Raw genomic sequence first — 227888 nt, forward strand, 5'->3', positions numbered from 1 at the left:
CCCAACTGAGGCACCAGCTCGTCCGGTTTTGCCTGCATCGAAGTGCCGCGCCTTCGCTCTAAAACCTTCCAAGCTTCGCCGCCCGCACGCCATGCATAGCGCGCGCCGTGAGTCTCTCCCTCCGTCGACTTAACTACACCATCCATTTGGTACAGTTATGTCGTTCACGACGAGGGGAAGACGCGCATGTCCGCGATGACGAAGAGGCGACGCTGGTCGCTGCTGGTGACGGTTGGAGCAGGTCTGCTGCTGATCACCTTGGATAACTCGATTCTCTACACGGCCCTGCCGACGCTGACTGAGGAACTGCAGGCTTCGAACACACAGAGCCTGTGGATCATCAATGCCTACCCCCTGGTGATGGCGGGGCTGTTGCTGGGCAGCGGAACCCTGGGGGATCGCATCGGCCACACGCGGATGTTTGTTGTCGGCCTGGTGATCTTCGGGTTGGCGTCCCTGCTCGCAGCGTTGGCGCCGTCGCCCGAGGTGCTGATCGGTGCACGCGCTGTGCTCGCTGTCGGTGCGGCAGCGATGATGCCGGCAACCCTGGCACTGATCCGCACGTACTTCACGGTCGAGCGCGAGCGGAATTTTGCGATCGCGATCTGGGGCAGCCTGTCGGTCGTCGGGTCCGCTCTCGGTCCGATTCTCGGCGGCACGCTGCTCGAGTTCTTCTGGTGGGGCTCGGTGTTCCTGGTGAACGTGCCCGTAGTGGCGCTGGCGCTGGTTGCTACCTGGTTGATCCGCCCGGCCAATGACCCGGATCCTTCGAAGCGCTGGGATGCCGTGTCTTCGATACTGGTGATGATCGGGCTCGTCGGAACGGTGGTGGCCATCAAGGAGATCGGCCACGCGCCCCCGTCTGTCGCGACCATTGTTGTTGCGCTGCTCGTTGCTGCCATCGGGTTCTGGCTCTTCGTGCGCCGTCAGCGGCGCCTGGAGAATCCGCTGCTGGAGTTCTCCATCTTCCTCAACCCGGCGTTCAGTGCTGGCGTGCTCGCCGCGGCGTTCGCGATGTTCGCCATCGGTGGCATCCAGCTTGTCACCACGCAACGTTTCCAGCAGGTCGTCGGCTTCAGTCCGCTGGAGGCTGGGCTTTTGGTTGCCGTGATTGCCGTGGGCTCGTTGCCGACAGCGCTCCTGGGTGGTGCCTTCTTGCACCGTGTCGGGCTGCTCGCGCTGATCACCGGTGGTCTCGCCGTCGCCACCGGCGGCGTCGTGGTGACGGTAGTCGGGTTCCAATCATCCTTCGGCGTGCTGGTTCTCGGCCTTCTGGTGACGGGTGCCGGTCTCGGAGCTGCCATGTCGGTCGCTTCCACCGCCATCATCGGGAACGTGCCGGTGCGCCGTGCAGGCATGGCCGCTTCCCTCGAAGAGGTCTCCTACGAGTTCGGCAGCCTCATCGCCGTGTCCGTGCTCGGAAGCCTGCTCACGGCCATCTATACCGCCAGTGTTGTCCTCCCCAACGGTGCACCGGCGGCGGCTGGTGACGGTATCGCTGAGGCACTGGAGGCGGCGCAGGGAGACGCCGCCATCATTCAGGCGGCCTCCACGGCCTTCGACTCCGCGTACCTCGTTGTGATGCTAGTCGTTGCCGGCGTCCTGGCAGCGGCCGCTGTCATCACGGGAGTGCTGCTGCGTCGGTACCTGCCTGGCACGCAGTCACAGCTGCACTCCGAGCACTGACCACGAAAGGACCGCTCATGCGGACCAGCAAACGAGACTCCATCCTCCAAGCCGCCCTCCACGTTGTCGAAACCGACGGCGTCACGGCCGTCACGTACGAATCCGTGGCCGCCGCCTCCGGACTCACCAAAGGTGGGCTGCTCTACCACTTCCCCTCGAAGGACGCCCTGGTGCTCGCGCTGCACGAGCATCTTGCCGAGCGCTGGGACCACGAGATGATCAACGTCCTGGGCAAGGACCCAGACGAGGCAACGCAGGACGAGCGCCTCGCCGCCTACGCCCGCGTGAGCGCTCGCAGCGCCACTGGCCCCGAGCTGCTGCTCATGCTCGAGGCGAGCACCGACAGCGAGCTCAACAAGCCGTGGAGAAGGGTCATCTCCCGATGGATACCCGACCCTGCCGAGATTGACCCGACTGACCCTCGGGCGTTGCAGAAGATGGTCGCGTACCTTGCCGCCGACGGACTCTGGCTTAGCGAATCCGTCGGAGCCGCCCCTCTTCCGCCCGAACTGCGCGCCGCGCTGGCAGAGCACCTCGCCCGCTCCGTCGCGGACGCAGACGAACTCCCGAGCAACGAGGCGAACCAATGAGCGCAAGCACCCAGCAGCGTTATGGACTTCCGCTTGTGGCAAGAGTCTCCATCGTCGCGGCCTTTCTCGAAGCCTTCACCTGGGCTGGTCTGCTCGCCGGGATGTTCCTCAAGTACGTGACGGGCACAACCGACGTCGGTGTCAGCATCTTCGGCGCCCTGCACGGCGGCATCTTCCTCATCTACCTCGCCATAGCGCTCATCACCGCCATCACCCTGCGGTGGCCATGGCGGGTCACAGCTCTCTCGATCATCGCCGCGGTACCGCCACTGACGACCATTCCCCTGGAGATCTGGCTACGTCGACGAGGACACCTCAGCTGCTGACGATGACACTGCCGCCCTCGCATCGGCGGCAGGACTCTCGACCACGGACGGCCAGACCACGCTTGTCATCGGTACCACCAACTAAAGCCGCCACGGAGCATCGACAGAACACCGCCATTTACCGGCGAAGGTCACAAGCCACATAGAGGAGCAACTGTGCAAATAGGGTGTACTCCACCCGCACACGCCGTTCGTAGACGCCGGAACTCAGGCGCCGACCTGCGCATTTCATCTGCTCACAGCAAGCGTCTCCAAGCCGGGGCGCCCGGGCGGCGGCGACCGGCCTTAGTCAAGGAGAATCTGATCATGCCCAAGACGGAGCGTCGCTCGCCATCGCGCTGGCCACGATCCTTAACTGGAGGCCTCGCCCCGGTGAGCAACCCGCCGTCGCGGCGGGCGGTTTACACCTCGGTCGAGTTTGAGATGATTTGCGTGGCCGCAGCAATGGTCTGGTGGATGCAAAACCACGAATGCCAGCCAGGCCGGAGCGATCTCGTTACGTTACCTAAGGGGCGAGAGGGCGCGCATGACCTTCCACGACGGTGCAGCACATGAGGAACGGATCGGACCGAACCGGGCCGCAACGAGGCTTGTCATCGTGAACGGACTGCCGGGTGCCGGTAAGTCAACGCTGGCCGCGGCACTCGCGCGGGTCTGGTCAGCAACTCTTTTCTCCAAGGACAATCCCAAGGATGTCCTCGCCGGCACCTGCCCAAGTGAACCTGACCCGAGCTGGCTGAGCCGAGAAGCTGAAGACCTCTTGTGGTTCCTCACCGCTCGGAGGCCGCGGGTCATCATCGAGACCTGGTTCGGTGGTCCAGGTCGGGCTGCGGCTGTGGTCGAGCGATTACATGGTTGTGGAATCCTCGCGTCCGAGGTTGTGGAGGTGTGGTGTGAGGTGCCCGTGTACATGGCCAGGGACCGCTTCCTGGCCCGAGCCCGCGGTGATGCCTCGCGTCACCCACGACACTTACAGGCCGGAGCAGAAACAGCCTGGTGGGACACTCTCCATGGGGAGGGGCCACTCGGCATCACCGACGTCGTGCGCGTCGACACAACTGCCCCTCTCGAAGACCAAGCGGTCGAGGAACTGCTGTGGGCGGTCTTGCACCGGACAGCGTTGCCAGCGGACGGGATCAGTCCGCGGTTCGGTCCACCTGCGACGCGGCCTGAACCCAGCTGACGACGTCCGCGAAGACCTGCTCCGCCTCGTCGGTGGTGGTGCCGGTGACGACCACGGTGCCGCGTGACAATCCGGCGTAGCCAAAACGGTCGTTTCTGCACAACCCAAGCTGGGGTGGCTCTGCACGTGGTTATGCCCCGGTCAGGGGGTAGCAGAACGACGTGCAGAACCTCGCGGCGCCGAACGTCAGTGTCGACAACCGGTCCGAGACAGCCACCAAGGGTCCCCGGGCTCACAGAGGCGCCCACCACTTGCGTGTCAATTCAGCCCTCGACCACGAGCGAAGCGTCGACCTCGGTTGGCAGGCCACCCTCGGGCAGCTTCGACGGCGCGACGATGCGCACGATCTCGTCGAGCACGCGCCGCACGTACTTCTCCCCCACCCACAGGTGCTTCGCGCCATCGACGCCGATGACGCGCGCCTGAGGAATGGCGCCGAACCGCTCGCGTGCCTCGTCGGGGCGCAGGTTGTCGTCGAGTTCGGGCACGAGCGCCGTCACCGGCTTGCGCGATTCGGCCCACGCCGCGAGGTGCTCGGGCTGCGACCACCGCAGCGGCGGCGACAGCAGGACCGCGCCCTCGATCGACGGATCGAGCCCGTGCATGAGCGTCAGATCCGTGCCGAAGCTCCACCCCACCAGCCAACGATTGGTCAGCGCCGGCGACTCGTGGAACTCCGCGAACTCAATGGCGGCGGCGACGTCGAACCGCTCACCGTCAGCCGAGTCGAACGCACCCTCCGACGTCCCGCGCGGCGACGACGTGCCACGCGTGTTGAACCGCAGCACCGCGATGTCCGCGAGCGCCGGCAGCCGGTTGGCGGCCTTCTTGTAGACATGGCTGTCCATGAAGCCGCCATGCGTCGGCAGCGGGTGCAGCGTCACGAGTGTGGCCACCGGATCGTTCGACGGCGGCAGCGCCAGTTCACCCACGAGCTTCAGGCCGTCCGCGGTGTGCAACTCGATCTCCTCGCGCCGCGCGGCGAGCACGGTGTTCGAGCGGATCTCCTGCATCGTCATGTCGATTTCCCTCGTCCGGTGGTTCAGCGCCAAGAGCCCTGCGGCGGACGCCGGTCGCGAGCCTGCCAGCAACTCGTGTGCCAATGGCGTCGATCGGTCACGTCACCGAGCCGGTCCATCGGCCAGACGACGACGTGCGGCAGCGACGACGCAAGTTGCTGCTGGCAGCCGGGGCACGTGTAGACCTTGCCCTCGCTGTTGCCCCGCAGCACCCGCACCGTCCAGCGTCCGCCGGCGTAGCTCTGGACGACATCGACGGGACGGAACGCGGCGCTGACGTCGCCGCGCGTCTCGTCCCGGCGGGGTCGGTTCCGCCGAGGCATCAGTTCCGGAAGGGACGATCCGCGAGGAGGTGCTCCGTCAGAAGCGGGGAGGGCACGAGGTGCTGCTCGCCGGTCTCGAAGTACATCTCCGCGAGGACACCGTGCACGTCGTCCGGGCCCGCCTCGTCGAGCAGCTCGAAGAGCCCCTGCGGGTAACCGCAGCCGGCCTTCATCGCCGTCTCGATGTCCTCGACCGTGGCGTAGCCGGAGTCGAGCATCTTCGCGGCGTCGTTGAGGTGCGGATAGAGCAGCGCGTCGACGACGAGGCCTGCACGGTCCTTACCGACGACGGGCGTCCAGCCGGCCGCAGCGGCGAGCGAACGCACGGTCTCGACGGCGTCAGGGCTGATGGCGACCGAACGACCGATCTCGAGCACCTGACCGGCCTTCTGCTTCTCGTGCAGGACGACGGGCACGACGGTGGCGTCGATCGTCGGGTCGCCCGTGGACGCGGTCTCGACGGATCCCTCGCCGAGCGCAGCGATGACGCCTGCGTCACCGATGGCGTCACGCACAGCGCGCAGCACCGGCTTCGCCCCGATCTCGAGGCCGCTCTCGACGTCGCCGTGCGAGGCGTCGTCTCCACCGCAGCATCCGCCGCCGCAGCAGTCGCCGTCGAGCTCGACCGCGTCAACGGCGAGCGTGACGGCCACGCCCTTGACCGAGGCTGCGTCGTCCGCCGAGACAACCCGGACGACCTCGACGCCGGCGTCGCTCAGCTCCGAGCCGAGGGCGTCGACGAGGTCACCCTCGCCGACGAGACCGACCTTGCCTTCGAGGGGCTTGGCGGGTGCCGTCGTGGCAGCGTCGTCGACCACCGTGCCGGAACCGACACCGTCGTAGGTGTAGAAGCCGTGACCGCTCTTGCGGCCGAGGCGACCGGCCGTCACCAACTGGCGCAGGATCGACGGCGAGGCGACGCTCGGGTCACCCGTGGCGTTGTAGAGCACGCCGCACACCTCGTGGATGACGTCGAGGCCGACGAGGTCGCACAGCGTGAGCGGGCCCATCGGCAGACCGACGCCGGCGGCCATGGCCGCATCGATGTCGGAGCGTGAGGCGAGGCCGGACTCGTAGGCGCGGATGGACCGCGCGAGGTAGGAGACGAGCAGAGCGTTGGCGACGAAGCCGGCGCGGTCGCCGACAACGACCGGCTTCTTGCCGAGGCGCTCGGCCAGCTCGCGGACCTGCTCGACAACCGTCTCGTCGCTCATGACGGAACGGATGACCTCGACGAGCGGCTGAACCGGCGCCGGGTTGAAGAAGTGCATACCGATGACCCGCGACGGCACCTTCGTGGCCCGCGCGATCTCGGTGATCGACAGCGACGACGTGTTCGTCGCGAGCACGCAGTCCTCCCGGACGATGCCGTCGAGCGTCGTGAAGATCGATTCCTTGATCTCGAGACGCTCCGGAACCGCCTCGATGACGAGGTCGGCGTCCTTCATGGCGGCGAGGTCGTCGCCGAACGAGACGCGGCCGACGATCTCGTCGCGCGCCGCCTCGTCGAGCTTGCCCTTGCTCACCGCACGACCGAGCGACTTCTCGAGGAAGCCCTTGCCGCGCTCGGCCAACTCGGCCGAACCGTCGACGGCGATGACGCTCAAACCGGCCTTCGCGAAGACCTCGACGATGCCCGCACCCATCGTGCCGAGCCCGATGACACCCACTGTGTTGATCATGGTCGCCAGTCTTTCAGATGTGTCCGCGCCACGGGCCGAGGCTCCCGATGCTGCGAGGAAGGTGACACAGTCAGCGCAAGCTCCTCGGACTCCTCGGCGCTCTGCTCGCCGCGCTGGCGTACGGAAGCGCCACGATCCTCCAGGCACTCGGCGTGCGTGGACTCCGGGCGGCCCCGGCCGGCAGCACCCTCCTGCAGCGGGCGCGAGCCGGGTGGTTGTACGCCGCGGGCCTGGGACTCGACGTCGTGGCGTTCGCGTGCCTCCGTGGGCGCGCTGCGCGCTCTCCCCCTCTTCCTCGTCCAGTCGGTCATTGCATCGTCGGTCGCCGTGACGGCGGTGCTCGCCGTCATCGTGCTGGGCGCCAAACTGACGCGGCGTGAGGTCGCAGCTCTGGCGGTGGTCGCCCTAGGGCTCGTCTGCCTGGCCGCCACCGCACGGGACACGCCGCCGCACGATCCGCCGTCGTGGCTGGCGCCGGCCCTCGTCGCCGTGGCCGTCCTGCTTGCCGCCGTCGGGGTCCTTGCGGCGCGTCGTCGCGCCAGCTCCGTGCTGGCTGTGGTCGCGGGGCTCGGGTACGGCGGTCTCGCCGTCGGCGCCCGCATCCTGCCGTGGAACGGCAGCCTGGGCGATGCCCTCGGGACCTGGGCACTGTGGGCGCTTGTGCTGCACGCCGTCATCGCGACCGTTGCCTACGGGTTCGCCCTCGACGCCGGCGAAACGACGTCTGTCGCGGCGATCACCTTCGCCCTGGAAACCCTGGCACCATCCCTCGTCGGCCTCGCCCTCCTCGGCGACGGGGTGCGGCCGAACACGCAGGTCCTGTCCGTCGCGGGCTTCGTCCTCACCCTCGGTGTCTGTATCGCCCTGGCCGGACGCAGCGAGGCGGAAGCGTAGGCTTACTCCTCGTGCGAATCGTGATTGCCGACTGCAGCGTCGACTACGAGGGCCGCCTGCAGGCCCACCTCCCCCTGGCCAAGCGGCTTCTCATGGTCAAGGCCGACGGCTCCGTGCTCGTGCACTCCGACGGAGGCTCGTACAAGCCCCTCAACTGGATGGCCCCGCCGTGCGCCATGGCCGAGATCGAGCCCGACGAGGTCGAGACGGTAGAGGGCGTCAGCTCCGTGTGGCTCGTGCAGCACGCCAAGTCCGACGATCGACTGCGGATCAAGCTGTACGACATCCACCACGACAGCGCCCACGAACTCGGCGTCGACCCTGGCCTTGTCAAAGACGGTGTGGAGGCGCAGCTGCAGAAGCTGCTCGCTCAACACATCGAGACCCTCGGTTCGGGCTACACGCTCATGCGCCGCGAGTACATGACGGCCATCGGACCCGTCGACATCATGTGCAAGGACTCCACCGGGGCCACGGTGGCCGTGGAACTCAAGCGGCACGGCACGATCGAAGGCGTCGAACAGCTGACGCGCTATCTCGAACTGCTCAACCGCGACCCGCACCTCGCCCCCGTGTCGGGTGTCTTCGCTGCCCAGACGATCAAGCCCCAGGCCCGAACGCTCGCCGCAGACCGCGGCATCCGCTGCGTCGTGCTCGACTACGACGCCCTCAAGGGAATCGACGACTCCGAGACACGCCTGTTCTGAGCCGGTTCGCTCAGGCGGTGGCGGCGAGCGGGACGAACTGCGTCAGCTCCCGCTCGACCTCGAGGTGACGGTCGAGCTTCGTCGCACACATCAGGCGGCGCAGTCGCGGCGAGGCGTCGGCCACGACCAGTCGCCGCCCTTCGGCAGCAGCGCGGCGGTGAGCTCCGACGATGACGCCGAGGCCCGTGGCGTCCCACACCTCGGCCTCCGAGAGGTGAACGACGAGGTCGCCCTCGCCCGCGCCGATCGCCTGGGTGAGCTCGCTGCGCACCTCACTGCTCGTGCTGGCACAGATCGACCCCACAACACCGAGTTCGGCCCCGTCGACGATGTGGCGCACCTCGGCGGTGCGCTCGCTCGTACGTGCATCGGTCTTGTCTGCAACCGGCTGGGACATGTCGTTCCCCTTCGTGCGTTCAGGACGGGCTCGGGGCGGCGGCGGGCGCCGCTTTGCTTCGCTTACCTCTACTCTGACGCGCGACCCCCACGTGAGGTTCGCCCATTTCGGTAACGAACACATAACGACTGCCAAAGGGCTGTAACGCGCCGCTCTCGCGCCCAGCTGACGGCGGGGACGGCCACACGCCTGCGCCGACACGGCTGCCCTTCGTCTGGCAGGGTGAAGCCATGGTCGTACTCAGCACCATCTACACCCGCACCGGCGACGACGGTTCCACCGGCCTCGGCGATTTCTCGCGCACCTCGAAGAACGATCCGAGGCTCGCGGCCTACGCCGACACCGATGAGGCAGGCGCCACCATCGGCCTCGCGCTCACCTGCGCCCCGGACCTTCCCGACGCACTGCGCCCCGTCCTCCTGCGCATCCAGAACGACCTCTTCGACGTCGGAGCCGATCTCTCGACGCCTCTCGTCGAGTCACCGGCGCACCCACCACTTCGCGTGCGCGAGGAGTGGATCGACGAGTTGGAGCAACAGTGCGACGAGTTCGGCGCCGAGCTACCGACGCTGCGCTCCTTCGTCCTCGCAGGTGGGACGCAGGCAGCGGCCTACCTCCACCTCGCGCGCACCGTCGTCCGGCGTGCGGAGCGGGCAGCCTGGGCTGCCCTCGACGCACACGGGGACGAGCCGGCGCCCGGTGACGGCAAGAGCGCCGAACGCCCCGGTGGCGTCAACGTCCTCACGGCGAAGTACCTCAATCGGCTGTCGGATGCGCTCTTCGTCTTCGCGCGCTACGCCAACGCCCAGGGCCCTGGGGATGTGCTGTGGCAGCCCGGCGGTGGCCGCGAAGAGGGCGCTTCCACAACCTGACGCCCGCAACGCACACCCGCGCGCGCAGGAGGGCCCCCGACACCGATGTGTCGGGGGCCCTCCCGTGCGCGCCTGACTCAGTAGCCCTGCGAGCGCAGGCCGGGCGGAGCCGACTCACTCCAGGATCGCAAGGCCGTGTAGTCGGCCGGCGCCATGGCGATGGAGAAGTGCTCCGCACCGCACTCAATCTCGACGGAGACCGCGTCGCCCGTCATGGCACGCGGCAACTCGCTCGACTCCAACGTGTTGCGCGAGCCGAGAACGAACTCGCCACGCTTCCAGATGCGCTCAGGCGTGCACCGCAGAGTCCGGAAAGTGAACCACTCGAGCCGATCCGGCCGGTAGCGCACCATGCCGGTGCGCCACGAGCCGTTCGGGTAACGGGTGGCCATGACAGCGAGGTTTCCCTCGCGCGAGAGGCTGCGGGTGCGATACACCATCGCGCCGAGCCCCACGAGCAGCGCAATGACGGCCAGCGCGAGAACGATCTCGCCGGCCGTCAGCGCATCAGACATCGTGCGTCGTTGCCTCAGGAGGCGTCGGCCATCTCGACGTGCTGCGCGACGACCGTGACGACGTTCTTGTCGACGGAGAGGAAGCCACCGTCGATCTGGACCGTGCGACGCTCGCCCGAGGTCGGGACGACGACGACGTCGCCCTCGATGAGCACGGAAAGCAGGGGCTGGTGACCGGGCAGGATGCCGATCTCACCTTCGGTGGTGCGGGCGATCAGACGGCTCGCTTCGCCTTCCCAGACCTCACGGTCGGCGGCGACGAACTTGACGTTCAGGTTGCTCATCAGGGCGATTCCTCTTCGAGTCGGTGAGTTCCCCCATGATAACCGGGGAAACGTGGGCTTCGTCTCAGGCCTTCGGCTCGCGACGTTCGACGTCGTCGGCCTTGGCGAGTGGGTCGGGCACGGCGCCGCTCGTGCGCGCCGCGAAACGCATGGTGTGGAAGAGGGCGACGGCGGCGAACGTGCCGAGCGCGATGCCGGCGAACGTGAGGTCGCCGACCTTCCAGGTGTAGTCGGCGATGCCGATGATGAGGGCCACTGCGGCCGTCATGAGATTGACCGGGTTGGCGAAGTCGACCTTGTTCTCCATCCAGATCCGCACGCCGAGCATGCCGATCATGCCGTAGAGAACGGTGGCCACTCCCCCGAGGACACCCGGCGGAATCGTTGCGATGGCCGCGCCGACCTTGGGACAGAACGACAGGAGCACGGCCGTGACGGCGGCGACCCAGTAGGCCGCGGTCGAGTAGACCTTCGTCGCGGCCATGACGCCGATGTTCTCGGCATAGGTCGTCGTACCGGAGCCACCACCGAAACCGGCCAGCGTCGTGGCGAGACCGTCACCCATGAGCGCGCGGCCCGACACGTCGTCGAGGTTGCGGTCCGTCATCTGCGCGACCGACTTCACGTGCCCGATGTTCTCCGCGACGAGCACGAGCACGACCGGCACGAACAATCCCATGACGCTCAGGTCGAAGGACGGCGAGTGGAAGTCCGGCAGGCCAAGCCAATCGGCAGCGCCGAGCGTCTTGAAGTCGACTTCCCCGCGGAAACACGCGACGGCGTAACCCGCCACGACACCCAGCAGAATGCTGAGACGCCCGAGCAGGCCCTTTGCCACCACCGTGACGGCGAGGACGACGAGAAGCGTCACGAGAGCCGTCACCGGCGACTTGATGAAGTTCTGCTTCGCGGCCGGGGCGAGGTTGAGGCCGATCAGCGCGACGATGGCTCCTGTGACCACAGGCGGCATGAGGGCTCGCAACCAGCCGTCACCCACGACGTGCACGAGCAGACCGACGAGGAACAACGCCAGACCGGCCATGACGACGCCGCCGAGCGCGGTGGCCATGTCATGCGACTTCGTGGCTGCGGTGAGCGGCGCGATGAAGGCGAACGACGACCCGAGGTAGCTCGGTACACGACCGGCCGTGAGAAGCAGGAAGAGCATCGTTCCGATGCCCGAGAAGAACAGCGTCGCCGAGGGCGGGAAGCCCGTCAGCAACGGCACGAGGAACGTGGCGCCGAACATGGCGACGACGTGCTGCATACCGATGCCGATCGTCTTCGGCCACGCGAGCCGCTCGTCCGGCGCCACCACGGCACCGGCCCGCGTCAGGTCGCCGTCGTGCAGCCGCCATTTGAGCCCGAGATCCATCACGTCGCCCTTCGTTCGTTCGTCACATGACGGACGAAGGGCCGGAGGCTTCTCGCCCCCGGCCCCTCGTCCGAATCATCACGGGTTGCCCGACACCTGCGGCGTCCGGCTCACCGAGATCAGTCCTGCTTGGCGATCTCCGCGGCCTGGCGCTCGACGTCGTCGAGGCCACCGCACATGAAGAAGGCCTGCTCCGGCACATGGTCGTAGTCGCCGTCGGCGATCTTCGTGAACGCCTCGATCGAGTCGCTCAGCGGAACCGTCGAGCCCTCGATGCCCGTGAACTGCTTGGCAACGTAGGTGTTCTGCGACAGGAAGCGCTGGATGCGGCGAGCGCGGTTGACGAGGATCTTGTCCTCTTCCGAGAGCTCGTCGATACCGAGGATCGCGATGATGTCCTGGAGCTCCTTGTTGCGCTGCAGGATTCCCTTGATGCGCACCGCGGTGTCGTAGTGCTCACGCGAGATGTAACGCGGGTCGAGGATTCGCGACGTCGACGTCAGCGGGTCCACGGCCGGGTAGATACCCATCGACGCGATGTCACGCGAGAGCTCGGTGGTGGCGTCGAGGTGGGCGAACGTCGTTGCCGGAGCCGGGTCGGTGTAGTCGTCGGCCGGCACGTAGATGGCCTGCATCGACGTGATCGAGTGACCACGCGTCGAGGTGATGCGCTCCTGGAGAACACCCATCTCGTCGGCCAGCGTCGGCTGGTAACCCACGGCGGACGGCATACGGCCGAGCAGCGTGGAGACCTCGGAACCGGCCTGCGTGAAGCGGAAGATGTTGTCGATGAACAGAAGCACGTCCTGCTTCTGGACGTCACGGAAGTACTCCGCCATCGTCAGGGCCGACAGAGCGACGCGAAGACGCGTGCCCGGCGGCTCGTCCATCTGGCCGAAGACCAGCGAGGTCTGACCGAGAACGCCGGCCTCCTCCATCTCGACCATGAGGTCGTTACCCTCACGGGTACGCTCACCGACACCGGCGAACACGGACACACCGCCGTGGTCGCGAGCGACTCGAGCGATCATCTCCTGGATCAGAACGGTCTTACCGACACCGGCACCACCGAACAGACCGATCTTTCCACCCTGCACGTACGGGGTGAGAAGGTCGATGACCTTGATGCCGGTCTCGAACATCTGCGTCTTCGACTCGAGCTGGTCGAAGGCCGGAGCGGTGCGGTGGATGCCCCAGCGCTCGTTGACCTCGAGCGTCTCGCCCTCTTCGAGGTTGAGGCAGTCACCCGTCGCGTTGAAGACCTTGCCGAGCGTCACGTCGCCGACGGGCACCGAGATGGGGGCACCGGTGTCGCGCACCTCGGAGCCACGGACGATGCCGTCCGTCGGCTGCAGCGAGATGGCTCGCACCATCGAGTCACCGATGTGCTGGGCGACCTCGAGGTTGATGTTCTTCGTCTCGCCGTTCAGCGTGACGTCGAGCTTGAGGAGGTTGTAGACCTCCGGCATGGTGTCGGCGGAGAACTCGACGTCGACGACCGGGCCGATGACGCGCGAGACGCGGCCAACGCCGGCCGCGGCGGGAGCCGCCGACTGGCTTTCGTTAATGGTGGCAGTCATGGTGATTCCTTTGCGTTGAGGCGCTCAACTGGCGTCCGCGAGGGCGCTGGCGCCACCCACGATTTCGCTGATCTCTTGCGTGATCTCGGCCTGACGGGCCTGGTTGGCCAGTCGGGTGTAAGTCTTGACGAGTTCCGTGGCGTTGTCCGTCGCGGACTTCATCGCGCGCTGACGTGCGGCGAGCTCGGAAGCAGCCGACTGCAGCAGCGCGTTGAAGATACGAGCGTTGACGTACCGCGGGAGCAGTGCGTCGAGCACGCCCTCGGGGTTCGGCTCGAACTCGTACAGCGGCATGGGGCCCTCGGCGTCGTCCGCTTCGGCCTCGCGCTCCTCCACGCCCAGGGGCAGGAGGCGGATGACGCGGGACTGCTGCGTCACCATGCTCTTGAACTGGGTGTACACGACGTGAAGCTCGTCGACACCGCCCTCGTCCGAACCCTTGATGAAGTCCTCGGTGAGGCGATCACCGATCTCTTCGGCGTTCTCGAACTTGGGGCTGTCGGTGAAGCCCGTCCACTCGGCCTCGTACGGACGGCGACGGAACTTGTAGTAGCCCACGCCCTTACGTCCGACGATGTAGGGAACGACCTCCTTGCCGTCGTTCTCCAGGCGCGTGATGAGCTCCTGGGCTTCCTTCATCGCGTTGACCGAGTACGAGCCGGCGAGGCCGCGGTCGGCAGTGACGATGAGGACACCCGCGCGCTTGACGTGCTCGCGTTCGGTGGTCAGTGCGTGGTCGATGTCCGACGTGGACGACGCGACCGAGGAGACCGCTCGCGTCAGGGCGACCGCGTAGGGCGTCGACTTCGCGACGGCCTCACGAGCCTTGACCACGCGCGAGGCAGCGATGAGCTCCATCGCGCGCGTGATCTTCTTGGTCGCCTGGACGGACCGGATGCGCTGGCGGTAGACCCGCTGCTGCGCTCCCATAGCTTTCCGCCTCTCTGTACTGGTTCTGACGTGGTGGTGGGGATGACCTTCGTACCGGCCCCGTGGGAGACCCCGACGGGGCCGGTATGAGGAGGATCACTGCTTGCGCTTGGTGATCTTCTCCTGGTTGATGTGGTCCTCGTCGATCTCGTCGAACTGCTCGGAACCCTCACCACTGCGGTCGGACGAAGCCTGGAACTGCTTCTTGAACGCTTCCATGTTCTTGGCGAAGACGTCCTTGCCGTCGTCGGCCAGCTTGCCGCTCTCGCGGATCGCGCGCATGAAGTCACCGTTCTCACGGTTCATGTACTCGATCCACTCGGCCTCGAAGCGCTGCACGTCCTCGGTCTTGACGTCGTCGAACTGACCGGTGGTACCGGCCCACAGCGACGCGACCTGGTTCTCGACCGGGAACGGGTTGTTCTGCGGCTGCTTGAACATCTCCATGAGGCGCTCACCGCGAGCGAGCTGACGACGCGAAGCGGCGTCGAGGTCGGAGGCGAACATGGCGAACGCCTGCATCTCGCGGAACTGAGCGAGGTCGACCTTGATCGAACCGGTGACGGCCTTCATGGCCTTCGTCATGGCGGCACCACCGACTCGCGACACGGAGATACCCACGTCGACGGCCGGGCGCTGGTTCGAGTTGAACAGGTCGGACTGGAGGAAGATCTGACCGTCGGTGATCGAGATGACGTTGGTCGGGATGTACGCCGAGACGTCACCGGCCTTCGTCTCGATGATCGGAAGACCCGTCATGGAGCCGTGGCCCAGGTCGTCGGAGAGCTTCGCGCAACGCTCGAGCAGACGCGAGTGCAGGTAGAAGACGTCACCCGGGTAGGCCTCACGGCCCGGCGGGCGGCGCAGCAGCAGCGACATGGCGCGGTAGGCCTCGGCCTGCTTGCTGAGGTCGTCGAAGACGATGAGGACGTGCTTGCCCTGGTACATCCAGTGCTGGCCGATGGCCGAACCGGTGAACGGAGCCAGGTACTTGAAGCCCGCCGCGTCACCCGCCGGAGCGTTGACGATCGTCGTGTACTCCAGGGCGCCGGCCTCTTCGAGCGTGGCGCGAACCTCGGCGACGGTCGAGTTCTTCTGACCGATGGCGACGTAGATGCAGCGAACCTGCTTGTCCGGGTCGCCCGTCTCCCAGTTCTGCTTCTGGTTGATGATCGTGTCGGTGGCGATCGTCGTCTTGCCCGTCTTGCGGTCACCGATGATCAGCTGACGCTGACCGCGACCGATCGGCGTCATCGAGTCGATGGCCTTGATACCGGTCATGAGCGGCTCGTGGACCGACTTACGCTGAACGACGGTGGGCGCCTGGAGCTCGAGGGCGCGGCGGCCCTCGGCCTCGATGTCACCGAGACCGTCGATCGGCTGACCGAGCGGGTTGACGACGCGGCCCATGAAGCCGTCGCCGACCGGAACGGAGAGCACCTCGCCCGTGCGCTTGACGGGCTGGCCCTCTTCGATGCCGGCGAACTCGCCGAGGACGACGACACCGATCTCGTGAACGTCGAGGTTCAGCGCGATACCGAGCGTGCCGTCTTCGAACTGCAGCAGTTCGTTGGTCATGGCCGAGGGCAGACCCTCGACGTGCGCGATGCCGTCAGCGGCATCGGCAACGCGGCCGACCTCTTCGCGGGAGGCCGCGCCGGGCTCGTAGGACTGAACGTAACCGTTCAGCGCTTCCCGGATCTCCTCCGGACGGATCGAAAGCTCCGTCATCATCACTCCTTGTCATGGGCCCGCTTCGGGCGCCGAGCTGTTTTAGCTGGGCCGCGGTAGCGGCCCGGGATGGCGTCGTGTCAGCCGGACAGGTGGGCGCGTGCCTCGTCGAGACGGCGCGAGATCGTGCCGTCGATGACGTCGTCACCCACCTGAACCTTGATGCCGCCGACGACCTCGGGGTCGATGACGACGTTCGTCTGCACGGGCTTGCCGTACATCTTGGACAACGCGGCGCGCAGTCGCTCCGACTGCTCGCCCGTCAGTTCGACGGCGCTCGTGACGAGTGCCTGCGACTGACCACGACGGCTTGCGATACCGGCGAGGAATTCCTCCATCGTCCGGTCGAAGCGTCGTCCGCGGGGGTTGCCCGCTGCGCGACCGGCCAGGAAGAGAGTCTCCTCACTCACCTTGCCCTCGAGCAGACGGGAGACGAGGCCGCGCTTGTCCGCGCCGCTACGACCGCGGTCGGCCAGCGCGTCGCGCAGACCGGCATCGGAGGCAACCGTGCGCTCGAAGCGGAACATCTCGTTCTCGAACGAGTCGGCGCGTTCGGCCTTCTCCGCCGAGGCGGTGAGGGCTTCGACAGCCAGCTGCTCGAGTGCGTCGGACAGATCACGCTCCGAGGACCAACGCTCACCCACCGCAGCGGTGAGCACCTCGCTGGCCTCGTTGCCGACCTTGCCGCCGAACAGGCGCTGGGCGAGCCCGCGCTTGACGTCGGCGTCACGCGACGAGTCGGCGAACGCCCGACGGAGCGTGGCATTCGTGTCCATGACGTCGATGACCGCGAACAGGTCACGCGCCGTGGCCTTCGGGTCACTCAGGCCCGACAGCGTGCCGTTGAGCACCCGACGGGTCGAGGTGAGAGCCGTACGCGAAGAGCCCTGCATCAGGCATCCACTCGCGAACTGCCGGAGGCTTCCGGACGGATGTCGCCGGACTCGAGCTCGGCGAGGAAGCGGTCGATGATGCCCTTCTGACGCGCTTCGTCGTGCAGGGACTCACCGACGATGCGGCTCGCGAGCTCGGTGGACAGACCGCCCACCTCGCTACGGAGCTGAACCGTGGCCTGCTGACGCTCGGCCGCGATCTGCTTCGTCGCGTTCTCGTTGATGCGCGTTGCCTCGGCCGTGGCCTGCTCGCGGCTTTCCGCGATGATGGCCGCGCCCTGGGCACGGGCGTCCTCGCGGATCTTCGCGGCCTCAGCGCGCGCGTCGGCGAGCTGCGACTCGTACTGCTGCTTCGCGGCGTCGGCCTCCTTCTGGGCCTCCTCCGCCTTGGCGATGCCGCCCTCGATGGCCGCCGTACGCTCCGCGTACATGCGCTCCATGTTGGGAACGACCTTCGTCTTGAACAGCCAGTAGAGGATCGCGAAGGCGATGAGCCCGATGATCATCTCGGCCGGGTGCGGCAGGAGCGGAAGTGCCTCCGGCCAACCGGCGCCTTCAGATGCGAGGAACACCTTGGCTTCCTATCTGTTGAGGGGACTGATCAGGTTCGAAGAGCTGGATCAGCCCTGGAAGACGAACGCGAAGACCAGACCCAGGATGGCAAGGGCCTCGGTGAGGGCCATGCCGGTGAAGGCGATGGTCTGGAGCATGTTGCGAGCCTCGGGCTGGCGAGCCACACCCTGGATGTAGGCGGCGAAGATCAGGCCGATGCCGATACCGGGGCCGATAGCCGCAAGACCGTAGCCGAGGAATGCGATGTTGCCGGACATGTTGCTTCCTTTCGAGAGGCACCGGGACCTCTTCCCGGTGTCGCTGAGTTCAGAGGGTCAGAGTGTCCGAATCAGTGGTGTTCGGACGCCGCGTCCGCGATGTACAGAGCGGCGAGCATGGTGAAGATGAAGGCCTGCAGGAACTCGATGAGGAGTTCGAAGAAGGTCATCAGGATGGCCGAGGCGAAGGACAGGATTCCCGCGCCCTGCAGCCCGATGTTGCCACCGTGCAGGAGCAGGTACTCGCCTCCGACGATGAACACGAGCAGCATGAGGTGCCCGGCCATCATGTTTCCGAAGAGTCGCAGTGCGAGCGTCAGCGGGCGGATGACGAAGTACGTGAGGAACTCGAGCACGAACATGATCGGCTTGAGCCAGCCGGGCAGACCCGGGGGGATTAGCGAACCCATGTACTTGCCGAAGCCACCCTTCGCCTTCACCGCAACCACGTGGTAGGTGATGAAGACGATGATCGTGAGAACGATCGGGAAGGCGATGCGACCCGTGCTGGGGTACTGGATGAACGGGATGATGCCCGCCAGGTTGTTGAACAGGATCAGCGTGAAGCACGTGAGCAGCAGCGGAACGAACCGCATGAAGTCCTTGGAGCCGATGATGTCTCGGCCAATCGTGTTGCGCACGAAGTCGTAGGCACCCTCGGCCATGAACTGACGCTTGCTCGGCACGACGGAGAGCTTCTTGCCCGTGACCGAGACGAAGAACCAGCCGATGAGCAGGGCCGAGATGAGGAAAACGACCGCCGGGCGCGTGATGGCCCAGTTGCTGTCGCCGCCGATGAGGGGCCACCAGAAATCGCTCGTGGTCGGAGACTCGAAGGACTCCCCTTCGGCAACGAGGGCCGCGCCCGCGATGAAGCTCACAAATTCTCCTCAGTCAGCATCCAGCAAGAAAAGTCACAGTGTCTGTTGCAATCGGATCGGCCCTGCCGCCCTCGGCGGGGGCCCGATCGGTCGTGCACGCCGGAGACAGAACGCATTCTACCCGACGCAGTGGCGCGGTTCACGTTCGCCCACCTGCCCCGGCGTCGCCCGCCTCCGGGTCGTAGACCAGTTGGCGCGTTCGCATGAAGCTGCGCACCTGGAAGATCTGCCACGCCACGACCACGACGGCCACCGTGATACCGGTTGCCGGCCCGTCGAGCGAGTCGATACGGCGCGCAGCCACGAGCACCAGGCCGAGCACGATGATCTGGCCGAAGAAGACGGCCATGGCCGCAGCCATGATGGCCATGGGGTTGAGGTTGCGCAACGTGCGAAGGACGAGCAGACCGCTCGCGAAGAAGCCCAGGGCCAGCGCCGCACCGAAGAGGGCGGAAAGGCCCCCGGCGACACCACCGAGGACGAAGAAGACCACGGCACACACGAGCCCGATGAGCGCACTGGGCAGGAACGACGAGCGCAACATGGCGTCGAAGGGCGACACGGAGGTCACCCCGCGCGGTGCGGTGTCGTGGGAGTCCATGGGAGGGCTCTCAATCTGCTCTGGCGTGTGGTTTCACGTCGGGCGGAGGGGCCGGATTTCGGGGCGTCCGGGCGCTTGTGAAAACTATCACAAGGTCCTTCGGCGTCGCCAACGGGGCAGGCCCCACGTGAGCGCGAAGGCGAGCACGGTGAGCCCGATGAGAGCCGCCAGCGAGCGCTCCACGGGCCAGTACGCCATCGAGACGAGACCGAGCGCGATGCCGATGGACCACAGGTAGAGGATGAGCACGGCCGCGCGGTGAGTGTGACCGATCTGCAGCATCCGGTGGTGCAGGTGCCGGCCGTCCGCCTCCCACGGCTTCTGCCCGGATCGGATGCGTCTGACGATCGAGGCCGCGAAGTCCCACAGCGGCACCGCCAGAATGGCCAGCGGCACGAGCAGGGGAAGCATGAAGGCGACCGACGCGTCACCCGCACTCGAGACGACAGCCGGGTCGAGGTTTCCCGCGAACGAGATCGTGGCCGACGCCATGAGAGTGCCGAGCAGGAGCGAACCGGCGTCACCCATGAAGAGCCGAGCCGGATGGAAGTTGTGCGGCAGGAAGCCGACGCAGGCACCCACCGTTGCCGCGGAGATGAAGGCCGAGGTCGAGAAGACCCGATCCCCTGACGCCGAGGCCTGCTGGTAGGCGTAGAAGAAGAACGACGCCGACGCGATGGCGACCATGCCGGCCGCCAGACCGTCGAGGCCGTCCACCCAGTTCACCGCGTTGACGATGACGAGGATGACGAAGACCGACAGGACGACGAGGAACGGCGTCGGTAGGACGGTCTGCTCCCCCAGCGGCAGCATGAGGAACTGGACACCGGAGACGACGAGGACGCAGGACGCGAGCGCCTGCCCGCCGAACTTGATGGCCCAGTTGAGCTCGGCGAAGTCGTCCCACGCGCCGAGGGCACACATCATGCCGGCCGCGATGAGTGTGCCGACGGCTTCACGCGTGCCGAAGATCTGGGACAGATACGGCAGTTGCGACGAGACGAGCGTCGCGGCGGCGAAACCGATGAACAGAGCCGTGCCGCCCAGGCGCGGGATCGGGACGGCATGCACGTCCCTGGCCCGCACCTGGGTCACCGCGCCGAAACGGATGGCCGCCCATCGTGCGAGCGGCGTCGCGACGAACGTGAAGACCGCCGCGACGACGCTGATGAGGAAGTACTCACGCACGGGCCGGCGCCGACCTCAGCGGGGGTAGGCGGGGAAACGCGTGACGAGGTCGGTGACCTGCTCGCGGATCTCCTTGGCGACGGCGTTGTCGGCCGAGCCGTCGGTTTCGGTGACGGCACGGTGAATGACGTCGGCGATGACGTCCATCTCCTCGAGACCCATACCCTGCGTCGTCACCGACGGCGTGCCGACACGGATACCCGAGGCCACGTTCGGCTTCTGCGGGTCGAACGGGATGGCGTTCTTGTTGAGCGTGATGCCTGCGGCGTCGCAGCGCAGTTCGGCGTCAGCGCCGGTGACACCGACGCCCTGCAGGTCGAGCAGCGACAGGTGCGTGTCCGTGCCACCGGTGGTCGGACGGATGCCCTTGGCCGCGAGGCCTTCGGCGAGACGCTGGGAGTTGGCGATGACGTCCTTCGCGTACTTCTGGTACTCCGGCGTCGCACACTCCTTGAAGTTGACCGCCTTCGCCGCGATCGTGTGCATCTGCGGGCCACCCTGCATCATCGGGAAGACGGCCTTGTCGATGGCCTTGGCGTGCTCTTCCTTGCAGACGATGGCGCCCGAGCGCGGGCCGCGCAGCACCTTGTGCGTGGTGAAGGAGACGACGTCGGCGTAGGGCACCGGCGACGGGATGGCCTTGCCTGCCACGAGACCGATGAAATGCGCTGCATCGACCCAGAAGATGGCACCGACCTCGTCGGCGATGGCGCGGAAGCGCTCGAAGTCGATGAGACGCGGGATGGCGGAGCCGCCGGCGAGGATGACCTTCGGCTTGTGCTCCTTGGCGAGGCGCTCGACCTCGTCGTAGTCGATGTCCTCGGTCTCCTTGTCGACGCCGTAGCCGACGGCGTTGAACCACTTACCCGAGAACGAAACCTTGGTGCCGTGCGTGAGGTGCCCGCCCATGGGCAGGCTCATGGCGAGGATGGTCTCGCCCGGCTGCATGAAGGCGCCGTAGACAGCCTGGTTCGCGGAGGCACCCGAGTGCGGCTGCACGTTCGCGTGATCGGCGCCGAACAGTGCCTTGGCGCGCTCGATGGCGATCTCCTCGGCCTTGTCGACCTCCAAGCAACCGCCGTAGTAGCGGCGGCCCGGGTAGCCCTCGGCGTACTTGTTCGACAACGTCGAACCGAGCGCCGTGAGGACGGCCGGGCTCGACATGTTCTCGCTCGCGATGAGCTGCAGACCGCCGCGCAGACGATCGAGTTCGGAAATCAGCACACCGGCGATGTCGGGATCGAAGGACTCGAGGGCGGCGTAGTCGGAGCCGTAGAACGTCGTCATGGGTTCAACCTTAGTCGGTGGGACGCCCGGGACGACCGGGCAGTTCGGCACTTCGCACGGGCTCACGCTCGAAGGGCGGCTCGGCGCCCACGCCGCCCGCAGGCATGGCCTGGGTGGCGTCGCTCGAGCGGTCGACGTCAGCGCCCGCCCCGGGCGTCACCGGGACGGCACGCGTGCGCCGCTCGGCCCGCGTGGCGGGGGCCGCCGCGCTCTCGTCGGCGGCACTCTCGTCGCGGGAGTCGGTGGAACTCTGTGCGGCGTGGGTGGCGTCGCTCTCGTCGCTCGTCGAGGCGTCGGCCTCGGCGGCGGCTTCCTCGTCGGCCCGGGGCGTCTCGGAGACCGGAGCGCCGGTGGAGTCGAGCAGATCGATCGGGCCGAGCACCTCACGCAGCTGCTCGGGCGTGATGCCACCGCGGCGCAGAAGCACCGGGTCGGCCTTCGTGCAGTCGATGATCGTGCTCGCGAGGGCACCTGAACGCTCACCGCCGTCGAGGTAGACCTCCACGCTGGGACCGAAGGCGAAACCCGCCTCCGTGACGGTGCGGGCGGTCTCCTCACCGGTGCGGTTCGCGGAGCTGACCGCCATCGGCCCACTCGAGCGCAGCAGCTCGAGAGCGATCTCGTCGTCCGGCACGCGCAGGCCGACAGTGCCGTTCGTGTCACCGAGATCCCACATGAGCGAAGGCTGGGCGCGGAAGATGAGCGTCAGGCCACCGGGCCAGAAGCGCTCCATGAGGCGTCGCGCGTAGGAGGGCACGTTCATCGCGAGACCGTCGACGGTCTCGGCACTGGGCACGAGAACGGCGGGCGGCTTCTCACGGCCACGTCCCTTGGCGGCCAGCAGGCCTGCAACTCCGTCGGGGTTGAACGGGTCGGCGCCAACTCCGTAGACGGTGTCGGTGGGCAGGACGACGAGCTTGCCCTCGCCGATCGCCACCGTGGCGGCCTCGATCGCCGCAGCGCGATCCCCGCTGGTCGAGACGTCAAATACCGGGCTCACGCCACACTCCTCCAGGTCGAATCCGCCCTTGTTGCTTCCGCAAGTCTCCCCCACCGGCGCTCGCACGTCGAACCCGTGCCACGCCGCGACGGAGCCCGCCGCGTCATCGCGTGAGAGCCCACGCGAGCAGAGCGAGCAGCGGCAGGGCTCCCTGGACCGTCGCGGCACGCAGCTTGGCGCGATCGCTCGTCACGAGAACGAGCGCCGCCGCCACCATGAAGGCGCACCCGGTGACTAAGAGGGTCGAACCGACGGTCGGTGCTGCCCACAGGCAGACAACGCCCACGGCGACCTGGAGCGCGAGCAGAAGGTTGTACCAGCCCTGGTTGTACGCCCAGGGGCGCATGATCTCGGCCTCTTCGCGGCTCGCGATACCGAAGACCTTCATCGTCGCGGGGTCGGTGATGCGCAGCGACTCGAGCACGAAGATGTAGACGTGGACAAGAGCAGCCAGCGCGGCGGGCACCGCGACGAGGATCTGACTCATGAACGCTCCTGGGCGTGATGGGCGTCGAGTGGAACAGAGGATTCCTCGACGTCGGGGAGATGGGTGGGGCGGCCCGCGATGACATCACGGGCCAGCCGGACGAGGTCCGCCGGCCAGACGGGGTGAGCCGCGGCGTCGAGATCGTCGAGCGACCACCACCGCCACTCCTGCATCGTCATCTGCTCTTCCGGAGTGAGGGCTGCGGGTTCGACGTCGAAGCGAGGGCATCGGACGACGAAGAAGGTCTCGTGTTGGTAGGTGATCTGGTCGGAGAATCCGTGAGAGACGGTCCGCGAGGCGACAGGGCCCACGACGTCGGCCTCGTCGATGCGTAAACCCGTTTCTTCCCACAGCTCCCGCACGGCTGCGGTTCGGGCACCCTCCCCCGGATCGACGCCGCCGCCCGGGGTGGCCCACCAGGTGAAGACCGGGTCGAGGCCCTGGTCGGAGTCGACGTAGAGCAGAACGGCGTCGCTCTCGTCGAGGACGACGAGGCGCACCGCCTCACGAGTTCGCGAGGGACGCTCGTGGGGCGCGACCGCTTCGAACGCGCCCCCACCCTCGCGGCGGGCGATCGTCATGCGCGGCTTGTCGGCGGCGTCGCGCACGTCGTGGGCCTGATCGAACCCACGGCTCGCGAGGAGAGCTGCGGGCAGCGTCTCGCCCTGGACGTCGGCGTGCTCCATGACGAGGTGCCCACCCGGCTTGAGCAGTGCGGCCGCCCGCTCGGCGATCTGCACCGGGAACCTCAAGCCGTCGTCGCTGCCGCCGTACAGCGCGATCGAGGGATCGTGATCGGCCACTTCCGGGTCGACCGGCACCATGCCGACAGGGATGTAGGGCGGGTTGCTCACGACGACGTCGAAACGGCCCTCAAGCCCCGCTAGAGCCTCACGCGCATCCTCAACGCTCAAGTGGACGTCGAGGCTCGTCGCGGCGATGTTGTGGGCCGTCCAGGCCGCTGCGGCCTCGTCGAGCTCAACTGCGCAGACATCGAGATCCGGGCGCTCGTGCTTGACGGCCAGCGCGATGGCACCTGAACCCGTGCACAGGTCGACAACGCGACCGCCGTGCGGGGCCAGGCGGATCGTCTCGTCGACGAGCATCTCCGTCTCCGGGCGGGGCACGAAAACACCCGGCCCGACACTGAGCTCGAGGTGGCGGAACGGCGCCTTGCCGGTGAGATGCTGCAGGGGTAGTCGGGCCGCACGCTCGTCCACGAGGCCGGCGAAGCGCTCAGCCTCGGCGTCGTCGAGGTCACGCCCGAGGATCTCGAGGCGTCGCACCTCCCCCAGGGTCACACCGAGAGCGTGCGCCATGAGGGCGGCGGCGTCGTGGGCAGCGGATTCGACGCCGGCGTCGTACAGGCGCTGACGCGCGTTCCGGATCACGTCGCGCAGCGATGCTGCCACCGGTTCAGTCCTCCTGGCCGACGGCGGCCAGCCGCGCGGCCTCGTCGGCGTCAACTGCGGACTGGACCACGGCGTACAGGTCGCCGTCGAGCACGGTGTCGAGGTTGTAGGACTTGTAGCCGGTGCGGTGATCGGCGATGCGGTTCTCGGGGAAGTTGTAGGTGCGGATGCGCTCGCTGCGGTCCACGGTGCGCACCTGCGACTTGCGGGCCGCACTGGCCTCGGCCTCGCGCCGCTCGAGTTCGATCTGACGCAGGCGGGCCTTGAGCACGCGAAGCGCCGACTCCTTGTTCTGCAGCTGCGACTTCTCGTTCTGGCAGGAGACGACGACGCCGCTCGGCAGGTGGGTGATACGCACGGCCGAGTCGGTCGTGTTGACGCTCTGGCCGCCCGGTCCAGAGCTGCGGTAGACGTCGATCTTGAGGTCGTTCGGGCCGAACTCGACCTCGTCCTCCTCCTCGATGTCGGGCATGACGAGCACGCCGGCGGCGCTCGTGTGGATGCGGCCCTGGCTCTCGGTGACGGGGACACGCTGGACGCGGTGCACTCCGCCTTCGTACTTGAGACGCGCCCACGGCGCCTGCCCCGGCTCGGGGGTGCCCTTGGCGCGCACCGTGAGGCGGACGTCCTTGTAGCCGCCGAGGTCGGCGTCGGTGGCGTCGGAGATCTCCGCCTTCCAACCGCTGCGCTCGGCGAAGCGCAGGTACATGCGCACGAGGTCACCGGCGAACAGGGCCGATTCGGCGCCGCCCTCGCCGGCCTTGACCTCGAGGACGACGTCACGATCGTCGTCCTCGTCGCGCGGGAGCAGGAGCTTGCGCAGAACGTCGGCGGTCTCGTCGCGGTGCGTGCGCAGTGCGGGCAGTTCCTCGCCGAAGGCAGGGTCTTCCGCGGCGAGCTCTTCGGCGGCGCTCACGTCCTCGGTGGCGCTCTTCCACGCGTGGTACGCGGCGACCGTCGGGGCGAGCTGCGCGTACCGCTTGTTGAGCCGGCGCATGAGCGTCGGGTCGGCGTGCGTCGCGGGGTCGGCGAGCTGCTTCTCGAGGTCGTCGTACTCGGCGACGATCGTGGCTGCGGATTCAAGCACGGGGGCTCCTGGGCGTGGGAAGGACGTGGGAATGCAAAACGCCGACCCCAGCAGAGTTGCTGGGGTCGGCGTGTGCGAAGACTACTTGGCGTCCTTCTTGCCGTAGCGCGCCTGGAAGCGAGCGACTCGGCCACCGGTGTCCATGAGCTTCTGCTTACCCGTGTAGAAGGGGTGGCAGTTGGAGCACACTTCGACGTTGATCTTGCCGGACGTCGCGGTGCTGCGGGTCTCGAACGTGTTGCCGCAGGTGCAGGACACCGTCGTGGCGACGTATTCGGGGTGAAGGTTCTTCTTCACGGGGTTCTCCTAGCTGTTGAGGATGCCGCCGGGTCGTCTGCTCGGGCGAGCGACGTGAACCGGAAGCCAACAATGAAGTTTGCCAGACGAGCTGGACACCTTCCAAAACAGACGAAGCCCGGAACCTATTCCCGGGCCGTCGGCTGCCGATGCGGGACCGAACCAGACGCAGGACGTGGACGCAGCTGGCACCTCGGTGCGCGTAGGCGCGACTGGGGAAGAAACCTTCCCTACTTGCGTCCAGAAACGCCCCCGAAGACACAAGAAGGGAAGAGACCATCCCTATTTGCGTGTACGCGGGTACCACGAAAAGAGTGCGACACGTCATCGGAGAAGAGGGTGCGACACGTCATCGGATCAGAGTCCCTGTTGCGAGCCCCAAGCAGGCGACGGCGCAGACCGCTGGAAGCCGACCCGCCGCGTGTCGCAGCGAGACAGGCCCGCCAGGGCCTGGCCGCAAGACGCGCCTGGACGACGGCGAGGACCCTGGAAGCAGTGAGGCCGGTGCGAGCTCGCTCGCACCGGCCTCACTGCTGAACAGGATCAGTCCTCGTCGTCGTCCAGCTTGATGTTGGAGGTTTGCTGAACCTGCATGAGGAACTCGACGTTGTGCTTCGTCTTCTTGAGGCGGTCGATGAGCAGCTCGATGCCCTGCTGCTGGTCGAGTGCGGCAAGCACGCGACGCAGCTTCCACATGATCTTCAGCTCTTCGGCCGACAGGAGGATCTCCTCGCGTCGAGTACCGGAGGCGTTGATGTCGACGGCCGGGAAGATGCGGCGGTTGGCGAGGCCTCGGTCGAGCTTGAGCTCCATGTTGCCGGTGCCCTTGAACTCTTCGAAGATGACCTCGTCCATGCGCGAGCCGGTTTCGACGAGCGCCGTGGCGAGGATCGTCAGCGATCCGCCGTTCTCGATGTTGCGCGCGGCACCGAAGAACTTCTTCGGCGGGTAGAGCGCGGCCGAGTCGACACCACCGGAGAGGATGCGACCGCTCGCCGGGGCGGCGAGGTTGTACGCGCGTCCGAGCTTGGTGATCGAGTCGAGGAGGACGACGACGTCGTGACCCATCTCGACGAGGCGCTTGGCGCGCTCGATGGCGAGCTCGGCGACCGTCGTGTGGTCCGTGGCGGGACGGTCGAAGGTGGAGGCGATGACCTCACCCTTGACCGCGCGCTGCATGTCGGTGACTTCCTCGGGACGCTCGTCGACGAGGACGACCATGAGGTGGCACTCGGGGTTGTTCGTCGTGATGGCGTTCGCGATCGACTGCATGACCATCGTCTTACCGGCCTTGGCGGGCGCGACGATGAGGCCGCGCTGGCCCTTACCGATGGGGGCGACGAGGTCGATGATGCGGGTCGTGAGGACGTTCGGCGTCGTCTCGAGGCGCAGGCGCTCCTGCGGGTAGAGCGGCGTCAGCTTGCCGAACTCGACGCGCTTCTTGGCGGCGTCGACCGTCATGCCGTTGACGGTGTCGAGGCGCACGAGCGCGTTGAACTTCTGGCGTGCCGGCAGCTGCTCACCCTCGCGCAGGGCCCGCACGGCGCCGGTGACGGCGTCACCCTTGCGCAGTGCGTTCTTCTTGACGAGGTTCATCGGGACATAGACGTCCGTCGGGCCCGAGAGGTAGCCGGTAGTGCGCACGAAGGCGTAGTTGTCGAGGACGTCGACGATGCCGGCGACCGGCACGAGGACGTCGTCCTCGCGGATCTCGGGTGCCTCGTCCTCGAAGTCACGCCCACGGCCACCTCGGCGGCCGGAACGGTCACGGTCACGGCCGCGCTGACGACGGCGGCGTCCGCCGCGCTCGTCGTCATCGTTGTTGTTGCCGTTGTTGTTGCGCTCGTTGCGCCCGCCACGCTCGTTCTTGTCGGAACGGTCGTCGCGCTTGTCCGAACGGTCGTTGTTGTCGCGGTTCTCGCGGTTGTCCCGCTTGTCGCCGCGCTCACCGTCACGACGCTCGTTCTGGTTGCCCTGGCCACGCTCGCGCTTGTCGGAGCCGTCGTGCTTGTCCGGGCGCTCGTTGCTGCTCTTGTCGTGGCCCTTGTCGGAGTTGCCCTTGTCGGAACCCGACTGGTCGGAGGATCCGCGGTTCGAACCGGAGTCGTTGCCGTCACGCTTGCCACCGTCACGGCGCTCGTCGCGCTGGCCACGGCCGTCGTTCTTGGCGTTGTTCGACGCGTCGTTCTGGCCGGACTCGTTCTGAGCGTTCGCGCCGTCGTTCTGGCCGTCGCGCTTCGGACGCTCCTCGCCGCCGCGGCGACCGCGACGGGTACGCGGGCGTCCCTGCCCCTGCTCGTCACCGTTGTCCGACGCGTCACCTGCCGGTGCGCCGGCGGCGTTCGCGTTCGTGGAGTCACCGTCACGCTGGGCGCGTTGCGGCTTCTCGCTGGGCGCTTCGGCGGCCTGCTCTTCACGCACGGCACGACGCGCGCTCGGCGCGGTCGAGGTGAGCTCGCCGGCCTGCGGGCGGCTGCCGCTCACACCGTTGGCCTCCGCGCGCGCTGCGCGAATGGCAGCGACGAGGTCGACCTTGCGCATCTTGGAGATGCCACCGATACCCATGCTCTGCGCGAGCTGCTTGAGCTCGTCGAGGCGCATCGCGGACAGCGCGCCGCGCGGGCTGGACTGCGCCGGTGCGGCAGGCGTTTGTTCAGACACGAAGGATCCTTCCCCCTCGTTCGGCCCGCGTGTCAGATACGCGGACGGGATGTGAGTGGAGCCGGGTTCGAACAGAAACGAACCCGCTGCCGACCTCGTCCGGGGACGGACGGGGGATTCGGCAATGCACGAAAGCGCGGGTGGATCACCTGCGAGGCAGGTAGGCGTTCTTGGGACGTCGAAAGAAATTCGAGGCCTCCGCTGCCGCGACCGTGAAACGGTGACGGCCCGAGCGCCCTGGGAATTTCACCCGGGTGCACCTTGACGTTACACCCCCGACCTCACGAGGACGAAACCACGTGCACCCCACGGCTTGTTGTGCCGGGCGAAATGATCTCCACGTCGCTGGCCACCGCACGCACGGCTTCCTCTCCCTGCCCGCTCGTCAGGGCGAGCACGGTGGGCCCGGCGCCCGAGATGACGGCAGGGATGCCGGCGTCGCGCAGAGCGTCGACGAGGGCCATCGACTCGGGGTAGGCGGGGCGACGGGCTTCCTGGTGAAGGTAGTCCTGGGTGGCCGGCATGAGGAGACTCGGGTCCGCGGTGAGGGCGTGCGCAAGCAGCGCCGTGCGCCCCGAGTTGCGAGCGGCGACGGCGAGCGGAACGGCGGTGGGCAGCGCGGCACGCGCGGTGGCCGTCGACAGACGTCGCTGCGGCACGACGAGTACCGGCACGAGGTGGGGGTGCGGCGCGAGGACAGCGCTTCGCCAGTCGCCTGCGTCACCATTGCCGGCCCAGCTCACCGTAACGTTGCCGTACACGGACGCGGATGCGTTGTCCGGGTGGCCCTCGATGCTCGAGGCGATGTCGCTGACGAAGCGCAGCACGGTGTCGTCCGCGAGGTCGAGGCCCGCCAGGGCCGTCCCGAGCGCGACACCGGTGACCGCGGCACTGGCCGACGAGCCCATCCCGCGCGAGTGCGGAATGGCACCCCGGTAGCTCAGCCTCAGGCCCTGCGGAGCGTCCAGACCGAGCGCCTGCCAGGCGGCCACCATGGCCCGGTAGGCCAGGTGCGACTCGTCCAGCGGCACCTCCCCCTCACCGAAACCGGTGGCCTCGACGACGAGCGAGTCGCCCTCGACGCTCGCCTCGGCCTCGTCCCAGACGCCGAGCGCCATGCCGATAAAGTCGAAGCCCGGCCCGAGGTTGGCCGTGCTCGCAGGCACTCGCACTTGAGCGCGGGCACCGGCGGCGACGACGGCCCCGTCACGCAGCGGTTCGGCGCTCGTCACACGGTGCGCCATCGTCAGGAGTCGAGGCCGAGCGCCCGCGCCACCGAGTACGCGTCGACGTCGACGCGCTCGGGCTGGATGTCGTCACCGTCCGCGTTGCGCAGCGCCCACTGCGGGTCCTTGAGGCCGTGGCCCGTGACCGTGCAGACGATTGTGGCGCTCGCGGGAACCTGACCGGCGGCGTGCTTCTTGAGCAGGCCGGCAATCGACGCGGCCGAGGCGGGCTCGACAAAGATGCCCTCCTCGCTCGAGAGGTAGCGGTGGGCGTCGAGGATCTCGTCGTCGCTCACCCAGTCGATGAGGCCGCCGGAGTCGTCGCGGGCCTCCTCGGCCTGCTTCCACGACGCCGGGTTGCCGATACGGATTGCGGTGGCGATGGTCTCGGGCTCGTCGAACGGGTGCCCGGCGACGATGGGCGAGGCACCCTCGGCCTGGAAGCCCCACATCTTCGGCGTCTTCGTGGAGACGGCCGGCAGTTCGCGCCCGTCGGCGGTGGTGAACGGCGCCGCGTACTCGCGGTAGCCGCGCCAGTAGCCGGTGATGTTGCCCGCGTTGCCGACCGGCAGCACGTGGATGTCCGGGGCGTCACCGAGGGCGTCGACGATCTCGAAGCTTGCCGTCTTCTGCCCCTCGATGCGGGCCGGGTTGACGGAGTTGACGAGCTCGACCGGGTAGTTCTCGGCGAGCTTGCGCGCCACCGTGAGGCAGTCGTCGAAGTTGCCGTCGACCTGGAGCAGCTGCGCGCCGTGCGCGATGGCCTGACTCAACTTGCCCATGGCGATCTTGCCGTCCGGCACGAGCACCGCACACGTCATGCCGGCCTTCGTCGCGTAGGCGGCCGCAGAGGCGGACGTGTTGCCCGTCGACGCACAGATGACGGCCTTGGCGCCGTTCTTCGCGGCCATCGACATCGCCGTCGTCATGCCGCGGTCCTTGAACGAGCCCGTGGGGTTGAGGCCCTCGTACTTGACGAAGACGCGTGCACCGACGCGCTTGCTCAGCTTCTCCGCCTCGATGAGGGGCGTGCCGCCCTCGCCGAGGGTGACGACGGGGGCTCCGTCGAGCATCGGCAGACGCTCGGCGTACTCGGTGATGACGCCGCGCCACAGGTGGGCCATGTCAGATTCCTTCCGCGCGCAGCACCGACGTCACGCTCGTGACGTCGGGCAGCTTCTTAATGGTGTCGACCGTGGTCGCGAGGGCCGATTCGGGGGCCTCGTGGGTCATGAACGTAAGCGAGGCGAGCCCGTCCTCGGAGCGGCGCACGCCTTGGCGCATGCTCTCGATCGAGACGCCCTGATCGCCGAAGGCGCTCGTCACGCGACCGAGCACGCCGGGCTCGTCGGCCACCTCGACGCGCACGACGTAGCGGGTGAGCGATTCACCGATCGGCAGGATCGGCAGGTTGGCGTACGCCGACTCCCCCGCGCCGTGCGAGCCGCTGACGCGGTGCCGGGCGGCGTGGACGATGTCGCCCAGCACGGCGGATGCCGTGGGGTCGCCGCCGGCGCCACGCCCGTAGAACATGAGCTCGCCGGCGAGCTTCGTCTCGACGAAGACGGCGTTGAACGCCTCGCGCACCGTGGCGAGCGGGTGCGAGCGGGCCAGAAGCACAGGGTGCACCCGGACGTTGACGCCAGGGCCACCGTCGGCCCCGTCGCGCTCGACTTTCTCGGCGATGGCGAGCAACTTGATGACGCAACCGGCGCGGCGAGCGGCCTTGATGTCCTCCGCCGTCAGGCCCATGATGCCCTCGCAGTGCACGTCACTCGTGCGCACCCGGGTGTGGAACGCCAAGGAGGCGAGGATCGCAGCCTTGGCCTGGGCGTCGTGGCCCTCGACGTCGGCGGTCGGGTCGGCCTCTGCGTACCCGAGGCTCTGCGCCTCGGCGAGCACGTCCTCGAGGTTTGCGCCGGTGCGGTCCATCTTGTCGAGGATGAAGTTCGTCGTGCCGTTGACGATGCCGAGCACCTTCGTCACCTCGTCGCCGGCGAGCGACTCGCGCAGCGGACGGATGAGCGGAATGGCGCCCGCGACGGCTGCCTCGTAGGACAGGTCGACGCCGTGCTCCATCGCGAGCTGGTAGAGCTCGGGGCCGGCTTCGCCGAGCAGGGCCTTGTTAGCCGTGACGACGCTCGCGCCGTTCTCGAGGGCCTTCGTGATGAGCGACTTCGCAGGCTCCGTGCCGCCCATGAGCTCGACGACGATGTCGGCGCGCTCGACGAGGCCTTCGGCGTCGGTAGTGAACACGTCGGCGGGCAGGCCCGTCTCGGAACGGTCCTTCGACGCATCCCGAACGAGCGCGCCGACGATCTGGACCGGGGCCCCGACCCGGGCTTCGAAATCGGCTGCGTTGCGGGTGAGTTCACGCGCGACGGCGGTGCCGACGACGCCGCTGCCGAGCAGCGCCACCGTGATGGGCTTGGTCGTCATGGTCATTCCTCTTCCAGGGCGAGCAGGTCGTCGATGGTCTCCCGGCGCAGCAGGACGCGCGCGTCGCCGTCTTTGACGGCGACGACGGGCGGGCGCGGGACGTGGTTGTACTGCGACGCGAGCGCGCGGCAGTAGGCGCCGGTCGCGGCGACGGCGACGAGGTCACCGTCCGCAACGTCGGCGGGGAAGTTGATGTCGCGCACGACGATGTCGCCGCTCTCGCAGTGCTTGCCGACGATGCGGGTGGGCACGAGGTCGTCCGCGCCACCGCGGTTCGCGAGCGCCGCGTGGTAGTCAGCGGCGTAGAGAGCGGGGCGGGCGTTGTCGCTCATGCCGCCGTCGACGCTGACGTAGGAACGCACGAGGTCGTCCGTGGCCTGCACGGGCTTGACCGTGCCGACCCGGTAGAGCGTCACGCCGCCGGGGCCGATGATGCTGCGGCCCGGCTCAATCGAGACGCGCGGAACGGCGACACCGGCGTCGTCGCAGGCCGTCTTGACGATGCGCGCGAGCTGCTGCGCCATATCCGCCGGCTCGAGCGGGGTGTCGCTGGGCAGGTAGGCGATGCCGAACCCTCCGCCGAGGTCGAGTTCGGGCAACTCGACGCCGTGCGTTCGCGCGACGTCGAGCTGGAGGGCGACGAGGCGCGTCGCGGCCTCCTCGAACCCGTCCGATTCGAAGATCTGCGAGCCGATGTGGCTGTGGAAGCCGAGCAGTTCGAGCTCGGGGTGGGCGAGCACCCGGCCCACGGCGTCGGCGACCTGACCGTCCGCGAGGGAGAAACCGAACTTCTGGTCCTCGTGGGCCGTCGCGATGAACTCGTGGGTGTGGGCCTCGACGCCGAGCTTGACGCGCAGCATGACGGGCGCGCGCAGGTCGTGCTTGGCGGCTGCCGCGGCGACGCGTTCGATCTCCTCGAACGAGTCGACGACGATGCGCCCCACGCCGTACGCGAGCGCCGCGTCGATCTCCTCGACGCTCTTGTTGTTGCCGTGCATGCCGATGGCCTCACCGGGCACCTCGGCCTTACGGGCGATGGCGAGTTCGCCGCCGGAGCAGACGTCGAGACGCAGGCCCTCCTCGACGACCCAGCGCGCGATGTGCGACGTGAGGAACGCCTTGCCCGCGTAGTAGACGTCGGCCACCGTGCCGATGTCGCCGAACGCCGGCGAGAACGCCTCGCGGTAGGCGCGGGCGCGCCAGCGCACGTCGTCCTCGTCGATGACGTAGGCGGGGGTGCCGAAGCGGTCGGCCAGTTCGGTGACGGCAATACCGGCGATGCTGATGACGCCGTCGTCCCCGCGGCGGGCCGTGCGTGGCCAGACGATCTCCTCGAGGGGGCCGGTCGGCGCGTTCGGTACGGAACTCACGTCGCTGTCTCCTGCGGTGTCGAAATCGCTGCCGGTCGTGCTCGTCGGGCAAGCCGATGAGCCGATCAATAGGGTACGGGGGCGGCCAGGCGGGCCGCCGTCAGCGCCCCCGCGAGGACTCTACGGGCGGCGTCGAACACCGGCAGATCCGTCCGCGTGGCGGGCGAGTGTTCGGCGACCTGCGTGGTGCGCTCCGCGAGGATGACGATCTGGGTGAGCAACGGACGGGTGCGGCCGGTGCGTACGGCGTCCTCTGCCGCTTGCGGGACGAGGGCGAGCGCCGCGAGGAGTCGCCGCCCGGCGTCATCCGCACTCGCGCCCGCGGCGGTTCCCGCCTCCTCGCCGGCCCCGACGCCCGCGACGGCGACGGACGCGACCGCGTGTGCGCGTCGCACCAGGGCCATAGCGTTCGCGTCACGGCGCGAGGCGAGGACAAACTCAGGTGCTGCGACAGGTACCGGAGTCCGTTTCGGATGGGCGGCGTCGAGAAGCGCCCAGGTCAGCGCGTCGAGGCCGATTCGTTCCGCGGCCGCCGCGAACGTCATGGTTGCCCCGTCGATGTGAACGTCAGGCTGCACTGATTGCCACGTCGTCGCGGCCGCGCTGAGAGGCCCGAAGTCAATCTGCAGGCGCGTGCACCACTCAGGACGCGCGGCCACGTCGACGCTCAGTAGCCCCTTGTCGAAGGTCGCAAGCTCAAGCGCTCCCGGGACCGTCTCGTCCAGTGCCTCGCGAATCATCGCGTGCGCGGTCTCGGGGGAATCGGCGCGTCGACGTTCGACCATGACGTGCGCCACGTTGTTCGTGACGAAGCCGGCTTCCGCCGAAGGAGCCCACCGCCAGGCCACGCCGAGGCGCTCCCCCAGCGCCGAGGTCGTGGCCGCGTCGAACATGAGCCCGAGCGTAGCGAGTGAGACGACGTCACCTGCCCCTGGTGCGCCGCCGCTTGAGGGTTCCCGCGTGGAGACGAAGGGGACACGTGCCCCCTGCAGGAGCCGTCGCCCCTCGCAAGCTCGGGGTTTCTCCCGAATCCTTCGCGTTATCCAGGTATTGAGGAAGGCCGCCACACCTGCGCGAGCGCTTCGGCGTGACGGCCTTCCTCAACAAGTGCCCCCTGCAGGATTCGAACCTGCGCTCCCGCCTCCGGAGGGCGGTGCTCTATCCCCTGAGCTAAGGGGGCGGCGTGCGCCCTGAGGCGCGACTGCACACTTTAGCAGCGTGCATAGAGACTCACGAACGGTCGTTCCCGAGTGACCCCGCGACCGAGCGAGCAGCATCCTCGCGCGTCACCCCACGCAGTCCCGCACGCACGGCCGGACGCTGGGTCGCATCAGCCACCTCGCCGACGAGCTCCTCGAGCACGTCCTCGAGGAAGACGACGCCGCTCGTCTCGCCGTCGTCACCGACGACCCGCGCGAGGTGGGCACCGGAGTGCTGCATCGTGACGAGCACGTCCTCCACCTCGTCCTTGGGCCGCACCGTCGCGAGCGGTCGCACCCGCCGCGGCGGGATCGGCTCGGTGTACGCCTCGTCCTGCGCGTACAGCACGTCCTTGAGGTGGATGTAGCCGCCGAGGTCACCGCGCACGCTCGTCACCGGGAATCGCGAGAAACCATGCTTGGCGACGAGGGCGTCGACGTCCGCAGGCGTCGAGCCGAGACGCAACGTCACGAGGTCGCCGAGAGGAACGGCCACGTCCTGGGCCAGCTTGTCCGTGAACTCGAGCGCATCGCGAACGCGTCGCTCCTGCTCCGTTTCGAGCAGGCCCTCACGGTGTGACTCCTCGACGATCATCTCGACCTCCTCGGTCGAGAACGTCGAGGCGACCTCGTCCTGCGGCTCGATGCCCATCTTGCGCACGATGCCCTTCGAGACCGACTCGAGTACGCGAATGAGCGGACGCAGCGCCTTCGTGATGCGCAGCAGCGACGGCGCGAGCAACAGAGCCGCGCGGTCCGGGCCGGCGATGGCGAGGTTCTTCGGCACCATCTCGCCGAGCACGACGTGGAAGTACACGACGACGAACAGCGCGAGCAGCAGGCTGACGACGTGCGTCAGCCCGGACGGTAGCCCGGTCGCCTCGAGCGGTCCCGCGATGAGATGGTGAATGGCGTCCTCGGCCACCGCACCCAGGAGCACCGAGCACACCGTGATGCCCAACTGCGAGCACGCGAGCAGGGACGCGACGTTCTCCAGCGCCTCGAGTGAGCGAGCGGCCCGTTTCGAGCCCTGCTCCGCGAGCGGTTCGAGCTGCGAGCGCCGCGCCGCCATGACGGCGAACTCGGCCCCCACGAAATAGGCGTTGCCGGCGAGCAGCAACAGCGAGATCCAGAGCATCATCGGGCGTCTCCGTCCACGCGCGTCGAACCGCCGACGACATCACCGACACCAGCGTCGGTGGTCGCGTCCGACATCGGCGTGAAGCGCACCCGGTTGACGCGGCGACCGTCCATCGACATGACGCGCAGACGCCAGCCGGGCATCGACAGCTCGTCCCCGGCGCGCGGAATCCGTCCGACCTGCTGCATGACGTAGCCGCCCAGCGTCTCGTAGGCACGATCGTCGGGCACGGGCGCACCGATGCGGTCGGCGACCTCGTCCGGACGCCACAGCCCCGGCACGGTCCACGATCCGTCGGGCAGGTGACGGCTCGCGTCCTGCAGCTTGTCGTGCTCGTCACTCACCTCGCCGACGATCTCCTCGATGACGTCCTCGAGCGTCACGACACCCGAGGTGCCCGAGTACTCGTCGACGACGACGGCGAGTTGCAGGCCGGCTCCGCGCAGCAGCACGAGGAGCGGCTCGAGCGTCACCGTCTCGGGCACGAACGTCGCCTTGACCATGAGGGCGGTGACGGGCACGTCACCGCGGCGCTCGACCGGAACGGCGATGGCCTTCTTCACGTGGACGACGCCGTCGACGTCGTCCCACCCGTCGGCGAGCACCGGGAAGCGGGAGTGCCCCGTGGAGCGCGCGAGATTCACGACGTCCTCGGCGGTGGCCGAGCGATCGACGGACTCGCAACGCACCCGCGGGCTCATGATGTCCGACGCCGTACGCTCACCGAAGTTGAGCGAACGCGTGAGCAAATCGGCCGTGCCCTCCTCGATCGTTCCCGCCTCGGCGGAGCGACGAACCATCGACGACAGCTCCTGCGGGGTACGTGCAGCGGAGAGTTCCTCCTGCGGTTCGATGCCCATCTTGCGCAGCAGGAGATTGGCCGAGCCGTTGAGCAGCGCGATGAGCGGTTTGAAGACGACGGCGAAGATCTGCACGGGTCTGGCGACGACCTTGGCCACCCGAAGCGGCGCCGAGATACCGAGGAACTGCGGCACGAGCTCGCCGAAGATCATCGAGAACAGAGCGGCCAGAATCATGGCCAGCGCGGTCGACAATGCGACGGCCGCTCCCCCACTCACCCCGAGCGCCTCGAGGGGCGTCTCCAACAGGTGACCCAGCGACGGCTCCACGAGGTAACCGAGCAACAGCGTCGTGAGGGTGATACCGACCTGAGCGGCGGACAGCTGAGTGGAGAGCTTGCGCAACGCGGCGAGAACGGGGCGAGCGCCTTCGTCACCTTCGTCGATGGCGCGCTGGACGGCGTGACGGTCGAGAGCGACGAGCGAGAACTCGGTGGCGACGAACAGTGCCGTTCCGAGGGTGAGCAGAACTCCGAGGAGAATCAATATCCACTGCGTCATCAGGGCTTGAAATTATCACGGGGCTCATCGTGTTCTCGTCTTCCTGACCCGAACCTCGTAGCGCCCTCTCGCCCGAAGTGGCGCTGCGGGATAGGCTGGTCGTCGTATGCCGTGCATCCACCTGCGGCAGCGGCCATCAGGCCCAACCGAACGACGCACATGAAAGAGGCGCATCTGCGTGTCATCCCAGTCCCAGAGCTCTGACCTCGAGGCCTTCGGACCGAACGAGTGGCTCGTCGAAGAGCTTTACGAGCAGTACCGCCAGGACAAGAACTCAGTGGACGCCGCGTGGCAGGAGTTCTTCGCGAACTACCGCCCCGGCCAGGGCGGCTCGGGTGCCGGCACCTCCAAGTCAGCGGCTTCCGACGCGGGCTCCACCGATGCGAAGTCCTCGACGTCCACGAAGTCCGACTCCGCCAAGGAGAAGACGGAGAAGCCCGCAGCAGCCGAGGCGCCGCGTGACCAGCAGCGCGCCGAGTCGCAGCAGGCGGCCGAGCCCACGAAGGACACCTCCGACCAGGGCGCGGACGACAACCAGGGTTCCCAGCAGAAGCTCGACCCTAAGCAGGCGGAGGGCTTCACGCCCCAGCCGACGCCGCGTGACCACGGCGACGCCTCGGTGGGCGACCTGCCGGAGGCCGAGGACGTCGACACCCCGCTGCGCGGTGTCGCGGCCAAGATCGTGCAGAACATGGAGGCCTCGATCGAGGTCCCGACGGCAACGTCCGTGCGCGCGGTGCCGGCCAAGGCCCTCATCGACAACCGCATTGTCATCAACTCGAACCTCGCCCGCGGCCGCGGCGGCAAGGTGAGCTTCACCCACATCATCGGCTACGCCATCGTCAAGGCGCTGCGCGTCATGCCGGAGATGAACGCCTCCCTCTCGGTCGACGAGAAGGGCAAGCCGCAGCTTCACCAGCCGGGCCACGTCAACTTCGGCCTCGCCATCGACCTGCAGAAGCCGGACGGCTCGCGCACCCTCGTCGTGCCCTCGATCAAGGGCGCCGAGCGCATGAACTTCGCTCAGTTCATGGCCGCCTACGAGGACATGGTCAAGAAGGCCCGCAACAACAAGCTGACGCTCGACGACTACGCCGGCACGACGATCTCGCTGACCAACCCGGGCGGCATCGGCACCGTGCACTCGGTGCCGCGCCTCATGAAGGGTGCGGGCACGATCATCGGTGTCGGCGCGCTCGACTACCCGGCCGAGTGGCAGGGCGCGAGCAACGACACGCTCAACCGCAACGCCGTCAGCAAGATCCTGACGCTCACCTCGACCTACGACCACCGCATCATCCAGGGTGCGACGTCGGGTGAGTTCCTTCGTCAGATCCACCAGCTGCTGCTCGGCGAGCAGGGCTTCTACGACGAGATCTTCGAGTCGCTGCGCATCCCCTACGAGCCGGTGCGTTGGGTTCAGGACATCTCGGCTAACCACGACGACGACATCAACAAGGTCGCCCGCGTCCAGGAGCTCATCCACGCCTACCGCGTGCGCGGCCACCTCATGGCCGACACCGACCCGCTGGAGTACAAGCAGCGTCGTCACCCGGACCTCGACATCACGAGCCACGGCCTGACGCTGTGGGATCTCGACCGCACCTTCCCCACGGGCGGTTTCGGCGGTCAGAACTTCCTCAAGCTGCGCAAGATCCTCGGCATCCTGCGTGACTCGTACTGCCGAACCGTCGGCATCGAGTACATGCACATCCAGAACCCCGAGGAGCGGGCCTGGATGCAGTCCAAGGTCGAGCTCGCCTACGCGAAGCCGACGCAGGACGAGCAGGAGCGCATCCTCAAGAAGCTCAACCAGGCCGAGGCCTTCGAGACGTTCCTGCAGACGAAGTTCGTCGGCCAGAAGCGCTTCAGCCTCGAAGGCGGCGAGTCCGTCATCGCCATCCTCGACCGCATCCTGAGCGAAGCGGCCGAAAACAAGCTGGACGAGGTCGCGATCGGCATGCCGCACCGCGGTCGCCTCAACGTTCTCGCCAACATCGCGGGCAAGTCCTACGGCCAGATCTTCCGTGAGTTCGAGGGCACGCAGGCCCCCAACTCCGTGCAGGGCTCCGGTGACGTGAAGTACCACCTCGGCACCGAGGGCGAGTTCGTGGCCGATACCGGCGCGAAAACCAAGGTCTACCTCGCCGCCAACCCGAGCCACCTCGAGGCCGTCAACCCTGTCCTCGAAGGCATCGCCCGCGCCAAGCAGGACCGCATCAACCTCGCCGGCACGGCGTTCACGGTGCTACCGGTCCTGCTGCACGGTGACGCGGCGTTCGCCGGCCAGGGTGTCGTCGCGGAGACGCTCAACCTGTCGCAGCTTCGCGGCTACCGCACGGGCGGCACGATCCACGTCGTCATCAACAACCAGGTCGGCTTCACCACGGCGCCCAGCGCGTCACGCAGCTCGACGTACTCCACCGACATCGCCCGCATGGTTCAGGCGCCGATCTTCCACGTCAACGGTGACGACCCCGAGGCCTGCGTCCGCGTGGCCGAGCTGGCCTTCGAGTACCGCCAGACGTTCAACAAGGACGTCGTCATCGACATGGTCTGCTACCGCCGTCGCGGTCACAACGAGGGTGACGACCCCTCGATGACGCAGCCGCTCATGTACAAGCTCATCGAGGCCAAGAAGAGCGTGCGCCGTCTGTACGCCGAGGCCCTCGTGGGCCGTGGTGACATGGACCAGGAACGCGCGGAACTGCTGCTCAAGGACTACCAGCAGCAGCTGGAGCGGGTCTTCGTCGAAACGAAGGAAGCCACGAAGCAGTCGAGCCAGGACGCCCCGGCGGCCGACTCGAGTCAGGGCACCGACGCCGAGGGCCATGGTGGTCTCGAGCGCCCGTCCGCCCAGATCGAGGACGACGCGAAGAGCGCCTACTCCTCCGGTCGTTCGTCGGCCATCACCGAGGCCGCCCTCCAGCGGATCGGTGACGTGTGGACTAACCCTCCCGAGGGCTTTACCCTGCACCCCAAGCTCAAGCAGCTTCTCGAGCGCCGCACCAAGATGGTCGCCGACGGCGGCATCGACTGGGCCATGGGCGAGCTCATCGCCTTCGGTTCGCTCCTCATGGACGGCACCCCGGTGCGTCTGTCGGGTCAGGACAGCCGTCGCGGCACGTTCGTGCAGCGCCACGCCGTCCTCATCGACAAGCAGAACGGCAACGAGTGGACGCCGCTTCGCTACCTCACCGACGAGCAGGCGTGGCTGTGGATCTACGACTCGCTCCTGTCGGAGTACGCGGCGATGGGCTTCGAGTACGGCTACTCGGTCGAGCGTCCCGACGCGCTCGTGCTCTGGGAGGCGCAGTTCGGCGACTTCGTCGACGGCGCCCAGACGATCATCGACGAGTTCATCTCGAGCTCGGAGCAGAAGTGGGCGCAGCGCAGCTCCGTCGTCCTGCTCCTGCCCCACGGCTACGAGGGCCAGGGTCCCGACCACAGCTCGGCGCGCATCGAGCGCTTCCTGCAGCTGTTCGCCGAGGACAACATGACGATCGCCTACCCCTCGACGCCCGCGTCGTACTTCCACCTCCTGCGTCGTCAGGCGTACGCCCGTCCGCGCAAGCCGCTCATCGTCTTCACGCCGAAGCAGCTGCTGCGCGTCAAGGCCGCCACGAGCTCGCCGGAGGACTTCACGACCGGCCAGTTCGAGCCGGTGCTGAAGGACGCAAAGCAGCTCGACCCGTCCAAGGTCGAGCGCGTGCTGCTCGCCTCGAGCCGCGTGGTCTACGACCTCGAGGCGGAGCGCGAGAAGCGCGGCGACGAGACGACCGCCATCGTGCGCGTCGAGCAGCTCGCACCGATCCCGGCCAAGGAGATCGCGGAGGCGATCAAGGAGTACCCGAACGCCGAGATCGTGTGGGTGCAGGACGAGCCGAAGAACCAGGGCGCCTGGCCGTTCATGTTCTTCAACCTGCCCGACATGCTCGAGGAGCAGGGCGAGACTCGTCGTCTGCGCGTCGTGTCGCGTCCGGCGTCTGCGTCGCCCGCCACGGGTAACAGCAAGCGTCACGCGGCGCAGCAGGCCGAGCTCGTCGAGCAGGCCTTCACCCGCTGATCGCTCAGCACTGACGAGAGCGGCGTCGCCCTTAGAGGCGGCGCCGCTCTCGTCGTCCGCGGACGTGCCGCCAGCGCGCCGGGCGACAGCGGGAAGGGCGTGACGATAAGCTGCCCACGTGTATTTCACGGATCGAGGCATCGAGGAACTCGCCCATCGGCGCGGCGAAGAAGAGGTGACGTTCGAGTGGCTGGCCGACCAGCTGCGAACGTTCGTCGACCTCAACCCCGAGTTCGAGATCCCGGTCGAGCGCCTGGCCACGTGGCTGGCGCGCCTCGACGATGACGACGACGAATGAGTGAAGGCGAAGACACCGTGGCATACCCGCACGAAGGCAGCGAACCGCAGTTCCGGCCGAGCGCCGACTTCCAGGTCACCGAGGGCGATCGGCGGATCGGCCTGTGCTTCGTCGGGGACAGCTACGTCAACGGCTACGGCGACCCCAAGGCCCTCGGGTGGGTCTCGCGCGTCGTGGCGCGCACCCCGCGCGACGGCTCGGCGCTGACGACGTACAACCTGGGTGTGCGCGGCGAGAGCTCCTCCGACGTCCTCGCCCGCTGGCGCAGCGAAACGGCCCTGCGGTGGAAGAACTGCAACGAGCGACGCCTCGTCATCGGCTTCGGTACGAACGATGTCGCGCAGGGCATGACGACGGCCCGCTCGCGCCTCAACCTCGCCAACATCCTCGACGACGCGTCGACGAACGGCATCGCGACGTTCGTCGTCGGCCCGCCGCCCACGAGCGACCCCGAGCTCAACGCGAAGCTCGAACTGCTCGTCGACGCTCACGCCGACGTCTGCGCGCGCCGCGGCGTCACCTACGTCGACTGCTTCCGCCCACTGCTGGGGCACGACCAGTGGCAGTCCGACCTCGCCGCGAGCGACGGATACCACCCCGGCCAGGCGGGCTACGGCCTCATGGCTTGGCTCGTCCTCCACGCGGGGTGGCAGGACTGGCTGAGCCTTCCCTAGTCCTGTCTTCCGGCGCGCCTACCTCGCAAGCTCGGTAGCCTCGCTCGGTGCGACAGGCCTTCGGGCCTCACGCTTCACGCGCCCCGCGCGACGACCTCGCAAGCTCGGTCGTCGCGCGGGGCGCGTTCGCGTTCGGGCGCGTCCCCTCCCAGCGTGGTCGCGTTGGCCGTGCGCAGGGCACCGGGTCCGTGGTGCCCTCACGAACCCGCATGGGACACGGAATCCGCATGACCATCCGATGTTGCCTTCAAAACGAGGCACCTGTGCCCACATGCCCGCTCAACATCGGGATGGGCCCGGCGAACTCCAGGGGCGCGAGCGTGCCTGAACGGCTGTCGCACCGAGTCAGGCCCCCTCGGGGCCTGGCCGGAAGACGGCCGGAAGGATTATCAGTACGCGCCGTCCCTCGCGAGCACTGCGTGGACGGTCTTGAAGAGAATGACGACGTCGCCGGAGAGCGACCAGTTCTCGACGTAGTAGAGGTCCTTGCGGACCGATTCTTCCCAGGAGAGGTTGGATCGTCCGCCGACCTGCCAGGGGCCGGTGATACCCGGCTTCACGTTGAGGCGGCGGTGGACGTGCGTCTCGTACTCGTCGACCTCTTGCGGCAGTGGCGGGCGCGGCCCGACGAGGGACATGGAACCGGCGACGACGTCGAACAGCTGGGGCAGTTCGTCGAGGCTGTAGCGGCGCAGGACGTTGCCGACCCGGGTGATGCGTGGGTCGTCCTTCATCTTGAACAGCAGGCCGGAGCCCTCGTTCTGGGCTTGCAGTGCGGCGAGGCGCGCTTCGGCGTCCACCACCATGGAACGGAACTTCGTCATCTTGAACGGGGAGCCGTTGACGCCGACGCGTGTCTGACGGAAGAAGATGGGCCCCGGGCTGTCGAGGCGCACGGCCAGAGCGATGAGCAGGAGCAGCGGCGAGAGCAGCAGCAGCATGCCAATGGCGACGACGACGTCGAAGAGTCGCTTGAGCGAGTACTTGAGGCCGCTGTAGCGCGGCATCTCGACGCTAATGAGCGGCAGGCCCTCGATCGGACGCCAGTGGATGCGCGGGCCCGCGACATCCGTCATACGGCTCGCGAGCGCCAGACGAATGTCGGTGTCCTCGAGTTGCCACCCGAGTTCGCGAAGCTGCTTGCGGTTGACGCGGTTGGGACCCGCGACGATGACCATCGACGCGTGGTGGCTGTGCACGGCCGGCACAACGTCGGCCAGCCCACCGATCTGCGGCACCACCAGTCCGTTGGCCAACTCGAAGGTCGGAACATCGTGAGTCTCGGTGGCCACCCCGCGCACGACGAGGCCGGCTTCGGGGTTACGGGTGATGCCCTCGGCGACGTAGCGAACCTCTTGCGGCGAGCCGACGACGATGACGCCGTCGACGAGCCGGAAACGACGGCGCCGTTGCACGATCCAGCGCCGGACGAGCGCACGCTCGATGAGGAGCAGGACGAGCCCGAGTGGGAGTGCGATGGCGAGGAAGCCTCGCGCCACCTGGAGACGAAGTAACTCACTGACGATGGCGAGCGCGCCGAACGTACCGAACGTCGCTCGGACGATGCCCCGGTACTCGTCGGAGCCGATGGCCAGGGCATCGACGTGGTAGGCCTGGTTCCACTGGAGCGCCGCGACCCATCCCACGACGAGGCTGACAACGACGGCGACATACAGCTTGAACTGACCGTCGACCGCTTCGAGGGACGTCTTGAACGTCCAGAATCGTGCGAAGAAGGCTGCCACCACACTGAACGTCACGACGGCGAGGTCGAGAACGAACAGGACGAGCACGATCTTGCCTCGCCAGTCGCTTCGCGCGGAAGCTCCCTGCTTCGCGGTCGGTGTCGTCATGGTGGTGTCAGGATTCCTCGGTCGGCCTGGGAGAAGTTGTGGGGCACGAAGCATCTTAGCGCTCACTATGCGACTCGACCTATTCCTGAATTCGAGCCACGGCGAACGCCTTGACGGGGTCGCAAACACGACCTGAACCGGCGTCCAACGCAGGCTGGGGCGGCGTCCAGCCCAAAAAGGTCACGATCGGGAACACAAATGCGCGTAGTTCTTCCACGGCGCCAAACCGGGTGGCACTCTTAACCCACAACTGGGACGAGCGACTCGTCCCGTCCGCGGAAGGATCCTCCATGCGTACCACCACTTCGGCCGTCGCCGCTTTCGGCGCCGCCGCACTCCTGCTCTCCGGCTGTGGCTCGGACTCGCTCGATGACTCGAAGGACTCCGGTTCGGGGGGTTCGTCCTCGTCCTCGAGTGCGGCCCCGGCCGTCAAGAAGGACGATGCGCTCGCCAAGCTGGTTCCCGCCGACATCGCGAAGATGGGAACGCTCACGGTCGGCACCGACGCCTCCTACGCCCCCAACGAGTTCACGGCCGCGGACGGCAAGACGATCCAGGGCATGGACGTCGACCTGCTCAAGGCCGTCGCCGCGAAGCTCGGCCTGAAGCTCACGTTCCAGAACGGTGGCTTCGACTCGCTCATCGGCGGTGTCACGTCGAACAAGTACCCGCTCGCCATCAGCTCGTTCACCATCAACGAGAAGCGCATGCAGCAGGTCTCGATGGTGCAGTACTTCAACGCCGGCACGTCGTGGGCCACCGCCAAGGGCAACCCGAAGAAGGTCGACGTCGACAAGGCCTGCGGTCTCACGATCGGCGTCCAGAAGGGCACGGTCCAGGCCGACGACGACCTGCCGGCCCGTAACAAGAAGTGCGTTGCCGAGGGCAAGAAGGCCAACAAGCTCGTCGTCGAGGCCGAGCAGTCGAAGGTCACCGCCGACCTCATCGCGGGCAAGGTCGATGCGTTCGCCGCCGACTCCCCCATCACGGCGTGGGCTGTCGCGAAGAACGAGGACAAGCTCGAAAAGGTCGGCTCCGTCTACGAGGCCGCCCCGTACGGCATCGTCGTCGCGAAGGACCAGACGAAGTTCGCCGAGGCCCTTTCGAAGGCTCTCGAGTCGCTCGAGAAGGACGGCACCTACAAAAAGATCCTCGAGCAGTGGAACAACGGTGACGGCGCCGTCAACGAGTTCCCGGTGAACCCGAAGGCCTGATCACACCCCATGTCTGGTTCCGCCCCGCCCCCCGCCCCGGACGAGCCGCGGCCCGGCGTCATCGACGCCAAGCCGGTGCGACACCCGGGGCGCTGGGTTGCCGTCGCCGTCATCGCGATCGTCATCGCGATGATGATCAGTTCGTTCGTCACCAACCCGAAGTGGGACTGGCCGTTCGTCTTCAAGGTGATGAACTACTCGCCGGTGCTCGAAGGCCTGGCCAAGGGCACCATCATCGTCACTGTCGCGTCGATGATCATCGGCGTCACCCTGGGCATCCTCCTCGCGATCATGCGCCTTTCGGACAACCCCGTCCTGCGCGGCGTCTCGTTCGTCTACACCTGGTTCTTCCGCGCGGTGCCGCGTTACGTCCTCATGGTCATCCTCGGCCTCGGCGTGCTGTACCTGTACCCGACGCTCGACATCGGTGTGCCGTTCATGAAGGACTTCGGCCTGACGTTCTACTCGCTCGACGTCAAGACGATCAGCTCGGGCATCACCGTCGGCATCATCGGTCTCGGCCTGTCCGAGGCCGCGTACATGGCGGAGATCGCCCGCGCGGGCATCCTGTCGGTCGACAGGGGTCAGCGTGAGGCAGCCGAAGCGCTCGGCATGGACAGCTCGAAGACGATGCGCCGCATCGTCCTGCCGCAGGCCATGCGCGTCATCGTGCCGCCCACCGGCAACGAGGCCATCTCCATGGTCAAGGACACCTCGCTGCTCGTCGCCGTCCCCGTGTCGGCCGAGCTCTTCTACCAGGCGCAGGTCGTCGCGAACAACACGTACAAGATCATGCCGAGCTACTTCGCCGCGCTGCTGTGGTACCTCATCATCTGCTCGGTGCTCATGCTCGTGCAGGCCCGCCTCGAGCGGAAGTACGGACGCGGCTTCGGCGGCTCGGCGACGGACGGCGGTCTCATGACCAAGGTCAAGTCACTGAGCTTCGGGTGACGGGGTGAACATGGAAGGCAACATGAACAAGCCACTGGTCCACGCCGTCAACCTCGGCAAGTCGTTCGGCAAGAACGAGGTGCTCAAGGGCATCGACCTCGACGTGCACCCCGGTGAGGTCGTCGTCCTGCTCGGCCCCTCCGGCTCGGGCAAGACGACGTTCCTGCGCTGCATCAACCAGCTCGAGACGATCGACGCCGGCCGCATCTGGGTCGACGACGACCTCATGGGATACCGCGACAAGGACGGGCAGCTGTACCGCCTCAAGGATTCCGAGATCGCGGCCCAGCGTCGCGAGATCGGCATGGTGTTCCAGCGCTTCAACCTCTTCCCGCACATGACGGCGCTCGAGAACGTCATGGAGGCGCCTGTGCAGGTCAAGGGGGTTTCCAAGGCGGAAGCGAAGTCGCAGGCCGTCGACCTGCTCGAGCGGGTCGGTCTCGGTGAGAAGACCGGGCACTACCCGAGCCAGCTCTCCGGCGGTCAGCAGCAGCGTGTCGCCATTGCGCGCGCTCTTGCGATGAAGCCGAAGCTCATGCTGTTCGACGAGCCGACGTCGGCCCTGGACCCCGAGCTCGTCGGCGAAGTCCTGTCGGTCATGAAGGAACTCGCTCGCGAGGGCATGACGATGGTGGTCGTCACTCACGAGATGGGTTTCGCCCGTGACGTGGCCGACCGGGTCGTCTTCATGGACGCCGGGGTCGTCGTGGAGACGGGCCCGCCGCTAGAGGTCATCAACAACCCCCAGCACGAGCGGACGAAGTCGTTCCTCGCCCGCATGCGCTCCGAGCACGAAGCCGTCGCGGCGCTCGTGGCCGACGAGGCCGTCTGACCCGAGCCGGCGCTCAGCGCGAAGCCCGGCTGCTCCCCTACCCTGGGGTCATGCAGTTGGGCTTCGTCGTCGTCAGGGGTCGATCGATGGAACCCACGTACGTCGACGGCGACGTGCTGCTCGCCGCCTACGGCGCGCCCCCGCGGGTCGGCGATCCTCACATCGTGCGGCTGCCGGACGGGCCGGACGGGCCGCGCCCCATCGCCGTCAAGCGCGTCACCTCACGCGGCTCCGACGGCTGGTGGGTCGAACGCGACAGCACCCGTGAGGGTGTGGATTCCTGGCTGGTCGGTGCGCTCGCCGACGACGCGGTGCTGGCACGGGTGCTGTGGCCGCGAAAACCGCGCCATGTCGCGGCAATGCGACGCTGTCGCACCTTGGTTGCCACCTTTCGGAAGAGGCGAGAAAAGCGATAGGTTGGAACCAGAGTTGCTGTTCGGCAACTGTCCACCACCAGCAGAAGGAGTTCCCCATGCTGAAGCGTTTCTTCGCGCCCACCACCGAGGTCTCGGCCCACTGCGACCTGCCCTGCGGCGTCTACGACCCCGCCCAGGCCCGTATCGAGGCCGAGTCGGTCAAGGCCATCATCGCCAAGGTCGCCGACAACGACGACCCCGATTTCCGCACGCGCGCCGTCGTCATCAAGGAGCAGCGCAGCCAGCTCGTCAAGGAGCACCTGTGGGTGCTGTGGACGGACTACTTCAAGCCGCCGCACTTCGAGAAGTTCCCCGAGCTCCACACCCTCATCAACGAGGCCACGAAGCTCGCCGGTGCCACGGGCACCAAGGGTGAGTTCGACGCCGGCAAGGCCGACGAGCTCCTCGCCAAGATCGACCGCATCGCGGAGATCTTCGCCGAGACGAAGAAGGGCTGACCCTTCGCCGCTCGCGTACTGCGCAACGAACGGCCCCGACACTGCCTGCGTGGCAGGTCGGGGCCGTTCGGCGTCTCGGCAGGAATCCGGCGATGTGGTCGCCGGCCTCGCATGTGACAGAATGGACAGGTTGGCCCCCGACTTTCGGGGGGAATTAACCCCGACACAGGGAGTTCACGATGAGCAAGCGCGCACGCAAGCGTCGCTCGCGCAAGGGCAAGGGCGCGAACCACGGTAAGAAGCCCAACGCCTGAGCGTTGATGCAGTGAGTCACGAAGGCCCGCTCCCCCATTCGGGGTGAGCGGGCCTTCGTCATGGCTTCGGGGCGTCAGTTCTCGTAGCGCACCTGGGTGTAGCTGTAGCTGATCTGCGTCATGATCACGGACCGGAGCTGCTCCGGCGCCTGCTCACGGCCACACGCTCGCTTGACGAGCTTCTTGAGCAGCATGTCGCGCTCGTACTCCGTCAGGCACGGCGGGCAGTCGAGCAGGTGCTGACGCAGCTCCTCGTACTCCTCCGCGGAGAGTTCACCGTCGATGTAGGAGTAGAGGTTGGCGACGTAGTCGGGGCATTTGTCGCTCATTTCTTCGTCTCCCCCTTCGACTCCTTGAGGAAGCCGCGCTCACGCGCGTAGTCCTCGAGCTGCTCACGCAGGAGCTTGCGTCCGCGGTGCAGGCGCGACATCACGGTGCCGATGGGCGTGTCCATGATCTCGGCGATCTCCTTGTACGGGAACCCCTCGACGTCGGCGTAGTACACCGCCAGGCGGAAGTCCTCCGGAAGGTTCTGCAGAGCGCGCTTGATGTCGTTGTCGGGCAGGTGGTCGAGAGCTTCGTTCTCGGCCGACTTCAACCCTGTGCTCGAGTGCGCCTCGGCGCGGGCCAGCTGGTAGTCCTCCACCTCGGCAGCATCCGACTCGAGCGGCTGACGCTGCTTCTTGCGGTAGCTGTTGATGTAGGTGTTGGTCTGGATGCGGTACAGCCACGCCTTGAGGTTCGTGCCCGGCTTGTACTGGTGGAAGGCCGCGAAGGCCTTCGCGAACGTCTCCTGGACGAGGTCCTCGGCGTCGCTGGGATTGCGCGTGGTGCGCAGGGCGGCGCTGTAGAGCTGGTCGAGGTACGGCATGGCATCGCGCTCGAACCGCGCGGCACGCTCCACCGGGGTCTCCGTGCTCGGGTCGGTGGCGGCGGAGTCCGTGGAGCTCTCGGCGTCGACCGTGGTGTTCTCACTCATCGCCTTCAACCCTAGCGCGGGTCGCGACGCGGCACGAGCGCGTTGCGGGGGCGTGGCCGCGAAGCCGGCCCCAAGGCTCAGGCCGGACGGCTCCACCGGCACCACAGGTGTGACAAGCATCCTGATTCACTTTCGGTTCCTCGAAAGCCCGCGGGCGGGCTTGCTGTTCGCTCACGTCAACAGGAGGTGGATGAACGTCATTCCCGAAAGGGAATTCGGCGGAGGACAGGCTCGTGTCAATCAGTCGGACGCACCCTCACTCAGAGAGGTTCGTCAGCCAGCCGCGTACCGCGTCGATGACGTCGGTCGGGTTCTTGCTGAAACCGTGCGGCCCCTTGACGCCGACGACCTGCGCACCGGGAACGGCGTCGCGCACCGCGTCGGGTCCGCCGAACGTGTCCGTCGCGCCCTGCACGACGAGGAGTGGGATCTCGGCCTCGACGACGCTCTGCGCTTCACTCGTGCGCCACTTCTCGGGTACGTCGAGCTTGCCCGGCGGCATGAGGGGGAACGCGAGTGCCACAGCGGCGTCTGCGCTGCACTGCGCCGCCGTGCGACAGGCGACACGGGCCCCGGCCGAGCGTCCGCCCTGCACGAACCGGCCCTCGATCTCCCCCGCCGCGCGTAAGTGCTCGATCACGGCGAGCCACGCTTCGTCGAGGGTCTTGGGTGGGGTGGCGAGGCGCCGTCCGGCAACGACCCACGGCTGGTCGACGAGGACGACGCGCCAGCCGTCATCGGCCAGCGCCGTGAGTCCGTCGAGGTCGGGGGTGTTCGTGCCCTTGCCGGCTCCATGGCCCAGGACGAGCGTGCCGTCAGCGGCGCCGTTGGGGTCGACGACGTAGACGCGGGCGGTGCCGCGGAGTGTCTCGACGTCGAGCCTGCGGTGGGCGCGGGTCGGCGGAACGGACGTCGCCATCATCAGCCTCCGATGATCTCGCCGGTGACGGGATCGAGGACCCCGACGAGCTGGTCGCTCGGCAGCGGGGTGAGCAGACCCGGGCCGTTGTTGCGCGTCGCGCTCACCGCGCTGGAGATGGGATACGCCTCGAAGGGTGAACTGTCCCCCGGGCGCAGGAAGGCCGCCACGTCGGCCTCGTCGGTGAGCGACGGGTCGAGCCAGTCGTCCCACTGCTCCCGCTCGAGGCTGAGCGGCTGACGGTCGTGGATGCGGTCCAGCCCCTCGCCCGCGCTCGTCGTGATGATCGAGAAGGAGACGACCCACGCGTCCGGGTCACCCTCGGGCAGCGTCCGGTCACGCCAGAACTCGTAGATGCCGGCGAAGGCGGTGTCGTGACCGTCGGTGCGGTGCATGTAGAACGGCTGCCTGCGCGGCTTGCCCTTGGCGTCGTGCGCCACCGGCGAGACCTGCCACTCGTACCAGCCGGCAGCCGGCACGAGGCAGCGGCGCGCCTTCGCGGCCTTCGCGAACGAGGCCTTTTCGAGCAAGGTCTCGGCGCGCGCGTTGATCATCCGCAACCCGACCTTCGTGTCCTTCGACCACGACGGCACGAGGCCCCACGTGAGGTGGCGCAGCTGCCGGGTGGGCTCGCCGCGGCTGCCGTCGTCGAGCTTGCTCGCACGCGTGAGCACGACGGGCGCCTGCTTCGTCGGCGCCATGTTGTAGTCGGGCGCCCCCACCGGCGGTTCCTGCGCCGAGACGAGGAGCGAACGCGTCGCTTCGCCACTCGCGTCGACGTCCACCTCGAACTCCTCGACGAGCTCACCCGCCCCGGCGCTGGCCGCATACCTGCCACACATGAGCCCCAGCGTAGGGGCATAAGTCCGGAAAACGTTCCGGCCCGGGAGGTCGCGACGTCGCACGACGCCGACTAAGTTGGAGGTAGAGATCATTCGACCAAGGAGGACACGATGCCCATTCGTCGTATCGCCCGCGCGGCTCTCGCCAGCTACTTCCTCAACGAGGCTGCCAAGGCGTTCAAGAACACCCAGTCGCAGGCCGAGGAGGCCGCGCCGTTCGTCGAGTTCGTCAGCCGCGAGAGCGGCAAGAAGGTGCCGAACGACCCCGAGCTCGTCGTCAAGGCCCAGGGCGCCCTCATGGGTGGCGCCGGTGCCGCGCTCGCGCTCGGCAAGTTCCCGCGCCTTTCGGCGGCGCTGCTGACGCCGACCGTCGGTGCGAACGCCTACATGCACGACGCCTTCTGGGCCGAGAAGGACCCGGCCGCTCGCGCCCGCAAGCAGTCGAACTTCTTCCGCACCGTCGCGATCGTGGGCGGAGTGCTGCTCGCGGCCGCTGACACCGCGGGCAAGCCGGGCCTCGCCTGGCGCGCCTCGCACGGCGTGAAGACCTCGCGCCGTGAGGCCGCTCGTGCGGCCAAGACTGCCCGTCGCGAGGCGAAGCTCCTCGCCGCCCAGGCAGGAAACGCGCTTCCCTCATGACCCCTGGTAGTCCCGTGACGACCGACTGGCCCGCCCCCGTGGCGCGCCGGTCGGTCGTCGGCACGTTCAGCGTCCCCGGTTCCAAATCCCTCACCAACCGCTATCTCGTCCTCGCAGCGCTCGCCGACGACGAATCACTCCTGCGAGCGCCGCTGCGCTCCCGCGACACGCTGCTCATGGCCGAGGCCCTGCGCAGCCTCGGCGTCCGCGTCGACGACGTCGAGGGCGACTCCCCCGAAGGCGCCGACTGGCACGTCGTGCCCGGCGACCTGCGGGGGCCTGCGAACGTCGACTGCGGCCTCGCCGGCACCGTGATGCGGTTCCTGCCGCCGGTCGCCGCGCTCGCCGACGGCCCGGTCACCTTCGACGGCGACCCGCACGCCCGCAAGCGCCCCATGGGCCCCGTGCTCAAGGCCCTGATCGACCTGGGCGTACCTGTCGAGGACGCCGACGGTGGCCCCGCGAGCGCCCTGCCGTTCACAGTGCGCGGCCAGGTCCGCGTGGACGGTGGCCGCGTCGAGGTCGACGCCTCCACGAGTTCCCAGTTCGTCTCCGCCCTCCTGCTCGCGGGCGCGCGCTTCAGCGAGGGCGTCACGGTCGTTCACACCGGCGAGGCGCTGCCGAGCATCCCGCACATCGACATGACCGTCGAGGTGCTGCGCGACGCGGGCGTCGTCATCGAGGTCGACGAGAACGACGGCGCCTGGAGCTGGACCGTCGAGCCGAGCGACATCCGTTCCCTCGACGTCATGGTCGAGCCCGACCTGTCGAACGCCGCGCCCTTCCTCGCGGCTGCTGCCGTCACCGGCGGTGAGGTGTTCATGGCGGACTGGCCCACGTACACCACGCAACCGGGCGACCAGATCCGTGACGTCCTCGAGCGCATGGGCGCCACGTGCACCCTTGACCGTGAGGGCCTGCGGGTCACCGGCCCGCAGCAGCTGCGCGGCATCGACGTCGATCTCGCGGAGGCCTCGGAACTGACGCCCGTCGTCGTCGCGCTGTGCGCGTTGGCCGACGGTGAGTCGCGCATCCGCGGCGTCGCCCACATCCGCGGCCACGAGACCGACCGCCTCGCCGCGCTCGCGGCCGAGTTCGGCGCCCTCGGAGTCGACGTGTCCGAGACCGAGGACGGCCTCGTCATCCGCCCGCGCCCTGCCGACCAGTTGCGTGGCGGCTTGTTCCGCACCTACGACGACCACCGGATGGCCATGGCCGCCGCCGTGGTCGGCCTGCGGGTTCCGGGCGTCGTCATCGAGAACATCGCGACGACCGGCAAGACCCTGCCGGAGTTCGACCGACGCTGGAGCGCACTCGTCTCCGCGAGCGCCGAAGCCCACTGACGTGGCAGGTCGCAACTGGAGCGAGGCCGACGTTCGGGTACGCCCGGGCCGCAGGAATTCGCGCCCGCGCACGAAGGATCGTCCGAAGCACGAGGACGCCGTCGTCGGCATGGTCATCGGTGTCGACCGTGGCCGCTGGTCGGTGCTGCTCGACGGTCGGCGCATCACGGCGATGCGGGCACGCGAGCTGTCCCGCACGCCCGTCGTCGTCGGTGACCGCGTCGCCCTCGTCGGAGACACGAGCGGCGACGCCGGCACGCTCGCGCGCATCGTGCGCGTCGAAGAACGCACGAGTGTCCTGCGGCGAACGGCCGACGACACCGACCCGTACGAGCGCGTCATCGTCGCCAACGCCGATCAGCTCGTCATGGTGACGGCGCTCGCCAACCCGGAACCGCGCACCGGCCTCATCGATCGGTGCCTCGTCGCCGCGTACGACGCGGGGCTCGACCCGCTGCTCGCGCTGACGAAGGCCGACCTCGTCGACCCGGCCGCCTTCCTCGCGAACTACGCCGCGCTCGACGTGCCGTACACGGTGACGTCGGCGCAGGAACTGAGCGACGACCAGCGCGAGGAGCTCATCGCCTCCAGTGGCCGAGTGCCCCGTCGTCTCGACGGGCTGGACGAACTGCGCGAACGGCTCGCCGGTCGCGTCAGCGTGCTCGTCGGCCACTCCGGCGTCGGCAAGTCGACACTCGTCAACGCGCTCGTGCCCGACGCGGCGCGCACGACCGGGCACGTCAACGACGTCACCGGTCGCGGTCGCCACACGTCGACGTCCGCTGTTGCCCTCGAGTTGCCCGGCGGCGGTTGGGTCATCGACACCCCGGGCATCCGCTCGTTCGGCCTCGCGCACGTCGACCCGACGACGATCGTCGAACACTTCCCCGATCTCGCGCCGGGCACCGCGAACTGTCCACGCGGTTGCACGCACGACGAGCCGGACTGTGCCCTCGATGTCTTCGTCGCCGAAGGTGGCGCCGGTGAGAGCGGGCAACAGCGGTTGGAGTCGTTGCGGCGTCTCCTGCGCTCCAGGGACGTCCCCGACAAGGACGAGCACATGGAACGGCGATGACGCCGCCGACGGAGCAACGACGCACCCGAGTTGCCGAGGAGGCAAGTCGCGTCGCCGGCGGCGTGCGCACGCTCGGCGAGGCTCTCGCCCGACTGCTCCAGCCGGCGGCCCACCGCTTCGGACTGGTCGGCGCGGACATCGTCCCGCTGCTCGTGCTCCTCGTGTGCGCCGTCGTGCTCTTCGTCGGCCTCGCCGGTGGCGCCGAGGTCTACGAGGGCGTGCGTGAACGCGGCGATCTCGGGCGCTTCGACCAGCCAGTTCTCGACTGGGCCGTGAGCCACCGCAGCGGCGGGCTCGACTCGGCCATCACCGCCTTCACGCATCTCGGTGGGCCGGTCTACTTCCCGATCATCCTCGTGCTGCTCCTCGCCGTGTTCACGTGGCTGCGCCGCACTGCGTCGCCCTTCCTCGTCCTGGCGCTCGGCCTCGGCTCAGCTCTGGCCTTCACTGCGGCGGGCAAGGACATCACGGCGCGCTCCCGACCGCCGCGTGCCCTCGCGGTGCCGCCCTACGAGTCGTCACCCTCCTTCCCGAGCGGCCACACCGTCACCGCCACCGTGACGGCGGTGCTCGTCGCCTATCTCGTGTTCCTCACCGCTCACTCACGACGGGTGCGCACGGTCGCCGTCGTGCTGTGCTCCCTGTGGGCCCTGCTCATGGGACTCTCGCGCGTCTTCCTCGGCCACCACTGGCTCACCGACGTCATGGCCGGGTGGTGCCTCGGCCTCGCGTGGGGCGCGCTCGTCATCGTCGTCAACACGGCACGGCTCCTGCTGCGCACCCGCCACCGCCGCCTCGACGACGCCGGCGACACGCCTGTCGCCGGCTGACGGAGCACGCGGCGAGAGGGGACACCCGCGCCGACCGGGTAGCGTGACGGGGTGACCCCCATTCTTCGAGAAGCCAGCCCGTACCACGACGATCTGCGGCTCGCCCACGTGCTCGCCGACTCAGTCGAGGAGATCACGATGGGGCGCTTCGGCGCGCCCGACCTGAGCATCGATACGAAGCCGGACCTCACCCCCGTCACGGAGGCCGACCGTGAGGCCGAGCGCGTCATTCGGGAGAACCTCAAGCGCGCGCGGCCGCGGGACGCCATCAAGGGCGAGGAGTTCGGCGAAACGGGCAAGGGCCCGCGTCGCTGGATCATCGACCCGATCGACGGCACGAAGAACTACGTCCGCGGCGTCCCGGTCTGGGCCACCCTCATCGCGCTCGTCGACGGCGACGAACCCGTGGTGGGCCTCGTCGCGGCGCCCGCGCTGCACCGACGGTGGTGGGCGGCCAAGGACGCCGGCGCCTGGACCGGTCGTAACCTCACGAGCGCGACGCAGATCCACGTCTCCAAGGTCGACTCGCTGGCCGACGCGTCCCTCAGCTACTCCTCCTTCAACGGCTGGGCCGAGCGGGGCAAGGACATGGACCTGTTCCGCCTGAGCAAGGAGGTGTGGCGCTCACGGGCGTACGGCGACTTCTTCTCCCACATGCTCGTCGCGCAGGGAAGCGTCGACATCGCGCCCGAGCCGGAGCTCGAGGACTACGACATGGCGGCACTCGTGCCCATCGTCACCGAAGCCGGCGGGCGCTTCAGCGGTCTCGACGGGCGCGACGGCTGCTGGAGCGGCAACGGCGTCTCGACGAACGGCCTGCTCCACGCCGAGGTTCTCGCCCGCCTCGGCGACAATTCCCCGGCGCCCTCCCTCATCCCAGGTGAGTGACACAGCCTCCTTTGACCATGACGAAGGCCCCAGCCGTTTCCGGCTGGGGCCTTCGTCACGGTCGCTGGGACGCAGATCAGTTCTTCGGCGTCTCGATCTGAGCCGGCTCGTCCTTGGCCTCGATGGCGTGGTTGGTCTTGGACTCGGCCAGCAGGCCCGGCACCTCGACGCTCGGGCGGTACTTGTCGCCCAGTTCGTCGATCGCGAGGCGTGCGTGAACCTGCTGCTCGGTGGCCGTGCGCTCGTCACGGTTGTCGCCGAGGAAGGCCAAGGCCCAACTGATCATCGTCGTCAGACGCGACTTGAAACCGATGATGTAGAACAGGTGCACGCCGAGCCACATGAGCCAGGCGATGAAGCCCTCGGTCTCGAGACGACCGACCTTCGTCACGGCAGAGAAGCGCGAGATGGTGGCCATCGAACCCTTGTCGAAGTACTTGAACGGGCCCGGGGACGGCTGGCCCTTGACACGCGCGAGGATCGACGTCGCGGCGTAACGGCCGCCCTGGATGGCTACCTGCGCCACGCCGGGCAGCTTGTTGAGGCTCATCATGTCGCCGACGACGTAGATCTCCGGGTGGCCCGGCAGCGACAGGTCGGGCTGCACTGCGATACGACCCGAGCGGTCGACCTCGGCACCCGTCTTCTCGCCGAGCAACTTGCCCAGCGGGCTGGCCGCGACGCCGGCGGCCCACACCTTGCACACCGAGTCGATGCGCGTGACGGTGCCGTCCTCGGTCTTCATCTCGATGCCCGTGGCATCGACGTTCGTCACCATCTGGCCGAGGAGCACCTCGACGCCCATGCCCTCGAGCTGCCCCTGGGCCTTCTTGCCGAGGTTCGCCCCGAACGGCGGCAGCACCTGCGGTGCGGCATCGACGAGGACGACGCGGGCGTCCTTGGGGTTGATGTGACGGAAATCGTCGGCGAGCGTGCGGTTGGCGAGTTCGCTGATCTGACCTGCCATCTCGACGCCCGTCGGGCCGGCACCGACGACGACGAACGTCAGCAACGAGCGCACGTCGTCCCACTGGCCGGAGGCCGCTGCGAGCTCGGCCGTCTCGAAGGCGCCGAAGATGCGTCCGCGAAGCTCGAGTGCGTCGTCGATGCTCTTCATGCCCGGCGCGAACTCGGCGAAGTGGTCGTTGCCGAAGTACGACTGGCCGGCGCCCGCGGCGACGATGAGCGAGTCGTAGTCGTAGACCTGAGTGGAGTCGAGCAGTTCGGCCGTGACGCGCTTGGCATCGACGTCGATGTCCGTGACTGTGCCGATGAAGATCTCGACGTTCTTCTGCTTCTTGAGCACCTCACGCGTGCTCGGGGCGATGACACCCTCGCTGAGGATGCCGGTGGCGACCTGGTAGAGCAACGGCTGGAAGAGGTGGTGCGTCGTCGACGAGACGAGCACGACGTCGACGTCCTCGTCCTTGAACTTCGTCGCGGCGAAGAGGCCGCCGAAGCCGGAGCCGACGATGACGACGCGGTGGCGTCCCGTGGACTTCTTCTCAATCTCCATGAATTCCTCGCACATCTCTCGCGGCGCGTCTCGCCTGGCCCGAGCACGCACTCACGCACTGCCGCCAAGCTTACTCACCCGCGCGGGCGGGTCGTGGGGCGCACCGGCCGGTAAGGTAGGCCTGAAACAGGTGTGCCGGGACGAGATTCGACCCGTGCGCACGAGGCCAGGACGAGTCAGACGATTCGGTCGCGCCACGCGACACGAGACGACGGAGTGTGCGATGAACGGCGAGCACAACCAGAGGCAGCCCCACGCCATCCAGTGGAGCGCCCCGCAGCCCGGCGGCGCCGAACCGGCGTGGCAGGGCCCGAGCCCCGACGCCCCCGCAGCGAAGGCCCCCGAACCGACGCCCCCGCAGAGCGAGGCGGCGCCCGGCCTCGGCGCCCAGGGCAACTGGGGTTATTCGTCCGAGGCGTCTCACCCGAACCAGCAGGGTGGGCAGGTGGGCGCACGCGTGCCCCGCCGCGACGAGGCCGGGCACGGCGAAGAAGCATCGGCGCCCCTCGGTAACCCGTGGGGCTTCGAGCCGAATGCGGGTTCGGACGCCGGAGCCTCGCGCTCCTTCCCGTCCGATGCCCAGTCCGCATCCGCTCCCGGCTGGGCCGGTGCGGCGGGCAGCGGCTCCACCGCCGAGGAGATCTCGAGCTCCCACCCCGACAACGCCGGATACGGCTGGTCCGGTGCATCAGGCGCATCGCGCTTCGACGCCCCGGATCGCAGCGACCACGCGCCACGCGCGAGCGACCCCTCGTCGGATTCCGCCTCACACGGTGCGTACGGGAACGAGTCGCGCTACGAGAGCGCACCGCCCCAGGCCGAATCTGCTCGCTCCTACGAGAGCGCACCGCACCAGCAGCCGCGTGACGGTGGCGACACCGGCGGCTCCCGGCCCGAGCGGAACGAGGGATCCTCGTCCGCGAGCGCGGCGCCCGCCAGCTACGCCTCGGCGCCGAACCTCGGCCAGACCGGCGCCGACAGCTCGGCCAGCTCGGCCGCCACGCCGCAGGAGTACGAGTCGAACCCGCCGCAGGTCATCGGTCAGAACGACGACCTGCCGGACGACTCCCTGACGATCGGACGCAGCCGCAGTAACAGCATCGTCCTCGACGACATGCTCGTCTCGCGTCGTCACGTCGTCATCACCGCCGACGAGGAAGGCCTCCTCCTGCGCGACCTCGGCTCGCGCAACGGCACCTTCGTCAACGGCCGCCGCGTCGAACAGACGCACCTGCACGAGGGCGACCGCATCGGCATCGGCGCCTCGACGTTCGAGGTGCGCGACGGCTGGCTCGTCTCGGTCTGATCGCCACGCGACCGCCGGCGGGCGTGCACGCCGGCGGTCAGCTTCGTTCGAGCACGTACCAAAGGGGAAGGACGAGCGTGAACGACGCTCAGCAGGAGCTGCACATCGAGGTGGAGGGGCGCCGCATCCGGCTGTCCCCAGGTCAGAGGTTGACGTTGGGGCGTGATCGGGCCGCGGACGTGCCCCTCGCGAACGCCGACGTCTCCCGCCGTCACGCAGAGATCCGTCATGAGAACGGCTCGTGGCAGCTTCGCGACCTCGACAGCTCGAACGGCACGTGGGTCGGCGGACACCGGGTGCGCGGATATGTCGCACTCCGTGGCGGCGAGAGTGTTCGCCTCGGCGGTGAACGCGGCGTCCCGTTCCGGGTCGGAATCTCGGCGGCCCCCGCAGAACGCACGGGCTCGAACACGAGCGCCACCGAGCACGCCGGCACCGGTCCCGTTTCCGCACCCATGCCGCGCGCCAAGACCTCCTCCGGTGACACTCAGGCCACGCACACGGGTGGCCCCACGGCGGCGAGCGGCCCGCTCCCCAGGGCCGCTGCTCCGGCCAACCAGGACGGTTCCGGCGTCACGACGACCGGGCCCATCCGTCTCCCCCGCCCGCCACGGGCCCCCGAACAGCGCCGCGCGACGGGCGACGTCTTCCAGGGCTGGAGTGGGCAGGTCGAACCGCAGCCGACCGGCCGCATGACCGTCCAGGGTGCGGCTCCACAGGCCATGAACGCGCCGACCGGCACCATCACCATCGGCCGCGGTCTCGAGAACGAGATCGTCATCAAGGACCTGCTCGCCAGCCGCCAGCACGTACGTCTCGTCCCCCAGGGCGACTCGTTCGCCGTCGAGGATCTCGGCAGCCGCAACGGCACCTACATCAACGGTGCTCGCATTCACCGCGGAACCCTGCGCGAGGACGACCTGCTCGCCGTCGGCCGCACACGCTTCACGCTCAAGCAGGGCCGACTCGTCGCGAGCGAGGACGAAGGTGACGTCAGCTTCGTCGCCAACCACCTCTCGTTCGTCCTGCCCGACGGCAAGAAGCTGCTCGACGATGTCAGCTTCGGCCTCGAAGGTTCGAGTCTCGTCGCCGTCATCGGCCCTTCCGGCGCCGGAAAGTCGACTCTGCTCAAGGCCCTCATCGGTGCGCAGAAGGCCACCGAGGGCGAGGTCTACTACGACGGCCGTGACCTCTACGACAACTACGAGGATCTGCGCCACCGCATCGGTGTCGTGCCCCAGGACGACGTCGTCCACCCGGAGCTGACGGTCCGCCAGGCCCTGCGCTACGCCGCCGAGCTCCGGTTCCCGGACGACCTCGACAAGGAGCCGCGAGAGGAGCGCGTCGAGGAGGTCATCGACGAACTCGGCCTCACGGCGCACGCCGACACCCAGGTGGCGCGCCTGTCCGGTGGTCAGCGCAAGCGCACCTCGGTTGCTCTGGAGCTGCTCACCCGCCCGTCGCTGCTCTTCCTCGACGAGCCGACCTCGGGCCTCGACCCGGGCCTCGACAAGCGTGTCATGCTCACCCTGCGCGGCCTCGCCGACGGCGGCCGCACCGTCGTCGTCATCACCCACAACGTGGCGAGCCTCGGCGTGTGTGACCGCGTGCTCATGCTCGCTCCGGGCGGCAAGGTGGCCTTCTTCGGCCCGCCCGAGGAGATGCTGCCGTTCTTCTCCGCGTCCGACCACGCCGACGTGTTCAACACCGTCACCGACGACCCGGAGCGCTCGCAGGACACGTTCCGCCGCTCTGCGCTCATGGACAGCCACGTCTCGGCGCCGCTCAGTGCACCTCGCTCACCGGCATCGACGACCGAGGACAAGGCTCCGCGCCAGCAGACGATCGGACGCCAGCTGTCGACGCTCATCCGCCGTCAGTTCCGCGTCATTGCGGCCGACCGGGGCTTTGTCGGATTCATGCTCCTGCTGCCCATCGCGCTGGCGGGCCTCGCCATGCTCGTGCCGGGCAGCCACGGGCTGCACACCGTCTTCTTCGAGAAGGAAGTCGCGGCCGCAGGGGGTGATCCGAGCAAGGTCACGCTGACCCCCGAATCGAGTCAGATCATGACGCTGATCGTCATGGGTTCGGTGTTCATGGGCCTCGCCGCGACGATCCGAGAACTCGTCGCCGAGCGACCGATCTTCCTTCGGGAGAAGGCTGTCGGCCTCTCCCCGTTCGCCTACATCGGGAGCAAGGCCGTCACGTACGGTCTGCTCATCGCCGTGCAGTGCGGCGTCATGGTGGCCCTCGTCATCCTCGGCAAGGGTGCTCCGGACGCAGCAGTCACCCTCGGCAGCCCGATTCTCGAGACCTACCTCATCGCGTTCCTCACCGGTCTCGCGGCTGTCGGTATCGGCCTCGCGCTCTCGAGCTTCGCGAAGACGAACGAGCAGGTCATGCCGATGCTCGTCATCGTCATCATGGGCGCCCTGGTGTTCTCCGGCGGACTGTTCGACCTCAACTCGGCGGCCATGCGCGCCATGGGCAGTATCTTCCCGAGCCGCTGGGGTCTCGCGCTCGGCGCACAGACCGCCGACGTGCACCAGAGCCTCACCATCCCCGGGCGCGAGCGTGAGTGGGATCCGTTCTGGCTGCGCGACAGCAGCAAGTGGGCTCTCGGCGCTGCCATCCTCATCGTGCAGTTCGTCGTGGCCTTCCTCGTGGCCCTCGTGAGCACGCGCCGCCGCAAGAGCATGTGACGGCTGCGCGGGCGCCTCAGTAGCGCAGGTCGCTCCAGACGCCCGCGTGGTCCGTGCCCTCCACGGTGACGATGCCCGCCTGCTCCGGCACGAAGCCGCGGGTCAGGATGTGGTCGATCTGGCTGAAGGCCGGGATCGAGCCGCCCATCGGCCACGTGGGGCGCCAAGCACCGTGGACGTGCGGATAGGCGTCCACCATCCCTCGGGACAACTGCCGGAACGCGGGGTGGGCTCTCGAGGCATTGAAGTCCCCCGCCATGACGACGTGCTCGGCTGTCCGCTCACGCTGCCACTCCCCCTCCGCCCGTAGCTGGGGACGCCACTGCGCGACACCGTCGCGAAGCGGCGGGTAGGTGTGAACGCCCTTGACGACGATCTGTGCACCCGGTGCGTGCACGCGTACGACAGGCGACTGGAGATCCCACGGGCCGAGCTCGGTGTCGGAGTCCAGCGTCTCGGTCGGGAACCTCGACAGGATCACGGTCCCGCGTGAGCCGTCGTCGATCATGCCGCGTGAGCGGTGCGCAAAGCGCTGGGCGAGGCCTGCGTCGTCGAGGGAGCGCAGACGCGCCGTCGTCATCTCGACGAAGACGACGACGTCCGGATTCGTCTCGCGAACCGCCTCCATGACGGAGGCCGTTTCCGCTTCTCCCAGTTCGCTGTTGAGGGAGAGCACACGAAGATGGTGATCGCCGGCCCTGGTTGCGACCTCGCGTGGCACGTCCGGGTGACTGCTCAGGGCGACGGCGGCAGCGAGTGTGCTCACCACGAGCGGCACCAGCGCGACGAAGCTCGCTCGTGTTCGCACAACGAGCGTGAGGGCGAGGCAACCGAACGCGGCGATGATCCACACCGGCGTGAGGGCCTGAAGGACCGGCACGACGTTCCCGGCGAGCACATCAACCCACATGAGGGAAGCGAGGAACGCCACCCCGAGCGACGCGGCCGCCACGAAACGGCCTGCGGTACGCCGCAACGGCGGAACTCCACGACCGCTCGGACCGACGCCGTGCCGCTGAGCCGACGCCGTGAAATCAGCGGGGCCGGGCTCGCTCATCCGCGCAGGACCTGTCGCAGTCGGTCCATCTCCCGACGGTCCTTCTTCGTCGGACGCCCTGCACCGCGGTCGCGTACGGGCACCTGCGGGATGACCTCGCGGGGGCGCTCCGGGGTGCGGTCGTCGTAGCAGCGTGCCGCGACGGGGGCGCCGACGCGCTTGCTGATGAGGTCCACGACCCCGACGATCCGATCGAAGCCGTGCTGACGAACGCGCACCTCGTCACCGACGGAGACGTTCGTGGCGGGTTTCGCGCTCACACCGTTGATTCTCACGTGACCGGCCTTGCAGCCACTCGTCGCGGCCGAGCGTGTCTTGTAGACGCGCACGGACCACAGCCACACGTCGACGCGGACGCTGCCGCGCTTTACAGGAGTGCTCACCCGCTCAGCCTAGGCAGGCAGGCTGCGGCCCGACTGCATGTTCGCTCTGAGAACGCCCCTGGAGCCTTGAGGAGACGAAAAGACGACGTCCGCTCCTCGCCGGAGCGAGGAGCGGACGTCGAAGGGCTGAGCGATCAGTGCATGAACCGCCGGCGTAGGAGAACCGCACCTGCGGCGAGCACCCCCGCAACGGCCAGGCCCGTCAGGCTCACGCGAGAACTCGCCGCCGTGTGCGCCGGCGCCTCGTAGTCGGTCTGCACAGTCGGTCCGACGGCCGCAGGGGCCTGAGTCTGCGGCGCTGCTGCCGGCACGGCAGCAGGACGGGCCACCACAGGCGACGCGGGGCGCGGGGCGACTGCACGCGGCGTGGCGACCGGGGCCTTCGGCGCCATCGGCTTCGAGACGGGCTTGGTGGCGGGCTTCGGGGCCACGACGCCGCAGCGCAGCGACGTCGAGGTGCGGGCGCCGACGGCACCCGTGGCCGGGTTGACGAAGGCGACCGCGTGGCGGCCGTTCGGCACACCGATGGCTCCGTAGTCGTGGCTCTGCGGCAGCACCCGGGCGCCGGCGTACCCGCGACCGTCGAGGGTGACGTTCCAACGCGCTTCGGTCGCCGCAAGGTTGATCGCCCAGACGCCGATGTAACCCTGGCCCTTGTCGCACACGGAGCCGAGAATCTCGACCGCCGCGGGATAGCGGATACCCATTTCCTCCGCGATCTGGTGACGCTCGGCCACCGAGGCGTTCTTGATCGTCCAGGCGAGGATCTCGTCGTCGTTCGTCGCGTCCTCGGGGTTCTTCGGCGCCTTCATACCGAAGACCTTCTCCGGCACGGCGCCGGAGGGCTTCGACGTGGGCTCTCCCGCTGGCGTCTTGACCGCGGCCGCAGCTGCGGGCTTCGGCGCAGGTGTCACCGACGCCGGCCCTTCGAGCGTTGTGGTCGCGGACGGGACGGTCGCTGCAGGCACAGTCTGGGGGGTTCGCGTCGGCTTCGCCGCGTCGGTCTCCTCCGCAGCCTCCTGCTGGCCCGTCGTTGCCGGAGCCACCTTCGCCGCGTCGTCGGTCGTCAGCACGACCGGGGGCGTGACATCGGCGGCCGCTGCACTGGGGGAGATGGCGAGCCCGCCGAGAACGAGTGCGGGGAAGAACGCCGAAGTGACGGCGGTGCGACGCAGACGCGTACGCAGGAGGGAAGAGGGCACGAAGACTCCGGGGAAAGCGCAGAAGAAGGCGCGACGACGTCGCAAGACGAATCGTCCCACGCGCTCGGCCCGGAGAGGACACCCAGCTGACATTGTGACCAACTTGTTGCGTGAGCACGCAAAAGGCCCGGAACCTCGTACGAGATTCCGGGCCTTCCGTGGTCCGACGTGGGACCGCAGTAGCGGGGACAGGATTTGAACCTGCGACCTCCGGGTTATGAGCCCGGCGAGCTACCGAGCTGCTCCACCCCGCGTCGGTATGCCTCAACCTTAAGAGCAGGTGAACGGAATACGCAAATCGGTGGCGGCGTGAGGTGCCTCACGCCGCCACCGACCCGCCTCACTTCGCCGTGACCGAGCCCGACGGCGCGGCCGACGTGGCCGAGTCGAGAGCCTTCTGCAGACGCTGCTGCGCCTCGCCGTAGGCCTTCCAGTCGCCCTTCTTCATGGCGGCCTGCCCGTCGTCGTACGCCTTCTGCAGATCCTTCAGGGCCTTATCGAGCGTTGCGTTGGACGAGGTCGACGGCTTCGTCGTCGAATCCTTCCCGGAGTCCTTCTCCGAGTCCTTGCCCGAGTTCGCGTCGTCCTGGGACGGCTGCGGCGCCCCGTCCGCTCCGGAGTCTCCTGCGAACAGATCGTCGAGTGCCGCCTCGAGGGTCGGCGCCCATGCGAGCTTGTTGCCGAACCCGACGACGACGGCGCGCTGCAGCGGGTAGGACGTGGCACCACGGGCCTGGACGTAGATCGGCTCGACGTAGAGGAAGCCTCCCCCGACGGGCAGCGTGAGCAGGTTGCCGCGCGCCACCGTCGAACCGGACTGTCGCGCCTGGCTGAGGAACTGCGTGAGGGGCACGCTGCCGTCGGCCGAGGTGCGCGTCGTCGAGTCGAGATCGTTCTGGAACTGCGCCGGGCCCGTGACCGAGGTCGAACCGGGCATCTCGAGCAGACGCACCCGCCCGTAGGTCGAGGCCTTCTTGCCCGCCTCGGAGCCCGCGTCGGAGTCGACCGACAGGTAGCCGGTGAGGTTCTGTCGCGAACCGACCGGAATGTACGTGGACGTGAGCGAGTAACTCGGCGCCTTCTGCCCCGGCATCGCGAGCGTGAGGTAGTACGGCGGCTGAGGCTGGCCCTTGGCGTTCTCACCGGCCGTCGGGTCGTCCGGCACCTGCCACTGGTCACTCGCGTTGAAGAACTCACCCGCATCGTTCTGGTGGTAGGTCTCGAGCACCGTTCGCTGCACCTTGAACAGGTCCGAGGGGTAACGAACGTGGGAGACGAGATCGGCGCTCATCTGCGACATCGGCTTCACCGAACCGCCGAACGCCTTCGTCCAGGCCTTGAGCATCGGGTCGTTCGGCTCCCACGCGTAGAGCTTCACCTCGCCGCTGTAGGCGTCGACCGTGGCCTTGACCGAGTTGCGGATGTAGTTGACCTGGCCGTCACGCAGGGCACGGACGTTGCGCGAGGTCGCCGTCGTCGAGTCGGATGTGGCACCGGAGAGGTTCGACTTCGCCGCGCCCGGGTAGTTGTCACTCGTCGTGTAGCCGTCGACGATCCACTGCACCCGCCCGTCGACGACGCTCGGGTAGACGTCGCCGTCCGTGGTGAGCCACGGCGCCACGGCCTTGACGCGCTCGGAGGGGTCGCGGTTGTCGATGATGCGGCTGCCGTCACCCACCGCGTCGGACAGCAGGATGTTCTTGTCGCCGTAGGTCACGGCGTACGCGAGGCGGCTCATCGGGTTCGACAGGGCGACACCACCCTTGCCGGCGTAGCGCGTGCGCTTCTGCTCACCCGAGGCGTCGGGGTGGTCGAGTTCGCGAGCGCCCTGGCCACCGACAATGGAGAAGCCGGGCATGTCCTCGCCGAAGTAGATACGCGGTTCGTACTTGCCGAGCACCCCGCTCGTCGGCATGTCCTTCTCGACGAAGACGGGCGCACCCTCGGAGGTGAGCTTGCCGCCGTCGGCCGCGACGACGCCGTAGCCGTGCGTGTACACGGTGTGGTCGTTGACCCAGTTGCGCTGCGAGGCGGGCACACCCGCGAGGTTGAGGCCGCGCACCGCAACGACGGTGTCGCGCTTCTCGCCGTTCGTCGTGTAGCGGTCGACGTCGAGGCTGGCCGGGAAGCGGTAGTAGTTCACGCGCCCCTGCAGCTGCTGGAACGTGGCGCCGACGACGGTGGGGTCGAGCAGGCGGATACCGCGCATCGTCGCGGTGTCACCACGCAGCTGCCCACCGGATGCGTCGGTCGTCGCGCTGTAGCTGCGCCGATCGATGTCGCCGAGCCCGTAGGCCTTCATCGTGGCCGCCATCGCGTCCTTGATGTACGGGGTCTCCTTGCTCGCCTCCGAGGGCTTGACCTGGAAGCGCTGGACGAATGCCGGATACACCTGACCGACGAGCACCGCCACCGCCGTCATCATGGCGACGCCGACGAGCGGTACGCGCCAGGTGCCCGTCACGATCGTCGCGATGAACATGGCCGCGCAGCACAGCGCCGCGAGGGCGAGGACGCCGCGCGTCGGAATGATCGCGTGATCGACCGTGTACGTGACGCCGGTGATGCGCGACCCCGCGGCCGTCGTGCTCTCGTAGCGAGACAGCCAGAAGGAACCGGCGCGCACGAGCAGGAGCGCAGCCGCGAGGACGCACAGGTGCACGCGAGCCGCGGCCGACGTACGGGGGCTGCGGGAATGAGCGCCTCCCCCGGCACCGCGGAAGTTGAGGCCGCCGTAGAGGTAGTGCGCGAGCAGCGCCGCCAGGAGGGCGAGCATGAGCACCATCGTGAGGAAGCCGACGAGAAAGCTCAGCCACGGCACGGTGAAGACGAAGAAGCCGATGTCCTTGTTGAAGTGGGCGTCCTTCGTGCCGAACGGAACACGGTTCAACCACAGGAGGGCGAGCTTCCACTGGGAGGCCGCTGTCGCCCCGCCGAAGAAGCCGACGAGCGCCGGGACGGCCATCCACACTCGGCGACGGATCGGCTCGAAGGCGCCGCGGTAGCGCTCCATGACGAGCTCATCGTCGGATTCCGGCACGATGACGGGCCGTGCCCGGTGCGCCACGGCGAGGGACGTCCAGACCGCGCCGCCGGTGAGGAGCGCCCCGATGACGAACAGCACGCCCTGGGTGATCCACTGGGTTCGCAGCACGCCGACGAAGCCGACGGAGTCGAACCAGGCCCACTGCGTCCACGCGCCGGCGACGAGCCGAACGAGGAAGATCGCTACGATGAGCCCACCGACGACGAGCCCGAGGCGCCTCGCACGCTTGACCGAACGGGGGTCGAGAGCAACCTGCTGCTCGCCGCCTTCGGGCACCCGATCTGCAGGCACCGGCCCCACCCCTTCACCCGCGCAGCGCGCGTTCGCTCGCGCTCAGCGCGCAGACTCGTTCCAGCGTTCTGCCCCAACCTAACCCGTGGCCCACCTCACGCGTGCGGGCGGGGTCCCCGGGCCGCCTACGATGGGATCCATGAGTGCCGTCAAGCCCGTCCTGTCACCCCTGACCCGCTGTGCGCTCGAGACCGAGGCGCATGTCGCCTCCGAAGGGTGGGGCCAGGCGCCCCGGCTCTTCGCACTCGCCCGCAACGGCGAACTGTTGCGCGCCCAGCCCGCGCTCGCAGCCGTGCTCGGGGACATTGATCCCGACGAGTACTCCGCCATCGAGCAGGAGGACGCCATCGTCGGCGACGACCTCGAGAAGGCCCTCGGCCACACGGCGTGGCCCGATGACGTCGAAGGCGTGGCACTCGCGGTGGAGCGCATCATCGTGCCGCCGAGCGCGCAGACCGACACCTTCGGCACACGAGGCTCCACGACGGAGCGTCTGGCCTCTCACGCGGAGCGCGAGGACGTCCGCCTCCTCGTCGCTGCCCTGCGTGGCGGCGAGATCATCACCCTCGTACGACGCAGGGCCGAGGACAGCGACGACAAGGTTGCCATCGGAACGAACATCGCCCCCGGTCTCGTCGATGCGCTGAAGGCCACTCTCGCAGGCTGACGACCTCTCGGTGCCTCAACCGCAGCGGGCGAGGCCCTTCGTGTCGTTCTTCGCGATGCCTTCGACGGCCTTGACGGCCTCGTCGATCGTCGCCACGCGGTAGACGCTCAGCCCGTCCGGCACATTGCCCTTGAGTTCGGCGCAGTTGTCGGCCGGTGCGAGGAACGCCGTAGCACCCTCTTCACGAGCGCCGACGACCTTTTCCTTGACCCCGCCGATCGGCCCGACCTCGCCGACGGAATTCATCGTGCCCGTGCCGGCGATGTGCTTGCCACCGGTGAGCGGGCCCGGCGTCACCGTGTCGTAGATCGCGAGCGTGAACATGAGGCCCGCGCTGGGGCCGCCCACGTCGCCGACGGCGAGCTTCACCGTGAAGGGCAGGGAGGCCTTCGGGTTGAGGGCCACTCCCATGACGGCACGCCCGTCGACCTCCTGTGTCGGCACCTCGAGCGTCATCGGCTTGCCGGCGCGAGTGATGCCGAGATTCACCTTCTCCCCCGGCTTCACCTTCTTCATCTCCCGCTGCAGGGTCGGCGAATCCTTCACCGCAACACCGTTGACGCTCGTGATGACGTCCTTGGTACGCAGGAGCTTCTTCGCGGCGGCCTTCTCGGAGACGGCGGCGATCTCGATCGTCTCCGGCACGGTGAATCCGGCCTTGCGGGCCGCGACCACCTCGGCGGCACTCTGCGAACCCGTCATCTCCGCGGCGTTCTGCTGCTCGACCTGTTCCCTCGTCGTCTCCGGAGCGAAGAGATCGGACTCCTTGTAGATCTCCGCGTGCGAGTCGGTGAGCGCAAAGGCGTACTCGAGGGCGCTCGGACGGTTGCCCGGGCCTCCGTACATCGAGACCGTCGTGAAGCGCAGCGAACCCGTCGTCGGATAGGTCTTCGTGCCGCTGACCTGGAGGATGCGCTTGCCGTCGAGCGAACCGAGCGTGTCCGGAGCCGGCCCGGGACGCAGGATGACGTACGGCACCTTGATCGCGACGGAGGCGATGAGGGCAGCCACGAGCAGCAGGAAGACGCCGAGGACGATCTTCGTTCGACGCTGCAGGGCCATCACGAGTGGGCCCGGCTGATCGTGACGAAGGAGGCGCGGGAACTCATAGCGACCTTTCGATGTTGTACGGGGCGAGGTGCCGACCGCCGCTCATCCTCTCACCCGCGGCTGCAAGAACGCCGAGGAGTTCGAGTTGGTGCGAGCGGTAGTGTCGGTCGCAAAGCGACGACGCCCAGTGCGGAGGTTTCCATGCCCGACGTTCCCAACCCGATGAACCCCTACGGGGGCCGCGACGACGACGACCGCGACGAGAACCGGAACAACGGTGACGGTCTCGAGGACATGCTGCGCAATCTCATGGGCGGCACCCCCGACGCCGGCATGGTCGACGCCCTGCGCCAGATGGGTCTGGGCAACATCGACCCTGCTCAGCTCGGCATGATGCAGGCCCAGTTCCAGGCCATGATGAGCGGCGACACCGGTTCTGCTTTCAACGAGCGCATGGCCGGTGACGTGGCCCGCCGCGTCGTCGCCGCTGAAGGTGACCCGAGCGTCCCCGCCTCGACGCAGAGCGATGTCGCCCAGGTGGCGCAGGTCGCCAACCTGTGGCTCGACGCCGTCACAGACTTCGCCGCGCCGAGCGCCCGCCCCCGCGCTCTGTCACGCAGCGAGTGGATCGAAGCGACGATGCCCACGTGGCGCAAGGTCGTCGAGCCGGTGGCCACCGGCGTCGGCAACGCCGTCTCCGACGCGATGATGAAACAGCTCGGTCAGATGGACGCCGGCGACCTCTCCCAGCTCGGCATCCCCGAGGGCATGCTGCCCGCGGGCTTCGACATCTCGAGCCTGTCGTCGCAGATGACGCCGATGCTCAAGCAGATGAGCAGTTCGATGTTCGGCATGCAGGTCGGCCAGGCCATCGGCGCTCTGGCCGGAGAAACAGTCACCGGCACCGAGGTGGGTCTGCCGCTCGTCACGCCGAACGCCGTGACGATCCTGCCCGGCAACGTCGCGTCGTTCGCCGACGGCCTCGGGGTCGACGCCGGTGAGGTGCACCTCTACCTCGCCGTGCGCGAAGCAGCCCGCGTCCGCCTCTACGAGCGTGTGCCGTGGTTGGGCGCCGCCCTCATCGCAGCCGTGCAGAGCTACGCCGGCGACATCCGCATCGACACCGAGGCAATCGAGGAGAAGGTGCGCGACATCGACCCCTCCGACGCCGAGGCGATGCAGGAGGCCCTCGCCGGCAACCTGTTCTCCCCCGAGCCGTCGCCGGAGCAGAAGCGCGCCCTCGCCCACCTCGAGACGCTGCTCGCGCTCGTCGAGGGCTGGGTCGACGTCGTCACCGACGAGGCCGTGCGCGGCCACCTGCCCAACGCCGCGGCCCTCTCCGAGGCCGTGCGCCGCCGTCGCGCGTCGGCCGGCCCGGCCGAGAAGACGTTCAGCTCACTCGTCGGGCTCGAACTGCGTCCGCGCCAGATGCGCGAGGCCGCCGACCTGTGGCGCAAGCTCGCCGAGGCGTCCGACGCGGCCACGCGTGACGAGGCGTGGGGTCACCCCGACTTCATCCCGACCGCGGACGACATCGCCGACCCGGAGAACTACATCGCCAAGCGCACCGGCGCCGAGGTGGCCGAGCCCGAGCGTGACGCCATGGACGACGAACTCGAAGCGCTGCTCACGCAGGGGCGCGCCGAGTGGGACGCCGACCGCGCCGATGACGCTCCTGGCGCGTCCACCGCCGGCGCGACCTCCGAAACGCCGGACTCCGGCGAAGCGAAGGCCGGCGACCCCGACGCGCGGCCGAGCGGCGACGCCTCGGACCCGCGTCACGGTGCGGCAGAGAACGGCTCCGAGGGTGACGAAGACAAGGACGACGACGGAGACGACGCGCCTTCGGGTCCGTCCGACTCCGAGAAGTGAGCCCCGCCCACCAGGCAGGGCCCATGCCGGAGGCGTTCGCGCTCCTGCGCGACGACGCCCGCGCTGCGCTCACGGCTTGGCAGGCGCCGACTGACGCCTTGGAGGCGACGCGAGCGCGGATGCTCGACGTCCTCGAGGCCGAGCCGCAGTGCATGTGGCGCCACGGCGCGCGAACGCACTTCACGGCGTCACTCGTCGTACTCGACGCGTCGCTCGAACACGTGGCGTTGACGCTGCACGGCAAGGCGAAGCGGTGGTTCCAGTTCGGCGGGCACCTCGAAGCAGGCGACGCGAGCGTCCGCGACGCGGCCGCCCGCGAGGGGCGTGAGGAGTCAGGTCTCGGGGAACTCCTCGTGAGTACCGACCTCGTCCAGGTCGACGCGCACGCGTTGCCGCCCGTCTTCGACTGGTGCCGTGAACACCTCGACCTGCGCTACGCCGCGATCGCCCGGAGCGGCGACCTCGTCATGAGTGACGAGTCGGACGACGTGCGGTGGTGGCCGGTCTACACGTTGCCCGCGGGTACCGAGGACTCCCTCGTCGAAGCGATCCACCTGGCGCGCGAGAACCTCTCCGCCCGAACCTGATTCGCCGACACGAAGCTCAGCCCGCTACCTCACGCGGAGGTGGCGGGCTGATGCGTTCGGGGCGTCAGCTGTGCGCCTCGGCGTCGAGAGAGAAGGTCGCCGTGAGCCGGCGCAGAATGTTCTCCGCTTCGGCGACCGTACGCGTCACGATCTCGCCGGCGGGGACGATGTCGTGGATGAGGCCCTGCACCATGCCCGCCGTCCAGATACCGGCCTCGAGGTCGCCGTCCTCGTAGACCCTCTTGCCGCGCGACCCGGCAACGAGATCGCGAACGTCGGCGAATTCGCCTCCGTCCTCGAGGATCTGGACGACCTCGCGACTGATGCTGTTGCTCGCCACACGGGCCGTGTTGCGCAGCGGGCGGAAGATGAGTTCGGTGTCGCGCTCCGTGGCGTCGACGATCGCCTTCTTCACGCCGTCGGCGATGGGCGACTCGGTCGTGCACATGAACCGGGTGCCCATGTTGACGCCGTGCGCGCCGAGGGAGAGCGCCGCCGCGAGCCCGCGTCCGTCGGCGAAACCGCCCGAGGCGATGAACGGAATGCTGAGCGCGTCGGCGGTGGCGGGTACGAGCACGAGCCCCGTCACGTCGTCCTCGCCGGGGTGGCCCGCACACTCGAAGCCGTCGATGCTCACCGCGTCGACACCGATGCGCTCCGCCTTGAGCGCGTGCCGCACGCTCGTGCACTTGTGCACGACGCGGATGCCGGCGTCCTTCAGCTTGGGCATGAACGGCTCGGGGTTGGCGCCGGCCGTCTCGAGGATCGTCACGCCGGATTCGATGATCGCGTCGAGGTACTCCTCGTACGGCGGCGGGTTGATGCTCGGCAGGATCGTGAGGTTGACGCCGAACGGCCTGTCCGTGAGTTCACGCGCGGCCTCGATCTCCCGGACGAGCTCGGCCGGCGTCGGCTGGGTGAGGGCGGTGATGATGCCGAGGCCACCGGCCTCGGAGACCGCAGCTGCGAGGGGCGCCCGTCCGACGAACATCATGCCGCCCTGAACCACCGGGTGCTCGATGCCCAGTAGCTCGGTGAACCGTGTACGCATGCCTAGCAATTCCTCTCGTCGGGTACGTGCCCCCAGCGTGCCGGAAAGCCGCGACCCACGAGGGTGAAGCCGGACGGTTTGGTCGACGCTGCCCACGACCCGAGATGCCCCGGGCGAGCTCTGAGCCCCGGGAGGAAGTGGTCAGCGCACGACCGAGGGCGCGTCGTCACCGGGCGACGACGTCGCGTGGGCATCGGTCGCGGCTCGCTCACTGTTGTCGTCGTCAAGGCCGTGCTGAGGCAGCGCATCGGCGGTGCGGCGTGCTCCGAACGACGCCCCCGCGAGATACGCCTGCGCCACATCGTGTTTCGGGTCGGCGCGAACGATGGTCTGGAACGCCACGCCGTGACCGCGTTCCACGAGGTGCGCCACCTCGTGGAGGAGCACGGCGTCGACGACGTAGGCGGGCATACCCACGATGGCGTCGGACAGGCGAATCGAACCGTCGGCGGGTGAGCAGGAGGCCCAGCGGCTCGTCATGTTCGAGACCCACCGCACCGACGAGGGGACCGGCGCGCCGGGAACGTACGTGCGGCTGAGCTGTGTCGCACGCTCCATGAGGGCGTCGTCGTTGCGCGCCGAGCGGCTCTTGCGCGTCACTCGCCGGACGAGATCCTCGACGGCGCGCCGCTCCTCCCGCGCCGACATCGAAGCAGGCGCCAACACGACGACGACACCGTCCTCGAAGCGCGCCTGAATGGTGCGCTTACGGCGGCTGCTACGGCGAATCTCCACGGGCTGGTCGTCGATCGTGAGGTGGGTGGGGCGCCGATCGCTCGAGCTGGTCATGACGTGAACGCTAGTGGAGAGTGCTGACAACGCTCCGGCTCCTGTCCACAACCGCGACGGCTGTGGACAACGGCGGACTCGCTTCCCGACACGCGAGGCACGCTGAGTCGACCAAGCCACGCCCAGGAGACGGTGGCCAGGCAAGAGGAGCGAGCATGTCCCAGCCCAGCGGCACGACCCCCACCCCGCACGTCGCCGAACGGCGAGCCCTGCGCCACCTCGTGCCCGAGGACCCCGAGCGCTCGAGGCGCGCACCGGACGCGGCCGTCCGCGCGTGGCACGAGTTCGCCGAATCACTCGCCGCTCCCGTCCGGCGACCGTGCCGCGTTCTCGTCACCGGCCCCGATGCTCTCGTGCGCCCCGTCGTCTCCGTCGTGGCCGGCCTCGTCGACGCCGTCGGCGAGTGGGACGGACGGCGTCCCGTGCCCGCCCCCGACCTGCTCATCGGCGCTCTGCCGTGGCGCTACGAAGCGATCGGGGACGTGCCCGATCTGCCGGGGCCGTTGATCGGGCCTCGACCGGCCGTCCTTCCTCTGGCCTTCACCTCACGCACCGTCACGGTCGGCCCCGTCGCGGGCGCCGGTGGGCCGTGTCCCGACTGCGTCCACCCCGCCTTCGCCGCGGCAACGGTCAGACCGGAGACTCCGGTCGCTCCGGCGCTGCACGCCTTCGCTGCCGGGGCCGCCGGCCTGTTCGTCCGCTCGTTCACGGCGTCGAACGTCAACGCCCTTTCGATGAGCCTGACCTTCGACATCGCGGCGCCCCAGGTGGAGCACCGCCTCTGGTCGTGCACCGCCTCGTGCCGCCGGGCGGCCTGAGCCCGCTCGGACACAGACCGCCGCGGTCACCGGTGACGGCATCACGCCGCGTTCTTGCGGGGGCGGCCGCGCGGACGCTTGCGCGGCACGACGACGCCGCGCTCGAACAGCTCACCGCCCCAGACGCCCCACGGTTCCTCGCGCTCCTTGGCACCGGCCAGGCACGCCCGCACGACGGGGCAGGTGCTGCACAGAGCCTTGGCGAACTCGACGTCGGCAGGCTGCTGCGCGAACCACAGTTCCGGGTCGGCGGTGGCGCAGGGAGTCTCTACCTGGGCCACCGCCACGGGTATGAGGTCTTCGAACAATGCGGTCATGGTGTTCCTCGCTTCACGGATGACGCCCGCTCATCGGGCGATGTGTCTCGGGCGGGTCCACCGGCTCGACGTGTCGACATCTCATCGACACGAAAGAAACCGCGGACCCGGGTTTCGGATCTCGCGGCTTCGCTTCGAAGGCTGATGTGTGACTACACCAGACCCCCGAGCGGATGCGGGGAGAACCGAGAAAGGTGGGGACGACGCTTGCCGAAGCCGCGCGCACCGGCCGAAGCGATGTTCGGCTTCTGTGCGGCGACGACGCCGGTGCGCTCAGCGCCGGCGTGGCCCAGGGCAGACGGGTACCCCGAAGGATCGAAGGTGAAACCCGTACCGCGGGCCTCGCGGGCAGCGCGCAGGGAGGCGGACGACGTCATCGTGGTGATGATGTCCATGAGGCACCTCCCTGGTCGGTCCGCTCGGCGAGCGGAGCTTTCTCGGTTCTACTCACGCGAATGCGAGGCATCCGCCGTGATGTGAGAACACAGTAGTCGGGGCGACGAGAAGCGGGCAACCGAATTAACGGGGAGATTTCTCGCGGCCCCGAAATCCGCGTCAGGCCGGGTCGAACTCCCCGAACGCGCTCGGCGATTCGACCTCTGCCTCCGGGTCGGCGCCGGCGAGGACTGCGAGCACGGACGCGCCGTATTTCGTCACCTTCGAGGTGCCCACACCGGAGATGGCACGCAGCCCCGCCGGCGTCGTCGGACGCGTCTCGGCGATGGCGACGAGCGTCGCATCGGTGAAGATGACGAAGGCCGGCACCTTGTCGCGCTGCGCGGCGCCACGTCGCCACGTCTTGAGCGCCTCGAACTGCCCCTCGTCGTAGGTGGCCGGGCATTCGGAGCAGCGCCCGATCTTGCGCTCGGCGGCCGTGTCGAGATCGCGGCCACAGGTGCGGCACTTCGCCGCCTTGAGCGGCTTGCTCGTCCGGGTGCTGCGAGCGCCCGGACGGCGCGCAGCGGCCGCTCCTTCCAGTACCGAACCGGTGCCGTCGAGGAAACGGGACGGCGAACGGGTGGCCCGTCCGCCCTCGTGACGGGCCAGGGCGAAGCTCAGGGAGAGGTTCTTGCGTGCTCGCGTGATGCCGACGTACATGAGGCGTCGTTCCTCCTCGATCGCCTCGGGCGTCGTGGCCATCATGATCGGCAGCAGCCCGTCGCTCGCACCGGCGAAGAAGACCGAATCCCACTCCAGCCCCTTGGCCGAGTGCAGGGAGGCGAGCGTGATGCCCTCGACCTTCGGCGCGTGTTGTTCCGCGGCCCGACGGTCGAGTTCGGCGACGAACTGACGCACCTGGGCCCCGGGCACGGTGCGCGCGACGTCCTTGCTCAGTTCCACGAGCGACTGCAGCGATTCCCACCGCTCGCGGGTGGCCCCGGCAGCCGGCGGATGTGGCGACCACCCGGCGCCCATGAGGACGTCGGCGACGGTGTCGGGCAGGGGCTTGGAGCCGTCGTCGCTACGCGCTGCACCGCGCAGCAGGAGGATGCCCCGACGGACCTCCTCACGGTTGAAGTACCGCTCGCCCCCGCGGATCTGGTACGGCACGCCGGCATCCGCGAGTGCCGTCTCGAAGGCCTCGGACTGTGCGTTGGTGCGGAAGAGGATGGCGATGGTGCTCGGCTTCTCCCCTGCCTTGAGGAGGGCGCGGATGTCCTCCACGACGCCGCGCGCCTCGGCCGCATCGTCGGGGTAGGTGACGAGGCGCGGCGTCGTGCCGGACCCGCGCTGGGCCTGGAGCGTCACGCTGCCGAACGCGCGGTCGGCCTTCTTCATCACCTCGTTGGCGAGCGTGACGATCTGCGGCGTCGAGCGATAGTTGCGCACGAGTTCGACGCGCTTCGCGCCCTCGAACTTCGACGCGAACGTGCGCAGATGACTGGGCGATGCGCCGGTGAACGAGTAGATCGTCTGGGCCGGGTCGCCCACGACGCACAGGTCCTTGCGCTCGCCGAGCCACAGCGACAGCAGATGCTGCTGGACGGCGTTGACGTCCTGGTACTCGTCGACGATGAAGTGGCGATACTGATCGCGCACGGTGCGGGCGATGTCCTCGCGCTCGGCGAGGATGCCGGTCATGAGCAGCAGCACGTCCTCGAAGTCGATGACGTTGCGCGCGGACTTCACGTCCTCGTACGCGTCGAGGAGCCGCGCCATGGCCGTCAGGTCGAGGTCGGCCGGCTGACGGCCGGCTCGTCGAGCCGCGACGGGGTAGGTCTCCGGAGTGAGCATCGAGACCTTGGCCCACTCGATCTCGGAGGCCACGTCACGCAGTGCAGTGCGGTCCATCTGCAGGCGCAGGCGCCCGGCCGCCTCGCCGACGATGCTGCCCTTCGTCTTGATCACCTCGGGGGCTCCTCCACCGATGGCCTGGGGCCAGAAGTACTGCAGTTGCTTGAGTGCCGCCGAGTGAAAGGTGCGGGCCACGACCTGCGGGACGCCGAGATCGCGCAGTCGCGTGCGCATCTCACCGGCCGCGCGGGCCGTGAACGTGACCGCCAGGGTGCGCTGGCCGACGAGCGCACCGGAGTGGACACCGTAGGCGATGCGGTGTGTGATGGCGCGGGTCTTGCCGGTGCCCGCACCCGCGAGCACGACCATGGGGCCGAGCGGGTTCGCGGCCACCTCGCGCTGCCCCGGGTCGAGCCCTTCGAGCACCGCGTCGGCATCCATCGTCCCTGGGGAGACGGAGCTCACGCGCTGCCCCCTTCGACGCCGTCGGGCAGCTCGGCGCCGTACCAGTGCTCGATGAGGGAGCGGGCGATCGAGATGCGCCCCGGCAACCGCAGCGTGCCCTCGGCGAGGCCGCGATCGACGTCGGCGCGCGAATACCAGCCGATCTCCTCGATCTCGCCGTCCTCCGGGGTCAGCGCTGTCGTGCGAGCCGTGGCGACGAAACCGACCATGAGCGAGGCCGGGAACGGCCACGGCTGGTTACCGAGATAGCGCACGTCGTCGACGACGACGCCGGACTCCTCGAAGGTCTCCCGTGCGACGGCGGCCTCGAACGATTCGCCGGGCTCGACGAAGCCCGCGAGCACCGAGCGGTGCGGGCCCTTCCAGCGCGGCCCCCGGGCGAGCAGGATGCGCTCGTCGTCCCGGCCCTCACCGGGGTGGACGACGGCCATGATGACGGCGGGATCGGTGCGCGGGAAGTGCGACGACCCGTCGTTCGGGCAGTAGCGCACCCATCCCGCCTGACGCGGCAGCGTGGCGCCACCGCAACGCGGGCAGTGCCCGTGCGTGGCGTGCCAGTGCGAGAGCGCAACGGCCGTCGTGAGGGCCGCCAGGTCGTCGTGGTCGAGGTCGAGGGCCACATGACGGAGCGTGAGCAGATCCTCGCGGGAGTCGTCGGCCGGGCGCAGAAGCGCGAGGCGAGCAGACTCACCCGCGCGCCCCAGGTAGAGCACGACACCCTCGTTCTCGTACCAGTCGAGGTCGGCTGCGGAGGGCGCCCGCCACCCGAGCGCACGCCCGTCCAGCGCCGTGCGGTCACCGAAGACCTCGAGCACCTTCGTCGAGGCGTCCTGCAGCAGACCCCGGACGAAACCGTGCCCGGCGCGGGCCGCTGCGTCACGGTCGATCTCCGACGACGCAAGCAGGAGATTCGGCAAAGAAGGCGTGGCGTCGGGCATGCCTCCCAGCGTAGGCGGCGGGTCCGACATACGGTGAAGGGGTGTTGCGCTCCCCCGTCCTTCTCGCTGCCCTCGCCGACGCTGCCGTGCCCGGCATCCGCCCCGTCAAGGTCGAAGGTCTCGCCGTGCCTGCCGGCGCGGTCTACCAGAGCGCCCACGTCACCGGCCAGGACGGCCGTGTCTGGGTGGTGCGCTCGGCCCTGACGGGTGCCGCGGGTGCCGAACTCGCTGCCTCGGACGCGCTCGTCCAGCTCCTCGACCGCCGCCTTGCGTTCGACCTTCCGCGGGTCGAGGGCTCGGCCCGCCCCAAGGAAGGGCCCGCGGTCGCCGTCTACGCCCAGCCGCGCGGTAACGCCCTGGAGTGGAACGACCTGCAGGGACGCACCGCGGCGGCGCGCGCCGTGGGTGTCGCCCTCGCGAAGCTTCACGACGTCGATCCGCGTGTTGTCGAGGAAGCCGGGCTTCCGAGCTACGACGCCGAGACCTACCGCCAGCGTCTGCTGGCCGATCTCGATCGCGCGGCTGACACCAAGCGCGTACCGTCTGCGCTGCTTTCCCGCTGGGAAGAGGCTCTCGAGGCGCCCGAGCTCTGGCGTTTCTCCACGTGCGTGACGCACGGCCCGTTGCGCGGTGAGGACGTTCTCGTCGACGAGGGTGAGGTCAGCGCGATCACCGGGTGGGAGCACGCCGGCGTGGCGGACCCGGCCCGAGACTTCTCCCTCCTGTGGACACACGCCCCGCAACAGGCGTTCGACACCGCCTTCGAGGCGTACGCCGCCGAGCGCTCCGACCGCCCCGACAGCTACCTCGAACGACGCATCCGCCTCATGGGCGAGATGGAGCTCGCCTACGCACTGCTCGCGAGCCGCACGATGGGCGAAGAGGAACTGGTCGAGTACCACGCGGAAGCTCTCGAAGAGCTCGCTTTCGACGTGGAGGACGACACGAGCCTCGTTCCGCCGCCGCGCCGTGCAGGCGTCGAGCCGATCGACCTCGAAGCTCCCCTCGACCCCGCCGACATCGAGTCGGTCGGCGAGGGCGACCTCGCCCCGGATGACGATCTCACCGTGGAGATTCCGGTGCGGGTGGCCCGCGCCGAGGGCGACGCCCCGGCCGAGGACGGAGCCACCTCCACGGGTGCCACCCGCGTGGACGCCGACACCCCGAAGACCCGCCTGCCACAACGCGAAAGCTGAGCTCGCTCGGCTTCCGTCACCCCTCGGTGGCGGTGACGAGCAACTCCTCGATCTCACGCTGGGTCTGCATCGGCGGGCGGTACGTCTCTCCGCTCGCGGCGTAGAAGAACGCCCCGTCGACCATGGCCGGGTCGAGCCCCTTGAGGCGCGCGTACGCGAGGGCGTACGTGGCGAGCTGAAGGCTGCGATGGCGCAACGTCGCGGCGTCCGGGCGGGCGCCTGTCTTCCAGTCGACGACGGTGACGCCACCGTCGGCGCGCGCGAAGACGGCGTCGATGCGACCGCGAATGGCGTAGCCCGCCACGACCGTTTCGACGGAGACCTCGAGATCGAGCGGGGTGCGCGCGGCCCACTCGCTCGCGAGGAAGTTCTCCTTCAGGCGCGGCAGGGCGTCATCGGTGGCCGGTTCCTCGTCGAAGAATCCGGGCAGCTCGTCGACATCGACGAGCGCAGCCGAGCCGTAGTGCTGCTCGACCCAGGCGTGGAACGCCGTACCGCGGCGCGCGGCGACCGCCGGCTCGCTCGGCATGGGCCGACGCAGGCGCCGCGCGAACGTGGCCGGATCGCTCGCGAGCGCGACGACGGCCGAGGCCGACAGGTGGGAGGGAAGCACGACCGAACGATCCTCACGCCGACGCTCACGAGCGCGCTCTGCGAGAAGGAGTTCGACCTCGAGGTCGCAGTCCTCCGGGGTGCCTTCGAGCGGCAGGCTGGCCTGACCCGGTGCTTCGAGGTCCTCGCCCTCGGCGAGACGTTCGCGCGCCTGCTCGACGAGGCGGGCACCAGGCGTCATGGCTGCGCGGTGATCGGCCATCGCGTCGACGGGCCAGATGACCTCGTGCGCGTTCTCCTCGAGGGGGTTCGTCGGAGGTTCTCCGTCGACGAGCGTGGGCGGCATCGGCGACCACTGCAGCACCTCGGCGAGGTCGGCGGCGATCACCTCCTCGAGGAAGCTCGACGCCAACCGCGGCGACTTGCTCCCGCTCGTCCACGGCGCAGTGGTGAGGAGCATCTCCGAGCGAGCGCGGGTGAACGCGACGTACGCCAGGCGCCGTTCCTCGACACGCTCGTGAGCCTGGCCCGCCTCCCGGTAGATGCCGTAACGGTCGTTGAGGTCGTCCGAGTCAGCGGCGGCTCGCCAGTCGAACGCGGGAAGGCCGCCTCGGTCGCCGCGCAGGTCGTACGGGATGCTCGCGAGGCCCGAGAGCCAACCCTTGACCTTGTGCTGCGAGAAGGCCCACTCGTCGCCGGCCGCCTGCGTTCGCCCGTCGAGCCCGGGGAAGGACCCCTCGACGAGGCCGGGCACGGCGACGACATCCCACTCGAGGCCCTTGGCCGCGTGCACGGTGAGCACCTGAACGGCCCGGGGGTTCACCTCGATGGCCGGCATTTCCAGGCCACGTTCCTCCTCACGTGCAGCATCGAGCCAGTCAAGGAACCCTCCGAGCGTGGGACGCTCCGCCTGCGCCGAGAAGGTACCGGCGACGTCGGCGAACGCGTCGAGGTGAGCGCGCGCCGTCGACGGATCGTGCCCCGGCCGCGCGAGCACCTCGATGTCGAGTCCGAGCACTCGCTCGGCCTCTCCCACGAAGTCGGCCAGCGGCAAACCGGTGAGCAGACGAAGTCGGTTCAAGGAGGTATGAAAGCCCGCCAGCCGAGCCAACGCCTCCGGCGAGAAGCGCTCGTCGTCCCGCCCACGCCACGATTCGTCTGGCAGTTCACCGATGGCTTCGACGAGGCTGATGTCGTCGCGGGTGCCTTCGGCGAGATCTGCCTCCCGGCGCGCCACCGGCGCGATCAGACCCGGTGACGCCTCGCCCTCCGAACGGCCCGGGGACTGGCTCTCCCCTGCGCTGCCGGCGGATTCGGCGGCACGCGCGAGCGCTGCAGCGGCCTCCTCGCGCTGACGCTCGTGCAGTTCACGGGCCCACGTGCCGAGGGCGTCGAGGTCGGCCGGGCCCAGGCGCATGGCCGGACCGGTGAGCAGCCGCATGAGGTGATCACCTCGACCCGGATCGTCGACGACCCAGAGCATCGAGACGAGATCGACGACCTCGGGGGTCTGCAACAAGCCGCCCAGGCCGACGGCTTCGGCCGGGATGCCCTCGGCGTCGAGGGCTTCGAGAACCGGGACGAACTGAGAGCGCTTGCGGCACAGGACGGCTGCTGTTCGCTCGTGCCCGTCGGCATTGACGACGGCACGTCGTTCCGCGATCCACCGCGCGACGTAGCGCGCCTCCTCTACATCCGTCTCGAGGCGGGCCGCCTGCACGGTGCCCGGCCCGGCGTCAGGACGCGCACGCAGCGGCTCGACCGGAACACGGGAAGCCTGGGTGAGGGGCGCCGCCACGACGTTGGCCACATCGAGGACGGCCTGGTCGTTGCGCCACGACGTCGACAGCGACGCCACCGGCGTCACGTCCTCACCCGGCAGAGCGAACTCCTGACGGAACGAGGCGAGCGTCGTGGCACTCGCGCCACGCCAACCGAAGATCGACTGGTGCGGGTCACCGACGGCGATGACGCCGGGACGCTGCTCACCGCGCGCGAAGACCGAGGCGAGGAAACTGATCTGCGCGGCACTCGTGTCTTGGAACTCGTCGAGCAGCACCGCGCGGTAACGCAGACGCTCCCCCTCCCCGATCTGCTCGAAGCGCTCCGCCAATCGCGCCGCGAAGGCGATCTGGTCGGAGAAGTCGAGGGCCGAGCGTTCGGCCTTCAGCCGCGTATAACCCTCGACGAGCGGAAGCAGTTGAAGATGCCCCTTGGCCTTGATCCGCAGCGCCTTTCCAGCGTCTCCCAGGCTGCGCTTGCGGGGTGCGTACGGGATCGTTTCGAGGCCTGCGAGCAGGCCCTCGTAGTAGGCGCGCAGATCGTCGACGTCGCGCTGGTGTTCCTTGAGTTCGCCGCTCGTGGCGAGAACCCCCGCGCTGACGCTCGCTTCACCCACCGTGATGTCGGACATGTCGCCGTCCCACGAGCCCACGACCTCGTGGGCGAACTGCCAGGATGCCGACTCGGAGAGCATCCGGGAGTCGGGTTCGATGCCCAGGCGCAGCCCGTGTTCGCTCACGATGCGCCCGGCGTAGGCGTTGTAGGTGGAAACGGTGGGCGCCTCGCCGAGGCCTTCGGTGCCGTCCTCGTCGGCCTGTGGCTTCCACAGCCCGCTCGCCTCGAGCAGGCGCAGGCGCTGCCCGATGCGCTCGGCGAGCTCACCCGCTGCCTTGCGCGTGAAGGTGAGCCCGAGAATCTGCGCAGGACGCACGATGTCGTTCGCCACGAGCCACACGACGCGTGAGGCCATCGTGTCGGTCTTGCCCGAGCCCGCACCTGCCACGACGAGCAGGGGCTCGAGCGGAGCCTCGATGACGGCCTTCTGCTCGGGCGTGTGCCGGTAGCGCCCCAAGGCGTCCGCGATCTCGTCCGCGCTGACGTACCGCCGACCGTTCGACGTAGCCGTGGCGGGCTCGGTGGGGATGTCGCTCACAGCGTGCGTCCTTCCGGCTGGAGAGGGCAGGAACTCTTGACCGGGCAGATCGTGCATCCCGGGTTGATGGCGGCGCGGAACGTAGCCGCGCCCATCCCGTCGGCGGTGCGTTCCATGAGGTCGCGCGCCCAGGCGCTCGTTCCGACGGAGGCTTCGGTCGAAGCCTCGTCCCCGGCCGGATCCTGGCGGGATTCGTCGGCCACGAGGGGCGGTTGCACCTGGAGCTTGGCGGGACTTCGGCTGCTGTCGCCCGCGGCTTTGCCGAGCTGAACGAGTGCGGCGCCGCCGCTCGTCACGCCCGGACCGAAGGCTCCCGCTTCGAGCGCGGCCTGGTAGGCGGCCAGCTGCGGGTGCGCCGCCACCTCGGCATCGTTGGGCTTGGACCCGCCCGTCTTGTAGTCGATGATGCGCAGGCCGCGGCCGTCGTGGCTCTCCAGCCGGTCGACCATGCCGGAGATCTTGGCCCGGCCGATGACGGCACTGAAGGGCCGCTCGACTCCGGCGCCGGACCAACCGTCTGCCTTCGCGTCGGCGAGATAGCCCTCAAGCCGGCCGATCATGCCACTCGTTCGTTCCTTGGCGACCCTCGCCAGCCAGGTTTGGCCGAGCCCGAGACGTGGCCAGCGTTCGTCGAGCGCGGCCTGCATCGCGGTGGGATCGGTGTCGGCGAACTCCTGCGCGATCTCGTGGACGAGGGTGCCGATGGTGCTTGCTCCGATCGAAGGGCCGAAGGCACCGTTCGTCGTGAGCAGCCAGTTGAGCGAACAGCGGTGGAAGCTCTCCACCTTGGACGGGCTCACCCGCACGACGCTCTCAGGGGCGCGCACCGGTCGGTCGTCGGACTGGGCGACGAGGGCCCACCAACTGCTCGGGTCAGCGCCCGGAACACCGGCTGCGGCGAGGCGGGCGAGGCGCCGGGAGGCTTCGTCTCGTTCGATCTCGTCGGTGGAGGCGAGCATCCGGCGCGCCTCCGCCACGACACCCGCCAACGTCATGGGGCGTGCCACCGAGGTGAACTCGCGCAAGGCGTCCGCTCCGGCCGACGTGGTGAGCGGGTCGACGATGTCGAGGTAGACGCTCGGCTGTTCGTCGTCGTCACGAACCGCTGTGACGAGGAGGTTCTCGCGCGCGCGGCTGACCGCCATGGCGAACTGCCGTGTCTCGTCGTACCGCACAGCGGCCTGACGCGCGGCCAGCGAACGGCCACGGCCCGCGAGGATGTCGACGAGTTCCTCCGAGCCGAGGACCGAACCACGCAGCCGAAGGTCCGGCCAGACGCCCTCCTGAACCCCGGCGACGACGACGGTGTGCCACTCGCGTCCGGCCGCGCCGGCCGGCGTGAGCAGCGCGACGGCGTCGTCGTCCGGCGCCGCCGCGACGAGGCGGTCACCGGGAACGTCCTGGCCGCGCACGTGGTCGAGGAAGTCGCGTACCGCGGCGCCGGGCAACCGGTCGGCGTACGTGGCCGCTGCCCCGAAGAGCGCGACGACGGCGTCGAGGTCACGGTCGGCCCGGGTACCTGCGACGCCACCGCTGAGGGCGTTCGCCTCCCACGGCTCGGCGAGGCCACTGGCCTGCCACATGGCCCACAGCACGTGCTCCGCGTCGCCGGACTCACCGGATTGGGCGAACGCGGCTCGTCCAGCGTCGAGGACACGCGCCACCCGACGAGCCGGCGTGCCCTCCGGGCCGAGCGACGCGAGCAGGACGGGCTCGAACAGCGCAGCCCCGAGAAGTTCGTCGGACGTACGAGCACCGCCGAGTGCCAGTTCCTCGCGCCGCAGCGCACGCCGCAGCCGCCGCAGGACGACCGGATCCGCCCCGCCGAGCGGGGAGGTGAGCAGATCGAGCGCGAGGTCACCGGGCACCGTCTCTTCCCCCGCAGTGACGAGGTCGAGGGCGGCCAGGAAAGGACGTACCGCCGGTTCGTCCCGCAGCGCGAGTGAGGCGGGCGGGATGGCGACGGGAACCTTGGCGGCATTGAGCGCCCGACGCAGCGCCGTGGTCATGCCGGAGCCGCGCACGATGACCGCCATGTCGCGCCAGGCCACCCCGTCGACGAGGTGGGAGCGGCGCAACGTACCGGCGATGTGCGCTGCCTCCTGCGAGGCACTACGCAGCAATGCGACGTCGACCTGACCGCCCGGTCGCGTGGTGACGCTGCGGTGCGCCGCACCGTCGACCGCACCGATACGGGCGCTGACGCGTTCGCGGACGGCCGCCAGGGCACGCGGCGCGCGATGCCCCACGCCGAGCGTGAGACGCCGCGTGGCGCCGTGATCCTCGGCGACCTCGGCCATGTAGCGCGGGTCGGCTCCCCGGAAGCCCTGCACCGTGACGTCCGGGTCTCCGATGAGCACGAGTCGTTGCGTTGGCCCGACGAGCGTTCGGAGGAAGACGACGCCTGCGCGGGTGAGCTCCTGCGCATCATCGACGACGACGAGGGAGAACTGCGAGCGGTACTGGGCGAGCAGGTCGTCGTTCGAGCGGAGCGCCTCGGCGGCCGCGCCGAGGATCCACGCCGGGTCGAACGCCCCGGGGCGCGACAGCGCCGTGACGTCGTCGTACTCGTCGAGGACGCTCGCCGCGGCACACCACTCGGGTCGGCCGTGCTCGTGGCCCAGTGCCACCAGCTCGTCCGACGAAAGGCCCCACTCCACGGCACGCATGAGCAGGTCACGCAGTTCGTTGCGCAGGCCGCGGGTGGGCAGTGCCTCGCTCAGATCGGCGGGCCAGTTCGGCACACGGCCCAGCCCGGCGCGGTGTCCCGCGAGCAACTCCTTGATCACCACGTCCTGCTCCGGCCCGGCGAGCAGCCGTGGCGCCGGAAGCCCCTCAAGAGCGGCGCGGGCGCGCAGGATGCCGAAGGCGAGCGCCTGCGGCGTTCGTGCGATCGGTTCGCTCGATGTGCCTCCCACGCGCGTGGTCACCCTGGCCCGCAGCTCGCCGGCGAGCGTGCGCGTGGGCGAGAGCAGAACGCAGGCGTCCGGGGCCAGGCCGTCGCGGACCGCCTGAGCCACGAGTTCCACCGCGAGCGTCGACTTGCCCGTACCCGGCGCACCCACGACGTGCAGCACTCGGTCGTCCGCGTCGAGCACCGCCTGCTGTGTCGCATCGAACAGCATCGCGGCCGCGGGGTCGCCGCCGGGTGTGGCGCGCGGCATCGAGCGGAGCTGGAGCGGTGGCGTCGGCATGTGCGTCATCCCATCACCTGCCACCGACAACCGCGCAACGATGCGTCATTCGTCGAACCCGGGGCGCCATCGCGCGCGCCGCAGATCGGCGTGATCACCGCGGATCGGTGTTCCTTCCTCGCGATAGGCCGCGAGCGCCTCCGCCTGCAGGTGCTCCGGAAGGCGACCCGCGGCGTTCGTGACGCGCCACCACGGCCAGGCCGCATCGCCCTCGCTCATGATGCGGCCGACCTGCCGGGCGCCGGTTCCGACGACCGCGGCGATGTCGCCGTAGGTCGTCACGGCGCCTTCGGGCACGTCGTGGACGACCTCGACGACGCGCTCGCGCAGTTCCTCACGGGCCGCCTCGTGCGGACGAGGTTCTGATCGAGATGTCCCGCCTGCTGCGCTCAATCGAGCTCACGAGCCCTCGGCTCCGCCTGTTCCTTCCATGCGGCCAGGCCATCGGCGAGCGACATGATCCGCGGTCCCGTCTGCTCGCGACTCTCATCGAGCAGCACCCGCGCGGCCCGGGCCGAACGCGATCCTGCCGCGCAGACCGTGACGACCGCACGACCCTGTGCCGCCGTGAGCAGTTCCGGAGCCGTCGACGGCTCCCACGTACTCAACGGCCGCACGACCACCTCACCCCACCCCGCAGGAACGGGCCGTGCAGCCACCTCCGTGTGCTCCCGAACGTCGACGACGAGCGGGGCATCGAGCTCAGCCAGCTGCGCGGCGTCGACCTGCGGCACCTCACCCGCCTCGGTGACGTCACTTCCCCGGCCGGTCCCGTCGAGACCGTCGAACAGACGCTGGTCACCGTCACCGCAGACGACACACTCCACATCACGAGCGAGCGGCAACCGCGTCAGGGTCGTCGAGAGCGCGTCGTAGAGCCAGACCCCGTCGCGGGCCACCTCCCCGACGCCGGTGACGAGCTTGATCACCTCGACCGCTTCCATCGTGCCGACGACACCCGGCAACACGCCGAGCACACCGCCGACGGCGCAGTCCGGCACCTCGCCGTCCGCGAGCGGGCGCGGGAACACGCAGCGATAACACGGGCCGAGGCCCGGAACGACCACCCCGAACTGGCCCGAGAACTGCGAGATCGACGCCCACACCAAGGGGAGGCGCAACGCGACACACACGTCGTTGAGGACGTAACGCGTCGAGAAGTTGTCGCTCCCGTCGACGACGACGTCGTACTCGGGAAGGATCTCGAGCGCAGTCCGGGCGTCGAGGCGGACCCGGTGCTCCATGATCGTCACTCCGCTGTTGAGCTGCGACGCGAACCGCGCCGCGGAGGAAACCTTGGCCTCGCCCACCCCGGCTTCGGTGTGGATGACCTGCCGCTGCAGGTTCGAACGCTCCACCACGTCGTCGTCGACGACACCGATGACCCCGACCCCGGCCGCGCTGAGGTACGAGACGACGGGCGCCCCCAGACCTCCGGCGCCGACGACGAGGACCCGTGCGTCACGCAGCGCGCGCTGACCCGCCTCGCCCACACCGGGCAGCGTCAGGTGGCGCGCGTAACGCAGGCGCTCGCCCGGGTCGAGTGGTCGCGACGATGCCACAGATGTTCCTTCCCGGTAGCTGCCGCCCGCTCTGGCGGGGCGGGGCGCTAAAGTCACACCCAGCCTATGACCGCCGACGAAGGAGTTCACCCGATGACCGGCACGGACGACCCCACCAAGCGCGGACGTCTGCCCCGCTCGGCCCGGCGAGCCCAGTTGATGGAGGCCGCGCAGTCGGTGTTCGTCGAGTCGGGGTTCCACAGCGCCGCGATGGACGAGATCGCGGAGCGGGCGCACGTCAGCAAGCCCGTGCTCTACCAGCACTTTCCCGGCAAGCTCGACCTCTACCTCGCGCTGCTCGACCAGCACACCCGCGAGTTCCCCGAACTGGTGCGCAAGGCCGTCGAGTCGACCACCGACAACAACGAACGTGTCGCCGCCGCCGTCGGGGCCTTCTTCGAGTTCGTCGAGCGTGAGGACGCAGGCTTCCGCCTCGTCTTCGAGTCCGACCTGACGAGCGAGCCCGCTGTCGCCGAGCGCGTCGAGCGCAGCCTCGACGACACCGCCGACATCGTGTCTCAGGTCGTGCGTGAGGACACCGGCCTGCCCGAGGAGCAGGCCCGGCTCGTCGCCGTCGCCCTGGTCGGCATGTCGCAGGTCGTCGCGCGCTACTGGGTGGCCCAGGGTGCGCCGATTCCCCGCGAGGAGGCCGCACGCATCGTCGGCGTCCTCGGTTGGAGGGGACTGACCGGATTCCCGAAGACCGGCGGGGATGAAATCGCAGGCTGAGGCGTTGACCTCAACAGGCCCACGGTGACCGGTGCCCGTAGATGTGGGCAGAGGCAACCGCACCCGTCACCATTGACCAAGACTTCACCGAGACAAGAGGAGGGGCCATGGAGGTCCGTATCGGCGTTCAGAACGTCGCCCGAGAGATCGTCATCGAATCGAACGAGTCGCCCGAGGCCGTGCGCGCGGCCGTCGGCGAGGCCCTGAGCAGCGGCACGCCGCTCACGCTCATGGACGAGAAGGGCCAGTCGGTCACCGTTCCGACGTCGGCGCTCGCCTATGTCGACATCGCGGCCGAGCAGAAGGGTCGCGTCGGCTTCGGCGGCTGAGCGCCCCGAGCCGTCCCCGAGGTGCCGCCGTCCCGACTTCGGGACGGCGGCGCCCCGGTCTTTACAAGCTCTCTCCCACCAGCGCGAAGGCCCCGTTCACCCCGGAGATTCGGCCTCGACCCGAAGGCGCCAATAACACACCCACATGGGTGGATAGTTGAAAGTGGCCTGAAAATTCGCTTAGGTGAGAGCAGAAGCGTTGGGGCACACCCGCCCCGGCCATCACTGTTAGGAGTTCATCATGATCGGTACGATCATCGGCGCCATTATCGCCGGCCTCATCATCGGCGCGCTCGCGCGTCTCGTCATGCCGGGCAAGCAGAACATCTCGATCCTCATGACGATCGTGCTCGGCATCATCGGTTCGGTCGCGGGTTCCTCGATCTACACCGCGATCTCCGGCAAGAGCGACACGAAGGGCATCGACTGGATCGCCCTCATCCTCGGCGTCATCATCGCCGCGATCCTCATCACGGTCTACCTGTCGATCACGGGTCGCAAGAACACCACGCGCGTCTGATCCTCGCGCACGAAAAATCCCCCGCAACCGATTGGTTGCGGGGGATTTTTGCGTCTCGGGCGGAGGCGTCAGGCCGTGAGGCCGAGCGCCTGCATCCGCTCGGAGTGGTTCGTCGTGAGCCGCTCGAACATGCGCGTCAGTTCGGCGAGGTCGGCGCCGACGCCCGAGCCGTCGTCGACGAGCAGGGCCGTGAGGGCGTCGTGGGACGCCGCCACACGCTGGGCCTGGCTGAGCGCCTCGCCGACGAGTCGGCGCCCCCAGAGCGCAAGACGCGAGCCGAGGCGCGGATCCTGGGCGATCGCCTCGGCGAGCACCTGCTTGACGAAGGCATCCTGCTCGTCAGCGCCGACCGCGCGCTCGACGAGTGCGCGGGTCTCGGGGTCGACGTAGCGGGCGATCTCCGCGTAGAAGTCGTTCGCGATAGCGCTGCCTGCATAGGCCTTCATGAGGCCCTCGTACCAGTCGGCCGGCGGAGTGCGGCGGTGCCACTCGTCGATGGCGGCCGTGAAAGGCTCCATCGAGGATTCGGGCTCGGCGCCGATCTCGCGCAGCCGAGCAGCGAGCTCCTCGTAGTGGTCGAAGTCCATCCGGGCCATGCGGGCGAGAGCCAGCTTGTGGTCGAGGCGCGGCGCACGCGAGGCGTCGTCGACGGTGGCGAAGGCTCCGGAGAGTTCGCCGTAGGCGATGACGCTCAGAAGATCCACGACCCCGGCCCGGTAGTCCGGGTCGTCGAGGGTGCGCAGGACGGCAGTGGCGGGCGCGGGCGTCACGGAGTCGCTCATGGAGGCGATGCTATCGCCCGCAGCCACTGCTTCGTCGCGCGGCGAGTACACTGAAACGGACAGCAGGTGCCCGGTCGGCCACGATGCCGCGACCGAGGTCGGCCCTCCGCCGCCCCCAAGGTCCACCCAAGGTCGTTCCCCGCGTGAGCGCAGTGAACGAGAAGACCTCCGATCGGCCCTCCTTCGCTCCGGCGTGGCAACCATGCCCCGGGGCCCGACAGGAAGCACGATCGTGACCCAGACCCAGCCGAGCGCGGCCGAACTCGATTCGGCCGGCATCACCTCCATCGAGGCCGAGGCCCCCGCCGAGCCCATCGCCACCCAGACGTTCGCCGACTTCGGGGTCCACCCCGACATCGTGGCGGCCCTGGCCGACAAGGGCATCGTCCACCCCTTCCCCATCCAGGCGATGACGCTGCCCGTGGCCCTTTCGGGCCACGACATCATCGGCCAGGCCCGTACCGGCACCGGAAAGACGCTCGGTTTCGGCGTCCCGCTCCTCGCCCGCGTCACCGTGAAGGGCGAAACGTCGAACTCCCCCGTCCCGGCACCCGAGGGCAAGCCACAGGCCATGGTCGTCGTGCCGACGCGTGAGCTCGCCGTCCAGGTCGCCTCCGACCTCGAGGCAGCCGCCAAGCGCCGCGGTATCCGCATCGTCCAGATCTACGGTGGCCGCGCCTTCGAGCCGCAGATCGAGGCACTCGAGCGTGGCGTCGAGGTCGTCGTCGGTACGCCCGGTCGTCTTATCGACCTCGCCTCCCGCGGACACCTCGACCTGTCGTACGTCGGCGGGCTCGTACTCGACGAGGCCGACGAGATGCTCGACCTCGGCTTCCTGCCGGACGTCGAGAAGATCCTCGCGATGACGCCGGCCGCCCGCCAGACCATGCTGTTCTCCGCGACGATGCCCGGCGCCGTGGTCGCGCTGGCGCGCCGCTACATGACGCAGCCCACGCACATCCGCGCCATGCAGGACGACGCGAGCGAGGCCGAGACGGTGGCTGCCATCGAGCAGATCGTCTACCGCGCACACGCCATGGACAAGGTCGAACTCCTCGCCCGCGTCCTGCAGGCCAAGGACCGTGGCCTCACTATCATCTTCAGCCGCACGAAGCGCACCGCCGCCAAGGTCTCCGACGAGCTGAACGCGCGCGGCTTCGCGGCAGCACCGCTGCACGGTGACCTCGGCCAGGGCGCTCGCGAGCAGGCCCTGCGCGCCTTCCGTGCGGGCAAGGTCGACGTCCTCGTCGCCACCGACGTCGCCGCGCGCGGCATCGACGTCGAAAACGTCACGCACGTCGTCAACTACCAGTGCCCCGAGGACGAGAAGACCTACGTCCACCGCATCGGCCGCACGGGCCGCGCGGGCAACACCGGTATCGCCATCACGCTCGTCGACTGGGATGACCTGCACCGGTGGACGCTCATCAACAAAGCGCTCGACCTCGGCATCCCGGACCCGCAGGAGACGTACTCGAGCTCCGAGCACCTCTTCACGGATCTCGACATCCCGACGAACGCCACGGGAAAGCTCCCGAAGTCGGCTCGCACCCGCGAAGGACTCGGCGCAGAGCGCGTCGAGGACCTCGGCGAGACGGGCCGCTCCGGCGGTGAGCGCTCGAGCGAGCGTTCCGGTGGTCGTGGCGGTCGCAACAATCGTTCCGGTGGCCGCGGCCAAGGTGGCCGAGGCGGCTCCCGCTCGAACGGCGTTCGCCCACGTGGCGGTGACCGTCAGAGCCGTGAGAGCAACGGAGCCGACTCCTCCACGGGTTCCGGCGACGGCCAGCCGCGCCGACGTCGTCGCCGCACGCGCGGTGGTTCGGGCGGCGCGAACACGCCGCCGGCCGACCAGAACTGATCGGTCGAAACAGGGTGCATCCTTTGGGGTGCACCCTGTTTTGCATCGTGCGACACCCCGCTCCGCCACCTCGCGGGCGGCACCGCACGCCCATTACTGTGGGCGCAAAGACACTGCCACGAAAGGTCGCCCACCCATGACGCCAGCCAAGCGCCAGGACGACGAGATGCCGGCGACAAACCCGGACGATTCCAGGCCACTCGACGCTGACGCCGACGTTCCGCCCCAGCAGGACGACAGCCGCAACACCGGCGACCAGAACTTCGACGAACGCAACCTCGATGCGCGCCGTGAGAGTCAGGACGAGAACGAGCCGGAGAACGGCCCCATGGCCGATCGCTCGCAGATCCTCGCGTCGGGCTTTGCCTCGATGTCGCGTTGGGCACTACGTATCAGCGTCGTCATCGTCACGCTCTACCTGCTCGGACGCGCGCTCGCGCCGTTCTGGGTCATCATCCTGCCGCTCATCCTCGGCCTCATCATCGCCACGGTCCTGTGGCCGCCGACGGCGTGGCTTCGTCGACGCGGCTGCGCCCCGGCGTTGGCGGCTGTCATCTCGATCCTCGGGGCCCTCGGCATCCTCGGCGGTGTCATCTCCGCCATCGTGCCCTCGGTCGCGAACCAGGCTCCGGAACTCGCGACCCGCTCGACCCAGGGTGTCTCACAGGTTCAGGAGTGGGTCCAGGGCCCGCCGTTCAACGTTCCGCAACAGCAGATCGACAACGCGGTCGGCACGATCAACGACAAGATCACCAAGTCCGGTGACGTCATCGCGTCCGGAGTGTTCTCCGGTGTGACGACGGTCGGCAGTGTCCTCGTGACGCTCGTGCTGAGCCTCATCCTGTCCTTCTTCTTCATCAAGGACGGTGACCGATTCCTGCCGTGGGTGCGTCTGGTCACGGGTGAGCGCACCGGCGCGCACCTCACCGAGGTCTTCACCCGCGCGTGGCACACGCTCTCGGGCTTCATCCGCACCCAGGCGATCGTGTCCCTCATCGACTCGATCTTCATCGGAATCGGTCTCGTCATCCTCGACGTGCCCCTGGCCCTGCCCCTGTGTGTCATCACCTTCCTCGGTGGCTTCATCCCGATCGTGGGTGCGTTCGTCGCGGGTGCTCTCGCGGTGCTCGTCGCCCTCGTGACGCAGGGTCCGACGACGGCGCTCATCGTGCTCGGCATCATCGTGGCCGTGCAGCAGATCGAGGGCCACGTGCTCCAGCCGATGCTGCAGAGCCGCTCGATGTCGCTGCACCCCGTGCTCGTCCTGCTCGGTATCGCGGCGGGCTCCGAGGGCCACGGCGTCGTCGGTGGCTTCCTCGCCGTTCCGGTCGTCGCCACGATCGCCGTGCTCTTCCGCTATGTGGGCGAGCAGATCGACCTGCGGGCGGGCACGATCAGTGCCGACGATCTCGAGTACCGCACCGACCGGGGGCGCACCGCGGCCCTGCGCACGGAGCGTCTTCGGCGCCTCGCCGACCGGAAGGCGCGGGGTGAGGAGACCAGCATCGGCGCCGAATCACGTGCCGCGATAGCTGCGGACGACGGGGCGAAGAGCACGCTGTCGCAGGTCATTCCGCACGGCTCCGCACCCGCCGACCGCGCCCGGTCCGTCGTCGGCGGACTGCGCCGCCGCTTCCGGCGCTGAACGCATGTCAGTCACGCCCCCGTCCTCGGTCTCGCTTCCGACGGCGGGGGCGTTTCGTGCTCGGACGTGACCCGTCTGACGGGGCGGCTTAACTGATTTCATTCGCTATGCGTCACGGCCCCCGGTAGGCTCACACGGTCACCGGTCTCCCTCCCTTCGGGGGAAAGCGGTTGTCCGAGTACGAAAAGTAGGCACCCGCAAGGGGCCGATACGGGAGGTTCCGCGTGTCCGACACGACACCACCAGCGGAACCTGACAGCGTTTCGCAGCAGCACACAGCCTCGGACGAGGGTACGTCGTCGGATTCGTCGACCGCGCACTCGTCCCACGAAATGCTCGTCGGCGTCGACGAGCCCATTCCCCAGCACGAGGCCGTCCACAAGGGCACTCTCGACAAGATCATCTTCGGCGTGACGGCTGCCTTCGCCATCGCGTTCGTCGCGTGGGGTCTTCTCTCGCCCAAGACGATGTCGTCGGGCTCCTCGACCGCCCTCGGGTGGGTCATGGACTCGATGGGCTGGGCGTTCATCCTGTTCGCCACGTGCTTCGTCATCTTCGCCATCTGGCTGGCGGCGAGCCGTTACGGCAACATTCCGCTCGGTCACGACAACGAGAAGCCCGAGTTCAAGACGACCTCGTGGATCGCGATGATGTTCAGCGCCGGCATGGGCATCGGCCTCATGTTCTACGGCGTCGCCGAGCCGCTCACGCACTTCGTCACCCCGCCGCCGCGTAGCGGTGCCGGCGCGGAGAGCCCCGAGGCACTCCAGGTCGCCATGGCGACGACGATGTTCCACTGGGCGCTTCACCCGTGGGCGATCTACGCCGTCGTCGGTGTCGCCATCGCGTACGGAACGTTCCGCAAGGGGCGCAGCCAGCTCATCAGCTCGACGTTCGTTCCGCTCATCGGACGACGCCGCGCCGAAGGACCCGTCGGCAAGGTCATCGACGGTCTCGCGATCTTCGCGACCTTGTTCGGTTCGGCCGCATCGCTGGGCCTCGGTGCCCTGCAGATCGCCGCCGGCCTCGAGAAGAACGGCTGGGTCAACAAGGTCGGCGGCACGGCACTCGTGTCGATCATCGTCATCCTGACGATCTGCTTCATCTTCTCGGCCGTCTCCGGCGTCGAGAAGGGCATCCAGTACCTGTCGAACTTCAACATGGTGCTCGCCCTCGTGCTCGCCGTGTTCCTGTTCGTCGTCGGCCCGACGGCCTTCATCCTCAACCTGCTGCCGACCGGCCTCGGCGACTACATGGACCAGCTGCCGTTCATGGCGTCGCGCAGCCAGGCCACCGGCCTGCAGCCGATGCACGACTGGCTCGCGAGCTGGACGGTCTTCTACTGGGCCTGGTGGATCAGCTGGACCCCGTTCGTCGGCATGTTCATCGCGCGCATCTCGCGTGGCCGTACGATCCGCCAGTTCATCACCGGCGTTCTCCTCGTGCCGTCGCTCGTCTCGCTCGTGTGGTTCGCCATCTTCGGTGGCACGGCCATCGACGTGCAGCGTGAGACCCACGACATCGCGAAGAAGGTCGAGGGTGTCTTCACCGTCGACTCGAACGCGGCCCTGTTCGACGTCCTCGACCACTTCCCGCTCGCGGGTGTGACCACGGTCGTCGTCATGGTGCTCGTCGCCGTGTTCTTCGTCTCGGGCGCCGACGCGGCCTCGATCGTCATGGGCACGCTGAGCGAGCGTGGCCGCATCGAGCCGAGCCGCTGGGTCGTCATCTTCTGGGGTGCCGCCACCGGCGCTGTGGCCGCCGTCATGCTTCTCGCCGGCCTGGCCGAAGGAGATTCGTCGGCCGCTCTCACGAGCCTGCAGAACATCACGATCGTCAGCTCGCTGCCGTTCGTCATCGTCATGGTGCTCATGTGCGTCGCGCTCGTGCGGGAGCTGCACTCCGACCCGATGATGCTGCGCGCCCAGAAGGGACGCGACCTCATCGAGAAGGCCGTCATCAGCGGCGTCAAGACGCACGGCGGTGACGACATCAGCCTCGTCGCCGTGCCGTCCGAGCACGCCGAGAGGGTTTCGACGCTCGCCACCGAGGTCGCCACGGGTGACAGCGATGCCACGCGTGTGCCCGGTCAGACGCCCCGACGTCCGCGTGTTCGCCCGAAGGGGCAGCCGCCGCGTCACGACGTCTGATCGGCCTCGAGACTCGAGCAACGCCGTCGGCCCGGGAACCACGTGGTTCCCGGGCCGACGGCGTTCGTGCTTCACTTCACGACGCGATCACACGGCTCAGTGGCGGGCCCGCACGACCTCGGTACCGCCGGAAGCCCCGGCGAGCAGCCGTTCGTACTGGTCGGGAGCAGTCGTGTTCTCCCCCAATCGGTTGGGCTTGCCGGCTCCGTGGAAGTCGCTGGAGCCCGTGACGACGAGGTCACGCTCCCGGGCGATCGCGAGCGCCCGCTCGACCTGTGAGGCATCGTGGTCGCGGTGGTGCGCCTCGATGCCGACGAGGCCGGCGTCAGCCATGGCACGCACGACGTCCTCGTCGACAATGCGCCCGCGCGATTCGGCGAAGGGGTGCGCCATGACAGGCACTCCACCGCCCGCGCGCACCAACTCCACGGCGCGCACGGGATCGAGAGCGTAATGGCCGACGTGGTACGGGCTGCCGTTGTAGAGGTAGCGCTCGAACGCTTCGGAGCGATTCGCGACGACGCCGTTCGCGACGAGAGCGTCCGCCATGTGCGGCCGCCCGATGGTCGCATCGGCACCGGCGACGGAGAGCACCTGCTCGTACGTGATGTCGACGTCCTCACCCAAGCGCTCCACCATGCGCTGCGCTCGCGTGAGGCGCGACGAGCGGGCCTTCTCGAGCTCGGTGATCAGTTCGCCGTCCGTGGGCGGGAGGTAGGCAAGCAGATGGATGCTGATCCCCTCGTGCTTGCACGAGACCTCGATGCCGGGTACGAGGTCGATGCCGTGCTCACGGGCGGCAGCGGCTGCCTCGTCCCAACCACGCGTCGTGTCGTGATCGGTGAGGGCGACGACGTCGAGGCCGGAGCGAGCCGCTTCTGCGACCACCTCAGCCGGCGTCGTCGTGCCGTCGCTACAGGTGGAGTGGGTGTGAAGGTCGATACGCACGCTCACACGTTAGCCTTGCTCGTCGTGGAATCCTCCCGCTCCGACGACGACACGACCACCGGCGAGGCCATGCCCCAACCCGTGCGGTACGCGGTGTGGCTCATGCTTGCGGGCGCGCTCGTCCAGGCGTTGTCGACCCTCACGACGGCACTCGATCGGGAGGGTATCCGCGCCCAGACGGCCCGCCTCGCCGACGAGTTCGACCGCTCCCTCGACGGCAAGGCGCTCGAGCGAGCCACCGATCAGGCGTACTGGTTCGGTGTCGGCACCGGCGTGACGTTCGTGGCGCTCTGGCTCGTGGTCGCTCGGCTGTGCGCCATCGGTCGCACCAGCGGACGGCCTCTCGCGACGCTCTTCGCCACCGTCTACACCTTCACGTTCGCCTTCTCCGCGGTGCGTTCCTTCGGCCCGGGAGCGTTTCTGGGTCTCGTCACCGTCGTCGTCGGTATCTCGGCCGTCTATCTGCTGTGGCGCAGGCCGGTCACGCCGTGGCTCGCGCGGTGCGCCGCGCGTCGCTCCCAGGGCGCGTGAGCCACGTCGATAGGCTGGATTTCATGCCTCGCCACGTCGTCGCCGCCCTCACCGCTGCAGCCCTCGTCTCGTTGACGGCCTGTAGTTCGGGCGCCGACCCGAAGGACGTCACACCGACGTCGTCGACGTTCACGAACGGTGCCCAGTCGCCGACGACGGCTGCGCCCAACCCGAACCCGGTGACGTCGCCGAGCCCCGGCGCCGTCGTGAGTTCCGACAAGGTCTTCAACTTCGTGGTGCCCAGCGGATGGAACGTGTCGAAGAAGGCCCAGGCCGTCGCCTACCTCTCCTCGGCCACCGTCGCTCACAACGTCGCCCCCACGATCGCGATCACCCGCTCGAAGGTCTCCCCCGCGCCGGCTCTCGACCAGACCGTCCAGATGGCGATGATGCAGGCTCGCCAGGACGGCGCGAGCGTGGAGCGGCTTCCCGAGCGCACCGTCGGGGGTGAGAAGTCGGTGGCCTTCACGGCCAAGTCGACGGAGAAGAACGTCGAACTGCAGCGGACCTACACGATGGTGGCGCACGACAAAGCCCTCTACGTCATCACGCTGACCAGTGCCCAGGCCGACGCGAAACGTGACGAGGCCACCCTCACGTCGTTCCTCGCCGGCCTGACGTGGACGAAGAAGGGCGACAAGGGTTCGACCGCCAGCGGCACGACACCGGCCCCTGTTCCCACCTCGACGTCCAACCCGCCGAAGCCGAGCTCCAGTTCGTCGAGCACAGCTTCCTCGTCGAGTTCGTCCTCGAAGGCGCCCTCCTCGTCCGGCAAGGCAACCGGCTCGGCGAAACCCTCGAGCAGCACGTCCACGAAGCCCACGGCGTCGTCGACGTCGAAGTGACGCGCGTCAGTCGGTCTGCTGGACGGTGCGACGCAACACCTTCGAGGTGAGTGAGTCCGCGCCTGCGGAAATCTGACGGCCGAGCAGCGTCCCGAGGGAGACGCCGACCGACAGCGCAAGCCCCACGAGCATCGCCAGCAGGAACGAGTCGACCCAGTTGTTGTCCTCGTTGTCCGTGACGAAGTACATGATGCCCTTGTAGACCGCGAGACCGGGCAGCAAGGGAACAATGCTCGCGGCGGTCACTGCGATGCTCGGCACGTGCAGTCGCCGCGCCACCGTCGGTGCCGCACACCCGATGAGGAAGGTCGCGATTCCGGAGGCAACGGGCTGCGAGGTGCCCCCCAGGATGTTGAACGTGGCAAAGAGGAGCCACGAGACCCCACCCGTGACGATCGAGACGAGGACCGCCCGGGGCGCGCAGTAGGCCGAGACGGCGAAGGCGCCGCCGAGCAGCGCTCCGGCGAGGATCTGGACGACGACGTTCTGCGCCAACCCGTCCGAGGGGATGACGTACAGGTTCACCCCGATGCGACGCGCGAGACTCAGCACGAGCAGAACCCCGGCCACGACGCCGCCGGTCAGCAGCATGACCTCGTACGTGCGCGCACCGGCGGTGAGGTAGAAGCCGTCCAGGGTGTCCTGCGCAGCGGTAACGACGGACATACCGGCCAGCAGCACCACGATGCTCGAGGCCACGACGATGCTCGGGCGCACTTGTGCGAGCCACCAGATGCCGCCGGTGTGATCGCGGATGACGAGCAATGCCACCGCGATGCCGGCCGCGATGGTCGCCCCGATGACCTGTCCGAAGAAGGTCGACAGCCCCATCCGCGCGAACCGCACCTGGACGTAGTCGATGAGCGCGGTGGCGACACCGGAGATGAGGATCATCATGAGACCGCCACCGAGAAGCATGGCAACACCGGCACCCATGAGACCCCACGCTGCCGTCACGACGCCGCGACGGTAGGAGTGCGGCATCTCGAGGATGCGTTCGAGCTCACCGAGGTTGTCCTCGATGTCGACGGGCTCGCCGCCGCTGGCACCGATCTCGCGCACGAGGGAGTGGAGTGCCTCGAGGCGCGAGTAGTCCGTACCCATCGAACTGACGATGCGCATGACGGTGATGGGGTCGCGGTGCACGCCGCGGTGCATGCTGAGCGTCACGGAGGTGTAGGTGATGTCGACGTGGACGCTCGAGAGGCCGTAGGCGCGGCAGACCCGCAACAGGGCAGCTGTCGTGTCGGCGACGGAGGCCCCGGTCACGAGCATGGCCTCACCCAGACGCAGGCAGAAGTCGATGACGGCGCGGGTGTGCCACTCCGAGACGGAGTCACTCCCGCCCCGAACCGCGATGGGCATCGTCGGAGGACCGCTCGGACGCAGCACCGATCGAGCTCGTCCTCGCACGCGTGTCGAACCGCCCGGCGTCGATCGTTGGGGCCGTCCACGCATGGTGCCCTCGGGCATTTTCACCACCTTGTCGCATCCACCATCAGCCACCCGTCATTGTGCGGCATACCCACCCTGGGTCGGCAAGCCGCCCACCCGGCGCAGTGTCGGCGCGAAGAGGCACAATGGGAGGTGTGAGTGAGAAGCAGCAGCAAGCAGAGCACCGAAGCCGCCCCGGCGGCGCGCAGTTCCGCGAGTTCGTGGCCTCCGGCTGGGCGCCGCGCGACACGACGCCGACGGCCCGTGCGGCCGTCGCGGACTTCACGCCGGCCCGCCGCGAGGCCCTCTCGCGGGAGTTTCCCGAAGCACGGCTCGTCATCCCCGCAGGCGGACTCAAGGTCCGCAGCAACGACTGCGACTACCAGTTCCGTCCCCACTCGGCCTTTGCCTGGGTGACGGGCCTGGGCGCCGATCGTGAACCGGACGCCGTATTCGTCCTCGAGCCGCGCCCCGAGGGCGGCCACGAAGCCCAGATCTTCTTCAAGCCCCTCGCAGGCCGCGACACCGAGGAGTTCTTCGGTGACAGCCGCTACGGAGAGTTCTGGGTGGGTGCTCGACCCACGCTCGATGACATGTCGAACGAACTGGGCGTGACGGCCCGCCACCTCGACGAGTTCGGTGACGCCGTCGCGAAGGACGCCGGCGCCGTCGACGTCCTCGTCGTGCGCGACGCCGACGCCGACGTCACCGCCCAGATCGAGCAGGTGCGTTCCCACCTCGACGAGGCGGCCACCGAGGCCGTCCAGGCCAAGGACGCCGAGCTGGCACGCTTCCTGTCCACCGCGCGCCTGACGAAGGACGCGTGGGAGGTCGGCCAGATGCGCGAGGCCTGCGACGCCACGGCACGTGGCTTCGAGGCCGTCGTCGCCGACCTTCCGGAAGCTGTACACCGCGGTCGCGGTGAGCGTTGGGTCGAGGGCGTCTTCGGACTCCACGCGCGTCACGCCGGCAACGGCGTCGGCTACGACTCCATCTGTGCGAGCGGCGACCACGCCAACACGCTGCACTGGATCAAGAACACCGGCGAGATCCGCTCCGGCGACCTCCTCCTCATCGATGCCGGAGTCGAGGTCGACTCGCTGTTCACCGCCGACGTGACGCGTACGCTGCCGGTCTCGGGATCCTTCTCCCCTGCCCAGCGCGAGATCTACCAGGCCGTCCTCGACGCACAGAACGCCGGTTTCGCGGCCGCGAAACCCGGTGCGAAGTTCTCCGACGTCCACGCCGCGGCCATCCGCGTCATCGCCGAGCGCCTGCACGGGTGGGGCCTTCTTCCCGAGGGTGTCGACGTCGAGGCGACGCTCGACCCGGAGAACGGCCAGTACCACCGTCGCTGGATGGTGCACGGTACGAGCCACCACCTCGGCCTCGACGTCCACGACTGCGCCCTGGCGCGCAAGGAGGAGTACATGGACGCCGAACTCAGCGAGGGCATGATCATCACGATCGAGCCGGGCCTGTACTTCAAGGCGGACGACGAGCTCGCCCCCGAGCGCTTCCGCGGCATCGGTGTGCGCATCGAGGACGACGTGCTCATCACGGCCGACGGCAACGAGAACCTGTCGAAGGCCCTTCCCCGTGAGCCTGACGAGGTCGAGGCCTGGATGAAGGACGTCTGGAGCCGCTGACGTTCTGCCCGGACGAGCGACGGCCCGTCACTTCCGAGAGGAGGTGACGGGCCGTCGTCGATCGTGGGGGCGTCCGCGATCAGTAGACGCTGACCGGCTCGCCGATGTAGAGCAGGCGGTTCGCGATGAGGAAGTTCTGCGCCGACACGGACAGGCGGCAGCAACCGTGCGAGGCCGGGTAGGCCGGGATGGACGCGGAGCCGTGGAAGGCGATGCCACCGTTGAAGTAGAACGGGCGCCACAGGCCACCGAGTGCGCCGTAGTCCCAGCCGTTCGATCCGCGACGGTTGATGCGGAACTCGCCGGACGGCGTGGTCGCGCGGATCTTGCGGCCGTAGTAGGTGAACAGCTCACCGTTGCCGGTGGAGGTGTTGAAGATGTACTTCACCGAACCACCGCGCACGACCATGACGATCTGGCGACGCTTGTCGACCTCCATGCGGTTACCACCGCGACGGCTGCCCGGGCGGGTTCCGCGGTTGACGGCGCCCCACGTCTTGGCACCCACGACCCCGTCGCGGCCGAGACCGGCGACCTTCTGGATGGCGAGGACGGCCTGCACCGTCAGTGCACCGAAGACACCGTCGGGCGTGCCACACCAGTAGCCGAGCGAGTTGAGGCGCTTCTGAAGCGCGGTGACGGACGAACCGCGGCTACCGGCCTTGAGAACCGGGTTGGCTGCGGAGGCGCTGGTGGCCACGCCGGTACCCACGGCGGCCAGTGCGCCCATGGCGGCAGCACCCGCGACGACACCGCGGCGGCTGATTTCGTTGTGTTCCATGACACGTCTCCTTCTCGTGGAACGGGCGACCACTCGGCCGCTGCGGTTTCCCTCCCGCGTACCTATGACGCAACTGCGAGGCGTCCGGTTCCCCAAGAGGTCGATGTTCGTCGAACCGTCGACGACACCGCGCCTGCAGTGCTCGTACGTCGTTCCATCCAAACCAACGTTCATCATGCCAGAGAAACCCGATGCGGCTCCGCCGCCGGAGCCGTGTAGCGAGCACCTGCAACGAAATCGCAATGAAATACTGCGTGCATGAGTGCACCCACCGACCGTCTCGTCGCCGAAGCCCTCGCGAAGTCGGGGTTGCTGTGGCTCACCTCCGCGGCCGGGTCTGCACCGTGTTGGCACGTGGTCGTCGATGGTGTCGCGTACGTCGTCACGGGCCCGGGTGAGCAGTACAGCCCCGTCCACGTGGGGCGTACGAGCGTCGTCGCGCGGGCCAAGGAGTCTCGCGCTCGCCTCGTCGCGTTCGACGCGGAGGCCTCCGTCGTCTCGCCCGAGGACGACGATTGGGAAGCCGCCACGGGCGCTCTCAAGGTGGGGCGTCTCAACGCTCCCGGAGGCGACATCGTGGCTCGGTGGCGTGAGGAGGCCACGGTTCTGCGGCTCGTTCCCGACCTCACCACGGTCGTGCTGCGCGGACAGAAGCTGCCGCCGCCAGCCGCGGAGAGTGGCTCGACATCCGACACACCCACCCCGGCGCAGCAGACACCCGGTGACCGTCCCGATGACGGCCGGCGTCCGGCGTCCGGGCCCACCCGCTCCGCACGGGCCGCCGCCGAGCGCGCGAACCGTGCCGCGCAACGCGCCGACGAACAGGCGACGAACGAAAGCGGTCCTGCTTCGCCGGAAGCCGGGTCGGGTGACGACGGCGGCGCGGCTAAGGTGAGCCCGTGAGTACCCGCGTCTTCGTCGCCCGCCTCGTCGGCCTCACCGTCTTCGATCCGCTCGGAGACCGTGTGGGACGAGTTCGTGACGTCGTCGTCGTCTTCGGCAAGAACCCGAGCCCGCGCGTCATCGGCCTCGTCGTCGAGGTCGTCCAGCGTCGCCGCGTGTTCCTGCCGCTGACGCGTGTCACCTCCATCGACGCGGGCAAGGTCATCACCACCGGTCTCGTCAACATGCGCCGCTTCGAGCAGCGCCACAACGAGACCCTCGTGTGTGCCGAGCTCTTCGACCGCCAGGTCACCGTGCGCGACCCCGAAGCCGAGGAGTTCGTCGGCACGGTCGAGGACATGTCGATGGAGCAGAACCAGCGCCGCGACTGGAACATCACGAAGGTCTTCGTGCGTGAGTCGGGCAGCGCCTCGAGCGCGTCGCGGGCCATGAACCGGCTGGCGCGTCGACGCGCGGGCAAGACGAGCCTGCACGATATCCGCGACGTCTTCGGTCTGCACCGCGAGCACCAGGAGCAGTCGGCCGAGCGACTCCTCGAGGCGTACGACGACCTGCGCGTTGAGGACCTCGCCGAGGTCATCCACGACCTCACACCGAAGCGGCGCGCCGAGGTGGCCGCGGCCCTCGACGACGGCAAGCTCGCCGATGTCCTCGAGGAGCTCCCCGAGGACGACCAGGTCGAGATCATCGCCGCGCTCGGCACCGACCGTGCCGCCGACGTCCTCGAGGCCATGGAACCGGACGACGCCGCCGACCTCCTCGGCGACCTGCCGCCCGAGACGGCCGAGGACCTGCTCAAGCGGATGGAGCCCGAGGACGCCGCGCCGCTGCGACGCCTCCTCTCCTACGACGAGAACACCGCCGGTGGTCTCATGACCACCGAGCCCGCCATCCTCGGCCCGGAAGCCACGATCGCGGAGGCACTCGCCGTCGTGCGCCGTGAGGAGCTCGACCCGGCCCTCGCGTCGGCCGTCTTCATTGCGCGCCCGCCGCTCGAGGTGCCCACGGGACGCTTCCTCGGGATGGTGCACACGCAGCGTCTGCTGCGCGAGCCGCCGCACACGTCGGTCGGCAACGTCGTCGACTCGACCATCGACCCGCTGAACGTCGAGGCTCCTCTCGGTGAGGTGACGCGCACGCTGGCGCAGTACAACCTCGTCTCGCTGCCCGTCGTCGACGACAACGGGCGCCTGCTCGGCGCCGTCACGGTCGACGACGTGCTCGACCACATCCTTCCCGAGGACTGGCGTGAGGAGCGCCACGACCTTCACCACGACCGCAAGCTGCCGGGGGTGGACGCATGAGCCGTAGCGGCAAGGACGAACGTCGCGACAACCGCGAGGAGATGCGCCGCGACGCTCTCAAGGAAGCGCGCCGCGAGATGCGCGGCGACGAACGCGGCGAGAGCACGGGGCGCCTCGATCAGCCCCAGGAGAAGCGCGCGAGTGTGCTGCCGCGCTTCTCGATGGACTCCGAGAACTTCGGTGTCGCGAGCGAGAAGTTCGCGCGCTTCATGGGCACGGCGACGTTCCTCATCTGGATGACGCTGTTCGTCGCCATCTGGCTGGCGTGGAACACCTTCATGCCCGAATCGGCCCAGTTCGACCCTCGTGCGCTCAACTACACGCTGCTCACGCTCATCCTGTCGCTGCAGGCCAGCTACGCGGCGCCGCTCATCCTGCTCGCGCAGAACCGTCAGGACGACCGTGACCGTGTCGGTCTCGAACAGGACCGGGCACGCGACGAGCGCAACCTCGCCGACACCGAGTTCCTCACCCGCGAGGTGGCCTCGCTCCGTCTCGCGATGCGTGAGACCGCGACGCGTGACTTCGTCCGTTCCGAGCTGCGCTCGCTCCTGGAGGAGATGGAGGAGCGCGGCATGCTTGCCTCACCGGAGGACGACGAGGAGGAGGCGGGCGGTCGCGCGGAGCGTTCGAAGAACGAGCGCAAGCCGCGGCGCAAGGACGTCTCGAGCGGCGCCTGATCGGCGCCCTTCCCGCCGTCTCCGGGTGACAAGGCGGACGTGTGCAACACCACGTCGCCCCGGCATGAGCACTTCGTACTGGGTCGTACGATGGATGGCATGTCCACTCCCACTCTCGATGCCATCGGCGCTGCCCTCGCGACGGTCGAAGACCCTGAAATCAAGAAGCCCATCACCGAACTGGGCATGGTCGACTCGGTCGACGTCTCCGAGAGCGGCCACGTCGCCGTCACGATCCTTCTGACGATCGCGGGCTGCCCGCTGAAGTCGAAGCTCACCGAAGACACCACGAAGGCCGTCATGGGCGTCGAGGGCGTCACCGGCGTCAACGTGACGCTCGGTGTCATGACCGACGAGCAGCGCAAGGATCTGCGTGAGCAGCTGCGTGGCGGTCAGGCCGAGCGCGAGGTGCCCTTCGCGCAGCCGGGTTCGATGACGCGCGTCTACGCCGTCGCCTCCGGCAAGGGTGGCGTCGGCAAGTCGTCCGTCACGACGAACCTCGCTGCCGCGATGGCGGAGCAGGGCCTCAAGGTCGGTGTCGTGGACGCCGACATCTACGGCTTCTCCGTGCCGCGCATGCTCGGCGTCGAGCAGCGCCCGACGCAGGTTGACGACATGATCCTGCCGCCGGACAGCCACGGCGTGAAGGTCATCTCCATCGGCATGTTCGTGCCCGGTAACCAGCCCGTCGTGTGGCGAGGCCCGATGCTGCACCGCGCGCTGCAGCAGTTCCTCGCGGACGTGTTCTGGGGCGACCTCGACGTCCTCCTGCTCGACCTGCCGCCCGGCACGGGTGACATCGCCATCTCGGTGGCGCAGCTCATCCCGACGGCGGAGATCCTCGTCGTGACGACGCCGCAGCAGGCTGCCGCGGAGGTCGCGGAGCGCGCCGGCGCGATCGCGTTGCAGACGAAGCAGCGCGTGGCCGGCGTCATCGAGAACATGTCGTGGCTGGAGCTGCCGGACGGCACGCGTCAGGAGATCTTCGGTGCGGGTGGCGGCCAGGCGGTCGCCGACTCGCTGACGCAGGCCATCGGCGCGAAGGTCGAGCTGTTGGGCCAGATTCCGCTCGACACGACGTTGCGTGAGGGCGCTGACGCGGGTACGCCGGTCGTCGTGGGCAACCCCGACTCCCCCGCCGCGGTGGCGCTGCGCGGTATCGCGAAGGGCCTCGGCACGCGTGCGCGCGGCCTGGCGGGCCGCAGCCTGGGCCTCACCCCGAACCGCAAGTAAAGCGAACACGAAGCGCCTCGGCCGGACCGAAAGGTCCAGCCGAGGCGCTTCGTCATGTAGCGGAAGCACGCACGTCGCCCGCTGAAGAGTGAGGATGTGCCGCGAAAGGTGAGCAGCGCAGACCAACCGGACCGCGCTGGGAGCCGACTCGCCCCGAAGGCCTGTCGCACCGTGGGATCTGACCGAGCTTGCGAGGTCAGATCACCGGAAGATAGGGCAAGGGAGCGCCTACGTCGCGTCGGTGTCGAACGGCGTGGTGCGGTCGGGGTGGTATTCGGCGGTGATGTGGGAGCGCGGGGCGCTGGGGATCGCTTGGGTGTCCTCGCCGCCGACGCCTGCACTGTGGGTTTCGGCGCCGACGCCGGACGCAGCGTGGTCGGGGCCGACGGCGCCGGCCGCGGTGGAGCCGTTGGCTCGACGTTCGGTGAGGCCGACTTCGGCGGCGATATCGGCGTCGGGGTCGTCGAAGAGGGCTTCGCGAACGATGCGGCGCGGGTCGTACTGACGCGGGTCGTACTGACGCCAGTCGATGTCCTGGTATTCGGGGCCCATCTCGGATTTGAGTTGGGTCTTGGCACCTTCGGCCATGTCGCGTGCGGTGCGGATGAAGGTGCGCAACTTCGCGATGTATTCCGGCAGGCGCTTCGGGCCGATGAGCGCGAGAGCGATGATGACGATGAGAATGAACTCGCCGGAGTTGATGTCGATGAACGGGATGTTCACGCGCGCGTCACCCCTGCGAAGTCGATCTCGATCATGGTGCCATTCTGCCTGATCGCTCGTCGTTCGCCTGAATCAGGACGACGGACCAGGCGCTGCGGGCAACCGATCGTGGCCCTTCGCCGCGCACCTCGGGCGCGTCGAAGTGGTCGGTGGTCTGGGCGTTGGACGCCATGGTGGGGGCGCCGGGTGCCGTGCTGCGCGGGTGGGCGGCGCTGCTCATGACGATGGCGCCGCAGGCTGCCGCGAGCGCGACCATGCCGAGAACCGGGCGTCGGGAAGATCGGTTGTACTGCGCGGGGGCGTCCGGGGAGAGGAGGTGGACCCGCTCCTCTTTCGCCGGGGAATGCACGGCGGCCTCGCCACGAGGTGTGTCGTACGACGGATCACGTGTGTCGAGCGCAACGAGCCCTGCGACGAGGCGAGCGTGACGTCCGGGGTCGAGGGGCACTCGGCGCACCTGCAGGACGATGGCACGTTCGGCTTCGACGCTCTGGCGGCAGCCCTCGCAGCTGATGATGTGCCGTGCGGCGAGGTGGGAGCTCGTCTCGTCGAGTTGGCCGTCGACGTAGGCGTCGACGAACTCTCCGAGGTGGCCCTCCCTGTAGCGGCGCGTCACGACATCCCCAGGGCTGTGCGGGGCCCTCCGAGCCCGTCGGTGGCTGCGCGCACGACGACATCTCCGGCGCGTCGGCGCTCCTCGCGGGCCGCAGGCGAACGGTGCGCGAGCGATTCACGCAGTGCGGCGCGCCCGCGGTGGATGCGGGAGCGCACGGTGCCGAGCTTGAGTCCGAGGGTGGCCGCGATCTCCTCGTAGGAGAGCCCCTCGATGTCGCACAGGACGACAGCGGCACGAAAGTCGGGCGCGAGGGCGTCGAGCGCGCGCTGCACGTCGTCGTCGAACTCGGCGTCGAGTACGACCTGCTCGGGGCCTCGGGCCGTGGAGGGCAGGCGCGTGTCGGCATCGTCGGCGAGCGCGTCGAAGCGGATGCGCTGCTTTCGACGCATGCGGTCGAGGAAGAGGTTCGTCGTGATGCGGTGCAGCCAGCCCTCGAAGGTTCCCGGCCGGTAGGAGCTCAGGGAGTTGAACACGCGGACGAAGACGTCGTGCGTGAGGTCCTCGGCGTCGTGAACATTGCCCGTGAGGCGGTAGGCCAGGCGGTAGACGCGCGGGCTGTGCTCGGTGACGATCTCCTCCCACGTCGGCGGAGCCCAGCCTTCGGGTGCCCGTTCGGGCACGACGACGCGCGAGCGGGTGTTGACTGGGTGAACCGGGTCGCTGACCGTGTCCGGCACCTGGCTTCTCATCTCATGTCCTCCCCGGTCGAACGAGTCGACACCGCATGGTTTCTGTACTCATCCTGACCGGGCCGTCTGTGCGTGGCCTGAGCGTCGCCCAGGCCCCTCTTCGACGGTTTCAACGCGAACGGCTACCCGTTCGTTCCCTCCGCAGCCGATCGATGTGCTCCGACGGTTCGCGGGCGAGACTTGCTTCCAAATAGAATCAACGTCATGACGAGCTTCAAACCGGCCAGCTGGGCGTATGCCGAGGACTTCGCGTATGAACCGGCCCACATCGAGGCTGCGCGCCAACAGGGCGAGCACCTCGGCGCGACGCCGGTGAGCCCCGCCGCGGGAGCGGCCCTTCGCATGCTCGCTGCGACGACGGGCGCACGCACCGTCGTCGAGGTGGGCACGGGCGCCGGCTGCTCGGGGCTGTGGCTGCTCGAGGGCATGCCGAGCGACGGGGTCCTGACGACGATCGACGTGAGTCTCGAACACCAGCGCGCAGCCCGCGCGGCCTACCAGCGCGCGGGTCACGCCCCGCAGCGCACCCGCATCATCTCGGGTAGTGCGCTCACGGTGCTGCCACGTCTGGCCGATCGCGCGTACGACCTCGTGCTCGTCGACGGGGAGAAGGACGAGTACCCGGCCTACGTCGAACAGGCGTTGCGCCTCGTACGCCCGTGGGGCGTGGTCGTGCTCGACAACATGCTGTGGCACGACCGCGTGGCAGACCCCGCGGTACGCGACGAGACGACGATGACCCTGCGCGCGCTGGCCAAGACGCTCCGTGAGGACGACGACCTCATGACGACGCTGCTGCCTGTGGGCGACGGCCTCCTCGTGTGCGTCAGGCGCTGATCAGCCGACGACTCAGCTCGAACACACGAAGAAGGCGCTCGCCCCGTCGCGGGGTGAGCGCCTTCTTCGTGGTTCGCGATCAGCGTGCGTCAGCCGACGCAGCCCTTGATCGCGTCACCGAGGGCCTTCGCCTCGTCAGCGTTCATTTCGACGACGAGACGGCCGCCGCCCTCGAGAGGCATACGCAGCAGGATGCTGCGACCCTCCTTGGTGACCTCGAGCGGACCGTCGCCGGTCCGAGGCTTCATGGCTGCCATGGGTGACCCCTTTCAGGTGCACGCGCGGGCGCGTGCCGTTCTCGATCGCGCTCCGCCGTCCACCGGGTGTTCCACGAGGGATCACCGACGGGCCCACCGGGTGTGACGGGCCGTGTCGCGCGTGCGCGACGGGGCTTGTTGCTACTAGTATGACGCGCTTTTTCGGCCAGACGAAATCGCGGAGTGGCGCGCGTCACCATTCGTCGGGGTGGATGCGATTGAATTGGGGGCATGACTTCTGAAGCTCCCGTCCTCTACGACGTCTCGAATTCGGTCGCAACCATCACCCTGAACCGCCCCAAGGCACTGAATTCGCTCACCACGGAGGCGCGCGTCGAACTGCTCGACGCGCTGCGTCGAGCCGCCTCCGACGAGTCGGCGCGCGTCGTCGTCCTCACCGGCGAGGGGCGCGGCTTCTGCGTCGGACAGGATCTACGCGAACACGCCGAACAACTCGCCAGTGGGGGCAGCGGGAGCACCCTGTCGACCGTTGCCGAGCACTACAACCCGATCGCGCGGGAGATCGCACGGATGCCGAAGCCGGTCGTCGCCCGGCTCAACGGCGTCACCGCTGGGGCCGGCCTATCGATCGCCATGCTGGCCGACTTCCGCGTCGCCGTGGAATCAGCCACTTTCACCACGGCCTTCGCCGGCATCGGGTTGAGCTGTGACACGGGTGCGAGCTGGTCCCTGCAACGCCTCGTCGGCCCTGCGCACGCCCGTGAGCTCCTCTTCGACGCAACACCCATCAAGGCCGATCGCGCCCTTGAGCTGGGCCTCGTCAACACGGTGGTGGCCGACGACCAGTTGGACGCGACGGTTGATGCTCTCGTCGCCCGTCTCGCGGCAGGCCCGACGGCGGCCTACGCCGCGATGCGCGAAGCGCTCATGTTCGCCTCGACCCACTCCCTCGACGAGTCGCTCGACTTCGAGGAGCCGCGCATGATGGCGACGGGTGCCACCGAGGACCACAGCCGCGCCGTGACCTCGTTCCTGGCCAAGGAGAAGCCGACCTTCGAGGGCCGCTGACGCAACCTCGCCGAACGGCGACGAGCCGGGGTGGCGAGGAACGCCCTGACCACCCCGGCTCTCTCGGAAGGGCTAGGTCGTTCACTCCCCCGCGATCTCGTCGCCCGCAGCACAGCCGACCGCGTGGTCGTTGACGAACCCGCAGGCCTGGAAGAGCGAATAGCAGGTGGTCGGGCCCACGTGCGCGAAGCCGTGACGCTTGAGCGCTTTCGACAGGGCGGTGGACTCGCTCGAGAACCCCACGACCTCGTCCGGCGTGCCGGGACGCGAGTGTTCGACGGGCGCGTGTTCCTCGATGAGCCGTTCGAGGCCAACCGTGTCACGCAGCCGCACGACGGCACGCGCGTTCGTCAGGGTCGCATCGATCTTGCGCCGATTACGGACGATGGCGGCATCGCCCATGAGCCGTGCGACATCGGCGTCACCGAAGCCGGCGACGGTGTCCGGGTCGAAGTCACGAAAGGCCGCCCGGAACGCCTCGCGCTTGCGAAGGATCGTCAGCCAGGACAGCCCGGACTGGAAAGCCTCGAGCATGAGGCGTTCGAACAGCTCGCGCTCACCGCGCACCCGTCGGCCCCACTCGCTGTCGTGATAGCGCAGGTAGTCGGGCGCACTCGTCACCCAACCGCATCGCGCGATGCCGTCGGGCTCATGCGTCAGCATCGTCGCCTTCGCCGCGGCGGCGACGGAACTGCACGACGTCCGCGGCGCGGTCAGCGCGCTCCGGCTCGACGCGTCCGGCGCCGAAACGCGACACCGGCACCCTCTCGCCGCGCGGTTCGTCGTGCTCGCTCCGCTCCAGCCGGGCCTCCAGGTCGTGGATCTCGTCGAAGAGCCGGTCGAGCACGGCGTCGACCTGCGCCATGTTGTAGCCGCGCAGCGACTGATCGAGGCGCACGGCATCGACTCCCGCCGAGCCGAGCTTGCCCTTCGGCAGGTCGAATGCCGACGTCGCCGTGGGCGAACTCATGGTGTCGGCCCCCACGCGTCCGACGACGACGGCGACCACGCCACCGATGACGAGTACGAGCACGACGATGAGCAGGATCATCATGAGGTGGCCTCCTGGTCGTTCGACTGCTGGGCGCGAACCTTTGCGACGTCCTCCGGGTCGGCTTCCAGAGCAGCTGCGTGCGCTTCACGGATGAAGGCGAGCGCCTCGTCGGCCGTGTCGACGATGCGCAGACGCTCGACGTCGGCAGCCGAGATCATGCTGCGCGAAAGGAGCGTCTCGCGCATCCAGTCGCGCAGAGGCTCCCAGAAGTCGGCGCCGACGAGCACGATCGGGTAGTGGTTGACCTTCTGTGTCTGCACGAGGGTGAGCGCCTCGAACATCTCGTCGAGCGTGCCCACGCCGCCGGGCAGCACGACCGCGCCCTGCGTGTACTTGACGAATACCGTCTTGCGCACGAAGAAGTAGCGGAAGTTCATGCCGGACGTGACGTACGGGTTGAGGCCGGTCTCGAACGGCAGCTCGATGCCGAGCCCGACGGAGACACCGCCCGCCTCCCGGGCACCCTTGTTCGCCGCCTCCATCGCACCCGGACCGCCGCCCGTGACGACGGCGAAGCCCTCCTCGACGAGGGCGCGACCCACGTCGACTCCGACCTGGTAGGCGGGATCGTCGGTGGCCACACGCGCAGAACCGAAGACGCTGATGGCCGGGCCGAGTTCGGCGAGCGCCGAGAAACCGCGGATGAACTCCGACTGGATGCGCATGGCTCGCCAGCGCGTGGCGACGAGCTCGCGCCAGCCGAAGAGTCCCCGATCGGCGCGCGTCACCCGCGTGTAGGGATTGTCGTCGAGCAGGTCGACGTCGGCTTGCTGCCGCTCTGGTGCGCTCACGGAAGACAGCTTCTCAGAAACGATGGGGCCGGGCACGTCCTGCCCCTCACCGAGGACGTACGGTGTGCCGCGCCCCCGCCACAGGGTGGGGCGACGTCGTCGCGTCGCGTTCGCCACAACCCGCAGTGCGGGTCCAACTGTTACGTTGCTGCGAAGAATGTTGCGGCGCACCACCGTGCGACGCCCAGGGGTGGGAAGGCACAGGGCACGAGCATGGCGTGGGACACCGAGAAGACGAAGAGTCGCATCCTCGAAGCAGCCCTGCTCGAGTTCTCCGAGAAAGGTCCGGCCGGTACGGCGATCGACAACGTCGCCCGGCGCTCCGACGTGAACAAGGAGCGGATCTACCATTACTTCGGCAACAAGCAGGCCCTGTTCGGCGTCGTGCTCGACGGGGAACTGCGCAAGATCTCCGAGGCCGTGCCCGTCTCGGCCACGGGGCGACTCGACATCGACGCCTACATCGGCGACCTGTTCGACTACCACCGCGAGCATCCGCACCTCAACCGTCTCGTCCTGTGGGAGGGGTTGACCTACAACGGAACCATCCTCGACGAGTCGCGCCGGCGCGAGTACTACGCCGCGCGCGTCTCGGCGGTGCGTTCCGGGCAGGAGAACGGTGAGATCGCCACGAACGTCGACGCCGACGTCCTCGCGTTCCTCCTGCTGTCGTTGGCCGGCTGGTGGTCGTCCGTTCCGCAGATCGCGCACATGATGAGCGCCGACCCGGACGGCGTCGACCTCGACACCCGCCGACGCAACGTCATCGAGGCGGCCAAGAACCTGCTCGGTCAGTGCGACGTTTGAGCTGCTGGACGGCGCGCAGACCGCCGGAGACGCCGCCGTAGGACGCGAAGCCGACCGGCTTGTAGAACCACTCGGTGAACACGAGGTCGAGGGCGTTCTTGGGCGCTGCCGGGTAGCCGTGGTTGTACTCCGGCGTCACAAGGACGACGGCGTTGGCGCGCTTGATGCGCTCGCTCCAGGCCTTCGTCGAGTCGAGCTGGTACTGCTGAGCGCCCGGGTGCATGGGCTCCTCGGTCGTGAGCGGCAGGTCGACCTCGCGCAGGTCGATGAGGTCGATGTCGAACGTTCCGTGCGTTCGGGCCTGCTCGGCGACCTACAGGCCGATCTTGTTTCCGATGCGGCCGGCGCGAACGCTGCCGATGATGACGGCGAGGACGGGCTTGGACATGAGGTGGTCTCCTGGATTCGATTCCAACGATTCAGTTGGAAGTTTAGCCACGCCGAACGAGCCGCGCAAAACCACGAATTTGCAGGCGCCGAGTCGGAGTCCGCTCAGCCGCGCAGGAGGAGAACGATCTCTCCGAGGCCGAGCACGACGACGACGACGCTCAGCCCGATGACGCTCGTGAGCGCGGGCTCGCGCCGCTCGCCCAGCAGCCGCCGGGTGGCGTTGCGATAGCGCAGGCGTGCCGTCGCGGACAGGACGAGCGCCGCAGCCGCGCAGAAGCTCGTCAGAACGAGCGCGGCCACGCCGTAATCAGGGACGAAGCGCAGTTGGAAGAGCCCCGCCACGAACAGGGCGAGGCACGTTCGTCCCCAGGCGAGGGTGGTGCGCTCGGGCTGCAGCCCCGGATCGGCGTGCTGCCGCTCGGCGGACCCGGGACGACGCCTCGCCGGGTGCAGGTCGGTCACCGGTTCAGCGTCGCGATCATGAGCACGGTCACGATCGACGCCACAGCGCCCGTGCCGCACAGGAGCGGAACGAGCAACGGCACCGGCAGGGGCCGCCCGGTTCGCATGCTTCGTTCGACGCTCAGCCATCGAGCGCCCGCCATGACGGAGATGACGAGGCCGGTGAGGACGACCAGCACAGCAACGACGCGTCGCCACACCTCGGGCATGAAGTCGTTCGTGAAGGCCTCGACAGCCACGCCGCCCGCGACGAAGGCGAGCGCGGTGCGCATCCACGCGAGGAAGGTGCGCTCGTTGGCCAGGGTGAAGCGAGGGTCGGGTTCCTCACCGTGCGGCAGGAGACGACGCGCCAGTGGTGACCGTCCGTCGGGTTCGCTCACAGCGTCCTCCCGCACCCGATAGCTCAGGCGAGCCAGCCGGTGAGCGCCTCGAGGGCGTCGACGATCTGGTCCGCGGAGCACCATTCGTCGTCCATGTGGGCGACGTTCGGGTCGCCGGGGCCGAAGTTGACCGCGGGCACGCCGACGGCCGAGAAGCGGGCCACGTCGGTCCACCCCTCCTTGGCCACGACGGGCAGATCGAGCGCCTCCACGAAGGCCTTCGCGGCCGGGCGGTCGAGGCCGGGGCGCGCTCCCCCGGCGAGGTCGTCGCATTCGAGGTCGAAGCCGTCGAAGAAGGCGGTGACGTAGGCGAGCGCCTCGTCGGCGCTCTTGTCCGGAGCGAAGCGGTAGTTGACCGTCACGGTGCAGGCGTCCGGGATGACGTTGCCCGCGATGCCACCGGAGATGTTCACCGCGTTGAGGCCCTCGTGGTAGTCGAGGCCGTCGACGTTCACCGTCTGCGGTTCGTACTCGCGCAGGCGGTTCAGGATGTCGGCCGCCCTGTGGATGGCGTTGTCGCCCTTCCACGGGCGCGCTGAGTGCGCAGCGAGGCCCTTGGTGCGCACGTGGACGCGCAGCGTGCCCTTGCAGCCGCCCTCGATGCCGCCATTCGTCGGTTCGAGCAGGACGGCGAAGGCCGCGCCCTCGAGCAGGTCGGGACGGGTGCGCGCGATGCGCCCGAGACCGTTGTACTGGTCCTCGATCTCCTCGCCCTCGTAGAACACGAAGGTGACGTCGCGGTTCGGTGCGACGAGATCGTGCGCGAGCTTGAGCTGGACGGCGACCCCGCCCTTCATGTCGGTCGTGCCCCGACCCCACAGCTTGCCGTTCACGCGCTTGACGGGCAGGTTCGCCGGCTCGCTCGTGAGCGGCACGGTGTCGATGTGCCCGGCCAGAACGATGCGCTCGTCACGGCCCAGGTTCGTGCGTGCCACGAGCGAGTTGCCGTCCCGCACGACCTCGAGGTGATCGAGCTTCGCGAGCTCCGCCTCGATGGCGTCGGCGAGTGCCGCTTCGTTCAACGAGACCGACTCGATGTTGCACAGCGATTCGGTGAGCGTGACGACGTCCTGCGTGAGATCGAGAGAAGCCATGCGCCCACCCTAAGTGCTCGGTTCACGAAACGACCTGCCCGCAGCGGGGGCCGGTCGCTAGGCTCGGGCGCATGACTGACGCACGTACCGCCTGGGGCTTCGGCCTCGCCACCGTGACCGATGACGACACCACCCTCGACACGTGGTACCCCGCCCCAGCGGTGGGCGAACCCGACGAGGACGCCGGCGCCCCGGCGGAGCTCCTCGTCCTCGAGGGCAAGGACGCCGACCGCGGCGTGACCCTGCGTGTCATGCGCACCGTCGTCGACCTCGACGCCTCCCCGCGCGACGCCTCGGACGCCTACCTGCGCCTGCACCTGCTCAGCCACCGCCTCGTCGCGCCGAACACGATCAACCTCGACGGCCTCTTCGGCGCACTCGCCAACGTCGTCTGGACGAACTTCGGCCCCTGCGCTGTCGAGGGCTTCGAGATGACGCGCGCCCGACTGCGCCAGCGCGGGCAGGTCTCGGTCTACGGCATCGACAAGTTCCCCCGCATGACCGACTACGTCACCCCGAGCGGCGTGCGCATCGCCGACGCCGACCGCGCCCGCCTGGGCGCGCACCTGGCCGAGGGCACCACCGTCATGCACGAGGGCTTCGTCAACTTCAACGCCGGCACGCTCGGGCACTCGATGGTCGAGGGGCGCATCAGCCAGGGCGTCGTCGTCGGCAACGGGTCCGACATCGGCGGCGGAGCATCGATCATGGGCACTCTCTCCGGCGGCGGCACGCAGCGCGTGTCGCTCGGCGAGCGCTGCCTCCTCGGCGCGGAGGCCGGCCTCGGCATCGCGCTCGGTGACGACTGCGTCGTCGAGGCGGGCCTCTACATCACCGCAGGCACGAAGGTGACGATGCCCGACGGCAGCGTGAAGAAGGCCGTCGAACTCTCCGGCGGCAACAACATGCTGTTCATCCGCAACTCCGCCACGGGCGCCGTCGAGTGCCGTGCGCGTGCGGGCAAGGGCATCGAGCTCAACGCCGATCTGCACGCCAACTGACGCCACGGCTCGTTCCGCTCGGCCCTCCCCGCCACACGGCGGGGAGGGCCGAGCGTCGTTCACAGCGAAATTGCAGACATCGCAAGGGGTGTCCGGGCGCCCCACCGCGTGTCATAGTGAGCCCACCAACCCCGGCACCGGAAGGACGCGCCATGACGACCTCACACGACTCGAGGATTCCCGAGCGCCCGGACCCGGTTCGTACCCACGGCCTCCAAACCGAGACGGCCCCGGCCTCCAGTTCGCCTCTCGGCTCAACGGTGAGCGGCGCAGCAACCTGATCGTGGCCTGGCTCCTGCTCGTGGCGGTTCTCGCTCCCGTTCTTCTCATCGTCCTCGGCTGGATCGGCCTGTTCTGAGGCCATCCACGACCATGCGAAGCGGCCCGCCACCCCTCGAGGGGTGGCGGGCCGCTTCGGCAACTCGGCGATCAGGCCGGGTAGCTGCGCTCGGTGGCGCCGGTGTAGACCTGACGCGGTCGGCCGATCTTCTTGGCCGGGTCCTGGTTCTGCTCACGCCACTGCGCGATCCAACCGGGCATACGGCCGATGGCGAACAGGACGGTGAACATGTCCGTCGGGAAGCCCATCGACTTGTAGATGAGGCCGGTGTAGAAGTCGACGTTGGGGTAGAGCTTGCGCTGGACGAAGTAGTCGTCCTTGAGCGCGGTCTCCTCGAGGCCCATGGCGAGTTCGAGCTGCTCGTCCTTGCCGTTCTTCTCGAGGATCGTGTGCGTCGTCTTCTTGACGATGGCCGCACGCGGGTCGTAGCTCTTGTAGACGCGGTGACCGAAGCCCATGAGCTTCACGCCGTCGACCTTGTTCTTGACCTTGTCCATGAAGGACTCTGCCGTGTCGCCCGTCGACTGGATTGTCTCGAGCATCTCGAGGACGGCCGAGTTGGCGCCGCCGTGCAGCGGACCCGAGAGGGCGCCGATGCCTGCGGTGATCGACTGGAAGAGGTCGGCCTCCGAGGAGCCCACCATGCGCACCGTCGAGGCGGAGCAGTTCTGCTCGTGGTCGGCGTGCAGGACGAAGAGCATGGCCAGTGCGTCGACCGTCTCCTTGTCCTCCTTCTTGCCGAACATCATGTGCATGAAGTTCTCGACGTACTCGAGCGACGGGTCGGGAGCGATGAAGCTCTCGCCGATCGACTTGCGGTACGCGTAGGCCGCGAGCGTCGGGATGGCGCCGAGGAGAGCGGCCGAGGCCCTCTCGATAGCGGCCTCGTCCTTGATCGACAGCGAGTCGGCGTAGTAGGTGCCGAGCGCCGGGACGACCGAGGAGAGGATGTGCATCGGGTGCGCGCCCTCGGGGAAGGCGTCGAAGATCTTCTCGAGACCCTCGGGGAGGACGGACGCTTCGCGCACGGCTTCCTTGAGGGTGGAAAGGCGCTCCTGGGACGGCAGTTCACCGTCGAACAGCAGAGCGGCGACCTCGAGGAAGGTGGCGTGCTCGGCCAGTTCGTCGATCGGGTAGCCGCGGTAACGCAGGATGCCCTCGTCACCGTCGATGTAGGTGATGGCGGACTTGCACGCCGCCGTGTTGACGAAGCCGACGTCGAGCGTGACGTTGCCGGTCTCCTTCATGAGGGACGAGATGTCGTAACCACTGCAGCCCTCGACCGCGGGCACGAGCGGGAACTCGAGTTCCTTGCCGTCGGCCGAGAACGTGGCGTTGCCCTGTGAAGTCATTCGGTTGTTCCTCCTTGCGGACCGGCAGGGTTGTACCGGAGTAGCGAGCACGACGTTACCCGAGAATTTCCCCTGCTTTTAATCCGCTACTCGTACGTAGTCGGAAATCGTTGACGGACTGTCAAAGTGTTGTGAGGCGCGTCACAGCCGCCTGGATGCGCTCGTCGGTCGCGGTGAGCGCGATGCGCACGTGCGCCTCCCCGGCGCGGCCGTAGAAGTCGCCGGGCGCGACGAGAATGCCGAGTTTGGCGAGGTCGGCGACCGACTCGCGACACGGGCGGCCCTGGGTGGCCCAGAGGTACAGCCCGGCGTCGGAGTGATCGATGCGCCAGCCCGCCTTCTCGAGCGCGGGACGCAGCATCTCGCGACGCGCGGCGTAAACCTTCTTCTGCGCGGCCACGTGCTCGTCGTCCCCGACGGCCACCTCGAGAACCCGCTGCACCGGACGGGGCACGATCATGCCCGCGTGCTTGCGCACCTCGACGAGGCGTCCGACGATCGCCGGGTCCCCGGCGACGAAGCTCGCCCGGTAACCGGCGAGGTTCGACTGCTTGCTCAGGGAGTAGACCGAGAGCAGGCCCGTGTGGTCACCACCGCACACGCGGTCGTCGAGGATGCTCGGCGCTGTGAGGTTGCCGGGGCTGCCGGCACCTTCGCGCCAGTCGAGCTCGGCGTAGCACTCGTCGCTGGCGACGATGACGCCCCGCTCACGCGCCCACGAGACGACCTTGGCGAGGTGTTCGACGGGCAGCACCTGCCCGGTCGGGTTGCCGGGGCTGTTGAGCCACAGCAGCTTCGGCACCTCGGGGCCGAACTCGGTAAGGTTGCGCATCGGGCGCGGCGTTGCGCCGGCGAGGCGCGCACCGACGTCGTACGTCGGGTAGGCCACCTCGGGGAAGGCGACGACGTCGCCGGGGCCCAGACCGAGCAACGTCGGCAGCCATGCGACGAGCTCCTTCGAACCGATCGTGGGCAGGACGCCGTCCGGGTTGACGCCGGTTGCGTTGCGCCGGCGCGCATACCAGCCCGCGATGGCCTCGCGCAGGGGCGGCGTGCCCCAGACCTGGGGGTAGCCGTGCGCGTCGGCAGCCTCCGCCAACGCCTCCTGGAGGACGCGGGGCGTGGGGTCCACGGGCGTGCCGACGCTGAGGTCGACGATGCCGTCGGGGTGCTCCTGGGCCTTCGCCTTGGCCGCAGCCAAGGAATCCCAGGGGAAATCGGGGAGATCGAGCGCCATGCGTCCATCCTCTCACCGGGTGCGACGCGGGATTCGCACTGTCCACGCATCCGGGTGACCACGCTCTCGGGAATACGCGAAGCCCGCCGCCCCACACGGGACGACGGGCAGCACGTCGGTCACGACGAAGAGGCTTCGCCTCACTCCTCGTTCTGCGGAGGCAGCTCCGCGATGATCGGGTGGTCCTTCTTGATGACGCCCATCTTGGCGGCGCCGCCGGGCGAGCCGAGGTCGTCGAAGAACTCGACGTTCGCCTTGTAGTAGTCGGCCCACTCCTCGGGGGTGTCGTCCTCGTAGTAGATGGCCTCGACGGGGCAGACCGGCTCGCAGGCACCACAGTCGACGCACTCGTCAGGGTGGATGTAGAGCGAACGCTCACCTTCGTAGATGCAGTCCACCGGGCACTCTTCGATGCAGGCCTTGTCCTTGACATCGACACAGGGCTGGGCGATGACGTAGGTCACGAATAGCTCCTCGCTGATCGTCGTGCGTTGCGCTTTCGACTGCGGAAGCAAAAGCGAACGTTATGCATTTCAGAACATTACGTTACCAACGTTCCGAGTCCCACTCCTAGTATGCCGATGTGAGCAACTCCCCTGGAAATCGGCCCGACCCCACGTCCGCGCTGCGGGAGAGCACCCGCGTCATGGTGCGCCGCCGGTTGAGCGACGCCGAGAGGGGCTCCGCCGCCGGGACGCCGGGCGCCGGGCACACCCTCACCGACGTCGTCGGCACCCTCGTGCGTCGCGATGTTTCGACGCTCGTCGTCGAACCGCGGCGCGGGCCGCACGTCGAGATCGCGGTGTCGGATGTCGTGGCCGCCAAGGAGATTCCGCCGTCGCCCGGGCGGCGAGGCCGCCCGCACCGGGCCGTCACGGTGAGCGACCTCGAGGAACTCATGGTGGACGGCTGGCGCCCGCTCGAGGTCGAACGCCGTGGGCGCTGGCTGCTGCGAGCCGGCGAGGGCTACACGCGGCGGGCCAACTCGTGCCTCGTTCTCGGGCCCACCGAGCGGGAAACCGTGACGGCGCTCGACGACATCATCACCTGGTACCGCGAACGAGGCTTGCCGCCCCTGCTCCAGGTACCGCTCGCACCGGGCTCCGGACCGCAGGACGACGACTTCGTCCGTGAGGTCACGGCCCTGGGGTGGCAGGTGACCTCCCCGACGCTCGTCATGACGGCGGCGAGCGCCGAGGTGAGCGACCGAGGCACCGAGCCTTCGGCGAGGTCACTGCACGTCGAGGTCGACGCGGACATCACGCACGAGTGGTGGCAACTCGCCGACGAGCGCGCCCGCTCGCACGACGCCGTGGCACGACGGATCCTCACCGGCTCGCAGAATCAGGCCTTCGTCACAGTGCGCGAGGAAGGCGTGACGGTGGCGCACGGGCGCATGGCCCTCGCTCAGGGTTGGGGCGGGTTGTTCGAGGTTGCCGTCACGCCCGAGCGGCGCCGACGCGGTCTCGCGCGAGCCCTCGTCGGGCGGTGTGCCGACGAAGCGGCTCGCCGCGGTGCGCGCTCGCTCTACCTTCAGGTCGGTGCCGAAAACACGCCTGCCGTTGCGCTCTACAAGAGCCTTGGGTTCACGGTGCACCACACCTACGTCTACCTTCGCGCGCCCGAACAGGCGAGCCCGCGAACCGCTTGACGCGCCCGTGCGAGTCGACGATTCTGCCTGCATGTCTGCCGACGCGCGCACCATCGACCTCAACGCCGACATGGGCGAATCCTTCGGGGCCTGGACAATGGGCGACGACGCAGCCCTCCTCGATGTCGTCTCCTCGGCGAACGTCGCCTGCGGCTTTCACGCCGGCGACCCCCTCGTCCTCGCCCGCACGTGTGCCGCAGCAGCCGAGCGGGGCGTCACGATCGGCGCGCACGTCGCCTACCGCGACCTCGCCGGCTTCGGGCGCACCTTCGTCGACGTCGAACCCGCCCGCCTCGAGGCCGAGGTGCTCTACCAGCTCGCCGCCATCGACGGCGTCGCCCGCGCGCACGGCACGAGCGTCGGTTACGTGAAACCCCACGGGGCGCTCTACAACGCCATCGTCCACCACGAAGCGCAGGCCGAGGCCGTCGTCCGAGCCGTCGAGCGGTTCAACGCGGCCGCGCGGCAGCCGCTCGCGATCCTGGGGTTGCCCGGTGGCGTCGTGCTCGACCTCGCCGAGTCCCGCGGTATCCGCGCCGTGCGTGAGGCCTTCGCCGACCGCGCCTACACCGCCGAAGGAACCCTCGTCCCGCGGCGCGAACCCGGCGCCGTCCTCCACGACCCCGCCCTCGTCGCCGAGCGCACGCTCTCGCTCGTTACGACCGGCGAGGTCGAAGCCATCGACGGTTCGCGGGTGCGCGTCGACGCCGAGTCCATCTGCGTCCACGGCGATTCGCCCGGTGCCGTGGACATGGCGGTACGCGTCAAGGAGTCGCTCACCGGAGCCGGCGCGGCGATCGCGGCGTTCGTGTGACGTTCGAGCTGCGCCCGGTCGGGGAGCGTGCCTTCCTCATCGACCTCACCGATGCCCAAGAACGTCGCAGGGTCGACGCGGCTCTGCGCCGCACGTCGATCGACGGCGTCGTCGAGCAGGTTGCGGCAGCGACGACCGTGCTCGTGCGCTGCACCGATCCGGACGCCGTGGCCGGAGTGGCAGCGGCTGTGCGGGCGCTCGACCTGACCGAAGAAGCTCATGGCAACGAAGCGACGAGCGACGTCGTCGAGCTCAGGGTGCGCTACGACGGCGAGGATCTCGACTGGGTGGCAGAGCACCTGGGCATCGACGCCGACGAGGTCGTGTCGCGCCACACCGGCCAGCTCTGGACGGTCGAATTCGCAGGGTTCATGCCGGGGTTCGGTTACCTCATCGGCTCTGACGGCGGTCTCACCGTTCCCCGCCGCGAGTCACCTCGAACCCGGATTCCTGCCGGTTCGGTTGCGCTCGCCGGCGACTTCACCGGCCTCTACCCCCGCTCCTCCCCCGGTGGCTGGCAGCTCATCGGAACGAGCGACGTCGACCTGTGGAACGCGGATCGCACGCCGCCGGCCCTGCTCGTACCAGGCACGCGGGTGCGGTTTGTCGAGGAGGACCGATGAGCCTCGTCGTGAAGGCGCTCGGGCCGCTGGCCCTCGTCGAGGATCTCGGACGCCCCGGGTATGGCCACCTCGGGGTGTGTCCCTCCGGCGCGGCCGATCGAGCGAGCCACCGACTGGCGAACGCCCTCGTCGGCAATGCAGAGGATGCGGCCACTGTCGAGGTGCTTCTCGGGGGTCTGCGCGCGAGCGTGACGACCGATGCCGTCATCGCGCTCACCGGAGCGCCCGCGGCAGTGAACGTGGCCGGGCGTCCTGTCGCCTTCGGCGAGGCCGTGCACGTGCGGGCGGGTGACGACATCGCCGTCGGTGCGCCGACGCACGGCCTGCGTACCTACCTCGCCGTTCGCGGTGGCTTTGCGGTGGCGCCGGTGCTCGGATCGCGTTCGAGCGACCCGACGACAGGCCTGGGGCCCGCCCCGGTGACGGCCGGCGACGAACTGCCGTTCGGCGACGACACCGCAGGCGACGTACCGGGCGTCGATGCCGGCACCGCGTTCGTGCGCTCCGGTGACCTGTTGCTCCGCGCGGTGTGGGGGCCACGTGACGACTGGTTCACCGACGAAGCTCGCGCCGCGTTCACGGCGAAGGCGTGGGAGGTGAGCGCCGAGGGTGATCGAGTCGGCGTCAGGTTGCTGGGGTCAGCTCTGGAGCGGTCGCGCGTTGGCGAGTTGGCGAGCGAAGGACTCGTGCGCGGAGCGATCCAGGTACCCGCGAACGGTCAGCCGATCATGTTTCTCGCCGATCACCCCACGACGGGCGGCTACCCCGTCATCGCCGTGATCCGCGACGAGGACGTCGACCATCTCGCTCAGGCTCGGCCCGGCACCCGCGTGCGCTTCGTCTGCGAGCGCCGAACGCTCTGACCGAGCCTGGCCGAGTGACCGCGGAGGTCGGAGGTTCCCTCAGCGACGGTGCGTGAGGCGACGTGCGGCGAGGGCGACCCCGACGCCGATCACCACGCCCACCCCGGCGCGCAAGAGGTGCGCGCCCGTCGTGAGGTCGTCGGCCACGAGGTTGGTGTGCCTCGGCCCACCCACGAGACCGACGAGAGCCGCGACGAGGGCTCCGCTCAGGAGGAGAACGGCGGGCGCCAACATGAGCGCCGCGAGAATCGTGGCGCGCGAATCGAACCCGGCAACCCGCGCACCGCCCGTCCAGGCCTTGGCCACCTGCCAGTGCGCGACGAGTAAGGCCAGCGCGGGCACGAGGCTCCACAGTGCGGCGCTGCGGTTCCACCCGGTGAGCAGGCCGACGGGCTCGACGACCCAGACGGCAACGGCGCCGAGTGTCGCAGCGACGCCCATTCCAACGGCGAGGACGAGCAGGTCACGCCCGAATTCCTCGGTGAACGACGTCTCGTGCTCCTGTGTGGCTTCCCACATGGCCATGACCAACCCCCTGCAGTTGTTCGCTCGGCGTTCGCCGACCGCCTTCAACCCCTAGGACGCAGGGACGCTCCGTTCGGTTGCAACCGATCTGCGCCACTGTGGCGATGGCTGTGCCCGTCGCGAGTCAGCCGGCGTGAAGCTGCGTGACGTCGGTGCGAGCACCACCTCGCACGAACCGCGGCAGGACGAGCGACAGCAGCGCCGGAAGCAGCGCCGCGTAGTCGCCGGATCCGCCGTCCCCACGCCCGCGGTGGGAAGCGCGACGAAGGCGACGATCTCGGAGAGCAGCCCCATGTTGAGGCCGAACGCTGCGAGGCCGTAGGCGAAGAAGGCAACGGCGCGCGTACCGAAACCGAGGGGATGTCCCCGCAGCGCCAACACACACCCGATCGCCGAGACGAGAAGGAGGGCAGTGGCGATCAGGCCGATGACAACCCGCTGGCCTGACGCTCCAGCGCTCCCGCTTCCACTGACGGTGGACAGCGCGACGTAGCGGTTGACGAGGGCCAGGGCGATCGCAATGACAACCGCCGCGACGGCGCTGCTCCACCCGAACCACGTCGGCAGTTCGTGCACCTGGCCGACGCCGCGGAGCACTGGGTTGCCGGCGTGAGGCACCGCCGAGGAGCTCGGCGCCAGGGGGGCACTCTCGACGGCACTGTGCGGGGCCAGCAGGGTCTGCGACCGCCGGTCGGCATGCCGCTCGATCGCCCCGAGGCCGGCCACGAAACCGCCCGCGAGGGCAAGGTTGAAGCAGGTGAGGACGAGTGCGAGCCAGGCGCCATCGGGGCCGGCCAGGCCGAAGTCGTGGCCCTGCTCGCCGCCGAACGCACTGACGAGGAACCAGATCGCCGCCACGATGACGAGGACGAACGGGATCGTGGCGAAGGCACGGCCGAGATCGCCCACGCGCGAGGTCCACAGTCGCAACACGCACACGAGCGCTACGACGCCCGTGCCGACGCAAGTCACGACCGTGAGCGTCGAACCGAGGGCCGACGGGCCGTCGAACCCGTTGTTCGAGGCGAAGATCGCGACGAACCCGAACCAAGCCATGAAGAAGCTGACGACGGCCGCGAGCAGCACCGCGGGGATCGACGTACCGCGCCTCACGACGACCGCCCCGGCTCACTGCGGAGCGCAGGCACCCTCGAATCGGTGGCCCTGCAATGCGTCATCGGTTGCCCCTTCGCTCGTGGATTCACCGTAGACGCGTGGCAGGGGCACGCGGCGCGAACGCGCCGAACTGCCCTACTGCTCGCTCTGGGCGCGATCGAGCAGCTGCGCCAGGTGCATGCCCCGACGCTCCGTGAGGTCCGCGATCTGTGTTCGGCACGAGAACCCATCGGCGAGCACATCGGCGTCGGGACGGGCATCCATGGCCGGGAGCAACTGCTGTTCGGCGACCTTGACGGAGACCTCGTAGTGCCCCTGTTCGACGCCGAAGTTGCCGGCGAGCCCGCAGCACCCGCCGAGCTGCTGGAGGTTCGCGCCGGCGTCCTTGAGCAGCTTCGCGTCGGGCGACCAGCCCATGACGCCGTGGTGGTGGCAGTGCGGCTGGGCGACGACATCGGTGCCGCTCAGGTCGGGCGCGGTCCACGCGTCGTCCCCCGCGAGGAACTCCGCGAGCGTCGAGGTCGAGCGCGCGACGAGGGCAGCGTCCTCGTCTCCGTGCAACAGTTCGGCGGAGTCGCCCCGCAGCACGGCTGTGCACGAAGGCTCGAGTCCGATGACGGGCACGTGGCGGCGCGCGACCGGCGCGAGATCGCCCACGAGTCCGCGAAGTTGCTTCTTGGCCCCGTCGAGCTGGCCGGTGGAGATCCACGTCAGGCCGCAACATCCCGCGCGCTCGACGATGTAGGGCTCCCATCCCGCCCGTCGCAACACGCGCACGGCGGCCTGGCCGACCTCGGGCGAGAAGTGATCGGTGAAGGTGTCGACCATGATGACGACGGCGTTCTCGCTCACCGAGCCCGCGCGGTCGGCATCCTCGAAGAAGCTCACATCGTGCGTGCGGCACCAGTCGCGGAACGACTCACGCGCCATCGCGGGAACGCTGCGGCGCGGGTCGACGCCGGCCACCTTCTTGAGCACCGGCACCTTCTGCGTCGTGGCCAGCGCGAGGTTGAACAGCCCCGTCGCGCGACGGCCCAGGCGAACCCACCGCGGCAGCTGACCGAGCGCATAGTGCGAGCGCGGCCGCACGCGCCCCTTGTACGTCTGGTGCAACACCTCGGACTTGAACGCCGGCATGTCGATACCGGTCGGACAATCAGAGGTGCACCCCTTGCACGATAGACACAGGTCGAGAGCGTCGTGCACCTCCTTCGACTTCCAGCCGTCGCGCACGAAACCGCCGTCGAGGCCGCCGTTCACCATCTCCTGCAGGAGGCGGGCGCGGCCGCGCGTCGAGTCCTTCTCGTCACCGGTGGCGGCGTAGCTCGGGCACATGACGTTCGTGGTGCCGAGCGTGCTGGCGCGACACTTTCCGACACCGGTGCACCGGTGGACGGCCTTCGCGAAGTCGCCGCCGTCGTGGGCGTAGGCAAGAGCCAGGTTCCTCGTCAGGGGCGCGACGTGTGCCATCCGGACGTCGGCCGCAGCAGGGTTGGGGTCGACGAGAACACCGGGGTTGAGCAGGTTCGCCGGGTCGAAGATCTCCTTGACGCCGGCGAACAGCCCGAGTGCCTCCGGCGAGTACATCGAGGCGAGGTACTCGCTGCGGGCCCGCCCGTCGCCGTGCTCGCCGGACATCGAACCGCCGTAGCGAGCTACGAGTTCCGCCGACTCACCGAGGAACTCGTGCAGCACGTCGGTGCCGCCGGGGGCGCCGAGGGGGAAGTCGATGCGGATGTGCAGGCACCCGTCGCCGAAGTGACCGTAGGGCAGGCCGGAGAGGTTGTAGCCGGCCATGAGTTCGTCGAAGTCACGCAGGTACGCGCCCAGCTTCTCCGGCGGGACGGCGGCGTCCTCCCAACCCGGCCACGCGGGCAGATCCTTGGGCGAGCGCCCGGCCAGGCCGGCGCCGTCCTCGCGCACCTTCCACAGGGCCGTCGACTCGGCGACATCGGTGACGACGCGTCCGTCGAGAGCATTGCAGCCGACGAGGCAGGCCTCAGCGCGCGCCATGACCTCGGCGTGGTCGTCACCCGCGATCTCGACGAGCAGCCACCCCGAGCCCTTCGGCAGCGGGGGCACGGCTTGCGCGCCGCGGCGAGCGATGAGCACGTCGACCAAGCGACGGTCCATGCCCTCACACGCGATGGGGTCGAAGGCGCGCACGAGCGGTGCCGCGTCGCCGGCACTCGCCATGTCCTCGTAGCCGAGGGCGACGAGGACGCGGTGCGTCGGGTCGGTGACAAGACGCACCGTCGCCTCCGTGAGCACGCCGAGGGTGCCCTCGGTGCCCGCCATGAAGCGGGTGACGTCGAAGCCGCGCTCGGGCAGGAGCGTCTCCATGGCGTAGCCGGAGACCTGGCGGTCGAAGCGACCGAACTCCTGACGGATCGTGGCGAGGTTGCCGCCGACGAGGGCGTCGAGCCGCTCGAGGTAGGGATGAGCCGACGTCAGCTGATCGCGCGGCGCACCATGGTCGAGGCGCAGCAACTCCCCTGCGGCCGTGGCCATCTCGATGCCGAGGAGGTTGTCGCTCGTCTTGCCGTACGCCAGCGCGCGCGAGCCGCACGCGTTGTTGCCGATCATGCCGCCGATCGTGCACCGGGTGTGCGACGACGGGTCCGGCCCGAATCGCACGCCGTGCGGCACGACGGCCTTCTGCAGGCTCTGGTGCACGACGCCCGCCTCGACGACGGCCCGGCCTGCTGCGACATCGACGTCGAGCACCTTGTTCATGTGCTTGCTGAAGTCGAGCACGATGCCCGGGCCCACGGCGTTGCCCGCACAGGACGTACCGGCGCCGCGGGGCGTGATCGGCACCCCGAGCATGCGTGCGACGGCGAGAGTCTCCAGCACGTCGTCGGTGTTGCGCGGGCGCACGATCGCCCGCGGCAGCACGCGGTAGAGGCTTGCATCGCTCGAGTAGGCGGCACGGTTCGTCCCGTCGACGAGAACGTCGCCGACCTCGTGGTGACGCAGTTCGTGCGCGATCGTCTCGACGTCGATCGTCGCGGCGTGAGCGGTCACTTCGGCGGCAGGCTTCGGCATCGTGGTCACGTCGCCATTGTCCCCGAGCACGCTCGTGGGCGCGTCACCCTGTCACGAGTCAAGACGTCGCCTGCGCGCGCCTCAGTTCTGACACGTGATGATGTCGTCCGGCTTGTACTTCGTGTGGATCTTCTCCGTACGCACGGTCGTCGAGCCCGACTTCAGTTCTCGGTAGACGTCGACGTCGAAGCCCGGAACACCGCCACCGACCGTGTTCTCACAACCCTTGACGTTCTTGACCGTGCGGTGCTTGGGCGGCTGAATGTTGTACTTGCCGCTCGTGCGGGTGGCCACGTCGTACTTCTTCGTGCCGTAGAAGTCCATGACGACCTTGTTCGACTCGACGTGGGCCTTGATGAGAATGGGCTTGCCGGTGTCGTTCGTCCACTTGTTGTCGATACCGGGGTTCCAGATCGTCGCTTCGCGACCCATCGGGTAGCGCGAGATGTACACGGCGTGCGCCGTGTGCTCATCGAGCTGGACCCCGGCGAAGAACGCCGTGTTGTACATCGTCGTCGAGACCTGCGAGACGCCGCCACCCATGCCGTCGAGGTGCAGCCCACCTTGCAGCGTGCCCGCCTCGACGTAGCCGGCTTCCTTCGTGAACTCGTACCCGAGGGCGCGCAGCAGGCTGAACTGCTCGCCGGGCTGGACGACGATGCCGTTGAGGCGGTTGATGGCCGTCGTGATGTTGTGAATGCGAGCCTGCTGGCTGGGGCCCGTGGGGAACGGCGACTCGAAGTGAGCCATGGAGGTGCTGGGCAGTGCCTCGACGTTGACGTCCTTGGCCATGACCGCCGGCTTCTGCTCCTTCATGGCGAGCGTGGCCTTGTGATCGCCCACGAGGGCGTCACCGACGATCTTGGCGACCTTCGACTCGTCGATCTCCTTACCCGAACGACCCTCGACGACGGACGGCTGACCGTCCTTCCAGACGACCTTGGCGTCGACTGCCGGAACGCGCATCTTGTCGCCGCGCGAGAGAACCGTCGTCAGCAGAGCCTTGGTGTCGACCTTGATCGCCGGCTTGCCGTCGGACCCGGTCGTGGAGGAGATGACGTCGGAGACCTGAGCCGGCGTCAGGGTGACGCTCTGTCCGTTGGCACTGACCTCCAGCGGGGCAGACATCGCCTTCTTGGCGTCGCCCTCCGCGAAAGCCTGCACGGCGTTGTCCGAGGCGTCGGAGTTCTTCTCGACGAGCTCGGTCGTGTAGTCCGTCTTCTTCGGCCAGCCGCTCGCGATGGCGTCGGCGACCTTCTTCTCGTCGACGCCGTGGCCCGGTGCCCCGTCGACGATGGACACCTTGCCACCGATGAACTTGACGCGTCCCTGCTTCGGAGCACCGTCGATCTTCGACTCCGCAGCCTTCTTGACCAAGGTCGTCAGGGCGGTTTTGTCGACGGAGTACACCGGCTCGATCTTCTCGCCTCCGCCGTTGATCTGATCGAGCAGTCGGCCCGGGGAGAGGCTGAACTCGGTGACGCCGTCGAGGGTCTTCTCGGCGTCGGGCTTCCACGCGGATGCCGGCGCCAGGTCGAAGGACTGATCGCCGGCCGTGACGTTCGCCTTCGTCGAGGCGTTCGGGTGCTTGAGCGTGAGGACCTGGCGGGTGGCCTGTTCGGACGTCATGCCACCGATGCTCTTACCCGCGACGGTCGTGCCCTCGGGGATGGCGTCCTTGTAGTGGTAGCACGCGCCGACGTAGGCGGCCGCGGCGAGAGCGACGACACCGACGCCACTGCCGATGAGCAGGCCCTTCTTCCCTCGGCGCGCAGATGCGTTCCGTGCGTCGTCGCTCACTGAAACCCCTTGAATACCGTTCGTCGTGTGAACACCCATTGCAACACGAGTTCGAGGCTGCGGCGTGCACTCTGACGCTCGACGCGCCGCCGTTCACCCGAACGAGTGTCATACGAGGCGACCGAAGGCCCCGCGGTAGTACGTGAGGGCATCGCCGGGGTCGTCGCCGATCGCCAGCGACAGCACCTCACCGACGACGAGCGTGTGGTCGCCGGCGTCGAGCGTGCTGGTCGTGCGGCACTCGAACTCTGCCAGCGCACCGTCGAGGAGGGCGACATCGGTGACCTCGCCACGGTGGTGCGGGACGCGGTCGAGCTGCCCGTGCAGGGGGCGGCCACGCGTCGACAACCAACTCGCGGTCTTCTGAGCGTCCGCACCGAGCAGGGACACACCCCATTCGCCGCACTCCATGACGGCATCCCAGAAGCGTGCCTCGCGCTCGACGCTGATGAGCATGAGGACGGGCTCGAGCGAAACGCTCGTGAGGGAGTTGACCGTCATGGCGTGATCAAGACCGCCGGCCTTCGTCGTGACGACGCTGACGCCCGTGGCGAATCGCCCGATGGCCTTGCGGTAGTGGTCCGGGTCGACCGGTTCGTGGTGGCTGCTCATCGCGTCACCAGGGGTGCTCGGTGGCCGTCGGTTCCCGGCCCGGCGTGCTCGCCGGGAGCCGCGGCACCGACACGTGCACGCGCTTCGGCGTCATAGCGGGCGTACCCCTCACGTCCGGAAAGTCGCGCAGCGATGTCGTTGGACAGGGCGTACACCTCGTCGGCGACAGTGACCTGCGTGCGGTGGGCTCGAAGCGCCCGGATCTGCGCTGTGACGGCCTGCTCGTCGACGACGGCGTGCGTCACCTCGGCGTCCTCCGCGACGGACGGCGGGAACGGGTCGTCGGCCGAGGGCACGAGGAAGCCTGTCTCCTCGAGGAACTGCGGGGAGCACATCGCGTGCAGCCAGGCCCGGTCCTCGACGGCCCACGAGCGCGGCGTCAGCGTGATGAACAGCTGCGGCTGTGTTCGCGACGCCGCGACGGCGGCGACGGTGACGTCGTGGGTGCGGATGTGATCGGGGTGGCCGTAGCCGCCCTGCTCGTCGTAGGTGACGACGACGTCCGGGGCGAGCGCATCGACGTAGGCCGCAACATCGGCCGCCACGGCGTCGATGTCACAGCTCGCGAAGGCGCGCGGGTGCGCGGCGGACGGCGTGCCGGCCATGCCGGAGTCGCGGAACGCAGGCGCCGACTCGCGCCCGCTGAGGCGACGGAACTCCTCGTCGCCGACGACGACCGACGAGGTGACGGCCATGGCCTCCATTGCGGCGCGCAACTCGTCGCGGCGCACCTCGGCCAGCGGGTCGGCTGCGTCAGGATCACGCGCCTCGCCTGCGGGAAGTTCGAGGTGCTTGAGGTCGTCGGGGATGACCTCGCCCTCCTCCCCGAGCGTGCACGTGAGCACGTGCACCTCGTCGCCTGCGGCGACATGATGGGCCAACGCGACGCCCGTCCACAGCGATTCGTCGTCGGGATGTGCGTGAACGAAGAGCAGACGGGCCATGAGGTCAACCTTCGTACGGGATCGATCGAAACGCAAAGCGTTCGTGAAGCGTCCCCGGCAACGACGAAGGCGGCCACCCCCGAGAGGGTGACCGCCTTCGTCAGGCACGGAGCGTCAGCTCTTGGCCGCGTTCTTCGCACGCGACGTGGCGCGAGCACGCTCGTTCGCGTTGAGCACGACCTTGCGGATGCGCACGGCGGTCGGCGTGACCTCGCAGCACTCGTCCTCGCGGCAGAACTCGAGGCTCTGCTCGAGGGAGAGCTGCTTCGGCGGGATGACCTTCTCGAAGTTGTCGGCCGACGACGCGCGAACGTTCGTCAGCTTCTTCTCCTTGGTGATGTTGACGTCCATGTCGTCGGCGCGGCTGTTCTCGCCGACGATCATGCCCTCGTACACCTCGGTGCCCGGGGAGACGAACAGGACGCCACGCTCCTGCAGGTTGACCATCGCGTACGACGTGACGGGGCCGCTGCGGTCGGCGACGAGCGAGCCGGCGACGCGCGTCGTGATCACGCCGAACCACGGCTCATATCCCTCGTGGATGCTGTGCGCGATACCCGTACCGCGGGTCTCGGTGAGGAACTCGGTACGGAAGCCGATGAGGCCACGCGCCGGCACGACGAACTCCATGCGGATCCAGCCGGTGCCGTGGTTCGTCATCTGCTCCATGCGGCCCTTGCGGGCGGCGAGCAGCTGCGTGATGCCACCGAGGTGCTCCTCGGGGGTGTCGATCGTGAGGCGCTCGGTCGGCTCGTGCAGCTTGCCGTCGATCTCACGCGTGACGACCTGCGGCTTGCCGACGGTGAGCTCGAAGCCCTCTCGACGCATCTGCTCGACGAGGATGGCGAGCGCGAGCTCACCACGGCCCTGGACCTCCCAGGCGTCGGGACGCTCGGTGGGCAGAACGCGCAACGAGACGTTACCGATGAGCTCCTTGTCGAGGCGGTCCTTGACGAGGCGCGCCGTCACCTTGGTGCCGCGCTCCTTGCCGACGAGCGGCGAGGTGTTCGTACCGATCGTCATGGAGATGGCCGGCTCGTCGACCGTGATGAGCGGCAGCGGGATCGGGTTCTCCGCGTCGGCGAGCGTCTCACCGATCGTGATGTCGGAGATGCCGGCGACGGCGATGATGTCGCCGGGCCCAGCGGCCTTCTCGGACGGCTTGCGCTCGAGGCCCTCGGTCATGAGCAGTTCGGTGATGCGCACCTTCTGCTGCGTGCCGTCGGCCTTGCACCACGTGACCTGCTGGTTCTTGGCGATCTCGCCGTTGAACACGCGCAGCAGCGCGAGGCGACCGAGGAAGTTGTCGGAGTCGAGGTTCGTGACGTGGGCCTGCAGCGGCGCCTCGTCGTCGTACGTCGGCGCCGGGATCGTGTCGAGGATCGTGCGGAACAGCGGCTCCACCGAGTCACCCTCGGGCAGCGTGCCGTCCTCGGGGCGTGTCATCGAAGCGATGCCGTTCTTGCCCGAGGCGTACACGATCGGGAACTCGATCTGGTCCTCGTCGGCGTCGAGGTCCATGAAGAGTTCGTAGACCTCGTCGATGACCTCGCCGATGCGCGCGTCGGGGCGGTCGACCTTGTTGATGCACAGGATGACCGGCATCTTCGCGTCGAGTGCCTTGCGCAGCACGAAGCGCGTCTGGGGCAGCGGGCCCTCGGACGCGTCGACGAGCAGGACGACGCCGTCGACCATGGAAAGGCCGCGCTCGACCTCGCCACCGAAGTCGGCGTGGCCGGGGGTGTCGATGATGTTGATGGTGACGAATTCGCCGTCAGCGAGCCCGGCGACTTCCTTGGCCGCCGGGCCGTTGTAGTGGATCGCGGTGTTCTTCGCGAGGATCGTGATGCCCTTTTCGCGCTCGAGGTCACCCGAGTCCATGACTCGCTCACCGGTCGACTCGACCGTGGCGCGCTCGGCGAAGACGCCGGCCTGCCAGAGCATCTTGTCGACCATGGTGGTCTTACCGTGGTCAACGTGGGCGACAATCGCGACGTTTCGGACGTCGTTACGGGACTTCAAAGCCATACTTCCCATTGTCGCAGGGTTTTTCCGTGCTCGAGGACACGTCGTTCGGTGCATGACGAGGCACACATCGTCCGACACCTGCCGCGACCGCACGCAGCGCTCAGAAGTGCACGCGGCCGATGGAGGTGGCGGAGGCGCTGGCGTCGGCGGCGTGAGCTGCGGCCGCTGTGGTGACCATGTCGGCGCTCCGGCGAATTACACAAGGCTTTCCTACCTTGGCGCGGGCAGGCTCGTTCTTCACACTGACGATCATGACGAGTTCCGCACCTGCCGCGCATGCCGGAGAGCCGCATGATGCCACTCACGCTTCGACGTTGAACTGGCTGCGTGCCGGGGTGCTCGGCGCCAACGACGGCATCGTGTCCGTCGCCGGTCTCGTCATGGGAGTGGCCGGCGCGACGACGCAGCGCACGCCCATTCTCGTCGCCGGCATCGCGGGCATCGTCTCGGGCGCGCTGTCGATGGCAGCAGGCGAATACGTCTCCGTCTCCACGCAGCGCGACAGCGAGAGGGCCCTCATCGCCAAGGAGCGTTGGGAACTGGCACACCTTCCCGACGAGGAACTCGACGAGCTGGCTGACATCTACGTCGACAAGGGGCTCGAGCCGGAGCTCGCCCGTCAGGTCGCGGAGCAACTCACGGCGAAGGACGCTCTGAAGGCCCACGCCGAGGCCGAACTCGGCCTCGATCCGGAGGCCCTGACGAACCCGTGGAGCGCCGCGGGTGCATCCTTCCTCGCCTTCGCGCTCGGTGCTCTCGTGCCGCTGCTCGCCATCCTGATGCCCCCGACGAACCTGCGGGTGCCGGTGACCGTCGTCGCTGTCGTCCTGGCGCTCGCCGTCACGGGTTTCGTCAGTGCCCGTCTCGGCGGCGCGGCACCCCAGCGCGCCGTCGTACGCAACGTCGGTGGCGGCCTGCTCGCCATGGCCATCACCTTCGGCGTGGGCGCGCTCGTCGGCACCGGCGTCGGCTGAGCCCGACACTGCCCGTCGTGTCACGTCTGCGACACGGCACCTGCGACCGGTCAGCCCTCGCGCGGGTCGACGAGGCCGGAGCCCTGCGGCGCGTGCGCCGGGTCGCTGCCCTTCTCAACGATGCGGTTGTCGCCGTCGACGAACACCACGCGGGGTTCGTGGGCGGCGAGCTCGTCCGGGCCGAACTGGCCGTACGCGATGAGGATCACCGTGTCGCCGACGCCCACGAGGTGCGCGGCAGCGCCGTTGATGCCGATGCGCCCCTCGCCGCGCGGCCCTTCGATGACGTAGGTGGTGAGGCGGTTGCCGTTGTCGACGTCGACGATGTCGATCTGTTCACCTCCGAGAAGATCCGCGGCCTCCATGAGGTCGGCGGAGATCGTGCACGAGCCGACGTAGTGCAGATCGGCATGCGTGACCGTCGCCCGGTGGATCTTGGCGCGCATCATCGTGCGGAGCATGTCAAGGAGCCTTCCTGCTGGCTTGCGGGTCGAGCGTGACAGTACTGACGTAACGCTCACGGCTCACCGGTTTGTGCCGTGAGCTTGACCACCCCCGCCGGGAAGGCCCTGTGAGCCCCCGACAGCCGGTGCTCGAGGTTCGATCACGCCGACGCCCTAGACTACCGGCGTGAGACGCACGACATAGTCGTCTCACGAAGCACGGCCGTGCGGGCGACGCGCCGGTGGGTGCAGCAGCCGCCGTCGCTTCGCTCCCCAGGCAGGTTCATCGTGACTGAGGCCGACTACACGAGCCGTTCTGCGCGCCGTCGCGAGTCCGCGCGCTCCAACTCAGGCAAGACCGTCGCTGCGGTGGTCGTTGCCCTCCTCGCCATCGGCGGTGGAGCGTGGGCCTGCAACAAGGCGGGTGACGACAACGGCGGTAACGGTGAGAACGCCGCCGCCAGTGGCGACAAGTGCGCCGGAGCCCAGATCACGATCACCGCGAACCCGACGCTGTCCGGCCCCCTCACGAAGGCCCTTGAGGGGTACAAGGGTGGCAAGGACGATCAGGGCTGCGAGCGCACGTACTCGGTTCAGGCCGCCACCGACTCGGAAACCCTCAACCAGATCAAGGGTGGCTCCCCGAGTGCCCAGATCTGGGTCAGTGACAACCCCGGCACCTTCGACGAAGCGTCGAAGGCCTCCGGCGCGAAGATCACGCCCGGCACGGCTTTCGCCTCGTCGCCCGCGGTCATCAGCGGTCCGGCCGACCAGTTGAAGAAGCTCGGCGGGGACGAGGCCTCCTGGTCGAAGATTTTTTCGGCCAAGCCGGCCCTCACCGTCGCCGACGTCTCCCGCGACCGCGCGAGCGCCCTCGCCGTGACGGCTGCGTCCCAGGCGCTCGGCACGGACAACCAGAAGGCGCGTGAGGCCTTCGGCCAGCTGGCTCTCACGGCGCGCGACAGCATCCCGTCCAACGCCCCGTACGTCACTTCGGAGGCCGCACTGGCTGCCCGAAACGCGAAGAGCTCCACCAAGCTCGCCGAGATCGGGCTCGAGGGTGGATCACCGCTCGTCAAAGTGAGCGCGGCCAAGATGATCGCCGACGACCCCCAGACCGACGCCGCCTACGAGGAACTCATGACGCGCCTCACCTCCGCCGAGGGACAGAAGGCTTTCGCCGGCGCCGGATACCGCTCGGCCGACGGTTCGAAGCCGCCGTCGAACGCGCCCCAAGGCGCGGGCTCGGTGCGCACCACCTCCGGTGCCAGCGACCAGACGGTCAGCCAGGTCGTCGCCAGCTGGGCCGAGGCCACCAAGCCGCTGCGTCTGACCACAGTCGTCGACGTGTCCGGTTCGATGCGCGAGAAGACCCGCGGCGTCAGCCGTATCGAGGCTGTCTCCAAGGCGACGAAGCACGGACTTTCCCTGGTGCCCGCATCGACGTCCATCGCCGTGTGGGAGTTCTCGACGGAGCTCGACGGCAAGAAGGACTACGAGGAGCGCATTCCGATGTCGCCGATCTCCGACCCTGCCAAGCTCAAGCGCATCCAGGCCTCGATCGACACCCTTCCGCAGCGGGTCAAGGGCGACACCGCTCTCTACGACACCATCTGGGCCACCTACCAGGCCGCCCAGAAGGACTACAAGGACGGCCAGATCAGCACGGTCCTGCTCGTCACGGACGGCCGCAACGACGACCCGAAGGGCGGCCTGTCGCTCAGCGAGCTCAAGAAGAAGCTGCGGGAAGCCGTCGACCCGAAGCGCCCCGTCGACATCTCGACGCTCGCGATCGGCGAGGACGTCAACACGAAGGAACTGAGCGACATCGCGAAGATCACCGGCAGCGGTGGCACGGTCTACACGGCCAAGACGCCGCAGGACGTGTCGGCCGTGCTCGCCGCGTCGTTGCAGAACCGCTCGAGCAACTGATCGTTCCCGCTGATCGTTCGCCGAAGGGCACGCGCCGCAGCTCGCGGTGCGTGCCCTTCAGCGTCCCGCGTCGACATGATGGGATGAGCCCATGCCCACGCTCGACGACCTCACCGCTCTGACCGGGCGCACCTACGCCGCCGTCCTCTTCGACAACGACGGGACGCTCGTCGATTCCACCCCGGCGGTCGAACGCTCGTGGCTCGCGTGGGCTCGCGAATACGACATCGATCCCACCCTGCTCGGCCGCCACCACGGGGTGCCTGCGGCCGGCATCATCGCGAGCATCGCCCCGCACCTCGACGCACGGGCCGCGCTGGCGCGCATCACGGAACTTGAGGTCGCCGACACTGACGACGTCCGTGCGATCGCGGGCGCCATCGAGGCCGTGGAGGCCATCGGCCCGAAGCGCTGCGCCGTCGTGACGTCGGCGACGCGCGAGCTGGGCCTCGCCCGACTCGCCGCAGCGGGCATTCCGTTGCCCGACGTCGTCGTCACGTTCGACGACGTGGAGCGCGGCAAGCCGCACCCCGATCCGTTCCTGCTCGCCGCCGAGCGCCTCGGCGTGGACCCAACCCACTGCCTCGTCGTCGAGGACGCGCCGAGCGGTCTCGCTGCCGCCAAGGCCGCCGGATGCGCCACGCTCGCGCTCACGTCGACGACGCCCGCCGACGTGCTCGACGCCGACGCCGTCGTCGCATCCCTGGCGTCCGTACAGTTCGTTCCGGGCTCCGAGGGCGTCGCGCTCGAATCCCGTTGACGCCCGGTCGATCACCTGGCGTTCACCCGGCCCACCTACGGTGGATTCATGAGTGATCGAGTCGTTCTCATCGGTGCCGGAGACGTCGGCGTCGCCTACGCCTACGCCCTCGTCAACCAGGGCCTCGTGCACGAGTTGTCGATCATCGACATCAACGAGCAGAAGGTCTTCGGCGAGGTCATGGACCTCAACCACGGTGTCGTCTGGGCACCGACACCGACCCGCGTCACCGTGGGCGAATACGCCGACTGCGCGGACGCCGACGTCGTCGTCATCACGGCGGGCGCCGCACAGAAGCCCGGCGAGACCCGCCTCGACCTGGTGGGCCGCAACGTCGAAATCTTCCGTTCCATCGTCGCCTCGGTCATGGAGACAGGCTTCGACGGCATCTTCCTCATCGCCACGAACCCCGTCGACGTCATGACGTACGCGACGTGGAAGTTCTCCGGCCTGCCGTCGGAGCGCGTCATCGGTTCCGGCACCGCGCTCGACACCGCGCGTCTGCGCTTCATGCTCGGTGAGCTGTACGACGTGGCGCCGACGTCGGTGCACGCCGCGATCATCGGGGAGCACGGCGACACCGAGGTGCCCGCGCTGTCGTCGGCGAACGTGGCCGGTGCTCCCCTCGCGCGGGACCTCGACGCCGTGCCCGGCCGACGCGACGAGATCGAGCGCATCTTCGACGAAACACGCACCGCCGCCTACCAGATCATCGACGCCAAGGGCTCGACGTCGTACGGCATCGGCATGGCCCTTGCGCGGATCACCCGGGCGCTCCTTCGCGATGAGTACGCAGCCATCCCGATCTCGACGTACCTGCAAGGGCCCTACGGCGTCACCGATCTCTACCTCGGTGTGCCTGCGGTACTGGGGCGCAAGGGTGTGCGCAGCGTCGTCGAACTCAGCCTGACCGACGCCGAAGCAGCCGGCCTCGCCCACTCGGCCGAGGTGCTCGGGCGCATTGTCGACGACGCGAACCTGCGCGCGACCTGACGAACGTCGCGGCGGCCGAGCAGCCGCGACGAAGCCCCGGAGACAGCCTTGGCGTCTCCGGGGCTTCGCGTGTGCGGGTCAGGCCGACGGGTGCGTCATGTCGGCAGGCACGACCCAGGCGTCGAAGTCCTTCTCCGAGACCTCACCGGAGGCGACTGCGGCCTCGCGCAGCGTGGTGCCCTCCTTGTGGGCCTTCTTCGCGATGGCGGCCGCCTTGTCGTAGCCGATGTGGCGGTTGAGGGCCGTGACGACCATGAGGTTGGAGGCAAGGTTCGCCTCGATGCGCTCGCGGTTCGGCTCGATGCCGCGTGCGCAGTGCTCGGTGAACGAGCGGCACGCATCGGAGATGAGGCGGATGCTCTCGAGCACGGCGTGCGCCATGACGGGCTTGAAGACGTTGAGCTGGAAATTGCCCTGCGAGCCGGCGAAGCCCACCGTGGCGTCGTTGCCGAACACGCGCGTCGCGACCATCGTCATGGCCTCGGCCTGCGTCGGGTTGACCTTGCCCGGCATGATCGAGCTGCCCGGCTCGTTCTCGGGGATGTTGAGTTCGCCGATGCCGTTACGCGGGCCGGAGGCCAGCCAGCGCACGTCGTTGGCGATCTTCATGAGCGCGCCGCCGAGCAGCTTGAGCGCCGAGGACACGGCCACGAGTTCGTCGTGGGCCGACAGCGAGGCGAAGAGGTTGTCGGCCTGACGGAACTCCTGGCCGGAGATCTCGGAGATCTTCTTCGCGGCGAGCTTGCCGAAGTCCGGGTGGGCGTTGAGGCCCGTGCCGACGGCCGTTCCGCCGATCGCGAGAGCGCGCGTGGCCTGCTCCGCCTGACGCACCTGCTCCAGCGCGAAGTCGAGCTGGGCCACCCAGCCGCCGAACTCCTGGCCGAGCATGATCGGCGTCGCGTCCTGCAGGTGCGTACGGCCGACGCTGACGATGTCCGCGAACTCGTCGGCCTTGGCGGCGAGCACGTCACGCAACTCGGTGACGGCCGGGTACAGGCGCTCCACGAGGTCGAGGACGACGGCGATGTGCATGGCCGTCGGGAACGTGTCGTTGCTCGACTGGCCGCGGTTGACGTGGTCGTTGGGGTGAACCGGCTTCTTCGAGCCGCGCTCGCCGCCGGCCAGTTCGATGGCGCGGTTGGAGATGACCTCGTTGGAGTTCATGTTGGACTGCGTGCCCGAGCCCGTCTGGAAGACGACGAGCGGGAACTGATCGTTCAGACGCCCCTCGATGACGTCGTCAGCCGCACGCTCGATGAGTTCGGCGACGTCGGCGGGCAGCTGGTCGAGTTCGGCGTTCGCCTGGGCTGCAGCCTTCTTGAGGATGCCCAGGGCCCGCACCATCACCGGACCCCACACGAAGGTGTCGCGGCCGATGTCGAAGTTCTCGATGCTGCGCTGGGTCTGAGCACCCCAGTACGCCGCCTCGTCGACCTCGATCTGCCCCATGCTGTCGGATTCAGTACGCGTAGCCATACCTTCACTCTAGGCACGCTCCAGCCCCCACTTCCACACGCGGTGCGGCCTGCGGCCGGGCGACGGAGAAGCTCGCCCCGATAGCCTTCGGCAAGGACCCCAGAGCGCTTCGACCGACGTGGCGCGGGAGGGCTCGGGGAATGTCAGACTGGCGCCATGTCCTACTCCGAGTACTTCGCGTCCGACCAACTCGACACCCCCGCCACCGAGGACGAGATCGCTCACGCCGAGGAGGCCCTCGGCGTCACGTTCCCCGACGACCTGCGTGCCTTCTGGCTGACGTCAGCCACCCTCAACGGCCAGGTACTCACCGCCGACGGCGGTCCTGGCCCGTACCTGCGTGTGCTGCACCCGAGTTCGGTGACGAAGGTGGGCGAGGCGTGCGTGTTCGGTCGCGGTGAGGACTGGGATTTCGGTGTCGTTCCCGGCCACCCGACGCGCTGGGTCGACGTCGAGCGCGGCACGGGTGAGGAACTGAGCGAACTCGGCGCGACGTTCGTCGGTTTCCTCGAGTCGCTGCGCGTCGAGTTCGAGACGGAAAACAATCTCCTCGACTGACCAACATAGTTCCACGGTTCACAATTTGTAACTTTATTGTGACCTCGCTCACGCACTCTCTTTGCATCGCCTATGTAAGCGTTGTGGGCACTCACGACCCCACCTCCCGGGGTCGACGCGAGAGAGGCATGAAAATGACCCGACCGACGCTCCGCCTCGCCGCTGCCGCGGCCGGCACGACCATGGCTTTCGCGCTCGCCCCCACGGCAGGCGCCTCCCCCACGGTCGACAAGCCCGAGTACATCGTCGGAGGCTCCCAGGCCTCCAACCCGTCCGTCGTACAACTCGTCTTCACGCAGGACGGCGGTCAGTACGGCTGCACCGGCGAGGTCATCGCCGCGCAGTGGGTCCTCACCGCACGTCATTGCACCGAGGGCAGCAGCCGGATGAAGGTCTACACCTCCAACTCGACGACGAATCCCGGCACGCCGGTCTCCGGCGACCGCCTCGTCAACTCCCCCTACGGAGATGTCGGACTCGTCCACCTCGCCAAGCCGGTCGGCGTCAACCCGATGCCGATCGCCAGCTCGTACACGGCGCAGCGTGGGCAGACGGGCGTCATCAGCGGCTACGGCCTTCGCGCCAACAGCCGGCAGCCCACCGGCCTGTTCAAGGCGAACGTCACCGTCCTCGGCTCGAGCACGGATGCCTACCGCGGCCGCGCGATCCACGTCCAGGGCATCGACGGCGCCTCGAACCACGGTGACTCCGGAGGCCCGCTCGTCATCAACGGTCAGATCGTGGGCGTCTGCTCGACGGGCGACACGGCCGACCCGGGCAGCAACATCCACGCCGGTTCGAACTACTCCAACATCACCGGCCACCGCGCCTGGATCCGTCGGACCGCGGGCGTCTGAGCCACGACCACGATTGACGAGGGGCGCCGCACTCACGACGAGTGCGGCGCCCCTTGTTCGCGCCACGCGCCGAAATCAGCGCGGGAGCGTCAGTTCTCCTGATCCATCCACTCGTGCCACGAGCGGCCACGCACGATGACGGCGTCCTCCTGCCGCGGCAACATGCCGCCCTCGGCCATGGATGCGGGCGCTTCGCCCGGCTTCACCGTGGCATCGAGCCCCTTGGCCGCAACGTGCTCGCGGGCCAGGCCGACGAGGCTCTCGGTGCGCGGCCCGGCGAGTTGGACATCGTCGTCGAACGACCCCGTCGCCATCTCGAGCAGCAGACGAACGACCTCGGCGGAGTCGACCGGCTGGAATTCCACGTCCATGACGTCGGCCACGCCGTCGGTGGTGAACCACTCGACCATCTGGCCCGGGAATTCGTGGAACTGGGTGGCGCGCAGAACGAGGACGCCCGGGGAGTTCTCCCGGTGGGCCTTCTCCTGTGCCACCTTGCCGACGTAGTAGCCGTAGTCGGGGCTCTCCTCGATGCCGACGATCGACAACACGACCGTGCGTCGCACGCCGGCCTCGTGAGCTGCCTGGCCGAGATGGCCGGCCACCGAACGGAAGAAGCTGACCGCCTCGTCCTCCTCGAAGCTCGCGCCCTGCGTGACGTCGACGACGGCGTCCACGTCCGCGAGCGCCTCGGCGAGGCGGGGCAGGACGGCCTCGTCCGTGAGGTCGAAGCCGGAGGAACGCGACACCTCGACGACGTCGTGACCGTCGGAGCGAGCCAGCTCGACGAGCTTGGTTCCGATGAGGCCGGTCGAGCCGGCGATGGCGACACGCATGACTTCTCCTTGCGTTGCGGTGGAATCGAGCGGCTGTGCCCAGTCAACCAGAGGGCGCGTTCAGAGCTTCTTCACGAGCGCGAAGCGCTGGAGGACAACCTGGGTGTCGTCGTTCACCGTGAAGTTCGGGTCGTCCAACTCGGCGCGCACGTCGTCACTCGTCCAGAAACGTTCGTGCGCTTCCCGCCATTCGGCGACGTCCCGGAAGCCTTCACCCTCGTCGAGGGCGTGATCGAGGTCGACCTCGTCGAGGCTGACGACGCGCACCTCGGTCGTCTCCGTGATGCCGACCGGCAGGCCGGTCGAGGAGATGAGCACCTCACGCTCCCCCACGACGGGCAACGGCTCACCGTCCGCGCGGTACCCCTCCAGCAATGCCGACGTGGAACTCTTCGTACCGCTGATGATGGCGGCGAGCAGCGTGTCGCGTAGCGGACCCGGGAATGCGTAGAGGCCGGCGCGAGCTCCCGGCCACTGGGCCTCGATGGCAACGTCGCGCAGCCGATCGACGTGGTCGGCCCACGACGCGTCGTCACCGAACGGCAGGTTCGGGTTCGCCTCACGCAACCCCACGCGTCCGTCAAGCTGCTCACGCAGAATGTCGAGATGCCCTGCGTGCCGAGCGATTTCGACGACAAGGTGAACGAGAATCCGGTGCAGCGTCACGTCGGGCTGGGGCCACCAGGGCACGCTACCCGGAGCCTCAAGATCGAGGGCATCGATCGTCGCGTCGGCGTGGGCAACAGCGCGGCGGTACAGGAGCGCGACGTCCTCGATCGATTCCTCCCCGGTCGCCCACATGTCGGCGTTGGGCTCCGCACCCGGCCCGATCCAGGGCATTTCCTCGCCGGGGCGGCCGAAGACGATGCCGAGATAGCCGTACTCCATCGCAGCAAGATGCTTGACGATGCCGAGGACGTTCGAGCCCGTCGACGTCATGGGCCATCGCGCCTGCCACTCGTCGAGCCCCTCGAGCTTCCACAACACCGCGGAACGCAATGAGTCGAGGTAGGTCTTGAGCATCGCCTTGTCGTCCATTCGACCAGCCTAGGGCCGCGCGTCACAATGGTCGATATGCCTGAATCCCCCACAGCCTTCACGCGCGAGCAGGGACGTGCGCTCGTGCGCGCCGTTTTCGCGATCTTCTTAGTCAACGGCGTGATGATGGGCGCATGGGGCGGTTCGCTGCCGGGCCTGCGTGAGCGCGTCGGTACGGACGCGGGCGGCATCGGCGCCGTTCTCCTCGTCACCGGCGCGAGCGCCATCGTCTCGATGCAGATCGGCGGGCGCGTCTCCGACCGCATCACCCCACGCTTGCCGTCTCTCGTGAGCGGCGTCGCGATGGCTGCGGCTGTCGGACTCCTCGCCTTCGTACCGAACTATGTGGCTCTCGTCCTCGCGGGAGCGCTCATCGGTGCGAGCAACGGCACCATGGACGTCGCGATGAACGCCCTCGGCATCGACGCGGAGAAGGCCTCCGGCATACCGGCGATGAGTCGTTTCCACGCATTCTTCTCGCTCGGTGGCTTCGTCGGCGCGGTCATCGTCGTGGCGTTCGCCCGCATGCAGGACGACGCCGATCCACGCTCGGCCCTCATCGTCATCGCCGTCGCGGCGCTCCTCGCGCTCGCCGCACTGCTGGCCCGCACCCCCAAGGCCCCCCACGACGACGCAGGCGCGCAGGAGACCGATAAGGCCGACGTTTCGGCGTCCACGAAGGCCACGGGCATCCCGCCGCAGGCGTGGTTGCTCGGCGTCATGGCCCTGTTCTTCGGCTTCACCGAAGGAACGGCCATCGACTGGGCCTCGATCCACGTCACCGACGTCGCGAAGGTCGACGCCGGCACCGGCGCAGCAGGTCTCGTCGCGGTGTCGGCGACGATGGTCGTCATCCGCCTCGTCGGCGACGCGCTCGTGCGCCGCTACGGACGCGTCGCGGTCGTCCGATTCGGAGCTCCGGTGGCCGTCGCCGGTTTCGCGGTGACGGTGGTGGCGTCGTCCCTGCCCGTCATCCTCGCCGGCTGGCTGCTCGTGGGCCTGGGTGTCGGCATGATCGCGCCGCAGATCTACGCGATCGCGGGCCACATCGGCGGCGGTCGGGTGCTCGCCATCGTCACCGGCTTCGGGTACACCGCGTTCCTGGCCGGGCCGGGCGTCATCGGCTACCTCAGCTCACACTTCGACATTCAGCGCGCGATGCTCCTACCGCTCGTGGCGGGCCTGCTGCTCACCGCGCTGGCGTTCACGCCCGCCCTGCGCGATCCGCAGGACGAGCGCGTGGGCGCCTGAGCGACACCCAACGAGCCTGCTCAGGCCTCCTCGAGGCTCGCGCCACGTCGTTCGGGCAGGAGCAGTGACGCCACCGTGGCGACGGCGAACGCGAACGCGATGAGCGCGAACGTCCACACCTCGCCGTGCTCGGTGAAGACGACCGGCACGATGAGCGGCGCGACGATCGACGCGATGCGGCCGAACGCCGTCGCGCTTCCGGCACCCGCGGCGCGGATCGCGGTCGGGTAGATCTCCGGCGTGATGGCGTAGAGCGCACCCCAGGCGCCGAGGTTGAAGAAGCTGAGTGCACATCCGGCCGCGATGATCGTGGCTTCGGAGCCGGCGTTGCCGAACGCGAGCGCCGAGAGCGCGGAGCCGGCGAGGAAGGCGGCGAGCGTGGGACGTCGGCCGATCTTCTCGACGAGCACCGCGGCCGCGAGGTACCCGGGCAGTTGCGCGATCGTGATGATGAGCGTGAAGCCGAACGACTTGGCCACCGGGTAGCCACCGGCGACGAGGAACGTCGGAATCCACAGGAACGCGCCGTAGTAGGCGAAGTTGACGCCGAACCACGTGGTCCACAGCGCGGCGGTGCGGGTGCGGTAGGCCGGCGCGAAGGCATCGGTCATTTTCGGCTTGGGCGCAGCCTCGTGGTCTGTCGGCGCGACGGCGGCGCTCTTCGGAGCTTCGATGCCGGACGCCGATTCGAACTCGCGGACGGATCGCTCGGCCTCCTCCTCACGTCCGGCGCGTTCGAGGAAGCGCACGGATTCGGGCAGGCCTCGACGCACCCACACCGCGTAGAGCGCGGGCACGAGGCCGAGGAGCATGGCCCAACGCCACCCGTTCTCGCGCGGCACCACGGTGAAGCCTATGACGGCGGCGAGCAGCCAGCCCACGGCCCAGAACGACTCGAGAGCGACGACCATGCGGCCCCGCAGTCGGCGCGGCGCGTACTCACTCACGAGCGTCGAGGCGACGGGCAGTTCGGCGCCGAGGCCCAGACCGACAACGAAGCGCAGAGCGCACAGCACGAGGAACGTCGGTGCGAGGGCTGACAGGCCCGTTGCAAGGCCGTACACGACGAGCGTGCCGGCGAAGACCGTGCGGCGGCCGATGCGGTCGGCCAGGGCGCCACCGGCACCGGCGCCGATCGCCATCCCGATGAAGCCGATCGACGCGAGCCACGACAGGTCGGTGGTCGACAGGCCCCACTCCTTCTTCACGGCAACCATGAGGAAGGAGATGAGGCCGACGTCCATGGCGTCGAGCGCCCAGCCGAGGCCGGAGCCGACGAGCAACGAACGGTGACGACGGTTGAACGGCAGGGCGTCGAGGCGCTCCTCGCGAGTTCGGTGTTCGGTCGTCATGGACATGGGCACTCTTTTCGTCAGTTAGGCACAAAGTCGTGCCGGAGAAAGAGTAGCCCGATTGAACCCCTTTTGGTCAACAAGAGGAAAAGTTTGGTGCGTCACGCTGTCGACGGAGCAACCAGCGCGTCGAGGAGCACACACGCCCGCTCGATTCCAACCGGGCGTAGATGGCGGCGACCTCGTCACGCGGGGCCGGCTCGAGCAGCGACTGGACCGTGCCCGGGTGCTGGAAGACCTCGGAAGGAGAACGCGAAGGCATCGAAACACGGCTGACGCCCCGAGAAGTGGGGCGAGTGGGTCGTCGCTGTCGTCCAGCCGACGCCCGGCGCTATCCCGGATCCGGCGCAGGTGGCGGCCTTCACGAAGGAACGCATCAGCAGCGTGAAGGCCCTCAAGGAGGTCTCCGTGTGGCCCGGCCTGAAGCGCTCGGAGGTCGGCAAGGTGCTCAAGAGGACGTCAAGCAGACGCTGAGTTCGGCCTCTCAGGCCTGACCACCGCCCGACGCAGCCCCGTGACGATCACGGGCTGAGACGGCCGGCCCGTCCGCGGCTCGAGGGTGCGGCGAGCATCCTTATGCCGGTTACGGTCGTGCCACGCCCCACCCGCGAAAGGAAGTTCGACCATGACCTCGTACGACGCGAACGCAGAAGGCTTCTTCGGTGAGTACGGCGGCCGTTTCGTGCCGCCGCACCTCGAGGAGCCGATGGCCGAGGTGGCACGCGCGTGGGCCGAGGCGAAGGCCGACCCGACGTTCCTCGGCGAGTACGAGCGTCTGCTCACGCTCTACGCGGGCCGTCCGTCGGTGCTGTTCCCTGCCGACAACCTGACGCGCCACGTCGGCGGCGCGCGCATCTACCTCAAACGTGAGGATCTCAACCACACCGGGTCGCACAAGATCAACCACTGCCTCGGCGAGGCCCTGCTCGCGAAGCGCATGGGAAAGAAGAAGCTCATCGCGGAGACGGGTGCCGGCCAGCACGGCGTCGCTCTCGCGACGGCGGCCGCGTACATGGGTCTCGAGTGCGAGATCCACATGGGTGCGATCGACGTCGCCAAGCAGCACCCGAACGTCGTGCGCATGGAGATGCTCGGCGCGAAGGTCGTGCCGGTCGAGTTCGGCGGGCGTTCGCTCAAGGAGGCCGTCGATTCGGCGTTCGACACCTACGCCCGTGACTTCGAGGACGTCTTCTTCGGCATCGGCTCCGTCGTCGGCCCCGACCCGTACCCGTCGATGGTGCGCGAGTTCCAGTCGGTCGTCGGGCGCGAGGCGCGCGAGCAGATCCTGTCGCTCGAGGGCCGCCTGCCGGACGCCGCGGTCGCGTGCGTCGGTGGAGGGTCGAATGCGATGGGCCTGTTCAGCGGCTTCCTCGACGACGAGGGCGTCCGGCTCTACGGCGTCGAGCCGGCCGGCGAGGGCGTCGAGGTGCCCGGCCGTCACGCCGCGACGATGACGAAGGGCACCCCCGGCACCCTGCACGGCATGGCCACCACGGTGCTGCAGGACGAGTCCGGTGAGCCGTCGGCGGTGCACTCCATCGCGTCCGGTCTCGACTACCCGGGCGTGGGCCCGCAGCACGCGTACCTCGCGTCGCTGGGCCGCGTCACGTACGTGACGGCCACGGACGACGAGTGCCTCGATGCCTTCAGCGCCCTCTCGCGAGTGGAGGGCATCATCCCGGCGCTGGAGAGCTCGCATGCCATCGTCCACGCCATGAAGTTGGCTCGCGAGCTGGGCGAGGACGGCATCGTCGTCGCCAACCTCTCGGGGCGCGGCGACAAGGATGTCGACTACGTCGCCGAGTACCTCGCGGAGCACCCGCGCTCCTGAGCGCGAGCCTCGTCGCGGCGCGTTCGTTCGGTCACCGAGCGAGCGCGCCGCGGTGTATCTCGGCCACGGACGCATGACCCGTCAGCGCCATCGTGAGGTCGAGCTCGGCGAGGGTGTGCTCGACGACGGCCTGCACCCCTTCGGCGCCCGCGAGCGCCAGACCGTAGACGTAGGGCCGCCCGAGGATGACGGCGTCTGCCCCGAGCGCGAGCGCCGTGAAAACGTCCGAGCCCGAGCGCACCCCGGAGTCGAAGAGCACGGTGAGATCGCCGACCTCGTCACCCAGGCTCGCGAGGACGTCGAGCGAGGCGACGGCGCCATCGACCTGCCGACCGCCGTGGTTCGACACGACGATGCCGTCAAGCCCTTGGTCGGCGGCGAGGCGCACGTCGTCGACGCTCTGGATGCCCTTGAGCAGGATCGGGAGCGACGTCCATTCGCGCAGCTTGGCCAGGTCGTCCCAGGTGAGACCGCTCGAGGGGAACACGTCGAGGAACGTCTCGACCGCGGCGCGCGGCAGCGGTGAACGGAGGTTCTCGCGCAGGTCGCCCGGGTAGTGCCGGGCTATCGACACCAGCGAGCGGGCCGCCGCGGGCGTCGGACGTTCGGTCGGTCGGGCCGATCCGCGGGCTGCGCGCTCCTCGACCCGCGCCATGAAGACCGGGTCGCTGAGGTACTGCGCGAGGCCCTGGCCACGCGCGAACGGCAGGTGCCCGAGGTCGAGGTCCTCAGGCCGCCACCCCATGAGGTGCGTGTCGAGCGTGACGACGACTGCCTCCGCACCGCACGCCTCGGCGCGCTGGACGAGCGAACGGGCCAGGTCGTCGTCGTTGCTCCAGTACAGCTGGTACCAGTGCGGCGTCTCGCCGAGTTCGGCGGTGACCTCCTCCATGGCGACGCTGGCTTGCGTCGAGTGGATCATCGGCGTCTGTGTGGCCACGGAGGCCTTCGCCACGGCGTGCTCGGCCTGCGGGTGCGCCATTTCGAGGACGCCGATGGGCGCGAGCAGGAGCGGGTGCGCGTAGCGACGGCCGAAGAGGTCGACGCCGAGGTCGCGTTCACGCACGTCGCGCAGCATGCGGGGCACCGCGCGGTAGCGCCCGAAGGCTTCGACGTTGGCGTCGTTCGTGCGTCCCCGTCCCGCGCTGCCGTCGACGTAGGCGAACGCACGATCGCTCATCGCCTTGCGGGTGGCCTCGCGCAGTCGCCCCGGTTCGACGGGAACCACCGGGGTGCGTCCGTAGACACCGGCGCCGTAGATGTCGCCCTGAATCCTGCGTCCGAGGTTGATCGCGTCCATGCCACCCACGGTAGAAGTCCCTCCCCTGCAACGGGGCCGCAGGCGCTTACCGCTTCGTTAGGTTGGGAGGCATGAAGGCGCGCCCCGAGATCATCGACGCCCACGTGCAGGAGCTGTGGCGTACGGGCGCGACGCGTATCGCGTCGAGCACCGGCAAGCTCGTGGCGTGCATGGTCGGCGCGCTCGGTTTCACGGCCATCGGCGGCGCCGGTCTCACGGTCGTCATCGGCGAGCGCGGCGTGCTCGGCGCGTTCACGAGCACACCGGGCTCGTGGGTGTGCCTCGTCGCGGTGCTGTTCTTCGGGGTGCTCGGCATCCCGTCGTTGACGATCCAGTTCCTACGTCGCCAAACGCTCGTCATCGAACGCGAGGGGGTACGCGTGCTGCGCGGCGATGGGCGCCAGGTTGCAGCCTTGGCGTGGCAGAACGTCGCTGAGGTCAGCCAGTTCCGTCACCGGAGTACGTCGATGACCAACTGTGTCCTCACGCCCGAGGCGGCCGATCTCCGGCGTGCGACGTCGGGGGCGGTCGCGCGGGGCCTGGCCCGGGCCGACGCGGCAGTCGTCGGTACCCAGGTGTGGACCGTGCCGACGATCTTCAAGTACCAGCGCGAGCTGCCCGAGATCCTTCGGGCGGCGCTGCACGGCTACCGCACCGGTTGGCGGCTGTAACGCGCAGAGCCCGCCCGAACGCTAGGTTCGAGCGGGCTCTGCGGCGAAGCGCCCGGGTCAGACGACGCCGAGGGCGAGCATGGCGTCGGCCACCTTGACGAAGCCGGCGATGTTGGCGCCCTTGACGTAGTCGCCGGGCACATCGAACTCGTCGGCGGTGCTCTGGCAGCGCTCGAAGACGCCCTTCATGATGGTTTCGAGGCGCTGCTCGGTGTGTTCGAAGCTCCACGAGTCACGCGAGGCGTTCTGCTGCATCTCGAGAGCGCTGACGGCGACACCGCCACAGTTGGAAGCCTTGCCCGGTGCGAACAGGACGCCGGCCTCCTGGAGGATGTCGGTGGCGTCCGGCGTCGTGGGCATGTTCGCGCCCTCGGCGACGGCGATGCAGCCGTTCTTGACGAGCGTCTTCGCCGCGTCCGCCGACAGTTCATTCTGCGTGGCACACGGCAGCGCGACGTCGCAGGCGACTTCCCAGATCGAGCCGTCGGCGACGAACGTCGACTGCTTGCGCAGGTCGGCGTACTCGCTGATGCGGGCGCGCTTGTTCTCCTTGAGGTCGCGCACGATCTCGAGGTCGATGCCGTTCTCGTCGACGACGTAGCCGCCGGAGTCGCTCATCGCGATGACGGTGCCGCCCAGCTGGGCGACCTTCTGCGCGGCGTAGATGGCCACGTTGCCGGAGCCGGAGATGACAACCTTCGTGCCGTCGAAGGAGCGGCCCTTCGTCGCGAGCATCTCCTGGGTGAGGAAGACCGTGCCGTAGCCGGTGGCTTCGGTGCGCGCCGCGGCGCCGCCCCAGGAGAGGCCCTTACCGGTGAGCACGCCCGCCTCGTAGCGGTTGGTGATGCGCTTGTACTGGCCGAAGAGGTAACCGATCTCGCGGCCGCCGACGCCAATGTCGCCGGCCGGGACGTCGGTGTACTCACCGATGTGGCGGTAGAGCTCCGTCATGAACGACTGGCAGAAGCGCATGACCTCGGCGTCGCTCTTTCCCTTGGGGTCGAAGTCGGCGCCACCCTTGCCGCCGCCGATGGGCAGGCCGGTGAGGGAGTTCTTGAAGATCTGCTCGAAGCCGAGGAACTTCACGATGCCGAGGTAGACGCTCGGGTGGAAGCGCAGGCCGCCCTTGTACGGGCCCAGGGCCGAGTTGTACTCGACGCGGAAGCCGCGGTTGACGTTGACGCGGCCCTGGTCGTCGACCCACGGCACGCGGAAGATGATCTGACGCTCGGGCTCGGCGAGGCGCTCGATGATGCTGGCCTCGACGTAGTCGGGGCGGCGTTCGAGCACGGGGCCGAGGCTCATGAGGACCTCGTCCACGGCCTGGTGGAACTCGGCCTCACCGGGGTTGCGCTTGAGGATCGTCTCGCGGACCGGCTCGAGCCGGGGGTGCAGAGTCGGGGACATGGCGTGCCTCCTAAGCGCCGACGGATCACGCCGACGGATCGTGTGGGGTTTTGATCGATTATGCCGTGTTCTCACGAAGAGCCGTGAGCAGCGCGGGTAGGGCTTCACCCGCTGGGACGCGCCATGTGGCGGTGGCGATGTCGCTGAGGTCGGTCTCCTCAGGGTTGATCTCGACGACAGGAACACCGCGGTGGTGCGCCATGATCGGCAGGCCGGCTGCGGGGTAGACGATCCCGGAGGTGCCGATGACGAGGACGAGGTCGGCGGAGAGCGTCGCGGCCTCGGCTCGTTCCAGAGCATCCTGCGGGAGTGCTTCGCCGAACCAGACGATGCCGGGCCGCACGAGGCCGCCGCAGTGGACGCAGACGGGCGGGTCGAGGCGCTCGACTGGTTCGGTGAGCGATTCGCCGACGGCGTCGGCGTCCTGCCCGCAGCGGGAGCAGCGCACCGCGAAGATGCTGCCGTGCAGGTGGGCGAGGACATCGCTGCCGGCGCGTTCGTGCAGGTCGTCGACGTTCTGGGTGACGACCCACAGGTGAGCATCGCCGGCCTCGCTCCACTCGGCGAGCGCCCGGTGCCCAGCGTTGGGCTGGGCGCGGGTCATGAGCGTCATGCGCCAGCGATACCAGGCCCAGACGCGGGCCGGGTCTGCCTCCCACGCCTGCGGAGTTGCCAGGGATGCGGGATCCTGGTTCGCCCACAGCCCGGTCTGTGCATCGCGAAAGGTGGCGAGACCGCTCTCGGCGCTCATTCCGGCACCGGTGAGGACGGTGACGCCCTTGGCCGTGCGGGCGAGTTCAAGGACGTCCGCGGGAACACGCATGCTGTCACGGTATCGAGGTGGCCCGCCGAAGCCGAATGCCCGGACGCCCCCGCCCGGCGGTGGGACGTCGGGGATCGAGCGGGCGGGCTCTGCGGCGTCAGCGGGCAGACGCCCGACCTTGGGAGTTCTACAGCCGAACGGCCCAACACCGCCTGTACAACACACGACGCTGGGAGTTCTGCAGCCGAACGGAGCCACGCCGGCTGCCCCACGCCCAACCTTGGGAGTTCTGATGTGAGCACCTGGGCAGCTGGGCGGTTCCCACTCGCGCCGCACCGAGCGACCGAAGCGACGCGGCCTCGTTGCTCGCCGTTCCGATGTTCCCGCCAGACCCCGCGAGCGAAGCTGGTCGCTGCCATCCACCCTTCCTGTGACGCGCGTCATAGCCGTGCTACGTTCGCGACAAGGACCACCGGAGCACAGGAGGCAACCATGTTCGAGTCGAACGGCACGATCGAGAAGACGTATGTGACACCGCCAGAGGCCGTGGGAGCGGCGATCGCAGCCGTATGCCAGGAGCAGGGCCACCACCTCGGCTCGGTGAACCCCGACGGGTCGCGCTACGAGCTGAACACCAAGCGGACGGCCCTCAGTTGGGGCGTTGCGATGGCGATGACGCTCTCACCCGGCGCTTCGGGTACCGACGTTCGCGTCGACTACGACAACGTGCCCAACTCCCCGAAGGCCCTGTTGGACGGGCGCAAGAACGCCAAGACGGTGGAGAAGTTCCTCACCGAACTCGACGCGAAACTCTGAGAGCGCTTAACCCGGCCAAGTCGCCGCTCCGCACGGACCAGACCAGAAGCTGACCGCCTGATATCTGCCGGACGTTCCTTACGCGACGCTCAACTGAGTGATGGCGGCGATCTGCTCCCCTGCACGGTCTTCGGCACGGTCCAGTTCGTAGTGGCTTCGCAGATTGATCCAGAACTCTGCAGAGGTGCCGAAGTACTTCGCCAGGCGCAGCGCCTGTCCGCCGTGATCCCCCGCTTGCCGTGGACGATCTCGTTGATCCGCCGTGGCGAAACGCCGCCTCGACATCCGCGCGCGAGCACCAGTCGTTCCTCCCACCGCCCGGTCGAGCCATGAGCCTGCGGGCATTCGCTCAGGCCAGGCAGGCCAACGGCCGGCCGCCCTTGTAGGTCACCATGTCACCGAGCGCGGCCGTCACGTCGGTCGGGGCTCCCCGTTCTGCGACGTCAATTTCCGCGTACGCAACGCGCAGGTCTCTCGGAGTTTAGGGCGAGGGCCGGCTTCGGCCAGGCCCGATCACGACCGCTGCCGGACCACCCGCCGTCTCGGGCTCAGCCCTTCTGCTGTTCCTTAAGCCTGGCGTTCTCGGCGATGACCTTGCGGTGAACCTGACGCTCGTGGACGAGCCATTCCGGCGGGTCGGTGAGGAGCTCACCCACCTGGGCGGCGTTCAACGGTTCGGTGACACCGCTGCGCCGCAACCCCGAGTGGGAGATCCCCAGCTTCGCAGCCGTGACCTCACGCGGGAACGGACCGTTACGGCGCAGGTCGATCAGCCATGCCGGCGGGTCCGCGCGCAGGGCGTCGAGTTGCGCGCGCGTGATCGGGGTGTTCTGAAAGTCTTCCGGCGCGGCGGTCAGCAGGATGCCGAGCTTCTGGGCTGCCGTGGACGGCTTGAGGGTCTGACTCACCCGAAGAGCGTATGCCACACCGACTCCTCGAGCATGCGAGGGCGGTAGCCTGCCCCGGTGAGCGAGAACAACCCCGAGGTCGCGGCACTACGGATCGGGAAGGTGCGCGGCGTCACTCTCACCAAGTGGCAGCGGGTGTGGGGCGAGCGCTTCGAGGCTCCCCTCGCCGTGAGCGATGTGGCCGACGCCGAACAGCTCGTCGGCCTGCGCGACGGAAGCCTCGACATGTGCTTCGTGCGTCTGCCCATCGACCGAGAGGGTCTCCATGCGATCCCGCTCTACGAGGAGCAGATAGTGGCGTGGGTATCCAAGGAGCACCCCATCTCGGCTGTCGACGACGTGAGGCTCGCAGACCTCGAAGATGAGCAGGTGATCACCGAGCTCAACGCCGCAGCAACAGATCTCGTACTGGGCGGCGCTGTGCTGGTCGTGCCGATGTCCATTGCCCGCGGTGCCAGCCGGCGCGACCTGACCTACCGGCCGATCATCGACGCCGAACCCGCCCCCGTCGCCCTCGCCTGGCGAATGGACGATGAGAACGCGTATCTCGAGGACTTCATCGGCGTGGTCCGCGGCCGCACGGTCAACAGCTCGCGGACCACCCAGAACGGGCCGGCCGCCCCGGTGCGCGGTTACGCCGAGAATGATCGCGGCAAACCCGCCCGGACGACCGCGAACCGCGCGAGATCCCGCACCGGCCGACCGTCCGCGACAAAGAGAAAGCGAAAGGGCCGCTGAGCGACCCCTTGACCTGGAACCCGTCGGCCCAGATCGCGAACAGCACCTCATACGTCGCCGTGCCGCACCGGGGTCGGCGGGCGGCGATCGAGCACGTCATGCGTCTCGTCCTGGACAACGGACTGAGGCGGAATTCCACCGCGTGCCCACGGTTAGGGCAGTCTGCGGGAGCCGCCTCCGTGCATTCTCCCGTCACCCGGTGCGAAGCATGGGGCCGTGCTGCAAGAACGCCGGCCACGGCTTCAAGGACAAAAGCTGGCGCGACGATGGCGATCCCCGACCATCACCCTCATGGGGCCGGAGCAGGCGGCTCAACTGCCGGCTGTCTACCAACGAGCGATGTGGCAAGGGGCGTGACGGCGGACCGCTCCACGTCCGCCCGACCCGGCCTTCAATTGTAGCGGCTTGCATCGAAAAGAAGCTTGCGCGCCAGGTGCTCCCGCAAGGGTCAAGGTGGCCGTGCTTTGCTAGCACTATGAACAGCGATCACTCCCAACAGAGCCCTCCGATCGACGCGCCGATCACCTCTTCGCGCGAAGACGACCTCGGGCGAGCACCGGTCGCGCAAGACTTCGCGGAATCGATCCGGGAGCTCGACGCGAGCCAGGGACTCGTGGTGGGCATCTTGGGGCCTTGGGGGCACGGAAAGAGCTCATTCATCAACCTGATGCGCGAACAGTTTGCGACCGCTCCCGCTCTCACTGTCGTCGACTTCAACCCTTGGATGTTCTCCGGCTCGAACAAGCTCGTCAACTTCTTCTTCACGGAGATCGCAGCGGAGCTCAACGTTCACAGCAAGAGCCGCTTCGGGAAGGCTGCGGACTGGCTTGCCCAGTACGCCGGCATCCTCAAACCTGTGTCTCAGTTCATTCCGCTTCCGGGTGCAGCGGCTGTAGGTGAGGCCGCCGCGGCCGCGATCGGTGGACTTGCTGAGACAACGGACGCAGAGCGCAGCGCCAAGAAAGTACGGGAAGAGATCACGAAGGAACTCGCCTCACTCGCGCAACCTATCGTGGTCGTCATTGACGACATCGACCGTCTCACCACTCTCGAGATCCGTGAGATCTTCAAACTCGTCCGTTTAACGGCGAGCTTTCCAAATATCATTTACGTGCTTGCTTTTGACAGAGCACGCGTGGAACAGGCCCTCACCGAAGACGGCATCCCCGGACGGGCGTACCTCGAGAAAATCGTCCAGTTGAGCTTCGATGTTCCACATGCGCCAGAGAAGCTGCTGCGGTCCCAAGTTTTCGAAGAACTGAACCGCGTCCTCGCCCCCGTCGCGAACGCCACACTCGACGACGGCCGATGGAGTGACGTCTATTGGGAAGTGATCGATCCGCTGTTCTCGAACATGCGTGACGTCAAGCGTTACGCGATCTCCGCCAGGTCGACGATTAAGAGTCTCGGTGCTGATGTTGATCTGGTCGACCTTCTCGCGATGGAAGCACTTCGCGTCTTCCGCCCTGAACTCGTCCATCAACTATCGAAGCTTCGAAATGAGCTCACGAGCACACGCGAGATTATGGGACGCAAGGACGACCGAGCCCAGAAGGCCATTGCTGCGCTCCTCGCTAAATTCCCCGATGACGACGAGGTTGTTCGGGCGCTATTCAATCGCGTATTCCCGGTCGCGCTGCAATACGTCGAGAACAACCACTACGGATCTGACTGGCTGAGCGTCTGGCGAACCGCACACCGGATGGCCCACATCGACTTCCTCAACCTCTATTTCGACCGAGTCGTACCTGACGAACTCATCGCGTTTCGAAACTCTGAACAGGCGCTTGAGCTCCTCAGCGACGGAGGCGCACTTAGGAGCTACCTGACCACCTTGGACCCTAAGCAGCTCGAATCCGTCCTCGAAGGTCTCACCTCACTAGAAGCAAAATTTACGACCGAGATGGTCGTCCCTGGATCAGTCACGCTTCTCAACCTCATCGACGCCATTCCCGAGAAAGAGGAGCGAGGTTTATTTGACATCGGACGCCGCGACATCTCTGTTGGCCGCGTCGTCCTTCGCCTCCTCCGCCGCGTAGGAGATGAGGCAGAGCGAGAAACCCTAGTCTCACAAATCCTCGACGGCATCGAAACATACTCATCCCAGCTCAATTTCATCCACAGCGTGGGCCATCGCGAAGGCGTGGGGCACAAACTCGTCAGTGAAGCGTTCGCAGCGCGGATCCATGAGGATTTTGTTGCACGACTCAGGCAAATCTCACCAGACAAGCCGTGGCGCGAGTGGGATGCCTGGCGCATCTACGATGCCGTCCAAACAGCAACAGGCGAAGCACCTCTGACGTCAAATGACGATCCTGTCCTGCTGCGAGCGGTACTGCACTCACTTAAGTCCACTGCACGATCGCAATCGATGGGCTCTCGACAGGTCAGATCTGAAGATCGTCTCGCCTGGGATCTTCTCGTCGAGCTATTCGCATCTGAAGTCAAAGTCGAAGAGGTCGTGAGAAATGTGCGCGAAAATCTGGGTGACGACAATGTTCTTCAACTCGCGGACAAATACCTATCAGGCTGGCGACCGGAGAGTTTCTAGACAACACCCGGTACGCCGAGGGGAACGGCCTTTTCTTTGTCGCTAGCCCAACCTATCGAAACAGAATTCCGATTGTGCGATAGTTAAACATTAAATCTAAATTCCACTACGTCGCCATCGGCCATGACGTAGTCCTTGCCCTCCATGCGGGCCTTGCCCTTGGCGCGGGCTGCGGCGACGGATCCGCACTCGACGAGGTCGTCGAAGCTGATGATCTCGGCCTTGATGAAGCCCTTCTGGAAGTCGGTGTGGATGACGCCGGCAGCCATCGGCGCCGTCCAGCCCTTGCCGATCGTCCAGGCGCGCGTCTCCTTCGGCCCGGCCGTCAGGTACGTCTGCAGCCCGAGCGTGTTGAAACCCTTGTGCGCGAGCTGCTCCAGGCCCGGCTCGGTGATACCGACCGACTCGAGCAGCTCCCTCGCCTCGTCCTCGTCGAGCTCGGCGACCTCGGACTCGAGCTGCGCGTTGAGGAAGATCGCCTCGGCCGGCGCGACGAGCGCCTGCATCTCGGCCTGGAACGCCTCGTCCGTCAGCTGCGACTCGTCGACGTTGAACACATAGATGAACGGCTTCGCCGTCAGCAGCCCGAGCTCGCGGATCTCGCTCGTGTCGAAACCGACCGAACTGAGCGTCTTGCCCTCCTCGAGCACCTTCTGCGCGGCCAGGGCAGTCTCGTAGACCGACTTCTCGGTCTTCTTGCCCTTGACCTCCTTCTCCAGACGCGGCACAGCCTTCTCCAGCGTCTGGAGGTCGGCGAGGATCAGCTCGGTGTTGATCGTCTCCAGATCCGAACTCGGCGACACCTTGCCGTCGACGTGGTGCACGTCGTCGTCGACGAACGCACGCACGACCTGGCAGATCGCGTCGGCCTCACGGATGTTCGCGAGGAACTTGTTACCGAGGCCCTCACCCTCCGAGGCCCCCTTGACGATGCCCGCGATGTCGACGAACGACACCGTCGCCGGCAGGATCGCCTGCGAGCCGAAGATGCCCGCGAGCACCTTGAGGCGCGGGTCCGGCAACGGAACGACGCCGACATTCGGCTCGATCGTTGCGAACGGGTAGTTGGCTGCGAGGACGTTGTTCTTCGTCAGTGCGTTGAACATCGTCGACTTGCCGACGTTGGGGAGACCGACGATTCCGATGGTGAGTGCCACGATCGACGATTCTACCGACCGACCATCGGTCGACCTATTCGCCGGGCGTACCCTGCGGCCGCCGTATCGTGAGCGCATGCTGATGCACCTGCGCCTCACCGTGCCGAGCGCACTGTTGTCGCAGGTTCGCACCCGCCTCGTCGACGACGAGGCCGTCACCAACGTCACCGTCTCCCCCGGTGCGGTACTCAAGCCCGAAGGCGACCTCATCGAGGCCGACGTCGCCCGCGAGGCCGTCAGTTTCGTCATCGACGACCTCACCGACATGGGTCTCGGCGACTCCGGCGGCATCGTCCTCAGCGAGCCCCTCGCCACCCCGTTCCAGCGCGCCTCATCGGTGGAGCGTGCGGCCCACGGCGACCCCGACGACGCCGTCATCTGGCGCCTCCTCGTCGAGCGGGCGAAGGGCGCAAGCCACATCACCGTCAACTACCTGGCGTTCCTCGTCATCGCCACGGCTCTCGCCTCGATCGCAGTTCTCACCGACTCGTCGGTGCTCGTCGTCGGAGCGATGGTCGTGGGCCCCGAGTTCGCCGCGGTCGCAGCCACCTGCGTCGGCCTCGCGATGCGTGAGTGGCACCTCGCCGGCCGCTCGTTCGCGCTTCTCGTCTGGACCTTCTGCGCCGCCATCGCCGTCATCACGGCGCTCGCGTGGGTCGGCCTCCACGTCGGGCTCTTCGACGCCGACATGGTGACGCGCGAGCGACCGCAGACGAACTTCATCTGGCGGCCGGACAAGTGGTCGTTCATCGTCGCTCTTCTCGCGGGCGCGGCCGGGGTGCTCGCCATGGCCATCGACAAATCGAGTGCCATGGTCGGCGTCTTCATCAGCGTGACGACGGTGCCCGCCGCCGGCAACGTGGCGCTCGGCCTCGCGATCTGGGACTGGCAGGAGATCCGCGGCTCGCTGGCACAACTCGGCCTCAACATCGCAGGCATGCTCATTGCCGGTGTCGTGACGCTCATCGTCGAACGCCTCGTGTGGCGCCGGCTCGGTGAGGAGAGGCGGTTCACCCTGACGCAGCGGCACTTCAACCGCGCACACCGCTGACGCGCGGGGCCACCGAAATCCCCGTCGTTCCGGGGTTGTCGGTGGCCCATGCCATCGTGAGGGCATGTCTCCGCTTCTCGCCGTCGCCCTGTTCGCCCTCGGGCTGACGCTCGGCGCCCTCGTAGCCTGGCGCCTCACCGCGCTGGTCACCGCGGGGCGCGCCCGCGACGACCTCGCCGCCGTCAGTGCCGAGCGTGACGTGCTGCGCGAACGCGTCGTCGACCTCGAAGCCACCGTGAGCGACGACGCCCAGACGGCCGCCGCGCTGCTGCCGCTGCGCGACACCCTGGCCCGTGTCGAACACCAGGTGGCAACGCTCGAACGTGACCGCGTGGAGCAGTACAGCCACGTCGACGTCGCGCTCAAGGACGTGCGAGCCAGCACGGAGCTGTTGCGGCGCGAGACGTCGTCGCTCGCCGGCTCGCTCAACGCCTCGAACGTGCGCGGGCAGTGGGGCGAGGCGCAGTTGCGCCGCATCCTCGAACTCGCCGGCATGCTCAACCGTTGCGACTTCGACGAGCAGTGGCGCGGACACAACGACGAAGGCCGCCCCGTGCGCCCGGACGTCGTCGTCCACCTGCCCGGCAACCGCCAGCTCGTCATCGACGCCAAGGCACCCATGAGCGCGTTCCTCGAGGCGCAGGCCACGGACACCGACGACGCCCTGCGCGCCGCAGCCCTCAAACGCCACGGCAAGGCCCTCGCGGCGCATGTCGACACTCTCGCGTCGAAGCGCTACTGGAGCGCCGTGGCCACCTCCCCCGACTTCGTCATCGCGTTCGTGCCCGGCGATGCCATGCTCGCCGCTGCGCTCAACGCCTCACCTGGCCTGCTCGAGAGCGCCATGGAGCGGCGCGTCGTCCTCGCCTCCCCGAGCACCCTGCTCGCCACGATGCGCAGCGTCGCGGTGCTGTGGCAGCACGCCACCGTCGAAGACAACGCCCGCGAACTCCTCACGCTCGGTCGCGAACTCCACGAGCGCATCGGCACCCTCGCCAAGCACACCCACGACCTCGGCGGCTCACTGCGCCGCAGCGTCGAGGCCTACAACCTCTTCGTCGGTTCCCTCGAATCTCGCGTCCTCGTGACGTCGCGCCGCATGCACGAGCTCGACCTCGCCACCGCACCGGCGCCCGAGGTCACCCCCCTCACCTCGGTGCCGCGTCCGCTCACCCACGAATCGCTCCTCGAGGCGATCTACGACGACCCCGAGGACGACGAACGCCGCCGAGCCTGAGGCCGGGCGGCGAACGACGAGACGAGAACAGCCGACTACTTGGCTGCGGCCGCCTTCGGCTTGTCGGCGTACACCGTCGACACGCCGATCGGGTCGCCACCCATCGGGTACGCCATCGCGAGCGCCCGAGCAATGCCCCGCGCCTTGGCTGACGACCCCGTGCCGTTGTTGTGGTTCGCATCATCCTGCAGGAACCACTCGGGGTGCGGCAGGGCTTCCGACGCCCAGTCGTAGACGCGCAGGTTCGGGTAGCGCTTCGTGGCCGCCACGACCTTCTCGTTGAACGCCGCCATGTTCTTGTTGGCGTACAGCGGGTTGTTCACCCAGGCCTGCGTCACCGACGTCACCCACAGCACCTTGGCGTTCTTCGGTATCTGCTTGAGCAGCGCATCGACGCGCATGTCGGCCGTGAACGGCGACTCGCCCTTCGCCATCGTCGCGGCATCGTTCATGCCGAGCGCGATGACCCAGCAGCCGTCGAAGCCTTCGCGCACGTGCTGGGCCACGGCCTCCTTGCCGTTCGTGTCGCTACCGAAGTGCTCGATGATGTTGCGGCCGCCCTTGATGTCCTCGAGCACCGTCGTCACCCCAACGCCCTGGTAGCGCGCGCGGATGCGTTTGGCCGGATCGGTGATGTTGGTCGAGGCACCGTCCTCGAGCCCGAGTGACGACGAGTCACCGATGTGCACAACCTTCTCGCAGGACGTCTTGAGCGGCCTCCCCGGTTGCGGGTAGGCAACGGCAGGAGCCGCAGCGGCCTTCTTCGCCGCCTTCTTCTCCGAGTCCGCATTCTGCTTCGCCGCGATTTCCTTGACCGACATCTGCGGCAGGTTGCCGACCGCCGCCATCGCGCCGACGGAGAGCGCCGTCAGAGCAGCACCACCGACGATGAACGGCGGCAGCACACGTCGGCTCGCACCTGCACGCATCGGCGCCGTGCCGCGCTTCCACGCCCCGACGAGCCCGTAACGACGGATCGGGTCCTCGACCACGACCCATGACAGCGACGCGATGACGAGCGTCAGCACGACGACGATCGTGCCTCGCAGGAGGGTGTTGCCGTAGAACGAACGCTCGGGCAGAAACGCCGCAACCGGCATGTGCCACAGGTAGATGCCGTACGTACGCTCACCGAGCCAGCGCAACGGCTGCACCGACAGCACCTTCGCGATGACGTTGTTCGGGTGTGCCGCGGCGAAGAGCACCATGCAGGTCGCGATCGTGAGCAGCGCGATGCCACCGCGGTAGATGAAGGGGGACGTCTCCGTCGTGAACGCCGCGAGCAGGCCGATGCCGACGAGACCTAGGGCGCCGATGAGGGCCACGCCCGCGCGATGAGCAGCACTCGCGAAACGATCGGCGACGCTCGGGTGCCACAGGAAGGCCAGGGCAGCACCCCAGAGGAGCCCGCCGGCACGGGTGTCCGTGCCCTCGTAGGCGCGCGTCGCGTCGGCGTTGCCCGTCGGCGCGACGACGGCGAGCAGGATCATCGAGACGAGCCCGAGCGCGAACGTCACACCGGCGACCTGCTTGAAACGCCCCTTGAACACCGTGAGGAGACCGAGCAGGAGCAGCGGCCACAGGACGTAGAACTGCTCTTCCACCGACAGCGACCACAGGTGCTCCAGCGGCGAAGGCCCCTCGAAGCGGTTGAAGTAGGTGTCGCCCTCGAGGATCGTGCGCCAGTTCGCCACATAGAAGAGAGCCGCGAGCGCCTCGCTCGTTCGCTCACCGAGTTTGTCGGGCGTGAGCAACGCAACCGCGATCATGACGACGACGAGCAGGAGCACGACAGCCGGCAGAAGTCGGCGGGCACGACGGATCCAGAACGTCTTCAGCCCCAGGCTGCCCTTGCGCTGCCACGAACTGATGAGCAGCGACGTGATGAGGTACCCGCTGAGGGTGAAGAACACACCCACGCCCAGCAGGCCACCACTCATGTGTGGCACACCCACGTGGTAGGCGATGACGAGGGCGACGGCAATGGCACGCAGGCCGTCCAACCCCGGGTAATAAGCAGCGCGCGCGTCTGTGGGCCGTGGCACCGGCGTCCTCAATTCAAAAATCGACTCACCACGGTGGAGTTCCCCGCCCACCGCGTGGTCCGACCATAAGAAAGGACTCTTAATGCCCCCTGAAATTCCGGGGCATTCCGGTCACGATTTGACAACGCTCACCCGCGGGGGTGAGCCACAAATCGTCTTACGCCGCGAGGTCAGTGAAGGTCTGCGAGGGAACCCTGACCGACGACCTTGGCACCGTCCGGAAGACCGCGCGCCTTGAGGTCGCGACGCAGTTCCATCGGCAGCGCGAACGTCAGCGATTCCTCGGCCGAGATGATCGGCTTGACGTCCTCGTAACCGCGCTCGGCGAGGAACTCGAGAACCTCGCGCACGAGGATCTCGGGAACCGAGGCTCCGGAGGTGACGCCGACCGTGCCGACGCCGTCGAGCCACGCCGGGTCGATCTCGGCGGCGTAGTCGACGAGGTGACCGTCCTTGGCACCGTGCTCGAGCGCCACCTCGACGAGACGCACCGAGTTCGACGAGTTACGCGAGCCGACGACGATCATGAGGTCGGTGTCCGCCGCCATCTCCTTGACCGCGAGCTGACGGTTCTGCGTGGCGTAGCAGATGTCGTCGCTCGGCGGATCCTGCAGTTTCGGGAACTTCTCGCGCAGACGGCGCACCGTCTCCATCGTCTCGTCCACGGAAAGCGTGGTCTGCGACAGCCACACCACGCGCTCCGGGTCGCGAACCTCGACGTTCTTCACGTCGTCGGGGCCGTCGACGAGGGTGATGTGCTCGGGCGCCTCGCCGGAAGTACCGATGACCTCTTCGTGCCCCTCGTGCCCGATGAGGAGGATGTCGTAATCGGCATCCGCAAACCGGATGGCCTCGCGGTGCACCTTCGTCACGAGCGGGCACGTGGCATCGATCGTCTTGAGTGACAGCGCCTTGGCCTCGTCGTGAACGACGGGGGCCACACCGTGCGCCGAGAAGACGACGGTGGCGCCCTCGGGCACCTCGTCGGTCTCGTCGACGAAGATCGCGCCGCGACGTTCGAGCGTCGTCACGACGTGCTTGTTGTGGACGATCTCCTTACGCACGTACACCGGCGGGCCGTAGAGGTCGAGAGCCTTCTCGACGGTGATCACGGCACGGTCGACGCCCGCGCAGTACCCGCGCGGGGCGGCCAGCAGGACACGCTTCGTCTGAGTTTCCACAACCCCATGGTAGCGACCCGCGCTGTGTGCCGCCTTGACGCCTACAGTGGGCGGGGTGACGAACGTTCCCCCACACCTTCCTCAGCTGGCGGGTGACACGAGCGCCGAAGCGCCGTGGCCCGTGCGCGTGCTGAGCATGAAGATCGCCGAGTACGTCGATCGCATGTCGCCGCTGTGGGTCGAGGGCCAGATCGTCCAGCTCAACGTGCGCGCCCGCACCGCCTACCTCACCCTGCGTGATGCCGACGTCGACATGTCCCTATCGCTCACCGTCCCGACGAACACGCTCAACGCGATGGGGCCGCTCGTGCGCGAGGGGGCGCGAGTCGTCGTCCACGCGAAACCGACGTTCTGGACGAAACGTGGCCAACTCATGCTCGAGGGTCGCGTCATGCGTCCCGTCGGCGAGGGCGAACTGCTGCTCCGTCTCGAGCAACTCAAGCGAACGCTCGCGGCCGAAGGCATCTTCGACCGCGACCGCAAGAAGGCCCTTCCGTTCCTCCCCCGCCGCATCGGGCTGGTCACCGGCCGAGCGGGTGCCGCAGAGAACGACGTCGTCGAGAACGCTCGCAGACGATGGCCCGCAGCACGCTTCGAGATTCGGCAGGTCGCCGTCCAGGGCCCCGACACGGTGCAGCAGGTCGGCGGTGCCATCCGCGAACTCGACGAGATCGACGACGTCGACGTGATCGTCGTCGCGCGCGGCGGCGGCTCCTTCGAAGACCTCCTGCCGTTCAGCAACGAAGCACTCGTGCGCGTCGTCGCCGCAGCCCGCACGCCGATCGTCAGTGCCATCGGCCACGACGTCGACACACCCTTGCTCGACCACGTGGCCGACTTGCGCGCGTCGACGCCCACGGACGCGGGCAAGAGCATCGTGCCGGACCTGGCCCTCGAAAGCTCGTCGCTGCGTGAGGCGCGGGTGCGCCTCAGCCAGGGGCTGCGCGGGCGCTTCGCCGCCGAACGGCGCCACCTCAACGCCCTCGTTTCCCGGCCGGCGTTGGCCGACCCGAGTTCGCTCGTCGCCGACCGACGTGACGACCTCGACCGCATGACGAACCGCAGCGCCTACGCCCTGCGCCAACGCCTCTCGCGCGCCCACGACCAAGTCGCTCACGCCCGTGCGCAGGTCGTCGCGCTCTCACCGCAACGCACGCTCGATCGTGGGTACGCCGTCGTCCAGCAGGTCGACGGCACCCTCGTCACCTCGCGTGAGAGCGTCAGCGCCGACGACCTGCTCAAGGTGACGGTGGCCGACGGCAACTTCGCCGCCACCCCGGTGTCGGCACCCCCGACGCGAGACTCGTAGGCGCCCACGCCGAAGAAGAAGACGAACGCCGCCCGAAAGACACGAGGAGACGACGCATGAGCGACGACACACAGAACGCAGGCGAAGCGACCGGCACCAACGCCTCGACGCTGACGGCCGTCGACACGAGCGACATCGCCCAGATGGGCTACGAGCAGGCGCGCGACGAACTCGCGTCCATCGTGTCCACGCTGGAGAGTGGCCGCACCCCACTCGAGGAGAGCATGCGCCTGTGGGAACGCGGCGAGGCTCTCGCCGATCACTGCTCGACGTGGCTCGACGGTGCACAGTCACGCATCGAGGACGCCGTGGCGCGGCGCGAGGGCCGCGACGGTGAGGGTGACGCCGAGCAGAAGTGAGCTGACCGGCCGGGCGTCGGAGTTCCGAGATTCAGCTCGACCGACGACGGCCGAGCCGCAGCGTCACTTCGTGACGGCGCTGATGGGCTTGGCCGACTTCGCGACCTGCTCGAGCTGATTCCACGTGCCCTTGCCGGTGACGACGGTGTCGAGGCCTGCCAGCGGCGTCGTGCGCACGAGCGCCTTCTGGTCGCCGTCCATCTCGACCTTGCGCCACGTGGCACCTCCAGCCTTGAGCTCACCGGAGTTCGTGCCCTTGGCGACCTTCGCGAACCACGCCGCGCCACCGTCCTTGCGCTGCTGGATCGAGAGGTAGTCCTCGCCCGCACCCTGGTATCCGGCGCGCCAACGCTCCGGGTTCTCCTTGTCGCCGGGGATCATCGCCGCGTGGACGGGACGCCAGGGCGAACCGAGGCCGTCGGCAACAGCGACGTCCCACTTCTTCGACTGCGAGACCTGCCCGGCCACGCCTGCCGCGTCGACCGTGGCGAGTTTCGTCGCACCCTGGCGAGGAATCAGGGCCAAAAGCACCAAACACCCCGCGATACAGGCGATCATGGACAGGACCATGCTCTTGGCATTGCCCTGCATCCCACGCCGCTTCGGCGGCTGGGGTGTCGGGTTGTCGTTCGTGGCGGTTTCGGGGGGCGTGCTCACGCCCCTATGGTCTCCGACAATGCCCCGTCGGAGCGAACCGGGTCCGTCCGAGCGCTCACGGCGGTGCGATGCCGAGCCGTTCGACGCCGTCATTCCAACCCCGAGGAGACATCGACGTGACCACGTCCCTGCCGACCTATCAGATCCCCGACCGCAACCTCGCGCTCGAACTCGTGCGCGTCACGGAGGCCGCCGCGATGGCCGCCGGCCCGTGGGTGGGCCGCGGCGACAAGAACGCAGCCGACGGTGCCGCCGTCGAGGCCATGCGCACGCTCATCTCGACGGTGAGCATGAACGGCACCGTCGTCATCGGTGAGGGCGAGAAGGACGAGGCGCCGATGCTGTTCAACGGCGAGCGCGTCGGGGACGGTACGGGCCCGGACGTCGACGTCGCCGTCGACCCGATCGACGGCACCACGCTCACTGCCAAGGGCATGCCGAACGCCGTCTCCGTGCTCGCTGTGAGCGAGCGTGGCTCCATGTACGACCCGAGCGCCGTGTTCTACATGGACAAGCTCGCCACCGGCCCCGAGGCTGCGGACGTCGTCGACATCCGCCTGCCTGTCGCCGAGAACATCCGGCGCATCGCGAAGGCCAAGGGCACCTCGAACAACGGCGTCACCGTCGTCCTGCTCGACCGCCCGCGCCACGAGGGCCTTGCCCAGGAGATCCGTGACGCCGGCGCCCGCATCAAGTTCATCTCCGACGGTGACGTCGCCGGCGCCATCATGGCCGCACGCCCGAACACCGGCGTCGACCTGCTCCTGGGCACCGGCGGCACCCCCGAGGGCATCATCGCCGCCTGCGCGATCAAGTGCATCGGCGGCGTCATCCAGGGCCGTCTCGCCCCGCAGGACGACGAGGAGAAGCAGCGCGCTCTCGACGCCGGCCACGACACCAACCGCGTTCTCACGACGCACGACCTCGTGCGCGGCGACAACTGCTTCTTCGTCGCCACCGGCGTCACCGACGGCGAACTGCTGCGCGGCGTGCGCTACCGCGAGGACGGCTGCACGACCAGCTCCCTCGTCATGCGCAGCAAGAGCGGTACCGTACGAGCCATCGAGGGCGAACACCGCCTGAGCAAGGTGGCCGAGTACGCCTCCGAGCAGTACCAGTAAGCACGACCCGTCCCCCGCGCCCCTCGTGGGGGTTCACGCCCCCACGAGGAGCCGCATGTCCCAGCCGAACACCCGCACCACGCTCGTCATCGGCGAGGCACTCATCGACGTCGTCCACGCACTCGACGGTGACGTGACCGAGCACGTCGGCGGCAGCCCGCTCAACGTCGCCGTGGGCCTCGCTCGGCTGGGGCACACCGCCGTGCTTGCCACGCACCTGGGCAACGACGCACGTGGCGAGCGCATCCGTGACCTGCTCACGGACGAGGGCGTCGACGTCACGATGTCGAGCTTCGACCTCGAGTCGACCTCGACGGCCCAGGCCACGCTCGGCGAGGACGGTGCCGCAGAGTACGAGTTCGCCATCGAGTGGCCTCCAGTCACCGGCATTCCGCACGACGCCGAACACCTCCACACCGGCTCGATCGGCGCCTCTCTCGACCCGGGGGCCGCTTCCGTTCTCGACGCGCTCAAGGCTGCGCGCAGCGCCGCGACGACGTCGTTCGACCCGAACGTGCGGCCCTCCCTCATGAAGTCCCCCGAGGACGAGCGGGTTCGCGTCGAGGAGTTCCTCCACCACATCGACGTCGTGAAGTCGTCCGACGAGGACGCACAGTGGATCTACCCGGACCGTAGCCTGCGCGAGATCGCGCACGGTTGGGCCGAACTCGGCCCGCGACTCGTCGTCATCACGCGCGGTGGCGACGGCGCCTTCGTCGTCGTGGGCAACGGCGAGGAGCTCGAGTTCGCGGGCCACTCCGTCGAGGTCACCGATACGGTCGGCGCCGGCGACTCGTTCATGTCCGGTCTCATCTCCGGCCTCCTCGACGCCGGCCTGCTGGGTGGCGCGGAAGCCCGTAGCCGCCTCGAGATGGCGCAGGCCGACGACGTGCGCCCCGCCCTCGAGCGCGCCCTCCTCACCTCGGCCACGACGGTGACGCGCGCCGGTTCGAACCCGCCTCACCGCCATGAGGTCGTCGCCGACGAGTCGTGAGACTTCTCACCCCGCGCCTCCCACGGATGCATTCCACCCTTTGGTTTAGTTAGGTTTGCCTTACCTAACTAATTCAGGAGGTGCCGTGCGTCCCCACGCACTCTTCAGCGGCAAGAGCTTGCCCGAGTACGGGCAGGCGATCAGCGAAGCAGGGGCCGTCGTTGCCGACGCCGTGGCCTCGGCGAACCACCCGGCCACACCACGGCCACCGGCTCACCTGCGCTCCGTCGTCCGCCAGGTCGACCTCGATCGCCCCCTCGGTGAGCTGAGTTCGGCACTGGAGGAATCACGCGACCTCTTCCTCGAGCACGCGGTGTGGTTCCACGACGCCCGCTACCAAGCCCACCTCAACTGCCCCGTCGCCACGGCCGCCATCGCGGCCGACGTCATCGCCTCGAGCGTCAACACGTCGGTGGACACGTGGGATCAGAGCCTCGCTGCCACCCACATCGAGACGCATCTGCTCGAGTGGCTGGCCGGCCGACTCAGACTCGGCGATCTCGCCGACGGCGTCTTCACGAGCGGCGGCACGGCGTCGAACCTCCAGGCGCTCCTGCTCGCTCGGGAACACTCCACCGCCGACGGCACTCCCCTCGACGCGCTACGCATCCTCACCTCACCCGAGGCCCACTTCAGCGTGACGAAGGCCGCCCGAACCCTCGGCCTCGCAGCCGACGCCGTCGTCCACTGCCCCACCGACGAGCGCGGCCGCCTGCGCCCCGACGGCGTGGAGAGCGCCATCGACGACGCCGAGAAAGCCGGCCTCACGGTCATGGCCGTCTGTGCCACTGCGGGGACGACCGACCGCGGGGCCGTCGACCCGCTCGCCGCGCTGGCACAGATCACGCACGGACGCGGGCTGTGGCTACACGTCGATGCCGCCGTCGGTGGCGCGCTCGTGACGTCGAGCCGCCACTCCTCGCTGCTCGACGGGATCGGTGGCGCTGATTCGGTCACGGTCGACTTCCACAAGACGTGGTACCAGCCCGTGGCCGCGAGCGCCCTGCTCGTGCGGGACCGCCGCATGTTCGCGCACTCGCGCACGAATGCCGACTACCTCAACCCCGAGCACGCGCGTGTGCCCAACCTCGTCGACAAGAGCCTCGCCACGTCGCGTCGCTTCGATGCGCTCAAGCCGTGGATCACGTTGCGCACCCACGGCGCCGACGCCATCGGATCGTGGCTGGACGCCTCGCTCGACCTCGCGCAGGAGGCCCACACGATCGCGGAGGCAATGCCCGATCTCGAGGTCTTCGAGCGCCCGTCGACCCACATGCTGCTCTTCCGCTTCACGGCCGTCGACCTCGAACAGCGCGACGACGTCAATGACGCCATCCGCGAGACCCTCTTCATGGAGGGCCGCACGGTCATCGCCCGCACCCGCTGGGGCGGTGAGACGTGGCTCAAGCTCACGCTGCTCAACCCGATGGCCGACGCGGCCGATCTGCGCGCGACGTTCGACGACGTCGTGCGCACCGGCCACCTCCTGGCCGGTGACCTGAGTGCGGAGGTGAGCGCATGAGCACGGTTCACGACGTCCTCGCGGTCGGCTGCGGACCGTTCAACCTCGGCCTCGCGGCCCTCGCGGAACCACTTGACCTCGACGTCGCCGTCCTCGAGGCACGCGGCGAGTTCTCCTGGCACCCCGGCATGATGCTCGAGGGCGCCACGATCCAGGTTCCGTTCATGGCCGATCTCGTGACGATGGCCGACCCCACGTCGCGCTGGTCGTTCCTCAACTACCTCAAGCACCACGAGCGGCTCTACCCCTTCTACATCCGTGAGTCGTTCTACCCGCTGCGCGCCGAGTACGACGCCTACTGCCGTTGGGTCGCGAGCGAGCTCGAGTCCGTCGAGTTCGGGCACCACGTCGATCGCGTGACCTACGACGAAGGACGCGACGCCTTCGAGGCCCGTTGCACCCTCGCCGACGGCACTCAGGTCACCCGCTACGGAAGGCATCTCGTCCTCGGTGTCGGCACCGCGCCGCACGTGCCGGAATCACTGGCCGACCTCGACGGCGTGATTCACACCGCCGAGTATCTCGACCACCGCGACGAGCTCGCCGAAACAGAACGCGTCACCATCGTCGGCAGTGGCCAGAGTGCCGCGGAGGTCTTCCACGACCTGCTCGTGCGGCGCGGTGAGGACGCTCCCGGCGACCTCACGTGGGTGACACGGTCTCCGCGCTTCTTCCCGATGGAGTACACGAAGCTCACGCTGGAGATGACGTCGCCCGACTACGTCGACCACTTCCACGCGTTGCCCAGCGCTCGTCGTGACGCTCTGGGGCGCGATCAGCGCAACCTGTTCAAGGGCATCAGCGGTGACCTCATCGGCGCCATCTACGACACGCTCTACGAGGCGTCGCTGCACGGACGCGTGCCGGCCCGGCTCGGCACCGCACAGGAGGTCGTCGCCGCCGAGACGACAGCGGACGGCCAGCTCCTTCAGCTTCGCCACCTCGACACCGACGAGACCTCGACGCTCACGAGCGAGCGCATCGTCGCGGCCACGGGCTACGCCTCCCGTGTTGGCTCCCTCGTCGAGGGCCTGCCGAACGTACAGCTCGACGAGCGGGGTCGCCCCGCCGTCACCCGCGACTTCACGCTCGACGACGGCCGCGGGCGCATCTTCGTCCAGAACGGGGAGGAGCACACCCACTCGCTCACCGCGCCCGACCTCGGCATGGGTGCCCACCGCAACAGCGTCATCCTCAACCGCATCCTCGGAAGGGAGGCATACCGCGTCGAAGAGCGCATCGCGTTCCAGACGTTCGGTCCGCTCCATGCCTGACACCCAGACCAGCCCCAACCGCCACGCCGGCAAGAGCGTCCGCGCCCAGGACGTCGACTTCAGGCCACTCGACGTCGAGCGGGACGTCCCGCTCGTGCACAGCTGGCTGACTCACCCGCGCTCGCACTTCTGGGACATGCAGGAGACCACGCGTGACGACGTTGCTGCCGGTTACCGCCGCACCGCCGAATCCCCGCACGAGGACGCCTGGATCGGAGAGATCGACGGCATGCCGATCGTTCTCGTCGAGACGTACGATCCCGCACACCACCCCCTCTCCGACCCGGCAGTCGGCGCCGATGTGCGTGACGGTGACCTCGGCATGCACCTGCTCGTCGCCCCGCCGGAGGGTGAAACACGCCGCGGCCTGACGAGCGCCGTCATGGAAGCCGTCGTCGGGTTCTGCTTCTCCCGCGGCGCCGACCGCATCGTCGTCGAACCCGATGTGCGCAACACCGCCGTCCACGCGAAGAACGCCGAAGTCGGGTTCGAGCGCGTGGCCGACGTTCAGCTTCCCGACAAGCGGGCTGCGTTCAGCGTCTGCACCCGCGACGCGTTCACCCGCGCGTGCTCCCCGACGAACCGTGCGTGGGACGAAGCCGAACGCCTCGTCACGGCCAAGGCGATCGGCGAGTTCGCCCACGAGCTGCTCATCACTCCAGAGCCGCTCGAATCCGGCGCCTACGCACTGCGCATCCCCGCGAGTGACGACCGGCAAGCCGTCGACTGGTACTTCCGCGCGCGGCGCTACGCGCTCGAGCACTGGCACGTCGACCCGCGCAGCATCGAACGCCGCACCCTCGACGGGCGCATCGGCCCGGCGAGCGCCACGACGCTCGTCCTCGACCTGCGCGACGCTCTGAGCCTCGACGGAGACCTGCTCACCACCTATCTCGAGGAACTCTCCTCAACCGTCGCTCACCGCGTGCGCACGAGCGACCCGTCGCGTCCGACGAGCGCGGACCTGCTCGATGCCCCCGCACACGACGTCGAGGCGGCCATGGCCGAGGGCCACCCGTGCTTCGTCGCGACGAACGGGCGCATCGGCTTCTCCGCCGACGACCTCGCGGCCTACTCCCCCGAGGCCGGCGCCGACGTGCGGCCGCTGTGGGCTGCCGTACCGAAGGACGTCTCACACCTGTCGCACAGCGATCAGCTTGACGAGGAGCGCGCTTACCGTCTCGCGCTCGGTGACGCGCAGTACGAGCGTCTGCAGGAGCGCATGCGGGAGGTTGGCGTGGAGCCGAGCACCCACCGGGTCATGCCTTTGCACCCGTGGCAGTGGAGCGAGCGGGTCCGGACGACCTTCGCCGAGGACGTGGCGCGTCGGCGCATCGTCCTGCTCGGCGAGGACACGGACAACCACCGCGCCTGCCAGTCGATCCGAACCTGGACGAACGTCGACGACCCGGCCCGTCCCTACGTGAAGACTGCCCTGGCAGTGCGCAACATGGGGTTCGTCCGTGGGCTGTCACCCGCCTACATGCGCGCGACGCCTGCGATCAACGACTACGTCGCGAGCATCGTCCGCCATGACGCCACGCTCGAAGCAGCCGGTTTCGACGTCCTCACCGAGTTCGCCGCCATCGGCTACACCGGCGACGTCTTCCACCGAGAGAACCTCACCGGCCCGCAGACGAAGATGATCGCCGGGCTGTGGCGCGAGTCCGCTGCCTCCCGCACCCCCGAGGGCGAGCAGGCCATGACGATGGCGGCGCTGCTCCACCGCGATCCGCACGGGCGGGCGTTCGTCACCGAACTCGTCGAAGCGTCGGGCCTCGAGGCACGCGAGTGGCTGCGCGGATACCTCGACGCGTACGTCCTGCCGGTCGTGCACATGCTGTCGGCGCGCCGACTGGCGTTCATCCCGCACGGCGAGAACATCATCCTGCGTCTTCGCGATCACCGCGTCGTCGGCGCCTTCCTCAAGGACATCGGCGAGGAGGTCGGCCTCATGGACGACGGCACCTCACCCGAGCGCGTCGAGGCTCTCCCCGCGGAGATCCGCCGCATCGTCGTCGAGGCAAGCAGCGCCGACATCGCGCTCGGGCTCTTCACCGACGTCTTCGACGGATTCCTGCGCTTCCTCGCGCCGATCCTCGTCGAGGACGGGCTGCTCACCGAGGCCGAATTCTGGAACGAGGTGAGCGACGTCGTCGCCACGTACGAGCGTGAGCACCCCGAGTACGCCACGTCGCTGCCGCTGCGAGCGCCGTCGTTCGCCCGCAGCTGCCTCAACCGACTCCAGCTGCGCAACCCGCTCGAGATGGTGAGCCTCGACGACACCGTCGGCTCGCTCATCAAGACAGGAGAGATCGCCAACCCGATTGCCGGCTGATCGCCCCGAGCCACAACCGGGCATGACGAGGGCCGCACCCTCCCCTTCGGGAGGATGCGGCCCTCGTCAGTGGATCAGGCGATCGGCGTTCACCACTCAGGCGACGTCGTTGCCACGCGAGATGGCGCCCTTGGCGTCACGCTCCTGCGCGCGCTTGAGAGCAGCCTTGCGCTGCTTCTCCGAGGCCTCGGCGATGCGAGCCGCCTTCTCCTCGTTGCGCGTGTAGTTGTGGCCCGACTCCGGGTCGAAGACGTGCATGTGTGCCGGGTCGAACGCGAACTCGACCTCGTCACCCTCGAAGATCTGCGAGCGAGCGTCGAGGTTGACGACGATCTGGCTGCGAGCGCCTTCGCCGTCGAGCTCCTTCTCGAGGTTGTCGAGGTGGCCCTGGACTGAAGCGTCCTGCTCGAACGGGATGTAGGCGTACTGCTCGTTACCCAGCCACTCCGTCTGGTCGACGAGCGCACGGAACGTGGCACCGCCGGAGACCGGGTTGACCTCGGCGTCCTTGATGTACTCGGGGCGGATACCGACGATGACGACGTCCTTGCCCTTGACGTCGGCAGCGAGCTGCGGCGTCATCGGAACCGAGACGAAGGGCAGACGCAGCTGGTCGCCCTCGACGCGAGCCGGGACGAAGTTCATCGGCGGGGAGCCGATGAAGCCGGCGACGAAGAGGTTGACGGGCTGTTCGTACAGCTCACGTGGGCTCGCGCACTGCTGCAGGACGCCCTTCTTGAGGACGGCGACGCGGTCACCCAGCGTCATGGCCTCGGTCTGGTCGTGGGTGACGTAGATCGTCGTGATGCCGAGGCGACGCTGCATGCGAGCGATCTCGGTACGCATCTGGCCACGCAGCTTGGCGTCGAGGTTCGACAGCGGCTCGTCGAAGAGGAACGCGTCGGCCTCACGGACGATGGCGCGGCCCATGGCGACTCGCTGACGCTGACCACCGGAGAGGTTGCCCGGCTTGCGGTCGAGGTGGTCGTCGAGCTCGAGCATCTTGCTCGCCTCGCGCACCTTGCGCTGGATCTCGTCCTCGGAGTGCGTGCCCTTCGAAAGGCGCAGCGGGAACGCGATGTTCTCGAAGACCGTCAGGTGCGGGTAGAGGGCGTAGTTCTGGAACACCATCGCGAGGTTGCGGTCGCGCGGGGCCAGGTCGTTGACGCGCTTGCCGTTGATCTCGAGGTCACCGGAGGTGATGTCCTCGAGGCCGACGACCATGCGCAGCAGGGTGGACTTACCACAGCCGGACGGACCGACGAGGATCATGAACTCGCCGTCGGCGATGTCGAGGCTGACGTCGTTCACGGCCGGGAAGCCGTCGCCGTACTTCTTGACGATGTTCTTGAGCTGAATGCTTGACATTTTCTGTCTCTCCTAAGAGGGCCGGGCGTCAGCCCTTGACGGCGCCGGACGTGAGGCCGGAGACGATCCGACGCTGGAAGATCAGGACGAGGATGATGACGGGGATCGTCACGATGACGGCCGCCGCGGCGATGGCGCCGGTCGGCTGCGTGAACTGGCTGGCACCGGTGAAGAAGCTCAGCGCGGCGGGAACCGTGCGGGCGTTGCCGGAGGTCAGCGAGATGGCGAAGACGAAGTCGTTCCACGCCGTGAAGAACGTGATGATCGCCGTCGTGAAGACGCCCGGGCCGGCCAGCGGAGCGATGACCTTGCGGAACGCTTCCCACGAGGAGGCGCCGTCGACCTGAGCCGCCTGCTCCATCTCCCACGGGATCTGCTGGAAGAACGCCGAGAGCGTCCAGATCGACAGCGGCAGCGTCAGCGCGAGGTACGGAATGACGAGGCCGGGGATCGTGTCGAACAGGCCGATCTGACGCCACATGTTGAACAGCGGCGTCACCATGGCGATGACCGGGAAGAACGAGACCGCGAGGGCCATCGTGAGGATGACCTTCTTGCCCGGGAAGTCCAGGCGGGCGATCGCGTACGCACAGAACGTCGCAAGGATGACCGAGATGACCGTGGCGAGCAGCGAGACGATGATCGAGTTGCGCAGCGCCGGCATGAACAGGTCGGACGCACCGCCCGTGAGGATCAGCTCGTAGTTCTCGAAGCTCGGGTTCGTCGGGAAGAAGTTACCGAAGGTGTTCTCCTTGCCCGTCGTGTCGGTCAGGGCCTTGTCGCTCTTGAGCGACAAGGCGAAGATCCACACGAGCGGCAGCAGCGTCCAGATCATGACGGGAACGGCGAAGCCGAGCATTCCCCACTTGGCCTTGTTGGAGACGTTGGTATCCATCAGTTGTTCCTCCCAGCGGCCAGGTCGACCTTGAAGCCCTTGACGAAGATCGCCGCGATGATGAGCACGCAGAGGAAGAGGATGACGGCGAGGGCCGAGCCCATGCCGATCTCCACTCGGTCGATGGCTTCACGCGAGACGAGCATCGACAGGGACGTCGTCTTGTTGGCACCGCCGGTCATGACGTACGGGTTGTCGAAGATGCGGAAGGCGTCGAGCGTGCGGAACAGCAGGGCGACCATGATGGCGGCCTTCATGTTCGGCAGGATCACCTTCGTGAGGCGCTGCCACCACGTGGCGCCGTCGACCTTGGCCGCTTCCTCCATGGAGGAGTCGACCTGGGCGAGACCCGTGAGGAGCAGCAGGGACATGAACGGCGTCGTCTTCCAGATCTCCGACAGGCAGATGACGAACAGCGCGCTCCAGCGCTGACCGAACCAGTCGTAGTCGAGCGGGAAGCTACCGAACGACAGCGTGTGCAGCCAGTGGTTGACGAAGCCCGTCGAGACGTCGAAGCCGAACTTCCACGCGAACGCGGAGACGACCGTGATGATCGCGTACGGCAGCAGGACGACGGTGCGCAGCGTGCGACGCGGCATGACGATCTTGTTCATCAGCATCGCGATGGCGAAGCCGAGGATCAGCTCGACGACGACCGTCACGAGCGTGATGATGAGCGTCGTCCACATGGCCTCCCAGAACAGCGAGTCCTTGAAAGCGGAGACGTAGTTCTGCAGACCGACGAACTTCTTTCCCGCCGGGTCGGTGAGACGGTACTTGAAGAACGACAGGTACAGCGCGTTGAGGATCGGGTACATCGTCACGAGAACCATGACGACGAACGCCGGGCCCGCGAGCTTCCAGCCGAGATTGCGCTCGGCCTTCGCGCGGTCGGAAAGGCGCGCCTTCTTGGGCTTTCCCGAGTCGGCTGCGGCCGACTTCGTGGTGTCTACAGCAGCGGAACTCACAGCAGTGCCTTCCCCTTCAGAACGTCAAGGATGTACTTCTGAGCCGTGGCCGGGGTCTGCTGGTTGACGGCGCTGGGCGGCGAGAACTTCAGCTGAAGGGCACCGGAGATGTCACCCCAGTAAGGCGAGAGCGGACGCGGGACGGCCTTGTCGAGCGACGTGCGGATCTGGGCGGCGATCCCGTTCGGGAAGGCCTCCTTCACCTTGGCGTCGTCGTACGACTTCTTGCGGCTGCTCGGGTTGCCCGAGGCCACCATGTAAGCCGTGGTGTTCTCCTGGTTCGTGATGCAGTCGATGGCCTGGTAGGCGAGGTCCGTGTGCTTGGAGTTCTTGCCGACCGAGAGCTGGATTCCACCGAACGGCGACGCGGAGTCCTTGTCCGCTACCGTGCGCGGGTAGATCGCCGCGGCAACGTCCTTCTTGTCACCCGTGTACGCGCCGTAGGTGTACGGCCAGTTCACGAGGAAGCCACCGTTGGGTGCCTGGAAGAGCGTCAGCGAGGCCGTTTCGTCGGAAGAGCCGACGGCCGGGCCACCCACGCCGCTCGTGGTGACCTTGTTGATGATCGTGGCGGCCTTCTTGCCCGCCTCGGAGTCGAGACCGAGCTTGATGTTCTCGTACGTGGCGCTGGGGTTCTCGACGAGCTTGCCACCGGCACCCGCGACGAGCGCATTGATCCACACCGCATAGCCCTCGTAGAGCTTGGCCTGGACACCGACCTTGGTGTTCGTCTTCTGCGCGGCGCTGACGAGCTGGTCCCAGGTGACGGGCTTGCTCATGTCGAGGCCGGCCTTCTGGGCGACGGACTTCTTGTACCAGAGCAGCTGGGTGTTGGCCCAGAACGGCACCGACGTCAGCTTGCCCTTGTACATCGAGGCGTCGATGGAGCTCTGCACACGGTCCTCGGTGAAGTTCTTCTCCATCCCGGCCGGAATCGGCGCGAGGTAACCCGCGGCCGCGAACTCCGTGACGAAGGCGGGGTCGGCGCTCATGATGTCCATGGAGCTGTCACCCGCCGCGAGACGACGAAGCAGCTGCGTGCGCTGATCCGAGGCCGAGTTCGGCAGCAGTTCGACCTTGATCTTGTACTTGCCGCCCGAGTTCTTCGTGCAGTTAGCGGCCAACGTGGCCTGGCCACCCTTGCTGGCGTCGGAGTTACCGACGTCAGGGTTGATGTACCAGGTCAGCGTGGGCGTGCTGCCCCCGCCGCTGTCCCCGCCGCAACCGGCGAGCACGCCCGTCGCGAGCATCGCCATCGATGCTGCGACGGCTACCCGTCGGCGAGACTTGGATGTGTTCATGAACACCGCTCCATCCTTGATGATTGACGTTTCATGATCACCTGCTCATGTGACGATCGCCATAGTCAGGTGAGCACCGAGACCAAACGGTTACGCAGAAGCAACCGGCCCGTTATGCGAGCGGCGATAAGGGTCGAGCAGTCACCCTCCAAGGGGTGAGTTGTGGACAGATGTCCGCCCTCGGCGCGCCCTCGCGACGACGGCGTTCGGGATGGCGGCGCACCGAGGACACGACGACCGCTCCGATAGGCTCCGCGCATGGCAGATTTCGCGTATTCGGACCTCCTTCCGATCGGCGAGGACACGACGACCTATCGCAAGCTCACCGACGAGGGCGTCCGAACCGTCGGGGGCCCCGGCGGACGAACCTTCCTCGAGATCGACCCGAGCGCCCTCGAACTGCTCGCGAAGACGGCGATGCACGACATCGCCCACTACCTGCGCCCCGCTCACCTCGCCCAGCTGCGCCGCATCCTCGACGACCCCGAGGCGAGCAACAATGACAAGTTCGTCGCACTCGACCTGCTGAAGAACGCGAACATCGCGGCCGCGGGCGTGCTGCCGATGTGCCAGGACACCGGCACCGCCATCGTCATGGGCAAGAAGGGCTCGCAGGTGCTCGTCGACAGCCCGTCGGCGCCCGACGAAGAGGCACTGTCGAAGGGCATCTTCGACGCGTACACCGAGCTCAACCTGCGCTACAGCCAGATGGCTCCGGTGACGATGTGGGACGAGAAGAACACCGGCTCCAACCTGCCCGCACAGATCGAGGTTTACGCCGACAGCCAGCCGGGGCACGAGACAACCTACAAGTTCCTCTTCATGGCCAAGGGCGGCGGCAGCGCGAACAAGTCGTTCCTCTACCAGGAGACGAAGGCGATCCTGAATCCGAAGCGCATGCTCGAGTTCCTCGACGAGAAGCTGCGCAGCCTCGGCACGGCCGCGTGCCCGCCCTACCACCTCGCCGTCGTCATCGGCGGCACGAGCGCCGAGTTCGCGCTCAAGACCGCCAAGTACGCGAGCGCCAAGTACCTCGACGAACTGCCCACGTCCGGAGACGCGGCCACGGGTCACGGCTTCCGCGACCCGCAGCTCGAGGAGGAGATCCTCGAGCTCACCCGCAACTTCGGTATCGGCGCCCAGTTCGGCGGCAAGTACTTCTGCCACGACGTGCGCGTCGTGCGCCTGCCGCGTCACGGTGCGTCGCTTCCGGTGGCCATCGCCGTCAGCTGCTCAGCCGACCGTCAGTGCCTCGCGAAGATCACGCCCGAGGGCGTCTTCATCGAGCAGCTCGAGACCGACCCGGCGCAGTTCCTGCCCGACGTCACCGAGGCGCACCTCATCGAGAGCGGCGACGCGGCAATCGGCGCGGGCTCGACGGGCAAGGGCGCCGCCGTCGACATCGACCTGAGCCGCCCGATGCCCGAGATCCTGGCCGAGCTGACGAAGCACCCCGTCAAGACGCGCCTGTCGTTGACCGGCACGCTCGTCGTCGCGCGCGACATCGCGCACGCCAAGATCAAGGAGCGCCTCGACGCCGGCGAGGAGATGCCGCAGTACCTCAAGGACCACCCGGTCTACTACGCAGGCCCCGCGAAGACGCCGGAGGGCATGGCGTCCGGTTCGTTCGGGCCGACGACGGCCGGACGCATGGATTCCTACGTCGAGCAGTTCCAGGCCGCGGGCGGTTCGCTCATCATGCTCGCCAAAGGAAACCGCAGCGCCCAGGTCACCGAGGCGTGCAAGGCGCACGGCGGTTTCTACCTCGGCTCCATCGGTGGCCCCGCGGCTCGCCTCGCGCAGGACTGCATCACGAAGGTCGAGGTGCTCGAGTACCCTGAGCTCGGCATGGAGGCCGTGTGGCAGATCGAGGTCGAGAACTTCCCCGCGTTCATCGTCGTCGACGACAAGGGCAACGACTTCTTCGCCACCACCGCGAAGCCCACCGCCATGACCATCACCACCCGCCCCGGCCTGAGCTGACGGCGTCGGCGACATCACCAAGGAGCCACCATGAGCAGCACCCTCACGCCGCAGCAGGCCTGGGACACCCTCGTCGAGGGCAACCGACGCTTCGTCTCCGGCACGACGCAGCGCCCGCACAGTGACGGCGAGCGCCGGCGCGAGCTCGTCGCCGGGCAGGCACCCCAGGCCGTCATCTTCGGGTGCGGCGACTCCCGCGTGCCGGCCGAGATGATCTTCGACCAGGGCCTCGGCGATCTGTTCGTCGTGCGCACCGCGGGCCACGTGCTCGACCCCAGCGTGCTCGGCTCGATCGAGTTCGGCACCGAGGTGCTGCGCGCACCGCTCGTCGTCGTGCTCGCGCACAAGAGCTGCGGCGCCATCAACGCGACGCTCGCCGCCGAGGAGACCGGCGACATGCCGCCGGGATACCTCCACACGATCATCGAGCGCGTCATGCCGTCGATCCTGCACGGGCGCAAGCACGGGCTGACGACCGGCGAGCAGTTCGAGGCCGAGCATGCCCGGGCGACGAGCGAGCTCCTCCCCCAGCGCAGTCAGCTGATCCGTGATCGCATCGACGCCGGCCGGCTCGCCGTCGTCGCCGTGCACTACGACATCGGTGAGGGCGAGGCGCACGTCGTCGGCACCCTGGGTGACATCACGGCCTGATCGTCCGACGCTGTCACCGTGCCGCCGTCCCCCAGCGAGTGGCGGCACGCCTGATGTCGCGGCACGCACAGGCTGCTGTACGCCCCTCCCGGGCCACTCGCACACTCGGGGGCCTCGGGAGGGCCCGCAGGGACGTTCGGCCCTGACGCGGCGGGCCGGCTCGGCCTACCGTCAGTGGTGACCCGAGGTCTCGTCCGAGAACCCGCCGACGAAATGAGCCGTCATGCCCAAGCCCGCCGTCCGCGTCGCCGTCAGTGGAGCTGCAGGTGCCATCGGATACAGCCTCCTGTTCCGCATCGCGGCGGGTGAGCTGCTCGGGCCCGATCAGCCGGTGGAGCTGCGCCTGCTCGAGGTCGACGAGGCGCTCGGCGCGCTCGAGGGCACCGTCATGGAACTGCAGGACTGCGCGTTCCCGTTGCTCGCGGGCATGGAGACCGGCTCCGACGCGCGCCGCATGTTCGACGGCGTCTCCCACGCGTTGCTCGTCGGGGTTAAGCCGCGCGGCCCGGGCATGGAACGCGGTGATCTGCTCGAGGTCAAAGGCCGGATCTTCGGCCCGCAGGGTGAGGCGCTCAACGACGCGGCGTCCGATGACGTGCAGGTCACCGTCACCGGCAACCCCGCGAACACGAACTGCCTCATCGCGATGCACGCCGCGCGGGACATCCCGAACGAGCGCTTCAGCGCGCTGACGCGCCTCGATCAGAACCGCGCCGTCGCGCAGCTCGCCACGAAGACGGGTGCGAGCGTCACCGACATCCACGACGTCATCATCTGGGGCAACCACAGCGCGACGCAGTACCCGGACGTCACGCACGCGACGGTCCATGGCCGTGCCGCGCGCCTCGAGGTGGGCGACGACGCCTGGCTCAACGACGTCTTCATTCCCACCGTCGCCAAGCGCGGTGCCGCGATCATCGAGGCGCGCGGAGCGTCCTCGGCCGCGAGCGCGGCGAGCGCAACCATCGATCACGCGCGCGACTGGGCGCTCGGCACCGAGGCGATGGTCTCGATGGCCGTTCCGTCGGACGGCTCCTACGAAGTCCCCGAGGGCCTCGTGTCGAGCTTCCCCGTGACGGTGCGTGACCGCGCCTGGCGCATCGTGCCGGACCTGACGATCGACGAGTTCAGCCGCGCCCGCATCGATGCGAGCGTCGCCGAACTCGCGAATGAGCGAGACGCCGTCCGAGCCCTCGGGCTCATCTGAGCGTCGAGACCGCGCGTCGGCGCGTCAGGAGACCAGGGGGTTCCTGACGCGCCGACGTGCATCCCACGAACAGTAGGGCCCGAGCGACCGGGGCCGTCTGACGTAGCCGGCACGACTGGTGAACCGCAGGACGTCACAGCGTCATGACGAGCTATCGACGAACCTCACCATCCGGTCGAACGCCTCGTCGAGCTCATCGCTCGCGACAGCGAGGCTCATCCGCATGAACCGGTGCCCGTCGACGGGGTCGAAGTCGACCCCTGGCGTGATGGCGACGCCCGTCGCGGCGAGCACGTCGGCGCACCAGCGCGCGGAGTCGTCGGTGAGGTGCGCGACGTCGCACCAGGCGTAGAACGCGCCGTCCGGTGGCGCGTAGGTCGTCACCCCGATCTCGGGAAGGCGCCGCTGCACCAACTCACGATTGCGCCGGTACGTCTCGACGTGCTCCTCCAGCTCACCGCGTGCCGCCTCGCCGAGGGCCGCGAGCGCCGCATGCTGTGACACGGCCGGCGGGCAGATCGTGAGATTCGAGGCGAGAATGGCGACGCGTCGGCGCAGGTGCGCGGGCACGAGCATCCACCCGACGCGCCAACCCGTCATCGAGAAGAACTTCGACACCGAACCGATGACGGCGCCCTGGCGCGACGTCTGCCACGCGCTCGACGTCGCGCGCCCGAACGAGATGCCGTGGTAGATCTCGTCGCTGACGAGCAGCACGCCGTGTGCGTCGCACCAGCGCGCGATAGCTGCGAGTTCGTCCGCGCCGATGATCGTGCCCGTCGGGTTAGCGGGGCTCGCGACGACGAGCCCCTTCGGCGCGGCGCCGCGCGCGGCACGTTCCGCCTCGAGCATCGCGACGGTGGGTTGGTAGCGCACCTCGGCGCCGCACGCGAGCTCCACGACGGACGTCCCCAGCGCCCGCAGCGTGTTGCGGTAGGCGGGGTAGCCCGGGCGGGTCATCCACACCTCGTCGCCGCCGTCGAACGCAGCGAGGAACAGCAGCGTGAACGCGCCCGACGACCCGGTCGTGACGACGACGTCGTCAGCACTCACGTCGTCGACGTCGAGGTCGCGGTGATACGCGGCGATCGCCTCACGCAGCGGCCGGATGCCGACCGTCTCGGTGTACCCGAGCGCATCGGCCTCGATCGCCGCGACGGCCGCCTCCCGGGCTGCACGGGGCGCGCCCGTCGAGGGCTGGCCGGCGCACAGGCTGATGACGTCGCCGTGCGTGCGCTGACGTTCCGCTGCCGCGGCGAGCACCTCCATGACGTGGAACGGCTCGACGTCGCTGCGTCGACTCGGCTGGGCGGCTGGCAGGCTCATGCCTGCCACTGTGACACACCCCGCACGCGTGACGGCCGTCGGCGCTGTTCGTCAGCTCCCGTCGATAGCTCGCCGGGCCACCACACGACTGGGAGGCAGACGACTGCGCCCAGATGCACCCGGTGCATCTGGGCGCAGGACGAAAGCGCGTAGCCGGCAGTTCAGTCGATCGACAGCTCGCGCTTGACGACGTCGGCGAGGTGCGAGGCGACGGCGTGCGCGCGTTCGGCGGTGTCGGCCTCGACCATGACGCGCACGACCGGTTCGGTGCCCGACTTGCGCAGCAGCACGCGCCCGGCGCCGGCGAGGTCGCTCTCGGCGGCGCGCACAGCGGCCTGGACGCCCTCGTGCGAATCGACGGCCGACTTGTCGACGCCCTTGACGTTGATGAGCTTCTGCGGCATCCGCTGCATGACGGCGCCGAGCTGGGCGAGCGAGCGCCCACTCGAGGCCACGCGCGCAGCGAGGAGCAGGCCGGTGAGCACGCCATCACCGGTCGTGCCATGGTCGAGTGCGATGACGTGCCCAGACTGTTCGCCCCCGAGCGAGTACGACCCGCGGCGCATCTCCTCGAGCACGTAGCGGTCGCCGACACCGGTCTGCTTGACGGTGATGCCCTCGCGCTCCATCGCCTTGATCATGCCGAGGTTACTCATGACCGTCGCGACGAGCGTGTCCTCGGCGAGCACGCCGCGCTCCTTGAGGTCGAGCGCGAGGATCGCCATGATCTGGTCACCGTCGACCACCTCACCCGTTCCGTCGACGGCGAGGCAGCGGTCCGCGTCACCGTCGAAGGCCACACCGAAGTCGGCTCCATTCGCGACGACCGCCTCCTGCAGCTTCTCCAGGTGCGTCGAGCCGTAGCCGTCGTTGATGTTGAGCCCGTCCGGCGTCGCACCGATGACGACGACGTCCGCGCCCGCGCGGCGAAACACCTCGGGCCCGACGACGGAGGCCGCGCCGTGCGCGCAGTCGACGACGATCTTGAGGCCCTCGAGGCGGTGCGGAAGCGCCCCGAGCAGGTGACCGATGTACTTCTCACCGCCCTCAGCGTAGGAATGCACACGACCGACCGACGCACCCGTCGGACGCTCGTATTCCTCATGCAGGTGCGCCTCGATCGCGTCCTCGAGCGCGTCGGGCAGCTTGTGGCCGCCGCGGCTGAAGAACTTGATGCCGTTGTCGGGCATCGCGTTGTGCGAGGCGGACAGCATCGCGCCGAGGTCGGCGTTCATCGTCGCCGTCAGGTAGGCGATGGCCGGCGTCGGCAGCACGCCCGCGTCGTAGACGTCGACGCCCGCGCTTGCGAGCCCGGCGACGGTGGCCGCACCGAGGAACTCCCCCGACGCGCGCGGGTCGCGTCCGACGACGGCGACGGGACGCTCGTGATCGGCCGAGACCTCCCCGGCCTCGACGAGTACCCGTGCTGCTGCGACGGACAGCCCGAGTGCGAGCTCTGCCGTGACGTCCTGGTTGGCGACGCCACGCACACCGTCAGTGCCGAACATGCGGCCCATGTGCCCCTCCTGAGGTCTTCGGAATCTCTCTCCACAATACGCGGCGGTACGCGAATCGCTCCGCACCCGGCGCATGGGCCGGATACGGAGCGATTCGAGCAGTGCAGCGCGTGGATCAGCGCTTGCTGAACTGCGAAGCCTTGCGGGCCTTCTTGAGACCGGCCTTCTTGCGCTCCGGCACGCGTGCGTCACGCGTGAGGAAGCCGGCCTTCTTGAGCACCGGACGGTTCAGCTCCTCGTCGACGCCGTTCAGCGAACGAGCGACACCGAGGCGAACAGCACCGGCCTGGCCCGAGGGGCCACCGCCGTGCACGCGCACGAGGACGTCGTACGCGCCGTTCAGCTCGAGGGCAACAAGGGGCTCGTTGACGATCTGCTGGTGCACCTTGTTCGGGAAGTACTCCTCGAGCGAGCGGCCGTTGATCTTCCACTCACCCGTGCCCGGGACGATGCGCACGCGGGCGATGGCCTGCTTGCGACGGCCCGTGGCCGCACCCGGTGCGGATGCGGACGGACGACGAACCTCGCCGTCCTCGCCGACCGGGCCGGTCGACTCGCTCGTGTACTCCGTCAGCTGCGGCTCGTCCGTCTCGAGGGCGTCGAGCTCGACATTCTGGTCTGCCACGTTTCTCCTAAGAATTCTTGGCAGGCGCGATTACTGCGCGACCTGGGTGATCTCGAACGGCTTGGGCTGCTGCGCGGCGTGCGGGTGCTCGGCACCGCGGTACACCTTGAGCTTGGCGATCTGGGCGCGGCCCAGCTTCGTCTTGGGCAGCATGCCTCGGACGGCCTTCTCGACGGCCTTCTCCGGGTCCTTCGCCATGAGCTCGGTGTAGGAAGTCGCCGTCAGACCACCCGGGAAACCGGAGTGGCGGTAGGCCTTCTTCTTCTCGAGCTTGGCGCCGGTGAGGGCAACCTTGTCGGCGTTGATGATGATGACGAAGTCACCGGTGTCGATGTGCGGAGCAAACGTCGGCTTGTGCTTGCCGCGCAGCAGCGCCGCGGTCTGGGACGCGAGGCGACCCAGAACGACGTCGGTGGCGTCGATGACGTGCCAGGCGCGGTCGGCCTGAGCCGACTCCTGGTTGGGGGTGAACGTACGCACGGTCGTTCCCTTCGTTCTGTCGTTGACGATGGGGGCGGCCACTTCGCACGTCACACCCTGTGCAGGGCGCGCTGCGAAGCAACAGATATCAATGTTACGCGGCCCTGCGGGCCTGAACCAATCGAGCGCAAACCGTGCAAACCATTGCGGCCCAACGCTTTTCATCGCCGTTCAGTGGGCCACCTCCGCGCACGAGTCACTCTTTGCACAACTTTTGTGCAAAATCTTCACGCGGCGTACCCTGGATGCCATGGAGCCCACGGCTGCCGCCGACACCTACCGAGTGCTCGCTCACCCTCTGCGCTCACGCATCCTCGCCCATCTGCGTCTGCACGGCGGCTCGACCTCCGCCGAGCTCGCCCGCGCACTCGGCACACACACCGGCGCTACGAGCTACCACGTGCGTGTCCTCGAGTCGGCGGGCCTCGTCGAGGACACCGGGCTTGGCAACGCCAAGACCCGGGTGTGGGCCATCGCCGACGACGAAACCGACGATGACGACGGTCCGACGACCGATGCTCTCGGCTTCATCGACGAGGCCGACGCGGAGGACGCGCGGTGGCTCGAGCACGACTACGTCACCCACGTCAGCGAACGCGCCCACGCCTGGGTCGACGAGCAGGAGGGCTGGACCTACGTGTGGCAGGAGGAGTGCCGCGCCTTCGACGCTCCCGTCCTGGTGAGCGAGGAGCAGATGAGCGCGCTGCGTTCCGAGATGGAGGCGCTGCTCGGGCGCTACCGCCGCATGGGTGCAGGTACACCCGGCGCTCGCCGGGTGGCCGTCACCGTCATCCCGCTGCCCCTGCCGCCGAGCTGAGCTCAGGCGTGCGGCAGCTCGCGCATGACACGCGACGCCTCCGCGCGCGCTGCCCACTCCTCGGCCGGCGGGTACGAGACCTCCTCGAGGCACAAGCCGTGCGCCGGCATGACGACGACGCCCGGGTCACGACGGCCGGATGCCATCACCTCGCGTGGCCAGCCGACATCCCTGCGCCCCTCCCCCACAGGCACCACCGCGCCGACGAGGGCCCGCACCATCGAGTGGCAGAAGGCATCGGCCTCGATCCGCCCGACGACGACACCCTCGTCGTCCCGGCTCCAGCCGTAGTGCAGGAGAGTGCGAATCGTCGTGGCTCCCTCGCGCTTCTTGCAGAACGCCGCGAAGTCGTTCAGCCCGACGAGTCGCGCGGCTGCCTCGTTCATGGCCTCGACGTCAAGGCCCCGCTTCACGACGACCGTGTCGTGGCGGCGCAACGGGTCGAGCTGCTCCGGCCGATCGAGGATGCGATACGAATACCGCCGCTGTGTCGCCGAGAAGCGCGCGTCGAAGTCTTCGGAGACGCTCGCCACGCGTCGCACGACGACGTCAGGCGCGAGAACTCCGTTGAGGCGGGTGACGAGCGCCTCGGCGGGCGTGCGATCGCTGCGTCCCGGAAGACGCTCAGCCACCACCTGGTCGAGGTCGACGTGGCAGACGCCCCCACGGCCGTGGACACCGGCATCCGTCCGGCCGGCCACGGTGAGCTTGAGGCCGTCGACGCGGCACACCGTCTCGAGCGCCGAGGTCAGTTCGCCCTCGACCGTCCTGCGTCCCGGCTGCGCCGCCCACCCGCTGAACTCGGTGCCGTCGTAGGCGAAGTCGATCCGAAAGCGCATGGGCGAAAGCCTACCGACAACGACGGAGCCCACCCGACCTACGAAGAGGAAGGGTGGGCTCCGTCCGAGATGATCACCGCAAGGCGGGAATCACGAGCGTGATGCTCAGGCCTCGTCGACCTTCTGAGCCTCAGTCGCGGCCGGAGCGGCCTGCTCGTCCTTGGCCGCACGCTGCGTGGCAGCCTCGGCCTCCTTGACCGTCGACTGCTTGGCGGAGTAGGCCTCACGCACGAGCTCGATGACGACCATGGGGGCGTTGTCGCCCTTACGGGGAGCGATCTTGGTGATACGCGTGTAACCGCCCGGACGCTCGGCCATGTCGGGCGCGATCTCCGTGAAGAGGCGGTGGACGACGCCCTTGTCGCCGATCGAACGCATGACGCGACGACGCGAGGCGAGGTCACCGCGCTTGGCGAACGACACGAGGCGCTCGGCGTACGGACGCAGGCGCTTGGCCTTGGCTTCCGTCGTCGTGATGCGGTCGTGGGCGAACAGCTGCGTGGCCATGTTGGCCAGGATCAGCCGCTGGTGCGCCGGGCTACCGCCGAGGCGGGCACCCTTCGTGGGGGTAGGCATGTGTTTCTCCTTGGTCTACCGGTCCGCTCCGAGTGGGCTCGGAGCGATCCGAAAAGCTGCTCAGTACTGCTCGTCCTCGGCGAGGTCCGCGCCGTCGGCGTCCTCGTCGTAGCGGTCGGCGATGACGCTGGCGTCGAACCCGGGCGGGCTGTCCTTCAGCTGGAGGCCCATGTCACGGAGCTTGTCGGCGACCTCGTGGATCGACTTCGAACCGAAGTTACGAATGTCGAGCAGGTCGGCCTCGCTGCGGGACACGAGTTCACCCACGGTGTGGATGCCCTCGCGCTTGAGGCAGTTGTAGGAGCGGACGGTGAGGTCGAGGTCCTCGATCGGCAGAGCCAGGTCCGCGGCGAGCGCGGCGTCGGTCGGCGACGGGCCCATGTCGATGCCCTCGGCCTCGACGTTGAGCTCACGGGCCAGACCGAACAGCTCGACGAGCGTCGAACCGGCCGAAGCCATGGCGTCACGCGGAGCCATCGAGTTCTTCGTCTCGACGTCGACGATGAGCTTGTCGAAGTCGGTGCGCTGCTCGACTCGCGTGGCCTCGACCTTGTAGGTCACGGCCAGCACGGGCGAGTAGATGGAGTCGACCGGGATGCGGCCGATCTCCTGCTCCGCCGACTTGTTCAGCGCTGCCGAGACGTAACCGCGGCCGCGCTCGACCGTCAGCTCCATCTCGATGTTGCCCTTGTCGTTGAGCGTGGCGATCTCGAGGTCCGGGTTGTGCACCTCGACACCGGCCGGGGGCGCGATGTCAGCGGCGGTGACCACTCCGGGGCCCTGCTTGCGCAGGTACATCACCACGGGCTCGTCGTGCTCCGAGGAGACGACCAGACCCTTGATGTTGAGGATGACCTCGGTGACGTCTTCCTTGACGCCCGGGATCGTCGAGAACTCGTGCTGCACACCGTCGATGCGAAGGCTGGTGACGGCGGCACCGGGGATGCTCGAGAGCAGGGTGCGACGCAGGGAGTTGCCGAGCGTGTAGCCGAAGCCCGGCTCCAGGGGCTCGATGACGAACCGCGAACGGCTCTCGGAGACAACTTCCTCCGACAGGGTGGGGCGCTGTGCGATGAGCACTGTCGATGTCCTTTCCTACGGCGACCGCTATTTGACGCCGGGTGAACGAGCAGGAATCGAGTCCTGCGCCGGAACGAGCTCTGTCTCTCGAACCGGCCGGTGGACGGCGGCGGGCGCACTGGGTGCGGCCTGCCGCCGTCCGACGTGAAGAAGGATCAGTTCTTCGAGTAGAGCTCGACGATGAGCTGCTCGGTGAGCTGGCTGTCGATCTGCTCACGGGTCGGCAGCTGGTGGATGAGCACCTGCAGCGTGCCGGGCACGACGTGCAGCCACGCCGGAACCGGACGCTCGCCGAACGTCTCGCGAGCGAGCTGGATCGGGAAAGCCTCGCGCGACTTCTCACGGACCGTGATGATGTCGTACTGCTCCACGCGGTAGGACGGAACGTCGACGCGCTTGCCGTTGACCTCGAAGTGACCGTGCGTCACGAGCTGACGAGCGGCACGACGGGTGCGGGCAAGGCCTGCGCGGTAGATGACGTTGTCGAGGCGGGACTCGAGGATGACGAGCAGGTTCTCACCGGTCTTACCAGGACGGCGCGCGGCCTCCTTGTAGTAACGGATGAACTGCTTCTCCATGACGCCGTAGGTGAAGCGAGCCTTCTGCTTCTCCTGCAGCTGGTGGAGGTACTCCTTCTCCTGGACGCGGCCGCGGCCGTGCTGTCCGGGCGGGAAGGGGCGCATCTCGAAGTTCTTGTCGCCACCGACGAGGTCGGTCTTGAGTCGACGCGACTTCTTGGTGATCGGGCCGGTGTAACGGGCCATGGTGGGTTGTCTCCTAGTTCGTCAGGAAGGTCGTGCGGATCTGGTGATCAGACGCGACGACGCTTGGGCGGGCGGACGCCGTTGTGCGGCGTGGGCGTGACATCGCTGATCGCGCCGACCTCGAGGCCGGTTGCGGTGAGCGAGCGGATGGCGGTCTCACGACCGGAACCCGGGCCCTTGACGAAGACGTCGACCTTGCGCATGCCGTGGTCCATGGCACGACGCGCGGCGGCCTCGGCGGCCATCTGCGCTGCGTAGGGGGTCGACTTGCGGGAGCCCTTGAAGCCAACCTGGCCCGCGGACGCCCACGAAATCACGGCACCGGTGGGGTCCGTGATGGAAACGATGGTGTTGTTGAACGTGCTCTTGATATGGGCCTGGCCCGCAGCAACGTTCTTCTTCTCCTTGCGGCGCACCTTCTTGGCGCCCGCGGCCGTACGGCTCTTGGGAGGCATAGTTCGAATCTCCTGTTTCGACGCTCGTTAGAGGAAGTAGTCGTGCTCAGCGTGAGCTGAGTGACTTACTTGGCCTTCTTCTTGCCGGCCACGGTGCGCTTCGGACCCTTGCGGGTACGAGCGTTCGTCTTGGTGCGCTGACCGTGCACGGGCAGGCCACGGCGGTGGCGCAGACCCTCGTAGCTACCGATCTCGACCTTGCGGCGGATGTCGGCGGCGATTTCACGGCGCAGGTCACCTTCGAGGCGGAAGCTGGCCTCGAGGTGGTCACGCAACTTGACGAGATCTTCCTCGGTGAGGTCGCGGACACGGGTGTCCGGGTTGACGCCGGTTGCTGCCAGCGTCTCCTGAGCGCGGGTGCGTCCGACGCCGAAGATGTAAGTGAGGCCGACCTCGACGCGCTTCTCGCGCGGCAGGTCGACACCGATGAGACGTGCCATGAGTTCTCCTGAATCATGAGCGGAGGTCTGGAGCAACACCGGTCCCGCTATGGCGTGAACCCCGTTGCCGATGTCGGCGGGTCCGCGGGTCCCCGGCCTCCGCGCCGGGGGTGACGTCCACTGGCGTGTCTCGTGAACAGATCGCTGTTTCCATCGCTCTGATGAGATCTCGACGACGATCCGCGTGCGGATCTCGTCAGAGCCCAGTGGGGCCGGGTGCTGCAGTTGTTTTTGCTGCGTCCTGTGGAAGACGCTGCGAGCAAGATGCTCTAGGGGATGATCAGCCCTGGCGCTGCTTGTGGCGCAGGTTGTCGCAGATCACCATGACGCGCCCGTTACGGCGAATCACCTTGCACTTGTCGCAGATCTTCTTGACGCTCGGCTGAACCTTCATCTGCCTGCTGTCTTGTCGATCGCGCCCCTGACACGCGAGCCGCGCTGCATCCGCGAGGGAGCAGCGCGCCGGCCAGGGACTGGGTTGAATCAGCGGTAACGGAAAACGATACGGCCGCGGGTCAGGTCGTACGGCGAGAGCTCCACCACGACCCGGTCCTCAGGGAGGATTCGGATGTAGTGCTGACGCATCTTGCCCGAGATGTGAGCGAGCACCTTGTGACCGTTCGTCAACTCGACCCGGAACATTGCGTTCGGGAGAGCCTCGACGATCGTGCCCTCGATCTCGATGACACCGTCCTTCTTGGCCATGTCCTCCGCATTTCGCTGAGCGATCCCACCCCGGTTGGGTGTGATCTCGTGCAGGTCCGCGACACGCCGTGACCCAGGTTCGGGCAGGGTGTGACAAGCAGACCGTTCACCAGTCTACGATCAGCGTCCGCCATCCCCAAATCGGGGACGGCGGGCGCCGAGGCACACGCCTGCGAGGGCGCACGGACACCTCAGTCGTCGAGCCCTCCGTAGAGGTCGCCGAGCGCGCTGCGCCCGCCGTCGTGCGCGGTGAGAACCCACAGGCCGCGCTCGGTGACGGCGACCGTGTGCTCGAAGTGGGCGGCGAGCGAGCCGTCGTCGGTCTTGACCGTCCAGCCGTCGTCGAGTTCGTGGGTCTCGTACGTTCCGAGCGTCACCATCGGCTCGACGGCGACAACCAGGCCGGTCTCGACCTTCGGCAGCCGCTCCGAGACTGCTTCGTTGTAGACCGTCGGCTCCTGGTGCAACTCGCGCCCGACGCCGTGGCCCGTGTACCCGTCGACGATCTCGAAGTCGGCCAGTTCGGCGTACCCCGTGCGCAGGGCGGCTTCGACCTGGGAGCCGACGTCGTTGAGGCGCTTGCCGGCGGCAAGGGCTCGAATGCCGGCCCACATCGAACCTTCGGTCGCGAGGACGAGGGAACGCACGGCATCGCCCCCGGCGGCCGCGATCAGCCCTGCTTCGTCGAGGTGGGGGTCCTCCCCCGCGTGACGAGCCGCCACCCGTGCGGCGCCGGCCGGGTTGTCGTCGTTCGCGCCGACGACGAACGTCAGCGCGGAGTCGCCGTGCCAGCCGTCGACGATCGCACCGCAGTCGAGGGAGACGACGTCGCCCTCGCTCAGGACCCGGGGCCCGGGGATGCCGTGGACAACCTCGTCGTTGACCGAGATGCACAAGGTGGCCGGGAAGCCGTGGTAGCCGAGGAAGGAGGGCGTGGCGCCACGCTCACGCATGTGGTCGTGGGCGACGGCGTCGACGTCCTGCGTCGTCATGCCGGGACGGGCGGCGAGCGCGGACGCACGAAGCGCCGAGCCGGTCACGAGACCGGCCCGGCGCATCGCGCGGATGTCGTCGCTCGACTTCAGGGGAAGGCGAGTGCGTCCGAACATCAGCGTGCCGAGGAAACCTGATCGAGCGCGGCGTTGATGCGAGCCTCGACCTCGTCCATGGAACCCATGCCGTCGATCTGCACGAGCATCCCGCGTTGCGTGTACGCCTCCGCGAGCGGTGCAGTCTCACGCACGTACAGCTCCTGGCGCTCGCGAATCACTTCTTCGGTGTCATCGCTACGACCCGAGGTCTCGGCGCGCTTGACGAGTCGCTGCACGACTTCCTCCGCGTCGACCGTGAGCTCGAGGACGGCGTCGAGCGCCTCACCTTTCTCCGCGAGCATGGCGTCGAGAGCGTCCACCTGGTTCGCCGTGCGGGGGTAGCCGTCGAGGAGGAAGCCGGCCTTCGCGTCGTCCTCGGCCAGACGGTTCTTGACGATCTCGTTGGTGATCTCGTCCGTGACGTAACCGCCCGAGGCGAGTATGTCCTTCACCTTGAGACCGAGCTCGGTCTCGTTCTTGATGTTCGCCCGGAAGATGTCACCGGTCGAGATGTGCGGGATACCGCGTCCGGCCGCGAGTCGCTCGGCCTGAGTTCCCTTGCCGGCCCCGGGAGGGCCGAGAATGATGAGTCGCATTATCGGAGGAACCCTTCGTAGTTGTGCTGCTGGAGCTTGGAGTCGACCTGCTTGACGGTCTCGAGACCCACACCGACGAGGATGAGGATCGACGCGCCACCGAACGGGAAGTTCTGGTTCGCGTTGACGAGCGCGAGGGCGATGAGCGGAATGAGCGCAAGCACCGCGATGTAGATGGCACCCACCGTCGTGATGCGGTTCAGCACGTAGCCGAGATACTTCGCCGTCGAGGATCCGGCACGCACGCCCGGGATGAAGCTGCCGGCCTGTTTGAGGTTGTCGGCAACCTCGTCGGGCTGGTACGTGATCGAGACGTAGAAGAACGTGAAGAACACGATGAGCACCGTGTACACGGCCATGTACAGCGGGTGGTCGCCTCGCGCGAAGTAGGTGTTGATGATCTCCACCCACTTCGGCGGGTTGGTCGAAGATCCCTGGAACTGCGCGACGAGCATGGGCAACGAGAGCAACGACGTCGCGAAGATGATCGGGATGACGTTGGCCATGTTGACCTTGAGCGGGATGTACGTCGTCGTCCCGCCGTAGGAACGGCGACCGATCATGCGCTTGGCGTACTGCACCGGAATGCGACGCTGGCTGTTCTCGACGAAGACGACGGCCGTGGTGATGGCCAAACCCATGACGACGACGATGAGGAACTTGCCCCAACCCTGATCGCGGATCGCCCAGATGCTCTGCGGCACGCTGGCGGCGACGGCGGTGAGGATGAGCAGCGACATTCCGTTGCCGATTCCACGCTCCGTGACCTGCTCACCGAGCCACATGATGAGGCCCGTGGCCGCCGTGAGCGTGATGATCATGATGAGGATCGTCGGGATCGAGTCGTCCGGCATGATCGTCGAACACGTCGCCGGCGAGCCACCCAGGATCGAGGACGGGTTGCGGGCCGCCGTGATGAGTGTCGAGCTCTGCAACAGAGCGAGAGCGATCGTCAGATAACGCGTGTACTGCGTCATCTTGGCCTGGCCGCTCTGGCCTTCCTTCTTCAACTGCTCGAAGCGGGGAATGACCACGGTGAGCAACTGAACGATGATGCTCGCGGTGATGTACGGCATGATGCCGAGCGCGAAGATCGACAGCTGGAGCAGCGCGCCACCGGAGAACAGGTTGGCCAGGCCGAGGAGGTTGCCCGATCCGGTAGCCGCCTCCTGGCACTTCTTCACCAGGTCGAAGCTGATGCCGGGCGTCGGAATGTGCGACCCGAGCCGGAACAGCGCCATGATGGCCAGCGTGAACAGGATCTTGTTCCGCAGTTCGGGCGTCCGGAAGGCGCGTCCAAAACTGGTGAGCACTACAACCTCCTGCGCCACGCGCTTACGTGGCAGGTGTTTGGATCGATCCGTCGGGCCAGGAGGCCGTCAGGTGAGTTCGCGACTCGGGCGCGGGTACGCCGGGCGCAAGCATCAACGGATGAACGATACCTGTCCGTTCCCCCGTGATGCGAAGAACCCCGGCCCGGGCGGTCACATCGTGACTCCCCCGGACCGGGGTTCATCGGTCGAACAGTGCGTCACTCAGCGGTGACGGAACCGCCGGCGGCCTCGATCTTCTCCTTGGCCGAAGCCGAGAACTTCTGGGCCGTGACGTTCACCTTGACGGTGATGTCACCGGTGCCGAGCACCTTGACCGGCTGGCCCTTGCGGACCGCACCCTTCTCGACGAGCGCAGCGACGTCGACGTCGCCACCGTTCGGGAAGAGAGCCGAGATCTTGTCCAGGTTCACAACCTGGTACTCGACCTTGAACGGGTTCTTGAAGCCGCGGAGCTTGGGCAGACGCATGTGCAGCGGCGTCTGGCCACCCTCGAAGCGGGCGGGAACCTGGTAACGAGCCTTCGTACCCTTGGTACCACGGCCTGCGGTCTTACCCTTCGAGCCCTCACCGCGACCGACACGGGTCTTCGCGGTCTTGGCTCCCGGGGCGGGACGCAGGTTGTGGATCTTCAGGGTCGAACCGCCCGTAGCTGCCTTGGTGTCAGCCATTGTCAGTCAACCTCCTCGACGGTCACGAGGTGCGCGACCGCGCGGACCATGCCACGGAACTCAGGGCGGTCCTCCTTGACGACCGTGTGGCCGATGCGCTTGAGGCCCAGCGAACGCAGGGTCTCGCGGTGCTGCGGCTTGCCACCGATCTCGGAACGGATCTGGGTCACCTGGAGCTTAGCCATCACGCATCAGCTCCTGCCGACATCGCGTGCTGCATCGCTGCCGGGGCAACCGCGTCGAGCGGCAGACCACGGCGGGCGGCGACAGCCTCCGGACGCTCGAGACCCTTGAGGGCCGCGACCGTCGCGTGGACGATGTTGATCGAGTTCGACGAACCCAGGGACTTCGACAGGACGTCGTGGATACCTGCGCACTCGAGCACGGCGCGAACCGGACCACCGGCGATGACACCGGTACCCGGCGAAGCCGGCTTCAGCAGAACGACGCCTGCGGCGTCCTCACCCTGGACGGGGTGCGGGATGGTGCCCTGGATGCGCGGGACGCGGAAGAAGTTCTTCTTCGCCTCCTCGACACCCTTGGCGATGGCGGCCGGAACTTCCTTGGCCTTGCCGTATCCAACACCCACGGTGCCGTCACCGTCACCGACGACCACGAGGGCGGTGAAGCTGAAGCGACGACCACCCTTCACGACCTTGGCGACACGGTTGATGGTGACGACGTTCTCGACGTACTGGTTGCGCTCTTCCTCGCGACCGCGGCCACGGCCGCCGTCACGACGACCGCCGTCACGACGGTTGTCACGCTGGTTGTTGTCGCGCTCGCCGCCCGTCTGAGCGGTACCGGCGCCTCGACGCTGGGGTCCAGCCATCAGACATTCCTCTTCTCGGCGTTGTTCTTGTTGGTCATCACAGGCTCAGGCCACCCTCGCGGGCACCGTCGGCGATCGCGGCGACGCGACCGGCGTACCGGTTACCACCACGGTCGAAGACGACGGCCTCGATGCCGGCAGCCTTCGCGCGCTCGGCGACGAGCTCACCGACCTTGCGGGCCTTGGCGGACTTGTCACCGTCGAAGGTGCGCAGGTCGGCTTCCATGGTGGAAGCGGACGCAACCGTCTTACCGACGGTGTCGTCGACGACCTGGACGAAGACGTGACGGCTGGAACGCGAGACGACCAGACGGGGACGGACAGCCGTACCCGTGACCTTCTTGCGCAGACGCAGGTGGCGACGGCCACGAGCTGCGGACTTGGACGCAGAACGCTTGACGATCTTTGCCATGGCTTACTTACCAGCCTTTCCGACCTTGCGGCGGATGTGCTCGCCTTCGTAGCGGACACCCTTCGCCTTGTACGGGTCGGGCTTGCGCAGCTTGCGAATGTTGGCCGAGACCTCGCCGACGAGCTGCTTGTCGATACCGGAGACCGAGAAGCGCGTGGGGTTCTCGACGGCGAAGGTGATGCCCTCGGGCGCCTTGACGAGAATCGGGTGCGAGTAACCCAGAGCGAACTCCAGGTCGCTGCCCTTGGCCGTGACGCGGTAACCCGTGCCGTGGATCTCGAGCTTCTTGGTGTAGCCGTCGGTGACACCGACGACCATGTTGTTGATGAGGCTACGCGTGAGGCCGTGACGCGAGCGCGAGTCGCGCTCGTCGTTCGGACGCGTCACCTCGACGGAACCGTCCTCGCCCTTGGCGACGGTGATCGGCGCGGGAACCGTCAGGTCGAGGGTGCCCTTGGGGCCCTTCACCGTGACGTCCTGGCCATCGATGGTCACCTCGACACCGGACGGGACAGGAACCGGGAGACGTCCAATACGTGACATCTGTTTCTCCTCCTAATTCCTGATTACCAGACGTAGGCGAGGACTTCCCCGCCCACACCCTTCGCGGCTGCCTGCTTGTCGGTCAGGAGGCCGGACGACGTGGAAATGATGGCAACACCGAGGCCACCGAGAACCCGCGGGAGGTTCGTGGACTTGGCGTACACGCGAAGACCGGGCTTCGACACGCGACGCACGCCGGCGATGGCGCGCTCACGGTTCGGGCCGTACTTCAGGTTGATCGTGAGCGTCTTTCCGACGCGGGCGTCCTCGACGGTCCAGCCGGCGATGTAACCCTCGCGCTCGAGAATCTCAGCGATGTGGGACTTCAGCTTCGAAAACGGCATGGACGTCGAGTCGTGGTGCGCCGAGTTGGCGTTCCGGACTCGCGTCAACATGTCCGCGATCGGGTCGGTCATGGTCATTGGGCTTCTCCGCCCTTCCTCACCGGGGTTTCAACCAGTCCTGGTCGACCTACGGTGTAGAGAGAATTGTGGGAGTTGTGAGTTCTTACCAGCTGGACTTGGTGACGCCGGGCAGCTCGCCGGCGTGCGCCATTTCCCGCAGGCAGATACGGCAGAGGCCGAACTTGCGGTAAACCGAGTGCGGACGGCCACAGCGCTGGCAGCGCGTGTAGGCACGGACGCCGAACTTCGGCTTCTTGTTCGCCTTGTTGATCAGTGCGGTCTTCGCCATCGTCACTTCTCCTTGAACGGGAATCCGAGGGCGCGCAGCAGGGCGCGGCCTTCGTCGTCGTTGGCGGCCGTGGTCACAACGGTGATGTCCATGCCGCGCACGCGGTCGATCTTGTCCTGGTCGATCTCGTGGAACATCGACTGCTCGTTCAGACCGAACGTGTAGTTGCCGTTGCCGTCGAACTGCTTCGGCGACAGGCCGCGGAAGTCACGGATACGCGGGAGCGCAACCGAGACCAGACGGTCGAGGAACTCCCACATGCGGTCGCCACGCAGCGTGACGTGCGCACCGATGGGCATACCCTCGCGCAGCTTGAACTGAGCGATGGACTTGCGCGCCTTGGTGACGGCCGGCTTCTGACCGGTGATCGCCTCGAGGTCGCGGATGGCGCCCTCGATCAGCTTGCTGTCCTTCGCGGCGTCGCCAACACCCATGTTGACGACGACCTTGACGACACCCGGAACCTGCATCGCGTTGGCGAAGTTGAACTCGCCCTGCAGCTGGCCCTTGATCTCGTCGGCGTAGCGCGTCTTGAGACGCGGGGTGGTCTTGGTGGTCTCAGACATCACAGGTCCTTACCGGAACGCACGGCCACGCGGGTACGCACGTTCTTGGTCTTGCCGTCGCGCTCGACCTGCTCGACGCGGGTGCGCACACGGGTGGGCTTGTTCGTCTCAGGGTCGACCAGGGCCACGTTCGAGACGTGGATCGGAGCCTCGACGACCGTGAGGCCGCCGGTGCCGGCACCGGGCTGACCGGCCTTGACGTGCTTCGTGACGCGGTTGATGCCCTCGACGAGGACTCGCTGCGTCTCCGGGAACACGGCAATGACCTTGCCCTGCTTGCCCTTGTCGCCACCGTTCTTCTCGGAACGGCCGCTGATGACCTGGACGAGGTCGTTCTTCTTGATCTTCATCTTGGCCGCCATGGTTCAGAGCACCTCCGGGGCAAGCGAAATGATCTTCATGAACTTCTTGTCGCGCAGCTCGCGCCCGACCGGGCCGAAGATGCGCGTACCACGCGGGTCGCCGTCGCCCTTGAGGATGACGGCCGCGTTCTCGTCGAAGCGAATGTAGGAGCCGTCTGCACGACGGCGTTCCTTCTTGGTGCGAACGATGACGGCCTTGACGACGTCACCCTTCTTGACGTTGCCACCGGGGATGGCGTCCTTGACGGTGGCCACGATGGTGTCACCGATGCCGGCGTACCGACGGCCAGAGCCGCCGAGCACGCGGATGCACAGGATCTCCTTGGCACCGGTGTTGTCGGCGACACGAAGTCGCGACTCCTGCTGAATCACAGTTTCTACTCCTGTCGTCTCACTGGTTCTCGCCCTACCTGAGCGAGCCTTGCGGAACGTTTAATGGTCTCATACCGGTCCGCACAGCCAAAAACCGGGGTAATCTGCGCCCTCCCACGGGGGACGAGCAGGCTCGTCCCCCGTGGTGTGCGTGGCTCAGAACTGCCCCGGCTCCGGCTGTGCCATCCGGCTTACTTGGCGCGCTCGAGGATCTCGACGATGCGCCAGCGCTTGGTTGCCGACAGCGGGCGGGTCTCCATGATGAGCACGCGGTCGCCGATACCGGCGCTGTTCTGCTCGTCGTGGGCCTTGACCTTGCTGCTACGGCGCATGACCTTGCCGTAGAGCGCGTGCTTGACGCGGTCCTCGACCTCGACGACGACCGTCTTGTCCATCTTGTCGCTGACGACGTAGCCCTGGCGCGTCTTGCGGTAGTTACGCTCGGCGCTCTCGCTCACGGCGGTCTCCTGCTTGTCGTTCATCTTCAGCCAACCTTCTCGTCACGGCCGATGTTGAGCTCGCGCTCACGCATCTCCGTGTAGATACGCGCGATGTCCGTGCGGACGGAACGCAGACGTGCCGAGCTCTCGAGCTGGCCGGTAGCCGACTGGAAGCGCAGGTTGAAGAGTTCCTTCTTCGCCTCTGCGAGCTTCGTAGCCAGCACCTCGTCCGTCATCTCGCGCAGTGCCTGCGGCTGCAGGTCCTCCGAACCCTTGGCCATCAGATGTCACCACCTTCACGCGCGACGAAGCGGCACTTCATCGGCAGCTTGTGCATCGCCAGGCGCATGGCCTCACGAGCAACTTCTTCGGACACACCGTTGACCTCGAACATGACGCGGCCCGGCTTGACGTTGGCGACCCACCACTCCGGCGAACCCTTACCGGAACCCATACGGGTTTCGGCCGGCTTCTTCGTCAGCGGACGGTCCGGGTAGATGTTGATCCACACCTTTCCGCCACGCTTCATGTAGCGCGTCATGGCGATACGAGCGGACTCGATCTGACGGTTGGTGACGTAGGCCGGCTCGAGCGCCTGGATGCCGTAGTCGCCGAACGTCACCTCGGTGCCGCCCTTGGCCATACCCGTACGCTTCGGGTGGTGCTGCTTGCGGTGCTTAACACGACGGGGAATAAGCATCAGGCTTCAGCTCCCTCGGTCTTCGGGGCGGACTCGGTGGTCTCGGTGGCCACGTCGTTCGCCTGTGCGGTCTGCTCCGAACGCTGGCCGCGACCGCGACCGCGCTCTCCACGCTCACCGCGGGGACCGTCGCCACGACGACCGCGCTGCGGACGCTGCGGGGCGGCGGCCTGCTCGCGAGCGAGCTCCTTGGCCGTCAGGTCACCCTTGTAGATCCAGACCTTGACGCCGATGCGACCGAACGTCGTCTTGGCCTCGAAGAAGCCGTAATCGATGTTCGCGCGCAGCGTGTGCAGCGGCACACGACCCTCGCGGTAGAACTCCGAACGGCTCATCTCTGCGCCGCCCAGACGGCCGGAGCACTGGACACGGATGCCCTTGGCGCCGGCGCGCTGTGCGGACTGGATGCCCTTGCGCATCGCGCGTCGGAAGGACACGCGGGCCGAGAGCTGCTCGGCGATGCCCTGGGCGACGAGCTGAGCGTCGGCCTCGGGGTTCTTGACCTCGAGGATGTTCAGCTGGACCTGCTTGCCCGTGAGCTTCTCCAGGCGACCGCGCAGGCGGTCGGCCTCGGCGCCGCGGCGACCGATGACGATGCCCGGGCGAGCGGTGTGGATGTCGACACGAACGCGGTCACGCGTGCGCTCGATGTCGACGCGGGCGATGCCGGCGCGCTCCATGCCCTCCGAGAGGAGCTTGCGGATCGCGACATCTTCCTTGACGTAGTCGCTGTAGCGCTGACCCGGCTTGGTCGAGTCGGCGAACCAGCGGCTCTTGTGCTCGGTGGTGATACCGAGGCGGAAACCGTTCGGGTTGATCTTCTGACCCATCAGCGGTTACCTCCCTTCGAGTCGCGCTCGCCCACAACGATCGTGATGTGGCTCGTGCGCTTGAGGATGCGGCTTGCGCGACCCTGAGCGCGCGGACGGAATCGCTTCATGGTCGGACCCTCGTCGACGAACGCGGTCTTGACGACCAGCGCGTTCTCGTCGAAGGCCACGGAGTTCTTGTCCGCCGTGAATCGTGCGTTCGCAATGGCGCTGTTGAGCGTCTTGAGAACCGGCTCGCTAGCCGCCTGCGGAGCGAACTGCAGCAGCGCGATCGCGTCAGCGGCCTGCTTGCCACGGATCATGTCCACGACGCGGCGGGCCTTCATCGGCGTTACGCGGACGTGCCGCGCCTGCGCCTTGGCTTCCATCGCTGTCCCTTTACTTTCGTCAGTCATGGTGGAGTACCCCCGCCGCGTCAGCGGCGGCGACCCTTCTTGTCGTCCTTCTCGTGACCCTTGAAGGTACGAGTAGGAGCGAACTCACCCAGCTTGTGGCCGACCATGCTCTCGGTCACGAAGACCGGGACGTGCTTGCGGCCGTCGTGCACGGCCAGGGTGTGGCCGAGCATGTCCGGGGTGATCATCGAGCGGCGCGACCACGTCTTGATGACGTTCTGCGTGCCGGCGGCGTTCTGGGCTTCGACCTTCTTCGCGAGGTGATCGTCGACGAAGGGGCCCTTCTTGAGGCTACGAGGCATTTCGAAAGGCTCCTATCAGCGCTTCTTGCCAGTGCGACGGCGACGCACGATGAGCTTGTCGCTGTCCTTGTTCGGGCGGCGGGTGCGGCCTTCCTTCTGGCCCCACGGGCTGACGGGGTTACGACCACCAGAGGTCTTACCCTCACCACCACCGTGCGGGTGGTCCACCGGGTTCATGGCGACACCGCGGACGGTCGGGCGCTTGCCCTTCCAACGCATGCGGCCGGCCTTGCCCCAGTTGATGTTGCTCTGCTCGGCGTTGCCCACCTCGCCGATCGTCGCGCGGCAGCGGACGTCGACGTTGCGGATCTCACCGGAGGGCATACGCAGCTGGGCGTAGGGGCCGTCCTTGGCGACGAGCTGAACGCGAACACCCGCGGAACGGGCGATCTTCGCGCCACCGCCGGGGCGGAGCTCGACGCAGTGGATGACCGTACCGACGGGGATGTGACGCATCGGCAGGTTGTTACCCGGCTTGATGTCGGCCTCGGGGCCGTTCTCGATGCGATCACCCTGCTTGAGGCGGTTCGGCGCAATGATGTAGCGCTTCTCGCCGTCGGCGTAGTGAAGCAGCGCGATGCGGGCGGTGCGGTTGGGGTCGTACTCGATGTGAGCGACCTTGGCCGGGATACCGTCCTTGTCCGCGCGGCGGAAATCGATCACACGGTAGGCGCGCTTGTGGCCACCACCGATGTGACGGGTCGTGATACGACCGGAAGCGTTGCGGCCACCGGTCTTGGAGAGCGGGCGCACCAGCGACTTCTCGGGCGTGGAGCGAGTGATCTCGACGAAGTCGGCCACACTCGAGCCACGACGACCGGGGGTCGTGGGCTTGTACTTGCGAATAGCCATGGGTCTAAGTCGTCCTCAGTCTTGGATTGATTCGGCGATCGTCATCTGTTGGTCAGGAAGCCTGACCGAAGATGTCGATGTTGCCTTCCGTGAGCGAGACGATGGCGCGCTTGGTGTCCTTGCGCTTACCCATGCCGAAACGCGTACGGCGCGTCTTGCCCTTGCGGTTCAGCGTGTGCACCGAAGCGACCTTGACGTCGAAGATCTGCTCGATGGCGATCTTGATCTCCGTCTTGTTCGCACGGGGGTCAACGATGAACGTGTACTTGCCTTCGTCGAGGAGCGCGTAGGACTTCTCCGACACCACCGGCTTGATGATGACGTCGCGCGGGTCCTTGTTCAGCGAGCTCATTTGGCCTCCTCCTTCGCCTGTGCAGCGCCACCGGAGACGAAGCCGTCGAGGGCGGCCTTCGTGAACACGATGTCGTCGGCGCACAGCACGTCGTACGTGTTGAGCTGGTCGGCCCACAGAACGTGAACGTTCGGCAGGTTGCGAACGCTGAGCTCGGAGACCGAGTCGAAGCGGTCGATGACGACGAGCAGGTTCTTGCGGTCGGACAGCGACGCGAGGAACTTCGCGGCGGCCTTCGTCGACGGGGTCTCGCCCGCGACGACCGACTCGAGAACGTGGATGCGCTCGAAGCGTGCACGGTCCGACAGGGCGCCACGCAGAGCGGCGGCCTTCATCTTCTTGGGCGTGCGCTGGCTGTAGTCACGCGGCTGCGGGCCGTGGACGGTGCCACCGCCGGCGAACTGCGGCGCGCGGGTCGAGCCCTGGCGGGCGCGACCGGTGCCCTTCTGGCGGTAAGGCTTGCGGCCACCGCCGCGGACCATGCCGCGGGTCTTGGTGGCGTGAGTGCCCTGACGAGCTGCTGCGAGCTGAGCCACCACGACCTGGTGGATCAGCGGCACGTTGGTGACAACGTCGAAGATGTCAGCCGGCAGTTCGACAGAACCGGACTTCTTGCCCTCAGGGCTCAGGATGTCAACGGTAGTCATGCTCAGGCTCCCTTGAGTGCCGTACGCACGAGAACGACAGCGCCCGCGGGGCCGGGAACGGCACCCTTGATGAGCAGCAGACCCTTCTCGGCGTCGACGGCGTGGATCTGGAGGTTCTGGGTGGTCTGGCGAACGCCGCCCATGCGACCGGCCATACGCATGCCCTTGAAGACACGACCCGGCGTGGCGCAGCCACCGATCGAGCCCGGCTTGCGGTGGTTACGGTGCGCACCGTGCGAGGCCGAGACACCGGCGAAGCCGTGACGCTTCATGACACCGGCGAAACCCTTACCCTTGGTGCGGCCGACGACGTCGACCTTCTGGCCGGCCTCGAAAGCCTCGGCCGTGATCTCCTGGCCGAGCGAGTACTCGCCGGCGTCGGAGGTACGCAGTTCGGCCAGGTGACGACGCGGCGTGACGCCGGCCTTCTCGAAGTGGCCGGTCAGCGGCTTGGTGACCTTGCGCGGGTCGATCTGGCCGTAGCCGATCTGGATCGCGTTGTAGCCGTCGGCGTCAGCGTTACGGACCTGCGTGACGACGCAGGGGCCGACGGCGACGACCGTGACGGGGACGAGGCGGTTGTCGGCGTCCCAGACCTGGGTCATGCCGAGCTTCTCGCCGAGGAGCCCCTTCACGGAGCGCTCAGTGGTTGCAGTCATGAGTCAAACCCTCGCTTACAGCTTGATCTCGATGTTGACGTCAGCCGGGAGGTCGAGTCGCATGAGCGAGTCGACGGCCTTCGGCGTCGGGTCAACGATGTCGATGAGGCGCTTGTGCGTACGCATCTCGAAGTGCTCGCGGCTGTCCTTGTACTTGTGCGGCGACCGGATGACGCAGAAAACGTTCTTCTCCGTCGGCAGCGGCACCGGTCCGACGACCGTTGCGCCTGCACGGGTCACCGTGTCGACAATCTTGCGCGCCGAGCTGTCGATGACCTCGTGGTCATACGACTTCAGTCGGATGCGGATCTTCTGTCCCGCCATTCGCGTGAGTCTCTCTTCTCGCCAATCATGTTCAGTGCCGGCTCCCCACCCACGCGTTCGGGCGTGTCGCGACCCCTTCGGGCCGTCGCCTCCGTCGGGGAGGCGAGGGCTTTTCAGCCGGTGCTTGCGCTTCCCTGAATCGCACGTCACCCGCTCGGGGTGGTCGCACCTTCAGGAGGCGCAGAACAGGTGCGTTTCAGAGGCGGCAGTGCAGGTACGGACCTTCACCACGCGTCAAGCAACTTGTCCATAGTGCCAGATGCCCCGGCGATGGCCAAATCGGGGCGGCCGTGGCGATGGCCACACCGCGCCTTGCCCTCACACACCGACCGAGCCCACCTCGGAGCGCACCGCTCGGTTCGAGCACGGTGCGCCCCGGGCGGGCCCGGCCTCTCGAACCCCGGCACGGGACCGTGGTTCGGTCGTGTGTCGTGTTCAGGCTGTGTTCTTCGCCTCGGCCGCTGCGAGCAGCACACAGAGGGCGACACCCTCCATGGCCGTGCGTACCTCGTCGAGCGGAGGGAGCGACGGTGCGAGACGGATGTTCTCGTCCTTCGGGTCCTTGCCGTAGGGGAACGACGAGCCGGCGGGTGTCAGCGCGATGCCGGCTTCCTTGGCGAGTTCCACGACGCGTGAGGCCGTGCCGGGCACGACGTCGAGGTTCACGAAGTAGCCGCCGTGCGGCGTGTTCCACCGCGCGACGTCGTAGCTTCCGAGCCGAGCCTCGAGGGCTGCGCCGACGGCGGCGAACTTCGGCGCCATGATGTCGCGGTGCTTGGCCATGTGTGCGCGCACCCCGGCTGCGTCACCGAAGAACTCGGCATGGGCGAGCTGGTTGACCTTGTCCGGCCCGATGGAACCGTTGCCCAGGTTCTCGAGGTACCAGGCCACGGTGTCGCGCGAGCCCGCGAGGAAGGCGACACCGGCACCGGCGAAGGTGATCTTCGACGTCGAGGCGAACATGATCGGGCGGTTCGGGTGACCCGAGGCCTGCGCGAGGCTGACGATGTCCGCCGTCTTGGCCTCCACGCCGTCGAGGTGGTGCACGGCGTAGGCGTTGTCCCAGAAGATGCGGAAGTCGGGAGCTGCGGTCGGCATCGCGGCGAGCGCGGCCGCGACCTCCTGCGAGCAGACGGCCCCCGTCGGGTTCGCGTAGGTGGGCACGACCCACATGCCCTTGATGCTCGGGTCGGTCGCCACGAGGCGGGCGCACTCTTCGGCGTCGGGGCCGTCGTCGTTCATCGGGACGGTGATCATCTCGATGCCGAACGACTCCAGGAGCGCGAAGTGGCGGTCGTAGCCGGGCACAGGGGCCAGGAAGCGAACCTTCTCCTCCTGTGCCCAGGGGCGCGGGGAGTCGAGGCCGCCACGCAGGAGGTGGTACACGAGGGTGTCGTGCATCATCGTGAGGCTCGAGTTGTTGCCCGCGACGATCTGGTCGAGCCCCACACCGAGCAGTTCGGCGAAGATGCTGCGGATCTCAGGGAGGCCCGCGAGCCCGCCGTAGTTGCGTACGTCGACGCCGTCGGCCGTCGTCTGCGAGGGGAGTGTGAGCAAGGCGTTCGCAAGGTCGAGCTGCTCGGCCGAAGGCTTGCCGCGCGTCAGATCGAGCTTCAGCCCCTTGCCCTTCAGCTGTTCGTACTCGTCACGCAGGGATGTCACCAGGCCCGCCAGGTCATCGGCGGCCATGTCGGCGAGGGTCATCGGGTTCCTTCCGGTCGCTCACAGTCGTTCTCATCCTTCCACGCACGGAGCCCCGCAGCCAGACACGTCTCACTCCCCCAACGCCGCCTCGGGTTCGAGCAGACTTCCGCCGTATACGAATTCGATGGAACCTCCTGGCGCGCAGGCCCGTCGGACGTTCATCCAGCCCGGCTCACACACGAAGGAAGACGATCATGCGTAAGACGACACGAGCTACGGTTCTTTCCCTCTCCGTCGCCTCGGCGCTGGCTCTCGGCGCCTGTGGCCCGGAGTCGGCAACCGGCGGGAGCGGTTCCTCCTCGACCACGTCGAAGTCCAGCAGCACGGACGAGGCCTCGCCGTCGACGCAGTCCGAGAAGTCGAGCGAAGACACGACGTCGTCCACGACGACGCCCTCCGACCCGACCGAGGACGCCGGCACGACGGACGAGAAGGACCAGGGCGCAGCATCACCCGAACAGGCCGCCAGCCTGCCCAGCGGCCCCGTGACGAAGGCGACGCTCGTCACCGCAGGTGGTTACCAGAAGCGTCCGGACAGCAAGTACGGCGAGTTCTACGCCGTCCTCAAGGTCGACGGCACCGGCCCGGGCAAGGCCACGGTCCGCTACGACATGCTCGACGCGAGCGGCAAGGTGATCGGCACGGTCGAGGACACGATCAAGGTCGGCAAGGGCAAGGACATGATCAAGATCAGCACCAAGCTCGGCAAGGCCCCGGCGGGCATCAAGAAGGTGCGCCTCAGCCTCACCAAGAACGAGACCGACGACCGCTCGGACGACATCACGATGAGCAACGTCAAGATCAACAACGACGGCCCGAACCGCCGCCCGGTCATCACCGGCAACTACGCCGCGAACGGTGACTCGCCGGTCACCGGGATCCGGGCCATCTGCATGGACGCGAACAAGCGTGTGATCGTCGGCCACGGCCTGCCGGACGTCAAGGGCGCCAAGAGCGGCACCTTCAAGGCTGAGCTGCACGAAGCGCCGCGCGACTGGAAGGCGAGCACCTGCTACGTCGGCCAGAGCGGCACGCTCTGAGTTCGAACGAACGTGGGCCGGGACCATCGCGTGCCCCCCCGGCCCACGTTCGTGCGTTCACCTAGTCCAGTCGATAGACCGTGACGGTTCCGGAGTGATGTACGGCATCCGCGTAATCCGCGAGGTCGGGAGAGACGTCGCTGGCCGCGGTGTCCGCGTAGAGCCAACGGACTCCCCGCCGTTGCAGTTGCTCGACGGTGGCGCGGTCGGGATCGTGAAAGACCTTCTCGTTGAGCGCGAAGAGCTTCTGATCCGAGAACGGCTGCGACGTCGCCGGTAGACCGCCCCTACCTGCGTTGCGCTGCGCGGGATCGGTGTAGCCCCATGCCTCGATGAAGACCCGCCGCTCGGTCAGCGCGCTCACCCAGTAGGCGCGCGAGTCGCACTCGGCGTCCTCGGGCACCCGACAGTGGACGTTGGTGGCCACGACGTCCGTCTCGCCCGAGTGATCTCGAACCCACTGTGCCGCAGACGTCTCCTGTGCGGACACGGTCCATGCCTTGTCGTCCGTCACGGTGGAGAACAGGCTTCCACCGTTGTTCTTGCCGACGTTGAACGCGGGAAAGACCAGTGCCGCTCCGAAGAGGATTCCGGCTCCGACGAGCGGCCGGTAACGACTGACCACGAGTGCACCGACGACGAGCGCCAGCGTCAGGAGCGCGAAGGCGAGCACGCTTGCCGGGATGTCCGTCCGGTCGGGCACCGATGTGCCGCTCGCCCAACGAAGGGCCAGAAGCAGCAGCCCACCGATGACGAATCCCACCGAGAGCATCTGCCACCGGCGCGAGGCGCTTCGTTCCCACAGCTCGGCGAATCCCCACCCTGCAAGGAGGGCGATGAGGGGCAGGGCGCCCGTCGGGAAGTAGCCCTGCGACATCCCCGTGTGGTCCACGAGCAGGTAGGCGGCGAGGCTCGCCGCGAAGGACGCGAGCAGGAAGACGGGTGCGGGGTCGGTCCGCCACGTGCGCCCCAGGGCGACGCTCGTTGCGGCGTAGCCGTACTGCACGGCGAGAGCCACGAGCAGACCGACAACGAGCACGACCACTCCCGTTGTCGCGAGATGCGGCATCACGAAGGGGCCGTGGTCGAACGTGTTCGGCGGCTCGACGTAGTGCTTGTACGGGCTCTGGTGCCGGAAGCTTGAGAAGAGTCGGATCTTGGACCCGGCGGAGCCGCCCGCGAACAGGGGCAACGCGAGGGCGATTCCGGCGAGGCAGGAACCGAAGACGATCGCGGCGCCACGTCGCACCGCAGACCTGCGAACGTACACGATTCCCACCGCGAGGGCCCCGCAGCAGAAGACCGGCAGGATGCTCGACTTCGCGCCGGCGCACACGAAGGCGGTCACCAAGCAGACGATGGCGCCCTTCCAGCCGATGCGTGCTCCCCGCAGGATCGGCACGAACAGCCACGCGGCCCACAGGGTGAAGACGAGACCGAAGATCTGCGACGGGCTGGGCCAGACGAAAGCCGTCGTCGGGCCGGTCGGGCCCTTCCAGGCCATGGGCACGATGCCCGCCGGAATCACGAACAGGACGATCGCCGCCGTCCCTGCGATCCAGGCCCCGCTCAGCCTGCGCCCGACGACGAGGCACAGCGCGAGCGCCAGAGCAACAACAGGCAGGTACCACAGGCGCGTCGCCACGTCCGACGTCGAGGTGAAGGAGCCCAGGCTCCCGGACGCCATGTAGGCGTTGCTCAACCAGTGATAGTTGAGCTGACCGAGGACCTCGACGTGAGGAACCGTGGGCAGCGCCGTCCGTTTGAGTTCCGCAGCGATTCCAACGTGCCAGTACAGGTCCTGGTACATCGTGCTGGGACCGGGCGGGCGCGACTGGTGACGTCCGAATCCGACGAAGAGCCACGCCATCCAGAACGTCGCCACGGTGAGTAGCCACAGCGAGCCGGTCGGGATGCCCCGAACCGCAGCCTCGTGCTGCCCGACGCGCTCGTCGTCCACGTCGTGCTCGTCGCCGCTGAGCAGTGTCGTTCGATTCCTGGCGCGTCGCTCCAGAACGCCTGCCGCGACGAGGGCCACTACGCCGCCGGCAACCGTGAACGTCGGCGCACCGACGACCTGCCACAGAAGCCAGTTCGCGAGCTGCGCCCCGATGCCCACGGCCGCGCCGATCGTGGCTCGCTCGAACCCACCGGTGGTGTAGCGCCCAACCAGGGCCCAACCGAAGACCCACCACAAAGCTGTCCACAGGGCGTACCGCAAAGCCGCAAGTGGTTCGACGTCGACGAGAACCGGAGCGGCGAACACCACGAGGAGCAGGACGACGAGTGGTGGGGCGTTACGGCGGTTCAGCACCGGAACATCCTACGGCGCCGCAGACAGTGCCCCGAGCACGGCAAAGGGCCCCGAGGCGAATGCCTCGAGACCCTTTGCGGATGGATCCCCGAAGGGATCAGATCACTTGATGATCTTGGTGACGCGACCGGCGCCGACCGTACGACCACCCTCACGGATGGCGAACTTCAGGCCCTCCTCCATGGCGATGGGCTGGATGAGCTCCACCGTCATGTCGGTGTTGTCGCCGGGCATGACCATCTCGGTGCCCTCGGGCAGGTGAACGACACCCGTGACGTCCGTCGTACGGAAGTAGAACTGCGGACGGTAGTTGTCGTAGAACGGCGTGTGGCGGCCACCCTCGTCCTTCGAGAGGATGTAGACCTGACCCTCGAAGTCCGTGTGCGGGGTGATCGAACCCGGCTTGACGACAACCTGGCCACGCTCGACGTCCTCGCGCTTGACACCGCGAAGGAGCAGACCCACGTTCTCACCGGCGCGACCCTCGTCGAGCAGCTTGCGGAACATCTCGATGCCCGTGACGGTCGTCTTGGTGGCCGGGCCCTCGTGGATGCCGACGATCTCGACGTCCTCGTTGACGTTCAGGACACCGCGCTCGATGCGGCCCGTGACGACGGTTCCACGACCGGTGATCGTGAAGACGTCCTCGACCGGCATGAGGAACGGCTTGTCGATGTCGCGCTCCGGCTCCGGGATGGAGTCGTCGACAGCGTTCATGAGCTCCATGAGCTTGTCGCCCCACTCGGCGTCGCCCTCGAGCGCCTTGAGCGCCGAGACCTGAACGACCGGCAGGTCGTCGCCCGGGAAGTCGTAGGAGGACAGCAGTTCGCGGACCTCCATCTCGACGAGCTCCATGATCTCCTCGTCGTCGACCATGTCAGCCTTGTTCAGCGCGACGACGATGTAGGGAACGCCGACCTGGCGGGCCAGGAGGACGTGCTCCTTCGTCTGCGGCATCGGGCCGTCGGTGGCCGCGACCACGAGGATGGCGCCGTCCATCTGAGCAGCACCGGTGATCATGTTCTTCACGTAGTCAGCGTGACCGGGGCAGTCGACGTGAGCGTAGTGACGCTTCTCCGTCTGGTACTCGATGTGCGCGATCGAAATCGTGATACCGCGCTGCTTCTCCTCCGGCGCCTTGTCGATCTCGTCGAACGGCGTGAAGGGGTTGAGTTCCGGGTACTTGTCGTGCAGAACCTTAGAGATTGCTGCCGTCAGCGTCGTCTTGCCGTGGTCGATGTGACCGATGGTGCCGATGTTGACGTGCGGCTTGCTCCGCTCGAACTTCGCCTTCGCCACTTGGGTCCTCCTCAGGACTTGTGTTGGTCAAACGCTTTGTCGCCTTCGGGGTTGAAGGCGCCGGGACGCGTCTGTTGTTTACAGGTTGTGTTACGGGTCTCTAGACGGGACGGACCCGTTCACTCGCCCCGGATCTTCTTGATGATCTCGTCCGCGACGCTCCGGGGAACCTCGGCGTACGAGTCGAACTGCATCGTGTAGTTGGCACGACCCTGCGTCTTGGAACGAAGGTCACCAACGTACCCGAACATCTCCGACAGCGGAACGAGGCCACGAACGACCTTGGCGCCGCTGACGTCCTCCATGGCCTGGATCTGGCCACGGCGGGAGTTGATGTCGCCGATCACGTCGCCCATGTACTCCTCGGGCGTACGGACCTCGACTGCCATCATCGGCTCGAGCAGCACCGGGTCGGCCTTACGGACGGCCTCCTTCAGTGCCATGGAGCCGGCGATCTTGAACGCCATCTCCGAGGAGTCGACGTCGTGGTAGGCGCCGTCGACCAGCGTGGCCTTGAGGCCCACCAGCGGGTAACCGGCGAGGACACCCTGCTGCATGGCGTCCTGGATGCCGTTGTCGACGCTGGGGATGTACTCACGCGGCACGCGACCACCGACGACGGCGTTGACGAACTCGTAGAGCTCGCCCTCGGACGTGTCGAGGGGCTCGAAGGTGATCTGGACCTTCGCGAACTGACCGGAACCACCGGTCTGCTTCTTGTGCGTGTAGTCGTACTTCGCGACGGCCTTGCGGATCGTCTCGCGGTACGCCACCTGCGGGGCGCCGACGTTGGCCTCGACCTTGAACTCGCGCTTCATGCGGTCGACCAGGATGTCGAGGTGGAGCTCGCCCATACCACGGATGATGGTCTGGCCGGTCTCCTCGTCGAGCTCGACCTGGAAGGTCGGGTCTTCCTGAGCCAGCTTCTGGATGGCCGTGGAGAGCTTCTCCTGGTCACCCTTCGTCTTCGGCTCGATGGCGACCGAGATGACCGGCTCCGGGAACGTCATCGACTCAAGGACGATCTGGCTGCTCGGGTCGCTCAGGGTGTCACCCGTCGTCGTCTCCTTGAGACCGATGGCGGCGTAGATGTGACCAGCCTGTGCCTCGTCGACCGGGTTCTCCTTGTTGGCGTGCATCTGGAAGAGCTTTCCGATGCGCTCCTTCTTGCCCTTGGTCGTGTTGACGACCTGCGAGCCGGCGGAGATCTTGCCCGAGTAGACGCGGATGAAGGTGAGCGAACCGAAGAACGGGTGCGCAGCGACCTTAAACGCGAGGGCCGAGAAGGGCTCGTCGAGAGCCGGCTTACGCGTGATCTCCTGCTCCTCGTCACCCGGGACGTGGCCGATCATCGGCGGCACGTCGAGCGGGCTCGGGAGGTAGTCGACGACGGCGTCGAGCATCGGCTGGACGCCGCGGTTCTTGAACGCGGAGCCACACAGGACCGGGTAGAGCTCGGAGTTGACCGTGAGCTTGCGGATGCCGGCCTTGATCTCGTCCTCGGTCAGCTCCTCGCCGCTGAGGTACTTCTCCATGAGGTCGTCGTCGGACTCGGCGACACGCTCGACGAGCGCGTTGCGGTACTCCTCGGCCTTGGCCTTGAGGTCGTCCGGAATCTCCTGGATCTCGTACTTGGCACCCATGGTGACGTCACCCTTGGCGTCACCCGGCCACACGAGAGCGCGGTTGTAGATGAGGTCGACGACACCGACGAAGTCGTTCTCGGCACCGATCGGCAGCTGGAGCACGAGCGGCTCCGCACCGAGGCGGTCCTTGATCGTCTGGACGGTGAAGTAGAAGTCAGCGCCCATCTTGTCCATCTTGTTGACGAAGCAGACGCGCGGAACGTCGTACTTGTCAGCCTGGCGCCACACCGTCTCGGACTGGGGCTCGACGCCCTCCTTGCCGTCGAAGACAGCGACGGCACCGTCGAGAACGCGCAGCGAGCGCTCGACCTCCACCGTGAAGTCCACGTGACCCGGGGTGTCGATGATGTTGATCTGGGTACCTTCCCAGAACGACGTCACAGCAGCGGACGTGATCGTGATGCCACGCTCCTTCTCCTGCTCCATCCAGTCGGTCGTCGACGCACCGTCGTGCGTCTCACCGATCTTGTGGTTGACGCCGGTGTAGAAGAGGATGCGCTCGGTCGTCGTCGTCTTGCCGGCGTCGATGTGCGCCATGATGCCGATGTTGCGGACCTTCTTCAGGTCGGTCAGCACGTCCTGTGCCACGGTGTCTCTTCTCGTTCGAAGTTCAGAATCAGTACTGGGTGAGCCGGGGTGACGGCCCGATCCATTCTACGAAGAGAACGGACCGCCACCCCAACTCGATCACCAGCGGTAGTGCGCGAAGGCCTTGTTGGACTCGGCCATCTTGTGCGTGTCCTCGCGACGCTTGACAGCGGCACCCAGGCCGTTGCTGGCGTCGAGGATCTCGTTCATCAGGCGCTCCGTCATCGTCTTCTCACGACGCTGACGCGAGTAGCCGACGAGCCAACGCAGCGAGAGCGTCGTGGCGCGGGCCGGCTTGACCTCGATCGGCACCTGGTAGGTCGCACCGCCGACGCGGCGGGACTTGACCTCGAGCGACGGACGGATGTTGTCGAGCGCACGCTTCAGCGTGACGACCGGGTCGGTGCCCGTCTTCTCACGGCAGCCTTCGAGGGCGTCGTACACGATGCGCTCAGCGATGGACTTCTTGCCATCCATGAGGATCTTGTTGACGAGCTGCGTGACGAGCGGCGAACCGTAGACCGGGTCGACGACGAGGGGGCGCTTAGGAGCAGGACCCTTACGAGGCATTACTTCTTCTCCTTCTTCGCGCCGTAGCGGCTACGCGCCTGGTTACGGCCCTTGACACCCTGGGTGTCGAGCGAGCCGCGGATGATCTTGTAGCGCACACCGGGAAGGTCCTTCACACGGCCGCCACGCACGAGCACGATCGAGTGCTCCTGCAGGTTGTGGCCGACGCCCGGGATGTAGGCCGTGACCTCGATACCCGAGGTGAGCTTGACGCGGGCGACCTTGCGCAGAGCCGAGTTCGGCTTCTTCGGGGTCGTGGTGTAGACGCGGGTGCAGACACCGCGTCGCTGGGGGCTGCCCTTAAGAGCCGGAGTTGCGGCCTTGACGGCCTTGTCCTGGCGACCCTTACGGACGAGCTGGTTGATCGTAGGCAACCTGGTTCTCCGAACGTGTCGTTTCTGTTCCGCTCGCCGACCTGGGCCGACGAGCTCCTTGTCATGCCGCGCACCCACGCTCTCGGGCGTGTCCGGCGCGACCCCTCCCCTGCACTTTCGCGCAGACGATCCGCCGGTCCGGCGGACCTTGCCTGACATACGACTGCCCGGCGAGGGTGTGGCAATGGGCAGACTTCCGCCCAAGCACCCATCAAGAGTACCGAGTCGGGGTGCACGCGGCCAAATCCGGCCTGGACCGCAACCCGACACGCCGCCTGAGGTGCCGCCACCCTGATCCCTCGACGCTCCTGCGGCGTCGTCGTCGGAGCACCCCCTTCGGAGGGGGTGCGCGTCGTGCGGGTCGACGTCGGGTCGCCGCCTCGACGGTGGCCCCCGGCCCGTGCTGCCGGCCTGCGTCTACGATGTCGTTGATCCAGTCTCCGACGACTCAGGGCGAGGGCACGCACTTGCACACCATCTCCATCGTGATTCCGGTCTACCAGGGTGAGACCACGTTGCCCTCGGTGATCGACGAGCTGCTCCCCTACACCGAGCCCAGCCGAACCGCGCGCGGAACCGAGTTCCAGGTGTCGGAAATCCTTCTCGTGCACGACAACGGACCCGACGCGAGCGACGACACCATGCGTGCTCTCGCCGAGGCGCACCCCGTGGTCCGTCCGGTCTGGCTGAGCCGCAACTTCGGACAGCACGCGGCGACGCTGGCGGGTATGGCGTCCACCGGCGGTGACTGGATCGTCACGATGGACGAGGACGGTCAGCACGACCCGAAGTTCATCGCCGACATGCTCGACACCGCTCTCACCCAGCAGGCGAGTCTCGTCTACAGCATGGCGCGCAACCCTCCGCCCCACGGCTTCGTACGCAATCTCGCCTCGGTGGGCGCCAAGCGTGTGCTCAGCTCCGCGTCGGGCCTGAAGAACGCCAAGGACTTCCAGAGCTTCCGCCTCATGCTGGGCTCCATCGGTCGCAGTGTCGCCGCGTACGCGGGTCCGAACATCTACCTCGACGTGGCGCTCGGTTGGGTGACGAAGGACGTCGCCACCTGCCCGATCGATCTGCGCGAGGAGGGCGACCGCCCCTCGGGCTACAACTACAAGAGTCTCTTCGGCCACTTCTGGCGGATGTTCCTCACCAGCGGTACACGCGGCCTGCGTGCCGTCAGCCTCCTCGGCGTGGTCGCCGCGATCGCCGGTCTCGTCCTCACCGTCGTCCTCGTCGTGGCGAAACTCTTCTTCGAGCCCAGCCTGCCCTCGGGGTGGCCGTCTCTCATGGTCGCGCTCCTCATCATCGGCGGCGCGATACTCATCTCGCTCGGCATGATCGCCGAGTACATCGGCGTCAACGTCAACATGGCGATGGGTAAGCCCTTGTACCTCATCGTGCCCGATCCGGCTGCCGGACCCCTCGGCCGCGACCGCGCTCAGAGCGGGCCCCAGGCCGGCGTCGAGCAGCCCGCGCGACGTGATGGCTGATCGTCCGACGCTCGTCGTCGGATCGAGCGGCCTGCTCGGTTCGTCCGTCAGTACGCTGCTCGGTGACCGGGCGTTGCGCGCCCGCGTCCGGTGGAGCACACCGGACGCGCCGGGCGACCTGGCCGCCGCGGCGAACGCTCTTCTCGCGAGTGTCGAAGACGCGCCGTGGCGCGTCATGTGGTGCGCAGGCGCCGGCGTGGTCGGCACGTCCCAGGAGGCGCTCGATCGGGAGGTCGAGGAGTTCGCCGGATTCCTCGAGCACCTCACCGCAGCGGCCGGCGACCAGCGCGGCACCGTGTTTCTGGCCTCGTCGGCCGGCGGCCTGCTCGCCGGTGCCGACGGTCCTCGGCCTTTCACCGAGGCAACCGAACCCGCTCCTCTGGCGCCCTACGGCCACGCGAAGCTCGCCATGGAGCAGGTCGCGACGAGAATCCTCGGTGACGCACATCAGCGCCTCGCCATCGGCCGCATCGCCAACCTCTACGGCCCGGGACAGAACCTGGCCAAGATGCAGGGACTCATCTCCCACCTCGGCCGCACGCTCGTCTCCGGCAGCCCGCTCGGGGTCTACGTGCCGATCGACACGATCCGCGACTACCTCTACGCCGACGACTGCGCCGCCATGGCGCTCGCCTTCGTCGAGACGGCCGAGGAGCGCGACCTCGCGCACACGACGAAGATCCTCGCCAGCGGCAACGGTGTGACGATCGGCGAGCTGATCGGCCTGCTACGTCACCTGACGAAGCGCAAGCCGCACGTCATCTACGCCGCCTCCAAGCTGGCCTCCGCGCAGTCGAGCGACCTGCGACTGCGCTCCATGGTGCTGCCGGAGCTCGACGCGTACGCCACCACTCCCCTGCCCGTCGGCGTCTCGGCGACGGTCGAGGGCATCCTGCGCCAGTTCCGCGAGGGAGAACTCGCGAGCTGACCCAGCACGTGCGAGCCCGACAGGGGTCCTCCCCATACGCACAGCTCAACTGAAACGCCGAAGGCGGCCCCGGTCGAAACCGGGCCGCCTTCGGCGTTGGTCCTGCGAACGATCAGCTGTCGAAGCCGAGCGAAGCGTCGTCCAGGCGGACGGCCTCACCCGAACCCGGGCCGAAGACCGGGTAGTCGTACGGCTGGTAGTCCGGCAGCGCGTACATCGCGGCCTTCGCCTCTTCCGTCGGCTCGACCTTGACGTTGCGGTAGCGCGTCAGGCCGGTACCGGCCGGGATGAGCTTACCGAGGATGACGTTCTCCTTGAGGCCCAGCAGCGGGTCGCTCTTGGCGTTCATCGCGGCCTCCGTGAGGACGCGCGTCGTCTCCTGGAACGAAGCGGCCGACAGCCACGACTCGGTGGCCAGCGACGCCTTCGTGATACCCATGAGCTCGCTACGACCCGACGCCGGACGTCCGCCCTCGGCGAGAGCCTGACGCGAAGAGTCCTCGAAGCGCGCGCGCTCCGCCAGCTCACCCGGGAGCAGGTCGGTGTCACCGGCCTCGATGATCGTCACGCGACGCAGCATCTGGCGCACGATGACCTCGATGTGCTTGTCGTGGATCGACACACCCTGCTGGCGGTACACGCCCTGGACCTCGTCGACGAGGTGCTTCTGCACCTCACGCGGGCCGAGGATGCGCAGCACCTGCTTCGGGTCGATCGCACCCTGCACGAGCAGCGTGCCGACCTCGACGCGGTCGCCGTCCGCGACGAGCAGGCGCGCACGCTTGCTCACCGGGTAGGCGTGCGGCTCGGAGCCGTCGTCCGGAACGAGGTGGATTCGACGGGCCTTGTCCGTCTCCTCGATCTCGATCTTTCCGGCGGCCTCGGCGATCGGGGCGACACCCTTCGGCGTACGAGCTTCGAAGAGCTCGACGACTCGGGGCAGACCCTGCGTGATGTCGTCACCGGCAGCACCACCGGTGTGGAAGGTACGCATCGTCAGCTGGGTGCCGGGCTCACCGATCGACTGGGCCGCGATGATACCGACGGCCTCACCGATGTCGACGAGTTTGCCGGTGGCCAGCGAACGGCCGTAGCACTTCGCACACGTACCGACGCGGGACTCACAGGTGAGGACCGAGCGGACCTTGACCTCTTCGATGCCGGCCTCGATCAGCGCGTCGAGCGCGACGTCACCGAGGTCGTCACCGGCCTGCAGGTACGTCTTGCCGTCGATCTCGATGTCGGTCGCGACGTTACGTGCGTACACGCTCGACTCGACGTCCTCGTGCTCGACGAGCGCGCCGTCGGCGTTGCGCTGCGCGATCGGCAGGACGAGACCGCGCTTCGTGCCACAGTCCTCCTCGCGGATGATGACGTCCTGCGACACGTCGACGAGACGACGCGTGAGGTAACCCGAGTCAGCCGTACGCAGAGCGGTGTCGGCCAGACCCTTACGAGCACCGTGGGTCGAGATGAAGAACTCCAGAACCGACAGGCCCTCACGGAAGTTGGCCTTGATCGGACGCGGGATGATCTCGCCCTTCGGGTTGGCCATGAGGCCACGCATACCCGCGAGCTGACGCAGCTGGAACCAGTTACCTCGGGCACCCGAGTTCACCATGCGGTAAATCGGGTTGTCCTTCGGGAAGTTGTTCTCCATCTGCTTGGAGACCTCGTTGGCCGCCTGCGTCCAGATCTCGATGAGCTCCTGACGGCGCTCGTCGTCCGTGATGAGACCACGGTCGAACTGGAGCTGGACCTTCGCGGCCTTCGCGTCGTAGCCCTCGAGGATCTCGTTCTTGTTCGACGGCATGACGACATCCGAGATGGCGACGGTCGTACCCGAGCGCGTGGCCCAGTGGAAACCGGTCTCCTTCAGAGCGTCGAGCGACGCCGCGACCTGGACCTTCGAGTAACGCTCCGCAAGGTCGTTGACGATGGCCGAGAGGACCTTCTTGTCAACGGGCTTGTTGATGTACTCGTAGTCCTCGGGCAGCGTGCCGTTGAAGATCGCGCGACCGAGCGTCGTACGGATACGCAGCTCGGAGACGAAACCGTTCTCGTCGGCCTCGACGCCCTCGGGCAGCGAGGTGCCGGCCGTCGGAACGAAGTCGCGAAGGCGAACCGAGATCGGCGTGCCGATCTTGATCTCGCCGGCGTCGAAGGCCATGCGGGCCTCGGCGACGGTCGAGAACGAACGGATGTCCTCGTCCTTGATCTCGTCGGCGTCGAGCACCTCGGAGGTGAGGTGGAACAGGCCGATGATCATGTCCTGCGTCGGCATCGTCACGGGACGACCGTCGGCGGGCTTGAGGATGTTGTTGCTCGAGAGCATGAGGATGCGGGCCTCGGCCTGCGCCTCGGAGCTCAGCGGCACGTGGACGGCCATCTGGTCACCGTCGAAGTCGGCGTTGAAGGCCGAGCAGACGAGCGGGTGGATCTGGACGGCCTTGCCCTCGACGAGCTGGGGCTCGAACGCCTGGATGCCGAGACGGTGCAGCGTCGGTGCACGGTTGAGCAGCACGGGGTGCTCACGGATGACCTCTTCGAGGACGTCCCACACGACCGGGCGAGCACGCTCGACCATGCGCTTGGCCGACTTGATGTTCTGCGCGTGCTCGAGGTCGACCAGACGCTTCATGACGAACGGCTTGAACAGCTCGAGCGCCATCTGCTTGGGCAGACCACACTGGTGCAGCTTCAGGGTCGGGCCGACGACGATGACCGAACGGCCGGAGTAGTCGACGCGCTTACCGAGCAGGTTCTGACGGAAGCGACCCTGCTTGCCCTTGAGCATGTCGGAGAGCGACTTGAGCGGACGGTTGCCCGGACCGGTGACCGGACGACCACGGCGGCCGTTGTCGAACAGCGCGTCGACGGCCTCCTGAAGCATGCGCTTCTCGTTGTTGACGATGATCTCCGGCGCACCGAGGTCGAGCAGTCGCTTGAGTCGGTTGTTGCGGTTGATCACGCGGCGGTACAGGTCGTTGAGGTCGGACGTCGCGAAACGGCCACCGTCGAGCTGAACCATCGGGCGCAGGTCCGGCGGGATGACCGGAACGCAGTTGAGAACCATGCCGGCAGGCTTGTTCTCGGTCTGCTGGAAGGCCGTGACGACGCGCAGGCGCTTGAGCGCACGCGTCTTCTTCTGGCCCTTGCCCGTGGCGATGATCTCGCGCAGCAGTTCGGCCTCGGCGTCGAGGTCGAAGTTCTCGAGGCGCTTCTGCAGTGCAGCGGCGCCCATGCCGCCCTCGAAGTACAGACCGAAACGGTCGCGCATCTCGCGGTAGAGGACCTCGTCGCCCTCGAGGTCTTGGACCTTGAGGTTCTTGAAGCGGTCCCAGACCTGCTCGAGGCGCTCGATCTGCTGGTCCGCACGCTTGCGGATCTGCGTCATCTCGCGCTCGGCGGACTCGCGCACCTTGCGGCGGGCGTCAGCCTTGGCGCCCTCCTTCTCGAGTTCCGCGAGGTCGGCCTCGAGCTTGGACGAACGCGTGTTGATGTCGCCGTCGCGACGGTTCTCGAGTTCCTTCTTCTCGACCTCGATCTGGTTCTCGAGCGACGGCAGGTCGGCGTGACGCTGCTCCTCGTCGACCGAGGTGATCATGTAGGCCGCGAAGTAGATGACCTTCTCGAGGTCCTTCGGGGCGAGGTCGAGCAGGTAGCCCAGGCGGCTCGGGACACCCTTGAAGTACCAGATGTGCGTCACCGGAGCGGCGAGCTCGATGTGACCCATGCGCTCACGGCGAACCGCGGAACGGGTGACCTCGACGCCGCAGCGCTCACAGATGATGCCCTTGAAGCGGACACGCTTGTACTTACCGCAGTAGCACTCCCAGTCGCGAGTCGGGCCGAAGATCTTCTCGCAGAAGAGGCCGTCCTTCTCGGGCTTGAGGGTGCGGTAGTTGATGGTTTCGGGCTTCTTGACCTCGCCGTGCGACCACGTGCGGATGTCGTCCGCGGTCGCGAGGCCGATACGAAGCTCATCGAAGAAGTTGACGTCCAGCACTGTGCTGATTCCTTCTCTCGCCTAAATCTGAAAAGTCTGATCGTTGCTGTTGTGGTTGTCCGCACGCCTTTGGGCGCGGGACCTAACGTCTGCCGGGGACCGGGGCGCGCTTGGCACGAGCGCGCCCCGGTCTGGCCGTGATCAGACTTCCTCGACGCTGCTCGGCTCGCGGCGCGACAGGTCGATACCCAGCTCCTCGGCAGCGCGGAAGACTTCCTGCTCCGAGTCGCGAAGGTCGATCGCCGTGCCGTCGCTGCTGAGGACCTCAACGTTGAGGCAGAGCGACTGCATTTCCTTGATGAGGACCTTGAACGATTCCGGAATGCCGGGCTCGGGGATGTTCTCGCCCTTGACGATGGCCTCGTACACCTTGACGCGGCCGGTGACGTCGTCCGACTTGATGGTGAGCAGCTCCTGCAGCGCGTAGGCGGCGCCGTACGCCTCCAGGGCCCACACCTCCATCTCGCCGAATCGCTGACCACCGAACTGCGCCTTACCACCGAGCGGCTGCTGGGTGATCATCGAGTACGGACCGGTCGAACGGGCGTGGATCTTCTCGTCCACCAGGTGGTGGAGCTTGAGGATGTACATGTAGCCCACCGACACCGGGTCCGGGAACGGCTCGCCGGAACGACCGTCGAACAGCTGCGCCTTGCCGGAGTTGTCGATGAGACGCACGCCGTCACGGGTCTTGTTCGTCGAGTCGAGCAGACCGCGGATCTCGGCCTCTCGCGCACCGTCGAACACCGGGGTGGCGATACGCGTATTGGCGCCGGCCTGACGCGCGTCCTCGGGGATCTTGGCGGCCCACTCCGGCGTGCCCTCGATGTTCCAGCCACGCGACGCGGCCCAGCCCATGTGCAGCTCGAGGACCTGACCCGGGTTCATTCGGGACGGAACACCGAGCGGGTTGAGCACGACGTCGACCGGCGTGCCGTCCTCGAGGAACGGCATGTCCTCGACCGGCAGGATCTTCGAGATGACGCCCTTGTTGCCGTGACGGCCGGCGAGCTTGTCACCGTCGGTGATCTTGCGCTTGTTCGCGACGTACACACGCACGAGCTGGTTGACGCCCGGGGGAAGCTCGTCGCCCTCCTCGCGGTCGAAGACCTTGACGCCGATGACCGTGCCGGTCTCGCCGTGCGGGACCTTCATGGACGTGTCACGGACCTCGCGGGCCTTCTCACCGAAGATGGCGCGCAGGAGGCGCTCCTCCGGCGTCAGCTCGGTCTCACCCTTGGGCGTGACCTTGCCGACGAGCAGGTCGCCGTCGCGGACCTCGGCGCCGATGCGGATGATGCCGCGCTCGTCGAGGTCGGCGAGGACCTCCTCGGAGACGTTCGGGATGTCCCGCGTGATCTCCTCCGGGCCGAGCTTCGTGTCACGAGCGTCGATCTCGTGCTCCTCGATGTGGATCGAGGAGAGCGTGTCGTCCTGGACGAGACGCTGGCTGAGGATGATGGCGTCCTCGTAGTTGTAGCCCTCCCACGGCATGAACGCCACGAGCAGGTTCTTACCGAGCGACATCTCGCCACCGTCGGTCGCGGGACCATCGGCGATGACAGCGCCTTCCTCCAGACGCTCACCCTCGGTGACCACGACACGCTGGTTGTAGCAGGTGCCCTGGTTCGAACGCGTGAACTTCGCGATGCGGTAGGTGCTGTACGTGGCGTCGTCGTTGGCGACGGTCACGAGGTCGGCGGAGACCTCCTGCACGACACCGGCCTTCGTCGCACGCACGACGTCACCCGAGTCGAGTGCCGCGCGGTACTCGATGCCGGTACCCACGAGCGGGGCCTCCGAGCGCACGAGCGGCACGGCCTGACGCTGCATGTTGGCACCCATGAGGGCGCGGTTGGCGTCGTCGTGCTCGAGGAACGGGATGAGCGCGGTGGCGGCCGAGACCATCTGACGTGCGGACACGTCCATGAAGTCGACCTCGTCGCGCGCGACGTCGCTCGCCTCGCCGCCCTTGGTGCGGGCCATGACGCGATCTTCGACGAACTCGTTGTCCTGCGTCAGCGGGGCGTTGGCCTGCGCGATGACGTAGGTGTCCTCCTCGTCGGCGGACAGGTAGACGACCTCGTCGGAGACCTTGCCGTTCTCGACCTTGCGGTACGGCGTCTCGACAAATCCGAACGGGTTGATGCGACCGTACGACGCGAGCGAACCGATGAGGCCGATGTTCGGGCCTTCCGGCGTCTCGATCGGGCACATGCGGCCGTAGTGCGACGGGTGGACGTCACGGACCTCCATGCCGGCGCGGTCACGGGAGAGACCACCCGGGCCCAGCGCGGAGAGACGACGCTTGTGCGTCAGACCGGCGAGCGGGTTGTTCTGGTCCATGAACTGCGACAGCTGCGAGGTGCCGAAGAACTCCTTGATCGACGCCACGACCGGGCGGATGTTGATCAGGGTCTGCGGCGTGATGGCCTCGACGTCCTGCGTCGTCATGCGCTCACGAACCACGCGCTCCATACGGGAAAGACCCGTGCGGACCTGGTTCTGGATGAGCTCACCGACGTTGCGGAGGCGACGGTTGCCGAAGTGGTCGATGTCGTCGACCTCGACACGCACGTCGACGTCCTCGCCGTGACGCTTGCCCTTCATCGTGTCCTCGCCGGCGTGCAGCGCGACGATGTACTTGATGGTGGCCACGACGTCGTCGACCGACAGCGTCGAGTCCTCGAGGCCGCCGTCGACACCGAGCTTCTTGTTGACCTTGTAGCGGCCGACCTTCGCGAGGTCGTAACGCTTGCCGTTGAAGTACAGGTTGTCGAGCAGCTGCTGAGCGGCCTCACGCGTCGGCGGTTCGCCCGGACGCAGCTTGCGGTAGATCTCGAGCAGCGCGGCGTCCTGGTCGGCCGTGTGGTCCTTCTCCAGGGTGGCGCGCATCGACTCGTACTGGCCGAACTCCTCGAGGATCTGAGCCTCGGTCCAGCCGAGGGCCTTGAGCAGGACGGTGACGGACTGCTTGCGCTTGCGGTCGACGCGAACGCCGACCATGTCGCGCTTGTCGACCTCGAACTCGAGCCAGGCACCGCGGCTCGGGATGACCTTGGCCGTGTAGATCTCCTTGTCGGAGGTCTTGTCGATGCTGCGCTCGAAGTACACGCCGGGGCTGCGCACGAGCTGCGAGACGACGACACGCTCGGTGCCGTTGATGACGAAGGTGCCGCGGTCGGTCATGAGCGGGAAGTCGCCCATGAAGACCGTCTGGCTCTTGATCTCGCCGGTCTCGGCGTTCATGAACTCGGCGGTGACGAAGAGGGGAGCCGCGTACGTCATGTCGCGCTCCTTGCACTCGTCGATCGAGTACTTGACGTCCTCGAAGCGGTGGTCGCGGAAGCTCAGCGACATGGAGCCGGAGAAGTCTTCGATCGGGGAGATCTCCTCGAAGATCTCCTCGAGACCGGAGCGCTCGGGGACGTCGACACGGCCCTCGGCCTTGGCGGCGGCCACGCGGGCCTGCCACTTCTCGTTGCCGAGGAGCCAGTCGAAGCTCTCGGTCTGCAACGCGAGCAGATCCGGGATTTCGAGGGGCTCACGAATTTTGGCGAAGGTGAGACGGCCGGAGGCAGTCTTCGCCGAGGACAGAGTCTGGGTCGCGGTGCGCGAGGCAGCCAAGGAGTGTTCCTTCCACAGGCCTAACAGAGCGGCTAATACGTGCCCTCAGCCCCGGACGGAACCCGAACCCCAACGCACTCGAGCGCGAGGATCGAACCCACCCGTCGTGGTGACCGGGACGCGACGCGGCCGCAGCCGGTCGAACAGTCGATCTCGTCGTCGTGCTTCGTTGGTTTTCGAGGGTGCCCAGAGACAAGGCAGCGCAAAATAGCAGAATAGTCCCCCGGCCGGGGACATGCAAGTTCGACGTCGTCGAGCGTTCGCTTTGTGCGTCGCGCTCCACCTGAGTCGATATGGAACGAGCCTCTCCCCCGAGGCTCGTATTGAGTTACATGAGGATGGCTCAGCCGGGCTCGCCAGTCAAGCACCCACACCGCGCCGCGCCCGAGCGACCGGCAAAACCCCCGTGATGACACCCCATCCGGGTGATTCGCGGCAGGTCGCCGAGCGGGCGCCCGAGGCTCCGGCTAGCCCGCCAGAGCCCCGAACCGCCCACTCAGCCTGGACCACGGACCGACAGCGGCGACGCGCCCGTCCACGAGCACGACGACGCGGTCGGCCCGGGCCAGTGCGGCCCGCTTCGAACTCGCCCCGATGACGGTGGAGCCTCGCTCGCGCAGCGCGTTCCACAACTCCAGCTCGGTGGTGGCGTCGAGGGCGCTCGAGACGTCGTCGGCGACGATGAGTTCGGCGTTGGTGGCGAGTGCGCGCGCCAGGGCGAGACGTTGCACCTGCCCGCCCGACAGCCGCAGGCCGCGGTGACCGACCAGCGCATCGACACCCCCGGCCCGCTCGATGTCGGGCACGAGACGGGCATCGGCGACGGCCTCGTCGTACCGACGCGGAAGACCGAGACGGATGTTGTCACCGAAGGTGCCCGACAGAACGCGGGGCGTCTGGGACACGTACGCCACCTGGCCCGGCCGCAGGAAGCTCTCCTCGTCCTCGACGACCTTCCCGTTCCACCGCAGTTCGCCGGTGTGGCGCACGAGCCCGGCGAGCGCGCCGAGCAGGCTCGACTTGCCTGAACCCACCTGACCGAGGACGAGGACGAGTTCGCCCGCCTCCACGGTGAGCGAGACGTCCTCGACGCCCAGCGTGCCGTCGTCGTGCACGGCCGAGAGGTGCTCGAGGCGCAGGCTCTCGAGCGGTTCCCCCGGCTCCTCTTGGGGCGCCGGGGCCCGGCCCGCCGCGAGGTCGACGTCCTTCGGCAGCGACGTGATGTCACGACCACCCGCGTAGGCCACCGTGGCCTGCTGCCACGCCCGGGTGCCGGGAGCCTCCGTGACCACGGCGCTGGCCACCTGGCCGAACCACTCGAACCCCATCGCCGCGTTCGCGACGAGGAGGCCCGTCGCGAGGCTCCACACGTCCCAGACGACACCGGCCCAGGCGATGACGACACCGGCTTCGATCGCGACGAGCGGAACGCCCTGGAGCACGGCGGCGATGCGGTGCTCCCGCACGGCGGCGTCGACGCGGCCCGCGTCCACCTGGCGCAGGTGCTCGCGCGCCTCCCGCAGACGCCCCGCCAGCTTCACGGTGCGCGCCGACTCGACGACGGAGACCAGCGCCCGGCCGAAGCGGGCACGGCTCTTCGACGCCGCAGCGGCGGAACTTCCTGCGAGGGGACGGCCGAGGGCCGAAGCAGCGGAGGAGACGAGCATGATGGCGGCGAGCACGGCACCGGTGAGCGGTGTGCCGGACACGAGCGACGTCACCGCGACGATGGCCAGACCGTTGAGGAAGTCGACCCAGCGGTCGGCGTATTTCACGAAGCGGTCGGCGTCCATCGCTCGGGCCACGACCTCGCCGGGCGGGGTGGCCTCCAGCCGCGACGTTGCCGTCTGACCGAGCAGCACGTTGAGTCGCACTCGAAGGAGCACCTCGATCCACCACCGGGGGTAGCGCGAAACGGCCCACGCGAGGATGCCCGGCCCGAGCAGCACCGCGACGAGGGAGGCGACGAGCCAGGGGCGCCACTCAGCATCCGCGACGAGGGCCTCGACCGTCGTTCCCCACACCCAACCGGTGATGGCTCCCACCGAACCGACGAGGGAGAAGGCGAGGAAGCCCAGCCCCGGGATGGCGCCCCACAGGGGCTTGACCAGGAGCGCGTCACGGATACCCCGCCACAGCGGAGGGGCGGGGTCGACCTTGCGAGCGGCAGGCACGTCAGTGCGCCGACGAGCTCGCAGAACGGGTTGATCGTCCGGCGCCGACGGCGCGTCAGGCGTATCGGCCTCGGGTACCGAAGCGTCGGCTGCCTCCGCAGCCTCGAGGAGGCGGCTGAAGTGGCCCGGTGCCTGCGACAGCTCGTCGTGCGTGCCGAACTGCGCCACGCGGCCGCGATCGAGCACCGCGACGAAGTCAGCGCGTTCGATGGTCGAGAGGCGGTGGGCGATGATGACCCCGGTGCGGTTCTTGAGCAGCCGCTCCGACGCCGCGACCACGCGCGCCTCCGTCACCGGATCCATCCGCGCCGTGGCCTCGTCGAGGATGACGACCTCGACGTCGCGTGCGAGCAGACGGGCGAAGGCGACGAGTTGCGCCTCCCCCGCCGAGAGCGTGATGCCTCCCGGGCCGAGCAGGGTGTCGACGCCGTTCGGCAGTCCCTCGACCCAGTCGCTCAATCCGAGCTCGGCCATGATCGCCGTCACCCGGGCATTGTCCGCCTCGCCGAAGAGCGTGACGTTCTCGGCCAGCGTGCCCGCGAGGATGTCGGTCTTCTGGGTCACCGTCCCCACAGCGGCGCGCAGGGCGTCGACGTCGAGCTCGAGCACATCACGTCCGCCGACGAACACCTGGCTCGCAGGCGGCTCGACGGCCCTGGAGACGAGGCTCGCGAGCGTCGACTTGCCGGAACCCGTGCGCCCGACGAGCGCGAGCGTCGCACCGGCGGGAAGCCGCAGGTCGACGTTCTCGAGGACGACGTCGTCCCCCGTGTAGGAGAACGTGAGGTCGCGGAACTCGAGACTGAGATCGCCGTCGGGGACCGGATCGCCCTCGACGCGCTCGGGCTCGACCGCCATGAGCTGACGCAGTCGGGTGATGGCGCCGAGGCCGGCCTGCAGGTCGGGAAGCTGCTCGGCGAGGCGCCCGACCCGCCCGACGAAGGTGCTCGTCACGAGCACGAGCGTCACAACCTGCGAGACCGCGAGGTCACCGCGCGAGGCGAGAACGACACTGACCGCCATCGCCACGGCGAGCAGGAGATGCAGCGTCAGCCCGGAGCGAAGGATGACGCCGACTTCGAGGCGCAGCACGTCCTGGAAACGACGGTGCACCACCGACGACAGGCGCACGATGTTGGCCAGGACGAAGCCCTGGCCGAGGTTGGTGCGGATGTCGTCACGCGCGGCCACGCCCTCTTCGAACGCAGCGGCATGCTCTGTCCACTGGGCTTCCTCGATGACCTTCCGCTCGGCGATCTTGCCCAGCAGGGGCTTGATGAGCCAGAAGGCCCCCGCGGCGAAGAGCGGGAACATCACCCACGCGGGAGTCCAGGACACGCCCGCCACGACCCACATGGGCACGAGCGCGAAGACGGTGTTGAGCACCATCCACAGCTGCATGCGCACGAGGTTGTTCACCTCGTGGGTGTCGTCGTCGACGCGGTCGAGCACCTCTCCCACGGCCTGCTCCGACAGCGCCGCGAGGGGCTGGTGGAGCACGGCGTCGACGAGGTCCTGGCGCAGCGCGCCGGCAGCCCGGTCGACGACGGTGGCCCACACGTATCGACCCACCGTGTTGAGCACGGCGCTGCCGAGCAGGAGCACGGCCAGCCACGCGACGAGCCCGCCCTCGGGATGTTCCGCGAGCCGCCCTGCGAGGAGCGCCGCGGTCGAGGGACCCACCGACGAGACGGCCAGCGCAACGAGCGCGATCACAGCGGCGGGGCCACGCAGGCGTCGCCAGTCGACAGGAGCCCGATGGGCTTCGGAAGCCGATCGGGTGGGGGCGGACGCTGACTGCTGACTCATGGCCCGGAACACACTAGAGGCAGCCGGTGACGACCGCACACGAATATTGCCCCGACACAAACGACCATCGGGCCGCACCCGCAGGTGCGACCCGATGGTCGAAGTTCACGATCCCAGGCGAGCCTGGGACGAGATCACTTGAGCTCGACGGTGGCGCCGGCGCCCTCGAGGGACTCCTTGGCCTTGTCCGCGGTCTCCTTGTTGACACCCTCGAGAACGGGCTTCGGAGCACCGTCAACGAGGTCCTTGGCCTCCTTCAGACCGAGGGACGTCAGGGCGCGGACCTCCTTGATGACCTGGATCTTCTTGTCACCGGCAGCGGCCAGGATGACGTCGAACTCGTCCTTCTCCTCGGCAGCGGCAGCGTCGCCACCGGCAGCCGGAGCGGCACCGGCAACTGCAACCGGGGCAGCAGCGGTGACGTTGAACTTGTCCTCGAAGAGCGTCACGAACTCGGAGAGCTCGATGAGCGTCATTTCCTTGAAAGCCTCAAGGAGCTCGTCGTTGGAGAGCTTCGCCATGATGG

215 protein-coding genes, 2 tRNA genes and 2 pseudogenes are annotated in these 227888 nt (G+C 68.0%); 77 read left to right on the forward strand and 142 right to left on the reverse strand.

Annotated elements, in window-relative coordinates; genetic code table 11:
- Positions 1-186: 186 nt before the first annotated feature.
- The 4 genes from AA983_RS00005 (at position 187) to AA983_RS15950 (ending at position 3785) form a co-directional block, all read left to right on the forward strand.
- Positions 187-1686, forward strand: a complete 1500-nt coding sequence (locus tag AA983_RS00005) for an MFS transporter (RefSeq protein WP_047310238.1) — start codon at positions 187-189, stop codon at positions 1684-1686.
- Positions 1687-1703: 17 nt separating this feature from the next.
- Positions 1704-2276, forward strand: a complete 573-nt coding sequence (locus AA983_RS00010; RefSeq protein WP_047310239.1) for a TetR/AcrR family transcriptional regulator — start codon at positions 1704-1706, stop codon at positions 2274-2276.
- Complete coding sequence (locus tag AA983_RS00015) at positions 2273-2602, forward strand: DUF3817 domain-containing protein (protein ID WP_047310240.1); 330 nt, start codon at positions 2273-2275, stop codon at positions 2600-2602. Before AA983_RS00010 ends, AA983_RS00015 begins: the two co-directional genes overlap by 4 nt.
- A 526-nt stretch (positions 2603-3128) precedes the next feature.
- The gene (locus tag AA983_RS15950; RefSeq protein ID WP_129662738.1) at positions 3129-3785 is read left to right on the forward strand and encodes an AAA family ATPase; all 657 of its coding nucleotides are present in this window, start codon (positions 3129-3131) and stop codon (positions 3783-3785) included.
- A gap of 263 nt (positions 3786-4048) precedes the next feature.
- Here the strand turns inward: AA983_RS15950 and AA983_RS00020 are convergent, their stop codons facing one another.
- From AA983_RS00020 to AA983_RS00030, 3 genes are read right to left on the reverse strand one after another with little or no spacing between them, the layout of a single operon-like run.
- Entirely contained in the window at positions 4049-4804 is a 756-nt protein-coding gene (locus tag AA983_RS00020) for an alpha/beta hydrolase (RefSeq protein ID WP_082128583.1), read from the reverse strand.
- A gap of 23 nt (positions 4805-4827) precedes the next feature.
- The gene (locus AA983_RS00025; RefSeq protein WP_047310241.1) at positions 4828-5127 is read right to left on the reverse strand and encodes a hypothetical protein; all 300 of its coding nucleotides are present in this window, start codon (positions 5125-5127) and stop codon (positions 4828-4830) included.
- Positions 5127-6809, reverse strand: a complete 1683-nt coding sequence (locus AA983_RS00030; protein WP_047310242.1) for a 3-hydroxybutyryl-CoA dehydrogenase — start codon at positions 6807-6809, stop codon at positions 5127-5129. Before AA983_RS00030 ends, AA983_RS00025 begins: the two co-directional genes overlap by 1 nt.
- A gap of 264 nt (positions 6810-7073) precedes the next feature.
- Between AA983_RS00030 and AA983_RS00035 the strand changes: the two genes are divergently transcribed.
- Together AA983_RS00035 and nucS are read left to right on the forward strand one after the other, a co-directional pair.
- A complete protein-coding gene (locus tag AA983_RS00035; RefSeq protein ID WP_052946693.1) occupies positions 7074-7703 on the forward strand; it encodes a hypothetical protein in 630 nt (209 codons plus the stop codon).
- A gap of 11 nt (positions 7704-7714) precedes the next feature.
- Entirely contained in the window at positions 7715-8410 is a 696-nt protein-coding gene (gene nucS / locus AA983_RS00040; RefSeq protein WP_047310243.1) for an endonuclease NucS, read from the forward strand.
- Between the two features lie 10 nt (positions 8411-8420).
- Here the strand turns inward: nucS and AA983_RS00045 are convergent, their stop codons facing one another.
- Positions 8421-8807: an STAS domain-containing protein gene (locus tag AA983_RS00045; protein ID WP_052946695.1), complete on the reverse strand. Its 387-nt coding sequence runs from the start codon at positions 8805-8807 to the stop codon at positions 8421-8423.
- A gap of 230 nt (positions 8808-9037) precedes the next feature.
- Between AA983_RS00045 and AA983_RS00050 the strand changes: the two genes are divergently transcribed.
- Positions 9038-9679: a cob(I)yrinic acid a,c-diamide adenosyltransferase gene (locus tag AA983_RS00050; RefSeq protein ID WP_047310244.1), complete on the forward strand. Its 642-nt coding sequence runs from the start codon at positions 9038-9040 to the stop codon at positions 9677-9679.
- 77 nt (positions 9680-9756) lie between these two features.
- Here the strand turns inward: AA983_RS00050 and AA983_RS00055 are convergent, their stop codons facing one another.
- The 27 genes from AA983_RS00055 to AA983_RS00185 all read right to left on the reverse strand — a co-directional run bounded on the left by AA983_RS00055 (position 9757) and on the right by AA983_RS00185 (position 37454).
- Positions 9757-10194, reverse strand: a complete 438-nt coding sequence (locus AA983_RS00055; RefSeq protein WP_047310245.1) for a DUF2550 family protein — start codon at positions 10192-10194, stop codon at positions 9757-9759.
- A gap of 14 nt (positions 10195-10208) precedes the next feature.
- A complete protein-coding gene (locus tag AA983_RS00060; RefSeq protein WP_047310246.1) occupies positions 10209-10478 on the reverse strand; it encodes a F0F1 ATP synthase subunit epsilon in 270 nt (89 codons plus the stop codon).
- 64 nt (positions 10479-10542) lie between these two features.
- Positions 10543-11856, reverse strand: a complete 1314-nt coding sequence (locus AA983_RS00065; RefSeq protein WP_156170109.1) for a uracil-xanthine permease family protein — start codon at positions 11854-11856, stop codon at positions 10543-10545.
- A gap of 116 nt (positions 11857-11972) precedes the next feature.
- Positions 11973-13433: a F0F1 ATP synthase subunit beta gene (gene atpD / locus AA983_RS00070; protein WP_047310248.1), complete on the reverse strand. Its 1461-nt coding sequence runs from the start codon at positions 13431-13433 to the stop codon at positions 11973-11975.
- Between the two features lie 24 nt (positions 13434-13457).
- A complete protein-coding gene (locus tag AA983_RS00075; RefSeq protein ID WP_047310249.1) occupies positions 13458-14363 on the reverse strand; it encodes a F0F1 ATP synthase subunit gamma in 906 nt (301 codons plus the stop codon).
- 96 nt (positions 14364-14459) lie between these two features.
- Positions 14460-16094 (reverse strand): F0F1 ATP synthase subunit alpha, encoded by a 1635-nt coding sequence (gene atpA, locus AA983_RS00080; protein WP_047311024.1) that lies wholly within the window; start codon positions 16092-16094, stop codon positions 14460-14462.
- Between the two features lie 80 nt (positions 16095-16174).
- Positions 16175-16987, reverse strand: coding sequence for a F0F1 ATP synthase subunit delta (locus tag AA983_RS00085; protein WP_047310250.1), 813 nt, complete (start codon positions 16985-16987; stop codon positions 16175-16177).
- A complete protein-coding gene (locus AA983_RS00090) occupies positions 16987-17559 on the reverse strand; it encodes a F0F1 ATP synthase subunit B (protein ID WP_047310251.1) in 573 nt (190 codons plus the stop codon). Before AA983_RS00090 ends, AA983_RS00085 begins: the two co-directional genes overlap by 1 nt.
- A 48-nt stretch (positions 17560-17607) precedes the next feature.
- Positions 17608-17817, reverse strand: a complete 210-nt coding sequence (gene atpE, locus AA983_RS00095; protein WP_047310252.1) for an ATP synthase F0 subunit C — start codon at positions 17815-17817, stop codon at positions 17608-17610.
- Between the two features lie 71 nt (positions 17818-17888).
- Positions 17889-18698 (reverse strand): F0F1 ATP synthase subunit A, encoded by an 810-nt coding sequence (gene atpB, locus AA983_RS00100; protein WP_047310253.1) that lies wholly within the window; start codon positions 18696-18698, stop codon positions 17889-17891.
- A gap of 139 nt (positions 18699-18837) precedes the next feature.
- A complete protein-coding gene (locus tag AA983_RS00105) occupies positions 18838-19299 on the reverse strand; it encodes a hypothetical protein (RefSeq protein ID WP_047310254.1) in 462 nt (153 codons plus the stop codon).
- Between the two features lie 87 nt (positions 19300-19386).
- Positions 19387-20487 carry an MraY family glycosyltransferase gene (locus AA983_RS00110; protein ID WP_047310255.1) on the reverse strand — a complete coding sequence of 367 codons (1101 nt, stop codon included), beginning with the start codon at positions 20485-20487 and terminating at the stop codon, positions 19387-19389.
- Positions 20488-20502: 15 nt separating this feature from the next.
- The gene (gene glyA, locus AA983_RS00115; protein WP_047310256.1) at positions 20503-21774 is read right to left on the reverse strand and encodes a serine hydroxymethyltransferase; all 1272 of its coding nucleotides are present in this window, start codon (positions 21772-21774) and stop codon (positions 20503-20505) included.
- A 10-nt stretch (positions 21775-21784) separates the two neighbouring features.
- Complete coding sequence (locus AA983_RS00120; protein WP_047310257.1) at positions 21785-22774, reverse strand: L-threonylcarbamoyladenylate synthase; 990 nt, start codon at positions 22772-22774, stop codon at positions 21785-21787.
- A gap of 103 nt (positions 22775-22877) precedes the next feature.
- Positions 22878-23261: a DUF1304 domain-containing protein gene (locus AA983_RS00125; RefSeq protein WP_047310258.1), complete on the reverse strand. Its 384-nt coding sequence runs from the start codon at positions 23259-23261 to the stop codon at positions 22878-22880.
- Complete coding sequence (gene prmC, locus AA983_RS15050) at positions 23258-24673, reverse strand: peptide chain release factor N(5)-glutamine methyltransferase (protein WP_082128585.1); 1416 nt, start codon at positions 24671-24673, stop codon at positions 23258-23260. Before prmC ends, AA983_RS00125 begins: the two co-directional genes overlap by 4 nt.
- Before the next feature lie 4 nt (positions 24674-24677).
- Positions 24678-25760 (reverse strand): peptide chain release factor 1, encoded by a 1083-nt coding sequence (prfA, locus tag AA983_RS00135; RefSeq protein ID WP_047310259.1) that lies wholly within the window; start codon positions 25758-25760, stop codon positions 24678-24680.
- An 81-nt stretch (positions 25761-25841) separates the two neighbouring features.
- Entirely contained in the window at positions 25842-26057 is a 216-nt protein-coding gene (rpmE, locus tag AA983_RS00140; RefSeq protein ID WP_047310260.1) for a 50S ribosomal protein L31, read from the reverse strand.
- Positions 26058-26600: 543 nt separating this feature from the next.
- Positions 26601-28658 carry a transcription termination factor Rho gene (rho, locus tag AA983_RS00145; RefSeq protein WP_052946892.1) on the reverse strand — a complete coding sequence of 686 codons (2058 nt, stop codon included), beginning with the start codon at positions 28656-28658 and terminating at the stop codon, positions 26601-26603.
- 341 nt (positions 28659-28999) lie between these two features.
- On the reverse strand, positions 29000-29962 hold the full coding sequence (gene thrB, locus AA983_RS00150; protein ID WP_052946698.1) for a homoserine kinase: 963 nt from the start codon (positions 29960-29962) through the stop codon (positions 29000-29002).
- A gap of 2 nt (positions 29963-29964) precedes the next feature.
- Positions 29965-31068 carry a threonine synthase gene (gene thrC, locus AA983_RS00155; RefSeq protein ID WP_047310262.1) on the reverse strand — a complete coding sequence of 368 codons (1104 nt, stop codon included), beginning with the start codon at positions 31066-31068 and terminating at the stop codon, positions 29965-29967.
- Position 31069: 1 nt separating this feature from the next.
- A complete protein-coding gene (locus AA983_RS00160) occupies positions 31070-32383 on the reverse strand; it encodes a homoserine dehydrogenase (protein ID WP_047310263.1) in 1314 nt (437 codons plus the stop codon).
- A gap of 2 nt (positions 32384-32385) precedes the next feature.
- A complete protein-coding gene (gene lysA, locus AA983_RS00165; RefSeq protein WP_047310264.1) occupies positions 32386-33753 on the reverse strand; it encodes a diaminopimelate decarboxylase in 1368 nt (455 codons plus the stop codon).
- A 65-nt stretch (positions 33754-33818) separates the two neighbouring features.
- Positions 33819-34646 (reverse strand): hypothetical protein, encoded by an 828-nt coding sequence (locus AA983_RS00170; RefSeq protein ID WP_047310265.1) that lies wholly within the window; start codon positions 34644-34646, stop codon positions 33819-33821.
- A gap of 215 nt (positions 34647-34861) precedes the next feature.
- Positions 34862-34933: transfer RNA gene (locus AA983_RS00175), tRNA-Arg, on the reverse strand.
- 50 nt (positions 34934-34983) lie between these two features.
- Positions 34984-36093 carry a hemolysin family protein gene (locus AA983_RS00180; protein WP_047310266.1) on the reverse strand — a complete coding sequence of 370 codons (1110 nt, stop codon included), beginning with the start codon at positions 36091-36093 and terminating at the stop codon, positions 34984-34986.
- Positions 36090-37454: a hemolysin family protein gene (locus AA983_RS00185; protein WP_047310267.1), complete on the reverse strand. Its 1365-nt coding sequence runs from the start codon at positions 37452-37454 to the stop codon at positions 36090-36092. The genes AA983_RS00180 and AA983_RS00185 overlap by 4 nt, the downstream gene beginning before the upstream one ends.
- A gap of 178 nt (positions 37455-37632) precedes the next feature.
- Between AA983_RS00185 and AA983_RS00190 the strand changes: the two genes are divergently transcribed.
- From AA983_RS00190 to AA983_RS00200, 3 genes are all read left to right on the forward strand, one after another.
- Positions 37633-41520 (forward strand): multifunctional oxoglutarate decarboxylase/oxoglutarate dehydrogenase thiamine pyrophosphate-binding subunit/dihydrolipoyllysine-residue succinyltransferase subunit, encoded by a 3888-nt coding sequence (locus AA983_RS00190; RefSeq protein ID WP_047310268.1) that lies wholly within the window; start codon positions 37633-37635, stop codon positions 41518-41520.
- Positions 41521-41638: 118 nt separating this feature from the next.
- On the forward strand, positions 41639-41818 hold the full coding sequence (locus AA983_RS00195; RefSeq protein ID WP_047310269.1) for a DUF6104 family protein: 180 nt from the start codon (positions 41639-41641) through the stop codon (positions 41816-41818).
- Between the two features lie 17 nt (positions 41819-41835).
- Positions 41836-42492 (forward strand): GDSL-type esterase/lipase family protein, encoded by a 657-nt coding sequence (locus AA983_RS00200; RefSeq protein ID WP_082128708.1) that lies wholly within the window; start codon positions 41836-41838, stop codon positions 42490-42492.
- 389 nt (positions 42493-42881) lie between these two features.
- Here the strand turns inward: AA983_RS00200 and AA983_RS00205 are convergent, their stop codons facing one another.
- The gene (locus tag AA983_RS00205) at positions 42882-44345 is read right to left on the reverse strand and encodes a sugar transferase (RefSeq protein WP_052946700.1); all 1464 of its coding nucleotides are present in this window, start codon (positions 44343-44345) and stop codon (positions 42882-42884) included.
- Positions 44346-44635: 290 nt separating this feature from the next.
- Here AA983_RS00205 and AA983_RS00210 point away from each other — a divergent pair, with 290 nt between their 5' ends.
- The 6 genes from AA983_RS00210 (at position 44636) to AA983_RS15955 (ending at position 48470) form a co-directional block, all read left to right on the forward strand.
- Positions 44636-45559 carry an ABC transporter substrate-binding protein gene (locus AA983_RS00210; protein WP_047310271.1) on the forward strand — a complete coding sequence of 308 codons (924 nt, stop codon included), beginning with the start codon at positions 44636-44638 and terminating at the stop codon, positions 45557-45559.
- A gap of 9 nt (positions 45560-45568) precedes the next feature.
- Positions 45569-46510, forward strand: coding sequence for an amino acid ABC transporter permease (locus tag AA983_RS00215; protein ID WP_047310272.1), 942 nt, complete (start codon positions 45569-45571; stop codon positions 46508-46510).
- A 22-nt stretch (positions 46511-46532) separates the two neighbouring features.
- On the forward strand, positions 46533-47342 hold the full coding sequence (locus tag AA983_RS00220; RefSeq protein WP_047311028.1) for an amino acid ABC transporter ATP-binding protein: 810 nt from the start codon (positions 46533-46535) through the stop codon (positions 47340-47342).
- 50 nt (positions 47343-47392) lie between these two features.
- Positions 47393-47758 carry a S26 family signal peptidase gene (locus tag AA983_RS00225; protein ID WP_047310273.1) on the forward strand — a complete coding sequence of 122 codons (366 nt, stop codon included), beginning with the start codon at positions 47393-47395 and terminating at the stop codon, positions 47756-47758.
- 56 nt (positions 47759-47814) lie between these two features.
- A complete protein-coding gene (sodN, locus tag AA983_RS00230; RefSeq protein WP_047310274.1) occupies positions 47815-48216 on the forward strand; it encodes a superoxide dismutase, Ni in 402 nt (133 codons plus the stop codon).
- A 179-nt stretch (positions 48217-48395) separates the two neighbouring features.
- Complete coding sequence (locus AA983_RS15955; RefSeq protein ID WP_369798754.1) at positions 48396-48470, forward strand: 50S ribosomal protein bL37; 75 nt, start codon at positions 48396-48398, stop codon at positions 48468-48470.
- Between the two features lie 74 nt (positions 48471-48544).
- Here the strand turns inward: AA983_RS15955 and rsrA are convergent, their stop codons facing one another.
- The 4 genes from rsrA to AA983_RS00250 form a co-directional block, all read right to left on the reverse strand.
- A complete protein-coding gene (gene rsrA / locus AA983_RS00235) occupies positions 48545-48799 on the reverse strand; it encodes a mycothiol system anti-sigma-R factor (RefSeq protein WP_047310275.1) in 255 nt (84 codons plus the stop codon).
- A complete protein-coding gene (locus AA983_RS00240) occupies positions 48796-49449 on the reverse strand; it encodes a sigma-70 family RNA polymerase sigma factor (protein WP_047310276.1) in 654 nt (217 codons plus the stop codon). The genes rsrA and AA983_RS00240 overlap by 4 nt, the downstream gene beginning before the upstream one ends.
- A gap of 256 nt (positions 49450-49705) precedes the next feature.
- Positions 49706-50368: an alpha/beta family hydrolase gene (locus AA983_RS00245; protein ID WP_225911205.1), complete on the reverse strand. Its 663-nt coding sequence runs from the start codon at positions 50366-50368 to the stop codon at positions 49706-49708.
- A gap of 2 nt (positions 50369-50370) precedes the next feature.
- Positions 50371-51210, reverse strand: a complete 840-nt coding sequence (locus tag AA983_RS00250) for an SOS response-associated peptidase (protein WP_047310278.1) — start codon at positions 51208-51210, stop codon at positions 50371-50373.
- A 111-nt stretch (positions 51211-51321) separates the two neighbouring features.
- On the opposite strand from AA983_RS00250, the gene AA983_RS00255 reads away from it, so the two are divergent.
- From AA983_RS00255 to hisN, 5 genes are read left to right on the forward strand one after another with little or no spacing between them, the layout of a single operon-like run.
- Entirely contained in the window at positions 51322-51849 is a 528-nt protein-coding gene (locus tag AA983_RS00255; RefSeq protein WP_047310279.1) for a DoxX family membrane protein, read from the forward strand.
- Positions 51846-53192, forward strand: a complete 1347-nt coding sequence (gene aroA / locus AA983_RS00260; protein WP_047310280.1) for a 3-phosphoshikimate 1-carboxyvinyltransferase — start codon at positions 51846-51848, stop codon at positions 53190-53192. The genes AA983_RS00255 and aroA overlap by 4 nt, the downstream gene beginning before the upstream one ends.
- Before the next feature lies 1 nt (position 53193).
- Positions 53194-54267 carry a ribosome small subunit-dependent GTPase A gene (gene rsgA, locus AA983_RS00265; RefSeq protein ID WP_047310281.1) on the forward strand — a complete coding sequence of 358 codons (1074 nt, stop codon included), beginning with the start codon at positions 53194-53196 and terminating at the stop codon, positions 54265-54267.
- On the forward strand, positions 54264-55097 hold the full coding sequence (locus AA983_RS00270) for a phosphatase PAP2 family protein (RefSeq protein ID WP_052946702.1): 834 nt from the start codon (positions 54264-54266) through the stop codon (positions 55095-55097). The genes rsgA and AA983_RS00270 overlap by 4 nt, the downstream gene beginning before the upstream one ends.
- A 60-nt stretch (positions 55098-55157) precedes the next feature.
- The gene (hisN, locus tag AA983_RS00275; RefSeq protein ID WP_047311030.1) at positions 55158-55985 is read left to right on the forward strand and encodes a histidinol-phosphatase; all 828 of its coding nucleotides are present in this window, start codon (positions 55158-55160) and stop codon (positions 55983-55985) included.
- Positions 55986-56061: 76 nt separating this feature from the next.
- Here hisN and AA983_RS00280 read toward each other — a convergent pair whose 3' ends face one another.
- Positions 56062-57501: an NAD(P)/FAD-dependent oxidoreductase gene (locus tag AA983_RS00280; RefSeq protein WP_052946704.1), complete on the reverse strand. Its 1440-nt coding sequence runs from the start codon at positions 57499-57501 to the stop codon at positions 56062-56064.
- Positions 57502-57724: 223 nt separating this feature from the next.
- Here AA983_RS00280 and AA983_RS00285 point away from each other — a divergent pair, with 223 nt between their 5' ends.
- Both AA983_RS00285 and AA983_RS00290 read left to right on the forward strand, forming a co-directional pair.
- Positions 57725-58807: an FHA domain-containing protein gene (locus AA983_RS00285; protein ID WP_047310283.1), complete on the forward strand. Its 1083-nt coding sequence runs from the start codon at positions 57725-57727 to the stop codon at positions 58805-58807.
- 77 nt (positions 58808-58884) lie between these two features.
- On the forward strand, positions 58885-61509 hold the full coding sequence (locus AA983_RS00290; RefSeq protein ID WP_231579485.1) for an FHA domain-containing protein: 2625 nt from the start codon (positions 58885-58887) through the stop codon (positions 61507-61509).
- A gap of 16 nt (positions 61510-61525) precedes the next feature.
- Here the strand turns inward: AA983_RS00290 and AA983_RS00295 are convergent, their stop codons facing one another.
- The 5 genes from AA983_RS00295 to AA983_RS00315 form a co-directional block, all read right to left on the reverse strand.
- Complete coding sequence (locus AA983_RS00295) at positions 61526-62566, reverse strand: endonuclease/exonuclease/phosphatase family protein (protein ID WP_082128589.1); 1041 nt, start codon at positions 62564-62566, stop codon at positions 61526-61528.
- On the reverse strand, positions 62563-62949 hold the full coding sequence (locus AA983_RS00300; RefSeq protein ID WP_047310285.1) for an RNA-binding S4 domain-containing protein: 387 nt from the start codon (positions 62947-62949) through the stop codon (positions 62563-62565). The genes AA983_RS00295 and AA983_RS00300 overlap by 4 nt, the downstream gene beginning before the upstream one ends.
- Positions 62950-63083: 134 nt before the next feature.
- Positions 63084-64151: a hypothetical protein gene (locus AA983_RS00305; RefSeq protein WP_156170111.1), complete on the reverse strand. Its 1068-nt coding sequence runs from the start codon at positions 64149-64151 to the stop codon at positions 63084-63086.
- Positions 64152-64331: 180 nt separating this feature from the next.
- Positions 64332-64405, reverse strand: a tRNA-Met gene (locus AA983_RS00310).
- Between the two features lie 86 nt (positions 64406-64491).
- Positions 64492-67488, reverse strand: a complete 2997-nt coding sequence (locus tag AA983_RS00315; protein WP_231579486.1) for a UPF0182 family protein — start codon at positions 67486-67488, stop codon at positions 64492-64494.
- A gap of 139 nt (positions 67489-67627) precedes the next feature.
- On the opposite strand from AA983_RS00315, the gene AA983_RS00320 reads away from it, so the two are divergent.
- A complete protein-coding gene (locus AA983_RS00320; protein ID WP_322612667.1) occupies positions 67628-68155 on the forward strand; it encodes a PPA1309 family protein in 528 nt (175 codons plus the stop codon).
- Between the two features lie 15 nt (positions 68156-68170).
- Here the strand turns inward: AA983_RS00320 and AA983_RS00325 are convergent, their stop codons facing one another.
- Positions 68171-69217, reverse strand: a complete 1047-nt coding sequence (locus AA983_RS00325; protein ID WP_047310288.1) for a PDZ domain-containing protein — start codon at positions 69215-69217, stop codon at positions 68171-68173.
- Positions 69218-69406: 189 nt separating this feature from the next.
- Between AA983_RS00325 and AA983_RS00330 the strand changes: the two genes are divergently transcribed.
- A complete protein-coding gene (locus tag AA983_RS00330; RefSeq protein ID WP_082128591.1) occupies positions 69407-71077 on the forward strand; it encodes a zinc-dependent metalloprotease in 1671 nt (556 codons plus the stop codon).
- Between the two features lie 23 nt (positions 71078-71100).
- Positions 71101-71664, forward strand: coding sequence for an NUDIX hydrolase (locus tag AA983_RS00335; protein ID WP_047310289.1), 564 nt, complete (start codon positions 71101-71103; stop codon positions 71662-71664).
- A 64-nt stretch (positions 71665-71728) separates the two neighbouring features.
- Here the strand turns inward: AA983_RS00335 and AA983_RS00340 are convergent, their stop codons facing one another.
- Both AA983_RS00340 and AA983_RS00345 read right to left on the reverse strand, forming a co-directional pair.
- Positions 71729-72715, reverse strand: a complete 987-nt coding sequence (locus AA983_RS00340; protein ID WP_047310290.1) for a nitronate monooxygenase family protein — start codon at positions 72713-72715, stop codon at positions 71729-71731.
- Between the two features lie 141 nt (positions 72716-72856).
- Complete coding sequence (locus AA983_RS00345) at positions 72857-73504, reverse strand: M48 family metallopeptidase (RefSeq protein ID WP_197078911.1); 648 nt, start codon at positions 73502-73504, stop codon at positions 72857-72859.
- A 155-nt stretch (positions 73505-73659) separates the two neighbouring features.
- On the opposite strand from AA983_RS00345, the gene AA983_RS00350 reads away from it, so the two are divergent.
- The gene (locus AA983_RS00350; RefSeq protein ID WP_047310291.1) at positions 73660-74322 is read left to right on the forward strand and encodes a hypothetical protein; all 663 of its coding nucleotides are present in this window, start codon (positions 73660-73662) and stop codon (positions 74320-74322) included.
- Positions 74323-74363: 41 nt separating this feature from the next.
- On the opposite strand, the gene AA983_RS00355 is transcribed toward AA983_RS00350, so the two are convergent.
- From AA983_RS00355 to nudC, 4 genes are all read right to left on the reverse strand, one after another.
- On the reverse strand, positions 74364-74639 hold the full coding sequence (locus AA983_RS00355; RefSeq protein WP_047310292.1) for a WhiB family transcriptional regulator: 276 nt from the start codon (positions 74637-74639) through the stop codon (positions 74364-74366).
- Positions 74640-74791: 152 nt separating this feature from the next.
- Positions 74792-75034, reverse strand: coding sequence for a hypothetical protein (locus AA983_RS00360; protein WP_047310293.1), 243 nt, complete (start codon positions 75032-75034; stop codon positions 74792-74794).
- A gap of 160 nt (positions 75035-75194) precedes the next feature.
- Positions 75195-77315, reverse strand: a complete 2121-nt coding sequence (locus tag AA983_RS00365) for an ATP-dependent DNA helicase UvrD2 (RefSeq protein ID WP_047310294.1) — start codon at positions 77313-77315, stop codon at positions 75195-75197.
- Positions 77316-77335: 20 nt separating this feature from the next.
- Positions 77336-78277 carry an NAD(+) diphosphatase gene (nudC, locus tag AA983_RS00370; RefSeq protein WP_082128711.1) on the reverse strand — a complete coding sequence of 314 codons (942 nt, stop codon included), beginning with the start codon at positions 78275-78277 and terminating at the stop codon, positions 77336-77338.
- Between the two features lie 41 nt (positions 78278-78318).
- Here nudC and AA983_RS00375 point away from each other — a divergent pair, with 41 nt between their 5' ends.
- Entirely contained in the window at positions 78319-79473 is a 1155-nt protein-coding gene (locus AA983_RS00375) for a phosphotransferase (protein WP_052946708.1), read from the forward strand.
- 16 nt (positions 79474-79489) lie between these two features.
- Here AA983_RS00375 and AA983_RS00380 read toward each other — a convergent pair whose 3' ends face one another.
- From AA983_RS00380 to AA983_RS00395, 4 genes are read right to left on the reverse strand one after another with little or no spacing between them, the layout of a single operon-like run.
- A complete protein-coding gene (locus AA983_RS00380; protein ID WP_231579487.1) occupies positions 79490-82960 on the reverse strand; it encodes an ATP-dependent DNA helicase in 3471 nt (1156 codons plus the stop codon).
- A complete protein-coding gene (locus AA983_RS00385; RefSeq protein WP_231579488.1) occupies positions 82957-86154 on the reverse strand; it encodes an ATP-dependent DNA helicase in 3198 nt (1065 codons plus the stop codon). The genes AA983_RS00380 and AA983_RS00385 overlap by 4 nt, the downstream gene beginning before the upstream one ends.
- A gap of 45 nt (positions 86155-86199) precedes the next feature.
- A complete protein-coding gene (locus tag AA983_RS00390) occupies positions 86200-86547 on the reverse strand; it encodes an MGMT family protein (RefSeq protein ID WP_231579489.1) in 348 nt (115 codons plus the stop codon).
- Positions 86544-87716, reverse strand: a complete 1173-nt coding sequence (locus AA983_RS00395) for a ThiF family adenylyltransferase (RefSeq protein ID WP_047310295.1) — start codon at positions 87714-87716, stop codon at positions 86544-86546. Before AA983_RS00395 ends, AA983_RS00390 begins: the two co-directional genes overlap by 4 nt.
- A 93-nt stretch (positions 87717-87809) precedes the next feature.
- Between AA983_RS00395 and AA983_RS00400 the strand changes: the two genes are divergently transcribed.
- The 3 genes from AA983_RS00400 to AA983_RS00410 all read left to right on the forward strand — a co-directional run bounded on the left by AA983_RS00400 (position 87810) and on the right by AA983_RS00410 (position 89294).
- Complete coding sequence (locus AA983_RS00400; RefSeq protein WP_047310296.1) at positions 87810-88445, forward strand: TetR/AcrR family transcriptional regulator; 636 nt, start codon at positions 87810-87812, stop codon at positions 88443-88445.
- Between the two features lie 107 nt (positions 88446-88552).
- On the forward strand, positions 88553-88774 hold the full coding sequence (locus AA983_RS00405; protein WP_047310297.1) for a DUF3107 domain-containing protein: 222 nt from the start codon (positions 88553-88555) through the stop codon (positions 88772-88774).
- Between the two features lie 241 nt (positions 88775-89015).
- Positions 89016-89294: a GlsB/YeaQ/YmgE family stress response membrane protein gene (locus AA983_RS00410; RefSeq protein WP_047310298.1), complete on the forward strand. Its 279-nt coding sequence runs from the start codon at positions 89016-89018 to the stop codon at positions 89292-89294.
- Positions 89295-89362: 68 nt separating this feature from the next.
- Here AA983_RS00410 and AA983_RS00415 read toward each other — a convergent pair whose 3' ends face one another.
- Entirely contained in the window at positions 89363-90076 is a 714-nt protein-coding gene (locus AA983_RS00415; protein ID WP_047310299.1) for a ferritin-like fold-containing protein, read from the reverse strand.
- Between the two features lie 202 nt (positions 90077-90278).
- Here AA983_RS00415 and AA983_RS00420 point away from each other — a divergent pair, with 202 nt between their 5' ends.
- The 3 genes from AA983_RS00420 (at position 90279) to AA983_RS00430 (ending at position 95729) form a co-directional block, all read left to right on the forward strand.
- Complete coding sequence (locus AA983_RS00420) at positions 90279-91934, forward strand: DEAD/DEAH box helicase (RefSeq protein WP_082128713.1); 1656 nt, start codon at positions 90279-90281, stop codon at positions 91932-91934.
- 136 nt (positions 91935-92070) lie between these two features.
- A complete protein-coding gene (locus AA983_RS00425) occupies positions 92071-93579 on the forward strand; it encodes an AI-2E family transporter (protein ID WP_231579490.1) in 1509 nt (502 codons plus the stop codon).
- A 332-nt stretch (positions 93580-93911) separates the two neighbouring features.
- A complete protein-coding gene (locus tag AA983_RS00430; RefSeq protein WP_047310300.1) occupies positions 93912-95729 on the forward strand; it encodes a BCCT family transporter in 1818 nt (605 codons plus the stop codon).
- 96 nt (positions 95730-95825) lie between these two features.
- Here AA983_RS00430 and AA983_RS00435 read toward each other — a convergent pair whose 3' ends face one another.
- On the reverse strand, positions 95826-96677 hold the full coding sequence (locus tag AA983_RS00435; RefSeq protein WP_047311042.1) for a PHP domain-containing protein: 852 nt from the start codon (positions 96675-96677) through the stop codon (positions 95826-95828).
- Positions 96678-96701: 24 nt separating this feature from the next.
- Between AA983_RS00435 and AA983_RS00440 the strand changes: the two genes are divergently transcribed.
- Together AA983_RS00440 and AA983_RS00445 are read left to right on the forward strand one after the other, a co-directional pair.
- Positions 96702-97208, forward strand: coding sequence for a hypothetical protein (locus tag AA983_RS00440; protein ID WP_156170113.1), 507 nt, complete (start codon positions 96702-96704; stop codon positions 97206-97208).
- 23 nt (positions 97209-97231) lie between these two features.
- On the forward strand, positions 97232-98053 hold the full coding sequence (locus AA983_RS00445; protein WP_047310302.1) for a hypothetical protein: 822 nt from the start codon (positions 97232-97234) through the stop codon (positions 98051-98053).
- Between the two features lie 6 nt (positions 98054-98059).
- On the opposite strand, the gene AA983_RS00450 is transcribed toward AA983_RS00445, so the two are convergent.
- Entirely contained in the window at positions 98060-99445 is a 1386-nt protein-coding gene (locus AA983_RS00450) for a threonine/serine exporter ThrE family protein (protein WP_052946709.1), read from the reverse strand.
- A gap of 188 nt (positions 99446-99633) precedes the next feature.
- Between AA983_RS00450 and AA983_RS00455 the strand changes: the two genes are divergently transcribed.
- Positions 99634-101136, forward strand: a complete 1503-nt coding sequence (locus AA983_RS00455) for an aminopeptidase P family protein (RefSeq protein WP_369798715.1) — start codon at positions 99634-99636, stop codon at positions 101134-101136.
- A gap of 79 nt (positions 101137-101215) precedes the next feature.
- Here the strand turns inward: AA983_RS00455 and AA983_RS00460 are convergent, their stop codons facing one another.
- Positions 101216-101917, reverse strand: a complete 702-nt coding sequence (locus AA983_RS00460) for a L,D-transpeptidase family protein (protein WP_052946711.1) — start codon at positions 101915-101917, stop codon at positions 101216-101218.
- Between the two features lie 258 nt (positions 101918-102175).
- On the opposite strand from AA983_RS00460, the gene AA983_RS14515 reads away from it, so the two are divergent.
- The 4 genes from AA983_RS14515 to AA983_RS00480 all read left to right on the forward strand — a co-directional run bounded on the left by AA983_RS14515 (position 102176) and on the right by AA983_RS00480 (position 106037).
- Positions 102176-102820 (forward strand): hypothetical protein, encoded by a 645-nt coding sequence (locus tag AA983_RS14515; protein ID WP_052946713.1) that lies wholly within the window; start codon positions 102176-102178, stop codon positions 102818-102820.
- Positions 102817-104124, forward strand: a complete 1308-nt coding sequence (locus tag AA983_RS00470) for a magnesium transporter MgtE N-terminal domain-containing protein (protein ID WP_047310304.1) — start codon at positions 102817-102819, stop codon at positions 104122-104124. Before AA983_RS14515 ends, AA983_RS00470 begins: the two co-directional genes overlap by 4 nt.
- A 77-nt stretch (positions 104125-104201) precedes the next feature.
- Positions 104202-104804, forward strand: a complete 603-nt coding sequence (locus AA983_RS00475; protein WP_047311046.1) for a DUF1003 domain-containing protein — start codon at positions 104202-104204, stop codon at positions 104802-104804.
- Positions 104805-104903: 99 nt separating this feature from the next.
- On the forward strand, positions 104904-106037 hold the full coding sequence (locus tag AA983_RS00480; RefSeq protein WP_047310305.1) for an Mrp/NBP35 family ATP-binding protein: 1134 nt from the start codon (positions 104904-104906) through the stop codon (positions 106035-106037).
- A gap of 228 nt (positions 106038-106265) precedes the next feature.
- On the opposite strand, the gene AA983_RS00485 is transcribed toward AA983_RS00480, so the two are convergent.
- The 3 genes from AA983_RS00485 to sigE are packed head-to-tail and all read right to left on the reverse strand — an operon-like array spanning position 106266 to position 108065.
- Positions 106266-106760 carry a hypothetical protein gene (locus AA983_RS00485; RefSeq protein ID WP_052946715.1) on the reverse strand — a complete coding sequence of 165 codons (495 nt, stop codon included), beginning with the start codon at positions 106758-106760 and terminating at the stop codon, positions 106266-106268.
- 31 nt (positions 106761-106791) lie between these two features.
- Positions 106792-107376 (reverse strand): hypothetical protein, encoded by a 585-nt coding sequence (locus AA983_RS00490; protein WP_047310306.1) that lies wholly within the window; start codon positions 107374-107376, stop codon positions 106792-106794.
- The gene (gene sigE, locus AA983_RS00495; RefSeq protein WP_082128595.1) at positions 107373-108065 is read right to left on the reverse strand and encodes an RNA polymerase sigma factor SigE; all 693 of its coding nucleotides are present in this window, start codon (positions 108063-108065) and stop codon (positions 107373-107375) included. The genes AA983_RS00490 and sigE overlap by 4 nt, the downstream gene beginning before the upstream one ends.
- A gap of 204 nt (positions 108066-108269) precedes the next feature.
- Between sigE and AA983_RS00500 the strand changes: the two genes are divergently transcribed.
- A complete protein-coding gene (locus AA983_RS00500; protein ID WP_047310307.1) occupies positions 108270-108902 on the forward strand; it encodes an O-methyltransferase in 633 nt (210 codons plus the stop codon).
- Positions 108903-108991: 89 nt separating this feature from the next.
- On the opposite strand, the gene AA983_RS15055 is transcribed toward AA983_RS00500, so the two are convergent.
- Entirely contained in the window at positions 108992-109159 is a 168-nt protein-coding gene (locus tag AA983_RS15055; RefSeq protein WP_082128596.1) for a DUF3117 domain-containing protein, read from the reverse strand.
- Positions 109160-109390: 231 nt separating this feature from the next.
- Here AA983_RS15055 and AA983_RS00505 point away from each other — a divergent pair, with 231 nt between their 5' ends.
- The gene (locus AA983_RS00505) at positions 109391-110188 is read left to right on the forward strand and encodes an enoyl-CoA hydratase/isomerase family protein (protein WP_047310308.1); all 798 of its coding nucleotides are present in this window, start codon (positions 109391-109393) and stop codon (positions 110186-110188) included.
- Between the two features lie 81 nt (positions 110189-110269).
- On the opposite strand, the gene AA983_RS00510 is transcribed toward AA983_RS00505, so the two are convergent.
- Genes AA983_RS00510 through AA983_RS00520 form a run of 3 tightly spaced genes read right to left on the reverse strand, consistent with a single transcriptional unit; the run spans position 110270 to position 112033 of the window.
- Positions 110270-110851, reverse strand: a complete 582-nt coding sequence (locus AA983_RS00510) for a DNA-3-methyladenine glycosylase I (RefSeq protein ID WP_047310309.1) — start codon at positions 110849-110851, stop codon at positions 110270-110272.
- Positions 110838-111242: a DivIVA domain-containing protein gene (locus AA983_RS14520; protein WP_082128597.1), complete on the reverse strand. Its 405-nt coding sequence runs from the start codon at positions 111240-111242 to the stop codon at positions 110838-110840. Before AA983_RS14520 ends, AA983_RS00510 begins: the two co-directional genes overlap by 14 nt.
- Positions 111239-112033, reverse strand: coding sequence for a TIGR00730 family Rossman fold protein (locus tag AA983_RS00520; RefSeq protein ID WP_231579491.1), 795 nt, complete (start codon positions 112031-112033; stop codon positions 111239-111241). The genes AA983_RS14520 and AA983_RS00520 overlap by 4 nt, the downstream gene beginning before the upstream one ends.
- Before the next feature lie 213 nt (positions 112034-112246).
- On the opposite strand from AA983_RS00520, the gene AA983_RS00525 reads away from it, so the two are divergent.
- Positions 112247-112840 (forward strand): TetR family transcriptional regulator, encoded by a 594-nt coding sequence (locus AA983_RS00525; RefSeq protein WP_047310310.1) that lies wholly within the window; start codon positions 112247-112249, stop codon positions 112838-112840.
- On the opposite strand, the pseudogene AA983_RS14525 reads toward AA983_RS00525, so the two are convergent.
- The 4 genes and pseudogenes from AA983_RS14525 to dapE form a co-directional block, all read right to left on the reverse strand.
- Positions 112797-113138 (reverse strand): annotated as a pseudogene (locus tag AA983_RS14525) (NADPH-dependent FMN reductase); the annotation flags it as partial. The gene AA983_RS00525 and the pseudogene AA983_RS14525 overlap by 44 nt on opposite strands.
- A gap of 194 nt (positions 113139-113332) precedes the next feature.
- Positions 113333-113692 (reverse strand): DUF202 domain-containing protein, encoded by a 360-nt coding sequence (locus AA983_RS00535; protein WP_047310311.1) that lies wholly within the window; start codon positions 113690-113692, stop codon positions 113333-113335.
- Positions 113689-114072 (reverse strand): YidH family protein, encoded by a 384-nt coding sequence (locus AA983_RS00540; protein ID WP_082128600.1) that lies wholly within the window; start codon positions 114070-114072, stop codon positions 113689-113691. Before AA983_RS00540 ends, AA983_RS00535 begins: the two co-directional genes overlap by 4 nt.
- Positions 114073-114095: 23 nt before the next feature.
- Entirely contained in the window at positions 114096-115166 is a 1071-nt protein-coding gene (gene dapE, locus AA983_RS00545; protein ID WP_047310313.1) for a succinyl-diaminopimelate desuccinylase, read from the reverse strand.
- Between the two features lie 71 nt (positions 115167-115237).
- On the opposite strand from dapE, the gene dapD reads away from it, so the two are divergent.
- Positions 115238-116167: a 2,3,4,5-tetrahydropyridine-2,6-dicarboxylate N-succinyltransferase gene (gene dapD, locus AA983_RS00550; protein ID WP_047310314.1), complete on the forward strand. Its 930-nt coding sequence runs from the start codon at positions 115238-115240 to the stop codon at positions 116165-116167.
- A gap of 429 nt (positions 116168-116596) precedes the next feature.
- Here the strand turns inward: dapD and AA983_RS00555 are convergent, their stop codons facing one another.
- The 3 genes from AA983_RS00555 to fdxA form a co-directional block, all read right to left on the reverse strand.
- The gene (locus AA983_RS00555) at positions 116597-117859 is read right to left on the reverse strand and encodes a citrate synthase (protein WP_047310315.1); all 1263 of its coding nucleotides are present in this window, start codon (positions 117857-117859) and stop codon (positions 116597-116599) included.
- A 121-nt stretch (positions 117860-117980) separates the two neighbouring features.
- A complete protein-coding gene (gene dapC, locus AA983_RS00560) occupies positions 117981-119096 on the reverse strand; it encodes a succinyldiaminopimelate transaminase (protein WP_047310316.1) in 1116 nt (371 codons plus the stop codon).
- A 140-nt stretch (positions 119097-119236) separates the two neighbouring features.
- Positions 119237-119560, reverse strand: coding sequence for a ferredoxin (gene fdxA / locus AA983_RS00565; protein WP_047310317.1), 324 nt, complete (start codon positions 119558-119560; stop codon positions 119237-119239).
- Between the two features lie 119 nt (positions 119561-119679).
- Here fdxA and AA983_RS00570 point away from each other — a divergent pair, with 119 nt between their 5' ends.
- Genes AA983_RS00570 through AA983_RS00585 form a run of 4 tightly spaced genes read left to right on the forward strand, consistent with a single transcriptional unit; the run spans position 119680 to position 123047 of the window.
- The gene (locus tag AA983_RS00570) at positions 119680-120747 is read left to right on the forward strand and encodes a GNAT family N-acetyltransferase (protein ID WP_156170114.1); all 1068 of its coding nucleotides are present in this window, start codon (positions 119680-119682) and stop codon (positions 120745-120747) included.
- Positions 120748-120778: 31 nt separating this feature from the next.
- Positions 120779-121561, forward strand: a complete 783-nt coding sequence (locus AA983_RS00575) for a LamB/YcsF family protein (RefSeq protein WP_047310319.1) — start codon at positions 120779-120781, stop codon at positions 121559-121561.
- On the forward strand, positions 121558-122184 hold the full coding sequence (locus AA983_RS00580; RefSeq protein WP_197078913.1) for an allophanate hydrolase subunit 1: 627 nt from the start codon (positions 121558-121560) through the stop codon (positions 122182-122184). The genes AA983_RS00575 and AA983_RS00580 overlap by 4 nt, the downstream gene beginning before the upstream one ends.
- Positions 122181-123047: a biotin-dependent carboxyltransferase family protein gene (locus AA983_RS00585; protein WP_047310320.1), complete on the forward strand. Its 867-nt coding sequence runs from the start codon at positions 122181-122183 to the stop codon at positions 123045-123047. Before AA983_RS00580 ends, AA983_RS00585 begins: the two co-directional genes overlap by 4 nt.
- Positions 123048-123086: 39 nt before the next feature.
- Here the strand turns inward: AA983_RS00585 and AA983_RS00590 are convergent, their stop codons facing one another.
- The 7 genes from AA983_RS00590 to typA all read right to left on the reverse strand — a co-directional run bounded on the left by AA983_RS00590 (position 123087) and on the right by typA (position 133120).
- Positions 123087-123572 (reverse strand): hypothetical protein, encoded by a 486-nt coding sequence (locus tag AA983_RS00590; protein ID WP_047310321.1) that lies wholly within the window; start codon positions 123570-123572, stop codon positions 123087-123089.
- A gap of 51 nt (positions 123573-123623) precedes the next feature.
- Positions 123624-124685: a hypothetical protein gene (locus AA983_RS00595; protein ID WP_156170115.1), complete on the reverse strand. Its 1062-nt coding sequence runs from the start codon at positions 124683-124685 to the stop codon at positions 123624-123626.
- A 138-nt stretch (positions 124686-124823) separates the two neighbouring features.
- Complete coding sequence (locus AA983_RS00600) at positions 124824-127736, reverse strand: FAD-binding and (Fe-S)-binding domain-containing protein (protein WP_047311052.1); 2913 nt, start codon at positions 127734-127736, stop codon at positions 124824-124826.
- Positions 127737-127817: 81 nt separating this feature from the next.
- Positions 127818-129536, reverse strand: coding sequence for a VanW family protein (locus AA983_RS00605; protein WP_047310323.1), 1719 nt, complete (start codon positions 129534-129536; stop codon positions 127818-127820).
- A 108-nt stretch (positions 129537-129644) separates the two neighbouring features.
- Positions 129645-130148 carry a flavin reductase family protein gene (locus AA983_RS00610; protein ID WP_047310324.1) on the reverse strand — a complete coding sequence of 168 codons (504 nt, stop codon included), beginning with the start codon at positions 130146-130148 and terminating at the stop codon, positions 129645-129647.
- The gene (locus AA983_RS00615; protein ID WP_047311053.1) at positions 130145-131092 is read right to left on the reverse strand and encodes a PIG-L family deacetylase; all 948 of its coding nucleotides are present in this window, start codon (positions 131090-131092) and stop codon (positions 130145-130147) included. Before AA983_RS00615 ends, AA983_RS00610 begins: the two co-directional genes overlap by 4 nt.
- 114 nt (positions 131093-131206) lie before the next feature.
- Positions 131207-133120, reverse strand: coding sequence for a translational GTPase TypA (gene typA, locus AA983_RS00620; protein ID WP_047310325.1), 1914 nt, complete (start codon positions 133118-133120; stop codon positions 131207-131209).
- A gap of 251 nt (positions 133121-133371) precedes the next feature.
- On the opposite strand from typA, the gene AA983_RS00625 reads away from it, so the two are divergent.
- Entirely contained in the window at positions 133372-134094 is a 723-nt protein-coding gene (locus AA983_RS00625; RefSeq protein WP_047310326.1) for a VIT family protein, read from the forward strand.
- 50 nt (positions 134095-134144) lie between these two features.
- Here AA983_RS00625 and panD read toward each other — a convergent pair whose 3' ends face one another.
- Positions 134145-134555, reverse strand: a complete 411-nt coding sequence (panD, locus tag AA983_RS00630) for an aspartate 1-decarboxylase (protein WP_047310327.1) — start codon at positions 134553-134555, stop codon at positions 134145-134147.
- Positions 134556-134825: 270 nt separating this feature from the next.
- Here panD and AA983_RS00635 point away from each other — a divergent pair, with 270 nt between their 5' ends.
- From AA983_RS00635 to AA983_RS00645, 3 genes are all read left to right on the forward strand, one after another.
- The gene (locus AA983_RS00635; RefSeq protein WP_156170116.1) at positions 134826-136469 is read left to right on the forward strand and encodes a VWA domain-containing protein; all 1644 of its coding nucleotides are present in this window, start codon (positions 134826-134828) and stop codon (positions 136467-136469) included.
- Between the two features lie 91 nt (positions 136470-136560).
- On the forward strand, positions 136561-137229 hold the full coding sequence (locus tag AA983_RS00640; RefSeq protein WP_047310329.1) for an HAD-IA family hydrolase: 669 nt from the start codon (positions 136561-136563) through the stop codon (positions 137227-137229).
- Between the two features lie 48 nt (positions 137230-137277).
- Positions 137278-138222 (forward strand): L-lactate dehydrogenase, encoded by a 945-nt coding sequence (locus AA983_RS00645; protein WP_047310330.1) that lies wholly within the window; start codon positions 137278-137280, stop codon positions 138220-138222.
- Between the two features lie 78 nt (positions 138223-138300).
- Here AA983_RS00645 and fumC read toward each other — a convergent pair whose 3' ends face one another.
- Entirely contained in the window at positions 138301-139698 is a 1398-nt protein-coding gene (gene fumC / locus AA983_RS00650) for a class II fumarate hydratase (protein WP_047310331.1), read from the reverse strand.
- Positions 139699-139854: 156 nt separating this feature from the next.
- Between fumC and AA983_RS00655 the strand changes: the two genes are divergently transcribed.
- On the forward strand, positions 139855-140256 hold the full coding sequence (locus AA983_RS00655) for an SMI1/KNR4 family protein (protein WP_047310332.1): 402 nt from the start codon (positions 139855-139857) through the stop codon (positions 140254-140256).
- 134 nt (positions 140257-140390) lie between these two features.
- Entirely contained in the window at positions 140391-141113 is a 723-nt protein-coding gene (locus AA983_RS00660; protein ID WP_047310333.1) for a trypsin-like serine protease, read from the forward strand.
- 89 nt (positions 141114-141202) lie between these two features.
- On the opposite strand, the gene AA983_RS00665 is transcribed toward AA983_RS00660, so the two are convergent.
- The gene (locus AA983_RS00665; protein WP_047310334.1) at positions 141203-141949 is read right to left on the reverse strand and encodes an SDR family oxidoreductase; all 747 of its coding nucleotides are present in this window, start codon (positions 141947-141949) and stop codon (positions 141203-141205) included.
- 60 nt (positions 141950-142009) lie between these two features.
- Positions 142010-142987 (reverse strand): DUF664 domain-containing protein, encoded by a 978-nt coding sequence (locus AA983_RS15730; RefSeq protein WP_082128602.1) that lies wholly within the window; start codon positions 142985-142987, stop codon positions 142010-142012.
- A 36-nt stretch (positions 142988-143023) separates the two neighbouring features.
- On the opposite strand from AA983_RS15730, the gene AA983_RS00675 reads away from it, so the two are divergent.
- Complete coding sequence (locus tag AA983_RS00675) at positions 143024-144238, forward strand: MFS transporter (RefSeq protein WP_047310335.1); 1215 nt, start codon at positions 143024-143026, stop codon at positions 144236-144238.
- Positions 144239-144258: 20 nt separating this feature from the next.
- On the opposite strand, the gene AA983_RS00680 is transcribed toward AA983_RS00675, so the two are convergent.
- The gene (locus AA983_RS00680) at positions 144259-145596 is read right to left on the reverse strand and encodes an MFS transporter (RefSeq protein WP_197078914.1); all 1338 of its coding nucleotides are present in this window, start codon (positions 145594-145596) and stop codon (positions 144259-144261) included.
- A gap of 619 nt (positions 145597-146215) precedes the next feature.
- Between AA983_RS00680 and trpB the strand changes: the two genes are divergently transcribed.
- Entirely contained in the window at positions 146216-147421 is a 1206-nt protein-coding gene (gene trpB, locus AA983_RS00685; protein WP_047310336.1) for a tryptophan synthase subunit beta, read from the forward strand.
- A 31-nt stretch (positions 147422-147452) separates the two neighbouring features.
- On the opposite strand, the gene AA983_RS00690 is transcribed toward trpB, so the two are convergent.
- Complete coding sequence (locus AA983_RS00690) at positions 147453-148721, reverse strand: alpha-hydroxy-acid oxidizing protein (RefSeq protein WP_047310337.1); 1269 nt, start codon at positions 148719-148721, stop codon at positions 147453-147455.
- A 71-nt stretch (positions 148722-148792) separates the two neighbouring features.
- Here AA983_RS00690 and AA983_RS00695 point away from each other — a divergent pair, with 71 nt between their 5' ends.
- Positions 148793-149392, forward strand: coding sequence for a hypothetical protein (locus AA983_RS00695; RefSeq protein ID WP_047310338.1), 600 nt, complete (start codon positions 148793-148795; stop codon positions 149390-149392).
- A 57-nt stretch (positions 149393-149449) separates the two neighbouring features.
- Here the strand turns inward: AA983_RS00695 and gdhA are convergent, their stop codons facing one another.
- A complete protein-coding gene (gdhA, locus tag AA983_RS00700; protein WP_047310339.1) occupies positions 149450-150799 on the reverse strand; it encodes an NADP-specific glutamate dehydrogenase in 1350 nt (449 codons plus the stop codon).
- A 58-nt stretch (positions 150800-150857) separates the two neighbouring features.
- Positions 150858-151622 carry an NAD-dependent deacylase gene (locus tag AA983_RS00705; protein WP_047310340.1) on the reverse strand — a complete coding sequence of 255 codons (765 nt, stop codon included), beginning with the start codon at positions 151620-151622 and terminating at the stop codon, positions 150858-150860.
- Between the two features lie 432 nt (positions 151623-152054).
- Here AA983_RS00705 and AA983_RS00710 point away from each other — a divergent pair, with 432 nt between their 5' ends.
- Entirely contained in the window at positions 152055-152378 is a 324-nt protein-coding gene (locus AA983_RS00710; RefSeq protein ID WP_047310341.1) for a hypothetical protein, read from the forward strand.
- 78 nt (positions 152379-152456) lie between these two features.
- On the opposite strand, the pseudogene AA983_RS15735 reads toward AA983_RS00710, so the two are convergent.
- A pseudogene (locus AA983_RS15735) lies at positions 152457-152680 on the reverse strand (HigA family addiction module antitoxin).
- Between the two features lie 246 nt (positions 152681-152926).
- A complete protein-coding gene (locus tag AA983_RS00720; RefSeq protein ID WP_047310342.1) occupies positions 152927-153286 on the reverse strand; it encodes a DUF5997 family protein in 360 nt (119 codons plus the stop codon).
- A gap of 168 nt (positions 153287-153454) precedes the next feature.
- Between AA983_RS00720 and AA983_RS00725 the strand changes: the two genes are divergently transcribed.
- Together AA983_RS00725 and AA983_RS00730 are read left to right on the forward strand one after the other, a co-directional pair.
- Positions 153455-154024, forward strand: a complete 570-nt coding sequence (locus tag AA983_RS00725) for a LysR substrate-binding domain-containing protein (RefSeq protein WP_197078915.1) — start codon at positions 153455-153457, stop codon at positions 154022-154024.
- Positions 154025-154499: 475 nt separating this feature from the next.
- Complete coding sequence (locus AA983_RS00730; protein ID WP_052946723.1) at positions 154500-156575, forward strand: P-loop NTPase fold protein; 2076 nt, start codon at positions 154500-154502, stop codon at positions 156573-156575.
- An 83-nt stretch (positions 156576-156658) separates the two neighbouring features.
- Here AA983_RS00730 and ychF read toward each other — a convergent pair whose 3' ends face one another.
- The gene (ychF, locus tag AA983_RS00735; RefSeq protein ID WP_047310345.1) at positions 156659-157732 is read right to left on the reverse strand and encodes a redox-regulated ATPase YchF; all 1074 of its coding nucleotides are present in this window, start codon (positions 157730-157732) and stop codon (positions 156659-156661) included.
- Positions 157733-157808: 76 nt separating this feature from the next.
- Here ychF and AA983_RS00740 point away from each other — a divergent pair, with 76 nt between their 5' ends.
- A complete protein-coding gene (locus AA983_RS00740) occupies positions 157809-158783 on the forward strand; it encodes a DUF389 domain-containing protein (RefSeq protein WP_047310346.1) in 975 nt (324 codons plus the stop codon).
- 64 nt (positions 158784-158847) lie between these two features.
- Positions 158848-160020: a DNA recombination protein RmuC gene (locus AA983_RS00745; protein ID WP_047310347.1), complete on the forward strand. Its 1173-nt coding sequence runs from the start codon at positions 158848-158850 to the stop codon at positions 160018-160020.
- Positions 160021-160055: 35 nt separating this feature from the next.
- On the opposite strand, the gene AA983_RS00750 is transcribed toward AA983_RS00745, so the two are convergent.
- On the reverse strand, positions 160056-162065 hold the full coding sequence (locus tag AA983_RS00750) for an acyltransferase family protein (protein ID WP_047310348.1): 2010 nt from the start codon (positions 162063-162065) through the stop codon (positions 160056-160058).
- Between the two features lie 170 nt (positions 162066-162235).
- Positions 162236-163246: a 4-hydroxy-3-methylbut-2-enyl diphosphate reductase gene (locus AA983_RS00755; protein ID WP_047310349.1), complete on the reverse strand. Its 1011-nt coding sequence runs from the start codon at positions 163244-163246 to the stop codon at positions 162236-162238.
- 55 nt (positions 163247-163301) lie between these two features.
- Between AA983_RS00755 and xseA the strand changes: the two genes are divergently transcribed.
- Positions 163302-164555, forward strand: coding sequence for an exodeoxyribonuclease VII large subunit (gene xseA, locus AA983_RS00760; protein WP_047310350.1), 1254 nt, complete (start codon positions 163302-163304; stop codon positions 164553-164555).
- A 56-nt stretch (positions 164556-164611) separates the two neighbouring features.
- The gene (locus AA983_RS00765) at positions 164612-164914 is read left to right on the forward strand and encodes an exodeoxyribonuclease VII small subunit (RefSeq protein ID WP_047310351.1); all 303 of its coding nucleotides are present in this window, start codon (positions 164612-164614) and stop codon (positions 164912-164914) included.
- A gap of 63 nt (positions 164915-164977) precedes the next feature.
- Here AA983_RS00765 and AA983_RS00770 read toward each other — a convergent pair whose 3' ends face one another.
- Positions 164978-165571: a DUF4245 family protein gene (locus AA983_RS00770; RefSeq protein ID WP_129664330.1), complete on the reverse strand. Its 594-nt coding sequence runs from the start codon at positions 165569-165571 to the stop codon at positions 164978-164980.
- A gap of 116 nt (positions 165572-165687) precedes the next feature.
- On the opposite strand from AA983_RS00770, the gene glpX reads away from it, so the two are divergent.
- The 5 genes from glpX (at position 165688) to AA983_RS00795 (ending at position 172820) form a co-directional block, all read left to right on the forward strand.
- Positions 165688-166692, forward strand: coding sequence for a class II fructose-bisphosphatase (gene glpX, locus AA983_RS00775; RefSeq protein WP_197078916.1), 1005 nt, complete (start codon positions 165688-165690; stop codon positions 166690-166692).
- A 55-nt stretch (positions 166693-166747) separates the two neighbouring features.
- A complete protein-coding gene (locus tag AA983_RS00780) occupies positions 166748-167686 on the forward strand; it encodes a carbohydrate kinase (RefSeq protein WP_047310354.1) in 939 nt (312 codons plus the stop codon).
- An 85-nt stretch (positions 167687-167771) separates the two neighbouring features.
- Positions 167772-169208, forward strand: coding sequence for an aminotransferase class V-fold PLP-dependent enzyme (locus AA983_RS00785; protein ID WP_052946728.1), 1437 nt, complete (start codon positions 167772-167774; stop codon positions 169206-169208).
- Positions 169205-170482, forward strand: coding sequence for a lysine N(6)-hydroxylase/L-ornithine N(5)-oxygenase family protein (locus AA983_RS00790; protein WP_047310356.1), 1278 nt, complete (start codon positions 169205-169207; stop codon positions 170480-170482). Before AA983_RS00785 ends, AA983_RS00790 begins: the two co-directional genes overlap by 4 nt.
- On the forward strand, positions 170475-172820 hold the full coding sequence (locus AA983_RS00795; RefSeq protein ID WP_047310357.1) for a GNAT family N-acetyltransferase: 2346 nt from the start codon (positions 170475-170477) through the stop codon (positions 172818-172820). The genes AA983_RS00790 and AA983_RS00795 overlap by 8 nt, the downstream gene beginning before the upstream one ends.
- Before the next feature lie 96 nt (positions 172821-172916).
- On the opposite strand, the gene AA983_RS00800 is transcribed toward AA983_RS00795, so the two are convergent.
- Genes AA983_RS00800 through AA983_RS00815 form a run of 4 tightly spaced genes read right to left on the reverse strand, consistent with a single transcriptional unit; the run spans position 172917 to position 177352 of the window.
- Positions 172917-174188 carry an ABC transporter ATP-binding protein gene (locus AA983_RS00800; RefSeq protein ID WP_047310358.1) on the reverse strand — a complete coding sequence of 424 codons (1272 nt, stop codon included), beginning with the start codon at positions 174186-174188 and terminating at the stop codon, positions 172917-172919.
- 28 nt (positions 174189-174216) lie between these two features.
- Complete coding sequence (locus tag AA983_RS00805; protein WP_047310359.1) at positions 174217-175083, reverse strand: carbohydrate ABC transporter permease; 867 nt, start codon at positions 175081-175083, stop codon at positions 174217-174219.
- Entirely contained in the window at positions 175083-176051 is a 969-nt protein-coding gene (locus AA983_RS00810) for a carbohydrate ABC transporter permease (RefSeq protein WP_047310360.1), read from the reverse strand. Before AA983_RS00810 ends, AA983_RS00805 begins: the two co-directional genes overlap by 1 nt.
- Positions 176048-177352 carry an extracellular solute-binding protein gene (locus AA983_RS00815; protein ID WP_047311056.1) on the reverse strand — a complete coding sequence of 435 codons (1305 nt, stop codon included), beginning with the start codon at positions 177350-177352 and terminating at the stop codon, positions 176048-176050. The genes AA983_RS00810 and AA983_RS00815 overlap by 4 nt, the downstream gene beginning before the upstream one ends.
- 258 nt (positions 177353-177610) lie before the next feature.
- Between AA983_RS00815 and AA983_RS00820 the strand changes: the two genes are divergently transcribed.
- The 3 genes from AA983_RS00820 (at position 177611) to AA983_RS00830 (ending at position 181193) form a co-directional block, all read left to right on the forward strand.
- Entirely contained in the window at positions 177611-179335 is a 1725-nt protein-coding gene (locus tag AA983_RS00820) for a fumarate hydratase (RefSeq protein ID WP_047310361.1), read from the forward strand.
- Positions 179336-179365: 30 nt separating this feature from the next.
- A complete protein-coding gene (locus AA983_RS00825; RefSeq protein ID WP_006946116.1) occupies positions 179366-179986 on the forward strand; it encodes a carbonic anhydrase in 621 nt (206 codons plus the stop codon).
- 223 nt (positions 179987-180209) lie between these two features.
- On the forward strand, positions 180210-181193 hold the full coding sequence (locus AA983_RS00830) for a malate dehydrogenase (RefSeq protein ID WP_047310362.1): 984 nt from the start codon (positions 180210-180212) through the stop codon (positions 181191-181193).
- A 141-nt stretch (positions 181194-181334) separates the two neighbouring features.
- Here AA983_RS00830 and AA983_RS00835 read toward each other — a convergent pair whose 3' ends face one another.
- The 4 genes from AA983_RS00835 to rplM form a co-directional block, all read right to left on the reverse strand.
- Positions 181335-182519 carry an aminotransferase class I/II-fold pyridoxal phosphate-dependent enzyme gene (locus AA983_RS00835; protein ID WP_047311057.1) on the reverse strand — a complete coding sequence of 395 codons (1185 nt, stop codon included), beginning with the start codon at positions 182517-182519 and terminating at the stop codon, positions 181335-181337.
- Between the two features lie 161 nt (positions 182520-182680).
- Positions 182681-184036, reverse strand: coding sequence for a phosphoglucosamine mutase (gene glmM / locus AA983_RS00840; protein WP_047310363.1), 1356 nt, complete (start codon positions 184034-184036; stop codon positions 182681-182683).
- A gap of 115 nt (positions 184037-184151) precedes the next feature.
- Positions 184152-184661, reverse strand: coding sequence for a 30S ribosomal protein S9 (gene rpsI, locus AA983_RS00845; RefSeq protein WP_047310364.1), 510 nt, complete (start codon positions 184659-184661; stop codon positions 184152-184154).
- Positions 184662-184691: 30 nt separating this feature from the next.
- Positions 184692-185141, reverse strand: coding sequence for a 50S ribosomal protein L13 (rplM, locus tag AA983_RS00850; protein WP_047311058.1), 450 nt, complete (start codon positions 185139-185141; stop codon positions 184692-184694).
- A 250-nt stretch (positions 185142-185391) separates the two neighbouring features.
- Here rplM and AA983_RS00855 point away from each other — a divergent pair, with 250 nt between their 5' ends.
- Entirely contained in the window at positions 185392-185958 is a 567-nt protein-coding gene (locus AA983_RS00855) for a helix-turn-helix domain-containing protein (protein WP_047310365.1), read from the forward strand.
- Between the two features lie 2 nt (positions 185959-185960).
- Here AA983_RS00855 and truA read toward each other — a convergent pair whose 3' ends face one another.
- The 33 genes from truA to AA983_RS01020 all read right to left on the reverse strand — a co-directional run bounded on the left by truA (position 185961) and on the right by AA983_RS01020 (position 205491).
- Positions 185961-186797 carry a tRNA pseudouridine(38-40) synthase TruA gene (gene truA / locus AA983_RS00860; RefSeq protein ID WP_047310366.1) on the reverse strand — a complete coding sequence of 279 codons (837 nt, stop codon included), beginning with the start codon at positions 186795-186797 and terminating at the stop codon, positions 185961-185963.
- A 105-nt stretch (positions 186798-186902) separates the two neighbouring features.
- The gene (gene rplQ / locus AA983_RS00865) at positions 186903-187373 is read right to left on the reverse strand and encodes a 50S ribosomal protein L17 (protein ID WP_047310367.1); all 471 of its coding nucleotides are present in this window, start codon (positions 187371-187373) and stop codon (positions 186903-186905) included.
- Positions 187374-187433: 60 nt separating this feature from the next.
- Positions 187434-188453, reverse strand: a complete 1020-nt coding sequence (locus AA983_RS00870; RefSeq protein WP_047310368.1) for a DNA-directed RNA polymerase subunit alpha — start codon at positions 188451-188453, stop codon at positions 187434-187436.
- Positions 188454-188608: 155 nt separating this feature from the next.
- Positions 188609-189217 carry a 30S ribosomal protein S4 gene (rpsD, locus tag AA983_RS00875; RefSeq protein ID WP_047310369.1) on the reverse strand — a complete coding sequence of 203 codons (609 nt, stop codon included), beginning with the start codon at positions 189215-189217 and terminating at the stop codon, positions 188609-188611.
- 47 nt (positions 189218-189264) lie between these two features.
- Positions 189265-189672, reverse strand: coding sequence for a 30S ribosomal protein S11 (gene rpsK, locus AA983_RS00880; RefSeq protein WP_047310370.1), 408 nt, complete (start codon positions 189670-189672; stop codon positions 189265-189267).
- 65 nt (positions 189673-189737) lie between these two features.
- Complete coding sequence (gene rpsM, locus AA983_RS00885; protein WP_047310371.1) at positions 189738-190112, reverse strand: 30S ribosomal protein S13; 375 nt, start codon at positions 190110-190112, stop codon at positions 189738-189740.
- Between the two features lie 280 nt (positions 190113-190392).
- Positions 190393-190506, reverse strand: a complete 114-nt coding sequence (rpmJ, locus tag AA983_RS00890; RefSeq protein ID WP_007928044.1) for a 50S ribosomal protein L36 — start codon at positions 190504-190506, stop codon at positions 190393-190395.
- Positions 190507-190595: 89 nt separating this feature from the next.
- A complete protein-coding gene (gene infA, locus AA983_RS00895; protein ID WP_006946284.1) occupies positions 190596-190817 on the reverse strand; it encodes a translation initiation factor IF-1 in 222 nt (73 codons plus the stop codon).
- Positions 190818-191008: 191 nt separating this feature from the next.
- Entirely contained in the window at positions 191009-191926 is a 918-nt protein-coding gene (locus tag AA983_RS00900) for a M24 family metallopeptidase (RefSeq protein WP_047310372.1), read from the reverse strand.
- Complete coding sequence (locus AA983_RS00905) at positions 191926-192504, reverse strand: adenylate kinase (protein ID WP_047310373.1); 579 nt, start codon at positions 192502-192504, stop codon at positions 191926-191928. Before AA983_RS00905 ends, AA983_RS00900 begins: the two co-directional genes overlap by 1 nt.
- Positions 192504-193817, reverse strand: coding sequence for a preprotein translocase subunit SecY (gene secY / locus AA983_RS00910; RefSeq protein ID WP_047310374.1), 1314 nt, complete (start codon positions 193815-193817; stop codon positions 192504-192506). The genes AA983_RS00905 and secY overlap by 1 nt, the downstream gene beginning before the upstream one ends.
- 218 nt (positions 193818-194035) lie before the next feature.
- On the reverse strand, positions 194036-194506 hold the full coding sequence (gene rplO, locus AA983_RS00915) for a 50S ribosomal protein L15 (protein ID WP_047310375.1): 471 nt from the start codon (positions 194504-194506) through the stop codon (positions 194036-194038).
- A gap of 2 nt (positions 194507-194508) precedes the next feature.
- A complete protein-coding gene (rpmD, locus tag AA983_RS00920; RefSeq protein ID WP_047310376.1) occupies positions 194509-194691 on the reverse strand; it encodes a 50S ribosomal protein L30 in 183 nt (60 codons plus the stop codon).
- Positions 194691-195338: a 30S ribosomal protein S5 gene (gene rpsE, locus AA983_RS00925; protein WP_047310377.1), complete on the reverse strand. Its 648-nt coding sequence runs from the start codon at positions 195336-195338 to the stop codon at positions 194691-194693. The genes rpmD and rpsE overlap by 1 nt, the downstream gene beginning before the upstream one ends.
- A gap of 37 nt (positions 195339-195375) precedes the next feature.
- Positions 195376-195750 carry a 50S ribosomal protein L18 gene (gene rplR / locus AA983_RS00930; RefSeq protein WP_047310378.1) on the reverse strand — a complete coding sequence of 125 codons (375 nt, stop codon included), beginning with the start codon at positions 195748-195750 and terminating at the stop codon, positions 195376-195378.
- 3 nt (positions 195751-195753) lie between these two features.
- On the reverse strand, positions 195754-196293 hold the full coding sequence (gene rplF, locus AA983_RS00935) for a 50S ribosomal protein L6 (RefSeq protein ID WP_047310379.1): 540 nt from the start codon (positions 196291-196293) through the stop codon (positions 195754-195756).
- A gap of 23 nt (positions 196294-196316) precedes the next feature.
- Positions 196317-196715 carry a 30S ribosomal protein S8 gene (gene rpsH, locus AA983_RS00940; protein ID WP_047310380.1) on the reverse strand — a complete coding sequence of 133 codons (399 nt, stop codon included), beginning with the start codon at positions 196713-196715 and terminating at the stop codon, positions 196317-196319.
- An 85-nt stretch (positions 196716-196800) separates the two neighbouring features.
- Complete coding sequence (locus AA983_RS00945; protein WP_047310381.1) at positions 196801-196986, reverse strand: type Z 30S ribosomal protein S14; 186 nt, start codon at positions 196984-196986, stop codon at positions 196801-196803.
- 2 nt (positions 196987-196988) lie between these two features.
- Complete coding sequence (gene rplE / locus AA983_RS00950; RefSeq protein ID WP_047310382.1) at positions 196989-197552, reverse strand: 50S ribosomal protein L5; 564 nt, start codon at positions 197550-197552, stop codon at positions 196989-196991.
- A complete protein-coding gene (gene rplX, locus AA983_RS00955; RefSeq protein WP_047310383.1) occupies positions 197552-197914 on the reverse strand; it encodes a 50S ribosomal protein L24 in 363 nt (120 codons plus the stop codon). Before rplX ends, rplE begins: the two co-directional genes overlap by 1 nt.
- A 3-nt stretch (positions 197915-197917) precedes the next feature.
- Positions 197918-198286, reverse strand: a complete 369-nt coding sequence (gene rplN, locus AA983_RS00960) for a 50S ribosomal protein L14 (protein WP_006946197.1) — start codon at positions 198284-198286, stop codon at positions 197918-197920.
- A gap of 191 nt (positions 198287-198477) precedes the next feature.
- Entirely contained in the window at positions 198478-198768 is a 291-nt protein-coding gene (gene rpsQ / locus AA983_RS00965) for a 30S ribosomal protein S17 (protein WP_047310384.1), read from the reverse strand.
- A gap of 2 nt (positions 198769-198770) precedes the next feature.
- The gene (rpmC, locus tag AA983_RS00970) at positions 198771-199007 is read right to left on the reverse strand and encodes a 50S ribosomal protein L29 (RefSeq protein WP_047310385.1); all 237 of its coding nucleotides are present in this window, start codon (positions 199005-199007) and stop codon (positions 198771-198773) included.
- On the reverse strand, positions 199007-199426 hold the full coding sequence (rplP, locus tag AA983_RS00975) for a 50S ribosomal protein L16 (protein ID WP_047310386.1): 420 nt from the start codon (positions 199424-199426) through the stop codon (positions 199007-199009). Before rplP ends, rpmC begins: the two co-directional genes overlap by 1 nt.
- Positions 199426-200256: a 30S ribosomal protein S3 gene (gene rpsC / locus AA983_RS00980; RefSeq protein ID WP_047310387.1), complete on the reverse strand. Its 831-nt coding sequence runs from the start codon at positions 200254-200256 to the stop codon at positions 199426-199428. The genes rplP and rpsC overlap by 1 nt, the downstream gene beginning before the upstream one ends.
- Complete coding sequence (gene rplV, locus AA983_RS00985) at positions 200256-200624, reverse strand: 50S ribosomal protein L22 (RefSeq protein ID WP_047310388.1); 369 nt, start codon at positions 200622-200624, stop codon at positions 200256-200258. The genes rpsC and rplV overlap by 1 nt, the downstream gene beginning before the upstream one ends.
- 47 nt (positions 200625-200671) lie before the next feature.
- The gene (gene rpsS, locus AA983_RS00990) at positions 200672-200953 is read right to left on the reverse strand and encodes a 30S ribosomal protein S19 (RefSeq protein ID WP_047310389.1); all 282 of its coding nucleotides are present in this window, start codon (positions 200951-200953) and stop codon (positions 200672-200674) included.
- Between the two features lie 15 nt (positions 200954-200968).
- Positions 200969-201805 (reverse strand): 50S ribosomal protein L2, encoded by an 837-nt coding sequence (rplB, locus tag AA983_RS00995; protein ID WP_047310390.1) that lies wholly within the window; start codon positions 201803-201805, stop codon positions 200969-200971.
- Between the two features lie 52 nt (positions 201806-201857).
- Complete coding sequence (gene rplW, locus AA983_RS01000; protein ID WP_047310391.1) at positions 201858-202157, reverse strand: 50S ribosomal protein L23; 300 nt, start codon at positions 202155-202157, stop codon at positions 201858-201860.
- Positions 202154-202804 carry a 50S ribosomal protein L4 gene (gene rplD, locus AA983_RS01005; RefSeq protein ID WP_047310392.1) on the reverse strand — a complete coding sequence of 217 codons (651 nt, stop codon included), beginning with the start codon at positions 202802-202804 and terminating at the stop codon, positions 202154-202156. The genes rplW and rplD overlap by 4 nt, the downstream gene beginning before the upstream one ends.
- A gap of 2 nt (positions 202805-202806) precedes the next feature.
- Positions 202807-203463, reverse strand: a complete 657-nt coding sequence (rplC, locus tag AA983_RS01010) for a 50S ribosomal protein L3 (protein WP_047310393.1) — start codon at positions 203461-203463, stop codon at positions 202807-202809.
- A 15-nt stretch (positions 203464-203478) separates the two neighbouring features.
- Positions 203479-203787, reverse strand: a complete 309-nt coding sequence (gene rpsJ / locus AA983_RS01015) for a 30S ribosomal protein S10 (RefSeq protein WP_006946210.1) — start codon at positions 203785-203787, stop codon at positions 203479-203481.
- Positions 203788-204222: 435 nt separating this feature from the next.
- Positions 204223-205491: an aminotransferase class I/II-fold pyridoxal phosphate-dependent enzyme gene (locus AA983_RS01020; protein ID WP_047310394.1), complete on the reverse strand. Its 1269-nt coding sequence runs from the start codon at positions 205489-205491 to the stop codon at positions 204223-204225.
- A 194-nt stretch (positions 205492-205685) separates the two neighbouring features.
- Here AA983_RS01020 and AA983_RS01025 point away from each other — a divergent pair, with 194 nt between their 5' ends.
- Complete coding sequence (locus AA983_RS01025) at positions 205686-206531, forward strand: hypothetical protein (RefSeq protein ID WP_047310395.1); 846 nt, start codon at positions 205686-205688, stop codon at positions 206529-206531.
- Positions 206532-206592: 61 nt separating this feature from the next.
- Here AA983_RS01025 and AA983_RS01030 read toward each other — a convergent pair whose 3' ends face one another.
- The 5 genes from AA983_RS01030 to rpsL form a co-directional block, all read right to left on the reverse strand.
- Positions 206593-208845: a hypothetical protein gene (locus AA983_RS01030; RefSeq protein WP_047310396.1), complete on the reverse strand. Its 2253-nt coding sequence runs from the start codon at positions 208843-208845 to the stop codon at positions 206593-206595.
- Positions 208846-208947: 102 nt separating this feature from the next.
- Entirely contained in the window at positions 208948-210144 is a 1197-nt protein-coding gene (tuf, locus tag AA983_RS01035) for an elongation factor Tu (protein WP_047310397.1), read from the reverse strand.
- Between the two features lie 119 nt (positions 210145-210263).
- Complete coding sequence (gene fusA, locus AA983_RS01040) at positions 210264-212378, reverse strand: elongation factor G (RefSeq protein WP_047310398.1); 2115 nt, start codon at positions 212376-212378, stop codon at positions 210264-210266.
- Positions 212379-212477: 99 nt separating this feature from the next.
- The gene (gene rpsG / locus AA983_RS01045; protein WP_047310399.1) at positions 212478-212948 is read right to left on the reverse strand and encodes a 30S ribosomal protein S7; all 471 of its coding nucleotides are present in this window, start codon (positions 212946-212948) and stop codon (positions 212478-212480) included.
- Complete coding sequence (gene rpsL / locus AA983_RS01050) at positions 212948-213322, reverse strand: 30S ribosomal protein S12 (protein ID WP_047310400.1); 375 nt, start codon at positions 213320-213322, stop codon at positions 212948-212950. The genes rpsG and rpsL overlap by 1 nt, the downstream gene beginning before the upstream one ends.
- Positions 213323-213807: 485 nt before the next feature.
- Between rpsL and AA983_RS01055 the strand changes: the two genes are divergently transcribed.
- Together AA983_RS01055 and AA983_RS01060 are read left to right on the forward strand one after the other, a co-directional pair.
- Positions 213808-214815 carry a glycosyltransferase gene (locus AA983_RS01055; RefSeq protein ID WP_231579492.1) on the forward strand — a complete coding sequence of 336 codons (1008 nt, stop codon included), beginning with the start codon at positions 213808-213810 and terminating at the stop codon, positions 214813-214815.
- Entirely contained in the window at positions 214808-215743 is a 936-nt protein-coding gene (locus AA983_RS01060) for an NAD-dependent epimerase/dehydratase family protein (protein ID WP_047310401.1), read from the forward strand. The genes AA983_RS01055 and AA983_RS01060 overlap by 8 nt, the downstream gene beginning before the upstream one ends.
- Positions 215744-215855: 112 nt before the next feature.
- Here AA983_RS01060 and AA983_RS01065 read toward each other — a convergent pair whose 3' ends face one another.
- The 4 genes from AA983_RS01065 to rplL all read right to left on the reverse strand — a co-directional run bounded on the left by AA983_RS01065 (position 215856) and on the right by rplL (position 227883).
- The gene (locus tag AA983_RS01065; protein ID WP_047310402.1) at positions 215856-219752 is read right to left on the reverse strand and encodes a DNA-directed RNA polymerase subunit beta'; all 3897 of its coding nucleotides are present in this window, start codon (positions 219750-219752) and stop codon (positions 215856-215858) included.
- A 141-nt stretch (positions 219753-219893) separates the two neighbouring features.
- The gene (rpoB, locus tag AA983_RS01070; protein ID WP_047310403.1) at positions 219894-223379 is read right to left on the reverse strand and encodes a DNA-directed RNA polymerase subunit beta; all 3486 of its coding nucleotides are present in this window, start codon (positions 223377-223379) and stop codon (positions 219894-219896) included.
- Between the two features lie 467 nt (positions 223380-223846).
- On the reverse strand, positions 223847-227362 hold the full coding sequence (locus AA983_RS01075; RefSeq protein ID WP_047310404.1) for an ABC transporter ATP-binding protein: 3516 nt from the start codon (positions 227360-227362) through the stop codon (positions 223847-223849).
- Positions 227363-227496: 134 nt separating this feature from the next.
- Positions 227497-227883: a 50S ribosomal protein L7/L12 gene (gene rplL, locus AA983_RS01080; protein WP_047310405.1), complete on the reverse strand. Its 387-nt coding sequence runs from the start codon at positions 227881-227883 to the stop codon at positions 227497-227499.
- Between the last annotated feature and the right edge of the window lie 5 nt (positions 227884-227888).

It is taken from the genome of Dermacoccus sp. PE3 (assembly GCF_001021715.1).
Lineage (GTDB): Bacteria > Actinomycetota > Actinomycetes > Actinomycetales > Dermatophilaceae > Dermacoccus > Dermacoccus abyssi.

What these genes read in the sequence shown, in the direction of transcription:
- rpsM (WP_047310371.1), bottom strand. Translation starts at nt 190,112, where the DNA reads ATGGCACGTCTCATCGGTGTCGACCTGCCGCGCGAGAAGCGCGTCGAG.
- AA983_RS14515 (WP_052946713.1), top strand. Translation starts at nt 102,176, where the DNA reads ATGAGTGCACCCACCGACCGTCTCGTCGCCGAAGCCCTCGCGAAGTCG.
- AA983_RS00010 (WP_047310239.1), top strand. Translation starts at nt 1,704, where the DNA reads ATGCGGACCAGCAAACGAGACTCCATCCTCCAAGCCGCCCTCCACGTT.
- AA983_RS00210 (WP_047310271.1), top strand. Translation starts at nt 44,636, where the DNA reads ATGCGTACCACCACTTCGGCCGTCGCCGCTTTCGGCGCCGCCGCACTC.
- AA983_RS00460 (WP_052946711.1), bottom strand. Translation starts at nt 101,917, where the DNA reads ATGGAACACAACGAAATCAGCCGCCGCGGTGTCGTCGCGGGTGCTGCC.
- glyA (WP_047310256.1), bottom strand. Translation starts at nt 21,774, where the DNA reads ATGACGACGTTCTACGGCTCCGACTACGCCGCCCTCGAGTCCTTCGAT.
- AA983_RS00690 (WP_047310337.1), bottom strand. Translation starts at nt 148,721, where the DNA reads ATGGACGCGATCAACCTCGGACGCAGGATTCAGGGCGACATCTACGGC.
- AA983_RS00445 (WP_047310302.1), top strand. Translation starts at nt 97,232, where the DNA reads ATGCCTCGCCACGTCGTCGCCGCCCTCACCGCTGCAGCCCTCGTCTCG.
- AA983_RS00085 (WP_047310250.1), bottom strand. Translation starts at nt 16,987, where the DNA reads ATGCAGGGCTCTTCGCGTACGGCTCTCACCTCGACCCGTCGGGTGCTC.
- AA983_RS00255 (WP_047310279.1), top strand. Translation starts at nt 51,322, where the DNA reads ATGCCCATTCGTCGTATCGCCCGCGCGGCTCTCGCCAGCTACTTCCTC.
- AA983_RS01075 (WP_047310404.1), bottom strand. Translation starts at nt 227,362, where the DNA reads ATGAGTCAGCAGTCAGCGTCCGCCCCCACCCGATCGGCTTCCGAAGCC.
- AA983_RS00220 (WP_047311028.1), top strand. Translation starts at nt 46,533, where the DNA reads ATGAACAAGCCACTGGTCCACGCCGTCAACCTCGGCAAGTCGTTCGGC.
- AA983_RS00730 (WP_052946723.1), top strand. Translation starts at nt 154,500, where the DNA reads ATGAACAGCGATCACTCCCAACAGAGCCCTCCGATCGACGCGCCGATC.
- AA983_RS00270 (WP_052946702.1), top strand. Translation starts at nt 54,264, where the DNA reads ATGACGCCGCCGACGGAGCAACGACGCACCCGAGTTGCCGAGGAGGCA.
- AA983_RS14520 (WP_082128597.1), bottom strand. Translation starts at nt 111,242, where the DNA reads ATGATGATCCTGCTCATCGTCGTGCTCGTACTCGTCATCGGTGGCGTG.
- AA983_RS00345 (WP_197078911.1), bottom strand. Translation starts at nt 73,504, where the DNA reads ATGACCAGCTCGAGCGATCGGCGCCCCACCCACCTCACGATCGACGAC.
- infA (WP_006946284.1), bottom strand. Translation starts at nt 190,817, where the DNA reads ATGGCCAAGAAGGACGGTGTCATCGAGATCGAGGGCACGATCGTCGAG.
- AA983_RS15950 (WP_129662738.1), top strand. Translation starts at nt 3,129, where the DNA reads ATGACCTTCCACGACGGTGCAGCACATGAGGAACGGATCGGACCGAAC.
- AA983_RS00360 (WP_047310293.1), bottom strand. Translation starts at nt 75,034, where the DNA reads ATGGACATCATCACCACGATGACGTCGTCCGCCTCCCTGCGCGCTGCC.
- AA983_RS00705 (WP_047310340.1), bottom strand. Translation starts at nt 151,622, where the DNA reads ATGCGTGTTCCCGCGGACGTCCTTGAACTCGCCCGCACGGCCAAGGGC.
- AA983_RS00015 (WP_047310240.1), top strand. Translation starts at nt 2,273, where the DNA reads ATGAGCGCAAGCACCCAGCAGCGTTATGGACTTCCGCTTGTGGCAAGA.
- rplP (WP_047310386.1), bottom strand. Translation starts at nt 199,426, where the DNA reads ATGCTTATTCCCCGTCGTGTTAAGCACCGCAAGCAGCACCACCCGAAG.
- AA983_RS15730 (WP_082128602.1), bottom strand. Translation starts at nt 142,987, where the DNA reads ATGGACGACAAGGCGATGCTCAAGACCTACCTCGACTCATTGCGTTCC.
- rpsG (WP_047310399.1), bottom strand. Translation starts at nt 212,948, where the DNA reads ATGCCTCGTAAGGGTCCTGCTCCTAAGCGCCCCCTCGTCGTCGACCCG.
- AA983_RS00030 (WP_047310242.1), bottom strand. Translation starts at nt 6,809, where the DNA reads ATGATCAACACAGTGGGTGTCATCGGGCTCGGCACGATGGGTGCGGGC.
- AA983_RS00585 (WP_047310320.1), top strand. Translation starts at nt 122,181, where the DNA reads ATGAGCCTCGTCGTGAAGGCGCTCGGGCCGCTGGCCCTCGTCGAGGAT.
- AA983_RS00245 (WP_225911205.1), bottom strand. Translation starts at nt 50,368, where the DNA reads ATGGCGACGTCCGTTCCGCCGACCCGCGCCCACCGCAGGCTCGACGTC.
- AA983_RS01025 (WP_047310395.1), top strand. Translation starts at nt 205,686, where the DNA reads ATGCGTAAGACGACACGAGCTACGGTTCTTTCCCTCTCCGTCGCCTCG.
- AA983_RS00905 (WP_047310373.1), bottom strand. Translation starts at nt 192,504, where the DNA reads ATGCGACTCATCATTCTCGGCCCTCCCGGGGCCGGCAAGGGAACTCAG.
- AA983_RS00330 (WP_082128591.1), top strand. Translation starts at nt 69,407, where the DNA reads ATGCCCGACGTTCCCAACCCGATGAACCCCTACGGGGGCCGCGACGAC.
- AA983_RS00745 (WP_047310347.1), top strand. Translation starts at nt 158,848, where the DNA reads ATGTCTCCGCTTCTCGCCGTCGCCCTGTTCGCCCTCGGGCTGACGCTC.
- AA983_RS00180 (WP_047310266.1), bottom strand. Translation starts at nt 36,093, where the DNA reads ATGATGCTCTGGATCTCGCTGTTGCTGCTCGCCGGCAACGCCTATTTC.
- AA983_RS00525 (WP_047310310.1), top strand. Translation starts at nt 112,247, where the DNA reads ATGGCGTGGGACACCGAGAAGACGAAGAGTCGCATCCTCGAAGCAGCC.
- gdhA (WP_047310339.1), bottom strand. Translation starts at nt 150,799, where the DNA reads ATGTCCCCGACTCTGCACCCCCGGCTCGAGCCGGTCCGCGAGACGATC.
- rsrA (WP_047310275.1), bottom strand. Translation starts at nt 48,799, where the DNA reads ATGAGCGACAAATGCCCCGACTACGTCGCCAACCTCTACTCCTACATC.
- rpmD (WP_047310376.1), bottom strand. Translation starts at nt 194,691, where the DNA reads ATGGCTAAGCTCCAGGTGACCCAGATCCGTTCCGAGATCGGTGGCAAG.
- rpsE (WP_047310377.1), bottom strand. Translation starts at nt 195,338, where the DNA reads ATGGCTGGACCCCAGCGTCGAGGCGCCGGTACCGCTCAGACGGGCGGC.
- AA983_RS00625 (WP_047310326.1), top strand. Translation starts at nt 133,372, where the DNA reads ATGACGAGTTCCGCACCTGCCGCGCATGCCGGAGAGCCGCATGATGCC.
- AA983_RS00680 (WP_197078914.1), bottom strand. Translation starts at nt 145,596, where the DNA reads ATGTCCATGACGACCGAACACCGAACTCGCGAGGAGCGCCTCGACGCC.
- AA983_RS00655 (WP_047310332.1), top strand. Translation starts at nt 139,855, where the DNA reads ATGTCCTACTCCGAGTACTTCGCGTCCGACCAACTCGACACCCCCGCC.
- AA983_RS00335 (WP_047310289.1), top strand. Translation starts at nt 71,101, where the DNA reads ATGCCGGAGGCGTTCGCGCTCCTGCGCGACGACGCCCGCGCTGCGCTC.
- rpsD (WP_047310369.1), bottom strand. Translation starts at nt 189,217, where the DNA reads ATGGCCCGTTACACCGGCCCGATCACCAAGAAGTCGCGTCGACTCAAG.
- rpsJ (WP_006946210.1), bottom strand. Translation starts at nt 203,787, where the DNA reads ATGGCGGGACAGAAGATCCGCATCCGACTGAAGTCGTATGACCACGAG.
- rpsK (WP_047310370.1), bottom strand. Translation starts at nt 189,672, where the DNA reads ATGCCTCCCAAGAGCCGTACGGCCGCGGGCGCCAAGAAGGTGCGCCGC.
- AA983_RS00505 (WP_047310308.1), top strand. Translation starts at nt 109,391, where the DNA reads ATGACTTCTGAAGCTCCCGTCCTCTACGACGTCTCGAATTCGGTCGCA.
- glmM (WP_047310363.1), bottom strand. Translation starts at nt 184,036, where the DNA reads ATGGGCCGCATGTTCGGCACTGACGGTGTGCGTGGCGTCGCCAACCAG.
- AA983_RS00480 (WP_047310305.1), top strand. Translation starts at nt 104,904, where the DNA reads ATGTCCACTCCCACTCTCGATGCCATCGGCGCTGCCCTCGCGACGGTC.
- rho (WP_052946892.1), bottom strand. Translation starts at nt 28,658, where the DNA reads ATGCGCCTCGACGAGCTCAAGCAGCTCGCGCAGAGCATGGGTATCGGT.
- AA983_RS00780 (WP_047310354.1), top strand. Translation starts at nt 166,748, where the DNA reads ATGTCCCAGCCGAACACCCGCACCACGCTCGTCATCGGCGAGGCACTC.
- AA983_RS00025 (WP_047310241.1), bottom strand. Translation starts at nt 5,127, where the DNA reads ATGCCTCGGCGGAACCGACCCCGCCGGGACGAGACGCGCGGCGACGTC.
- rplL (WP_047310405.1), bottom strand. Translation starts at nt 227,883, where the DNA reads ATGGCGAAGCTCTCCAACGACGAGCTCCTTGAGGCTTTCAAGGAAATG.
- AA983_RS00575 (WP_047310319.1), top strand. Translation starts at nt 120,779, where the DNA reads ATGTCTGCCGACGCGCGCACCATCGACCTCAACGCCGACATGGGCGAA.
- rplD (WP_047310392.1), bottom strand. Translation starts at nt 202,804, where the DNA reads ATGACTACCGTTGACATCCTGAGCCCTGAGGGCAAGAAGTCCGGTTCT.
- AA983_RS00590 (WP_047310321.1), bottom strand. Translation starts at nt 123,572, where the DNA reads ATGGCCATGTGGGAAGCCACACAGGAGCACGAGACGTCGTTCACCGAG.
- AA983_RS00795 (WP_047310357.1), top strand. Translation starts at nt 170,475, where the DNA reads ATGCCTGACACCCAGACCAGCCCCAACCGCCACGCCGGCAAGAGCGTC.
- rpsH (WP_047310380.1), bottom strand. Translation starts at nt 196,715, where the DNA reads ATGACCATGACCGACCCGATCGCGGACATGTTGACGCGAGTCCGGAAC.
- AA983_RS00765 (WP_047310351.1), top strand. Translation starts at nt 164,612, where the DNA reads ATGAGCGACGACACACAGAACGCAGGCGAAGCGACCGGCACCAACGCC.
- AA983_RS00340 (WP_047310290.1), bottom strand. Translation starts at nt 72,715, where the DNA reads ATGCGTACACGGTTCACCGAGCTACTGGGCATCGAGCACCCGGTGGTT.
- AA983_RS01020 (WP_047310394.1), bottom strand. Translation starts at nt 205,491, where the DNA reads ATGACCCTCGCCGACATGGCCGCCGATGACCTGGCGGGCCTGGTGACA.
- rpsC (WP_047310387.1), bottom strand. Translation starts at nt 200,256, where the DNA reads ATGGGTCAGAAGATCAACCCGAACGGTTTCCGCCTCGGTATCACCACC.
- AA983_RS00900 (WP_047310372.1), bottom strand. Translation starts at nt 191,926, where the DNA reads ATGTTCGGACGCACTCGCCTTCCCCTGAAGTCGAGCGACGACATCCGC.
- AA983_RS00325 (WP_047310288.1), bottom strand. Translation starts at nt 69,217, where the DNA reads ATGGCCCTGCAGCGTCGAACGAAGATCGTCCTCGGCGTCTTCCTGCTG.
- AA983_RS00855 (WP_047310365.1), top strand. Translation starts at nt 185,392, where the DNA reads ATGGAGCCCACGGCTGCCGCCGACACCTACCGAGTGCTCGCTCACCCT.
- AA983_RS00160 (WP_047310263.1), bottom strand. Translation starts at nt 32,383, where the DNA reads ATGACGACCAAGCCCATCACGGTGGCGCTGCTCGGCAGCGGCGTCGTC.
- AA983_RS00835 (WP_047311057.1), bottom strand. Translation starts at nt 182,519, where the DNA reads ATGAGCCTGCCAGCCGCCCAGCCGAGTCGACGCAGCGACGTCGAGCCG.
- AA983_RS00205 (WP_052946700.1), bottom strand. Translation starts at nt 44,345, where the DNA reads ATGACGACACCGACCGCGAAGCAGGGAGCTTCCGCGCGAAGCGACTGG.
- AA983_RS00285 (WP_047310283.1), top strand. Translation starts at nt 57,725, where the DNA reads ATGAACGGCGAGCACAACCAGAGGCAGCCCCACGCCATCCAGTGGAGC.
- dapC (WP_047310316.1), bottom strand. Translation starts at nt 119,096, where the DNA reads ATGGCGCTCGATCTCCCCGATTTCCCCTGGGATTCCTTGGCTGCGGCC.
- rplR (WP_047310378.1), bottom strand. Translation starts at nt 195,750, where the DNA reads ATGGCAAAGATCGTCAAGCGTTCTGCGTCCAAGTCCGCAGCTCGTGGC.
- rpmJ (WP_007928044.1), bottom strand. Translation starts at nt 190,506, where the DNA reads ATGAAGGTTCAGCCGAGCGTCAAGAAGATCTGCGACAAGTGCAAGGTG.
- sodN (WP_047310274.1), top strand. Translation starts at nt 47,815, where the DNA reads ATGCTGAAGCGTTTCTTCGCGCCCACCACCGAGGTCTCGGCCCACTGC.
- AA983_RS00055 (WP_047310245.1), bottom strand. Translation starts at nt 10,194, where the DNA reads ATGTCTGATGCGCTGACGGCCGGCGAGATCGTTCTCGCGCTGGCCGTC.
- AA983_RS00225 (WP_047310273.1), top strand. Translation starts at nt 47,393, where the DNA reads ATGCAGTTGGGCTTCGTCGTCGTCAGGGGTCGATCGATGGAACCCACG.
- rpsS (WP_047310389.1), bottom strand. Translation starts at nt 200,953, where the DNA reads ATGCCTCGTAGCCTCAAGAAGGGCCCCTTCGTCGACGATCACCTCGCG.
- AA983_RS00215 (WP_047310272.1), top strand. Translation starts at nt 45,569, where the DNA reads ATGTCTGGTTCCGCCCCGCCCCCCGCCCCGGACGAGCCGCGGCCCGGC.
- rpmC (WP_047310385.1), bottom strand. Translation starts at nt 199,007, where the DNA reads ATGGCCAAGGGTTCGGAGGACCTGCAGCCGCAGGCACTGCGCGAGATG.
- AA983_RS00645 (WP_047310330.1), top strand. Translation starts at nt 137,278, where the DNA reads ATGAGTGATCGAGTCGTTCTCATCGGTGCCGGAGACGTCGGCGTCGCC.
- AA983_RS00420 (WP_082128713.1), top strand. Translation starts at nt 90,279, where the DNA reads ATGCCCCGGGGCCCGACAGGAAGCACGATCGTGACCCAGACCCAGCCG.
- AA983_RS00805 (WP_047310359.1), bottom strand. Translation starts at nt 175,083, where the DNA reads ATGGATACCAACGTCTCCAACAAGGCCAAGTGGGGAATGCTCGGCTTC.
- AA983_RS00240 (WP_047310276.1), bottom strand. Translation starts at nt 49,449, where the DNA reads ATGAGTGAGAACACCACGGTCGACGCCGAGAGCTCCACGGACTCCGCC.
- AA983_RS00365 (WP_047310294.1), bottom strand. Translation starts at nt 77,315, where the DNA reads ATGGATGCCGACGCGGTGCTCGAAGGGCTCGACCCGGGGCAGCGCGAG.
- AA983_RS00320 (WP_322612667.1), top strand. Translation starts at nt 67,628, where the DNA reads ATGAGTGCCGTCAAGCCCGTCCTGTCACCCCTGACCCGCTGTGCGCTC.
- AA983_RS00355 (WP_047310292.1), bottom strand. Translation starts at nt 74,639, where the DNA reads ATGACCGCATTGTTCGAAGACCTCATACCCGTGGCGGTGGCCCAGGTA.
- AA983_RS00170 (WP_047310265.1), bottom strand. Translation starts at nt 34,646, where the DNA reads ATGTTCGACGCGGCCACGACCTCGGCGCTGGGGGAGCGCCTCGGCGTG.
- aroA (WP_047310280.1), top strand. Translation starts at nt 51,846, where the DNA reads ATGACCCCTGGTAGTCCCGTGACGACCGACTGGCCCGCCCCCGTGGCG.
- thrC (WP_047310262.1), bottom strand. Translation starts at nt 31,068, where the DNA reads ATGGCCCACCTGTGGCGCGGCGTCATCACCGAGTACGCCGAGCGTCTG.
- AA983_RS00400 (WP_047310296.1), top strand. Translation starts at nt 87,810, where the DNA reads ATGACCGGCACGGACGACCCCACCAAGCGCGGACGTCTGCCCCGCTCG.
- AA983_RS00820 (WP_047310361.1), top strand. Translation starts at nt 177,611, where the DNA reads ATGGCAGATTTCGCGTATTCGGACCTCCTTCCGATCGGCGAGGACACG.
- AA983_RS00425 (WP_231579490.1), top strand. Translation starts at nt 92,071, where the DNA reads ATGACGCCAGCCAAGCGCCAGGACGACGAGATGCCGGCGACAAACCCG.
- fumC (WP_047310331.1), bottom strand. Translation starts at nt 139,698, where the DNA reads ATGGCTACGCGTACTGAATCCGACAGCATGGGGCAGATCGAGGTCGAC.
- typA (WP_047310325.1), bottom strand. Translation starts at nt 133,120, where the DNA reads ATGGCTTTGAAGTCCCGTAACGACGTCCGAAACGTCGCGATTGTCGCC.
- AA983_RS00710 (WP_047310341.1), top strand. Translation starts at nt 152,055, where the DNA reads ATGTTCGAGTCGAACGGCACGATCGAGAAGACGTATGTGACACCGCCA.
- rplV (WP_047310388.1), bottom strand. Translation starts at nt 200,624, where the DNA reads ATGGAAGCCAAGGCGCAGGCGCGGCACGTCCGCGTAACGCCGATGAAG.
- rplF (WP_047310379.1), bottom strand. Translation starts at nt 196,293, where the DNA reads ATGTCACGTATTGGACGTCTCCCGGTTCCTGTCCCGTCCGGTGTCGAG.
- AA983_RS00555 (WP_047310315.1), bottom strand. Translation starts at nt 117,859, where the DNA reads ATGACTTCACAGGGCAACGCCACGTTCTCGGCCGACGGCAAGGAACTC.
- atpD (WP_047310248.1), bottom strand. Translation starts at nt 13,433, where the DNA reads ATGACTGCCACCATTAACGAAAGCCAGTCGGCGGCTCCCGCCGCGGCC.
- AA983_RS00740 (WP_047310346.1), top strand. Translation starts at nt 157,809, where the DNA reads ATGCTGATGCACCTGCGCCTCACCGTGCCGAGCGCACTGTTGTCGCAG.
- AA983_RS00005 (WP_047310238.1), top strand. Translation starts at nt 187, where the DNA reads ATGTCCGCGATGACGAAGAGGCGACGCTGGTCGCTGCTGGTGACGGTT.
- dapE (WP_047310313.1), bottom strand. Translation starts at nt 115,166, where the DNA reads ATGGCTTCTCTCGATCTCACGCAGGACGTCGTCACGCTCACCGAATCG.
- AA983_RS00020 (WP_082128583.1), bottom strand. Translation starts at nt 4,804, where the DNA reads ATGACGATGCAGGAGATCCGCTCGAACACCGTGCTCGCCGCGCGGCGC.
- AA983_RS00675 (WP_047310335.1), top strand. Translation starts at nt 143,024, where the DNA reads ATGCCTGAATCCCCCACAGCCTTCACGCGCGAGCAGGGACGTGCGCTC.
- rplQ (WP_047310367.1), bottom strand. Translation starts at nt 187,373, where the DNA reads ATGCCTACCCCCACGAAGGGTGCCCGCCTCGGCGGTAGCCCGGCGCAC.
- AA983_RS00415 (WP_047310299.1), bottom strand. Translation starts at nt 90,076, where the DNA reads ATGAGCGACTCCGTGACGCCCGCGCCCGCCACTGCCGTCCTGCGCACC.
- atpE (WP_047310252.1), bottom strand. Translation starts at nt 17,817, where the DNA reads ATGTCCGGCAACATCGCATTCCTCGGCTACGGTCTTGCGGCTATCGGC.
- panD (WP_047310327.1), bottom strand. Translation starts at nt 134,555, where the DNA reads ATGCTCCGCACGATGATGCGCGCCAAGATCCACCGGGCGACGGTCACG.
- AA983_RS00105 (WP_047310254.1), bottom strand. Translation starts at nt 19,299, where the DNA reads ATGGACTCCCACGACACCGCACCGCGCGGGGTGACCTCCGTGTCGCCC.
- truA (WP_047310366.1), bottom strand. Translation starts at nt 186,797, where the DNA reads ATGCGCTTTCGGATCGACTTCGCCTACGACGGCACCGAGTTCAGCGGG.
- AA983_RS00185 (WP_047310267.1), bottom strand. Translation starts at nt 37,454, where the DNA reads ATGACGCAGTGGATATTGATTCTCCTCGGAGTTCTGCTCACCCTCGGA.
- AA983_RS00075 (WP_047310249.1), bottom strand. Translation starts at nt 14,363, where the DNA reads ATGGGAGCGCAGCAGCGGGTCTACCGCCAGCGCATCCGGTCCGTCCAG.
- AA983_RS00600 (WP_047311052.1), bottom strand. Translation starts at nt 127,736, where the DNA reads ATGCCGAAGCCTGCCGCCGAAGTGACCGCTCACGCCGCGACGATCGAC.
- AA983_RS00825 (WP_006946116.1), top strand. Translation starts at nt 179,366, where the DNA reads ATGAGCAGCACCCTCACGCCGCAGCAGGCCTGGGACACCCTCGTCGAG.
- AA983_RS00640 (WP_047310329.1), top strand. Translation starts at nt 136,561, where the DNA reads ATGCCCACGCTCGACGACCTCACCGCTCTGACCGGGCGCACCTACGCC.
- AA983_RS00280 (WP_052946704.1), bottom strand. Translation starts at nt 57,501, where the DNA reads ATGGAGATTGAGAAGAAGTCCACGGGACGCCACCGCGTCGTCATCGTC.
- AA983_RS00385 (WP_231579488.1), bottom strand. Translation starts at nt 86,154, where the DNA reads ATGCCGACGCCACCGCTCCAGCTCCGCTCGATGCCGCGCGCCACACCC.
- AA983_RS01060 (WP_047310401.1), top strand. Translation starts at nt 214,808, where the DNA reads ATGGCTGATCGTCCGACGCTCGTCGTCGGATCGAGCGGCCTGCTCGGT.
- dapD (WP_047310314.1), top strand. Translation starts at nt 115,238, where the DNA reads ATGACTGACGCACGTACCGCCTGGGGCTTCGGCCTCGCCACCGTGACC.
- AA983_RS00050 (WP_047310244.1), top strand. Translation starts at nt 9,038, where the DNA reads ATGGTCGTACTCAGCACCATCTACACCCGCACCGGCGACGACGGTTCC.
- AA983_RS00060 (WP_047310246.1), bottom strand. Translation starts at nt 10,478, where the DNA reads ATGAGCAACCTGAACGTCAAGTTCGTCGCCGCCGACCGTGAGGTCTGG.
- AA983_RS00615 (WP_047311053.1), bottom strand. Translation starts at nt 131,092, where the DNA reads ATGGCCCGTCTGCTCTTCGTTCACGCACATCCCGACGACGAATCGCTG.
- AA983_RS00510 (WP_047310309.1), bottom strand. Translation starts at nt 110,851, where the DNA reads ATGCTGACGCATGAGCCCGACGGCATCGCGCGATGCGGTTGGGTGACG.
- AA983_RS00350 (WP_047310291.1), top strand. Translation starts at nt 73,660, where the DNA reads ATGTCCCAGCCCAGCGGCACGACCCCCACCCCGCACGTCGCCGAACGG.
- AA983_RS00660 (WP_047310333.1), top strand. Translation starts at nt 140,391, where the DNA reads ATGACCCGACCGACGCTCCGCCTCGCCGCTGCCGCGGCCGGCACGACC.
- AA983_RS00815 (WP_047311056.1), bottom strand. Translation starts at nt 177,352, where the DNA reads ATGAACACATCCAAGTCTCGCCGACGGGTAGCCGTCGCAGCATCGATG.
- rpsQ (WP_047310384.1), bottom strand. Translation starts at nt 198,768, where the DNA reads ATGAACGACAAGCAGGAGACCGCCGTGAGCGAGAGCGCCGAGCGTAAC.
- rplX (WP_047310383.1), bottom strand. Translation starts at nt 197,914, where the DNA reads ATGGCGGCCAAGATGAAGATCAAGAAGAACGACCTCGTCCAGGTCATC.
- rplB (WP_047310390.1), bottom strand. Translation starts at nt 201,805, where the DNA reads ATGGCTATTCGCAAGTACAAGCCCACGACCCCCGGTCGTCGTGGCTCG.
- rplW (WP_047310391.1), bottom strand. Translation starts at nt 202,157, where the DNA reads ATGAGCTCGCTGAACAAGGACCCGCGCGACGTCATCATCAAGCCGGTG.
- thrB (WP_052946698.1), bottom strand. Translation starts at nt 29,962, where the DNA reads ATGGCGCACCGTGTGACGAGCGCCGAACCGCTGCGTGACGGGGCCGTC.
- rplO (WP_047310375.1), bottom strand. Translation starts at nt 194,506, where the DNA reads ATGGCTGACACCAAGGCAGCTACGGGCGGTTCGACCCTGAAGATCCAC.
- AA983_RS00610 (WP_047310324.1), bottom strand. Translation starts at nt 130,148, where the DNA reads ATGAGCAGCCACCACGAACCGGTCGACCCGGACCACTACCGCAAGGCC.
- AA983_RS00800 (WP_047310358.1), bottom strand. Translation starts at nt 174,188, where the DNA reads ATGTCAAGCATTCAGCTCAAGAACATCGTCAAGAAGTACGGCGACGGC.
- AA983_RS00295 (WP_082128589.1), bottom strand. Translation starts at nt 62,566, where the DNA reads ATGAGCGAGCCCGGCCCCGCTGATTTCACGGCGTCGGCTCAGCGGCAC.
- AA983_RS00475 (WP_047311046.1), top strand. Translation starts at nt 104,202, where the DNA reads ATGCGCGGCGACGAACGCGGCGAGAGCACGGGGCGCCTCGATCAGCCC.
- AA983_RS00455 (WP_369798715.1), top strand. Translation starts at nt 99,634, where the DNA reads ATGGGAGGTGTGAGTGAGAAGCAGCAGCAAGCAGAGCACCGAAGCCGC.
- nudC (WP_082128711.1), bottom strand. Translation starts at nt 78,277, where the DNA reads ATGCCCGACGCCACGCCTTCTTTGCCGAATCTCCTGCTTGCGTCGTCG.
- AA983_RS00830 (WP_047310362.1), top strand. Translation starts at nt 180,210, where the DNA reads ATGCCCAAGCCCGCCGTCCGCGTCGCCGTCAGTGGAGCTGCAGGTGCC.
- AA983_RS00250 (WP_047310278.1), bottom strand. Translation starts at nt 51,210, where the DNA reads ATGTGTGGCAGGTATGCGGCCAGCGCCGGGGCGGGTGAGCTCGTCGAG.
- AA983_RS00430 (WP_047310300.1), top strand. Translation starts at nt 93,912, where the DNA reads ATGCTCGTCGGCGTCGACGAGCCCATTCCCCAGCACGAGGCCGTCCAC.
- trpB (WP_047310336.1), top strand. Translation starts at nt 146,216, where the DNA reads ATGACCTCGTACGACGCGAACGCAGAAGGCTTCTTCGGTGAGTACGGC.
- AA983_RS00945 (WP_047310381.1), bottom strand. Translation starts at nt 196,986, where the DNA reads ATGGCGAAGACCGCACTGATCAACAAGGCGAACAAGAAGCCGAAGTTC.
- AA983_RS00410 (WP_047310298.1), top strand. Translation starts at nt 89,016, where the DNA reads ATGATCGGTACGATCATCGGCGCCATTATCGCCGGCCTCATCATCGGC.
- sigE (WP_082128595.1), bottom strand. Translation starts at nt 108,065, where the DNA reads ATGAGAAGCCAGGTGCCGGACACGGTCAGCGACCCGGTTCACCCAGTC.
- rplC (WP_047310393.1), bottom strand. Translation starts at nt 203,463, where the DNA reads ATGACTGCAACCACTGAGCGCTCCGTGAAGGGGCTCCTCGGCGAGAAG.
- AA983_RS00790 (WP_047310356.1), top strand. Translation starts at nt 169,205, where the DNA reads ATGAGCACGGTTCACGACGTCCTCGCGGTCGGCTGCGGACCGTTCAAC.
- AA983_RS00500 (WP_047310307.1), top strand. Translation starts at nt 108,270, where the DNA reads ATGACGAGCTTCAAACCGGCCAGCTGGGCGTATGCCGAGGACTTCGCG.
- AA983_RS15055 (WP_082128596.1), bottom strand. Translation starts at nt 109,159, where the DNA reads ATGGCAGCCATGAAGCCTCGGACCGGCGACGGTCCGCTCGAGGTCACC.
- AA983_RS00045 (WP_052946695.1), bottom strand. Translation starts at nt 8,807, where the DNA reads ATGTCCCAGCCGGTTGCAGACAAGACCGATGCACGTACGAGCGAGCGC.
- AA983_RS00695 (WP_047310338.1), top strand. Translation starts at nt 148,793, where the DNA reads ATGAAGGCGCGCCCCGAGATCATCGACGCCCACGTGCAGGAGCTGTGG.
- AA983_RS00665 (WP_047310334.1), bottom strand. Translation starts at nt 141,949, where the DNA reads ATGCGTGTCGCCATCGCCGGCTCGACCGGCCTCATCGGAACCAAGCTC.
- rplE (WP_047310382.1), bottom strand. Translation starts at nt 197,552, where the DNA reads ATGTCTGAGACCACCAAGACCACCCCGCGTCTCAAGACGCGCTACGCC.
- AA983_RS00125 (WP_047310258.1), bottom strand. Translation starts at nt 23,261, where the DNA reads ATGAGTCAGATCCTCGTCGCGGTGCCCGCCGCGCTGGCTGCTCTTGTC.
- AA983_RS00405 (WP_047310297.1), top strand. Translation starts at nt 88,553, where the DNA reads ATGGAGGTCCGTATCGGCGTTCAGAACGTCGCCCGAGAGATCGTCATC.
- atpA (WP_047311024.1), bottom strand. Translation starts at nt 16,094, where the DNA reads ATGACGGAGCTTTCGATCCGTCCGGAGGAGATCCGGGAAGCGCTGAAC.